We start from the raw sequence: 230,686 nt of genomic DNA, 5'->3' as shown, positions 1-230,686 counted from the left end.
GGCAATCGAAGAAGGCGCATCGTTTGTTCGTATTGGAACCGTACTTGTGCAATAATATATTTTAAGGAGGAATCCGTTATGTCAATCAAAAACAAAATGAAGGACTTCTTTGGACTCGAGGAAGATCCGAACAACCAGTTCGAAGGAGACGAGTATGCTGTCGCCGAAACGAAGACACAACCGATGACGGAGGCAATCGTCAAAGCGGAGGACCGTCCGAAAGCATCGAACAATATCGTCGCGTTGAACACGAAGAAGAAAGAACGTTCAAAAGTCGTCTTGGCCGAGCCGCGTGTATTCGCCGAAGCTCAAGACATCAGCGACCAATTGAAAGAAAACCGGGCCGTCATCGTCAACCTTCAACGGATGTCGAAAGAGCAGTCTCGTCAAGTCGTCAACTTCTTGTCAGGTGTCGTCTATGCGTTAGAAGGGACGATGACGTCGATTGGACATAACACGATTCTATGTACTCCGAACAACATCGAGTTGACGGGGTCGATCTCGAATTTGATTTCGGAGGACGAACTCAATAGTAAAGGGTGGTAACTGAATGGAAAATGCTATACCTGCGTTAGGCAACACGATCGTTACATTACTTGGATATTATAGTTGGGTCTTGATTGCCTATATTTTATTATCATGGTTCCCGAATGCGCGTGAATCGAAGTTTGGTCAAATCTTGTCGTATCTGTGCGAACCGTTTTTGAATCCGTTTCGTCGCATCATCCCACCAATCGGCGGGATGCTCGACATCTCCCCAATCGTCGCTTTATTTGTGCTACGGATGGCGCAATTTGGAGTGCGTGCGATTTTCGGTATTTAAATGAGCGTCTTCGATCATTATCGACCGAATGAACGGGCATTTATCGAGCAAGTGCTCGATTGGGTTCAACAAGTCGAGGACAACTATATGTTGAAAGTGACGGACTTTTTAGATCCGCGCGAGCAACAAATCGTCCGGCAACTCGTCGGCAAGCAGCTCGCGATTTACGAGGATGGCGGATTTGTCGGCGCGGAACGGCGTCGCCTCATCTTGGCCCCGGATTATTACGAGCTCGACCCGAACGATTTCGAGATTGCGATTCGTCAAATCGACTATCCAACCAAGTTCGTCGAATTGACGCACCGTCAAGTGACGGGAACGCTCTTGAACGCCGGGTTGAAGCGGCAGAAGTTTGGCGACGTCGTTCTCGACGATGGCATCGCCCAGTTCGCCACGACGCGTGACGCGGCTAGTTTCATCGAGATGAACGTCGACCGGGTCGGCAAGGCTCGGATTCGCATCTCCGAAGTGGCGCCTGAGGCGGTGCTCGTCGTACCTGAAGTCAAATGGAGCGATGAGTTCGGCATCGTCTCATCACTCCGGTTTGACACGGTCGTCAGCGAAGTGATCGGGTTGTCCCGGCAAAAAGCGCAGGCGCTCGTCAAACATGGAGACTGTAAAGTGAACCATAAACCGATCGATGATCCGAGCTTCATCCTTGAACCAGACGATTTGGTCTCGATCCGAGGGTATGGCCGTGTCAAACTGACGGCGATTCTCGGCTCGACAAAGCGTGAGAAAATAAAAATCCAGTATGGCATCATACGTTGAACTTAGGAGGAAAGTCGAATGGCGTTGACACCGATTGATATTCATAATAAAGAGTTCTCGACTCGTTTTCGCGGGTACGATATCGATGAGGTCAATGAATTTTTAGATCAAATCATCAAAGAATTTGAACTATTGATTCGTGAGAATAGAAGGTACGAAGAACTCGTCAACGATATGCAAGCCCGTATCGACTACTTCTCTTCGATGGAAGACACGTTGAACAAATCGATTATCGTCGCCCAAGAGGCAGCAGAAGAAGTGAAGACGAACGCGGCCAAGGAAGCGAGTCTCATTTTGAAGCAAGCCGAACGCGAGGCGCTCGCCCGTGAGGAAGAAGCGTCGCGCAAAGAGCAACTCGCCGAACGTGAAGTCATTCAAATGCTCAAGAAAGTCGAATTGTACCGGACCCGGTTCCGCGTCCTCGTCGATGCTCAGATGGAGCTCTTGAACAGCACGGAATGGGACACGATTGTCGGGGAGCCCCCGGTCCAGACGGTTCTTGACGATACGACTGAACTTGCGTATAATGACGACGAAGTCATACCAACAAAACATCACGGATAATACACAATACGTCGATTAGGACACGTCGATAAAGTCATACCTACGAAGCGACTTAGGGAAGGTGCAAGCCTAAGAGAAAGACTTTATCGGTATCCCCTATGAGTGTCGGGCTGAAGTTAGTAAGCGCGACCGCCTGACCTCGTTATCGGTTACCAAGAGCGGTCTCAGGGGTTTCCTTGAGATTAGTAGGGTGGTACCGCGAGTCGACCAACTCGTCCCTATTAGGGGCGGGTTTTTTTGTTGTCAAAAAAAGATGCAGGAGGAGTTTCAATGAACTACAAAGACACACTATTGATGCCTGACACAGAGTTCGCGATGCGCGGAAATCTGCCAAAACGTGAGCCAGCGATGCATGAGGCTTGGGAACAAATGGACCTCTACAACCGCGTCCAAGCGAAAAACGCCGGGAAACCGCAATATATCCTTCACGACGGACCTCCGTACGCGAACGGTGACATCCATATGGGCCATGCGCTCAACAAAGTGTTGAAAGACATCATCGTCCGTTTCAAATCATTGAACGGCTACCAGTCACCGATGATCCCGGGCTGGGACACGCACGGTCTCCCGATCGAGAACGCGCTCCAAAAAGCGGGCGTCAACCGCAAAGAAATGACGGTCGCCGAGTTCCGTGAGAAGTGTGCGGCGTATGCGATGGAACAAGTGAACTCGCAACGTGAACAGTTCAAACGTCTCGGATTGCTCGCTGACTTTGACAACCCGTATATCACGCTCCTCCCAGAATACGAAGCGGCTCAAATCCGTCTCTTCGGAACGATGGCTGAAAAAGGCTACATCTATAAAGGGAAGAAACCGGTCTATTGGTCACCGTCTTCTGAATCGGCGCTTGCTGAGGCTGAAATCGAATACTATGACAAGAAGTCACCGGCCATCTACGTGGCGTTCCAAGTCGTCGACGGGAAAGACGTCCTGCAGACGACCGACCATTTCGTCATCTGGACGACGACACCATGGACAATCCCAGCCAACCTCGGGATTGCGGTCAGCGACGAGTTGACGTATACGCGCATCGAGCATGACGGCAAAGGTTATATCGTCGCCGAATCGCTCGTCGAAGAAGTGACGACGGCACTCAAGTGGACGGATTACACGGTGAGCGGTTCTTGGAACGGACGTGAGTTCGAACACATGACGGCACAACACCCGCTCTACGACCGGACGTCGCTCGTCATGATCGGTGATCACGTCACGGCTGACGCGACAGGTCTCGTCCATACGGCACCTGGACACGGGGAAGACGACTATCGTGTCGGACAAGCATACGGACTCGACGTCCTCTGCCCGGTCGATGACCGTGGTTATATGACGGATGAGGCGCCAGGTTTCGAAGGCTTGTTCTATGAAGACGCGAACAAACAAATCGGGATGAAACTAGAAGAGAACGGCTATCTTCTCAACTTGAAATTCATCAAACACTCGTACCCGCACGACTGGCGTACGAAGAAACCGGTCATCTTCCGTGCGACACCGCAATGGTTCGCGTCCATCAAAGATTTCCGGGACGACATGCTCCGTGAAATCAAAGAAGTGAACTGGGTGCCGGAGTGGGGCATGACGCGCCTTTACAACATGGTCCGTGACCGTGGGGACTGGGTCATCAGCCGACAACGCGCTTGGGGCGTCCCAATCCCAATCTTCTATGCCGAAGACGGCACAGAGATCATCACGAATGAGACGATCGACCATATCGCCAACTTGTTCCACGAGCACGGCTCGAACGTCTGGTATGAGCGCGAGGCGAAAGACTTGTTGCCAGCAGGCTTCACGCATCCGAACAGCCCGAACGGCGAGTTCCGTAAAGAACTCGACATCATGGACGTCTGGTTCGACTCAGGTTCGTCACATGCGGGCGTACTCGAACAGCGCGACAACTTGCGCCGCCCGGCCGACCTGTACCTCGAAGGATCGGACCAATACCGCGGCTGGTTCAACTCGTCACTCTCGACGGCTGTCGCGACGACTGGCAAAGCGCCGTATCGCAACGTGCTCAGTCACGGTTTCGTCCTCGATGGAGACGGACGCAAGATGTCGAAGTCGCTCGGTAACACGATTGCACCGAACGACCTCGTCAAACAGTACGGAGCAGAAATCGTCCGTCTTTGGGTGTCGTCGGTCGACTATCAGTCAGATGTCCGCGCGTCACACGATAACTTTAAACAAGTGTCGGAAGTATACCGGAAAATCCGCAACACGTTACGCTTCTTGCTCGGTAACTTGAACGGCTTCGACCCGTCGATGCGTGTCGCGTTCGAAGACATGCCGGAAGCGGACCGCTTCATGGCGACAAAACTCAAACAGCTTCAAGCGAAAGTCGTCAAAGCGTACGACACGTTCGACTTCATGGCCGTCTATCACTTGAGCCATAACTTCTGTGTCAACGAGTTGTCGTCATTCTATCTCGACTTCACGAAAGATATCCTGTATATCGAGCGCGAAGATGACGCGCGTCGTCGTGCGGTTCAAACGGTCATGTATGACACGGTCGTCACGCTCACGAAATTGCTCGCTCCAATCCTTCCGCACACGGCGGATGAGGTATGGCAAGAAGTGCCGGCGAAACAAGCGGATAGCGTCTTCTTGACGGACCTAGACGAAGTAGCGGCATTGTCGGAAGACGAGAAGGCGTTGCTCGCGAAATGGTCGAAATTCCTCACGTTCCGGGATGACGTCTTGAAAGCGATCGAGATCGCCCGAGGTGAGAAATTGATCGGGAAACCGCTCGAAGCGAAGTTGCTCGTCGCGCCGAAAGGTGAGACGAAGCAGTTGCTCGAGACGATCGACAACGTGCGCCAATTGTTGCAAGTGTCACAGCTCGATTACGTCGACTCGGCGGATGTCGATTATGCGACAGCCGAAATCAGCGTCTTGAAAGCTGACGGTGCCCCTTGTGCCCGCTGCTGGACGTACTCGACCGAACTCGGTCAAGACGAACAGCACCCAGAGCTTTGCCCGCGTTGTACAGAAGTCATCGCATAAGCCGGACCGGAGTGGCGATCGTCCACTCCGGTTTCTTATGACTTGAAAGGAGAATCTGATGAAACGTTACTACGGATTAGCACTTTTCCTCATTTTGCTCGACCAAGTGACCAAATGGATCGTCGTCCAGACGATGACAATCGGACAGTCGATTGAACTCATCCCTGGGTTGCTGTACTTGACGTCTTACCGCAATAAAGGTGCGGCTTGGGGCATGCTCGAAGGGCAGATGGTGTTTTTCTTCATCGTCACGGCCATCGTCGTCGTCGGATTGATTTACTTCCTGCACAAAGAAGTGAACGGGTTCGATCTGCTCGGTTATAGCGTCGGGTTACTGCTCGCCGGTGCCATCGGGAACTTTATCGACCGTCTCTTCCGCGGAGAAGTCGTCGACTTTGTTGACACATATCCGTTCGGATACAATTTCCCCATCTTTAACGTCGCCGATATGGCGCTCACGTTCGGTGTCATCTTTATGATTATCGGCGTCTTGTTCGAAGAAAAATTAAACAAAGAAAGGGGACAATCGTAATGGAAACTTACACATTTGTCGCCGAAGAAAAGGCTCGTATCGATAAATGGATGAGCGAACAAAGTGACTGGTCACGTTCGCAAATCCAAGACTGGATCAAGGCGGGAGATCTGCTCGTCAACGGGAAGGTCGTCAAGCCGAACTATAAGCTGCAAGAAGGCGACGAAATCGTCGTGACGGTACCGGATGCCGTCGAGCTTGAAGTATTACCTGAGAATATCCCGCTCGACGTCGTCTATGAGGACGAGGATGTCATCGTCGTCAACAAGGCCCGCGGCATGGTCGTCCATCCGGCGGCCGGCCATACGTCAGGGACGCTCGTCAACGCGCTCCTCTACCACTGTGACGATTTGTCAGGCATCAATGGTGTCAAACGCCCAGGTATCGTCCATCGCATCGACAAGGATACGACAGGTCTGCTCATGATCGCGAAAAACGATGTGGCCCACGAATCGCTCGCGAACCAGTTAAAGGATCGTAAAATCAAGCGTGAATATATCGCCCTCGTCCACGGCGAAGTCGCCCATGAACTCGGGACAATCGAGGCGCCAATCGGGCGTGACACGAACGACCGTCAACGGATGACGGTAACGGACAAGAACGCGAAAGAAGCGATCACACACTTCCGTCTGCTCGAGCGGTATAAAGACTTCACGCTCGTCGAGTGTAAATTGGAGACGGGACGGACGCACCAAATCCGCGTTCATATGCGTTATATCGGCCATCCGCTGGCTGGAGACCCGAAATACGGTCCGCGCCGCACGATTCAATTGAACGGTCAGGCGCTCCACGCGGCGACGCTCGGTTTCTTCCATCCGCGCACGAACGAATGGCTTGAATTCGAGGCGAAACTCCCGGCCGACTTCGAGGCGGAGCTTGCGAAATTAGACAAAATCGAGAAAACGCGTTGACTTTCAACCGATTCCGATTTATAGTCTAGGAAGCATAACACCTTTAAACCCAGTCCAGAGAGGCTGTGAAAGGATTGTGGCCGCGGCCACGACACGTCGATTATTTGAGGCAGAGGTCTGCCCTCATATATGAAGACTTCCTTTTCCAGCCGGATGAGGAAGTCTTCTTTTTTATATTATTTGTGAGAGGGGGGAACCAGTTGAAACGTTCCACCATTTTGGATGAAGCGGCGATTCGTCGCGCACTTACCCGAATCGCCCATGAGATTATCGAGCGGAACAAAGGGACGGACAACGTCGTGCTCGTCGGGATTAAAACCCGAGGCGAGACGCTCGCCGACCGACTCGCCCGCCGTATCGAAGAGATCGAAGGTAAATCGATCGCCCTCGGCAACTTAGACATTACGCTCTACCGGGACGACTTATCGAAGAAATCACTCGACCCGGAAGTGAAGGCGACCGAGTTACCGCATGACATCAACGGCAAGACGGTCGTCTTGATTGACGACGTCCTCTACACAGGCCGGACAGTGCGGGCCGCCATGGATGCGCTCGTCGACCACGGTCGGCCGGACTATATCCAGCTCGCCGTCTTGATTGACCGCGGCCACCGCGAATTGCCGATTCGCCCCGACTTTGTCGGCAAGAACGTCCCGACGTCGAAGTCGGAACAAGTCGTCGTCAGACTCAGTGAAGTCGACGCGACCGACGAAGTATTCATCAAACAGCAATAACCTAAAAAACCTTTAAGGTGGTCCAGAGAGGCCAGGAAGGAGAACCACATATGAAACCCATCCTCAACATCCACGAGCGTCCCGCTCACTTACCGCAATGGCTGCTCTTCAGCCTGCAACACGTCTTCGCCATGTTCGGAGCGACGATTTTAGTCCCGATTTTGACGGGGTTGAACACGTCCGTCGCCCTCGTCGCTTCCGGTGTGGCCACGCTCTCATTCCTAGCCATCACACGATTCAAAGTCCCAACGTATCTCGGATCGAGCTTCGCGTACATCGCGCCGATTATCGCCGTCAGTCAACAGTGGGGTGTCGAAGCCGCCTTGTTCGGAGGCATCATCGCCGGTGCCGTCTACGGTGTCGTCTCGCTCATCATCTATAAGACAGGCGTGAACTGGTTGCTGCGTTTGTTGCCGCCGGTCGTCGTCGGTCCGGTCATCATGGTCATCGGTTTATCGCTCGCGCCGGTCGCCATCGACATGTCGATGAATAAGGATGGGGCTTACAACGGCACGTTCATCACGATCGCGCTTCTCACGCTCGGTATCACGATTCTCGCCATGACGACGCTCAAAGGTGTCTGGGGCGCCGTGCCGATCTTGTTCGGCATCATCGGCGGCTACCTTATCGCCGCGCTGTTCGGCATCATCGACTACTCGGCAATCGGTCAAGCGAGCTTGTTCCAACTGCCTGACTTTACGATGGTGTTCGTCGACTACATGCCAATGTGGCAGGTCGGGGCATTGCTCGCCATCGTCCCGGTCGCCCTTGTCACGATGACGGAACATATCGGCGACCAGATGGTCACGTCGAAAATCATCGGACGTGAGACGATGAAAGACCCAGGTCTCCATCGGACACTCCTCGGTGACGGGGTCGGGAAAGCGGTCGCCTCGGCGCTCGGTGGTCCACCATGTACGACATACGGTGAGAACAACGGGGTCATGGCCATCACGAAAGTATATAGCGTCTACGTAATCGCCGGAGCTGCACTCATGGCCATCAGCTTCGGATTCCTCGGACACGTCGAAGCGTTCATCTCGACAATCCCGAACCCGGTCAAGGGCGGCATCTCAATCCTCTTGTTCGGGGTCATCGCCTCGAACGGTCTCCGGACGATGGTCGAGAGCAACGTCGACCTTGCCGAGAAACGTAACCTCATCATTGCCTCGGTCATCCTCGTCATCGGACTCGGTGGGGCGATGGTCCAACTCGGTAGCTTCCCGGTCCAAGGGATGGCGCTCGCAACGGTCGTCGGGATTCTCTTGAACGCCTTCTTGCCAAAAGCGGAGAGCGTGGAAGAACCTGCTGCCGAAACAACTGAAGACACACGACAAGCAAGTAACTTTTAATTCGATCCCGTGAGGTCGGCAAAGTGAAGGCTCGTTTATTTGGGTGTGTTCTGCCCAGATAAAGGCGTCCCTTCACGTAGGTGAAGAGGCGCCTTTTCTCTTTGCCTTCATATAAAAGGAGGAGACGAACATGAACATCATCAAACAACAACCGAAGCATTTTGTCAGCCTGGACACGCTATCCCTCGACGAGATTATGGGCTTGATTGAGGAGTCGCTCCGCTATAAACAAGGCAACATGCCTCCGCTGTTCGACGGGAAGACGGTCGCGAACCTGTTCTTTGAAAACTCGACGCGTACGAAAAACTCGTTTCAAATGGCCGAACGGCACTTGAAAGTCCAGGAAATCCCGTTCGACGTGGCAACGTCATCGGTGACGAAAGGGGAGACGCTCTACGACACGTGCAAGACGCTCGAGGCGATCGGGGTCGACGCCCTCGTCATCCGCCATCCGGAGTCGGGATACTACCATGAACTCGTCGAAAAATTGAATATCCCGGTGTTGAACGGCGGGGACGGGAGCGGGGAACACCCATCCCAGTCACTCCTCGACCTCGTCACAATCTTTGAAGAGTTCAAGACGTTCGAGGGCTTGAATATCGCCATCTGCGGTGACCTCGTCCATAGCCGTGTCGCCCGCTCGAACGCCTCGGTGCTCAAGCGGCTCGGCGCGAACGTCGTCGGCTGCAGTCCCGCTTCCTGGTGGGACGAGTCGATGGGGCTCGAGCATCGCGACCTCGACGACGTGTTGGCCGACTGTGACGTCATCATGTTGCTACGCGTTCAGCACGAACGTCACATCATGGGCGATATCTTCTCGAAAGAAGATTATCATGTGCGCTACGGCTTGACGCCGGCCCGCGTCGAGCGGATGAAGCCACACGCCATCATCATGCATCCGGCCCCGGTCAATCGGGACGTCGAGATTGCCGGTAGTTTAATCGAACATCCGCAGTCACGCATCTTTCCACAGATGACGAACGGCGTTTACGCCCGGATGGCCATCTTAAATCGAGCATTAGGGGGACAATTATGATACTTCAACACGCAACTTGGTATGACGGGAACACGAAACGGACGACGACACTATTGATTGAAGACGGCGAGATTCGCTCGGTCGACTATCACGGCACGGCTGAAGGACACGACGTGATCGATGCGACAGGGATGCTACTCATCCCGGGACTCGTCGATGTTCACGTCCACTTGCGCGAGCCAGGAGGGGAGAAGAAAGAGACGATTAAGACCGGCACTGAGGCAGCCGCGGCCGGTGGATTCACCACCATCTGTGCGATGCCGAACACGCGTCCGGTCCCAGACGACCGCGCCACGATGGACCAACTGTTGGCTAAAATCGAGCAAGACGCCATCGTGCGGGTCCTGCCATACGCCGCCATCACGAAACGACAGCTCGGCATCGAGCAAGTCGACATGGCCTCGCTCGCCGATTCGTTCGCTTTCACCGATGACGGGGTCGGCGTCCAATCGGCGGCGATGATGCGCGCGGCGATGCGGGAAGCGAAACGACTCGACAAGGCAATCGTTGCTCACTGCGAGGACAATACGCTCAAGGCCGGTTCGGTCCACGAAGGCCGGTTCAGTGAAGAACATGGCATCCAAGGCATCCCGAGCCTCGCTGAGAGCATCCATATCGCTCGCGACGTCTTGATCGCCGAAGAGACAGGCTGTCACTATCACGTCTGCCACGTCTCGTCCCGACAGTCGGTGCGCGTCATCCGCGACGCCAAACGAGCCGGTATCCGGGTCACGGCCGAAGTGACACCGCATCACCTCGTCCTCTGTGAAGAAGACATCCCGGGCCTCGACCCGAACTTTAAAATGAACCCGCCGCTCCGGAGCGCGGACGACCGGGAGGCGTTACTCGAAGGTTTGTTCGATGGCACGATCGATATGATCGCGACCGACCACGCCCCGCACACGGCCGAGGAAAAGGCGGCCGGTATGGAACGGGCCCCGTTCGGGATTACCGGTTTCGAGACGGCGTTTCCACTCCTGTACACGACGTTTGTCAAAACGGGACAGATGGAAGAGGCGGCGCTCATCGAGTGGATGACGAAACGACCGAGCGACGTGTTCGGATTGCCGTACGGTGTGATTGAAGTCGGCCGGGCGGCGGACTTCGCCCTCATCGACCCGGAGACGGAGCGGATTGTCGATCCGACGACGTTCCGCTCGAAAGGGAAGAACACACCGTTCGCTGGGAAGAAATTAGTTGGCTGGCCGGTAATGACCATCGTGGCTGGAAAAATCGTATATAAGGGGAGATTCGATGAAACGAACATTATGGCTTGAGGACGGTACTTCATTTGTAGGAACAGCGTTTGGTGCAAGTGTGGAGACGATCGGGGAAGTCGTCTTCCAGACCGGGATGACCGGGTATCAAGAGATGTTATCCGACCCGTCTTACTGTGACCAACTTATCGTGTTGACAAATCCGTTGATTGGGAACTATGGCGTCAACCGCGAAGATTTCGAGACGACCGTCCCGATGGCGAAAGGGCTTATCGTCAAAGAAGTGTGCGACGCACCGTCGAATTTCCGCTCGACCGCGACGCTTCATGACACGCTCAAACGGTTCAACATCCCAGGGTTGGCAGGAGTCGACACACGTATGTTGACGCGTCACTTGCGCTCACTTGGCGTCATGCGCGGTGTCATGGTCGACGGCGATTCGACGTGGGAGACGGTCAAACACCGCTTCGATGTTCTCCAGCCGACCAATCAAGTCGAGCGTGTCTCGACGAAGCGGGCGTACGTCAGCACCGGCAGCGGCCCCCGGATCGCCCTCATCGATTTCGGCGCGAAGCTCGGCATCATGCGTGAACTCGTGAAGCGCGACTGTGAAGTCGTCGTCTTGCCGCACGACGTGACGGCAGAAGAAGTGATGCGCTATGAGCCGGACGGCGTCATGTTGTCGAACGGACCGGGGGACCCGAAAGACGTCCCGACGGCGTTACCGCTCATCGAGCGCCTCATGCCGACACTCCCGATTTTCGGAATCTGTCTCGGCCATCAGTTGATCGCACTCGCGAGCGGTGCCAACACGTTCAAACTCCCGTTCGGTCATCGCGGTGCCAACCATCCCGTGGTCGAACTTGAGACCGGAGCGGTGACGATCACGTCACAAAACCACGGCTACGCAGTCGATGAAGCATCACTCGCGACGACAGGGCTCGTCGTCACGCATCGCGCCGTCAACGATGGCACGGTCGAAGGTGTGAAGCATCTGCATCATCCGACGTTCTCGGTCCAATACCATCCCGAGGCGGCACCGGGTCCATACGACGCCAACGATTTATTTGACCGTTTCATGCAACTCGTTCAAGAAAACAAACAGAAAGTAGGAATGTGACATGCCAAAACGACCAGATATTCAGAAAATCCTTGTAATCGGATCCGGCCCAATCGTCATAGGACAGGCGGCAGAATTTGACTATGCTGGTACCCAGGCGTGTCTTGCCTTGAAAGAAGAAGGATATGAAGTCATCCTCGTCAACTCGAACCCGGCGACAATCATGACCGACCCGACGACGGCGGACCGTGTCTATATCGAACCGCTCGAACCGGAGTTCGTCGAACGGATTATCCGTCAAGAGCGACCGGACGCGCTCCTCGCCACACTCGGCGGCCAGACCGGCCTCAACTTGGCGATGGAACTCGATCGCCGCGGCGTGCTTGAAGATTGCGGCGTCGAATTGCTCGGAACGAAATTGTCGGCCATCGAACAGGCCGAGGATCGGGAACAGTTCCGCGACCTCATGTATAAGCTCGGCCACGGGGTACCGGAAAGCGAAATCGTGCAGTCGCTCGAATCGGCTTGGGGCTTTGCCGACCGGATCGGCTATCCGATTATCATCCGTCCGGCGTACACGCTCGGAGGAACCGGTGGCGGGATTGCCCATGACCGGAATGAATTCGAACAGTTCGTCGAATCAGGACTGAAAGCGAGCCCGGTGACACAAGTGTTGCTCGAAAAATCGATTGCCGGCATGAAAGAAGTCGAATATGAAGTGATGCGCGACTCGAGCGACCAGGCCATCATCGTCTGTGCGATGGAAAACTTTGATCCGGTCGGGGTCCATACGGGCGACTCGATCGTCTTCGCCCCGACGCAGACCCTGTCGGACCGCGACTATCAGATGCTCCGCAGCGTCTCGCTCGACATCATCCGCGCCCTCGGCATCGAAGGGGGATGCAACATCCAGTTCGCCCTCGACCCAGACAGCTTCACGTACTACGTTATCGAGGTCAACCCGCGTGTCTCGCGCAGTTCGGCGCTCGCCTCGAAAGCGACGGGATACCCGATTGCCAAGTTGGCTGCGAAAGTAGCGGTCGGATACAAGTTGTCAGAATTGAAGAACCCGGTGACGGAGACAAGTTACGCCTCGTTCGAACCGGCGCTCGACTATGTCGTCGCTAAAATTCCGCGCTTCGCTTTCGATAAGTTCGAGACGGCTGACCGCCGGCTCGGCACTCAGATGAAAGCGACCGGGGAAGTGATGGCGATCGGCCGCAACTTGGAGGAAGCGCTCCTTAAGGCTGTCCGTTCGCTTGAACTCGGGACAGAAGACTTGGCCGTACCACGGCTCGCACAATTGACGACGGATGAGCTCGATCGCGAGTTGACGACGCCGACGGATGAGCGACTCTGGATGCTTTATGAGGCACTCCGTCGCGGTTATTCGACGGAACAGTTGCATGAGCTGACGAAAATCGACCGTTTCTTCCTATCGAAACTCGCACGGATTTGGCAACATGAAGAGACGCTTCGGCTTGAGCCGCTCACGAAAGAACGACTCGTCGAAACGAAGCGTCTCGGGTTCAGCGATAAGATGATCGCCCGCATCGTAAACGAGAATGTGGAGACGGTGACGACGCTTCGGAACGACTGGGGCATCCGTCCTGTGTACAAGATGGTCGACACGTGTGCGGCTGAGTTCGCCTCGGAGACACCATACTTTTACGGGACGTACGAAGTTGAGAACGAGGCTGTGAAGACGGACAAGCCGTCGATTCTCGTCCTCGGATCGGGCCCAATCCGCATCGGCCAAGGTGTCGAGTTCGACTACGCGACCGTCCACTCGATTCAGACGATTCGTGACGCAGGTTATGAAGCGATCATCATCAACAACAACCCGGAGACGGTGTCGACCGACTTCTCCATCTCGGACCGGCTCTACTTCGAACCGCTCACGACTGAGGACGTGCTCGAGGTCATCCGCAATGAACAGCCGCTCGGTGTCATCGTCCAGTTCGGCGGCCAGACGGCCATCAACTTGGCGGCCTCGCTCGAAGCGGAAGGGGTCCGGATTTTAGGGACGTCGCTCGAAGACATCGACCGCGCCGAAGATCGGAAAGCGTTCGAAGCGACGCTCTCGGCCGAACGACTCGCCCAACCACCAGGCAAGACGGCGGTCACGGTCGAAGAGGCCGTCGCCTGCGCCGACATGCTCGGCTATCCGGTGCTCGTCCGCCCGTCATACGTCCTCGGCGGCCGGGCGATGGAAATCGTCTATGAGCGCTCGGAACTCGAGCGGTACATGCGCCACGCCGTCGTCGCCTCGAAAGACCGTCCTGTCCTGATTGACCGCTACTTGACGGGCATTGAGATTGAAGTCGACGCCATCTGTGACGGGACAGACGTCTACATCCCAGGCATCATGGAACATATTGAACGAGCCGGAGTCCACTCGGGTGACTCGATCGCCGTGTACCCGCCGCAACGGTTAAGCGAAGCATTGAAACAGAAAGTCGTCGATTACACGATCAAACTCGCCAAGGCGTTCAATATTAAAGGGTTGCTCAATATCCAGTTCGTCTACGCGGACGACTTATACGTCATCGAGGTCAACCCGCGGGCGAGCCGGACCGTGCCATTCATCTCGAAAGTGACGGGGTTGCCGGTCGCACGCATCGCCACGCAGACGATTCTTGGGACGAGTTTGAAAGACCTCGGATTAGGGACCGGCTTGCATCCGGAAGCGGACGCCATCTCGGTCAAAGTACCGGTGTTCAGTTTCGCGAAACTGAAAGAAGTCGACCCATCGCTCGGACCGGAGATGAAATCGACCGGTGAAGTCATGGCGACCGACCGCACGCTCGAAAAAGCACTGTATAAAGGACTCGTCGCCGCCGGCATGACGATTGCCTTGAAAGGGAACGTCCTGTTGACGGTCGCCGACCAAGATAAAGATGAGGCGCTCGACATCGCCCGCCGCTTCAACCGACTCGGATTCCGCCTCATGGCCACGTCCGGTACGGCGCAGGCGCTCGCGGCTGATGGCTTGCCGGTCCACCCGGTCGGGAAAATCAATGAGGCCGGTGAGACGATGCTGAGCGTCATCGAGCGCGGGGAAGTCGATATCGTCTTGAACACGACGACGCGGGACGCCCTGGCGACGAAAGACGGGTTCATCATCCGCCGGGCCGCGGCCGAGCAAGGAGTGCTCTGCCTGACGTCGCTCGACACGGTCAAGGCGCTGCTCCAAGTCATCGAGAGCCTGTCGTTCCAAACGACGAGTTTACCGGCGTTCACGACGTTCGGGGTGACCGTATGAGACAACTCGCGACCATTGTATCGAACCGATTGATTGCGACCGCGACGATGGAGATGAAAGTCGAGATCGCACCGCAAGAAGTTGCGCCGGGAACGTTCTTCCATGTGAAGACGTCAGAGCTGTTGCGCCGGCCGCTCTCGGTCGCGAACGTCGAAGCCAACGTCGTCACGTTCCTGTATAAAGTCATCGGGGCCGGCACGGCAGATTTGGCCGCGCGTCGGACGGGTGACGTTTTGGACGTCCTCGGCCCGCTCGGCAACGGCTTCCCGCTCGAACAGACGGATAAACGGGTCGTGCTCGTCGGTGGGGGCATCGGGGTGCCGCCGCTCTACTACACGCGGCGTATGCTTGCCGCCCGTGGCATCGAGACGGTGGCCATTCTCGGGTTTGATACGAAGACGAGCATCTTTTATGAAGACGCGTTCCGTGAACTTGGGGAGACGATCATCACGACCGTCGACGGAACGTATGGTGAAATGGGATTTGTGACCGGGCCGCTCGCACGGGTCGACGCCGATGTGTTGTTCAGTTGCGGGCCGGAACCGATGCTGAAAGCGGTCGCTGCGTCACACATCGAAGAGCGCTATCTCTCAATCGAGAATCGGATGGGGTGTGGCATCGGCGCTTGCTTCGCTTGCGTGTGCGAAGCGCCAGGCGGCTACGTCAAAGTATGCAGTGACGGACCGGTATTTAGGGCAGAAGAGGTGACGCTATGAGACTACACGTCGATTTGCCAGGCTTACAGTTAAAGAATCCGATTATGCCGGCATCAGGCTGTTTCGGATTCGGGGAAGAGTTCGCCAAACTATATGACTTATCCATGCTCGGTGGCATCATGATTAAGGCGGCGACAGGCGAGTCTCGGTTCGGCAACGGGACGCCTCGGGTCGCCGAGACGGCACAAGGCATGTTGAACGCGATTGGTCTGCAAAATCCGGGTGTTGACGCCATTATCGAGGACAAGCTTCCGTTCTTGTCCACGTTCGATACCGAGATTATCGCCAACGTCGCCGGCTCGACGCCCGAAGAATACATCCACGTCGCACGCCAGATGAGTGCCGACCCGACCATCAAAGCGCTCGAACTGAACATCTCATGTCCGAACGTGAAGTGCGGCGGCATGCAGTTCGGGACCGATCCCGATATGGCGGCGGAATTGACCCGACTCGTCAAAGCGGCGTCAACGAAACCGGTATACGTCAAACTGTCGCCGAACGTCACGTCGATCACAGCGATGGCGAAAGCGGTCGAAGCGGCCGGGGCCGATGGCATCACGATGATCAACACGCTCGTCGGGATGCGCATCGACGTCACGACCGGGCAGCCGATTCTCGCCAACCGGATTGGCGGCCTGTCCGGGCCGGCCGTCAAACCGGTCGCCATCCGCATGGTGTATGAAGTCGCTCAGGCCGTCGACATCCCGATTATCGGGATGGGCGGCGTACGGACGGTCGATGACGTCTTGGAGTTCATTTATGCGGGGGCTTCGGCAGTCGCGGTCGGAACGGCCAATTTTGAGAACCCGTACGTCTGTCAGGAAATCATCGAAGCGTTGCCGGGACGACTCGACGAGCTTGGCATCAATCACATTTTAGACATCAGGGGGAAAGCTTATGAACAGACTGTATCTCGCGCTTGATGTTGAAACGGCCGCCGACGCGTTCCGCTTATTGGACCGAATCGATCAAAAACCGGCCGTCAAAGTTGGGATGGAACTGTTCTATCGGGAAGGGGGCCGCTTTGTCGAGCAACTCGTCGACAGCGGCTACCCGGTCTTCTTAGACGTCAAAGTCCATGACATCCCGGAGACGGCACGACGGACGCTCCGCCAAATCGGCCGCCTCGGTGTCGAGTTGACGAACGTCCATACACTCGGTGGAGAGACGATGATGCGTTACGCCTTAGATGGCTTACGTGACGTGTCCGACACGACGAAATTGATTGGCGTCACCCAGTTGACGTCGACCGATGAACGGATGCTTGCCGACGAGCTGCACATCGACGGGGGACTCGAACAGTCCGTCTTAAGACAGGCTGCGATGGCCGACCGGGCCGGGCTCGACGGCGTCGTCGCATCGGTGCACGAGGCCCGCGCGATTCGCCAGGCGCTCGGCTCGTCATTTTTGACCGTGACGCCAGGAATCCGTATGAACGAGACAGCGGACGACCAAGTCCGAATCGCCACGCCAAAAGCGGCTCGTGACGCCGGCGTGTCGGCCATCGTCGTCGGCCGACCCATCACCCGAGCCGTTGATCCGAACGCTGCCTATGCATACTACTTACAAGAATGGAGTCGAACTTATGAGACAAATCGCTGAAGCTTTACTACAGATTGAGGCCGTGACGCTGTCACCGGAAAAGCCGTATACGTGGTCGAGCGGGATGAAGAGTCCGATTTATTGTGACAATCGCTTGACGCTCAGCTATCCTGACGTCCGCAATCTCATCATCGATGCGCTCGTCGAGGCGGTCCGCCCGCTCGACGTCGACGTCATCGCCGGGACAGCGACAGCGGGGATTCCCCATGCGACGCTTGTCGCCGATCGGCTCGGGATGCCGCTCGTCTACGTCCGTTCAAGTGCGAAAGGACATGGGAAAGGGAATCAAATCGAGGGTCGGTTTGAACCGGGGGCCCGTGTCGTCGTGATTGAAGACTTGTTGTCGACCGGATCATCGAGCATCGAGGCCGCCAAAGCGATTCAGGAAGCGGGCGGGGAAGTCGTCAAAATTCAAGCCATTTTCTCCTACAGTCTGAGCCGTCTCCACATCAATCTGTTGGACTCGGGCTTCACGGCGCATGCACTGATTACACTTTCGGATGTGCTCGACGTTGCCGTCAAGAAGCGAATTATCAGTAAAGAAGAAGTTGCATCCTTACACGATTGGCGAAACGATCCGACCGGTTGGAGTGAACGTGTCTTATCTTCATAACCTGCAACGAGAATCCACCTCCGGGCGGATTCTTTTTCTATTCGGTACATGGCATACTGAACATGTTAGAATAGGGAAAGCAGTCAACAAAGGAGATGTGTATGGCGTATTCTAGAATGAAGGGAAAATCCTTGAAAGTCCGTTTTCAAGCGATCCCGAAACATCGTAAACTTGCGTTCGGACTCGTCCTCACCGTCTTGCCCCTCATTTTCTTCTTGAATTTATTCATATTCAGTCACGTGTTGGCACTTGGGGACACGTACGAGGACCGCTATCAAATGAAGAAACTTCGGCTCGAGACGGCGCACGGAAATGTCGAGTTCGTTCGCAGCACAAATGAGAAAGTCCACATTGATGTGTTACAGACGAACTCTAAAGAGCGTCGCATCAAAGTCAAATCGGTCGGCGATACGATTTCGGTCGTCGAACGATACGGCCAATTCAGTCAATTTGGCAGTCGAGCGAGCGATGAACCGTCTCGTTATAAAATCCGAGTCGCTTTGCCGAGCTCGATGACATCGATTGAAGTCGAGGCCGAGCAAGTGACCGGCCAAGGACTCATTGCCAAGACAATCGTCTTGGAGGCGAACGCCGTCAATGTAAAAAAACTCGAAAGTGATCGACTTCGTGTCGAGACGCGTAGTGATACGACGCTTGAGACCGTCCGTGTCGTCACAGGCGATATCCGCTCGTATCGAAATGCGACGGTGAGCGACATCGTCGTCAATCAAAGCATGACGATTCAAACGGAGGCGGGGACGCTCGCGTACGCGCCGCGTAATGCGACCGGACAAGTGAACGTCACGACGACGGGTAATGTGACGGCGTCGGAACGGTTCAATGAAATCGGGGGCGGCGTGTACCATCTGTCGAACTCGAACCGACCAAACATCGAACTCATTTCCGAGACAGGAAAGGTCGAGCTGAAATGATGAACAAACGTTACATCCCAAAAGTCGGACTTCGAACTTTGAAGACCGGCATCGCCGTTGCCATCACGATTGCCTTGTCCTGGTACGTGTTCGGCATCTATTCAGGCATGGGGGCCATCGCGGCCGTCGTCGCGATGCAACCGACCGTGAAACGGTCATCAAAAATCGTCTTCAGTCGCATCTTCGGAACGATGGTCGGGCTCATGTGCGGTCTCCTGATTGTCTATGCGTTCGGGGTCAACCCGATTTCAATCGGGCTCGCCGTCATCGTCGCGCTCACGCTCAATACGACGTTCGATAAGACGCACATGTCGACGTATGCGGCGTTCGCAATCGTGCTCATGCTCGAGAACCCGACGACCGACTTCTTCCACTATGCTTGGACCCGTTCACTGTTGACGGCCGTCGGTGTCTTTGTCTCGCTCGGTGTCAACTATGCGTTCATGCCGCCTCGTTACGAGGAGCGGTTGCTCAGTGAGATTCGGAAGACATCGGCGTACATGTTCCAGCACTGGCGCGAGCTCGTTGGTTCGCCGTCCGAGCTTCTCGAGACACGGGCCCGCATCCTCGGCCATCAGGAGCTGCACATGATGCTGCAAGAGGATATGAAAGTGACGAACGTGAAATTGAAGCATTTGACGATGAAGCAGTACCGGTTGTTGATTCACCTTGAGGACAAGCTCGTCTTGTTGCTCGAGAGTCTCGCTGAACACCGGGAGGCGCTGTTGGTCATGGACGAGGAAGAGCGCCGGGCGTTCGAGTCCGAGTTTTTATACCTGCTCGCGCATCACCACGATATCCTTTATACGTGTGACAAGCCGCATGCGCTGTTCACGTTGCCGCATGAGGATTTATCCGTTTCTGAAATCTTACACGGGCACTTGCTCGACTATCATGAACAGCTCGAAGCGTTCAAACATAATCCGAAATGAAGCAAGGCCCCGTTTAGCGACGGGGCCTTTACTTGTTGCCAGTATAAGTGGAAATGTCATATTTACACATGCTTTAGCCGGCACCCTCCGTTCCTGGGGCGATGCGGCTGCCTCCGCAGTGCGTGCCGCACTTTACGGGGTCATCCTTGCATCGCTGTCCCCTAGGAGTTCGGGTGCCGCCCTTGGCATGTGTCTGCTCGGCTGTCAATCAGACGTGCACCGTCCGTCGGCGCCCCGACTCCTGCAGGAAAGCAACCCAACGGAGACCCAGCAGCGACATTGAGTCGCGATGCGGCTCCGGGGTTGCCTGCGGAAAGCGTGGGCGCCGAGAGGACGAGTTACCATGGACTAACAAAAAAAGACCACGTCATGTGACGTGGCCTGAACTTATTGCTGGAGTGATTTGACAAGCCGCTCATCCGGCGTGACGTAAACCGTCTGTTGATCCGTATAGATGACGAATCCAGGCTTGGCACCGCTCGGTTTTTTCACATAGCGTGCTTTCGTGTAGTCGACCGGCACGCCGCTCGAGGCACGGGCCTTCGAGAAATAAGCGGCGACGGTCGCCGCCTCGAGCAACGTCGTCTCATCGGGTTCGCTCGAACGGATGATGACGTGGGATCCGGGTATATCTTTCACATGGAGCCAAATCTCGTCGCGACGGGCGAACTTGAACGTCAAATGATCGTTTTGCGTATTGTTCTTCCCGACGAAGAACTCTGTCCCCGTTGACGATGTATACGCTTCGAGCGAAATTTTCTTCGTCTGTTTCTTCTTTTGATTCCGTTGTTTCATGTAGCCGCCTTCGGCCAACTCTTCTCGAATCTCGACGATATCGGCCGGTGAGGCGACGTCGAGCTGGGCGACGAGAGTCTCTAAATACTCAATCTCGGCGTCGTTCAATTCGATTTGTTTCTGCACTTCGACTTTGGCGACTTTCAACTTGTTGTATTTCTTGTAGTACGCTTGTGCGTTCTCGTTCGGTGTTTTGAGCTTGTTGAGCGGGATGTCGATCATGCCGCCTTCCTCGTCGTAATAATCGACGACGTGGGCGACGCTCATGCCTTTCTCGAGCTGGAACAAGTACGTCGTCAACAGCTCCCCGTATTTTTGAAGCTCGTCGGACCGTTCCGTCGCCTTCAAATCGTCAAGCAGTCGCTTGCGCTTCAACAGGTTTTTCTCAAGCTCGGACTTGAGCAGACGCTCGACATCGTGGGCTTGTTGTTTGACGCGGTCGCGGTTCGCTTTCTCATAGAAGAAACGGTCGAGCACGTCTTTGCTCGTCTCATAGCGCTCTTCAGAGGCGATCTCACCGGACGTGAGCACAAGCGGGCTGAAGCGCTCTTTGCCCGACGCGAGCTGTTGGAAGACGTAAGGGCCTTCGAGGTCGCTCATCACGCTGACGAACGACTCCTCGATGCTGGCCCGGTTCGGGAGTTTGGCCCGGTGGACAATCTCTTGGGCGATTTGCGGGCTCAGCCCAGCGAAACTGGCCACGAGCTGCTTGTCGAGCGAGCCGGCGTTCCAGTCGATTCGTTTCAAGCCGGCTTCACGCTCCGTCAACGGATCACACTTGTCTTGGGCCGGTGGCAATAAGTACTCGCTGCCCGGCATGATCGTCCGGTACGTGTTCTGTGACGGCGGGAGATGTTTGATGGCGTCTAAAATCTTGCCATCCTCGTTCGTCAAGACGACGTTCGAGTGGCGCCCCATCAGTTCGATATACACTTTCTTATTCTCTTCGTCGCCGAGCTCGTTTCGTGAACGGATTGACAGGACGATGACACGGTCACGTCCGACTTGTTCGATTGCCGTGATGAAGCCACCTTCGATGTGTTTGCGGAGCATCATACAAAACATTGGCGGTTCTTGCGGGTTCTTGGTCGGGTTATCAGTCAGTTGGAGCCGCGCGTACATCGCATTCGCCGAAACGAGCAATTGGACGCTTTGGCGGTTCGAGCGGACTTGAATCATCAAATCGAGCGAATACGGTTGGTGCACGCGATTGATGCGCCCACCGACGAGCGCTTGTAATTCTGTTACAACACGATATGTCATTAATCCATCATATGCCACTAGTCTCATCACCTTTGTTCTTTTTCTGTCTCTACGTTATCAGATTCACGGAAAATATGGTACGATGAAGTAGGAAATCCGAACTTCTTCTTGCCGGAACAATTGATTGACTGCTATTATAATTAAATGTGATGTTAGAAGATGGAGGTCTTGCAGTGAATTTTAAAGAACGAGGATTATTAATCGTCTTGTCTGGCCCGAGCGGCGTCGGGAAAGGTACCGTTTGTCGAGTACTCCGTGAAGAGAAGGACAACAACCTTCAATATTCGGTCTCGGCGACGACCCGTAAACCGCGCGAAGGAGAAGTGGAAGGCGTACACTACTTCTTTAAGACGAGAGAACAATTTGAACACATGATCGAGCATAAGCAACTGCTCGAGCACGCTGAATTTGTCGGCAACTATTATGGGACACCGGTTGAATGGGTTCGTGAGACACTCGAAAGCGGGAAGGACGTCATCCTCGAGATTGAAGTCCAGGGCGCTTTCCAAGTGAAAGAGCGTTTCCCGGAAGCGGTCTTTTTATTCTTGGCTCCGCCAAGCCTGCAAGAACTACGTAACCGCTTAGTCGGTCGAGGCACGGAATCGGAAGACGTAATCAAGCAACGCTTGCTCGTCGCCCGGGAAGAAATTGAATTGATGGATGCATACGATTACGTCGTTACGAATGATGAAGTGGATAAAGCGATCGATCGTATTAAAGCGATCGTGACGGCCGAACATTGTAAACGTGAACGTGTCGCGTCTCTCTATAAAAAAGCCATGATGGAGGTCATTTAATGTTATACCCTTCGATTGATGCCTTACAACGTATCATCCCGTCGAAATACACAATCGTCACGGTGGCCGCGAAGCGGGCCCGCCAAATTCAGGACGGAAAAGCAACAAAAATCGCCGCGCCAAAATCGTATAAGCCGGTCGGTCAAGCGCTAGAAGAATTGTATTCGGGTGACACGACAATCATCACGAACGAAAAAAACAACGGATGAATTGTGACCCAAGTCGGATGCGACTTGGGTCTCATTGTCTATAAGGGGGAGAATTGTGAATGTTGAACGATCGGAATATCTTGCTTTGTGTGAGCGGTGGTATCGCGGCGTATAAGGCGTGCGCGCTCACATCGAAACTCGTCCAGGCCGGTGCGAACGTTCGAGTGGCGATGACCGCGTCAGCCGAAGAATTCGTCGGCAAAGCGACGTTTCAGGCGCTCAGCCGAAATCCGGTTTACACCGACGTGTTCGAGGAACACGATCCGACTAAAATCGCCCACATCGACGTCGTCGATACGAGTGATTTAATCGTCGTTGCACCCGCCACGGCGAATATGATTGCGAAACTCGCAGCCGGTATTGCCGACGACTTCATCACGACCTCGATTTTAGCGGCCAAGTGCCCCGTCATCGTCTCACCGGCGATGAACGTCAATATGCTCGAACATCCGGCCACGCGCCGCAATATCGAGACGCTCAAAACGTTCGGCTATCAAATCATCGAACCGGGCGTCGGAAATCTCGCGTGCGGGTGGATTGGTGGCGGACGCCTTCCGGAACCGGAAGACCTCGTCCGTATCGTCGAGAGCCAGTTCGTCCCGAAACATCTGCTCGGGAAACGCGTGCTGATCACGGCCGGTCCGACGGTCGAACGCATCGACCCGGTCCGCTTTTTATCGAACGACTCCTCTGGCAAGATGGGCGTCGCGCTCGCCGCGGCTGCCCGCGATATGGGCGCATACGTTACGCTCGTACACGGACCGCTGCAAGTACCCGTACCGGACGGTGTGACCGCCATCGCTGTCGAATCAGGCACGGATATGCTCGAGACGGTGCTCGCCCGTTTCGATGACCAAGACCTCGTCATCAAATCGGCCGCCGTCGCCGACTATCGCCCGAAGACGGTCCATAGCGAGAAACATAAAAAAGTGCACGGCCCGTTGACAATCGAACTCGAAGAGACGACCGATATCTTGAAGACGCTCGGGGAGAAGAAGACGCACCAGCTCCTCGTCGGTTTTGCGGCCGAGACGGAAAATCTCGAGCAACACGCCCGCGATAAAATCGCCCGCAAACGAGTCGACTATCTCGTCGCCAACGATGTGTCCAAACCAGATATCGGATTCCGCGCCGATGACAACGAAGTCACGTTGTTCCGAGCGGACGGGGCTCACGTCCGCTTACCCCGACAGAGCAAGCGTGAACTCGCTGTCGAGTTGCTCACACATTTTAAGGAAGATTTGCGATGATTGCCCACGTCCATGTCGACGCGCCCGTCATCACGATTGACCGTCCGTTCGATTACGAAGTGCCGCCCCAGTTCGAGACGTTAATCGAACCGGGCATGCGCGTCTCGGTCCCGTTCGGCTCACGACGCCTGCTCGGAATCGTCACCGGTGTCTCAGAAGGGACGCGCGAAGGGTTGAAACCGCTCGAAGCCCTATTAGATGAAGAATCATCACTGACGGACGAGTTGCTCGACTTGTCGACCCACGTCAAAGAGACGACGCTCTGCTTCCGGTCGTCGGCACTCCTCGCGATGCTACCGGCAGCGCTGAAAGTGAGCTACGACAAAGAGATTAAAGGCGAGACGCTCCCGGACGGCGTTCGAGCCGGTACCCATCTTTCCGAGTATCCGAAAGAGACGCAGTCTATCATCTTGGCGCTCGCCAAAAAAGGGGACATCTTGCTCGCACCGGTGTTAAAAGAGAAACGGACGGTGAAGACGGACCTCGTCATCGAGCTCATCGATGCGACGCTCATCCCGGCCCGGGCGAAGAAACAGCAAGAAGCGATTCAGTTGCTAAAGGACGTCCCGCGGATGTACTGGTCGTCGTTACGCCAAATCGGCTTATCACGCGCGCAACTGCAAAAGATGGAGACGCTCCGTGCCGTCAAAGTGACCGAGGTCGAACTGAACCGCGACCCGTATGCCACGATTGAACAGGTCATCGAGACGGTCGAACTGAATGAAAGTCAAGCCACGGCCGTCCATGCCATCCGCGACGCGGAAGCCGGAGAGACGTTGCTGTTGCACGGTGTCACCGGCAGTGGGAAGACCGAGGTCTATTTAGAAGCAATCGGTCAAGTCGTCGATGACGGCAAACAGGCGATTTTGCTCGTCCCGGAAATCTCACTCACGCCGATGATGGTCAAACGATTCAAACGTCGCTTCGGAGACCGGGTCGCTGTCCTCCATAGCGCTTTGTCGCAAGGTGAGAAATATGACGAATGGCGCAAAATCAAACGACGTGAAGTCGATGTTGTCGTCGGGGCACGCTCCGCGATTTTCGCACCGCTCGAAAACATCGGCCTCATCATCTTGGACGAAGAGCATGAAACGACGTACAAGCAAGAAGAGAATCCGCGCTATCACGCGCGGGACGTCGCGATTTGGCGGGCCGAGTATCACGAGTGCCCGGTCGTCCTCGGAAGTGCGACCCCGTCGCTCGAGTCTTACGCCCGCGCCCAAAAAGGCGTCTATCGCTATTTACAACTCAGCGAACGGTATGGCGGCGAGATGCCGCCGGTCCATATTATCGATATGCGGCGTGAGCTCGCCAAAGGCAATACGACGATGTTCTCAGAAGATTTATTCGTCGCCATCAACGACCGCATCGCCAAAAAAGAACAGTGCGTCATCTTGCTCAACCGGCGCGGCTTCACGACGTTCGTCATGTGTCGCGATTGCGGGGAAGGGCTCACTTGTCCGCACTGCGCCGTCAATTTGACGTATCACCAACATGGCGACCGGCTCAAATGCCATTATTGCGGCTATGAGATTGGCATGCCGTCGAAGTGCCCGACGTGTGACAGCAAGAAAATCAAACAGTTCGGCACCGGCACGCAAAAAATCGAGACCGAGCTGTTGAATCGCATCCCTGAGGCGCGAATCATTCGGATGGACCAAGATACGACATCCCGTAAAGGATCGCACGAACAACTGTTGAAACGCTTCGAGGATGGGGAGGCTGACATTTTGCTCGGTACCCAGATGATTGCCAAAGGGCTCGATTTCCCGAACGTCACGCTCGTCGGCGTGCTCGCGGCGGATGCGACGCTCGGCATGCCCGATTTCCGGGCGACCGAGCGCACGTTCCAACTCGTGACCCAAGTCGCCGGTCGGGCCGGGCGCGGCAGTCTGCCGGGTGAGGCGTACGTTCAGACGTATAACCCGGATCATTACGTCATCGAGACGGCGAGCGAACACGATTATGAATCGTTTTACGCCCGGGAGATGCAACTGCGCCAAGTCGGTAACCATCCCCCGTATTGGTACGTCACACTCGTCACGTTCGCAGCGGAAAGTCCGCTCGTCGCCCAAGCCGAGGCCGAGCTGTTCGCCGCCGATTTTGTCGAGGCGCACGTGGCCCAGTCGCGATTGAACGGGCCGATGCCGGCGCCGTTATCGAAACTGAAGAATTTGTTCCGCTATCAGTTGTTCATCAAGACGAAACATCCGGAAGCGTTATATCCCGTCCTCGCCATGCTGCAACAGGCACGGGCGAAAGCGATAAGTAAAAAAGAATATCAATTGAGTATCGATGTAAACCCATACGTATTCATGTGAGGTGGAACCAGATGTATAAAGTAGTAGAGATTCCAAATGAGATTTTACGGGTCACGTGTGATCCAGTGACAAAGTTTGATAAAAAATTGCGTCAGACGGTCGATCGACTGTTCGACACGATGTATGAATATGATGGGGTCGGCGTGGCCGCCCCACAGGTCAATTTGAATCAACGGCTCGCCGTCGTCCATACGGATGATGAGACGGGACCGCTCGTGTTGATCAACCCTGAAATCATCGAGACGTCGGGGACCGAAGTCGGTCTTGAAGGCTGCTTGAGCATCCCAGGTGAGTTCGGGTTCGTCGAACGGCATGAAACGATCGTCGTCAAGACGCAGGATTTGAAAGGCCGCACCCAACAAGTGAAGGCGAGCGGATTCTTCGCCCGGGCGATTCAACATGAGATTGACCATTTGGACGGGGTATTGTTCACGGACAAACTCGCCGTGCCGGACAAAGGGACGGATCAACGCATCGTCTTCATGGGGACGCCGACGTTTGCCGTATCCGTACTTGAGCGCTTGCTCGAAGAAGGATACAATGTCGTAGGTGTCGTCTCGCAACCGGACAAGCCGGTCGGACGTAAACGCGAACTGAAACCGACGCCGGTGAAAGAGTGTGCCCTGCGCCACAATATCCCGGTGTTACAGCCTGAAAAGGTGCGGACCGATTACGCGGATATCTTGGCACTCGAACCGGACTTGATTGTGACGGCGGCGTACGGACAAATCGTCCCGACCGAACTGTTAGAAGCACCGAAACATGGCGCTATCAATGTCCATGCCTCGCTCTTACCGAAACATCGAGGTGGCGCACCGATTCATCAAGCTATCCTCGATGGGGACAAAGAGACGGGCGTCACCATCATGTATATGGTCGATAAGCTCGATGCTGGCGACATGATTGCCAACACGGTCGTCCCGATTGAAGAATTGGACACGGTCGGTACGTTGTTCGACAAGCTCGCGGTCGCAGGATCAGACTTGTTGCTTAAGACGCTTCCTGCCTTCCTCGCTGGTTGGATTGAAGCCATACCGCAAGACGAGCGTGACGTCACGTTCGCACCGAACATCAGCCGAGAGCGGGAACAGATTGACTGGACCCGTGCCGGTGCAGACATTTATAACCACATCAGAGGGATGAATCCGTTCCCGACGGCGTATACGACGATTGCCGGAGAACGGGTCAAACTGTTCTTTGGGTCGAAAACGACAGGGACGGGTGAACCGGGAACGATTGTACGGCTTGAAGAGGATGGATTTGTCGTCGCGACAGGCGACGCGGTCGCCATTAAAGTGGTCGACTTGCAACCATCTGGGAAAAAACGAATGGACGGGGCCACATTTATGCGTGGGGCCGGCCAAAAGTTACAAGTCGGCGATCGACTAGGAGGATAATATGAACGTACGAGTTGCAGCACTGGATACGCTAATCAAAATCGAACAAGGCGGCGCCTATTCGACGATTGCGGTCAATGATTTATTGAAACAGAAGAAATTGGCGACGAAAGATGTCGGCCTATACACAGAGCTCGTCTATGGGACGCTTGGCCGGAAACGGACGCTCGATTATATTTTAGAGAAGCGGGTCCAAAACCCGAAAAAATTGGACCGTTTCGTTTTGCCGCTCTTACGGATGAGCGTCTATCAACTGTTTTATCTCGACAAGATTCCGGATCGTGCCGTCTTGCATGAAGCGGTCGAGATTGCGAAGAAACGGGGCCACTCTGGGACCGGCAAGTTCGTCAACGGTGTGTTGCGCAACGTCATTCGGGACGGGTTCCCGGATTTGAGCACGCTTCCGGACGCCGAACGGATTGCCATCGAACATAGCCATCCCGATTGGCTCGTCGCCGAATGGGTGGAGACGTATGGTGTTGAAGCGACCGAGGCGATGTGTAAATTGAACAACGAGCCGGCGCCGGTCACGGTACGGGTCAACCGCCAACGCGTCACGGTCGAAGAGATGATCGAGCGGCTCGCCGAAGTCGATGTCATCGCGACACGTTCGGAGCTATCAGCGGACGGACTCATCATCGAATCCGGGAACGTTCACGCGACAGCGTTCATCAATATGGGCTTGTTGTCGATTCAAGACGAGAGCTCGATGATTGTCGCCGATGCGCTGCAAGCCGGTAAAATGGAACACGTGCTCGACGCATGTGCCGCACCAGGTGGAAAAGCGATGCATACAGCGGAACGCATGGACGGTGGAACGCTCGTCGCCCTCGACTTGCATCCGCATAAAGCGAAGTTGATTGAACGTCAAGCGAAGCGTCTGCATATCGATGGAGTGACCGCACTTGCCCTCGATGCCCGCCAGGCCGGGGACAAATTTGAACCGGAGAGCTTCGACCGGATTTTACTCGACGTCCCATGTTCAGGACTCGGTGTCATTCGTCGCAAGCCTGATATCAAATGGACGAAAGACAAGTCCGCCCTCGCCGGACTGCCGAAAGTGCAACGTGAAATCATTGACGCCGTCTTGCCACTGCTTAAACGAGGTGGTACGCTAGTGTACTCGACATGTACCATCGATCCGACTGAGAATGAACAGCAGGCCGATTACATTTTGTCGAACGGATTGACGTGGGATGAGACACTCCAAGACCGTCTTCCACAAGTATTGCGCCCGATGGTGTCATCGGACCGCGCTGAACTCAAATTACTCCCGACGTCGTTCGGGACGGACGGTTTCTATATCGCCGCATTCAAGAAAGAGGTATAAACATGAATCCAAAAGCAGTTGAAAAAAATCCATTAGTCGGTGCCAAGCCGTCACTCTATTCCCTCACGTACTCAGAGCTCGAACAGTGGCTCATCGAGGCAGGAGAAAAATCATTCCGCGCGAAACAGTTATATGACTGGATGTACGTCAAGCGTGTGACATCGTTCGACGATATGACGAACGTCTCGAAACCGCTCCGCGAGAAATTAGATGCGGCGTTCCAATTGACGACATTGAAAGAACTCGTCCGTCAAGAATCAAAGGACGGGACGATCAAGTTCTTGTTCGAGCTTCAAGACGGTTATTCTATCGAGACGGTGCTCATGCGTCATGAGTACGGAAACTCGGTCTGTGTCACGACACAAGTCGGCTGCCGCATCGGTTGCACGTTCTGTGCTTCGACGCTCGGCGGTTTGAAACGTAACTTAGAAGCCGGTGAAATCACGGCCCAAGTCCTCGACGTCCAACGTGCGCTCGACGCGAGCGAAGAGCGGGTCGACTCGGTCGTCGTCATGGGAATCGGCGAACCGTTCGATAACTACGACGAATTGATGCGTTTCTTGCGCACGGTCAACCACGATGACGGCTTGAACATCGGTTCACGTCACATCACCGTGTCGACGAGTGGGATCGTACCGAAGATTTACAAGTTTGCCGATGAAGGCATGCGCATCAACTTCGCCATCTCGCTTCACGCGCCGACGACGGAGATTCGGACACGCCTCATGCCGATCAACCGTGCTTACAACTTGGACAAGTTGATGGAAGCCGTCAACTATTATACAGAGAAGAGCGGTCGCCGCATCACGTTCGAATACGGTTTATTCGGCGGGGTCAACGACACGGAAGAACATGCGCATCAACTCGCTGACTTGTTGAAAGGCGTCAAATGCCACGTCAACTTGATTCCAGTCAACCACGTGCTCGAGCGCGACTACGTCCGCACACCGCGTAAACAAATTTTTGCCTTTGAAAAAGTGCTCAAAGATCGAAAAGTGAACGTGACGATTCGTCGCGAACAAGGTTCGGATATCGATGCGGCTTGTGGGCAGCTTCGAGCGAAGGAGCGCGAACAAGAAACGAGGTAATCAGGAAGATGGAATTAGCATACCGAACCGACCGCGGCCAAGTGAGGGCACAGAACGAGGATGCCGTCTTGATTTTAGGGGACGAACATGCCGGGATTGCTCTCGTGGCCGACGGGATGGGGGGGCATGAAGCCGGAGAGGTCGCGAGTCAGCTCGTCATTGAGCAGTTTCGTCGTGCCTTCTCGACGCTTCCGGCCTCGCCGATGGAGATGGAGAATTGGTTCCGCCACAACGTGGAACTGGCCAATGAACAAGTACTCGATTTTTCGAAACAAGCCAACCTGCTCATGATGGGGACGACGATCGCTGGTGTATGTTGGCACGATGAGACGATCGTCATCGTCCACGTCGGGGATAGTCGTGTGTATGCCTTGCGTGATGACAAGCTGCAACAATTGACGGAAGATCATTCCTACGTGAACGTGTTGAAACAACTTGGCGAATTGACTGAAGAAGAGATGCGCGTCCATCCGAAACGAAACATTATTACCCGTTCAATCGGCTCGAATGAGCATGTCGAACCTGATCTGCAAGTGTTTGCCGAACCCGAGTTTGACACGATTTTAATCTGTACGGACGGTTTGACGACCCATTTGACCGATGAGGAGATTAAGCAAGTCTTGAAACGTCCCGTCTCGGCGGACGTCAAGGCGGATTTATTGATCGATCAAGCCAACCGTTTGGGTGGGAGCGACAACATCACCGTTGCCCTCGTCCAGTTCACAGATAGAAAGAGAGGATGAATCCGATGCGAAGTGGAGAACGAATCAACGATCGTTATCGGATCGAACAGCAAATCGGCAGCGGCGGCATGGCAAATGTCTACCGGGCTCACGATGAGATTTTAAACCGAACCGTCGCCATCAAGGTGTTGCGATCTGAATTCTCGCATAACGAACAATTTATACGCCGGTTCGAACGGGAAGCCCACGCGGCCACTAGTCTGAACCATCCGAATATCGTCGCCATCTACGACGTCGGAGACGAGCGCGACATCTATTACATCGTCATGGAACATGTCGATGGGATGACGCTCAAACAATATTTGCAAGAAGAGTACATATCTGTCGACGAGGCGCTCCGCATCATGGGACAGATTTGTGATGCCATCGACCACGCCCACGCCAATCGCATAATTCACCGGGACATCAAGCCCCAAAATATGATGATTGACCAGAGCGGGAACGTCAAAGTGACGGACTTCGGGATTGCGGTGGCCATGTCGAACGCGACGCTGACCCATACGATGTCAGTGCTCGGCTCGGTCCATTACTTTTCGCCAGAACAGGCGCGCGGGAAGTTCGCCGATGAGAAGTCAGATATTTATTCACTCGGTGCCGTCCTGTATGAACTTGTGACCGGACGTGTTCCGTTCATCGGCGAGACACCGGTCGCCGTCGCACTTCAACATTTGCAAGACGACCCGATTCGACCGATGGATTTGAACCCGAACATTCCGCAAGCGCTCGAGAACTGCATCATGCAGGCGCTCGCGAAATCACCGGGCGCCCGTCACACGTCGGTCGCCGCCTTTAAAAAGGATTGCATGACGGCACTCGACCCTGAACGTGCGAACGAGCCGAAACGCCTCAGCACGGAACAGGATGCATTCGACCAAACGCTCGTCATGTCGCCGGTCGTCCCGGACGAACCGAACGTCAACGAGACACCGGAACAACCGGTCGCTTCGAGCGAACCTGAGACCGCGAAACCGAAACCGAAACCGAAGAAGAAGAAAAAGTGGTGGCTTTGGCTCATCCTCTTGTTCTTGTTGATCGGCGGCGGAATCGGGGCTTACGTCATCGCCGATGAGATGTCCCGTGCCGTCGTGCCGGACGTCGTCGGGATGACGACCGACGAAGCGACGACCGAACTCGAAACTGCCGGTTTCGTCGTCGAAGCGACAGAACGGGCGAGCGATAATATCGCCGCTGGGGACGTCATCTCGCAGACGCCACAAGCCGGTCGGAAACCGAAACGCGGAACGACCGTGACGATTATCGTGTCGGCCGGGAAAGAGACGGTCGCGATGCCGGACGTCGAAGGATTGTCCCAGTCGGCGGCCGAGCGGACGCTCAAAGACCTCGACTTTGCGGATATCGAGATTCAATCCGAGGCGTCGGAGACGGTCGATAGTGGCGATGTCATCTCCCAATCGATTGCTCCGGACAACGAGGTCGTACCGTCTGAAGAGACGGTGACGCTCGTCGTCTCGACCGGCAGCAATAAAGTCGAACTCGCCAATTTGGCCGGGTATACGTTCGAGGAAGCGACGACGTACGCCGAACAGAATAGCTTGAAAATCGTCAAACGGGACGAGTATTCAACGAGCGTGCCCGCCAATCAAATCATTCGTCAGTTACCGACGGCCGGAACGGCCGTCGACCCGGGGACGGAATTGACCGTCATCGTGTCGCAAGGGGTCGAACCGACCGACGTCTCGATTGAACGGGAAGTCAACGTCGAAATCGAACCGCCTGCTGAAGGCGAAGAACCTGAGGCACTCGAGGTCGTCATTCGGACGGTCGACGCCCGTGGCGAAGTCGAAGTGTTGCGTGATAAGATAACGGAGACGACGACTTACTCGTACACACTCGTCATTGCACCGGACGAAGTCGGAACCGCGACGATCGAAGTCGATGGGGAAGTCGTCCGGACCGATACAGTGACTTACGCACAAGCAAAAGATGCACAATGAAGAGGTGGCGCGCGCGTCGCCTCTTTTTCTAAGGAGGTAATAGGATGAAAGGTACGATTATTCGATTACAAGGCGGGTTTTATGACGTCATGACGGAAGAGAAACAAGAGATCCGTTGTCGCGCCCGCGGCAATTTCCGCAACCGGAACATCTCGCCGGTCGTCGGCGACGATGTCGACATCCAAGACCAAGGGGACGGCACAGGCTACATCTTGGCCGTCGACGAGCGGTCGAACCATCTCGTCCGTCCGCCAATCGCCAACATTGACCAAGCGTTCTTGCTGTTCTCGGTCAAGGAACCGGCGTTCTCGTTCCATCTGCTCGACCGTTTCCTCGTCTTAATCGAGTCGAAGCAAGTCCACCCGATTATCGTCTTGACGAAGATGGATTTGTTGACGGAGGCGGAGCTTGAACCGATTCAAGCGGCAGCGGCCTTATATCGCTCCATCGGCTATGAGGTCATCGAGACGTCGACGGAGAACGGGGCTGGCATTGAACAGATTCGGGGGTCGTTCAAAGACAAGACGAGCGTGTTCGCCGGACAGACCGGTGTCGGTAAGAGTTCGCTCTTGAACGCGGTCGCGCCGGAACTCGAACTCGCGACCGGAAAAATCTCGAAATCGCTCGGCCGCGGCAAGCATACGACGCGTCACGTCACGCTCATCACGCTCGCGGACGGGCTCGTCGCCGACACGCCTGGCTTCTCGAGCCTCGAGTTCCCGGAAGAACTCGAAGTCGAGGAGATGCGCTGGTGTTTCCCTGAGTTCGTCGAGCGGCATGACGACTGCAAATTCCGGGGCTGTGCCCATTTGAACGAACCGGGCTGTGCCATCAAAGCGGCCGTCGAGGCGGGAGAAATCGCTTCCACCCGTTACGAGAATTATGTTACGTTTATGGCAGAGTTAAACGATAGACAACGGAGGTACTGACATGATTAAAATTGCACCATCGATTTTAGCGGCGGACTTCGCCAACTTAGAGGCAGAAGTGAAGGCGGTTCAAGAGGCCGGCGCGGATTACATCCACTTTGACGTCATGGACGGTCAATTCGTCCCGAACATCTCGATCGGTCTCCCGGTGCTCGCGAGCTTACGGAAGAAGTCAGATATGGTGTTAGATGTCCATTTGATGATCGACCAACCGGAGCGATTCGTCGAAGACTTCATCCAGGCGGGAGCAGATATCGTCACTGTCCACGTCGAAGCGACGAATCATTTGCATCGCGTGCTCCAACAAATCAAGGCGGCCGGTGCCAAATGTGGCGTCGTTCTCAATCCGCACACGCCTTTGTCATCGATTGAACACGTGCTCGGTGACGTTGATATGGTACTCCTCATGACGGTGAACCCTGGCTTTGGGGGTCAGAAATTCATCGAATCGGTCGTACCGAAAATTGCGGCGCTGAACGAGATGCGCCAAGCGCGTCGTCTCGACTTTGAAATCGAGATTGACGGTGGCGTCAACGCGGAAACAGCTAAATTATGTATCGATGCCGGCGCTGACGTGCTCGTAGCCGGATCGGCCATCTATAATGAGCCGAGCTACAAAGACGCAATCGATAGCATTCGCAACGCATCTCGTGTATAATCGTCCATAGAACAACAAATATTGTCGCAAGGGGTGTCACATTCTGTGGCTGAGAGGCATACGCTAACCCTTTGAACCTGTTCCGTTCACACGGACGTAGGGATGTGGCGAAAATGCACGTTGCTACTCGATAGCAGCATGGCGTTTACGTCATGCTGCTTTTTGTCGTTCGCTCATATATTAAGGAGGGAAATAGATGAAACAACGTTTAAAATTACAGGCGCTCATTGAAATCTCATTGTTCGCCGCACTCGGGCTGATTTTTGATTTGCTCATCCCGTTCCGGATGCCGCAAGGCGGGTCAATCAGCTTGGCGATGTTGCCGATTTTCGTGATGGCGTATCGTCACGGCTTGAAAGGTGGACTGGCGACCGGTGCACTTGTGGGAACGCTGCAACTCTTGTTCGGGGCCTATATCTTTACACCGGTCCAGTTCCTGCTCGACTACACGTTCGCTTACGGTGTCGTCGGTATGGCCGGACTGTTCGCTGGTCAAGTGAAACGAGCCGCCAAAGAGGAGGCGAAAAAGACGCTCATCGTCTATTTGGTGCTCGGGGCGCTCCTCGGATCATTGTTGCGTTACGGCGCCCATGTCTTGTCGGGAATCGTCTTCTTCGCCGAATATGCGGAAGGACCGGTCGTCGCCTACTCATTCGCCTATAACATGACGTACATGCTCCCGTCCTTCCTCGTATCGGCCGTCGTCCTCGTCCTCTTGTTCGTCTCGGCGCCGCGCTTTGCGACGCTCGCGACCCGAGACGTCCGCTAATGCGGGTGTTGATTGTGGCGGCGAGCCCGGAACCGATTTCAAGTCTCCCTGCTGACGTCGATTACATCATCGGCGTCGACGGGGGATACGAGACGCTGTTGGCCCACGGGCTGACTCCGAATCTCGTCGTCGGCGATTTCGACTCGTTCACAGGTGAAGTACCGCTCGACGCCGTCCGCTATCCGTCTGAGAAAGATGTGACCGACCTCGAGATTGCGCTCGAGGCGGCGCGGGGGCATGGTGCGACAGAGATGCTTGTCTATGGTGCGCTCGGCGGCCGGCTCGATATGACGCTCGGCAATATCGGTCTGCTCGAGGCGTATCCGGAGATGCGTCTCGTCACGGCAGGGCAGACGGTATGCCTCGTCGGCACGGGGCGCTATGAGCTCCCGCGTCAAGATGAGCACTATTTGTCCCTGATTCCGTGGAAGCAGGCGAACGTCACCATCCGTGGTGTCAAATATCCGCTCGACCGTCACGATGTCGTCAGCCATGAGGCGCTCACCATCTCGAACGAATGGGACGGTGAAGCGGCGGAATTGATCGTGCACGAAGGCATAGTGCTCGTGCTGTCTGTCAAAAAATGAACACAAAAAAATCCCATCGGCGAATGCCGCTGGGATTTATTTCGTTCGTGTATAAAAATTATACGCGTTCAACGAGACCTGATTTAAGAGCGCGAGCTGAAACCCAAACTCGTTTAGGTTTACCGTCAACGAGAATACGAACTTTTTGTACGTTTACACCCCAAGTGCGTTTTGTCTTGTTGAGTGCGTGCGAACGGTTGTTACCTGATTTAGGTGATTTACCTGTTACGTAGCATTTACGTGCCATGCGTTTCCCCTCCTTTTTTATGTGGGTTCGTCCTAATAGACACTCGTTTATATTAGCACGGGTTTTTTCACGATGCAACTAGAAAATCATAGGATGACAAGAAAAAAACTTGACATTACTGGAAAGGATTTTAATAATGAATGAGGGTTACGGCTACAATTGACCGAGTTTATGGAGCAGGTTCTTTTAATAACTAGGTACTTATTGTAGAATGTAGTGAAGGAATCATTCCGAATAAAGGAGGCTACTCCATATGGCAATTGAAATGAAGACAACATATGGCAATATTGACATCACGAACGACGTGGTCGCGACACTCGCAGGCGGTGCGGCGATGGAATGTTTCGGCGTTGTGGGAATGGCGTCTCAAGCTCAATTGAAAGACGGGATCGCAGAACTATTGAAACGTGAAAACTACGCCCGAGGCGTGGTCGTACGTCAAGATGGAGAAGACGTACATATCGACATGCACATCATTGTGAGTTACGGGACGAAAGTGTCGGAAGTCGCATACAACGTGCAAAGCCGTGTAAAATACACGCTCGGTGAAACTTTAGGATTAAACGTTTCGTCGGTAAACATATTCGTACAAGGCGTTCGTCTGACGAATGACTGACGAGAACGAAGGAGGATTTGGTGTGGGTTTAAAACGTTTAGATGGATTGGTGTTCGCGAACATGATCGCGAACGGTGCAGCCAACTTGAGCCAGAATGCGGATTATGTAGATTCGCTTAACGTCTTCCCGGTGCCGGACGGCGACACGGGGACGAACATGAATTTGACGATGACATCAGGTGCGAAAGAAGTGGCCGCACTTGACTCGGCGAATATCGCTGACGTCTCATCGAAGTTTGCGCGCGGTCTCTTGATGGGCGCACGTGGGAACTCCGGTGTTATTTTGAGCCAGTTGTTCCGTGGTTTCGGTAAAGCGATCGAAGGAAAGACAGAAGTGTCGACAGTCGATTTCGCCGAAGCGTTGAAACGTGGCGTCGACACGGCATACAAGGCGGTTATGAAACCGGTTGAAGGAACGATTTTGACGGTTGCTCGTGAAGCGGCCGACGAAGCGCTCCGTGCTTCAGAGTCGACGAGCGACTTCAACGAGTTCATGGAACTCGTGATCGTCGAAGCGAAAGCTTCACTCGAACGGACACCGGATTTATTGCCGGTCTTAAAAGAAGTCGGCGTCGTCGATTCAGGCGGTCAAGGCTTGCTCGTCATTTATGAAGGGTTCCTCGCGAGCCTCGAAGGCAAAGAACTTGAGAAACCACATGCACCGGTCATGGATGCGCTCATCGAAGCTGAACATCATGCCCATGCCGCGCAAGGATTCATGTCGACGGAAGACATCGAGTTCGGCTATTGCACGGAAATCATGGTCCGGTTCCAAGACGAGAAATTGAAGGACGACCCGTTCAACGAGGACGCGTTCCGCAATGAACTGTCTGAACTCGGTGACTCGCTCCTCGTCGTCGCAGACGAAGAATTGCTCAAAGTTCACGTTCACGTCGAGACGCCAGGTGACGTCATCACGAAAGGACAGCGGTACGGGGAACTCGTCGCTGTCAAAATCGAGAACATGCGTCAACAGCACTCGACCATCTTAGAAGAAGAGCATGGCGTCAACCAGCACGGCGTTCAAACGGCTGCTCCGACGGCTCCGAAGGCGAAAGCGCCGTTCGCGATCGTCACGGTCGCGATGGGCGAAGGTGTCAGCGAATTGTTCCGTTCACTCGGGGCGGCCCACGTCATCGAGGGCGGTCAGACGATGAACCCGTCGACGGAAGATATCGTCAAGGCGATTGAAGCGGCCAACGCGGATCACGTCTTCATCTTCCCGAACAACTCGAACATCATCATGGCTGCTGAACAAGCGGCCTCGGTCGCACCTTGCGGCGTCTCGGTCATTCCGACGAAGACGGTGCCACAAGGACTCGCGGCAGCCATCGCTTTCAATCCGGAAGCGGATGTGGAAACGAACGAGAGCGTCATGAAGGCTGCGGCAAGCGCCGTCAAGTCTGGTCAAGTGACGTATGCGGTCCGTGATACGAGCATCGATGGTGTCGAGATTCGTAAAGACGATCACATGGCAATCGCCGAGAAGAAAATCGTCGCCTCATCGGCCTCGAGCCTCGAAGCGGCGAAAGCGCTTGTCGACGCGCTCGTGGACGCCGATGACGAGATCATCACGATTTTGACGGGCGAAGGTTCGTCAGCAGAAGACGTCGCAGCACTCTCGGCGTACATCGAGTCGAAGAACGACGAGATTGAAATCGAGGTCCATGACGGGAAACAACCGCTCTACTCCTACATTTTTAGTGTGGAATAAGCTGTAACTCAGCCCTACCTTCTGTATAATGAAGGTAGGTTTTTTTTGAAAGGGGGAAATGCGATGAAATATCGCAGTGTGTTTGATATCATCGGTCCGGTCATGGTCGGTCCATCGAGTTCGCATACGGCCGGCGCCGCACGCATCGGTCTCATGGCTGGGAAGTTGTTCGGGCGAACGCCACGACGCGCGCACATCACGTTTTATGGGTCGTTCGCCGATACGTATCGGGGGCACGGTACCGATGTCGCCATCGTTGGCGGCATCATGGGCTTCGATACGTTCGATTTGCGAATCCCACAAGCGCTCGACATCGCGCGTGAGCGCGGCATCGAGGTCGTCTTTGAGACGAGCGATGCGTTGACGGACCACCCGAACACGGCCCGGGTCCACCTTGAGGATGAGGACGGCACGTTTGAAATCGTCGGGATTTCAATCGGCGGCGGGACCATCGAAATCACTGAGTTGAACGGATTCCCGCTCAAACTGTCAGGTGGCGGCCCGGCACTCGTCGTGTTACATCACGATCGCTTCGGGGCGATCGCGGCCGTGACCGGCATCTTGGCCCGGCATGAGTTAAATATCGGGCATATGGAAGTGAGTCGTCACGAGAAAGGCAAGCAAGCGCTCATGGCGATTGAGATTGATGAACACCTATCAAAAGACGTGTTAGCGGAAATTGAGCGGTTACCTCAAATCGAGCGGGTAGCCATCTTTGGGGAATAAGGAGAAACCAATATGTTTAAATCAGTAGAAGAATTAGTCAGAACGGCAACAGAGCGAGGCATCCCGATTTCAGAAGTGATGATCGAGCAAGAAGTGCACGTCAGACGCTCGACGCGGGAAGAAGTCGTCGGCATGATGGAGCGCAATCTAGAAGTGATGGAAGAAGCAGTCGCCCGGGCACTTGAAGGCGTGACGTCCGTGACGGGTCTGACGGGGAACGATGCCGTGCTCATGACCGACTATATCCGTTCCGGCAAATCACTCGCCGGCGACTTGATTTTAGATGCGGTCGCAAAAGCGATTGGCACGAATGAAGTCAATGCGGCGATGGGACGCATCTGCGCGACCCCGACCGCCGGAAGCGCCGGCGTCGTACCGGGTACGTTGTTTGCGGTCAAAGAACGTCTAGAGATGGACCGTGACGCGATGGTCCGCTACTTGTTCACATCAGGGGCGTTCGGTTTCGTCGTCGCCAACAACGCCTCGATTTCGGGAGCGGCTGGTGGGTGTCAGGCCGAAGTCGGCTCAGCGACCGGGATGGCCGCCGCGGCCATCGTCGAAGCGGCCGGCGGGACGCCGGAACAATCGGCGACTGCGTTTGCGATCGCACTGAAAAACATGCTCGGTCTCGTCTGTGACCCGGTGGCAGGGCTCGTCGAGGTGCCGTGCGTCAAACGGAACGCCATGGGCGGGGCGAACGCCATCGTCGCGGCCGATATGGCCCTTGCCGGGATCACGTCACGGATTCCATGCGACGAGGTCATCTCCGCGATGCATGAGATTGGCCAGATGATGCCGACTGCATTGAAAGAGACAGCGCGTGGCGGTCTCGCCAATACGCCGACGGCACGCCGTCTCGAACGAAACATCTTTGGAGAGAAAGAAAATGTCCAGAAGTGAGGCGTTGACGACGCTGAAAGGGGTCGGGCCAGAGATGGCCAAAAAATTAGAGACGATGGGTCTCGAACGAATCGAGGACGTGCTGGAGCACGTCCCGTTTCGTTATGAAAATTATAATAGCGGCACGGTGACGACGGCCATCCACGGCGACCTCGTCAAATGGAGCGGCACCGTCCAGGCGGCACCGCTCGTGCGCTATTACAGCAAAGGCAAGAACCGGCTCCAATTCCGCCTGTTGCTCGAGGAGCGTTATGTCGTCCACGTGACGATGTTCAACCGGGCCTTTTATAAAGATAAGCTCGCACTCGGCGCCACGGTGACGGTCAAAGGGAAATGGGATATGAACCGGATGACGATCAGTGCGACCGACCTCGAGTTCGGTGAGCTCTCGGATGGGTTGCAACCGATTTATTCGCTCCGGGCCGGACTGACCCAAAAGAATTTCGGACGCATCGTCAAACTCGCATTCGAACAGACGACCTCGTTCGAGAATCGCCTGCCCGAATCGATTCGGCAACGTTATCGTCTCGAGGACCGGGAGACGATGTTGAAAGGGATGCATTTCCCTGATTCTGTCGAGACGTATAAACAGGCACGCCGAAGTTACGTCTATGAAGAGTGTCTGCTCTATCAATTGAAACTCCAGGCGTTCCGTAAGATGGAGCGGGCGGGGAAAGGGCGCGCGCTCACGCTCGACAAGCAGCGGTTAAACGAGTTCGTCAAACAGCTCGCATTCCCGTTGACAGGGGCACAGACGCGCGTCATCCGGGAGATCGTCGGCGATTTAGAAAAGCCAGAACGGATGAATCGGTTGTTACAAGGGGATGTCGGGAGCGGAAAGACAGTCGTTGCCGCGATCGCCTTGTATGCGACGGTGTGCGCCGGCTATCAAGGGGCACTCATGGTCCCGACGGAGATTTTGGCCGAACAGCATCTCGCCTCGTTGCAGGCGCTGTTCGAACCGTATGGCATACGCGTCGGGCTACTGACGAGTTCGGTCAAAGGCAAGGCCCGGAACGAATTGCTTCAGGCGATTAAAGACGGCGACGTCGATATCATCGTCGGGACGCACGCCTTGATTCAAGGACCTGTCGAGTTTTCACGTCTGCATCTGGCGATCACCGATGAGCAGCACCGGTTCGGGGTCGAACAGCGGAAGATGCTCCGTGACAAGGCGGAGCTCGCCGACGTGCTCTATATGACGGCGACGCCGATTCCACGCACGCTCGCCATCAGCGCTTTCGGGGAGATGGACGTCTCGACGATTGATGAGATGCCGGCCGGCCGGAAGCCGATAGAGACGTATTGGGCTAAGACCGATCAAATCGACCGGGTCCATGCGATGGTGAACCGTGAGCTCGCCCTCGGACGTCAAGCGTACGTCATCGCGCCGCTCATCGAGGAATCGGACACGCTCGAAGTCGAGAGTGCGACCGCGCTCTATGACATGTTACGGGAGCGTTTCCCGAATTACGCGGTCGGTCTCATGCACGGTAAACTGTCGAGCACCGAGAAGGACGAGGTCATGAAGGCGTTCGCTAGCAACGCCCTCCAAATCCTCGTCTCGACGACGGTCGTCGAGGTCGGGGTGAACGTGCCGAACGCCTCGCTCATCATCATCCACGACGCCGAACGATTCGGCTTGGCGCAACTGCACCAGCTGCGCGGGCGTGTCGGTCGAGGCGCCGATCAATCTTATTGTATATTGGTAGGGGATCCAAAGTCCGACGTCGGGAAACTTCGTTTAAAGACGATGACCGAGACGAACGACGGATTCGTGCTGGCCGAGAAAGACTTGGAACTCCGCGGGGCCGGTGACTTCTTTGGGACGGCCCAGAGCGGTCTGCCGAGCTTCCGCGTCGCCGATCCGGTACTTGATTTAAAAGTGATGGAAGTGGCGATGCAAGACGCCGTCCGTCTGCTCGGGAGCGAGGCGTTTTGGCACGAGGCGACGTATGCCCCGCTCCGGCAGTATTTGAAACGACTCGACTTACTCGTCGGAGAACGATTGGAATGACAAACAACACTTGAAAATAACATCTAAAGAATATATACTGCTATTAGTACCAGGTATTAAGTTCTTTAGCATAGAGTTTAGGAGGGAACTGAATGCGGGTACCTAAGAAAGAGCGGCAACGCTTATTGCAAGAAACGATTGATCGCAACCCGTTCATCAAAGACGAAGAGCTGTCGAAACAGTTTGCCGTCAGTATTCAAACGATTCGGCTCGACCGGATGGAGTTAAAGATTCCGGAAGTGAGAGAACGGATCAAGCACGTTGCCTCAGAACACCTCGATGAAGTGAAGTCGCTCGCCATGAGCGAGGTCATCGGTGATATGATTGACTTGAAGCTCGATGAATCGGCCATCTCGGTTTTCGACATTGAGAGAGAACACGTCTTTAGCCGCAATGAGATTGCCCGGGGACACGTATTGTTCGCCCAGGCCAACTCGTTAGCGGTGGCGCTCATCAACGATGAATTGGCGTTGACCACTAAAGCGGACATCCGGTTTAGTCGCCAGGTCCATCTTGGAGAGCGAGTCGTTGCCAAGGCTCGTGTAATCAAACTACGTCGGGACGGAAGAACGGACGTCACAGTGGATAGTTATGTCGGCGAAGAGTGTGTCTTTAGCGGAGACTTCACAATCTATCGTCGCGGTGAGGAGGAACAGGCATGAAATTAGCAATCGATGCAATGGGCGGGGATCATGCCCCGAAAGCGATCGTGGAAGGCGTCAAACAGTTTGCCGACGCGTTCCCGAATGAGCAGATGGAACTGTTTTTAGTCGGAGATGAGGTCAAACTCGCCTCTTATGGGTTGACCGACCCGCGAATCAAAATCGTTCCGGCAAGTGAAGTCATCACCGGAGACGACGAACCGGTCCGGGCCGTCCGCCGTAAAAAGGACAGCTCGCTCGTCGTGGCGGCCAAACTCGTCAAAGACGGAGAGGCCGACGCCCTCGTCTCGGCCGGGAATACCGGCGCCCTCATGGCGGCGTCACTGTTCGTCATCGGACGGATTCCCGGCATCGAGCGTCCCGCGTTGTCACCTACGTTCCCTACATATACGGGTAGCGGTGTCGTCATTTTAGACGTCGGGGCCAACCCGGACGCGAAGCCTGAGCACTTGGTCGACTATGCGATCATGGGCTCGCTCTACGCAGAGCACGTCCGCGGCGTCAAACGTCCGCGCGTCGCGCTACTGAACATCGGGACCGAGGCTGGGAAAGGAAACGCCCTCACGAAAGAGGCGTACCCCCTCCTTGAACAAGCACCGGTCCACTTTGTCGGCAACGTGGAAGCACGTGAGGCGATGTCCGGTGACGTGGACGTCATCGTCACCGAAGGGTTTGCCGGAAACATTTTGCTTAAAGGTGTCGAAGGCTCGTCATCGATGCTCATGAAGATGATGAAAGAGCAGTTCACGAGCGATTTCGTCTCGAAGCTCGCCGCTCTCGTCTTAAAACCGAAGTTGAAACGATTGAAACAAACATTAGATTATCGGGAACACGGTGGAGCCGGTTTATTCGGCATCAACGCCCCGGTCATTAAAGCGCACGGTTCGAGCGATGCGCTCGCCATCATGAGCGCGCTCAAACAGGCGAAAATCATGGTCGATCACGACGTCGTCGCGAAGATCAAGCAAGCCAAAGCCATAAACTAATTTAAAGAAGGTGAGTACATGGGGAAAACAGCATGGGTATTTCCAGGACAAGGGTCACAAGCCGTCGGCATGGGCCAAACGTTCCTCGACAATCCTGAACAACTGCACGCGATCAGCCGTCGCCTCGGATTTGATTTACTCGACGCCATGGCGGCAGGATCAAAAGAAGAGCTTCAACGGACAGAACTGGCCCAACCGGCCATCGTGGCGCATGCGGCATCACTCGCACAAGCTCACGCCAAAACAGGGGCCGCGCCAGACATGGTGATCGGTCACAGCGTCGGAGAATATGCGGCACTCGTCATCGCCGGCGTCATCGATTTGGAAGAGGCGAGCGTGCTCGTCCACGAACGCGGTAAGCTCATGTCAGAAGTGAAGGATGGGACGATGGCAGCCGTCATCGGGATGACCGATGTCGACGAGGCGTTCCATGTGACGGAGAAAATCAGTGCTAGCGGAAACCTTGTACAAATCGCCAACTACAACTGTCCGGGTCAGTTCGTCATCTCGGGACACGTCGACGCCGTCAAACAAGCCGAGACGGAATTGAAACAGGCCGGCGCGAAACGCGTCTTGCCGCTCAACGTCTCTGGAGCGTTCCACAGCTCGTACATGATGCCAGCCGCGACACGGTTCAAGGACGTGCTCGCCTCGTCACCGTTCAAGCCGGCGGCGATCGGGATCATCTCGAACGTCGATGCCGATTTGCATACCGACCCGGAGAAATTGAAAGCACTCCTCACCGAGCAACTGTACGCCTCGGTCCGATTCGAGGCATGTGTCCGCAAAGCGATTGACGCTGGCGTCGACACGTTCATCGAATTCGGTCCGACGTCGCCATTGTCAGGTCTCATCAAGCGAATCGATGCGAACGTGACGATCAAACAGGCGACGACGCTCGAAGAGGTGGCCGCGTTAGGAGGAGAAGTACGTGCATGACCAAGTTGCAATCGTGACAGGCGCATCCCGGGGGATCGGGGCCGCCATCGCGAAGCGTTTAGGGGAAGACGGCTTTCGGGTCGTCGTGAATTACTCGGGTAGTGTTGAGAAAGCAAAGGCTGTCGTCAGTGAGATTGAAGCGAACGGGGGCGAGGCGATCGCCGTCAAAGCGGACGTCTCGAACGCGGATGACGTGAAGGCGCTCATCAAGACGACGGTCGACACGTTCGGCCGTATCGATTGCCTCGTCAACAATGCGGGCATCACGCGTGACGGACTGCTCATGCGCATGAAAGAGGCCGATTTTGACGATGTCCTGTCGACGAACTTGAAAGGTGCATTCTTGACGTCGCAAGCTGCGACGCGGACGCTCTTGAAATCGAAGTCGGGTCGTATCATCAATATCGCCTCGGTCGTCGGCATCACGGGCAATGCCGGACAGGCGAACTATGCGGCCGCCAAAGCCGGGCTCATCGGCTTGACTAAATCGGTCGCGCGTGAACTCGCCGGACGCCATGTCACGGTGAACGCCGTCTGCCCTGGATTCATCCAGACGGACATGACTGATGCCTTGACCGACGCCCAACGTGAGGCGACGCTCGGGCAAATCCCGTTCAACCGTTTCGGCCAAGTCGAGGACGTGGCGAACGTCGTTTCATTCCTCGCTTCCCACCAAGCGGCTTACGTGACGGGTCAGACGATCGCCGTTGACGGTGGGATGACGATGGCTTAAAATCAGAACTTTACCAATCGAATCACATTTTATATACTTTAATTTGGAGGGATTTTATCATGACAACAGAACAAATCTTAGTAGACGTACAAGCAGCAGTGGCAGAGAAACTCGGGAAAGATGTATCTGAGATCACAGCCGACAAATCATTCAAAGATGACCTCGGCGCGGATTCGCTCGAAGTGATGGAAATGGTCATGGACCTTGAAGACAAGTTCGATATCACAATCGAAGACGAAGATGCAGAGAAACTCGCAACTGTCGGCGACGTTGTCGCTTACATCGAAACTAAATTGTAATCAAGCCTCCCACCGCTCGTCATGAGCGGTGGGCTTGTGCTTATTCACGGAGGGAACTATGACAAAGGACAAGCGACGGTTTGACCGTCAAGTGTCGGCGCAGCGACGCCGACGAAATGAGCTCGAACGGTCTCGCATTCTCGAGCAGTTCAAGACACTTGAAGAACGGTTATCCGTTCGATTTACAAATCAAGACTTATTGATGCAAGCGTTCACCCACTCCTCATACGTCAACGAACAACGCGGTCTGAAAAAAGACAATGAACGCTTAGAGTTTTTAGGCGATGCGGTGCTCGAGTTGACGGTGTCTCGATTTTTGTATGAGACGTATCCGGAGCGCTCCGAGGGGGAATTAACGAAGTTGCGGGCGGCCATCGTCTGTGAGCCATCGCTCGTCAACTTCGCGGAAGCCTATGCTTTCTCTGATTTTATCTTGCTTGGGAAAGGCGAAGAGTTAACCGGCGGTCGCAAGCGTCCGGCGTTACTCGCCGATGTGTTCGAATCTTACATCGGTGCACTCTATCTTGACCAAGGGATTGAACCAGTCGAACAGTTCCTCGCCGAAGCGGTTTTTCCGAAAGTCTTAGCCGGTGTGTTTGAAGAACAGACCGATTATAAGAGTCAGCTTCAAGAGAGCGTGCAACGTGAAGGGCTCGGCCCGGTCTCGTACACGATTATCGAAGAGCGCGGCCCGGCCCATAGCCGGGAGTTCGTCGCCCATGCCCGTCTGTCCGACGATATCGTCGGGGAAGGCATCGGTCGGTCGAAAAAAGAGGCCGAACAGCTCGCGGCGAAAGAGGCGTTAATCGAATTCAACCGGCAATACGCCGGACTGTAACAAAAAAAGGAGTGGACCGCTCAAACGGTCCACTCCTTTTGTGTCATCTTGTTACGTCAATTGTCCAAGTTCTTCGACGATTCCGTCGACTTCAGAGATGGACAGTGACGAGCGGTTCATCACATAGTCATAAATCTCTTTGACGGCCGAGGCGTCAGCACGGTTATATTCTTCCGCTTTAATGGCGCCGCGGTTGATGATATTCATTTTGTCGAGAATTTCCTCAATCATTTGTTCGTTCGTCATCGGTCGTACCCCTTTCTACAGTTCTTTTTAGAATAGCATGATTCTAGCATTTTGACGAACTGGCAACTGTGGTAAAATAAACAAATGAATGCTTACTGAGGATAGGATGGTCACGATGCACTTAAAACGAATCGAACTCGCTGGCTTTAAATCATTTGCCAAGCGGATTGAACTGGATTTTCGTCCCGGCGTCACAGCCGTGGTTGGACCGAACGGGAGCGGAAAATCAAATATATCGGACGCTGTTCGCTGGGTACTCGGTGAGCAGTCGGCCAAATCGCTCCGCGGAGCGAAAATGGAAGACGTCATCTTTGCCGGCAGTGAAGGGGAGAACCATCGCAACGTCGCCGAAGTGACGCTCGTGTTGGACAATACAGACGCCCATTTGCGGCTGCCGTACGAGGAAGTGAGCGTCACGCGCCGTGTCACGCGGAGCGGCGACAGCGATTACTTCATGAACAAGAAGCCGTGCCGACTCAAAGATGTGATCGACCTGTTCATGGATACGGGTCTGTCGCGTGATGCGTTCGCCATCATCGGCCAAGGACGGGTCGAGCAGGTCATCTCCGGGAAACCGGAAGACCGCCGCGCCGTCATCGAAGAAGCGGCCGGCGTCTTGAAATACCGCCAGCGTAAAAAACAAGCAGAACGGAAACTGCAGGACACCGAATTGAACTTGTCCCGCGTCGACGATATCTTGTATGAGCTCGCCGACCGGGTCGAACCGCTCCGTGAGCAAGCCGCACTCGCCCGTGAGTATCAAGTCGCCAAAGCACGGCACGATGAGCTCGAGACGGGCATTCTCGGCGCCGAGATCACTGAACTCGGCACCGGAATCACTCGCACGAACGAACAACTCGGGACGGCGTCCGCCCATCTCGCCGAGCAAGACGGCGCGTTGACCGCGATTGTGGCGGAACGGACGGAGCTCGAGGCGACACTCGCCGCCGATCGGGAAACGCTCGACACGCTCCACCAAGATGAACGGGCGCAGGCGACCGAACTGGAACGGTTGACCGGCGAAATCAAGCTCGCCAAAGCCCGCGAAGAGCACGGGGCGGAAACGAAAGAACGCCTCGAACGCCAGCGGGTCGAGTTGGCCGAAGAGACCGAACAGTTGACGCAGAAATTGCACGTGGCCGAGGCGAATTTGGCGTCTAAAACCGAGGCGTTACATACCGTCGAATCGGCACGCGTCACACTCGACACACAATTGACGGCAGCGACACGTGATTTTAACGCGGAAATCGAACAGCTCCAAGGCGAGGCGTTCGAACTGGCGACGACTCGCGCCACGCTCAGCAATCAACAGAAGCGGGAACGCCGTGATATCGAGCAAGCCGAAGAAGCGAAAGCCCGCCTATTGCGTGAGAACAAGGATCGCCTCGATGTGCGGACCGAACAGACGGCTTCGCTTGAGGCCGAGCAGGCTCGTCTCGACGAAGCGCGGACGACGTGGGAAGGGCTGCTCGCACAAGAAGCCGATTTGACCGAGCAAGAGACGACACTGCGGGACAAACTGGCCCGGGCCGAGCAGTCGTATCACGACCTCGACCGCCGGCGCCAGAAGACCGAGGACCGCATCGAATTGCTCGAGCGGATGAAGCAGTCGTATGAAGGCTACTTCCATGCCGTCAAATTCGTGTTGAAAGAACGGGGACCGGGCGTGCTCGGTGCGGTCGCCGAATTGATTCGCGTTCTCCCATCTTACGAGGCCGCCATCGAGACGGCGCTCGGTCAGACGCAACAACATATCGTCGTCGAGACGGATGTCGTCGGTCGCCGAGAAATCGATCGGCTTCGCAAGGCAAACGCCGGACGGGCCACGTTCGTACCGATGACGAGTGTGAAGGAACGTTACGTCCCGAGTGAAGTCGCGCACCGGCTCGAATCAGTCGACGGATTCGTCGGCATCGCCGCCGATCTCGTCGAGACAGACCCGGCCTTCGACAAGTTGAAACGGTCCCTGCTCGGTGCCGTCATCGTCGCCAACTCACTCGAGGTGGCCAACCGGATCGCCCAGACGACCGGATATCGCTATCGCATCGTCACGCTCGAAGGGGACATCGTCAACGTTGGCGGATCGATGACCGGGGGAAGCCGGAAGCAAGGCGTCGCCTTGTTCACGCAATCCCGTGAACTCGACGACTTGAAGCAAGGGTTGACACAAGGACTGGCCATGCTTCATGAGCAACAGTTGCGCGTGACGACGTATACCGATGAGATGTCCCGCTTGCGGGAGTCGCTCCAGTCAATCAGGCTCAAGAAGCGTGAGGCCGAAGAGACGCTCCGTTCGACGGAACAGGCGTACCGAAGCCTTGAACGGGTGTCACAAGACGCCAAGGCGCAACTTGAACTGTTCGACCATGAGATGGCCCGCTATGCCCATACGATTGAAGCCGCGACGAATGAATTGACGCGGCTCGCCCAAGAGCTCGAGGCGACCGATGTGAAACAGGCCTCGATTCGGACCGAGCTCGAGGCGCTTCGTGGTGAGCAGGCGAAAGGTGCCGCGACGACGGGGCAATTGCAAGAAGCCATCCGTCAGAACGAACTCGATCGCCAACGGCACATGCTCGATCTCGACCGAGTCCGCTCGGAAGTTGAACGGCTCGAGGCCGAGGTAGCCAAACAGACGGCACGCCTTCAGCAAATCGAGCGTGAGCTCGAACATGTGGCGAGCGGCCGGGTCGTCTCTTCCGCCGAGCTCGAGCTCGAACATGTCGAGGCGGTCAAACAGATGGACGTGCTCAAAGCGCGCCTGACGCAACAGGTGAACCAGCTTCACGCGAAAGAAGAATCGTACCGGATTCTAAGGCAGCGCGAACAACAGGCGACGGACGTGCGCCGTCGACTCGATGCGGACGTCCGTAAACTCGAGACCGACGTGAACGAACTGGAGTTGAAACGGAAGTGGAAACTCGATGCGCTCGATGAACGTGGACTCGTCTTCGAATTGCTACCGACGCTCACGATTCCGCTCGATGAGGCGAAAGAGGAGTTCAAACTGCTCGTCCGTCAAATCGAGGAAATCGGTCCGGTCAACTTGAATGCGATTGAAGAGTTCGATCTCGTCAATGAACGGTTCATGTTCTTGTCTGAACAGCGGGACGACCTCGTCAGCGCCAAAGAGGACTTGTATGACATCATCAACGAGATGGACCGCGAAGTGACACGGTTGTTCAAAGAGACGTATACGCTCGTCCGCGGTCACTTCAAACAGACGTTCCACGAACTGTTCGGTGGCGGCGAGGCCGATTTGAAATTGGTCGACGAGTCCGACTTGCTCAATACGGGCATCGATATCGTCGCCAAACCACCCGGGAAGAAACTGCAGACGCTCAGTCTGCTCTCAGGGGGAGAACGGGCCTTGACGGCGATTGCGCTTTTATTCGCGATTTTGAAGACGCGTCCGGTGCCGTTCTGTGTACTCGATGAAGTCGAGGCGGCGCTCGATGAGGCGAACGTCCATCGGTTCGGGGAATATATCCGGACGCTGTCGATCGACACGCAATTCGTCATCATCACGCACCGGAAAGGGACGATGGAGGCGGCGGATACGCTCTATGGCGTGACGATGCAACAAAACGGGGTCTCCGAGGTGCTTTCGGTCGAATTATCTGAAGCGAAGCGCGTCGTCGAGACAGAAGAAGAGATGGAGGAATTAAGTTGAGTTTTTTTAAGAAGCTAAAAGATAAATTGACGACCTCGACGCAAGAAGCGTCACAAAAGTTTACCGATGGCTTGACGAAGACCCGCGACGGGTTCGCCAATGCCGTCAACGATCTCGTCTATCGGTTCCGGGAAGTCGATGAGGATTTCTTCGATGAACTCGAGGACTTACTCATCCAGGCGGACGTCGGAGTGACGACGACGATGGACCTTGTCGAAGATTTGAAAGAAGAAGTGAAGCGCCGCAACTTGAAAGATCCGGTCGCCGTCCGCGACGCGCTCGTTGAAGTCGTGGCGAAGCGACTCCAAGAGGACGAGTCGGACCGTGAGCTGAACATGCAAGACGGCTTGACGGTCATCTTGTTCGTCGGCGTCAACGGTGTCGGCAAGACGACAACGATCGGCAAGCTTGCCCATCAATTGAAGTCGGAAGGCCGTTCGGTCATGCTCGCGGCAGGCGACACGTTCCGGGCCGGTGCCATCGACCAGCTCCAAGTATGGGGCGAACGCGTCGGAGTCCCGGTCATCCGTCAAGCCGAAGGTTCCGACCCGGCCGCGGTCGTGTTCGACGCCGTCCAGGCAGCGAAATCACGTGGCGTTGACGTCTTGATTTGTGACACGGCCGGACGTTTGCAAAACAAGGTCAACTTGATGAACGAGCTTGAAAAAGTGAAACGGGTCATCGAGCGCGAAGTGCCGAACGGGCCGCATGAAGTGTTGCTCGCGCTTGACGCGACGACTGGGCAGAACGCGATGGTCCAGGCGAAGGCGTTCAAACAAGCGACGAACGTGAGCGGGATTGTCTTGACGAAGCTCGACGGCACGGCCAAAGGCGGCATCGTGCTCGCGATTCGAAACGAGCTCGATATCCCGGTCAAATATGTCGGGCTTGGCGAGAAAATCGATGATTTGCAGGCGTTCGACCCGGAACAGTTCGTATACGGATTATTCGGGGACATCTTCGAAGAAAAACAACAGACAAACGATGACCTCGCCTAAGTTTCTCTGTTAAGAAAAAAACTTGACAAGAGCTAGGGACGGCTGTACTATTGGTAGTTGTAAAGGGATTTCACTTAACATGTGGAGGTGGAGGTCATGTCGCTCGAAAAGACGAATCGAATGAACTACTTGTTCGATTTTTATCAAGCACTGCTCACACCGAAACAGCGCAACTATATGTCTCTTTATTACCTAGATGACTACTCGCTCGGAGAGATTGCGGAAGAGTTTGAAGTCAGCCGTCAAGCGGTCTACGATAACATAAAGCGTACCGAAGCGATGCTTGAGCAGTATGAGGAGAAGTTGGCCTTGTTCGAGAAATTCGAACAGCGGCAACAACTGCTTCAGACGCTCAAACGTCAAGTCGAGCATTCGCCCGACGCGACGGAAACGATTTCGGCGCTTGAGAATTTAGAGTAGGGGGCTGAAGCATGGCATTTGAAGGATTATCCGAACGGTTGCAATCGACACTGGCGAAAATGCGGGGGAAAGGTAAAATTTCCGAAGCAGATGTCAAAGAGATGATGAGAGAAGTTCGTCTCGCTCTCCTTGAAGCCGATGTCAACTTCAAAGTGGTCAAACAGTTCGTCAACGACGTGAAAGAACGGGCCATCGGCCAAGACGTCATGAAATCGTTGACACCGGGCCAACAAGTTGTCAAAATCGTTCATGAAGAGCTAACGACTTTGATGGGAAGCGACGTCGTCCCGATCACATTTAACCCAAAACCACCGACAGTCGTCATGATGGTCGGGTTACAAGGTGCGGGGAAAACGACGACGACCGGGAAGCTCGCGAACTTGATTCGCAAAAAGCATAACCGGAGTCCACTTCTCGTCGCGGCAGATATTTATCGGCCTGCGGCCATCAAACAGCTCGAGACACTCGGCAAGCAACTCGATTTACCGGTGTTCTCACTTGGCGACCAAGTGAAGCCGGAAGAAATCGTCACAAAAGCGCTCGAGTACGCCAAAACCAATCATCACGATTTCGTGTTGATCGATACGGCCGGTCGCCTTCACATCGACGAGACGCTCATGGGCGAACTCGAAAACGTGAAGACGATTGCCAAACCAAATGAAATCTTCCTCGTCGTCGATGCGATGACGGGTCAAGATGCGGTCAATGTGGCCGACAGCTTCAATGAGAAACTCGGAATCACCGGCGTCGTGCTCACAAAGCTCGACGGTGATACACGTGGTGGGGCAGCCCTTTCAATCAAGGCAGTCACGGGAGCGCCGATTAAGTTCGTCGGTCTCGGTGAAAAGTTGGATGCCCTCGAACCATTCCACCCGGAACGCATGGCGTCACGGATTCTTGGGATGGGGGACGTGCTCACGCTCATTGAGAAAGCCGAGTCACAGATGGACCAAGATGCCGCGAAGGAGCTTGAAAGCAAAATTCGCGATGCATCGTTCACGTTCGATGATTTTATCGAGCAGTTGGGTCAAGTGAAAAATATGGGCCCAATTGATGAATTGCTCTCGATGTTACCTGGTGCAGGTAAGATGAAAGGGTTGAAGAACGTCCAAATCGACGAGAAGCAACTCGATCATGTCGAGGCGATCATTCGCTCGATGACGAAGCATGAGCGCTCCAATCCTGAAGTGCTCAACGCGAGTCGTCGCAAGCGGATCGCAAAAGGGAGCGGTCGTTCCATTCAGGAAGTGAACCGTCTCATCAAACAGTTCGATGACATGAAAAAGCTCATGAAGCAGATGTCAGGACAAATGAAAGGGAAGAAAAAAGGTCTCGGCCTTCCGTTCTTCTAAGAAAACTTTTGTCAGTCGGGCAAAAAAACAGTATACTATTAAAGTTGTCAATTCTTAAACACATGATGGAGGTATATTACCATGGCAGTTAAAATTCGTCTCAAGCGCATGGGCGCAAACAAATCACCTTTCTACCGGATCGTTGTAGCTGATTCACGTTCACCACGTGATGGCCGTTTCATCGAACAACTCGGTCACTACAACCCGGTTGCAAAACCAGAAGCAGAAGTTCGCATCAACGAAGAACTCGCTCTCAAATGGTTGGCAGACGGCGCGAAGCCATCTGACACAGTACGTAACTTGTTCTCTAAAGCAGGGATCATGGAGAAATTCCACAACGCGAAAAACGCGAAGTAAGGATGTGGCCGACCTTTTATGAGGTCGGCCCATTTTTTTGAGGAGGCATAACAATGGAATGGTTATACGTAGGTAAGATCGCCAATACCCACGGCTTGAAAGGGGAACTGAAGTTGCTCGCCGCGACCGATTTCCCGGCCGAACGCTTCAAGAAAGGCGAGACGCTCTATTTGGACGTCGACGGCAAGAAGCTCCCGTTTGAGGTGACGACGTATCGTCCGCACAAACAGTTCCATCTTGTGACGTTCAAAGGGCTTGAGAATATCAATCTCGTCGAGAAGTATAAAGGGATGAAGCTATACGTTCACGTCGAGCACGTCCACGAGTTGCCCGAGCATGAGTTTTACTATCATGAGATTATCGGTTGCGAGGCCGTCGTCGACGGTGAGGTCATCGGTGTCGTCGATGATATCTTCGAGACCGGCGCCAACGATGTCTGGGTCATCAAACGCCCTGGCAAGTCGGACGCTCTCATCCCGTACATCGAATCGGTCGTGAGCGACATCGATGTTGAGGCGAAACGTGTCGTCATCACCCCGATTCCGGGAATGATTGACGATGAAGATTGATGTTTTAACGTTATTCCCCGAGATGTTCGCCCCGCTCGACCATTCCATCGTCGGACGGGCCCGGACCCTCGGACAAGTCGAGATGGCGTTCACGAACTTCCGTGACTTCTCGACGAACAAACACCATAAAGTCGACGATTATCCTTACGGGGGCGGGGCGGGCATGTTGCTCACCCCGCAGCCGATCTTTGACGCCTTCGACGCCATCGACAAGAAGCGTCCCCGCGTCATCGTCACGACGCCGACCGGGCGCCGTTTCGACCAACAGCTGGCGGAAGAATGGGCGGCCGAGGAACATTTGATTTTTTTATGCGGCCATTATGAAGGGTTCGACCAACGGATCCATGATGAGCTCGCGACGGACGAGGTGTCAATCGGTGACTTCGTCATGACCGGCGGTGAGCTTGCCGCGATGGTCATGATCGATGCGACGGTCCGCCTCATCCCGGAAGTGCTCGGCGATCAGGCGAGCCATGAGGACGACTCATTCTCGACGGGGCTGCTCGAATATCCACACTATACGCGTCCGGCGGATTTCCGTGGTCTGAAAGTGCCCGACGTCCTCTTGTCGGGCAATCACGCCAACATCGAGAAGTGGCGCCGGGAGCAGTCGCTCCTGCGCACGTATCGCCGGCGGCCGGAACTGCTCGAGCGGATCGAGCTGTCGAAGGCAGATAAAAAATTCATTGAATCGTTGCGCGATTGACCAATTTATGCTATGTTTGAGCATGTGGGTTAACCCCACCAATTACCAATGTTCCGCTGTTGGATGCTTGGGCAGATGAAGATATGAACATTGAAGAAAAAGGAGAACTATTCATGAACACACAAAAACTGTTCCGTGAAATCACAGAAGAACAATTCAAATCAGACGTACCTGCTTTCCGTCCTGGTGACACAGTACGTGTCCACGTTAAAGTCGTAGAGGGAACGCGTGAGCGTATCCAGATCTTCGAAGGCGTAGTCATCAAGCGTAAAGGTGGCGGCATCGGCGAAACATTCACAGTTCGTAAGATCTCTTACGGCGTAGGTGTTGAGCGTGCATTCCCGCTTCACTCACCACGTGTCGCGCAAATCGAAGTCGTTCGTTACGGTAAAGTCCGTCGTGCGAAACTCTACTACCTCCGCAACCTTCGCGGTAAAGCAGCACGTATTAAAGAAATCCGTCGTTAAGATGGGGATTAAGCTTGTCGCTTGCGACAAGCTTCTTTTTTTCTAGTACAATAAGTTCAAACGGACAGAGGAGTGAGGCAAGTTGAAAGAAGTGTTCAGTTGGCTTAAGGCGATCGTCGTTGCGCTCGTCATCGCGTTCGTGATCCGGACGTTCATCTTTGTACCTGTCATCGTCGAAGGAGAGTCGATGATGCCGACGCTCCAAAATGCCGATCGCATGATCGTCAGCAAAATCTCGAACTACGTCGGTGAGCTCGACCGGGGCGATATTATCGTCTTCCACGCGACGGAATCGAAAGACTATATCAAACGCGTCATCGCCATTCCCGGCGACACGCTCGAATATCGGGACGATACGCTCTACTTGAACGGTGAGGCGGTCGAAGAACCGTATTTAGAGGATTTCCGGGCACAGATGAACGGCTTTCCTCTAACCGAAAACTTTACGCTCGAACAAGTAACGGGCGAGACGGTCGTCCCTGAAGGCTCGTACTTCGTCATGGGTGACAATCGTCAAAACTCGAAAGACAGCCGTGAAATCGGCTTTGTCCCGAAAGAGGACGTCGTCGGCAAAACGAACTTCGTGTTCTGGCCGATCGGCGATTTCGGGACCGTACAAGAATAAGGTGGTGTTTGTTTGGCAATTCAATGGTTCCCTGGCCACATGGCCAAGGCACGAAGACAAGTAACAGAAAAGTTAAAGCTCATCGATGTCGTCATCGAACTCGTCGATGCGCGTGTTCCACAATCGAGCCGTAACCCGATGGTCGATGAGATCACGGAAGGCAAACCGCGTCTCATCGTCTTGAATAAAGCCGATATGGCCGACCCGGTCGTCACCGACGCCTGGCTCCGCGCCTTGAAGCGCGATGACATCGAGGTCGTCGCCGTCGACGCGAAACATAGCAAAGGCTTGAAGCAACTCATGTCGGGCGCCGAAAAACTCATGCAAGAGAAGCATGACCGCATGCGTGAGAAAGGCCGGAACCCCGGTCCGATCCGCGCGCTCATCATCGGCATCCCGAACGTCGGGAAGTCGACGCTCATCAACCGCCTCGCTGGGCGCAATATCGCCGTCACCGGCGACCGTCCGGGTGTCACGAAGCGTCAGCAATGGATCAAGATGAAAGGCGGCGAGATGGAACTGCTCGATACGCCAGGGATTCTGTGGCCGAAGTTCGAAGACCAGATGGTCGGCTATCGCTTGGCGGCGACCGGGGCCATCAAGGATGATATCTTGAACCTTGATGATATCGCGCTCTATACGGCCCGCGAGCTGTCGGCCCGCTATCCGGACCAGTTGAAAGAGCGATTCAAAATCGATCAACTGCCGGAAGACGCCGTCGAATTGCTCGAATTGATCGGGAAGAAACGCGGACTCGTCAGCGGCGGCTACGTCGATTTCGAGAAAGCGAGCGAATTACTATTGAACGAACTGCGTCATGAGAAAATCGGACGCGTCTCCCTCGAGACGCCGGCCGACCATGACATGGCGTGAAGTCCTGTGCAAACAGGGCTTTTTTGAATAGGAGGAACGGAATGACGATTCAAGCGATTAAACAACGGTTACAGACGGTCCGATATGAAGAGTGGGAGCAAGTGCGGGCCGAGTTGACAGACGACCCGCGGGCGGGTGTCCAGGCGCTCATCCGGCAACGAGAGCGGCAGTTCGCACAAGAACATGCCCTACGTGCCGATTATACGGCCCGTCACGCGTTCGAAGACGAGTGGAAGGCCCAAGGGTTCAGTCTAATCGGCGGCGTCGATGAGGTCGGTCGTGGGCCACTCGCGGGTCCCGTCGTCGCGGCGGCCGTCATCTTGCCGGAAGGGTTTTATCACCCCGGCCTGAACGATTCGAAAAAGATGTCGAAACGGGCGCGGGAATCGGCATACCGCATTCTCATGGACGAGGCGTCGGTCGGGGTCGGCATCGTCGACGCCGACGTGATCGACCAGGTCAATATTTATGAGGCGACGAAACTGGCGATGGTGGAGGCGGTCCGACAGCTCGGAACGGTCGATGCGCTGTTGATTGACGCGATGCGGCTCGACCTCGACATCCCGCAGCAGTCGCTCATTAAAGGCGATGCGCGGAGCGTCTCGATCGCGGCGGCGAGCGTCGTCGCCAAAGTCGTTCGCGACAACATGATGGAGGATTACGCCGTCCTCTATCCCGGGTACGGGTTCGAGCGGAACGCGGGCTATGGCACGAAAGACCATTTGACCGGCCTCGCGGAACACGGCATCACACCGATTCACCGGAAATCGTTCGCGCCGATTAAACAAATGTAGGAGGGGACACGATGCGCATCGATCACCAAGGCGTCCTGCCGTTCAAGGTCACCGAACAAAATTCACGGCACCTGCTCGTCGGCAATACGGTCGTCGGCCGGGTGCTCCAGCTGTTGCCTGGCGGCGAGGCGGTCATGCAGCTGCCACAAGGCATGTTCCGGGTCGGGGTGAACGCCGACGTCAAAGAGAACGTGACGTACAAGATGGTCGTCACGGAGCTCGAGCCGAAGCTTGTCTTGAAAGTCGTGCCGCAACAAGCCGAAGCGCTCGCACAAGCAGCGCGGTCACCGCTCGCCCAGCTCGGCAGCGAGCTCGGGCGCATGGCCCGTCAGCCGCTCGCTATGCCCGAGCCGCTCCAGGCGCAAGGCCGGCAACTGCTCGAGAGCGGGGCCGGGGCCGACGTGAAGCAGCTCGTCGGCGAGCTGTTCAAAGCGAAAGGCGACCCGAAGTTCGAACAGTTCGTCCGGACCCAGGAGACGTTCAACGCCGTGCAGGCCCCGCCGTTCGTCGTTCAAGCATTTCACATACCGCATTTAGGACCGTTTGAACAAGTACGATTCCGTCTCGAGGCGCCGAAAGGCGAGGTCATCGACTCCGACCATGCCCGCATCGTTCTATTCCTCGAGACGCCGAAATATGGAGAGACGGGCATCGATTTGCTCGTCCAGAAGCGGTACGTGTCGGTTAAAGTGTTCAACGAGCAACATGATTTGAGTCCGTTCGTCAACGCCTATGAACCATTGCTCGGGCGCGCACTCGAAGCGAGCGGTTACGAGCTGTCGCGCTTCTCGTTCGAAGCAAAGCGGGAAACAGCGCTACCGGACACGTTCGCCCCGCTCGGAAAGGTGGACCAACGCATATGACCGATCGCAAACAAGCCATCGCCTTGTCCTATGAGCAATCGATGGAGTCGCCGCGCGTCGTCGCCAAAGGGGGCGGACTCGTCGCCGAGCGCATGCTCGCGCTCGCACAAGCGAGCGGAGTGCCGATTCATGAGGACCCGGCTTTGTTGTCGCTCTTGTCCGCCCTGCAGATTGAAGAGCAGATTCCGGACGACCTGTATCAGGTCATCGCCGAGCTTTTCGTGTTTCTTTATCAGATGGAACAAGGAAAAATCGAAGATGTCTAGGGGTAGATGTGAAAAAAAGATGAAAACTTAAAGCAAGAACGATAGACAGCGCTTTCAGTTTTTCGTTACAATAGACGTGCCGATATTAAAGGGGACTAAGGGGGAAACGAAATGAATATCCATGAGTATCAGGCGAAAGAATTGCTTCGGGCGTTTGGAGTGGCCGTACCTACGGGCTATCCGGCGTTCACGGTTGAAGAAGCAGCCTCAGCCGCCGCCAAGCTAGACGGTGAACTAAAAGTTGTCAAAGCCCAGATCCACGCAGGGGGCCGCGGGAAAGCCGGCGGTGTCAAACTTGCGAAGTCGGATGAAGAAGTCAAACAGTACGCGTCAGAGATTCTCGGCAAGACGCTCGTCACGCATCAGACTGGACCAGAAGGAAAAGTCGTGCAACGCCTTTACATTGAAGAAGGCTCTGCGATTGACCAAGAATTTTACTTAGGACTTGTGCTTGACCGTTCGATCGGCCGAATTGTCATCATGGGTTCATCAGAAGGCGGTATGGACATCGAGGAAGTCGCTGAACATACACCTGAAAAGATTCATAAAGAAGTCGTCGACCCAGTCGTCGGACTCCGTCCGTTCCAAGCACGCCGTCTTGCGTTCAAGATGGAAGTGCCGACCAAGCTCGTCAACAAATTCAGCGACATGGTCATGAAATTGTATAAAGTGTATGTCGAGACAGACTGCACGATTGCGGAAATCAACCCGCTCGTCACGACGAAAGATGGCAACGTCATCGCACTCGATGCGAAGCTCAACTTCGACAGCAACGCGCTGTATCGTCATAAAGACATCGTCGACCTGCGCGATACGACAGAAGAAGATCCGCGTGAAGTCGAGGCGTCAAAACACGACCTCAGCTATATCGCGCTCGACGGCAACATCGGTTGCCTCGTTAACGGTGCCGGCCTCGCCATGGCGACGATGGATATCATCAAGCATTATGGCGCCGAACCCGCTAACTTCCTCGATGTAGGCGGCGGTGCAACGAAAGAAAAAGTAACGGAAGCGTTCAAATTGATTTTGTCAGACGACCAAGTCAAAGGAATCTTCGTGAACATCTTTGGTGGCATCATGAAGTGTGACATCATTGCTGAAGGTATCGTCGCGGCGACGAAAGAAATCGGTCTCGATTTACCACTCGTCGTTCGGTTAGAAGGTACGAACGTGGATGCGGGACGACGCATTCTCGATGAATCTGGACTTGCGATCACTTCGGCGAGCTCGATGGCTGACGGTGCAGAAAAAATCGCGGCACTCGTTCGATAAGGGGGAAACGACATGAGTATTTGGGCGAATCAAGATACAAAAGTGATCATTCAAGGGATCACGGGGAAACAAGGTCTGTTCCACGGCGAACAGATGCTGGCATATAACACGAAATTGGTCGGAGGAGTGACACCTGGTAAAGGTGGCACGACCGTCCTTGACGGCGTACCGGTCTTTAACACGGTATCCGAGGCAGTCGAAGCGACTGGCGCGAACGCGTCAATCATCTACGTGCCACCTGCATTCGCAGCCGATTCGATTATGGAAGCGGCCGATAGCGGTATCGAGTTGATCATCTGTATCACAGAAGGTATCCCGGTCATCGATATGATTCAAGTGAAGCGTTACCTCGAGGACAAACCGGCCCGTCTCATCGGACCGAACTGCCCGGGGATCATCACGCCAGGGGAAGCGAAACTTGGTATCATGCCAGGCTATATCCACACGAAAGGCCACGTCGGTATTGTCTCGCGCTCAGGGACGCTCACGTATGAGGCGGTCCATCAGTTGACGACTGCCGGAATCGGACAATCGACAGCTGTCGGAATCGGTGGAGACCCGGTCAACGGCACGAACTTCATCGACACGCTCCAAGCGTTCAATGAAGACGAGGACACGAAAGCGGTCATCATGATTGGTGAAATCGGTGGAACGGCTGAAGAAGAGGCTGCGGAATGGGTGAAGGCGAACATGACGAAACCGGTCATCGGTTTCATCGGTGGTCAAACAGCCCCTGAAGGCAAACGGATGGGCCATGCCGGCGCCATCATCTCGGGCGGAAAAGGTACGGCCGCTGAGAAAATCAAGACGTTGAACGCCAACGGGATTGAAGTCGCCGAGACGCCTGCCGTCATCGGAGAGACACTCATCCGGGTGTTGAAACAACAAGGTTTGTATGAAGCTTGCGTGACGGGTCAACCGACAACGTAAACCATTCGGAATGGGGGATGCGCAGCATCCCTCATTTTTTAGAGGTGATTGTGATGAATCAAACAATCGCTCGATTCGCAGCCGAACGGTTGCCGGTCGAGTTCGTCCATCATTACTTGTCTCACACGCATATGAACATGCATCAGTTCCATCCGCGCGTCCGGAGCAAGGCCGAACGGGCGCTTCGTTCCACGGTCACGTACGATCGTTTTTTGACGTGGGAGGACGAATTGTTCCCGTCCGCGCTGCTCCACATCCCGAATCCGCCGTATTGTTTGTTTTATCGAGGCGATTTAGAGGTACTACATCAACAAACGACCGCATTGGTCGGAAGCCGTGAATTGAATCGCATCAGCCGTCGACTTGTCGAACATTTCCGTCCTTTAATAGAAGAAACTGTCTCCGTCTCGGGTGGGGCGCTCGGCATCGACGGTCTCGTCCATGAGCTGTCGCTCGATCATGACCGGCCGACCATCGCCATCCTCGGAGCGGGCTTTTCGCACTTGTATCCACAGGTCCACGCCCCCTTGTTCGAGCGGATTTCGCGACACGGGTTACTCCTCACGGAATACACACCGGAAACACCTGTCAAAAAATTTCAATTTTTAGAACGAAATCGTCTTGTCAGCGGACTTGCCAATCGACTCGTCGTCATCCAGGCCCGTCACAAAAGCGGGACGATGAACACGGTCGGACATGCCCTCGAGCAAGGAAAGACGGTATTCGCAGTGCCTGGAAGCCCGCTCGATCCGCTCGCGGCCGGTCCGAATCAATTGATTGAAGACGGGGCGATTCCATTGACGACTGCCGATCAAATTCTAACCTGTTCAAGGATTGGACGTTGACAAACCATCGACAACATGAATATTATGGTAGGGATTTAAATGACCTCTAAAAGGGGAGCAGATGTATGGCAAAATACTTGGTGATCGTCGAATCACCCGCGAAAGCGAAAACCATTAAACGTTATTTAGGATCGAATTACACGGTCAAGGCTTCGATGGGTCACGTCATCGATTTACCGAAAAGTCAACTCGGTGTCGACGTGGAACATGACTTTGAACCGAAGTACATCACGATCCGTGGCAAAGGTCCAGTTTTGAAAGAATTGAAGACGGCAGCCAAAAAAGCGACGAAAATCTTTCTCGCGGCTGACCCGGATCGCGAAGGGGAAGCGATTGCTTGGCATTTAGCACGTGCCCTCGGTGTCGACGAAACGACGGAATGTCGCGTCGTCTTTAACGAGATCACGAAAGATGCGATTAAAGAGTCGTTCAAACACCCACGTAAAATCAACCATGACCTCGTCGACGCCCAGCAGGCGCGTCGAATTTTGGACCGTCTCGTCGGATACGGGATGAGCCCATTACTATGGAAGAAAGTCAAAAAAGGATTATCGGCCGGACGCGTTCAATCCGTGGCCGTTAAAATGATTATCGACCGGGAGCGGGAGATCAATGCCTTCGACCCAGAAGAGTATTGGACAATCAAACTCACCCTCAACCATGAAGGCGAATCGTTCGAGACTTCGTTTTATGGAAAAGACGGGAAAAAAATGGAGCTCAAGAGCGAGGCGGATGCCGACGCGGTGCTCAAAGCGATTGACGACTCATTCAAAGTCATCGACGTCACGAAGAAAGAGCGGAAGCGCAACGCGTCGCTCCCGTTCACGACGAGTTCGCTCCAGCAAGATGCGGCCCGTAAATTGAACTTCCGTGCCAAGAAGACGATGATGCTCGCGCAACAGCTATACGAAGGGATTGACCTCGGCAAGAAAGAAGGCACCGTCGGTTTGATCACGTATATGCGTACCGACTCGACGCGCATCTCGGATTTGGCGAAAGCAGAAGCGAAAGAGTATATCGAATCCACGTTCGGAGAAGAGTACGTCGCGTTGCAGAAACAAAAAGAGAAGAAAGCCGCGAACGCCCAGGACGCCCACGAAGCGATTCGTCCGACTTCGGCGTTACGCGACCCGGCCTCGGTGAAAGCGTACTTGTCACGTGACCAGCTCCGGTTGTACAAGTTGATTTGGGAGCGTCTCGTCGCGAGCCAAATGGCGCCGGCTATCCTCGATACGGTGAAAATCGACGTCGAGTCGAACGGTATGACTTTCCGTGCCAACGGGTCGACCGTCAAATTCCCTGGTTTCATGAAAGTGTATATCGAATCGAAAGATGAAGATATCGAAGACACGAACCCGGAGAAAGAAGGGTTGCTCCCGCCGCTCGAAGTGGATGACCTCGTCAAGTTCGAGACGATCGAACCGAAACAGCACTTCACACAGCCGCCGCCACGATACAGTGAGGCGCGCCTCGTCCGGGCGATGGAAGAACTCGGGATCGGTCGTCCGTCGACGTATGCACCGACGCTCGATACGATTCAAAAACGCGGATACGTCGTCCTTGAAGAGAAGAAGTTCGTTCCGACAGAACTCGGCGAACTCGTCATCGAGATGATCGATGAGTACTTCAACGACTTCATCACCGTCCAGTTCACGGCCGACATGGAGACGCTCCTCGACTCGATTGAGAACGAGGAAGTCCAATGGACGGAAGTCGTCGCTCCAATCTATCGCAGTTTCGAGAAGCGTTTGAAACGGGCGGAATCGGAGATTGAGAAAATCGAAGTGAAAGATGAGCCGGCCGGCATCGACTGCGAAGTGTGCGGTTCGCCGATGGTCATCAAGATGGGCCGTTACGGGAAATTCATGGCATGCTCGAACTTCCCGAACTGTACGAACACGAAACCGGTACAAGTCGAGATTGGCGTCCCATGTCCGAGCTGCAAAGACGGACAAGTCGTCGAACGACGCAGTAAAAAGGGTCGTCTGTTCTATGGTTGCTCGAACTATCCAGACTGTGAGTTCGTCTCATGGGACAAGCCGGTCGCGAAACCGTGTCCGGAATGTGGTAAAATGATGGTCGAGAAAAAAATTAAAGACGGTGTGAAATATCAATGTACGAACTGTACCCATGCCGAGGTACATCAGTTAGAGGAGGATTAACTTTGCAGCAACGTGTAACTGTGATCGGAGCGGGCCTCGCCGGCTCCGAGGCGGCTTGGCAACTCGCGAAACGCGGAATTCAAGTCGATTTGTATGAAATGAGACCGGTCCGAAAGACACCGGCACACCATACGGACCAATTCGCTGAACTGGTCTGCTCGAACTCGCTACGAGCGAACGGGCTCCAAAACGCGGTCGGCGTCTTGAAAGAAGAGATGCGCACGCTCGACTCGCTCATCTTGAAAGCGGCCGACACGGCAAGTGTACCGGCCGGTGGCGCTCTCGCCGTCGACCGTCATGACTTCGCCGGCTTCGTGACGGACACGTTGAGAAACCATCCGAACGTGACGGTGCACAACGAAGAGATTACGGCGATTCCGGACGGGATCGTCATCATGGCGACCGGTCCGCTCACGTCACCGGACCTCTCGGCTTCGCTCAAAGCGTTCACAGGGGAAGATTACCTTTACTTCTACGACGCCGCGGCACCGATTTTAGACGGCGAGACGATCGACCGGGACAAGGTCTATTTGAAATCACGTTACGACAAAGGTGAGGCGGCGTACCTCAACTGTCCGATGACGGAAGAAGAGTTCGACGTGTTCTACGACGAGCTCGTCAAAGCAGAAGTCGTCCCGCTCAAAGAGTTCGAGAAAGAGATTTACTTCGAAGGCTGCATGCCGTTTGAAGTCCTCGCCCAACGCGGCAAGAAGACGCTCTTGTTCGGACCGATGAAACCGGTCGGCCTTGAAGATCCGAAGACGGGCAAACGTCCGCACGCGGTCGTGCAGTTACGTCAAGACAACTCGGCCGGCACGCTGTTCAACTTGGTCGGTTTCCAGACCCACCTCAAATGGGGCGAACAGAAACGCATCCTTCAACTCATCCCAGGTCTCGAGAACGCGGAGATCGTGCGCTACGGTGTCATGCACCGGAACACGTTCATCAACTCACCGAGCCTGTTGAAACCGACGTATCAGGCGCGGTCACGCGACACGTTGTTCTTCGCCGGGCAGATGACCGGTGTGGAAGGGTACGTCGAATCGGCGGCGTCAGGGCTCCTCGCTGGGATTAACGCAGCGAAACTGATTGCCGGTGAAGAACTCGTCGTCTTGCCACGCGAGACGATGCTCGGTTCGATGGCGCACTATATCACGACGACGGACGGCAAGCACTTCCAACCGATGAACGCAAACTTCGGGCTCGTGCCGTCGCTCGAAGATGCGCCGAAGAAAATGAAGAAACAAGAACGGTACGAACGTTATGCGAACCGTGCCCTTGAAACGATTCAGCAATATAAAGAGATTTAAGGGGAAGGAGCCAATTTTTGGCTCCTTTTTTGTGAATTTAAATTTCAATTGTGTAATTTGTACAACACTTTGAAAATTTTCAGATTATTGAAGGGCTATCTATTGTCACCTCTGACGGTGTGTGCTATGCTAATTTCGATTTGACGGGAACATGCGTTTTTAAGCTGAAAACGAGGGGGCGAGAGAATGGGATTCGGTGACGATCAACAGTCATTTTTGCGCTATTGCCAAGTCGAACGCCGACTGTCTCCTCATACGAAACGCTCTTACGAGCAGACGCTCGACCAGTACGCCGCTTATTGCCAATCGACACATCAAGATCCGTATGATGTGCAGTCGGCGCGGCGTTATTTATATGCCCTTTATGAGGCGGACAACGCCACGACGACGGTCGCCCAAAAAGTGTCGTGCCTCAAACAATTCGGGAAATTTGTGGCACGGGAGACGGGTGTCGATCCACTGTTCCACGGCCTGACGTCACCGAAGCGGCGCAAGACGCTTCCGACGTTCGCCGTGCCGAGCGAGGTCGAACAGCTCATCGCGACCGCGGACGGACAAGATGATCCGTTCCTGAGGGCCCGTGATGTCGCCATCGTCGAGATGCTATACGGGACGGGCATGCGCGTCGCCGAGTTGTGCGGGATGGACGTGTCGTCTTACGATGCCGAACTCGCCTTCGTGCATGTCGTCGGGAAAGGGAAGAAAGAACGCTACATTCCAATCGGGCAGTTCGCCATCGAGGCGCTCAATCGTTATCTCGATGCACGCCGAACATGCGCTTCCCCCCAAGAAACGGCATTATTCCTCAGTCAAAAAGGGAATCGAGTGACAACAGACCAAATTCGCTACGTCATGAAGCGTCTGAGGAAACAAGGCGGCCTGCATAAGCCGTTGACGCCTCACTCGCTCCGTCATAGTTTTGCGACGGACTTGCTCGAGCGCGGGGCCGACCTCCGTGCCGTCCAAGAGTTGCTCGGCCACGAGTCGCTCTCGACGACGGGGCGTTACACCCACGTCTCTACGGAACGCTTGCGAGCGGTCTATCAAGCCACACATCCGAGAAAGTAGGAGGTCATCAGATGTTTCACGCAACCACGATTTTCGCAGTCCGTCACAACGGGCATGGTGCTATGAGCGGGGATGGACAAGTCACGTTCGGAAACGCCGTCATCATGAAAAACAAGGCCAAAAAAGTAAGACGTCTCTACGGCGGTAAAGTCGTCGCCGGATTCGCAGGAAGCGTTGCCGACGCATTCACGCTGTTCGAGAAGTTTGAATCAAAGCTAGAGATGTATAACGGAAACTTGCCGCGTGCGGCCGTCGAGCTGGCCAAAGAGTGGCGCGGGGATAAGATGCTCCGTCAACTCGAAGCGCTCTTGATTGTCATGGACCGTGAGCACCTACTGCTCGTGTCTGGGAACGGCGAAGTGATTGAACCGGATGATGGCATTTTAGCGATCGGTTCGGGCGGGAACTATGCGCTCGCTGCCGGGCGCGCGCTCGTGCGCCATTCGCCTGAGAAATCAGCGGAAGACATAGCCCGCGCTGCTCTTGAGATTGCCGGAGAGTTGTGCGTCTATACAAACGACCAAGTCATCGTAGAAACGATCGGAGGCGATTCTGAATGAAACGTGAACTGACACCACGCCAAATCGTAGCGGAGCTAGACCGCTTCGTCATCGGACAAAAGGATGCCAAGCGCGCCGTCGCCATCGCACTCCGCAACCGGTATCGTCGCCAAAAGTTGAGTGCCGACCTGCGTGATGAAGTGACACCGAAGAACATCTTGATGATCGGACCGACCGGTGTCGGGAAGACGGAGATCGCACGCCGCCTGGCCAAACTCGTCGGCGCGCCGTTCGTCAAAGTCGAGGCCACGAAATTCACGGAAGTCGGCTACGTCGGCCGCGATGTCGAATCGATGGTCCGTGACCTCGTCGAGGCATCGGTCCGTCTCGTGAAGGAAGAGAAAAAGGAAGGCGTGAAAGAGCAAGCCGAAGTCGCTGCGACGGAACGCATCCTCGACGCTTTGCAAGGGAAGGCAAAAGTCGAACCGACCGCTGCTTCGAACCCGTTCGAGGCGCTGTTCGGCGGCCAAACCCAAAAGACCGAGGAGCCGACGAGCACGCAGTCGTCCGACCGCGCACAGTTGCGTCGCTTGCTCGAACTCGGTGAACTCGAGGAGCGATTGATTGAGGTCAACCTCGAGGAGAAGCAGACCGTCGACTTGTTCCAAGGGCAAGGTATGGAAGGGTTATCGAACTTGCAGGACATGCTCGGGCAAATCGTGCCGAAGAAACGGAAGAAACGCAAGTTGCCGGTCCGTGAGGCACGTCCGCTCATCATCGCCGAGGAAGCGGAAAGCTTGCTCGATATGAACGAGGTTCATGACGAGGCCGTGCGCCGCAGTGAACAGATGGGCATCATCTTCGTCGATGAGATCGATAAGATTGCGACGAAGTCGCAAGACCATGCCGGTGTCTCACGAGAAGGCGTCCAGCGTGACATCTTGCCGATCGTCGAAGGATCGACCGTCGTCACGAAGTATGGTCCGGTCAAGACGGACCATGTGCTCTTCATCGCCGCCGGAGCGTTCCATATGGCGAAGCCGTCCGACTTGATTCCTGAACTGCAAGGTCGGTTCCCGATTCGTGTTGAACTGAGCAGCCTGACCGAGGAGGACTTCGTTAAAATTTTGACGGAACCGTCCCAGGCGCTCATCAAGCAGTACACGGCACTCCTCGAGTCGGAGGAGATTAGCGTCGAGTTCACGCATCCGGCCATCGAGGAGATTGCGCGCATTGCGACGCACGTCAACCGAGAGACGGATGACATCGGGGCCCGCCGCTTGTACACGATCATGGAGCGCGTCCTTGAAGACTTGTCGTTCGAGGCGGCCGACATGCCGCAAACGCATGTTCAAATCACACCGGCCTATGTCAAAGAGAAAGTCGGCTCGATTGCGGAAGATCGAGACCTTAGCCAATTTATACTATAAGATTCTGTATGCACATACAGGGAGGAAAATAAGAATTATGAACTTACTAGACAAAACACGCCAATTGAACACGATGCTTCAACAAGAGGCAAGCGCACACGTAGACTTTAAAGAAATGGCGGATAAGATGCGCGAAGTACTCGAAGCAAACACGTTCATCGTCAGTCGTCGGGGCCGCTTGCTCGGCTTTGCCATCAAACAACAAATCGAGAACGAACGCATGAAGGCGTTCTTGGTCGACCGTCAATTCCCGGAGCCATACGCCTCGAACCTGTTCAACGTCAAAGAGACGACGGAAAATATCGGCATCGACAGTGAGTACACGGCGTTCCCGGTCGAGAACCGTGAGTTGTTCCTCGACTCGATGACGACGATCGTTCCAATCATCGGTGGCGGCGAGCGTCTCGGTACACTCGTGCTCGGCCGGCTCAACAACGAGTTCACGGAAGACGACCTCGTCTTGGCCGAATATAGCGCGACGGTCGTAGGGATGGAGATTCTTCGTGAGAAAGCGGCCGAAGCCGAGGCGTCAGCCCGTAAAAAAGCGGTCGTCCAAATGGCGATCAACTCGCTCTCGTATTCTGAGCTTGAAGCGATCGAGCACATCTTCGAAGAGCTTGGTGGCAATGAAGGTTTACTAGTTGCTTCCAAAATTGCCGACCGTGTGGGAATTACACGTTCGGTCATCGTCAACGCGCTCCGTAAATTGGAAAGTGCGGGAGTCATCGAGTCACGTTCACTCGGGATGAAAGGAACGTATATTAAGATATTGAATGATAACTTCTTGTTTGAATTACAGAAGTTGAAATCGAACTGAAATAAATCAGATTTACTTGATGAATATAAGAAAGTCTAACGAAATAGGACTTTCGACTTACAAAGTCGCTCCCAATGTAATGGGGGCGACTTTTTTTAGTGCAAAAGTAATTATTTTCAGAATTCGTCGTAAATTCGACAAAAACAGAAGACAGCATTTACCTGTTTTAATAAAAATATCTTTCAAGACTGTTACAGATTTGTTTCAATGAAATAGTGGATTTTCCAAATAAGGTATATACATGCATTCTTTTAGTGAAAGCGAGTGAAACGCATGAATTGGATTGGCAGCGACTATCAATTAATGAAGCAAGCGATCAATCATTCGGTCGTAAATCAAAAAGTCATCAGCCATAACCTATCGAATATCGATACCCCGAACTTCCGGGCGAAGCAAGCCGTGTTCGAACAGACGCTGAACAACGAGATGCGTCTCATGCTGGCAGGCGGTCGTCCGAGCGAGCGCGCGGAGACGACGATCACGGATCGGGCCGGAGGCGCGATGCGAAGTGACGGCAATAACGTCGATCTCGATTACGAGATGAGCGAATTGGCACGGAACCAGCTTCAATATGAAGCGATGATGGAACAGTTGAACCGCCGACTCGGCGGACTCAAAACCGTCATTAGAGGAGGACGTTGACGATGGGCATGTTTGATAGTTTTCATATTTCGGCGACGGCACTGACGTCGCAGCGGTTACGGATGGACACGGTGTCCGCGAACATCGCGAACGCCCAGACGACACGCGGCAAACTCGTCGACGGGGAGTGGCAACCGTATACACGAAAAATGACCGTGATGCAGGAAGCGCCGTTTCGCCAACAGCTGTCCGCTGTCAGCGGCGGCGTCGAAGTCTCACAGATTGTGGAAGATGAGAGTCCGTACAAGCTCGTCTATGACCCGAGTCATCCTGATTCGGATGACCGCGGTTATGTCCAGATGCCAAACGTCGACCTATTGAAAGAAATGGTCGACTTGATGGGAGCGACGCGGTCGTACGAGGCGAACATCGCCGCGATGAACGCCACGAAGGCGATGCTCGTCAAAGCGATGGAAATTGGCAAAGGATAAGGAGTGACGATACATGCAAATCAACCCGATTCAATTGATGGGCACACAGCCGACGGTCGCGCCGGCGGTGAAAGAGACGCCGTCCCAGTTCGGAACGTATTTGAACGAGGCCATGCGCTCGTTAAATGACGTCCAACAAGCGACGAGCGCGGCCCGAGCCGACCTCGCCGTCGGCAAGGCCGATTTACATCAAGTCATGATACAAAGTGAAGAGTCGTCGATTGCGATGCAACTCGCGATAGAGGTGCGCAACAAAGCAGTCGAGGCCTATCAAGAAATGATGCGAATGCAAGTTTAAAGTAGAGGATGACGAGTAGCGATGAATGAAAAGTTAAAAGAACGATTCGGTTCACTGACCGGTTCGCTTCAAACGATAAAAACGAACCGTAAAATCATTTGGGGTCTCGTCATCGCCGGCGTGCTTCTCGTCGCGGTGCTCTTGACCGTCTGGCTGTCGCGCCCGAACATGGCCCCGCTCTATACGAACCTGTCCGCCCAAGAGGCGGGCGAGGTGACGGAACAGCTGACGGCCGACGGCGTGAAGGCTGAGATTAAAGCGACTTCGAACGGTGTCAGCGTCTACGTGCCGAGTGAGCAAGTCGACCAACTGAAAGTCAGTCTGGCGGCAGCAGGCATCCCGAAATCGGGTGCAATCGATTATAGCTTCTTCAGCGAGAACGCTGGCTTCGGAACGACGGACCGTGAGATGGCCGTCATCGAGCGGAGCGCGATGCAGACCGAGCTCGAACGGTTGATCACGCAAATCGAAGGGATCAACCAGGCGAAAGTCATCATTTCGATTCCAGAGAAATCGGTCTTCTTGGCCGAAGATCAAGGTGAACCGACGGCCTCCATCGTCCTAAATTTAGGAGCTGGTACGAATCTTGAGCCGGCCACGGTGAAAGGGCTCTATCATTTAATCAGTAAGAGCGTACCGAACTTGAAACCTGAAAATATCTCGGTCATGGACCAATATTTCACGTATTACGATTTAGACCAGACGACGACGGCCGGTGGATCATCGACCGACCCGCTCGTCTTGAAACGCCAAGTCGAGAAAGACGTTCGTCAACAGATTCAACAAATGTTGTCGGTGTTGCTCGGGGAACGAAGCGTGCTCGTCTCGGTCACGGCCGATATCGACACGACGCAATCGGCTGAAGAGCAAAACCTTGTGACACCTGTCAACGAGGACAGCATGGAAGGCATCGTCACTTCGGCGGAACGGATTGCTGAGGCATATACGGGCGGAACCGGCGCGGCGACCGCTGCCGGCACGGCCGAGAACGATACGGTCAATTTCCCGGCTGCCACGGGCACCGGGGAAGAAGAGAGCGAAAAGAATCATGAAATCATCAATTATGAAGTCAACCGAATCACGAAACAGATTCAAAACGCACCGTACTCGATTCGTGACCTCGGCGTCCAATTGATTGTCGAACCACCGAACGGGGCGACGACGATCGATCCTCAGCTCGAGGGTGACCTCGAGACGATGATGTACTCGATTATCCGAACGTCACTCGCCAAGACTGGAGAGGCACTCACTGAGGCGGAACTTGAACAGAAAGTCGTCGTCGTCTCACGTCCGTTCGCAGAAACGGAAGAAGCGGCCGCGGTCGAACAACCGACGCAATGGTGGATGTATGCCGCCGCAGCCGGTGCCGTCGTCTTGCTCGCGCTCTTGTTCTTCGCGATGCGCAAGCGCAACCGCGAACCCGTAGCCGAGTCGAACGAGTGGGAAGTCCCATATGAAGACGAAGTGCCGGACCTCGACCTCGAAGAACGGGGCGAAGGGGCCGTCAAGAAGAAACAGTTGGAGAAATTGGCAGAGAGCAACCCAGAAGAGTTCGCCAAACTTCTCCGTACATGGATGTCTGAGGAGTGAGTACTGTGAATTACGCCAAACAACCGAACCGAGAAAAAGCGGCCATGCTCATGATCTCGCTTGGACCTGAAGTGGCAGCGAGCGTCTACAAGCATCTGTCCGAAGAAGAGATGGAGCAATTGACGCTCCAGATTTCGGCGTTGAAAAAAGTATCATCCGAACAAAAAGAAGCCATCATGGGTGAGTTCCACGAGCTCGCTATGGCGCAGAGCTATATCACGCAAGGTGGCATCGGATTCGCGAAAACGGTACTCGAGAAAGCGGTCGGGGAAGAGAAGGCGATGGCCCTCATCCACCGCCTCACCTCGACGCTTCAAGTCCGACCGTTCGAGTTCGCCCGCAAGGCCGACCCGAAACAGTTGTTAAACTTTATCCAAAACGAGCATCCGCAGACGATTGCTTTGATTTTGGCGCATCTCGAACCGGTCAAATCAGGACAAATTTTATCTGAGCTGCCGCCTGAGATTCAGTCGGAAGTCGCCAAACGGATCGCGACGATGGACCGGCTCAACCCGGACGTGATTCATGAGATTGAACAGATTCTCGAGAAGAACTTGTCGCAAACGGATATGCAAGACTACGCCCAATCCGGTGGCATCGAGGCGGTCGTCGAAGTGCTCAACGGCGTCGACCGCACGACCGAGCGCACGATTCTCGATGCGCTTGAAATCGAAGACCCGGAATTGGCCGAAGAAATCAAAAAACGGATGTTCGTCTTCGAAGACATCGTCACGCTCGATTCGCGGGCGATTCAACGGATTATCCGCGAAGTGGCGAACGACGATCTCTTACTCGCCCTCAAAGTGTCGTCCGACGAAGTCAAACAGATCATCTTCAAAAACATGTCGCAACGAATGGTCGACACGTTCAAAGAAGACATGGAATTCATGGGGCCTGTCCGGTTGCGTGACGTCGAAGAGGCACAAAGTCGCATCGTCGGCATCATCCGTCGCCTAGAAGACGTCGGAGAAATCGTGATCAGCCGCGGCGGAGGAGATGACATCGTTGTCTAACGTAATCAAACGTCACTATGCGACACCGCTCGAACCGCAACGGATTGATTCAAAGCCGTTCCTCGAGCCGGTGAGTCCGCTACACCACGAAGAAGAGCAGGAGCGGTTGGCCCAAACGCGCGCACGGTTAGACGCGCAAGCAGCCGAACTCGAGGCGCGCCGCACTGCGATGGAGCATGAACTCGCCGACTTGCGGGAAGAAGTGCTCGCGTCGGCAAGGCAAGAAGGTTATGACGCAGGTTTCATCCACGGAAGACGGGAAGGCAAGGCGGAGTATGACGAGTTGACGACCCGATTGAACACGGTCAGCGTCGAGCTCGAGCAGTTGTTTGATACGAAATGGCGGGACGCCGAGCAACAGCTCGTCGCCCTCGCCGTCGAGGTCAGCGCCCGCGTGACGACAGAACTCGTCCGAAACGATGAGGCGTTGTTCGCCGACCGCGTCCGTGAACAGTTGCACCGTCAACTCGATGCCGAATCCTTGACGGTGTACGTCCATCCGACGCGACTCGCCTCGATTCAACGGTTTGAAGCGGACTGGGTCATCCCAGACGGCCCGGCCATCAAATACCGGGCGGATGCCGGCTTGGATGAGACGAGCGTGAGGATTGAGACCCCGCATCACGGAGATGAGCTCGATTTGAGCTATAGCTTTGATCGCGTCCGCTCCAAAATCGAGGAGGTCCTGGCCGATGGCGCTTATTGACCACGTGCTCGAGGCGATCACGTCCTCGCCCGATGACGAGTACGTCCGAAAAGTCGGACGCGTCCGTCGGGTCGTCGGGCTGATGATTGAGTCGAATGGACCGAGCGCCTTTATCGGCGAACGTTGTTTGATTGAGCTCCCATCGGGTCAACACGTCGAAGCCGAAGTCGTCGGATTCAATGAGGCACGCGTCCTGCTCATGCCGTACGGCGAAACGACGCAAATCGCACCGGGCTGTATGGTCAAAGGGACGGGACGGATGCTTCAAGTGCCGGTCGGCGACGAGTTGATTGGCCAAGTGCTCGACGGTCTCGGCCGTCCGTTGTCCGGTGAGGGTGCCACGCCCGGCGCACGTTACGACGTGCTTCGTAAGCCACCGAACCCACTTGAGCGCCCCCGGATTCTAGACGTCCTGTCGACAGGCGTTCGTGTCATCGACGGTCTGTTGACGGTCGGGAAAGGGCAACGGGTCGGATTGTTCGCCGGTTCCGGCGTCGGGAAGTCGACATTGCTCGGCATGATCGCCAAACGGTCATCGGCCGACATTAACGTTATCGCCTTGATTGGAGAGCGGGGCCGGGAAGTGAAAGAGTTCATCGAGAAAGAGCTCGGTCCGGAAGGGATGGCCCGCTCGGTCGTCATCGTGGCGACGAGTGACCAGCCGCCGCTCGTGCGGTTAAAAGGAGCCTATACGGCGACGGCCATCGCCGAATACTTCCGCGACCAAGGCAAGGAAGTCGTCCTCATGATGGACTCGGTGACCCGGTTCGCCATGGCGCAACGGGAAATCGGACTCGCCACAGGGGAACCACCGACGTCCAAAGGGTATACGCCTTCCGTCTTTGCGATGCTGCCGCAACTGTTAGAACGAAGCGGGACCGCCGTGACGGGGTCGATCACCGCGTTCTACACCGTCCTCGTCGATGGGGACGATATGAACGAGCCGATCGCGGATGCGGTGCGCGGGATTTTAGACGGACACTTCGTCATGGACCGTTCGCTCGCGAACCGCGGACAGTTCCCGGCGATTCACGTCTTGAAGTCGATCAGCCGGGTCATGAACCAAATCGCCACGCCGATGCACCGTGACGTCGCCCAGACGTTCCGTGGTTGGCTGGCCACGTATTTGGATGCCGAAGACTTAATCAATATCGGTGCCTATAAAAAAGGGACGAACCCGGCCATCGATACCGCCATCGAGCAGTATCCGAACTTGTTGACGTTTTTAAAGCAGTCCATCGAAGAAGAGGCCCCGCTCGAGCAATCGCTTGAACGCCTGGCCCAAATCGTGCGAGGTGAACGATGAACAGATTATTGTTAGAGCGCATCATGCCGATCGCAGAACACGAGAAAGAAGAGTCGGCGACGGAGATGAGACAATACAAAGCGCGGTTCGAGACGGAGATGGAGACGCTGTATCGGCTCGTATTGACGTATGAGTCGCTCATGAAGAGTCAAGATGAACAAGCTGGCGTCATTGACTTGCTCATGTCGCAATACCGGGAACAGACACGTGAACGGTTGAAGCGTCAAATCGAGACACAACAACTCGTCGTCCAGCAGGCGCGCAACCGCTACCATTTGTCGCAGGAACGCCTGCTCGGAAAAGTCGTCGAGGAAAAGAAATATGTAACGTTGCATGAAAAAGTCAGTCAAGGTGAAGTGGCCGCGACAAAGCTCATCGAACAGCACTTCATCGATGAGTTGGCAGTGATTCATCACGGGAAAGGGAAGTAAACCGATGGAAAAAGACAACACGAAGCGGGGTAGACAGCTATTGGTCGCACTCGTACTCGTCCCGGCCATCTTTCTGCTTGTCGGAGGGATTGTCGTCATGAACTATGCGATGGACCGTCCGTTGTTATCGGTCCCGTTTCTAGAGACCGGTTCAAAACCAGAGCCGGAAGAGAAAGTGAAGACGAACGTGAACGTGACCGGCGTGGACGCCGATGCCGCAAATCGATTGAAAGTGGCGAATGCCGAGATCGAGAAGCTTCGGGCCGATAACACCGAGTTGACGAACGAAGTGAAGGCGAGACAAGAAGAAGTCTCGAAGCTGATTCAAGAGCGAGACCGGCTCGTCGCGGAATTGGCGACGGCCAGTGCGGTCGAAGAAGAGACTTCGGACGTGTCTCGCGTCTATGAAGAGATGTCAGCGAAGCAAGCCGCTGCCATCATGAACGAGCTCGAGAGTCCGCAAGTGGCGAACCTATTGAAGGAATTGTCGCCAAAGCAACAAGCTGACATATTGGGACGGATGGATGCCCAGCAGGCCGCCGTCGTCACCCAGTTGCTCCAGTGACTGGAAAGGAGGACATGATGATGAATATCGCCTTACTGGCCCAATCGATGCAAGGGGCACCACAAAAAGGCGGGGAAGCGACTGCGACCCCGACCGGACAGTTTTTAGAATTGCTCTCGGCCATGCTCGGTACGACCCCGACCGCGGCGCCTGAAGCAATGCCCGTCTCGGAAGACGAAACATCACTCCCGCTCGAGAACGTATCGAATCGTTTAGAGCAGTGGCTTCAACAGCCGGATAGCCTGCAATGGCTGAAGTCGCTACCGGCCGATGCGTATCGCAAGTTCATGGATGCCTATATCGGGATCTTAAACCAAGTCGCCCCGGAACCGGCAACGGTCCCGGTCCCGGAGGAGTTGCCAGTACTCCTCACAAGCCAAGCGGCGGCGCCGACGCTCTCATTCACGCTCACGAAGAAAGAGACGGACACACTCGTCCAAACGGTGCCGGCCGATCAAGTCGAGGAGAACGTGCGCATCATCCAGCAAGTCGTTGCGCAATTTAAAGGGACGCTCGGACAGACCCCAAAACCTTTACCCGGTGTGACACAACCTGAAACGCAACCCGTACAGGTACAACAGCCGGTCAAAGAGACCGACTGGCTGCCGAAAAGCATGACGTGGTCCAAACCGAGCATCGACTCTGAGATGGTAATGTACGCTTCGAAAGGCTCATTGCCTGAGAACATGCAGGCCCGGATCGAAGCGGCCTTGCAACGGGCACCGTTCAAGAGCGGGGCCGATGGGTCGAAAGTGTTCACGGTCCGGCTTTATCCGGAACAGCTAGGGGAACTCGTCGTCAAACTCGAACGGCAGAACGGGGAACTCGTCGTCAAGCTGTTTGCGAGTAACCAAGAAGCGAAGCAGTTACTGCAATCACAATTAGGACAGTTGCAACAGACGCTCCAACCCGCGAACCCGAACGTCCGCGTCGAGGTCAACTTGACCCAACAAGCGCTAGAGACGAAAAACTCGAGCTTCAATGAGTTCGACCAACCTGAACCGGAACACCATGAACAACCGAAAGGAGACCCTGACGATGACGATCATCCAGCCGAAGACGAATGATTACACGCTCCCGGATCAATCGATGCCGAAAGCGACGAACCAATACGATCAAAGTATGTTCTTGAAACTGTTGCTCGCCCAGCTCGCCAACCAAGACCCGATGTCACCGATGGAAGACCGTGAGTTCATCGCACAGATGGCTCAGTTCTCGTCTCTCGAACAGATGCAGACGATCTCGAAACAACTCGACTCGGTGCTCGTCGACCGACAAATGGCCTCGATTTCGGAGTTCAGCAATATGATCGGGCAAACGGTCGCTTATACAAATGAAACGGAAACCGAGACGATTAAAGGCTCGGGACGTGTTATCTCGATTTCGAAGACCGAAGCCGGCTATGTGGCCGACCTTGAAGACGGAACGTCCGTCAACGTGTACAACATCACTTCCATCAAATCAGCATAGGAGGATTCATCATGTTAAGAGCAATGTACTCAGGTATCAGTGGATTAAAGAACTTCCAATCGAAGCTTGATGTCGTCGGGAACAACATCGCCAACGTCAACACGTTCGGTTATAAAAAAGGGCGCGTCACGTTCAAAGACCTCGTCAGCCAACAAGTCGGCAGTGCGACGGCGGCGAACGGTTTGAGCGGCGGGGTCAACCCGAAAGAAGTCGGTCTCGGGGGCACGATGGCGACCGTCGATAACGTCTATAACCAAGGTGCCATGCAAAACTCTGGCCGGGCGCTTGACGTCGGAATCTCGGGTGAAGGGTTCTTCGCCTTGGACGTGAACGGACAGACGCAATACACGCGGGCCGGTAACTTCTACACGGACAACGCCGGCGACCTCGTGAACGGGGATGGGGCTTATGTCCTTAATACGAACGGAGGCCGCATCAATATCCCGACTGGGGCGAAGTCGCTCTCAATCGGGAAAGACGGACAAGTCAGCTACGTCGATAACGCCGGAGCTTCGACAGTCGTCGGTCAAATCCAAGTCGTCACGTTCGCCAACAACGCCGGATTGTCAAAAGTCGGTGCGAACAACTTCATTCAATCGCAAAACTCAGGCGTGCCGAACGGCGGAATCGCTGGACAAGATGGTCGTGGCGAGCTCGTCTCGGGCGCACTCGAGATGTCGAACGTCGACTTGTCTGAAGAGTTCACAGAAATGATTGTCGCCCAACGTGGTTTCCAAGCGAACACACGAATCATCACAACATCGGACGAAATTCTCCAAGAACTCGTCAACTTGAAACGCTGATGATTCACGTCACGACGCTCCGGGGTGAAGAACTTGTGCTGAACGCCTTGTTCATCGAGACGGTCAAAGCCGAGCCCGACACGATCATTCACTTGTATAACGGCAAGACGTATATCGTCAGCGAGACGAAACAACAAATCATCGACCGGACGACGGCGTTCTATGCCTCGATCGGTCTGGTTGGAACGATAGGCATACGAGGTGAAGAAGATGAGTGAAGAAAAACAAAAAGGCGGCGCCATGAAGATGGTGCTCATCCTGTTAGTCGTCCTGCTCGTCATGGGCGGGGCCGGATTCATGACTTATAAATATTTGTTCGGGGACAACGTGACGGCGAAGACGAAACCCGTCACCGCCGAAGAGTTGGCCGAACGCAGCTTCACGACGGACGATATGACGACGAACATCCAAGATGAGCGTTTCATCAACGTCCAGTTCACGATCGTGACCGATGCCGCGGAGACGAAAGAAGATCTCGAACTTCGAAAGTTCCAAGTGCATAACGTCATCCTCGGTGACTTGGCCGGCATGACGAAAGCGAAGCTCACGACGAAAGAAGACATGCAAAAGTTTGAGCAGTCGCTCCGTAAACAATTAAACGGGCTGTTGGAGTCAGGTGAGGTCCAACGCGTCTATATGACGAAGAAAATCATACAGTGAGGTGGCATCATGGGAGAAGTCTTATCTCAACAAGAAATTGATGCCTTGCTATCGGCGTTAAGCAGTGGCGACGTCGAAGCCGACTCCTTTTTGGCCCAGGAAGAAGAGCGGAAAGTCCGGCAATATGACTTTAAACGGGCGGTCCGCTTCTCGAAAGACCAAATCCGAAGCTTGACCCGGATTCATGAGCATTTCACACGGATGCTGACCACGTTCTTCTCGGCCCAGCTCCGGACGTACGTCCAGTTTACGGTCAACTCGGTCGAACAGCTTCCGTATGACGAATTCATTCATTCTATTCCGAGCATGACGATGATCAACTTGATTGAAGCGCCGCCGCTCAATGGCCGTTTCATCATCGAAGTGAATCCGAACATCTCGTACGCGATGCTCGACCGCTTACTCGGCGGTCCCGGGGTCGAGATTGAAAAAGTCGAGAGCTTCACGGAAATCGAGATGCGCATCTTGACGCAATTATACAAACGAGCGTTTGCAGGATACGGAGACGCCTGGGAATCGATTGCCGAAATCAAGTCAGAGATGACAGCGGTCGAGGTCAATCCCCAGTTCCTTCAACTCGTCTCGCCAAACGAGACGGTCGTCCTCGTCTCGATCGGCGTCACCATCGGCGAAGTGAGCGGCACGATCAACGTCTGTTTGCCGTTCGTGACGATTGAGCCGGTGTTATCGAAACTGTCGAGTCATTACTGGATGCAAGAGGCGAACCGACGGAATGCGAGCGGGAACAGCAAAGAACCGCTCAAAGCCCAGTTGATGAACTCGTCGGTCGAGGTCGTATCCCTGCTCGGGGAGACGACAATCACGTTCGGCGACTTGTTGCATTTAGAGGTCGGGGATTGCTTGACGCTCGATCAATTGGTGAAAGACCCATTATCGATCATGGTAGGAGAAAATAAAGTGTTCAGAGGGCAAGTCGGTGTGAGCGGGAAGCGGATGGCGGTCCAAGTGCTCCACCGGGTGAAGGAGGAAGAGCAATGAGTGAGATGTTGTCACAAGATGAAATAGACGCGTTATTGCGCGGGACGAGCGAGTCGTCAAAACCGGAGGCAAATCCTGAAGAGCATCTTGATTCGATGGAAAGCGACGCCTTAGGAGAAATCGGAAATATCTCGTTCGGTAACTCGGCGACGGCGCTATCGACGTTATTGCAACAAAAAGTAGAAATCACGACGCCGATCGTCAGTGAAGTCACCATCGATGCGCTGCGCGAGCGTTATCCAACGCCGCACGTTGCACTTCGAGTCGGCTATACGGAAGGCTTGCAAGGCGAGAACGTGCTCGTATTGACACGTGAAGACGCCGCCATCATCTCAGACTTGATGCTCGGTGGGACCGGGATTGGCGTCGATCCAGAAGGACTTGATGAAATTCGTCTGTCAGCCGTCCAAGAGGCGATGAACCAAATGATGGGAGCGGCAGCGACATCCCTGTCGACCGTATTCTCGAAAAAAATTGATATTTCACCACCGCTTGTCGAAGTGTTCGATGCGACGAAAAACCAAACGATTATCGACCGTCTCGAGCTTTGGGAGACAATGGTACTCATCGAGTTCAACTTGAAGGTTGGCACGTTAATCGATTCGAAAATCGTTCAAATCGCACCGGTCCAGTTCGGGAAACAACTCGTCAACGAACTGATGGCCGCCACATCACCAGCCCCGGTCGCTCCGGCTCCGGCAGCTGCCCCTGCCGCACCGAAACAGGAAGCGCCGAAAGCACCGGCACCAGCCGCTCAGCAACCGGTACGTCCGCAAGCGAAATCGGTACCAGAGGTCGCCGTGAGCCAGGCAGAGTTCATGCCGCTCCACGCACCGACGACGAACGACTCGATTCCAGCGAATCTTGGGTTGTTGTATGACGTGCCGCTCAACGTGACGGTCGAACTCGGGCGGACGAAACGTTCGGTCCGAGAAGTGCTCGAGCTGTCACAAGGTTCAATTATCGAACTCGATAAGTTGGCCGGTGAGCCGGTCGATATTTATGTGAACCAACAACGGATCGCCCGCGGCGAAGTCGTCGTCATTGAAGAGAACTTCGGCGTCCGTGTAACAGAAATTATCCAACCGCACGAGCGGATTGGCATCGTTTAAGGAGGAAGAACAATGAGTGCAAAAATTTTAGTAGTAGATGACGCGGCGTTCATGCGCATGATGATTAAGGATATCTTGACAAAGAATGGATTTGAAGTCGTCGGAGAAGCGGAGAACGGTGTCGATGCGGTCGCGAAATATCGTGAACTCATGCCCGACCTCGTCACGCTCGACATCACGATGCCAGAAATGGACGGCTTGGCCGCATTGAAAGAAATCCGTGGGTTCGATTCGAACGCGAAAGTAATCATGTGTTCGGCGATGGGACAACAAGCAATGGTCATCGATGCGATTCAAGCAGGAGCAAAAGACTTCATCGTCAAACCGTTCAACGCTGAACGCGTCGTCGAAGCAGTCTCAAAAACGGTCGCACAATGAACAAGTGGTGGTTGATTATCCTTCTCGTGGCTGGGTTATTCGTCCCGGCCACGGTCGAGGCCGCCACCGTCGACCAACAGTTCGAACAGCAACAGCCAGACACGAAAGACGAACCGGTCACATCGGCCGTCTCATCGGTCGGCATGGCCATCAAGCTCATCTTGAGCATGGTCGTCGTCATCGGTGGGTTCCTCGTCCTCGTGCGTTGGTTGAACGCACGGACGCAAGGCGTGAAGTCGGCTCAGCATTTGACCCATCTCGGCGGTGTCCCGCTCGGCAAAGACCGTTCGGTGCAACTCGTCAAGCTCGGTGAACAAGTGTACGTGCTCGGTGTCGGCGACTCGATTCAATTGCTCGACCGGATTGATGCCGAAGCGATGGACGAAGCGGCGCTCGATGCCCCGACCTTGAACCAGTCGAACTCGTCGGCTTTTCTCGACACGTTCAAACAACAGTTGGCCCAGATTGAAGAAGTGAGGAAGAAACGATGACGACGATTGAACAATTGATTAACTTGGAGACGCCAGATAGTACATCGACCTCAATCAAACTATTGGTCGTGCTCACTTTGCTCACGCTCGCGCCCTCGTTTTTAATCTTGATGACTTGTTTCACACGGGTCGTCGTCGTGCTGTCGTTCATCCGTCCGGCACTCGGGACGCAACAGACGCCACCGAACCAGTTGATTATCGGGCTCGCCCTGTTCATCACGTTGTTCGTCATGTCGCCTGTGCTATCGGAGTTGAATGACAAAGCATTGTCGCCTTATATGGATGACGAAATCAGTCAAGACGAGGCGTTCGAAGAGGCTGGGAATACGATGAAACGATTCATGGCCCAATATACGCGCCAAGAGGATTTGCAATTATTTATTAAATATGGGAACTATGAGCAACCTGAGTCGGTCGAAGACGTCCCGCTGCTCGCGATGGTCCCGGCCTATGCGATTAGCGAGTTGAAAACGGCGTTCCAAATCGGGTTCATGATCTTCTTGCCATTTTTGATTATAGATATGGTCGTAGCAAGTGTCCTCATGTCAATGGGGATGATGATGCTTCCGCCGGTCATGATCGCCTTGCCGTTCAAATTGTTACTGTTTGTGTTGGTGGATGGATGGCACTTGATTGTGGAGTCCTTGCTTAGAAGTATGTAGGAGGAACGAATATGACGCAGGAAATGGTCATTTATTTGGCGACGGAGAGTGTGTGGACGTTATTGAAAATCTCGATGCCGCTCTTATTGATTTCGCTCGTCGTCGGTCTCGTCATTTCGATTTTACAGGCGACGACACAAATTCAAGAACAGACGCTATCGTTCGTCCCAAAGATCGTCTCGGTCTTTATCGGGCTCGTCGTCTTCGGACCTTGGATGCTGCAACAGATTGAAGGGTTCACCCGTTTGATTTTTGAACTCATGGTCGAGGTCGCCTCGAAATGAACGCGGTCGATTTCATCAGTCTGTATGGATTGACGTTCGCCCGTCTGTCAGGCTTCTTCGTGAGCGTCCCGTTATTTTCATCCCGGCAACTGCCGGTCATGCACCGCGTCGCGTTCAGTGCCTTTTTAGCGTACTATGCGATGTTCACGGTGACAGAGCCACTCGATCTCGGCCAAGCCTATATCTTGCAGGTATTGTACGAGGTGTTGATCGGCTTGGTGCTCGGTATATTGATTAACATATTATTTTTCGCGCCCCAGATTGCGGGTGGCGTCATCGATTTACAGCTCGGACTCGCGATGGCATCGGCCTATGACCCGATGTTTGGAGGCCAGTCGCCGCTGATTGGTCGATTCTACTATATTTTCACGTTGTTTATCATGCTGTCGAGCAACTTACATCTGCTGCTGATTGATGGCATCTATTATAGCTTTCAAATTTATCCGCCGGGTCAGCCAATTATCGACTTCAGCGAAGCGTCACTCATGATGGCCGTCAAGGTCGTCACGATGACGATGATGGTCGCCTTGCAACTTGCCTTTCCGCTCATGGCATCGCTCTTGCTCGTCGACATGGCGCTCGGATTCTTGGCGAAATCGGCGCCGCAATTCAATATTTTTGCAATCGGATTTTCATTCAAGCTGATTGCGGGATTTTCGGTCATGGTCGTCATGATGGGGTTGACCTTGAACGGCATCAGCCAATTCATCCCGATTTTACAAGAAGTGTTACGTGATTTTATGACTGTGCTAGGAGACGCCTCATGAAGCCTCTATATACCTTATCGGTCGATCTTCAATTTTTTGCAGGAGAAAAAACCGAAAAAGCAACACCGCGTAAACGAGAGGACTCGCGCAAGAAAGGCCAAGTGGCCAAGTCGGCCGATTTGACCGGGGCTTTCGCCTTGTTCGCGATGTTTCTCATGTTATCGTTCTTAGGGCCGTATCTCGGCAAACAGTTGTTCAGTGTGACGAAAGATTTGCTCGGTCCGAGTTATTTGCTGTTCGATCTGTCGAACGGATTGTCCGGCATGCTCACCGACTTGTTGCTTCGCGTCGGACTGATCGTGGGCCCGTTCTTCGTGGTCGCCGTCGTGTTCGGGATATTAATCAACTACCTTCAAATCGGGACGTTGTTCTCGGCAGAAGCGATTCAACCGAAACTCGAACGAATCGATCCGATTAAAGGGGTCAAACGGATTATCAGTATGAAAGCGGTCGTCGAATTTTTAAAGTCCTTATTCAAATTATTGATTATCCTGACGACTGCCGTCGCCGTGCTCTGGCAGAACCAAAAAGAACTGTCCCGCATGGCGGTCGAACATATCCGTGAATCGGTCATCGCGCTCGCCCATATCACGATTGAACTCGGACTGTGGGTGAGTGTGGCCTTGCTCGCGCTCGCGTTACTCGACTTTTTCTATCAACGGTTCGATTTTGAGAAATCGATTCGCATGTCGAAGCAAGATATTAAAGACGAGTATAAGAACAGTGAAGGTGACCCGCTCATCAAGTCGAAAATCAAACAACAACAACGGGAGATGGCGATGCGCCGCATGATGCAAGAAATCCCGAATGCGGACGTCGTCATCACCAACCCGACCCATTATGCCGTCGTCATCCGGTACGACGACACGAAAGACTTCGCGCCGCTCGTCGTCGCCAAAGGGGTCGATCGCGTCGCCTTCAATATCCGTGACGTGGCCAAAGAACATGATATCCCGATTGTCGAAAACAAACCGTTGGCCCGTGCGTTGTACGCCCAAATGGATATCGGGGAAGTCGTTGACGAGTCGTTTTATCAGGCGATCGCCGAAGTGCTCGCATTCGTCTATCAATTGAAACAACCGTCTTGAGGAGGAGTATGTATTGGCTGTAAAAGCTAAAGATTTTGCGGTATTGATCGGCGTTCTCATGATCGTCGTCATGCTCGTCATCCCGTTACCGGGGTTCATGTTAGATTTCTTAATCATTGTCAATATACTCATTGCGTTGCTCATTTTGCTCGTCGCGATGAACGCCCGGGAAGCACTCGACTTCTCGGTTTTTCCTTCGCTGTTGCTGATTGTGACGTTATTCCGGCTCGGATTGAACGTGTCGACGACACGTTCGATTCTCTCGACCGGATACGGTGGGGAAGTCATCGCAACATTTGGAGACTTTGTCGTCGGCGGGAAAGTGCTCGTCGGATTCGTCGTCTTTCTCATCCTCGTCATCATCCAGTTCGTCGTCATCACGAAAGGGGCCGAACGCGTATCCGAAGTGTCGGCACGTTTCACCCTCGATGCGATGCCAGGGAAACAGATGGCCATCGATGCCGATTTGAACTCGGGATTGATTGATGACAAAGACGCGCAAATCCGCCGGAAAAAGATTCAAAGCGAAGCCGACTTTTATGGGTCGATGGATGGGGCCTCGAAGTTCGTCAAAGGGGACGCCATCGCCGGGATTATCATCGTCGCCATCAACTTGATTTTCGGAATCATCATCGGTGTCGTCGACATGGGTCTACCGGTCGGCGAAGCGTTCCAAAAGTTCTCGCTCATGACGATTGGGGACGGGCTCGTCGGTCAAATCCCGGCGCTCCTCATCTCGACAGCAACCGGGATTATCGTCACACGTGCTGTCTCGGACGGGAACCTCGGCGAAGACGTCGTCGACCAGCTCGGGCAAAACCCGACGCTGCTCTATATCGCCGGCTCCATCGTCATCATGCTTGGAATCATCTCACCGAGTCTGCTCCCGGTGACACTGATCATTGCCGGCGCCACGTTCTACGGCGCTTATACGATGCGTCGCAATTTGAAACGGACCATCGACACGCCGTTACCGGAAGAAGAACCGGCGGCACCGACTGAGACGGTCGTCTCGCTGTTACAGATTGATGCCATCGAGTTCGAGTTCGGCTACGGACTCATTCCGCTCGCCGATGAATCGCAAGGCGGCGATTTGCTCGACCGGGTCGTCATGATCCGACGTCAGCTCGCACTCGAACTCGGGTTCATCTTGCCGACGGTTCGGATTCGCGACCATCTGCAACTGTCACCGAATGCGTATCGGATCAAAGTGAAAGGGAACGTCGTCGCGGAAGGCGAACTCTTGCTCGATCATTACTTGGCGATGAGCCCCGGCATTGAAGATCCGGAAGTGTATGGAATTGAAACGACGGAGCCGGCGTTCGGTCTCCCGGCGCTATGGATTGATGAAGAGACGCGCACCCGTGCCGAAATGAGCGGGTATACCGTCGTCGATCCGCCATCCGTCGTGGCGACACATTTGACCGAGACGCTCAAGAAACATGCCGCCGACCTTCTCGGCCGCGAAGAGACGAAACAACTCGTCGAACATTTGAAAGAGACACACCCGGTGCTCGTCGAAGACGTGACACCGTCCGTCTTGTCGATTGGCGACATTCAAAAGGTGCTCCGTCATCTGTTGAAAGAACATGTCTCGATTCGCAACTTACCGCTCTTATTCGAGACGATGGCCGATTACGGCAAAGTGACGAAAGACGCAGACATCCTCGGCGAATATTGCCGGCAAGGTCTGTCCCGCCAATTGACGGACCAAGTCAGTCCGCCCGACGGACCGCTCTATGTGGTCACGCTCGGCGGTCAGACCGAACAGTTGATACAAGACGCCGTTCAAAAAACGGAGTTCGGCAACTATTTGGCGCTCGACCCGGAACAAGCGCGCGAGATAATCGAACGCTCGGGCGAGCAACTATCCATGTTCGAACGTTATGGTGCTTCGGCCGTCATTCTCTGTTCGCCGACGATCCGTCTGTTCGTGAGACAATTGCTCGAACGGTATTATCCGGACGTGCCGGTCCTCGCCTACAACGAACTGCTCAGCTCGGTTGAAGTGAAAAGTATTGGGGTGATTTAAATGCAAATCAAAAAATATACAGGCAAGACGATGGCGGAAGCGATGGCGAAAGTCAAACAAGAATTTGGCGATGACGCCGTCATCTTGAATTCGCGCCAAGTGAAGAAAGGGTGGCTCGGCTTGTTCGCCTCACAACATGTCGAGGTCATCGCCGCGCTCGAGAAAGCACCGCTCGCCGTCAAACCGCGTACGGTCACGAAGCCGGTCACAGCACCGAAACCTGAGCCGGCGCCAAGACGTCAATCGCAGCCCCTAAACGTGGTGGGCGCTGCGCCTGACATGTCGGCAGCGAGACGGTTGCCGGCACCACTGGCACACGTCGAAGCACTGCTCGCGTCCGAATCGTTTCACGGCGAGTCGTGGGACGAAGCGATTCAGGAGCTGTATTACACGACAAAATCGGTCGATGCCGTCGAGCGTTACGTCCGCGATCAAATCCGAAGTTCCTTCTTGCCCGTACCCGAACCGAAGCGGTACATGATGCTCGTCGGTCCGACCGGCGTCGGCAAGACGACGACGCTCGCGAAACTTGCCGCGCACTACAAGCTCGAGCATGGGCTCTCGGTCGGCTTGATCACGACGGATACGTATCGGATTGCGGCGATTGAACAATTGAAGACGTACGCCGAGATTTTAGACATCCCGGTCGAGGTCGCCTACGATTTTGATGACTTCAAGCGGGCGAAACAGTTGTTCGCTCGCAAAGACATCATTTTGATTGATACGGCCGGCCGTAACTTCCGCGACGAGGCGTATGTCGAGCAGTTCGAGCGACATCACGACTTTTCGGAGACGAGTCTCTCGCTCGTCCTCAGCCTGACGTCGAAGATGCGAGATATGGACATGATTTATCGTCAGTTCGAGCCGTTGCCGCTCGGGTCGCTCATCTTCACGAAAGCCGATGAGACGAGCGACATCCACGCGATGTACCGGATGGTTCGCGAGAGCGGATTGCCGGTCGCTTGGCTGACGGACGGACAAGAAGTGCCGGACGACCTCGTCAACGGGGACCCGGCCCGGCTGACCGATCGGTTGCTTGAGAAAGAAGGGTGGACCCAATGGACCAAGCAAGACGTCTAAGGGCGAAAACAGAGGCCCCACCGACGACAATCGCTTTCGCGAGCGGGAAAGGCGGGGTCGGCAAGACGAACGTCTGTGTCAACACGGCCATCGGCCTCGTCGAGCTCGGCAAGCGCGTGTTAATCGTCGATCTCGACATCGGGATGGCGAACGTGCATATCTTGTTGAACGCCTCGCGGTCGCGGACGATGATGGATTCGGTCAAAGCCCGAATTCCGCTGGCCGCCTCGGTTCAGAAAGGCGTGCATGGTGTCGATATATTACATGGGGGGAGTGGACTCGACGAACTAGTCCAATTCTCACATGCCGATATGCAATTTTTTATGCGTGAACTCGAAGTGCTCACTGAATACGATTATGTCCTGTTCGACATGGGGGCTGGGGCGACCGACACATCCCTTCAATTCATTGAAGGATGCGATGAGATGTTTCTCATCTTGACGCCGGAACCGACCTCGCTCATGGACGGGTACGCCTATACGAAGCTGGTGCATCGTCAGAGCCCAGACTTGCCGCTCGGCGTCATCGTCAATCGGGCCCAATCGGGTGAGGAAGCGCTGCAATGTTTTGAACGAATGGAAGTTGCGTGTGAGCAGTTTTTAAAGAAATCGATTCGATTCCTCGGGTATTTACCAGATGACGCCACGGTCAGACGAGCGGTCATCGCCCAAGTCCCGTTTTACCATCTGGACCGGAAAAGTGATATCAGTTGGCGGTTAGAGCGGATTTTAACGACCTTGACCGGGACACCGCCGAAACCACGTCATTTCATGGATCGTTTGATGGGGAACTTGAAACGTCAGTGGAACCGAGTTTAACGACAGGGAGGCATTATAGATGGACGTGAACGAATACTTAGGATTGTTTTTAGATGAGTCGCAAGAACATATTCAATCGGTGAACACCCAACTGTTAAAACTTGAACAGACGGGCAGCCAAGATGCGATTCAAGAGATTTTCCGCTCCGCGCATACGCTCAAAGGCATGTCGGCGACGATGGGTTACGAGAGTGTGGCCAACTTGACGCATGAGATGGAGAGCGCGCTCGACTTGGTTCGGGCCGGCAAGAAAGAGAGCAACCAGCTGTTGCTCGACACGATGTTCTCTGCGATGGAACAAATCGAAGAGATGATCGCCAATATCGAGACCGGCGGCCGCGGCGCGAACGTCGATGTCGCTGCGACGGTGTCTGCGTTCCAGTCGTTCATCGGCAGCACGCCAAAGGCGGCTCCGACGGTCGAGACCAACGTCTTCACGGCCGACCTTTATACGGATTCGGTCATCACGCAAGCGAAGGAGACGGGCTTCGAGGCGTTCCAATTGCACGTGAAACTATCCGATGCCGTCGTCTTGAAAGCGGCGCGTGCCTATATGGTATTCGATCGCCTGCAAGAGCTCGGCGAAGTCGTCCGGACGTTACCGGAAACCGAGGCCATCGAACAAGAGCAGTTCGACCTCTCATTTGACGTCTTGTTTGTGTCACAAGAGACGGCCGACGTGATTGAACACGCCGTGTCGCAAGTATCAGAAGTCGAGTGCGTCCACGTGACGGTGTATACGAGTGCATCAAGCGAACCGGAAGTCGCCGTCAGTGTTGAGACGGGCGCCGTCGCGGAACCGAAACCGAAAGTCGAGGCGGACGAGCCGAAAGAACAGGCTGTCGCCCAGGCGAAGACGATTCGCGTCAACTTGGAACGGATTGATCGCTTAATGAACTTATTCGAAGAATTCATTATCGACCGCGGTCGTCTCGAGCGGCTCGCCGATGAAGTCGGACAGCCAGAATTGAACGAGACGGTCGAGAAAATCAAACGCGGGACGAACGAACTCCAATCACTCGTCCTGACGCTCCGGATGATGCCGATCGAGCAAGTGTTCAACCGCTTCCCACGCATGGTGCGTTCGGTCGCGAAAGACATCCATAAGAAAGTCCAGCTTGATATCACGGGCGCGGAGACGGAACTTGATCGGACGGTCATCGATGAGATCGGCGACCCGCTCGTTCACTTGATTCGCAACGCCATCGACCACGGCATCGAACTGCCGGAAGTCCGTGTTGCAGCCGGGAAGCCGGAGCAAGGAAGTCTTGCGCTCCGGGCCTATCATGGCGGCAACCGTGTCTTCATTGAAATCGAGGACGACGGGGCAGGAATCCACGTCGATAAAGTCCGGTCGAAAGCGCTCGAGCGCGGTGTCATCACGCCGGAAGAAGCAACAACGATGACCGATAACGAAGTGGCCATGCTCATCTTCGCCCCAGGTTTCTCGACGGCAGACGTCGTCACCGATTTGTCTGGTCGTGGTGTCGGTCTTGACGTCGTCAAAAACAAAATCGAGTCACTCGGTGGGGTCGTCACGCTCGAGACGGTCGTCGGACAAGGGACGAAATTCCAAGTCAGCCTTCCGCTCACGCTGTCCATCATCTCAGCGATGCTCGTTCAAGCGGGTGAGGAGACGTACGCCATCCCGCTGTCATCGATTCTCGAGACGACGCTTCTCGACGAGGCCGACATTTTGACGGCCCATCGCGAACGTGTCTTCGATTTCCGAGGTCAGCTCGTCCCGCTCGTCTATTTAAAAGAAATGTTTGCGATTGAGACGGAAACGAAGACGCAATTCCCGGTCGTCGTCGTCCGCAAAGGAAATAAACTCGTCGGTGTGGTCGTCAACGATTTGATTGGCCAACAAGAGATTGTCATGAAGCCGCTCGGTACGTATCTCGAGGGCATTCCGGCCATCTCGGGTGCGACGATACTCGGAGACGGGCGTGTCGCCTTGATTGTCGACAGCAACGATCTGTTCTAAGGAGGAAGAAGCATGGAACAAAAATGGGTAGTCTTTTCACTGGGAACGAACACGTACGGGATCGATGTCCAATCGGTCCGCTCGATTGAACGGGTACAACCGGTCACACGCGTCCCGAACGCACCGGCTCACGTCAAAGGTGTCATCAATCTGCGCGGTGTCGTCACACCGGTCATCGACCTTCGCCTCCGCCTCGGTTATGAAGCGATTGAACCGACCGACGAGACCCGGATTTTGATCGCCTCGCTCAATCAAGGCGATGCCGGCTTTATCGTCGACCGCGCCAACGAGGTCGTCGAAAGCGAAGACGTTCGCCTCGAGCCGATTCCTGAATCGAGTCGAGACATGTTGTCGGCTCATTTGACGGCGATCGCGAAAGGGGAGGACAAACTGTTCTCGCTTCTAGACGCCAACGCGTTGTTCGAGGAACAACATGCTGAGTGAGTTCGAGCAAGATTTATTGAAAGAACTTGGTAATATCGGATCGGGCCATGCAGCGACGGCATTGTCGACGCTGTTGGCCAAGCCGGTCAACATTACCGTCTCCTCGGCCGAGATGGAACCAATCACGTATTTGCCGGAACGGGTCGGCGGTCCTGAGCGTCACGTGGCGTCCGTGCTGTTAGAGCTCGGAGGCGACATCAGCGGCATGATCCTCATCCTATTCCCGGTCGATGACGCCGAGATGATGGTCTCATCACTCATCGGGAGCGGGTTCACGTTCCAAGCGGCCGATGAACTCGGTCAGTCGGCATGGGAAGAGATCGGAAATATCATGAGCGGGGCCTACGCCCGGGCGCTCGGCGATTGGTTGAATACACCGATCCCGATTCACGTCCCGGCGACAGCGGTCGACATGGCCGGTTCAATCGTCGAATTCGTCGTCACATCGGTCCAGCCCGAAGAAGATGCGGCGCTCTATATCGATACGACGTTCCGCATCGACGGAAAAGTAAGTGCCGGACATGTGTTGTTCCTACCGACGCATGGCTCGCTCGAACGGATTAAGCAGCGGTTGATGGGCCATGGCTGAAGTACTCAAAATCGGGATTGCGGAATGGAAGCAGACGACGGCGCCGAACAAGTTGCGAACGGCCGGGCTCGGTTCGTGTGTCGGGGTCATCCTGTACGACGTCCGGCTCCAAGTCGCGGCGATGGCCCACGTCATGTTGCCGGATTCGGCGATTGCCCGGAAACATCAAACGATTGAAGTAGGAAAATATGCGGATACGGCCATCGATGCACTCGTCGCCTCATTGAAACAGGCCGGGGCCGGTCGGCTGCAAGCGAAGATGGCCGGGGGCGCCCAAATGTTTCAATTCAAGTATGAGAACGAGGCGATGCGTATCGGTGAACGAAATGCCGAGGCCGTCCGCAATGCTTTAAAAGCGCACCGGATCCCGCTCATCGCCGAGGACTGTGGTGGACACAATGGGCGAACGATTGAATTTGATGTGGCGACTTGCGTCCTGTCGATTCGAACGGTCAGCGTGGGAACAAAGGAAATTTAGGGGGGATCGACATGACGACTCAACTTACCGAGTTGTGGGATCGTTGGAATACTGACCGCGATATGGATACGGCGAATGAACTTTTGACGCACTATGAGTTCCTGATCCATTATCACGTGCAACGAATGATCGTGACGCTCCCGAAGAGCGTCGAACGCGACGAATTGAAAAGTTTGGGTTACATGGGATTGTACGATGCCCTCATGAAATATGATCCAGAACACAACAACAAGTTTGACACGTACGCGGCGTTTCGGATTCGGGGCGCGATCATCGACGGACTACGGAAAATCGATTGGTTGCCACGATCGGTGCGTGAACGGGTGAAAAAGATTGACCACGTCGCCGAACAGCTCGAACAGAAGCTGCACCGGGCCCCGACGAAAGAAGAGCTGGCGCACGCGTGCGAATTGCCGGTCTCTGAAATCGAGAAGGCAATGGCGGAAGGCTACTTTGCGAACATGTTGTCCATCGATGAGGCGGTAACGCTTCAAGAGGAAGGCAAGGTCATGTCCGTCACGTATTTCGACCCCGATTCCGAAAAACCGGAAGATACACTTCTGCAGCGCGAGCTGCTCGATGTGTTGACGAACGAGATTGAGCATTTATCTGAGAAAGAGCGGCTCGTCGTGTCGTTATTCTATTTCGACGAGTTGACGTTGACGGAAATCGGTGAAGTGTTGGAACTATCGACGTCCCGCATCTCCCAAATTCATTCCAAGGCGCTGAAGACGTTGAAGCTGGCGCTCGGACGTTCCTATTTAGAAGAAAAGACATCGTGAAGGAGGGATGGAGATGACCGTCGTCTATATCGGGATCGCCTGTATCGTCGCGTACGGACTGTTGATTTTGTTTCGTCAAGTCCAGGCGCTGACGGCTCGTGTCACGCGACTCGAACAAGAGAAGCGTGAGACCGAGGCCCTCCTGTTGTCGTTCATGGAATCGATAAACGATGTCGTGAAACACCCTGCGCCTTCGAGCGAGGAGTCGGCTATGGAACCTGCACTTGAGGATTCGCTGCTGGAGGCACCGTCGTCCCGTGAGCGCCAACAGGCACCGCACGTCGAAGACGTTTTGCTGAACCATTCGGTCCGAGAGACGGCCCGACTGCTCGGAAAAGGTGAGGGCGAAGTCGCCCTTTATGCCAAACTTCGCAAAAAGTGAGAGTTGCCGGATTGGCTGACATATGCTATAGTAATTTTCGGTGTTAAACACATCACACACGTCTCGGGATGGTATTCCTCGGTGCCGAAAGGTCGGAATACAACGATGAACGAGGCGGAGGACTTTTTTAAACCACAAGGAGGAAATTTATCATGGCAGTAATCTCAATGAAGCAATTGCTCGAAGCTGGTGTACACTTCGGTCACCAGACACGCCGTTGGAACCCAAAAATGGCGAAATACATCTTCACGGAGCGTAACGGAATCTACATCATCGACCTTCAAAAAACGGTCAAAAAAGTAGACGAAGCTTACAACTTCGTTCGTGAACTCGCGGCAGAAGGCGGAAACGTCCTCTTCGTAGGTACGAAAAAACAAGCTCAAGACACGATCAAAGAAGAAGCACTCCGTTCAGGTATGTACTTCATCAATGAGCGTTGGTTGGGTGGAACACTTACTAACTTCTCAACAATCAAAAAGCGTATCAACCGCTTGAAGCAGCTTGAGAAAATGGAAGCTGACGGTACGTTCGAAGTACTTCCTAAGAAAGAAGTCATCATCTTGAAAAAAGAAATGACACGTCTTGAGAAGTTCCTCGGCGGAATCAAGGACATGCCAGGTGTTCCTGATGCCCTCTTCATCGTTGACCCACGTAAAGAGCGTATTGCGATTGCAGAAGCTCACAAATTGAACATCCCAATCGTTGCGATTGTCGACACAAACTGTGACCCAGACGAAATCGACTACGTCATCCCAGCGAACGACGATGCGATTCGTGCGGTTAAATTGCTCACTTCTAAGATGGCAGACGCGATCATCGAAGCGAAGCAAGGCGAAGAAGAAGTAGCTGAAGAAGCAGTAGCTCCAGAAGCTGAAGCGACAGAAGCTGAGTAATCGGTCAGACAACAGGTGATAAAGGGAAAGCCTTTTATCACCTTTTTTTAGGACATGTATATAAAAGCCTTAGTGCTTTTTCTTAAAAATTCGTAAGTTTTACAAGGAGGAATTTCCGATGGCAGTTACAGCAGCAATGGTAAAAGAACTTCGTGAAAAAACAGGCGCAGGTATGCTCGATTGCAAAAAAGCACTCACTGAAACAAACGGTGACATGCAAGCGGCAATCGACTTCCTTCGTGAAAAAGGGATCGCTAAAGCAGCAGCTAAAGGCGACCGTATCGCAGCAGAAGGTTTGACGGCAGTAGCGGTTGACGGCAACAAAGCTACACTCGTCGAAGTCAACTCAGAAACAGACTTCGTTGCGAAAAACGAGAAGTTCCAAACACTCGTTTCAGACGTGGCGAACGCAGTTCTCACTTCAGGCGCGACAACGGTTGAAGCAGCACTTGCTTCTGAGTTCGTAGCAGGTAAAACACTTGAGACGCACATCCAAGAAGAAGCTTCGACAATCGGAGAGAAAATCTCACTCCGTCGTATCGCAGTTCTTGAAAAAGCTGACGATGCAGTCTTCGGCACGTACCTTCACATGGGTGGACGTATCGGTTCGATCGTCATCATCGACGGTACAACAGACGAGACAGTTGCGAAAGACGTTGCGATGCACGTCGCAGCAGCACGCCCACTTTACGCGACACGCGACGAAGTATCGGCTGAAGAAGCAGACCGTGAGAAGAAAGTCTTGACTGAGCAAGCCCTCAACGAAGGTAAGCCTGCTAACATCGTCGAGAAGATGATCGCGGGACGTATGAACAAGTACTTCGAGGAAATCTGCCTCGTTGACCAAACATTCGTTAAAGACGCTGACTTCAAAGTTGGGAAATACGTAGAGTCTAAAGGCGGCCGTGTCAACTCATTCGTACGTTTCGAAGTTGGAGAAGGTATGGAAAAACGCGAAGAAAACTTTGCTGAAGAAGTAATGAACCAACTTAAAAAATAATCTGCATCACCCGTGATGCAATCAAAATTGGGAACACGTCTGTATAACCTTGAGTTAGTTCGTTAAGGGAGCGTGTTCCCTTTTTTCAAGCAAGAGGAGGCAAAGTATGGAACCGAAATATAAGCGAATTGTGTTAAAATTGAGTGGAGAAGCGCTCGCAGGAGATCAAGGGTACGGGATTGACCCGGCCATCGTCAACTCGATCTCTGGACAAATCAAAGAGTTGGTCGCCTTGGGCGTCGAAGTCGCCGTCGTCGTCGGTGCCGGAAACATCTGGCGCGGAAAAACGGGCAGCGAACTCGGCATGGACCGGGCGAATGCCGACTATATGGGCATGCTCGCCACAGTGTTGAACTCGCTCGCACTTCAAGACAGCCTTGAATCGAACGGTGTCCAGACGCGCGTCCAAACCTCAATCGAAATGCGCCAAGTGGCTGAACCGTACATCCGTCGTCGGGCGATGCGTCACCTTGAAAAAGGTCGAGTCGTCATCTTCGCGGCTGGGACGGGGAACCCATACTTCTCAACAGACACGACAGCGGCACTCCGCGCAGCGGAAATTGAAGCTGACGTCATCTTGATGGGGAAAAACAACGTCGATGGTGTCTATTCGGCGGATCCGAAACTCGTTCCGGATGCGGTCAAATACGACACACTCACGTACTTGGACGTCTTAAAAGACGGACTCCAAGTGATGGATTCGACAGCCACATCACTATGTATGGACAACCATATCCCACTGATTGTATTCTCATTGCTTGAAGAAGGAAACATCAAACGTGTCGTACTCGGGGAACATATCGGGACGGTAGTAGGAGGAATCAATTCATGAGTGTAAATGACGTATTGAAAACTGCTGAAGAAAAGATGGAGAAAGCCCATGCTGCCTTGAAACGTGATTTCGGGACACTTCGTACGGGACGCGCGAGCGCGTCAATCTTGGACCCGGTCCAAGTCGACTACTACGGCGTACCGACTCCGCTCAACCAAGTGGCGAACATCAACACTCCGGAAGCGCGTCTACTCTTGATTCAACCGTGGGACAAGTCGATGGTGTCAGATGTCGAGAAAGCGATTCAAAAAGCCGATCTCGGCCTCTCACCGTCTTCTGACGGGACGGTCATTCGTCTCGCCATCCCAGCTTTGACAGAAGAGCGCCGTAAAGAGCTCGTGAAAGTGACGAAAAAGTATGCGGAAGAAGCGAAAGTGGCTGTCCGTAACGTACGTCGTGACGCGAACGAAAACTTGAAGAAGCTTGAAAAAGATGGGGATTTGACTGAAGACGACCTTCGCGGTTACGCGGATGACGTTCAATCGTTAACGGATTCATACATCAAAAAGATTGATGAATCTGCAGCGACGAAAGAAAAAGAAATCATGGAAGTGTAATCACGGAAGTGGTATACCAAAAAGCTGTGTGGGGACCCTTTTACTGAGAGGGTCCCTCTTTCATACAATCAGGAGGATAGAGTATGTTTAAATGGGTGAATCCTAAAACAAAGACCGAGGCGGAACTGAGCATTCCCGAACACGTCGCCATCATCATGGACGGCAACGGCCGTTGGGCGAAGAAGCGTGGGCTCCCTCGCATCATGGGTCACCGGGAAGGGATGAAGTCGGTCCGGGAAGCGGTACGCACCGCCCAAGAACTCGGCATCCGTTCCTTGACGCTTTATGCGTTCTCGACGGAGAACTGGACGCGTCCTGAAGAAGAAGTCAACTTCTTGATGAAGTTGCCGAAGCAATTTTTAGAGACGGATTTAAAGGAATTGGATGAACAAAACGTACGTGTGCTCGTCGCAGGCGATGAGACGAAACTGCCGCGCGGGACGCGGGAAGCGGTCGATGAGGCCCGGACCCGTACGGCGATGAACACGGGGCTCGATCTCGTCTTCGCCCTCAACTATGGTGGACGTGACGAACTCGTACAAGCGATGAAACAAATCGCGAGTGACGTGGCTCACGGCACCATCCAACCGGACGAGATTGATGACGTCATGATTGGCGAGCGTCTCATGACGAACATGCAAGACGTCGATTTGATTATCCGCACAAGCGGAGAACAACGACTCTCGAACTTCTTGCTCTGGCAAGGTGCGTATGCTGAATTACATTTCACGGACGTATTATGGCCTGAGTTTAAACGGGACCACTTCGTCGAGGCGATTGAGGCATATAACGCGCGGACACGTCGGTTTGGTGGGGTGTGACATGAAAACACGAATCATTACCGGTCTTTGGGCCGGGGCTATCTTTGTCACGTTGATCGCCCTAGGCGGCAGCCCGTTCGTCATCTTGATGGGCGTGCTCGCCTTAATCGGATTGAGCGAGTTCACGTTGATGCGCAATCATAAATTGATGGCGTTCCCGTTTCTCGTGACGTCACTTCTCGTGGCGTTCCCATTCATCTTGTTGTTGCTCGAACGCCGACTCGTCCTTGACGATTTGCCGATGTCGACGAACCAGTGGATGGTGCTCGGTTTGATGCTCCTCTTGTTTTGGACGGTCGTCACGAAAAACCGTTTCACGTATGAGGATGCGAGCTTTTATTTCGTCTCGGCCGTCTATCTCGTCGTCGGATTCTCGAGTTTTGCACTCGTCCGTCTGTCAGAAGACGGACTTGTCAAAGTGTTGCTCGTCTTGTTCATGATTTGGGCGACCGATTCTGGTGCCTACTTTACCGGGAAAGCGATCGGAAAGACGAAGCTATGGCCATCCATCAGCCCGAATAAGACGATTGAAGGTGCCATCGGCGGGATCATATCGGCGATTGTCCTTGGCATCGTCTACGTGCTCATCGAGCCGGTATTGCCGATTCTCGAGGTGTTGGTGCTCGCGGTCGTCGTATCAGTCGTCGGTCAGCTCGGTGATTTGGTACAATCAGCGTACAAGCGTCAATATAATGTGAAAGATTCGGGTCATCTGTTACCGGGGCACGGTGGAATTTTAGACCGGTTTGATAGTATGATCGCGGTATTCACCGTCATTTGGGTATTTAATTTGTTATAAAAGAGGAGTGTCAAGATGAAGCGAATCAGCTTAATCGGGGCGACTGGATCGATTGGCGTACAGACATGTGACGTCATCGAGCAGCACCCCGACTTGTTTGAACTTGAGGCATATGCGTTCGGAACGAACGTAGACGTGGCGGAAGAATGGATCAATCGCCTGCGGCCGAAATACGTATCCGCTAAAAATATCGAGGTACTCGAACAGCTCAAGCCACGCCTTACATATGAACCACTCTTTTTCATCGGACTGGAAGGATTGATTGCATGTGCGACGGCTGAACGGGCCGATGTCGTCGTGACGGCAGTCGTCGGTGCCGTCGGGCTTGAACCGACCCTTGCCGCCATCGAAGCGGGGAAAGACATCGCGCTCGCGAACAAAGAGACGCTCGTCACGGCAGGGCATCTCGTCACCGCGGCCGTTAAAAAGCATGGCGTCAGCCTGCTCCCGGTCGACAGTGAACATTCGGCCGTCTATCAATGCTTGAACGGGGAGCGTCGCGAGGACGTCTCGAAAATCATCTTGACGGCTTCGGGCGGAAGTTTTCGTGACAAGTCGCGGGAAGAGCTCGAAGGCGTGACCGTCGCGGAGGCGCTCGCGCACCCGAACTGGTCGATGGGTGCCAAAATCACAATCGATTCAGCGACGATGTTCAACAAAGGACTCGAAGTCATCGAAGCGCACTGGCTGTTCGATATCGATTATAATGATATTGAAGTAGTGCTCCATCGCGAGTCGATCATCCACTCGATGGTCGAGTTCAAAGATGCCGCTGTCATGGCTCAGCTCGGCAACCCCGATATGCGAGGCCCGATCCTCTATGCGCTATCGGGCCCGAAACGTCTTGAAATCGACGGGAACAAGCGGTTAAACTTGAGAGAAATCGGAACGTTGCACTTCGCGGAAGCCGATTTGACACGTTATCCGGCGTTACGCCTCGCCTATGAGGCCGGTCGCGCCGGTGGTTCGATGCCGACCGTGCTCAATGCGGCCAACGAGGCGGCCGTCGAGCTGTTCTTGAACGGGAAGATCGCTTTCCTCGATATCGAACGCATCGTCGAACAAGCGATGGAGACACATACGGTAATTGCAGAACCGACGCTCGAGGAGATTCTTCAAATCGACCGAGCGGTTCGAGAACAAATTCAGCAAGGAAAGTGAAGGTGGGGAATAGACAATGACGACTTTTATCGCCATCGTTTTGATGTTTGGGGTACTCATTTCGGTTCATGAATGGGGACACCTCGTCATGGCGAAACGGGCAGGGATTCTCTGTCATGAATTTGCAATCGGGTTTGGACCGAAAATCCTCTCATTCCGAAAAAATGAGACGCTGTATACGATTCGACTATTGCCAATCGGCGGTTATGTCAAAATGGCCGGGGAAGATTTTGAACCAATCGAAGTGAAGGCCGGGCAACACGTCGGATTGCGTCTGACGAGTGCCGGGACGGTCGATCGCCTCTATTTCCAACCGGACCAGGCCCAAGACGTTCATGTCGTCGGGACGGTCGACAAGTTTGACTCGGTCCGCGAATTGAAAGTCCAACTGCTCGTCGATGATGAAGTCCGTGTTTACTCACTCGAGCGGGACACGCTTCTCGTCGACCAAGGTATGGAGATTCAAATCGCGCCTTACGACCGCACGTTCGGAGCCCAATCCGTTTGGAAACGGGTGCTGGCGATTGCAGCCGGTCCGGCGATGAACTTCGTCCTTGCCTTCCTTCTTCTCGTCATCGTCGGTCTCGTCCAAGGGACACCGACGGACGACGGTCAAATCGGTACGGTCCAACCGGACTCGGCCGCCGATCAAGCCGGACTCGTCGCAGGCGACGAGATCGTCTCAATCGAAGGTCAACCGATCGACAACTGGCTCGATTTGCGGACGGTATTGGCTGATCGTGCCGACACACCGACCGAAGTAACGTATGTTCGTGACGACGTCGAGCAAACGGTGACGATTACACCGCAAGCGGTCGAGCAAAATGGGGAGACAGTCGGGATTTTAGGCGTGACGAACGCGCTCGAACGTTCACCTGCCAAAGCCTTCACGACAGGGGCCGAGACGACGTGGACGATGTCGACGCTCATCTTCTCCGCGGTCGGTGACTTGGTGACAGGTCAGGTCGGCGTCGATCAGTTGGCCGGTCCGGTCGGGATCGTCCGCATGACCGACGAAGTGGCAGCGAGCGGATTCATCATGCTCCTCAACTGGACGGCACTTCTATCCGTCAACTTGGCCATCTTCAACTTGTTGCCGCTTCCGGCGCTCGATGGGGGACGACTCATCTTCCTCTTGTTCGAGGCGGTGCGCGGACGGCCGATTGATCCGAAAAAGGAGGGCTTCGTCCACTTTATCGGATTCGCCTTACTCATGCTGCTCATGTTGATTGTCACCTGGAATGATATCCAATCATTCTTTAAATAATTAGATCCAATCGAGTTACAGAAGGGAAACGTTGATACCTATGAAACAATCGAGACTGTTCATGCCTACATTAAGAGAAGTACCGGCCGATGCAGAAGCCGTCAGCCATCAGCTTCTCGTCCGTGGGGGCTTCATGCGCCAAAACGCCGCTGGGATTTATTCATATCTCCCACTCGGCCATCGCGTATTGCACAATATCCAAACGATTATCCGTGAAGAGATGAATCGGGCCGGAGCGCAAGAGTTGCTCATGCCTGCGATTCAACCGGCTGAACTATGGGAAGAGACGGGACGCTGGGGCATTTACGGTCCAGAATTGATGCGATTGACGGACCGTCACGACCGTCGTTTCGCACTCGGTGCGACCCATGAGGAACTCATTACGTCAATCGTGCGCGATGAACTCAACTCGTATAAAAAACTACCGGTCAACTTGTACCAGATTCAAACGAAGTATCGCGACGAACGTCGTCCGCGTTTCGGATTGCTCCGTGGCCGTGAGTTCTTGATGAAAGACTCGTACTCGTTCCACGCTACACAAGACGACTTGGACGAAGAGTACAAAAATATGTATCAAGCCTACTCGAACATCTTTGATCGCATCGGCTTGAAATATCGTCCGGTCGTAGCCGATTCTGGTGCCATCGGCGGGAAAGATACACACGAGTTCCAAGCGCTCGCCGAAATCGGTGAGGATACGATCGTTTATACGGATTCATCAACGTATGCTGCGAACATCGAGATGGCGGAAACGCTCGACCGTTACGACATGCAAGCGGCCGACGTGCTCGCCCTCGACAAAGTCGATACAAAAGACAATAAGACGATTGAAGACGTGGCGCGTTTCTTGAACGTCGATCCGAAGACGACAATCAAGTCGGTTCTCTTCAACGTCGACGGCGAGACGGTCATGGCCATCGTTCGCGGCGATCACGAGGCGAACGACGTCAAAGTGAAGAACGCCCTCGGTGGACTCGACATCCAAATGGAAGAAGAAGCGACGATTATCGACTTGTTCGGCTGTGAGCCGGGCACGCTCGGACCGATTCATTCACCGGTCAAAGTCGTGGCTGATTACGCCGTCAAATATTTGGTCGACGCGGTATGTGGCGCCAACGAGGCGAACACCCATTATACGCACGTCAACGCCGAACGCGACTTGTCGCATTTGACGTATCACGACCTCCGTTTCGTCGTCGAAGGCGACATGGCACCTGACGAGTCGGGTCCGGTCCGCTTCGCCCGCGGGATTGAAGTCGGACAAGTGTTCAAGCTCGGCACGCGCTATTCAGAAGCGATGGGCGCGACGTTCTTGAACGAAGAAGGGCGGGCCGAACCGCTCATCATGGGCTGCTACGGCATCGGCGTCTCGCGCACGTTGTCGGCCGTCATCGAGCAACATCATGACGACCGCGGCATCGTCTGGCCGAAGAGCGTCGCTCCGTTCGATTTGCACTTGATTGCCATCAACACGAAGGACGAGGCGCAACTCGAACTCGCGAACCGTTTGTACGATGAGCTGTCATCGACGTACGATGTATTGTATGATGACCGTAAGGAACGGGCTGGCGTCAAGTTCGCCGACGCTGATTTAATCGGTCTTCCGATTCGGATCAACGTCGGGAAAAAAGCAAGCGAAGGAATCGTCGAAGTGAAAGTACGTGCCACTGGCGAAGTCCTCGAGACGACAGTCGATGAGTTGCCACGTGTCATCACGGCGCAACTGAACGAAGCCAAATGATCGATGAAGGTGACGGTTTCTTGCCGTCACCTTCATTTTTCGACATTGAATGATAAAAGGGGGACTTCTTACCCGTGGAAGCTAATCAAAAAATGCAATTGCTCTTGGGTGACCTCGGCATCACGACGGAAACGGATCAGTTCGACGGAGCAGAATTGTCACGACTCGTCGTCAACAAGCAACGTCGGACGTGGACGTTCTATTTCCAATTACAACAAGTGTTGCCGTATGAGGTGTACCAACTGTTCATGAGCCGGCTCGAGAGTCGTTATGCGACGTTCGCGGACGAGGTTTACGCTCGGTTCACGACGACATCAGGTGGGGGCGAACAGGACTATATCGACTATTGGCCCCGGATCGTCAGTGAGCTGAGCCAAGTGTCAGGCGCGATGCGCAGTTATTTCGCATCGGTCTCACCGCGCTTCGAGCAGAACAAATTGCTCATCCCGGTGCGCTCGGCCCCTGAGGCGAACTATGTCGATAAAGAGTTATGTCAAGAAGTCCAGGCGCTCTACAGCGCCTACGGCTTCATGAAAAAACCGTGCCAAGCGTTCTTCTCAGAAGATGCCGATGCGAACCAGGCGTTGCGCGAACAAGTCGTCCAAGAAGATTTGGAACAGGCGAAGCTCGCCCTCGCGGCGCAGTTCGCCAAGTCGACCGAGACGAACGATGAACCGGTCACGGAAGTGCGGATGGGTGCCTTGATTAAAGATGAGATCGTCCCGATCAAGACGATTATCGAAGAAGAACGGCGCGTCGCCATCCGTGGCCTCGTCTTCTCGGCCGAACGGAAAGAACTGAAGAGCGGGAAGAAACTGTTCACGTTCAAGATGACGGACTATACCGACTCGCTCATCGTCAAAGTGTTCGCGCGCGATGACGACGATGACCGGATGCTCAGTGCCGTCAAAAAAGGCATGTGGATTCAAGCGGCCGGTCGGGTCGAAGATGACAGCTTCATGCGCGAACTGTGCATGATGGCGTCGCAACTGCAAGAAGTGAAAGTCGAGCCGGTCCGGGACGAATGGGCCGGTGAGAAACGCGTCGAACTGCATGCGCATACGCAGATGAGTCAGATGGACGCGGTCACGAACGTATCGGCGCTCGTCGCAAGAGCGGCGAAATGGGGCCACCGCGCCATCGCCATCACCGACCATGCCGGTGTCCAGTCGTTTCCGGAAGCGTATTACGCCGGGAAAAAGAACGACATCAAAGTGTTGTTCGGGGTCGAGGCGAACGTCGTCAATGACGGCGTACCGGTCGCCTATCATCCGACCGACGTCCCGCTCGACGATGCGACGTACGTCGTCTTCGACGTCGAGACGACCGGGCTTTCGGCCGTCTACAATAAAATCATTGAGCTTGCTGGCGTCAAAATCAAAGACGGCGAGATTATCGACCGCTTCGAGGCGTTCGCCGATCCGAAGCATCCGCTCTCGGCCACGACGATTGAACTGACGGGTATCACGGACGATATGGTCCATGGCCAGCCTGATCCAGAAGTCATCGCCAAACAGTTCGTCGATTGGTCCGGGGACAGTATCCTTGTTGCGCATAACGCCGCGTTCGATATGGGCTTTCTCGAAGCGACGCTCCGGAGCGGCGGGCACGAGCCGGACGATTATCCGGTCATCGATACGCTCGAGCTCGCCCGGACGATTTTACCGACGCTCAAGAACCACCGTCTCAACACGCTCGCGAAGCGATTCGATATCGAGTTGACGCAACATCACCGCGCCATCTATGATGCTGAGGCGACGGCGTATTTGCTCATGAAGCTGCTCGAACTCGCCAAACAGATGTTTGAGATGCAGACGCATCGCTCGCTCAATGCCAAAGTCGGAAGCGATGTCTCGAAGATTCGTCCGTTCCATGCGACGATTTATGCGAAAACAAAAAAACCGGGACTTCGGAATTTATACGAATTGATTTCCTTGTCGCACATCGATTACTTGTTCCGCATGGCACGCATGCCGCGCTCGGAGATTATCAAACGACGCGAGGGCCTCTTAATCGGTTCGGCGTGTGACAACGGCGAGATTTTCGACGCCGCCCTGAACAAGTCTGACGAAGAGTTAGAGAAGATGATGGCGTTTTACGATTTTATCGAGATTCATCCGCCGGCGCTCTATATGCACCTCATCGATAAAGAAATCGTCGCCAACGAACTCGAATTGCGTGAAATCATCAAACGGATCATTCGCGTCGCCGGTCAAGCCGGACTGCCTGTCTGTGCGACCGGCAACGTCCACTATCTCGATCGGACGGACCGCTCGTATCGAGAGATTTTGATTCGGACGCAAGGTGGCGCCAACTTTATCAACACGCGGAAAGAACTCCCACACGCCCATTTCCGCACGACGAAAGAGATGATGGAAGACTTCAAATTCCTCGGGGACGAGCTCGCCCGTGAGATTGTCATCACGAACCCGAACGCGATCGCCGATCAAATCGAGTCGATTCAAATCATCCCGGACGACTTGTATACGCCGAAGATTGAAGGCGCCGACGACGAAGTCCGGAATATGAGTTATGACATGGCCCGCTCGATATATGGTGAACAACTGCCGGAAATCGTCGAGGCTCGGCTTGAGAAAGAGTTGAAGTCGATTATCGGTCACGGGTTTGCCGTCATTTATTTGATCTCGCATAAACTCGTGAAAAAATCGCTCGATGACGGCTATCTCGTCGGATCGCGTGGTTCGGTTGGATCGAGTTTCGTTGCGACGATGACCGAAATCACTGAGGTCAATCCGCTGCCACCGCATTACGTCTGTCCGAAGTGTCAACATTCCCACTTCTTCGACGACGGATCGGTCGGGTCCGGGTATGACCTTCCCGATAAGCAATGCCCGGAGTGTGGGACTTGGTATACGAAAGACGGGCACGATATCCCGTTCGAGACGTTCCTTGGTTTCAAAGGGGACAAAGTACCGGATATCGATTTGAACTTCTCGGGTGAATATCAACCGCACGCCCACGCCTACACGAAAGTGTTGTTCGGTGAAGAGTATGTGTATCGTGCCGGCACAATCGGGACGATTGCCGATAAGACGGCGTACGGGTACGTGAAAGGCTATGCGACCGAGAACGATAAGATTTATCGGAACGCCGAGGTCGACCGGCTCGTCTCGGGTGTCACCGGCGTCAAACGGACGTCCGGGCAACACCCGGGGGGGATTATCGTCGTCCCAGACTATATGGACATCGCCGAAATCTCGCCGATCCAATATCCGGCCGATGATAAGTCGTCCGAATGGAAGACGACCCACTTCGACTTCCACTCGATTCACGACAACTTGCTCAAACTCGATATTCTCGGTCACGATGATCCGACCGCCATCCGGATGCTCCAAGATTTGTCCGGTATCGATCCGAAGACGATTCCGACGGACGACCCGACGGTCATGAAAATCTTTTCGTCGCCGGAAGTGCTCGGTGTGACGCCGGAGCAAATCGAATCGAAGACGGGAACGCTCGGGATTCCAGAGTTCGGGACGAAGTTCGTCCGGCAGATGCTCGAAGAGACGAAACCGTCGACGTTCTCCGAACTCGTTCAAATCTCGGGACTGTCTCACGGGACAGACGTTTGGATCGGCAACGCCAACGAGCTCATCTATAACGGGACGTGTGAACTCAAAGACGTCATCGGGTGTCGTGATGACATCATGGTCTATTTGATTTATGCGGGCCTCGAACCGTCATTCGCCTTCAAAATCATGGAGTCGGTACGGAAAGGGAAAGGCTTGTCGGAGGACATGGAGACGGAGATGCGGGCCAACGATGTCCCGGAATGGTACATCTCGTCTTGTAAAAAGATCAAGTATATGTTCCCGAAAGCACACGCCACGGCGTACGTGCTCATGGCCGTCCGCATCGCCTACTTCAAAGTGCATCATCCGATTCTATATTACGCGACGTACTTTACGGTCCGAGCCGGCGACTTTGATTTGTCGGCGATGATTAAAGGATCGCAGGCCGTACGGAAAGCGATGTCGGATATCCGCGAAAAAGGATTTGAAGCCACGGCGAAAGATAAGGGTCTCCACACCGTGCTCGAGCTCGCACTCGAGATGTTAGAGCGCGGCATGAAGTTCCAAAACATCGATTTGTATCGTTCGAGCGCGACCGAGTTCTTGATTGAAGGGAACACGCTCATCCCGCCGTTCAATGCGGTCGACGGTCTCGGGACGAACGCGGCGAAAGCGATCGTCGATGCACGTGCCGAAGGGCAGTTCCTATCGAAAGAAGACTTGCGCAAACGGGCCAAGTTGTCGAAGACGATCGTCGAGACGCTCGATACGATGAAATGTCTCGAAGGCCTCCCGGATGAGAACCAACTCTCGTTCTTTGATTTTGGGGTGTAAGTTGCGAAAAACCGGGAAAATATGATATATTGGTATCGAACAATGTTGGATACTACGACGGAAAGGAGTAGGGAACCCTACTCCTTTCTTGTATGTAAAAGCCAGAAGGAGGGATGAGAGTGTCCAAAATAACAGAAGTTGTCGAAGCGATTGCGTTGCCGATCGTGGAGCGTGAGAACATGGAATTGGTCGATGTCGAATTCGTGAAAGAAGGGCCGGATTGGTTCTTGCGCGTCTATATCGACAAGCCGGGGGGCGTCGATTTAGATGATTGCGTCAACATCAACGAACAACTCTCGGAAAAACTAAACGATAGCGATCCGATCGAGCAAGCCTATTATCTTGACGTCTCGAGTCCCGGTGCCGAGCGACCGCTGAAGAAGCCGACCGACTTTGAACGCGCGATTGGAAAGAACGTCTATATCAAGACGTTTGCCCCGATTGAAGGTGCTAAAGAGTTCGAAGGGATTTTGACAGAATATGACGGCGAGACCGCCGTCGTCGAGACACGCATCAAGACAAGAAAAAAAGCGATATCGCTACCGGTAGACAAAATTGCACAAGCCCGCCTAGCGGTCACGTTTAGTTAAGGAGAGGTAAAGATGGGGCCACAATTACTCACAACAATCGAACAGATTGCTAACGAAAAAGGAATCGAGAAGGAGATTATCATCGATGCACTTGAACAGGCGCTCATTTCGGCATATCGCCGAAACGTCGCCAATCCGAATGAAAACGTAAAAGTTGAATTCGACCAAGTGACCGGTGATATTCGTGTCTTCGCACTTCTCGAAGTCGTTGAACGTCTCTCGCATCCCGAGCAACAATTGTCGCTCGAAGAAGCGCATGAGATTGACCCGAACTACGAGTTAGGGGACTTCCATAAAGAAGAAGTCACACCGAGCGACTTCGGTCGCGTCGCGGCGATGACGGCCAAACAAGTCGTCACGCAAAAGATGCGGGAAGCCGAGCGCGAGCGCATCTACAACCATTTCGTCGATAAAGAAGACGAGATCATGACGGGGATTGTGGAACGGTTCGACCCACGCAACTTGTATATCGGTCTTGAAAACAATATCGAAGCGGTACTCACACCGAACGAGCAGATGCCAAATGAATCGTATCAGATTCATGACCGCATCAAAGTGTATGTGACGAAAGTCGATTCGACGACGAAAGGGTCTGGCGCAGCCATCCAAGTCTCGCGGACGCATCCAGGTCTGTTGCGTCGTCTGTTCGAGCTCGAAGTGCCAGAAATCGCGAGCGGAACGGTCGACGTCATGTCGGTCTCACGCGAAGCGGGTGACCGTTCGAAGATTGCCGTCCATTCAGACATCGTCGATCCAGTCGGCGCTTGTGTCGGTCCGAAAGGGCAACGTGTCCAAACGATCGTCGATGAGCTCAATGGTGAGAAAATCGATATCGTCCGTTGGTCGAACGACCCGAAAGAGTTCGTGAAAAACGCACTCAGTCCGGCTCAAGTCGTGGACGTGTACGTCAATGAACCGAATAAATCGACGACGGTCGTCGTGCCGGATTATCAATTGTCACTCGCCATCGGGAAGCGCGGTCAAAACGCCCGTCTTGCCGCGAAATTGACGGGATGGAAAATTGATATCAAGAGCGAGACGGATGCAGAAAGCATGGACTTGTATGATACGTACGCCGAAAAAGTTGAACCGGAGCCAGAAATTGTTCACAATGAAATGGAACAGACTGACTCGGTTGACGTCGCCCTCGAGCCGACAACGGTGAAAGAAGAGGAATGACCATGAAGCAAAAGAAACTTCCTTTGCGCAAATGTGTGGTCACGCAAGAAATGTTACCGAAACAAGCGTTGATTCGTGTCGTTCGGACGCCGGAAGGCGACGTCGTCATCGATACGTCTGGTAAATTGAACGGACGTGGGGCGTATTTGTCGAAAGATGCGGATGTGATTCGTTTAGCAGAGAAAAAACGGACACTCGATCATCATTTAAAAGTCAAGACGAGTGATGCGCTTTATGAGCAGCTGCTGCAAGCTGTGACAGGAGCCGAATCATGAGTCAGTGGGAATCATTGTTAGGCCTTGCCGCACGAGCGAGGAAAGTAACGATGGGAGAAGAGTTTGTGTTGAAGGATGTGCGAGCTGGCCGAGCCAAGCTTGTCATCCTTGCCGGAGATGCGGGAGCGTCTACGAGAAAACGGGTTACCGACAAGTGTACATCGTATGGTGTTCCATTGATTGAAGTGAGCGACCGATATACAATCGGGGCTGCTTTAGGTAAAGACATGCGAGTCGTCGTGTCTGTGACAGAATCCGGATTTGCGAACAAGCTTAAGCAACTTCTCTCTTAACTATTAACGGAGGTGGATGCTTTGGGAAAACGCGTCTATGAATTTGCAAAAGAACAGAATGTAACAAGTAAACAAGTCATTACTCAGCTAGAGAAAATGAACAAGCCAGTGAAAAACCACATGGCTGTCTTAGATGAGGAGTCGGTCAAGCAACTCGACCGTGTCTTCAATCCTGAGAAATACCGTTCGGCTGACAAGCAAGAAAAGCCAGCTGCAACGAAGTCTGCCGAGTCAAAACCGGCTGACGCGAAACCTGCTGCCAAGCAAGAAGCACCGAAAGCACGTCCACAAGCGTCTGGCGGTCAAAGCAACCAAGCGGGCAACCGTGGTGGCAACCGTTTCGGCAACAACCGCAACGACAACCGCAACAAGAAACGCGGTGGTAAATTCAAAGGCAAACCTGCGAAAGCAGCAGTGCCATTAGAAGCGGATCCGAATTCAAAAACGAGTCAGCGTAAAGCAGCTCGTTTGGCGCAAGAGTCTGAAATGGGCAACGTCATCAAGTACGATGATGTCCTCAGCGTATCGGACCTCGCTGCGAAGATGGATAAAAAGCCAAACGAGATCATCATGAAGTTGATGGGTCTTGGTGTCATGGCGACAATCAACCAAACACTTGATGACGAGACGATTGAGTTGCTTGCAACTGAATTCGGTTACGAAGTCGAGAAAGAAGTTCTCATCGACGAGACTGACTTTGAAGAAGTAGAAATCGACTTCTCTGAGTATGAGCTTGTCGAGCGTCCAGCTGTCGTCACAATCATGGGTCACGTCGACCACGGTAAGACAACACTTCTTGACTCGATCCGCAACACGAAAGTCGTTGCTGGTGAAGCCGGCGGAATCACGCAGCACATCGGGGCTTATCAAGTTGAAGTCAACGATAAAAAGATCACGTTCCTCGACACACCAGGTCACGCCGCCTTTACGACGATGCGTGCCCGTGGAGCCGAAGTGACGGATATCGCGATTATCGTTGTCGCAGCGGATGACGGCGTCATGCCACAGACGGAAGAAGCCATCTCACACGCGAAAGCGGCAAACGTGCCGATTATCGTCGCTGTGAACAAAATGGATAAAGAAGGAGCAAACCCTGACCGCGTCAAACAAGAATTGACAGAGTTCGGTCTTGTACCGGAAGAGTGGGGCGGCGAAACGATTTTCGTACCGATCTCAGCTTTGAAAGACGAAGGAATCGATGAGTTGCTCGAGATGATCTTACTCGTTTCTGAAGTCGAAGAGTACAAGTCGACGCCAGAAATGCCAGCTCGCGGTTCGGTCATCGAAGCGAAGCTCGACAAAGGCCGCGGTCCTGTCGCAACGCTTCTCGTCCAACACGGTACACTCCGGATCGGTGACTCGATTGTCGTCGGCAGCACGTTCGGACGCGTCCGGGCGATGGTCAACGATATCGGTCGTCGTGTGAAAGAAGTCGGTCCATCGACGCCGATCGAGATTACAGGATTGAACGATGTCCCACAAGCGGGTGATCAGTTCATCGTGTTCGAAGATGAGAAGAAAGCACGTGCGATCGGAGAAAAACGTTACCAACGTTACCTCGAATCACAGCGTCGCGAATCGGCTAAAGTTAGTCTTGATGACTTGTTCAGTCGTATTCAAGAAGGCGAAGTCAAAGATTTGAACGTCATCATCAAAGCAGACGTTCAAGGTTCGGCTGAAGCACTCGCTGGTTCACTCCGCAAAATCGACGTCGCAGGCGTCAAAATCAACATCGTCCACCAAGGTGTCGGTGCCATCACAGAAGGTGACGTCATTCTCGCTTCGGCGGCCAATGCGATCATCATCGGATTCAACGTCCGCCCAGATGGTAACGCCCGGTCGATGGCCGAGCAAGAGCATGTTGAAATGCGTCTGCACCGCATCATCTACAACGCCATCGATGAAATCGAGAGCGCGATGAAAGGGATGCTCGACCCTGAGTTCGTTGAAGAAATCACAGGACAAGTTGAAGTCCGTGACGTCTTCAAAGTCTCGAAAGTCGGTACGATTGCCGGCTGTTACGTCACTGAGGGTAAAATCTCACGCGACGCCGGCGTCCGCATCATCCGTAACGGGATTGTTGTGTACGAAGGAAAACTCGATACGCTCCGCCGCTTCAAAGACGACGTCAAAGAAGTCGCGACAGGCTACGAGTGTGGGATTAAAGTAGAGAAGTTCGACGATATTAAAGTGGATGACGTCATCGAGGCGTTCATCATGAAAGAAGTCGAACGTAAATAAAGCGAGGAGGGAACACGTATGAACATTCGTGCCCAACGCGTCGCAGAGCAGATGCGTAAAGAGATTACAGATATCTTGCTCCGTGAAGTCAACGACCCACGTACGAAGAACGCTACAATCACGAGCGTTGATGTGACGGGAGACTTGCAGCAAGCGACAGCCTACTACACGGTGCTCGGTGACGACGCCACGGTGAAGGCTGAAACGCAAGCTGGTCTCGATAAGGCGAGCGCATTCATTCGCCGCGAGATCGGAAGCCGCATCCGTCTTCGGAAAACGCCAGAATTGTCGTTCGAATACGATTCATCGGTCGCATATGGTAGCCATATCGATTCATTGATTCGTGACTTAAATCGGAACGACCAATAAATTGAAGGGGGGACTCGCGTCTCCCCTTTTTTGATGGGAGGAATTCAGATGGAACCAACTGGTGTATTGATTTTAGATAAAGACAGCGGCATGACGAGCCACGACTGTGTGTTCAAGCTCCGTAAATTGTTCCAAACAAAAAAAGTCGGACATACCGGCACGCTCGACCCGGAAGTGACCGGTGTCCTACCGATTTGTCTCGGACGGGCGACGAAGCTGTCACGGTTTCTGACCGATGAAGGCAAACGTTACGCCGCCGAAATCACCATCGGGACGGCGACGATGACCGAGGATGCCCATGGCGAGGTCGTCGAGACGCGCCAGGTCGGTCCGGAGGCGTTCACCGCTGCCGACATCGATCGTGTCCTCGAGACGTTGACGGGAAAAATCGAGCAAATCCCGCCTTACTTCTCTGCCGTCAAAGTGAACGGAAAAAAATTGTACGAATACGCCCGAAAAGGTCAGACGGTGGAACGGCCGCGCCGCATCGTCGAGATTCATCGTCTCGTCCGGACGAATGAGCCGGTCATCGAAGACGGCGTCTGCCGCTTCCGGATTGACGTCGAGTGCGGCAAAGGGACGTTCATCCGGACGCTCGCCGTTCAAATCGGGGAGAGGCTCGGCTATCCGGCCCATATGAGCGATCTGCGTCGGACCCGGTCCGGTTCGTTCGAGGAGACGGCCGCCGTCACGTTGCAGCAACTGGCCGACCTCGAGACGGTCGAGGAACGGATGAACCACCTCATCCCGCTCGAAGAGGTCATCAAACGTTGGCCGGCCATGACGATTCCAGCCAATCGAGAACGGTATATTCGAAACGGAGGTCGTTTGAACGACGTCTCGCTCGAATTTGAACTGTTTACTGTCTATAATGAAGAAGGAATTCCACTTGCCCTCTATCGACGGCTTGACGGAACAACAGACGCAACTGTCGAGGTCATGTTGACCATCGACTAAAGGGGAGATTGAAGTATGGAAACGATCCATCTGACGTATCCTGAGACACCAGACCTGGTCCCTTCGGTCATGGTGCTCGGATTTTTCGACGGCGTCCACACCGGACATCAGGCCGTGATTCGGCATGCGCAGGCGCAGGCGAAACAACTTGACGTGCCCGTGACCGTCATCACGTTCGACCCGCACCCGAAACAAGTGTTATCGAACAAACCGGATGCGGTCCGTTATATCACACCGCTCCAGCGGAAATTGAACCGGATTGCCGCCCTCGGTGTCGAACGGTGCATCGTCATCACGTTCACAAAAGAGTTGGCGAGCCTGTCGCCGCAACAGTTCGTGGATGACTATTTGATTGGTGCCGGTGCGGTTCACGTGACGGCAGGTTTTGACTATTCGTACGGTAAATTCGGGGAGGGGACGATGGAGACACTGCCGTATCATGCGCGCGGTCGTTTCACGACCTCGGTCGTTGCTGAACAGACGAGCGGCGGCGAAAAAGTGTCGTCGACGCGGATTCGTCAGTTGCTCGGTGCCGGAGACGTCGATGTGGCGAGCGAGCTGCTCGGTACGCCGTACGTCATCTGCGGGGAAGTCATCCACGGCGACGCCCGGGGCCGGACGATTGGCTACCCGACGGCGAACGTCGTCATGGACGCGTCGTACGTCATGCCGCGCCTCGGCGTCTATGCGACGCGCGTACGGCTTCAGGACGGTCGGACGTTCGACGCAATGACGAACGTCGGGCGGCGTCCGACGTTTTATGCGACCGGTGACGTCTCGATTGAGAGCCACTTGTTCGATTTCTCAGAAGATTTATACGGACAATTGATTGAAATCGAATGGATGCACTATTTACGGGACGAGCGGGCGTTCGACGGACTCGACTCGCTCATCGCCCAACTCAAGCAAGATGAGACGGCGGCTCGGGCAATCCTGTCTTGACTTTGGATGGGTGGTACGGTATCCTATTTTGGTACGCAAAGTACACCGCTTCGCTTGGCTGATCGATTCACCAACGTCGGCTCGGCAACGCGGCAATTTTCTATTAAATGGAGGTGGAGAGGCAATGGCACTCTCAAAAGAACGTAAGAACGAAATCATCGCGGAATACGCGACAAAACAAGGTGACACTGGTTCACCGGAAGTTCAAGTTGCAGTATTGACTGAACAAATCAACACTTTAAACGAGCATCTTCGTACACACAAGAAAGACCACCACTCACGTCGCGGTCTTTTGAAAATGGTTGGACGTCGTCGTAACTTGCTTACGTACCTTCGTAACAAGGACGTTACACGTTACCGTGAATTGATTCAACGCCTTGGTCTCCGTCGTTAATCCGAACGGACCATGTGACGGGCTGGGACACTTGTTCCTAGTCCGTTTCTTCTTTTTTAAAAGGAAAATCATTAGACATTCATAGGAATGAGTTACATAATAAACTAGATAAGGTTTGAGAGGAGAATGTTCATGTTAGGTACGAAACAAGTATTTTCTACAGAATGGGGCGGACGTCCGCTCTCTGTAGAAGTCGGGCAGCTTGCGAAACAAGCAAACGGCTCGGCACTCGTCCGTTATGGGGACACGGTCGTGCTCGCCACGGTCACAGCATCGAAAGCGCCGAAGGATTTAGATTTCTTCCCGCTCACGGTCAACTATGAAGAAAAATTATACTCGGTCGGTAAAATTCCAGGAGGTTTCCTCCGTCGGGAAGGTCGTCCTGGGGAAAACGCGATTTTGACATCGCGCCTCATCGACCGTCCGATCCGTCCGCTTTTCCCGGACGGCTTCCGCCACGATATTCAAGTGATGATTTACGTCATGTCGAACGACCCGGACTGCCCAGCTGAGATGGCCGGTATGCTCGGAACGTCAATCGCACTCTCGATTTCAGACATCCCGTTCGATGGCCCAATCGCCGGAGCGACAGTCGGACGCGTCAACGGTGAGTTCGTCGTCAACCCGACGACGGCTCAGCTCGAACAGACAGATCTCGAACTCCAAGTCGCCGGAACGGCAACTGCAATCAACATGGTTGAAGCAGGTGCTAACGAAGTACCGGAAGACGTCATGCTCGAGTCAATCTTGTTCGGTCACGAAGAGATCAAGAAATTGGTCGCTTTCCAAACCGAAATCGTCGAAGCTGTCGGGAAACCGAAGTTCGAATACACGGTATCGAAGTTTGATGACGCTTTGACTGCTGAGCTCGAAGCAGCTCGTCCAGAAATCGTTGCCGCGGTTCAAGTCGAAGAGAAACATGCGCGTGACGCAGCCATCAACGAAGTGATTGCCAAGTACGTCGCCATCTACGAAGCGCGTCTCGCTGACGAGCCGGCCAAGTTGAAAGAAGTATCTGGCATCTTGAACAAGTTCGTCAAAGATGAAGTCCGCCGCCTCATCACGGTCGAAAAAGTTCGTCCAGACGGTCGTCGCCCGGAAGTCATCCGTCCACTTGCGTCGGAGACGGGCTTATTGCCACGCGCCCACGGCGTTGGCTTGTTCACGCGTGGACAAACACAAGTCATGTCGGTCGCGACACTCGGCGTCATCGGAGATGCGCAAATCATCGACGGCATCGGTCTCGAAGAGAACAAGCGCTTCATGCACCATTACAACTTCCCGCCGTTCTCGGTCGGAGAAGCTCGTCCGGTGCGTGCGCCAGGTCGTCGTGAAATCGGACACGGTGCCCTCGGAGAACGTGCGTTGCTCCCGGTTATCCCGAAAGAAGCCGACTTCCCGTACACGATTCGTCTCGTCTCGGAAGTGCTCGAGTCGAACGGTTCAAGTTCACAGGCATCAATCTGTGGCTCGACGCTCGCGCTCATGGATGCTGGCGTTCCAATCAAGGCACCAGTTGCCGGGATTGCGATGGGTCTCATCATGGAAGGCGAACATTACACGGTCCTCACGGACATCCAAGGTCTCGAAGATCACCTCGGTGACATGGACTTCAAAGTCGCTGGAACGAAAGACGGGATCACGGCGCTCCAAATGGATATCAAAATCGCCGGAATCACGCGTGAGATTTTGGAAGAGGCACTCGAACAAGCTCGTTCAGGTCGTCTCCACATCTTGAACCATATGCTTGAGACGCTCGACGCACCGCGTCCGCAGTTGTCTAAGTATGCACCGAAAATCGTGACGATGACGATCAATCCGGATAAGATCCGCGATGTGATTGGGCCGGGCGGGAAGATGATTAACAGCATCATCGACCAAACGGGCGTCAAAATCGATATCGAGCAAGACGGAACGGTCTTCATCGCGTCGACCGACCAAGATGGCATCGATATGGCGATGGCCCTTATCGGCGACATCGTGCGTGAAGTCGTCGTCGGCGAAGAATTTGATGCGACAGTCCGCCGCATCGAGAAATTCGGCGCGTTCGTCGAATTGTTCAAAGGGAAAGACGCGCTCGTCCACGTCTCTGAGTTCAGCTTAGACCGTGTCGCGAACGTAGAAGACGTCGTGAAACTTGGCGATACAATCAAAGTCCGTGTGACGGAGATTGACGACAAAGGCCGAGTCAATGCCTCGCATAAAGTGCTCATCCTTGAAGGATTGTCACCGGAAGAACGCGAAGCATACGAAGCGAAACGTAAAGCGCAGCGCGAGAGCCGTCCACCACGTGACAGCCGTCCGCCGCGTCGTGACGGAGATCGTCGTCCGCCACGCTCGACAAACTAATCATGATGGCCATCGTCTGGTGCGATGGCCTTTTTCATAGGAGTGATAACATGGAATGGATCACATTAGACAACGGCGTCCGCATCGTGATTGAACCGATGGCGGATGTCCGCAGCACGTCGACCGGTGTCTTTATCAAAGCCGGGACCCGGACCGAAGACATGACCGAAATCGGGATCAGCCACTTGATTGAACATATGTTGTTTAAAGGAACAAAGACGCGAACGGCGAAAGAAATCGCCTCGTTCTTCGATGAGCTCGGGGGCAGCGTCAACGCGTTCACGTCGAAAGATCACACGTGCTATTACGTGAAGACGCTTGACGAGCATGCGGTCATCGCATTCGATGCACTCGCCGACATGCTGTTCGATTCGTTGTTTGATGAGACGGAGCTCGAGAAAGAGAAGCGGGTCGTCTTAGAAGAAATTAAAATGTACGAAGACACACCGGAAGACCTCGTCCACGAGCTGCTCGCGCAAGCCGTCTATAAGGACGACATCCTTGCTGAACCCATTCTCGGGACGGAAGCGAGCGTCCTCGGCCTCTCGCGGGACCAACTGCTCCGTTACGTCGCTTCGACGTACACGGGCAATCGTGTCGTCGTATCGATTGCCGGACACGTGACCGAAGAATTGATTGAGGCGGTCAAGACAAGGTTTGCCGACCTCCCATCAGGGGAATCACCGAAAGAATCGACGACACCGATATTATACAGTGACGTGATGAAAAAACAGAAAGAGACGGAGCAAGCGCACCTCTGTTGGAACTTTGAGGCGATTGCCGCCAAAGATGACCGTCTGCCGCATTTGGCCTTGATGAACAATGCCATCGGGGCGACGATGTCATCGCGTCTGTTCCAGTCGATTCGAGAAGAAGAAGGGCTGGCGTACTCGATTTACTCGTACTACACGACGTTCGACGACCACGGGACGTTCACGATCTATATCGGGACATCCCCGGATACGCTCGCCCAAGTCGAAACGATCATGACGCGCGAATTCGAGACGTTGATTGCGGACGGATTGTCCGACGAGGAAGTCGAGAAAGGTAAACGCCAATTGAAAGGCTCACTCGTCCTCGGGAATGAGAGCACGAGTGCCCGCATGAACCGAAACGGTCGCAACCTCGTCCTGCTCGACGACGTCGAGGACTTGAACGAGGTGCTCGATAAAATCGATCGCATCGATGTGCATGGTGTCAACGCCTTAATTAGAGAGGTGCTCAGCCACGCCCCTGCCAAATCTTATGTCCTTCCGTCCGAAGACTGACTTGAAACCGAATTGTAAGTTCTCTACACTGATTAAGAGGTATTCTTTACTTTGGACAGGAACAGGTGAAAGAAGGGAAAGACTTGAACTTAACGGATTTAGCTAACCACATTCAATTGATTAATCAACCAAACTTACAAGCCATCCCAGTGACCCATGTGACGACCGACTCGCGAGAAGTCGTCCCTGGGACGCTGTTCGTCGCCATCAAAGGCTATACGGTCGACGGCCATGACTATGCCGAATTGGCGGTCAGCAAAGGGGCCGTAGCCGTCGTCAGTGAGCGTCCGCTCGAATTGAGCGTACCGAACTTGATCGTGCGCGACAGCACACGATCGGTCGGTCTTTTAGCGTCGGCGTTCTATCAGTATCCGTCTGAACAGATGCGTCTGTTCGGGATCACGGGAACGAACGGCAAGACGACGACAACGACGATTCTGCGCGACGTCCTTACCGAGCTCGGTCATAGCACCGGTTTGATCGGCACGGTCGAGGTCCGCATCAACGATACGGTCGTCCCGAGTAAAAATACGACGCCGCAAAGCTCGGAGCTGCAACAGTTGCTCGCCCGGATGCACGCAGAAGGCGTGACCGATGTGATGATGGAAGTGTCATCGCACGGACTCGAACTTGGCCGCGTCATCGGGACGGACTTTGATATCGTCGGATTCACGAACTTGACGCACGACCATCTCGATTTCCACGGCACGTTCGAGAACTATGCGCGAGCGAAAGGCTTACTGTTCGCACAGCTCGGACAGATGGCGTCACGTCACAAAGTCGCCGTACTGAATGCGGACGACCCGTACAGCAAGCTGTATGAGACGATGACGGGGGCGCGAGTGATTACTTATGCGATTGACGCGATGGCAGACGTGACGGCATCAGATATCGTTCAGACGCTGTCAGAGACGAGCTTTTGCCTCAACTATCAAGGCGAACGCCATCCGTTGACGGTTCAATTCATCGGCCGCTTCAACGTGTATAACATCTTGCTCGCGACAGGCTGCCTGCTCGCGGCAGGTTATCGTTTGCCTGAAATCGTCCAGGCGCTCGAAGCGATCCATCCGGCCAAAGGTCGGATGCAACGTCTCGATGTGCCAGGCTATAACGTCTACGCGGATTACGCCCACACGCCCGACGGCATCGAGCAATGCTTGAAGTCGCTCGTCGGTGTACCGAAAGAGAAGATTGTGTTCTTAATCGGGACAGGCGGAAATCGGGACGTCACGAAGCGTCCGACGATGGGGGAGATGGCCTCAAAATATGCGGGAACGGTCGTCATCACGACGGATGACCCGCGCTTTGAAGCCTACGACTCAATCACGAGTGGTATTGCAGCCGGCATGACCCACGACAATTTCGTGGAAATCGGGGATCGCGAAGAAGCGGTCCGCTACGCGGCCAAATTGGCCGAGTCCGATAACATCGTCGTCCTGGCCGGCAAAGGACATGAGAAATATCAAATCATTGGCAATGAGAAAATTCCGCTAGATGAAGAAGCGATCGTCCGAGCGACAATTTTGAAGACGGAGGAATCATGATTTATGGCAGTACAACCGATTACCTTGACAGAAAAAGAGCATGACGAGTTCGTCAAAACACATGACCGTGGGGATTTGCTTCAACTCTCAAGTTGGGCCAATGTCAAACGACAAAACGGCTGGTTTGCCGAGCGGATCGCCGTCGCGACCGATGGTGTGACGAGCGGGGTCGCGTTGCTGTTGTTCAAACGCGTCCCTAAACTTCCGTTCACGCTTTGCTACGCGCCACGCGGTTTCGTCGTCGACTACGACGACGTGGCTTCGTTGACCGCGTTGACCGAAGAAGCGAAACGGGTCGCCAAAGCGAATAAAGCGATCACCGTGAAAATCGATCCAAATATCGACCGAGACGAAGTGCCTGGCCTGTTGACGGAAATGGCTAGCCTCGGTTTTAGCCATAAAGGATACGGCGGCGGGTTCGATTACGCCCAGCCGCGATTCACGATGGAGACGGACTTGCGTCCGAGCGAGAAAGAGATTTTCGGCAAGTTCCACCATAAGTTCCGCTATAACGTGCGTTTGGCAGAACGAAAAGGAATCGTCTGCACGGAAGTCGGTCGCGATGGTCTCAAGACGTTCGCCGACTTGATGAAAGTGACGGGCGAGCGGGACGGCTTTGCCATCCGCGGCCTCGACTATTTCGAGAATTTGTACGATTGCCTACAGCCGGGGGACGCGCGCCTGTTCTTGACGAAACTTGAACCGAAGCTCGCGCTCGACCAACAGATGGCCACGCTCGAAAAAGCCGAACGTGACCTCGGCAAGATTGAACGTTCCCTCGAGACGGAGACGGTCGAGAAGAAACGGACGAGCCTGTTGAACCGTCAAAAACAGACGGGCGAACAGATTGAAAAGATTAAAGCCGCGTTGCCTGAACTGAACGAGTTGCATGACAAGTATCCGAATGGGCTCGTCTTATCGGGCGGTTTGCTGACGTTGGCCGGTCGACGCTCATATTACTTGTACGGCGCGTCTTCGAACGAGTTCCGTGACTTCATGCCGAACCACCTCATGCAATGGACGATGATGCAAGCGGCCAAGGCGAGCGGGGCCGAACGCTATGATTTCGGTGGCGTATCGGGCAGCACCAACGCCGATGACGAGTATGCAGGTCTGTATGCGTTCAAATCAGGTTGGGGCAGCGATATGATTGAAAAGGTCGGTGAGTTCGATCTCGTCTTGAATCGTCCGCTCTATTTCGCCCTTGAAACAGGATTACCGCTCGTCAAAGGACTCCGTAAACGGTTGCGCCGATGAAGTGGACCGGCGTCTTGACGTTCGCGATGACGGCTTTTTTAGTCGGAATCTTTTTAGCGTACACGTTGTCACGTCCGGGGCCGATGCCATGGGTCGATGAACCGACGTTCGAGGCGGGGATGTGTGAGCGCAATACGCGCTCGGAAGCGGTCATCGTCGAGCGTAGCGAGAAGGCGTTCGCCAAGCTGCATCCGCACGTGCGGGAGCGGAGTGAGTCGTTCGTACGGCTAGCCTATTCATGTCTTGGTCTCGAGGTGCGCCTGACGTCGGGGTACCGTTCAGCCGATGAGCAGAACGCCCTGTATGCCCAAGGCCGCTCGAAACCAGGTCAAGTCGTGACGAACGCCAAAGCTGGTGAGAGCTACCATAACTATGGGCTTGCCGTCGACTTCGTCATCATTCACAACAATCGCGCCGACTATGATTTAGAGTCGGACCATAACCGGTCGGATGAACCGGATTGGCAAGAATTAGGGGAGCTCGGCAAGGCACTCGGCTTCGAATGGGGAGGGGACTGGAGAAGCTTTCCGGATTACCCACACTTACAAATGGACTTCGGTTTGTCGATTCGTCAGCTCGCTTCCGGGAAACGCCCGGATGACAAAGCGACGATGCCGCTTGCCGATGTGATGAAACCTCTCGTCGATTGAACGGAAATGTTGGCATATCAGCAGTTTTCCGATACAATATTCAGTAGCGATAAGTGGACGAAACAGAATATGCAACATCTAGGAGGTTTTTGTTAGTGTCAAAGAAGAAGACAGAGAACGTTAGCGTCTTTGCGCTTGGAGGCGTAGGCGAAATCGGGAAGAACATGTACGTCGTGGAACTAGACGACGACATCTTCGTCATCGATGCCGGCCTTATGTTCCCAGGCGATGAGATGCTCGGGATTGATATCGTCATCCCGGACATTACGTATTTGAAAGAAAATAAAGATCGGGTACGCGCGATTTTCATCACACACGGTCACGAAGACCATATCGGTGGACTCAGCTACGTACTCCGTGACTTGAAACATGTTCCCGTATACGGGACGAAATTGACGCTCGGCTTAATCGAGCTCAAATTGAAAGAGGCTGGCTTATTGAAAGAAGTCGACCTCCGATTGATTGACGCCAAAACGAAATTGACTATCGCTGATCATTTCATCACTTTCTTCCGCGTCAACCACTCGATCCCGGATTGTGTCGGGGTCTGTATCCAAACGTCACAAGGCGCCATCGTTCACACGGGCGACTTCAAGTTTGACTACACACCGGTCGATGGGAAACAGTCAGACTTCAACAAGTTGGCGGCAATCGGTCAACGGGGCGTCCTTTGCCTCTTGTCGGATTCGACGAACGCGGAACGTCCAGGTCAAACCGGTTCGGAATCGCTCGTCGGCGCCGAGCTGAACGATGTCATCTATCAAGCCGAAGGCCGCGTCATCGTCGCGTCCTTCGCCTCGAACGTGCACCGTCTGCAACAAGTGTTCGCGGCAGCCGAAGCGAACGACCGCAAAGTGGCCGTCGTCGGCCGCAGCATGGTCAACATCGTCGAAGTGGCCCAGAAGCTGAACTACTTGCGCTTCAAGCCGAAGACGCTCGTCGAGCTTTCACAAGTGAATCGCTTGCCTGACAACAAAGTCGTCATCTTGACGACTGGTTCGCAAGGTGAGCCGATGGCGGCCTTGACGCGCATGGCGCGCAACGCCCATAAACAAGTGAACATCCGCTTGAACGATACGGTCGTCATCGCGGCGACACCGATCCCGGGGAACGAGAAGTCGGTCTCGAAGACGATTGATCTGCTCTTCCGCTCAGGCGCCAATGTCATCTATAACCAACGCAAAGTACACGTCTCGGGACACGGTTCGGCCGAAGAGCTCAAGCTCATGTTGAACCTCGTCAAACCGAAGTACTTCCTCCCGATTCACGGGGAGTACCGGATGCAGATGGCCCACTCGAAACTCGCCGAGCAAGTCGGTGTGAAATCGAACAACATCTTCATCGTCGAAAAAGGGGATGTTGTCGAGTTCACGGGCCGCAAAGCCCGGATGAGCCGCAAAGTACCGGCCGGAAACGTATTAATCGATGGAATCGGCGTCGGGGATGTCGGGAATATCGTGCTGCGTGACCGTCGCCTCTTGTCACAAGACGGTGTCGTTCTCTGTGTCGCCACGTTGAACCGGAAACAGAAGAAATTGATTTCAGGACCTGAACTCATCTCACGCGGATTCGTCTATATGCGTGAATCGGAAGAGATGATTTCAGAAGCGAACCGCATCGTCACGAAACAGATTGAGAAGAGTCTCCAAGCTGGAAGTGATTGGACCGAGTTGAAATCAAATATCCGCGAACGGCTCAGCGTCTATTTGTACGAGCAGACGAAACGTCGTCCGATGATCTTGCCGATCATCATGGAGATTTAAGGAATTGAGATTAAGGCAAAAGTCATCAGACTTTTGCCTTGTTTTTTTAGGAGGAATCTAAGGTGGCACAAAAAACGAGAAAAACTCCGGTGAAGCGGAAGCGACCGACGACGAGACGTGCGAAAAAACAGCCCATCCCACTGCGTACATATGGCTGGATCGCCTTCGTCCTGTCGATTACGGCCTTCATCTTCTCCCTGTTCGATTTCGGATGGGTCGGCAATCAGACGTCGCTCCTCGCGACGACGTTGTTCGGGGGCTGGGGGGCACTGACGTATTTGGCAATCGCGTTCACGTTGCTCGTCTTTTTAAATGAGTTTCGCCCGATGCAACGGACCGGGATGTTATTGTTGTTCACGTCGTTCCTCATGTTCGGCGACTTGGTCTGGGGCGCCGAACGGGGGGCGGTCAACGGTGCGCTCTATCGGCTCAACCAATACTTGCTCTCCGACTTCGGGATCGTCTTTTTAGGCGCCCTCTGCATGATTGTCGGGATTTCCCTGTTGTCGCCAACGATTTGGCGGACGATAGGTTCGCGGTTACTTGAGACGGGCACGGCCATCAAACAAGAATGGCACGACCGGGAACGGGTCAAACCGGCCCCTGTGAAGCGTCAGAAGGCCGTCCCAACCCCGGCGAAGGTCGTCGAACCGACACCTGCCGAAGCGGAGCCTGAGGCGGATGCGGTGACGATGCACGATATCCCGATTGTCGGGTTCAGCGAGAAAGTCGTCGCCGAGAAGCGTCCGACTGCGGAGTCGGCGGCCCCGTCGGAAGAAGTGGCCGACCTGCCGACCGAGGATATGATGATGACGGCGTCACAGGATGTATCGGACACGTATGAGCTGCCGACGTTCACGATTCTCAGTGAACCGGTCGTGACCGATCTATCCGGCGAGAACGCCCGTTTGAAAGCGAATGCGACGAAACTCGTCCAAACGCTCAAATCGTTCGGCGTCGGCGTGAAAGTATTGAAGATTCATCTCGGCCCGACCGTGACGAAGTATGAGCTGCAACCGGATATCGGAGTCAAAGTGAGCCGCATCACCTCGCTCAGTGACGACCTTGCCCTCGCCCTCGCGGCGAAAGATATCCGGATCGAGGCGCCGATTCCGGGTAAAGCGGCCATCGGGATTGAAGTGCCGAACCAGGAAGTGGCCCCGGTCTGTCTCCGTGAAGTGCTCGAGGCCGATCCGGTCAAGCGGGAACAGTCGCCGCTTCTCGTCGCATTGGGCCGCAGCATCAGTGGCGAGACGGTGACGATTGCCTTGAACAAGATGCCGCATTTGCTCGTCGCCGGGTCGACCGGTTCGGGGAAATCGGTCTGTATCAACGGCATGATCGTGTCACTCTTGATGCGGACGCGTCCTGATGAGGTCCGGCTCATGATGATTGACCCAAAGATGGTCGAGTTGAACGTCTATAACGGCGTCCCGCACTTGTTGACGCCGGTCGTGACGGATCCGAAGAAAGCGGCCCAAGCGCTCAAACAAGTCGTCGCCGAGATGGAGCGACGCTATGAGCTGTTCAGCCGCTACGGCGTCCGGAACATCGAAGGCTATAACGAACTCGTCGACAAGTCGGACGACGAGGATGCGAAGCGCCTGCCGTTCATCGTCGTCATTGTCGATGAACTCGCCGATTTGATGATGGTCGCCTCGAACGACGTCGAGGACGCGATTATGCGCCTCGCCCAAATGGCCCGGGCCGCAGGCATTCATATGGTGCTCGCCACGCAGCGTCCATCGGTCGATGTCATCACCGGCGTCATCAAAGCGAACATCCCGTCACGGATCGCGTTCGCGGTCTCGTCGCAAACGGATTCACGGACGATTCTTGACGGCGGCGGGGCGGAGAAGTTGCTCGGACGGGGTGACATGCTCATGCTCGCCAACGGGATGAATAAACCGATCCGTGTCCAAGGCGCCTTCGTCTCAGATCAAGAAGTCGAGACGGTCGTCAATCACGTCATCGCCCAACAACGGGCCCAATACGTCGAGGCGATGATGCCGAAAGAAGAGGAAGTCACGACAATCGACTCGGACGATTCGTTGTTCGAAGAAGTCGTGCAATTCATCTTGACGCAAGAGACGGCGTCGACTTCGATGATTCAACGAAGATTCCGCATCGGTTATAATCGGGCCGCCCGATTGATTGATTCGCTCGAACAGGCTGGATATGTCGGGCCGTCAGAAGGCTCGAAGCCGCGTAAAGTGCTCATCAACCAGCCAGAGGTATAAAAAATAAAACGAACGATTAGGTATTGTTATTCCTAATCGTTCGTTTTTTGTATATTTTAAGATTGTCCGGTTCGAACGGCATGAATCGGGATAAAGTCATGTTCAGACGAACTAATATAGCACATCTGACCTATTCGAGGCATTAAGACATACTACTAAAAACGTTGAACCGCTTTCATTTTTTAATACCGTTTACATTTTACGTTTTCTTTTCAAACGGCTCAACAACAGGTAATATAGACTAAGAGGTATACATAATCCCTTCACATTAAAATATTTCCCTGATTCCGAACAAAAAGTATTGCGTTCTAATTCTCGAATCCCTATACTTAATATTGGCAAGGACATTCATACGTCAGATGTCTGAGCACTGGTTAGAATAGGTAAAGGTGGTGAGGCCCATGTCGATCAAGCTCGATCATCGCTTGCTCTATCTTCGCGTGATTGAGAAAATCAAGCAAGATATCGACGATGGTGTCTATCGTGAAGGAGAGAAACTTCCTTCAGAGTTCGAGTTGTCGAAGCAATTAGGAGTCAGTCGAGCGACACTCCGGGAAGCCCTTCGTATCCTCGAAGACGAGAAATTTGTCGTGCGGAAACATGGCGTCGGAACATTCATCAGTTCAAAACCCCCGTTCACTTCTGGGATTGAAGAACTGTTCAGTGTCACGGACATGATTATGCGCGCCAAGATGACACCAGGAACGAAAGTATTGGTGGCCGAAAAGGTTCTAGCGACCGAGAGAGAAGCCGAGCGTCTGAAAATTGAACCGAACTCGCCGATTTATCGGATTGTCCGGATTCGTTACGCAGACGAGACACCAGTTGTATACTGTGTCGATAAGATCCCGGCCCACCTCGTCTCGAATCCTAAAGCGTTGACGGAAGGTAAGTCGTTGTTTGATGCGCTCGAACAAGAGGTAGGACGTCGGGTCGCTTATGCGATTACGCACATCGAACCGAGTGTGAACGCGGAAATCTCGACGCAACTTCAAACGGACCAACCGTTACTGGCATTAAAGCAATTGCATTACGATGAGAGCGACTTACCGCTGCTCGATTCGGCGAACTTTTTCCGAGCGGACCGCTTCGACTTCCACGTCGTTCGCAAACGCGTCTAAGCACGTTCGTTTTATCCGGAAACGGTTATTTTTGGGGAACAGCGTGAAAGCGCTTTCTTATACCGGTGTAAAGACTACTGATGACATGACAACCTTAATTGTTATGATCCGAAAGGGGAAACACGACGATGAACATGAAAAAAACGATTCTCTCAGCTTTAGCAGCAGGTCTCACACTCTCAACAGTACTCGCAGCATGTGGCGGGGATGACAATGAAGGTGCTTCAAACAGCGACGGCGGCGGCGAAGGTAGCGACTTCAAAGTAGCCATGGTAACCGACACTGGCGGTGTTGACGATAAATCGTTCAACCAATCAGCTTGGGAAGGTCTTACGAAGTTCGGGGAAGACAACAGCTTGACTGAAAACGAAGGCTTCAAATATCTTCAATCTTCAAAACAAGCGGACTACCAGCCTAACTTGCAGCAATTGGCACGCGATAACTTCAACTTGATTTACGGAATCGGCTTCTTGATGGGCGAAGACATCCAAAAGGTTGCTGAGCAGTTCCCAGACAACAACTTCGCAATCGTTGACATGGTCGTTGATGCACCGAACGTCGCATCGATCACGTTCAAAGAGCAAGAAGGTTCGTTCCTCGTCGGTGTTGTCGCTGGTCTTACTACGAAAACTGACAAAGTCGGATTCGTCGGTGGCGTTGAGTCTGACTTGATCAAGAAGTTCGAGAACGGTTACAAAGCGGGCGTCATGGCCGTTAACCCGGATGCGACAATTGACGTGAAATACGCTGAAGATTTCAACTCAGCTGAAAAAGGTACAGCTATCGCTTCAGGTATGTACGGAGCAGGCTCTGATATCGTGTATCACGCAGCAGGCGGTACTGGGGTAGGGGTATTCACAGAAGCGAAAAACCGTAAGAAGAACGGCGAAGATGTATGGGTCATCGGTGTTGACCGTGACCAATATGAAGAAGGTCTTCCAGAGAACGTAACGCTTACTTCAATGGTTAAACGTGTTGACACGGCTACTTATGAAGTATCGAAACTTGCGATGGAAGATAAGTTCCCTGCAGGCGAAATCGTTGAGTTCTCGTTGAAAGACGACGGTGTAGGAATTGCTGAAACTTCTGATGAGAACGTTGCAGCTGACGTCCTCGCAAAAGTTGAAGAGTACCGCACGCAGTTGATCGACGGAGACATCACGGCTCCAGCGACTGACGCTGAGTTCGAAGAGTTCATGAAAACAGTAAAATAATTCATTGAGTTAGGGGGGACCCATGCGGTCTCCCTTTACTTAAAGTTAGGGGTGGACTTTCTTGGAATATGTAATTGAAATGCTCAATATTCGCAAAGAGTTCGGAACGTTCGTTGCCAACGACAATATCACCCTCCAATTGCGCAAAGGGGAGATTCATGCGTTGCTCGGCGAGAACGGTGCCGGAAAATCGACGCTCATGAACGTCCTGTTCGGCCTTTATCAGCCGGAAGGCGGGGAAATCCGCGTGCGCGGGGAGAAAGTGGACATTGAGAATCCGAACATCGCCAACGACCTTGGAATCGGTATGGTACACCAACACTTCATGCTCGTCGAGAAGTTCACGGTGACCGAGAACATCATCCTCGGCTCAGAGCCGAAGAGTGGATTGACGGTCGACCGGGCCACGGCGCGTAAAAAGGTTATGGAGATCTCGGAACAATACGGTCTCCGCATTGATCCGGATGCCAAAATCGAGGACATCTCGGTCGGGATGCAACAACGTGTCGAAATTTTGAAGACGCTCTATCGCGGCGCTGAAATCTTGATTTTTGACGAGCCGACCGCTGTATTGACGCCACAAGAGATTCAAGAACTCATTCAAATCATGAAGCGTTTGATCGAAGAAGGTAAATCGATCATCTTGATCACGCATAAACTGAAAGAGATCATGCAAGTGGCCGATCGCTGTACGGTCATCCGTCGCGGTCGTTATATCGGTACCGTCGATATCGATGAGACGGTAAACGAAGATCGTTTGGCTGAAATGATGGTCGGGCGTGAAGTTAACTTTGATGCGGAATATTCCAAGGCAGATCCACAGCAAGTCGTCCTCGACGTCCAAAAACTCGTCGTTAAAGACAGTCGCGGACTTGAAGCCGTCGACGGCTTGGATTTACAGATTCGTTCAGGTGAGATTCTCGGCATCGCCGGGATTGATGGGAACGGACAGACCGAGTTGATTGAAGCCATCTCAGGCCTGAAGAAACCGGAGTCCGGAAAAGTATTGTTGAACGGGAAAGATGTGACCGGATTCACGCCGCGTAAAGTGACGGAGTCTGGCGTCGGGCACATCCCGCAAGACCGTCATAAACACGGACTCGTCCTCGATTATTCGATTCGGGACAACATGGTCCTGCAGACGTATTATAAGGAGCCGTTCTCGAAGCGGGGCTTGATGAATTATAAAGCCGTGGCTGAGAAAGCGAAAGCGTTGATTGAGAAGTTTGACGTCCGAACTCCATCAGTCGATGTGCCGGCCCGCGCCTTGTCAGGTGGTAACCAACAGAAAGCGATTATCGCCCGTGAGGTCGACCGATCGCCTGACTTGTTGATTGCGGCCCAACCGACGCGCGGACTTGATGTCGGAGCGATTGAGTTCATTCATGAACAGCTCATTAAAGAACGTGAAAAAGGGCGTGCCGTCCTCTTAATCTCGTTCGAACTCGAAGAGATTTTACACGTCGCGGACCGAGTCGCCGTCTTGTATGAAGGCAAGATTGTCGGGATTCGTGATCCGAAAGAAACGACCGAGCAAGAACTCGGCTTCTTGATGGCCGGCGGTAAGAGAGGAGAAGAAACAGTATGAATAAGTTAGGATTCAATCGACTGCTCATCCCGCTCTTGTCGATTTTGATGGGACTTCTCGTTGGGGCAATCGTCATGCTGATTGGCGGCTATGACCCGATTCAAGGGTTCTCTTCATTATTCGAAGGTATGGTCGGAAGCCCATATGCAATCGGAGAAACACTTCGTGCCGCAGCGCCGCTCATCTTCTCAGGTTTAGCGGTCGCGTTCGCGTTTCGGACTGGTCTCTTCAACATCGGGGTCGAAGGTCAAGTGTTAATCGGTTGGGTGGCAGCCGTTTATGTCGGAATCAACTTTGATTTACCGATGTTCATCCACCTCCCGCTCGCGCTTCTCGCGGCCATGTTCGCGGCAGCGCTCTGGGCGTTCGTCCCTGGTTTCTTGAAAGCCAAGTTCCACGTCCATGAAGTTATCACATCGATCATGATGAACTATATCGCCTTGTACACGACGAACGCGATTTTGCGTAGCGTCATCGGGGTAACGAACGAACGGACCGAGTCAATCAAGGAGTCCGCGTCGCTCGCGTCGCCATGGCTTCAAGAAATGACGCAGTTCTCCCGCTTGCACTGGGGTGTCATCATCGCCGTGCTCGCGGCCATCGTCTATTACTACATCTTGCAACGGACGACGCTCGGTTATGAGCTTCGGGCCGTCGGATTCAACAAACACGCGTCACAATACGCGGGGATGAGCGTCAATCGCAACATCATCCTGTCATTCGTCATCTCAGGTATGTTCGCTGGACTCGCCGGCGCGATGGAAGGCCTTGGTACGTTCAACGGCATGACGCTCAGCGCCTCGTTCACTGGGGTCGGATTCGACGGGATCGCCGTCGCCCTTCTCGGTGCGAACACGGCCATCGGTGTCGTCTTGGCAGCCATCTTGTTCGCCGGACTCAACATCGGTGGACTCGCGATGCAGCTCGGTGCCAACATTCCGTCTGAGCTCGTCAAAGTCATCATCGCGGCCATCGTCATCTTCGTGGCGTCGGGTTATGCGTTCAACTACGTGATTGACAAATTCAAAGGAAATCGTAAGAAAGGAGTGGAGAAAAAATGAGCTTCTTAGAAGTCCTCTATATTGTCGTCCCGGTCGCGTTGGCCTATGCGACTCCACTCATCATCGCGGCGCTCGGCGGCATCTTCAGTGAACGTTCGGGTGTCGTCAACATCGCCTTGGAAGGCATCATGGTCATCGGTGCCGCCACGGGCATCATCACGACGCTCACGTTGACGAGCATGGGGCTCGGCGGTCTCAGTCCTTGGATTGCGCTCTTGGTCGCCATGGTCGTCGGTGCGCTCTTCTCGCTCTTCTTGGCAGTGCCGGCCATCCTTTGGCGCGCTGACCAGACGGTGCTCGGGGTCGCCATCAACATGCTCGCGATCGGTCTCGCCATCTTCGTCGTCCGTGTCCTCTACAACAAAGGACAAACCGATTTCATCGAGTATCGGATTGCGAAAGAGAACGTGCCGATTTTATCGGATATCCCGGTGCTACGCATGTTCTTCATCAACGTCCAGTACACGTCATTCATCGCCATCGCGCTCGCGTTCGTCGTCTGGTTCGTCATCTTCAAGACGCCGTTCGGCCTTCGTCTCCGCTCGGTCGGGGAACACCCGATGGCGGCTGACACGATGGGAATCAACGTCACGAAGATGCGCTTCATGGGCGTCATGCTCTCAGGTGCGTTCGGCGGTCTCGCCGGTGCGGTCTACGCCGTCACGGTCACGACGAACTTCAGTGGGACGACGATTGTCGGTCAAGGTTTCTTGGCCATCGCCGCCATGATCTTCGGGAAGTGGAACCCGCTCGGCGCGCTCGGAGCCGGCCTCTTCTTCGGTTTCGCCCAAGCGTTGTCGATCATCGGCAGTAACTTGCCGGTCATCAGCAACGTGCCGCAAGTGTTGCTCTTGATTGCGCCGTATGCGCTCACGATTCTCGCCCTCGCTGGTGTCGTCGGACGTGCGGATGCACCGAAATCGGTCGGTATCCCATATATTAAAGGGAAACGCTAATCATCAAAAGGACAAATGTCCATTTCACCCAGGTTGTTTGACGCTTAAGTCAAACAACCTTTTTTGTTATACTGGTGTAGAGGTGAGACAATTGAAAAAAACGTGGCAACTGCTGATCGCCGTCGTGCTGAGCATCTCGCTCGCGGGCTGCTCGGTCGATGACTGGTTCGCCGAGCAAGTCGACCCGCCGGAATCGCTCGTCGAACTCGAGGCCGACTTTCCCTCGGCCTCGGTCACGCAACAAGTCGCGCGGCCGCTCGGGAAGACCGAGACGGTCACGCTCGACCGCGTCATTGACGGGGACACGCTCAAAGTCGAGTTTGAGAACGGAGCGACCGAATCGATTCGCCTTCTGCTCGTCGATACACCGGAGACGAGCCATCCGACGCTACCGGTCCAGCCGTTCGGAGAGGATGCGAAATCATTCGTCGAACGGTGGCTGCCGGAAGGGGATACGATCACGCTCGAGTATGACGTCGGACGCTACGATCGCTACCAGCGGACGCTCGCCTACGTCTGGTACGACGATGCGATGCTGAACGAGGAACTGTTGCGTCGCGGGCTCGCTCGTGTCGCCTATGTGTACGCGCCGAACACGCAACACGTCGATGCTTTCCGGGACGTCGAACAGGCCGCGCGTCAGGAACTGCTCGGCATCTGGAGTCTCGAGAATTATGTGACCGGCAACGGATTCGACCACGAGGCGACCGAGCCGGCCCAGCCAAGACAAGATTCGGGTGAATGTGACATTAAAGGGAATATCAATCGGGAGGGAGAGAAAATATATCACGTTCCGGGCGGGGCGAGCTATGAGCGCACAGTCCCGGAAGAGATGTTCTGTACGGAAGCAGAGGCACGGGACGCCGGTTTCCGCAAAGCGACACGATAAAAAAAGACATGCGTGCCGAAGTGGCACACATGTCTCGCTTATTCGTACTTGAGTGCGTCGCCGTCGAACGATTCGTCCGCGACTTTAATTGAGTCAGTCGGGCAGCCTTCGAACGCGTCCATCAAGTCCTCATACAATTCATCCGGGACTTCAATCGTACCCGTGTTGTCGTCCATCAAGTTGAACGCGAGGCCTTCGTCATCATAGTCGAAGATGTCCGGGGCAGCTGCTCCGCAGGCCCCACATGCGATACATGTATCTTTATCAACAATCGTAAATTTTGCCATTTGTAACCCTCCATACGTTTCGTCTCTCTGCATAGAAATGATTTTCTACTGACTATGAGTAATTGTAGTCTACATACCCAAATATTTCAATGAGGAAACGAATAACGTTTTGGAAGCATAATTTTAACAAGGAGGTGGAACGATGGTTCATTTGGCGGACGGGGTGTTGTTGCTATCCATCCAGCGCTTGAAAGGTGAACGCAGCGAGCGTAGTTTGTTTCACGTATTGAACGGAAAACGATCGGCGACGACGCTGCAAGATGCCTTTTTTTATGATTTAGAACCGATTTTTGGCTTGTTCCCCTACACGAAGTACGACTATGAGAAATTGCTCGCTTCGTTCGAAAAGCGTGGTTGGCTCAACCGCTCGAGTTTTACCTTGACCGAAGCCGGGGCCATGCTCGCTTCGCCCGAGGCCGTCAGTGACTTGTTCGACCGTCTCGGCGGTGAGTATCGAGACTATACGACGATGACATGGAAACGGCTCAGTCTGTTCGTGCAGACGTTCATGTCGCTCGAGCATGAGCGCACGTTTTATCCGGTCCAGGCCGACCGTTTAGCCGAACGTTGGGTCAAACAAATCGTGCGGACCGAACGTGAATGGCGACCGTTGATTCAAAGCTTCCACCACGAGCTCGAGACGGCGCTTGAAGACATCGGCGATCCTTATGCGACCGCTGTCGTCTACCGGTTCACAGGGGCGTTCGAGACCGGATATACGTATGAGCAAATCGCGGCCCTCCTCGACGTTGATGCACGGACAGCCCGGCTTTACTTTTTGGCCGGATGGAATGCGCTCCTATGGAAACTGCCGCGAGATGCAAAACTGTTAGGATTCGCCCACGGCTTATCGAGTGAACGGATGACTTTATCGGCGCGGGGGTCGTATGAACAGTTCTTGGCCGGCCGGTCGTTCCAGCAAGTGCAATCGCAGCGGCGATTACGCACCAGTACGATTGAGGACCACGTCGTCGAGATGGCGATGTATTTGGACGAATTTCCGCTCGATCAATTCGTACCGCTCGAGCAAATCAAGCAAGTCGAGCAGCTACGTGACGAATCGAGTTGGGCGCTCAAGCCGATTTTTGAACAAATCGACGGAATCAGTTACTATCAAATCCGATTGGTGTTCGCACGATTGAAACGAGGTGAGACATTTGTTTGAGAAGACGTTGAAGCGAGTTTTCGGTTATGACAGTTTCCGTCCGGGACAGCGCGAGGTGATCGAAGCGGTCGCCGATGGGCAGGACGTGCTTGCCATCATGCCGACTGGTGCCGGGAAGTCATTGACGTTCCAACTCCCGTCCTATATCAAAAACGACGGGTTGACGATTATCGTCTCGCCGCTCTTGTCACTGATTGAGGATCAGATGCTCCACATCCGCGAACGCGGCGAACGCGGGGTGGCGCGATTGACGTCGATGGAGACGCTCGAAGAGAAGCAAGAGATTTTAAATCATTTGAAACGGTACCGCTTCTTGTATTTATCGCCGGAGCAACTCGCTGTGCCCCATGTGACTCGGGCGCTGGCGCGGACGAAAATTCAAATGCTCGTCGTCGACGAGGCGCACTGCATCTCGCAGTGGGGCCATGAGTTCCGGCCGGAGTATGCGCGCCTAGGTGAACTGCGCAAACAGCTCGGCAGTCCGCAGTGTATGGCCGTCACGGCGACCGCGCCTGAGACGGTGAAACGAGATATTGTCGAGAAACTGGCGCTCTTCTCGCCGGCGCAGTTCGTCCACTCGGCGAACCGTCCCGAGATTCGCCTCATCGTGGAACGTCTCGGGTCAGAAGATAAGATGCGTCGTCTGAGTGAACTCGTCCACGACGTGCCGAAACCGGCCGTCATCTATACGGCGACACGGCGTGAGGCCGAAGCGCTCGCCTTGCATCTCGATGACGCCTTGTTTTATCACGGTGGCATGTCGACCGAGGACCGGCGCCTTGTGCAGTCACAATTTTTACGTGACGAAGTCGCCATCATGGTGTGTACGAGTGCGTTCGGGATGGGTGTCAATAAAGATAACGTCCGTTCCGTCATCCATTATCAAATCCCGGCCACGCTCGAGGCGTACATGCAAGAGATCGGTCGGGCTGGGCGTGACGGTGAGCCGGCTTTCGCGGTCTTGCTATACGCCGAAGGGGATGAGCGGATTCAACAGTTTTTGATTGACCAGCAATATCCGAAAGACAAAGATATCCGTCTCGCTTATTTTGAACGAGACAATGGCACGAGCCTGGCCCAGTTGCCACGCTTATTGCGCTTGAACGAGGAAGACCCGGTTTGGGGACTGTTGAATCAGATGCTTGCCGAGCGGACGCTTGCCGAGGCGGTGGATTGGGTAAAAGATAGAAAGCGGGCCCGGTATCGTCAACTCGGGCAGATGATGGACTATGCCCTCATCAAAACGTGTCGGCGTGATTACTTGTTACATTATTTCTCGGAGCAACCGGTCAAGCAAAGCGATTGTTGCGACATCTGCGGCGAAATCGTGTTCCCGCCGTCGGAGCAACTTGTGTCTAAAAATGTGACAGATTGGAAACATCGGTTGGCTCGTATCTTTTCCTTTGATTGATATCATAGTAAAATGATAAAAAAGGTAAAGGAGGGCACACGTTGCGACATCGGAATCAAGCGGACTCACTTCGTGAACAAGTGGTGGACACGTTGCCATCTCGCGCTGAACGGCAAGAGCATGAGCGAAAAGAGAAATTGAACGACAACTGGCTGAAGCGGCCGCTCGCCATGATGCTTACACTGACGATGTTTGCCATTATTCTTGTATTTTTATATATAGGTCGTCATGACATCTTTTTCTAAACAATACGACGAGAACGTCGTATTTTTTTTATGATTTCGTGCCCGAGGTTGTGAATATGCACAATCTCACCAATTTCTCACAAGATTTGCACAATAAAACAGGTAAAGCCGTACAGATGGGTCTATACTGAAAGAGAAGAACTAGTAGGAAAGGAGGGGCTGCTGTGCCGAAGTACTCCATCAAGACGGTCGCGTCACTCACCGGAGTCAACCCGACCACGATCCGGGCGTGGGAACGACGCTATCAATTCATCGTTCCGAGCCGGACAGATTCGGGTCATCGATTGTATTCCGACCAAGACGTCGAGAAGATAAAATGGGTCGTTGAAAAACAACGGGAAGGATTGACCGTATCCCAAGCAATTCAACAGCTACATGAAGCCCCGAAGCCGAAGCCTGCCCGCCTTTATGACGAGGAGCTCATGGACGGGTTGCTCGAGGCGTTACTTTCATTTGATGAACGTAAGGCGCACGATTTGATTAATCGTGCCTTTAATACGTTCAGTTTTGAAAAGGTTACGAAAGATATCATCGGTCCGTTATTGATGGAAATCGGGACACGTTGGGAGAATGGGACGATCACGATTGCGCATGAACATTTTGCGACGGCCTTTTTGCGTGCCCGTCTATCGACGCTCTCGCTCCAAATGCCGATGAATCCCTTTTTGCCGCGCATCATTTGCGTCTGTGCCCCGGGCGAGATGCATGAAATCGGGCTCTTGTTCGTGACGCTTTACTTACGCCAATACGGTTATGACGTGATTTTCCTCGGTGCGGGATTCCCGAAAGAGGATTTGAACGAGGCGTTGCACGATATCGATGCCAAGTGTCTGATTTTCTCATGTACGTTGACAGAACATCTCGATGGCCTGAAAGACGCGATGCAGTTCATCCAAGCCGACCACCCGAACCTCGTCATCGGGGCCGGTGGTTACGCGGTCAGCCTTCAAGCGTCCGAATTCGGATCGGCCTTCCTCGGGGACACGCCCGAGGCGTGGACCGAGTGGTTGTCAACGATTTGACAGCTCGAACAAACGGGAGTAGCTTATAAAGTAGGATTGATTATTCTTTGGAGGTTTTCGTTTGAGATTTGAAAAGCAAACAAAAGAACATTTAAGGGTATATTTGACCGCGAGCGACCTATCCACTCGAGGCATCGCCATCGATACCATCGTGGGGGAGAGCGGTCAAGACCTGTGGCGGGAATTGCTTGAGACGGCGGAAGCGGAATTTGGCTTCATGCCGCAAGGGACCGTCGACTTGAACGTGACGATGTTTCCCCGTGACGGGCTCGTCATCGACGTCCAGAAAGTCGATGCGCCCGTAGCAGAGTCGGATCAAGAGCAAGTCGAGATTCGGCTCACCATCGACGTGATTCATCATTTGATTTATCAATTTGACGATATCGAGGACGTCATCAACGCCTCGATTCGCTTGTTCCCACATATGCGAGACACCGAGCAGGGCGGAGCGTTCTATCATTACGAGGGACGATATTATCTGCACTTTGTCGAGGTGCTCAAACCAGACGTGGAAGAACGACTGGCCGCCATCTTGTCGGAGTACGGTCGAACGACGACCGTCAGTCCGTACGTCATGATGGAGTACGGCAAGACGATTCAAACTGAACAGGCCGTGAAACAGCTGTACGATACGTTCGCGTAAGTACGGCTTTTTTACTGTTCTGTTTCTATTGTTTTCCGCCGACACATGGTATGATAAAACTTGAATTTTGGAGTAGCTAGCTGAAGGAGAGATTTGATGAAAGTCGCGGTATTATATGGTGGTGTATCAGGTGAGCGGGAAGTGTCGCTCACGAGTGGTAAAGGAATGATTGAAGCGCTCGAAGAACGGGGTCACGACGTCGTGGCGATTGATTTTCACCCGGACCGGGCCAATGAGCTGTTGACGCTTCAAGCCGACGTCGTCGTCAGCGCCTTGCATGGCAAGTACGGTGAAGACGGACGCGTGCAGTCGCTCTTGGAGATGGCGGGCTTGCCGTACACGGGGTCTGGTGTGTTGGCGTCCGCGCTCGCGATGGACAAAGCCCGTGCGAAAATCATCTTCGCCGCTGCCGGCATCCGAATCGCCCGTGACGTCCTCATCGAGACAGGGGACGATATCGACGCGAAAATCGTCGAGTGGGGCGGTGAATTCCCATGTGTCGTCAAACCGGCCCAAGAAGGGTCTTCGAACGGATTGACGATCGCGATGGACGAAACGATGCTCCGTGAAGGAATCGACAAAGCGTTCGCCTGCGATACGGCCGTCTTGGTCGAACAATATATTAAAGGTCGTGAATTGACGGTACCTGTACTCGGAAACCATGGCGCCGAAGCCGCGCTCCCGGTTATCGAGATTATCCCGAAAAACGAGTTTTATGACTATGAGTCGAAGTATTCAGAAGGTGGATCGATTCACGTCTGTCCGGCCGAGTTGCCGGCTTCGTTGACCGAAGAAGTTCAGGCGGCTGCGATTCAAGCGCACCGTGCCCTCGGCTGCAGCGGATATTCCCGTTCAGACTTCCTCGTCTCAGAAGACGGGCTCGCCTATATTTTAGAGACGAACACACTGCCTGGCATGACACCGCTCAGCCTGTTCCCGGACAGCGCTCGCGCCGTCGGTATCTCGTACGGTGAACTGTTAGAGCGATTCATCGCACTCGCACTTGAAAAGTAAGAAGGGGCACTCCCTTCTTTTTTCGTTTTAGAAAACGCTTTCATTATTTTTGTAAAAGCCTTTCAAATTGGGCGCGTATCAGATATACTTTTAAACGAATACGAGGTTGATTCTTGGGGGAGAATCGACAATTTAGGGGAGGAAACCTTCATGATTACGGATCAAGAAAAAGGTCATCAAAAACGAAAAAACATCCTTGAATCGACACAAGAAGTGATACACGAGGCGCTCGATAAACTCGGGTATCCAGAAGAGATGTACGAGCTCTTGAAAGAGCCGCTTCGGATGTTGACCGTCCGCATCCCGGTTCGGATGGATGATGGATCGACAAAGATTTTCACGGGATATCGTGCGCAACATAACGATGCGGTCGGACCGACAAAAGGTGGAATCCGATTCCACCCGAGCGTGACCGAGGTCGAAGTGAAGGCGTTGTCGGTCTGGATGAGCTTGAAAGCCGGCATCGTCGACCTGCCATATGGCGGCGGTAAAGGTGGAATCGTTTGTGATCCGCGTGAGATGAGTTTCCGTGAAATTGAGCGGTTGAGCCGTGGTTACGTTCGGGCTATCAGTCAAATCGTCGGGCCGACGAAAGACATCCCGGCACCGGACGTGTTCACGAACTCGCAAATCATGGCATGGATGATGGACGAGTATAGCCGAATCGATGAATTCAACTCACCAGGTTTCATCACCGGGAAACCGCTCGTGCTCGGTGGCTCGCACGGTCGCGAGACGGCGACGGCAAAAGGTGTCGCCATCATGATTCGCGAAGCGGCGCTCCGTCGCGGCATCGAGTTAAAAGGCGCCCGCGTCGTCGTCCAAGGGTTCGGCAACGCCGGTAGCTTCCTGTCGAAGTTCATGCATGACGCCGGAGCGAAAGTCATCGCTGTCAGCGATGCGTACGGAGCCATCCATGACGAGAACGGTCTCGACATCCCGTATCTGCTCGACCGTCGTGACTCGTTCGGGACGATCTCGACCTTATTCAAGAACACGATCTCGAACAAAGAGATGCTCGAACTCGACTGCGACATTTTGGTCCCGGCCGCAATCGAGAACCAAATCACCGAGGACAACGCCGACAACATCAAAGCGTCCATCGTCGTCGAGGCCGCGAACGGGCCGACGACGAACGAAGCGACCCGCATCTTGACGGAACGTGGCATCCTGCTTGTCCCGGACGTGCTCGCTTCGAGCGGTGGGGTAACGGTTTCATACTTCGAATGGGTTCAAAACAATCAAGGGTACTATTGGACGGAAGAGGAAGTGGAAGAGAAGCTTGAGAAAGTGCTCGTCCACTCGTTCAATACGGTATACAATACCTCGTCGGCCCGTAAGGTCGACATGCGTCTCGCCGCCTATATGGTCGGTGTGCGTAAGATGGCAGAAGCGTCGCGCTTCCGCGGTTGGGTATAAGAAAAGAGAGGGAAGGCCTGATACCAGGTCTTCCCTCTCTTTGTTTATGATGTGACACCGTTGCGCTCCCGAAGCGTCTCGGCGATCGCTTGACCATGGAAACGTCCGTTCTCGATAAAGATCTTATTGGCATCGTTTCCGGCCGCGACGACACCGGCGATGAACAAGCCGTCGACGTTCGTCTCGTACGTCGCTTCATCGAACGCCGGCACACCGGTCTCCTCATCGACTTGGACCCCGGCATCGGCGAACAGCCCATGGTCGGGCAAGTAGCCGGTCATGGCGAGGACGTGGTCGGTCTCGAGCCGATGTTCTTCACCATGCTGACGATAGACGACGTGATGCGGTTCGATGCGAACGATTTCCGCTTCGAGCTCGAGCCGCACCTTGTTATGACGGACGAGCGAGTCGAACGTCGGCAATACCCACGGTTTGACGGACGGACTGTAGCCGTCCCCGCGATAAAGTACCGTGACGTGGGCACCGGCCTTCTCGAGCTCGATGGCCGCGTCGACGGCGGAGTTCTTCCCACCGATGACCGTGACGCGTTGCCGATAGAACGGATGCGCCTCTTTGAAATAGTGGGCGACGTGCGGCAACTCTTCACCGGGCACGTCAAGCCGACGAGGGCGTCCGTAATAGCCCGTCGCCAAGATGACATAGTCGGCTTGGCGCTCTTTGGCACCGTCCCGGTCGTGTCGGGACCGCACGACGAAACCGTTCTCGGTCCGCTCGACCGCCTCGACCGTCTCGAACGGATGGACATCGAGCCCAGTCCGGCTGACGACTTCCCGATAGTAGACGAGTGCGTCTTGCCGGCGTGGCTTCAAATCTTTACAGATGAACGGGATATTCCCGATTTCAAGCAGATTGGCAGACGAGAAGAACGTCTGATGGGTCGGATACCGATAGATGGCATCGACGATATTGCCGCGCTCGATAATCGTGCACGAGATGCCGATGCGTTCCAATTCGATCGCAGCCGACAGCCCGCACGGTCCGGCGCCGACGACGATAGCGTGTTTATTCAATGAAATCACCTCATCCCTCATTGTATGGAAGGACGAATCGGTTGGCAAGTCGCCAACTCATTGTTGGAAACTGAAGCTGTGTTCCATGACCGCTTGCGACGAACCGGACTCGAGTTCAACGAGAAGCCGCAGTCTCGCTTTTTGTGAGTTCAAGCCGTTCGAAAAGATGATGCCCATCTCTTTCAGTTGCTGGCCACCGCCGACGTAGCCGTAGACGTCCTGAACGATTCCATTAAAGCAGCGGCTGACGATGACGACCGGCATGCGTTCGACGAGCAGTTCGAGCGCGGGAACGATCGACGGCGGGACGTTGCCTTGACCGAGCACTTCGAGGACGAGTCCGTCATAGCCGAGCGCGAGTACCGCCTCAATCAAGTCCGGATCCATCCCGGCAACGACTTTCAGCACCGCGACCCGTTTCGTGATTGTCGAAATCATCTTCGGTTGCTTCGTCGTCGGCTGGCTATAGATGAGGACGTGGTCTTTCGTCACCATGCCGACGTTCCCGAAGTGGACCGATTTGAACGTGTCTACCGAGGACGTATGCGTCTTCGTGACGTTGAAGGCGGAATGGATCTCGCCGTTGAAGACGACGAGCACGCCTTTGCCACGCGCGACATCGCTTTGGGCGACCCGAAGCGCCGTGATGAGATTGAATTCGCCGTCGGAGCCGACTTCGTTCGACGAGCGCATCGCCCCGGTCAAGACGATCGGGACCGGGGCACCGAGTGTGATTTGTAAGAAATAAGCCGTCTCCTCGAGCGTATCGGTTCCGTGGGTGATGACGACCCCGTCATACGTGTCTTGCGTCAGTTGTTGATTGATGAACTGGGCGAGCTCGAGCATTTTTTCAGGCGTCATGTGCGGCGATGGGATGTTTGAGAAGTGTTTCGTCGTGATGTTGGCGATATCGGTCGCTTTCGGCAACGTCGCATCAATCGGATTGACCTCGCTCGGCATGACATGTCCCGACCCCGATTGGGACATGGCGATTGTGCCGCCGGTGTGGATGAGTAATAAATGATTCATAACAGACCTCCAACTTTTTTGTTCGTTTCTTCCAATTTCTAGGCGTGCCCTACTTTTTCTTTCCTCTATTTCAGTGTATGCTTAACGTGAGAAAGGAGAGATGCATCATGATTGCAATCGCCTTGTCTGCGGTTGCGCCAGGGTTCGCCCTTCTTTCCTACTTCTATCTCCGGCATGAACTGGAAGCGGAACCGCTCGGCTATGTGATCCGGTCGTTCGTCGCCGGGGCCATTCTCGTCTTTCCGATCATGTTCGTCCAGTATGCGTTCGTGGAAGAAGGGGTGCTCGTGGGCCCGTTTTGGAAGGCGTTCGTGGCCACCGCGCTTTTAGAAGAATTTTTTAAATGGTTCATGATTTATTATACAATATACATACATAAAGTCTTTGATGATTACTACGACGGGATTCTCTATGCGGTCGCCTGTTCACTCGGCTTTGCCACGTTAGAGAATTTTCTATATTTATGGGTGTACGACTCAATCGAGATCGCCATCTGGCGCGCCGTGCTGCCGGTGAGCGGCCACGCGCTGTTCGCCGTCGTCATGGGGTTTTGTCTCGGCCGTGCCAAACATTCCAACCACGAGCGGTTTTGGCTGTTCACCGCTGTCATGGCGGCCACGCTGTTGCATGGCATGTTCGACTATATCTTGCTCGTCGAACCGATGAACAAAGTACCGGCTGTCGTCTATATCGTCGTCTTATGGATGGTTGCCTTATTGCTCGTCCGCACTGCCAATCGCTCCAATCATCGTCAATATAAATAGAATAAAGGGGAATCGTTTCATGTTAAAAGTAGGTCAAGAGTTACGGGTGGAAGTCGAAGGGAGAAAAGAAGGAAAGACGAAGGTCGCGGCCATTAACGATCAAGTCGTCTGGATCGAGTCCCCGAGTGAAACGGATACGTTAAAGACGTTCTTCTTGCACGAAGACGAGCCGATGCGCGTCTATTTCTTTAAAGGAGAAGAGCAACTATATGCCTTCGACACCGTCATTTCGAGACGGGTGAGCGATGCGCAGTTGACGCTTCGTTATGCATTCCCGATGCCGGATGAGAAGAAAATCAAACGGGTCCAGCGCCGTGAATATTTGCGGGTGCCGGAGATGATTCGCGTGACCGTATCCGCGGAAGATGGGCAGGCGTTCCCGTCGTTCGAGTCGACATCACTCGACTTATCGGCCGGAGGCATGCGCATCATCTCCAATCGGGCACCGGTCGCTGTCGACGAGGCCATCATCGTCTCGTTCCATATCAATGACGACCGCGGGAATCCGCAAACGTTCCGCGTCAAGAGCCGACTCGTACGGATTCACGAACAGGCGGCGAAACAAGAGCTGTCGCTTCGTTTCGAAGAATTATCGCACCGGGACCAGGAAACGATTTTACGTTATTGCTTCCGGGCCCAACTTGAAGCGAGAAAACGGACGGGCTCTGTATTTTCTTCACGTTAAAAAACTGGTATGATGTTCTCGGAACAAATGACCGAGAGGAGGCGGGTATCGGGATGAGCCGATACCCAATTTTTATGAATAAACCGTTACAGATTGCATTAGATGGACCGGCCGGAGCCGGGAAGAGTACGATCGCGAAAACACTTGCCAAAAAACTAGGGTATGTCTATATCGATACGGGTGCGATTTATCGTGCCGTGACGTATCGTGCCCTCAGAGACGGGGTCGGTCTCGAAGACGGGCCGAAACTCGCCGAGATGATCGGCAACATGGATTTACGGCTCGTCCCGTCCGAGAACGGACAACGTGTGTTCGACGGCGCCGACGAAGTGACCGACGTCATCCGGACGAGCGAAGTGACGAACAACGTCAGTTTCGTCGCGCGCCAACCGGAAGTGCGAGATGCTCTCATGGATTTACAGCGCGACCTCGCCAGTGAGGGTGGCATCGTCATGGACGGCCGCGATATCGGGACCCACGTTTTGCCGTCAGCCGATTTGAAAGTGTTCATGACGGCGACGGTCGAAGAACGGGCCCGCCGTCGCCACGAGGAGAACGTATCGAAAGGGTTGCCGAGCGACCTCGAACAATTACAGCTCGAGATCGCCTTGCGCGACAAACGCGATTCCGAGCGTGAGGTCGCCCCGCTCCGTCAAGCTGACGACGCGCATTATCTCGATACGACCGAGCTGTCGATTGACGGCGTCGTCGAGGCGATCGAGCACTTGATGAAGCAGGTGATCGAACGATGAAACCGCTCAACAATGGACCGTTCGGCATGTATCGACTGGCCGTAGCTGTCGTCAATGTCATCCGTAGATTGAGCTTCCGTGTCGAGTATATCGGGCGCGACAACGTCCCGCTCGACGGTTCGATGATCGTCTGTTCGAACCATCAATCGAACTGGGACCCGGTCATGCTGGCCGGGGCAATGCCGAAACAGCGTCAACTCCGGTTTTTCGCGAAAAAAGAGTTGTTCGACGTGCCGGTGTTGAAGCACATCTTGAATCGGGCCGGACAGATTCCCGTGTCGCGCGGGGAAGGGGACCGACAGGCACTCCGGGTCGTCTTGCAAAAGTTGAAGGAAGACGAGGTTATCTCTATTTTCCCGGAAGGAACGCGGTCGAAAGATGGCACGCTCGGTAAGGCCCAAGCCGGCGTCGGGTTCTTCGCGCTACGTTCGGACGCGTCGGTACTCCCGGTGGCAATCATCGGAACGTACAAGTTCCGCTCGAAGCTGAAAGTCGTCATCGGACCACCGATCGACATGAGCGGCTTGAAAGCGGACAAGGCGAGCGCCCAAGTCGCAGCCGACTTGATCATGACGACGATCGGTGACTTGTACATGCAGCATTCACGGAACGTTCGTTAATTTCAGGTTTAATCTCGCGCCAGGAGAGGAACTAACCTGATAACACCTTGACAAATCTTTCGAATTATAAGAAGTTTATACTAGGTGTAAGCGCCTCAGGGCGCTCCTTTTTGTACTCATCGTGAGGGGGTAGTGTTGGAATGGTCGAAGAAATGAAAGATATGCCTGATTTTGAAATCAATCGAGGTCAAATTGTGACCGGTACTGTCGTCAAAATCGAGGACAAGCAAGCGTTGATCGATATCGGTTATAAAACCGAGGCAATTTTACCAATCAGCGAAGTATCAAGCATGCATTTAGACGATTTAAACGAATCACTCCATGTTAACGACGAAATCCGTGTCAAAGTGAAAAAGGTCACGGACGAAGAGGTGGTCGTTTCGAAGAAAGACGTAGATGCCGAGGCAGCTTGGGATCAAATCGTCGAGAAATTCGAATCCGGCGAAGTGTTCGAAGTCATGGTAAAAGACAAGGTCAAAGGTGGTCTTGTCGTTGACATCGGTATCCGTGGATTTATCCCGGCTTCGCTCGTAGAGAACCATTTCGTCGAAGACTTCTCATCCTACTTGAATAAACCGATTACGGTTAAAGTCGTCGAGATTGACCGCGAGAAAAATCGCGTCATCTTGTCGCATAAAGCGGTTGCCGAAGCGGAAATGAGCGCCAAGAAAGCGGAGACGCTCGAATCGCTCGAAGTCGGTCAAATCATCGAAGGGACGGTTCAACGTCTCACAGATTTCGGTGCGTTCGTCGACATCGGCGGTGTCGATGGCCTCGTCCACATTTCGGAGATGGCGCATAGCCGGGTTGAGAAACCGAGCGATGTTGTGACTGAAGGAGACAAAGTCAAAGTGAAAGTGCTTGGACTTGACCTCGACAACGAGAAAGTGAAGTTGTCGATTAAAGAGACGCAGCCTGGACCGTGGGAATCGGTGGAAGGTAAAATTCAGCCGGGCGACGTGATTGAAGGGAAAGTCAAACGTCTCGTCACGTTCGGTGCGTTCGTCGAAGTGGCGCCGCAAGTCGAAGGTTTGCTTCATATCTCGCAAATTGCGAACCGACACATCGCGACACCGTCTGAAGTCTTGTCAGAAGGCCAAGAAGTTACCGTCAAAGTACTCGACGTCCATCTTGACGAGAAGAAAATCTCGTTGTCGATGCGTGCGCTCGAGTCGAGCGATTCATCACGTGGCGACGCGGATCAATCGCTGCTTGACGAGTATAGTGACCAAGGAGGTTTCTCTGTCTCTGAATTGACAGGTGACGAGGCCTCGGACGATTCTAAATAAGACGATCGTTCAAGCGGGAGCCAGACTCCCGCTTCTTTTTGTATGGTCACAGAAATTAGCCTGTGATATGATAGTACAGTTGCAATTAGAAACGATAGACTTATTGAATGAAAGTTAGAGAGGTGTTTATATGGGAATTCCAGCAGTGGCCATCGTAGGCCGCCCGAATATTGGGAAATCCACGATTTTTAACCGGATTATCGGAGATCGCGTGTCGATCGTCGATGATAAGCCCGGTGTAACCCGCGACCGCATTTATGGAACGGGTGAGTGGTTGAACCGTAAGTTTCATTTAATCGACACAGGCGGAATCGAGGTCGGCGATGAGCCGCTCCTCGTGCAAATGCGGCATCAGGCCGAGCTTGCGATCGATGAGGCTGACGTCATCGTCTTCATGGTGAACGGACGCGAAGGCATTACAGCAGCAGACGAAGAAGTGGCGAACTTGTTGTTCCGTTCGAACAAACCGGTCGTCCTCGCCGTCAACAAAGTCGACAACTTCGAGATGCGTGAACTCATGTATGAGTTCTATTCACTCGGATTCGGCGACCCGTTCCCGATTTCAGGGACGCACGGTCTCGGTCTCGGGGACTTGCTCGACAAAGTGCTCGACTTGGCTCCAGACAAAGACGACTATGAGTACAACGAAGAAGTCATCCAGTTCTCGCTTATCGGACGTCCGAACGTTGGGAAATCGAGCTTGACGAACGCGATTCTCGGTGAAGAACGCGTCATCGTCTCGGACATCGCGGGGACGACTCGTGATGCCATCGATACACCGTTCACACGGGATGGGCAAGAATACGTCATCATCGATACGGCCGGGATGCGCAAGCGCGGGAAAGTATATGAATCGACCGAGCGCTACAGCGTCATGCGGGCCCAAAAAGCAATCGAACGCTCGAACGTCGTTCTCGTCGTCATCGACGGTGAAGAAGGCATCATCGAGCAAGACAAACGTGTTGCCGGACTCGCCCACGAAGCGGGGAAAGCAATCGTCCTCGTCGTCAACAAATGGGACGCCGTCGACAAAGACGATAAGACGATGAAGAAAATGGAAGAGAAGATTCGTAAAGAATTCTTGTTCCTTGACTACGCACCGATCGTCTTCTTGTCGGCGCTCACGTCGAAACGGTTGCAGACACTTCTGCCGGTCATCAAAGAAGTGGCCGATTCACATCGCCGTCGCATCTCGACGAGCGTCTTGAACGATGTCATCGTTGACGCTGTCGCGATGAACCCGACACCGACGGATAAAGGACAACGACTCAAGATTAACTACGCGACGCAAGTGGCCATCGAGCCGCCGACGTTCGTGTTGTTCGTCAACGATCCAGAGTTGCTTCACTTCTCATACAAACGTTATCTAGATAACCAGATTCGCCGCGCATTTGACTTTACTGGTACACCGATTCATATCGTGGCTCGTCAGAAAAACTAGTAATGGGGGTGCCTCCTATGGCAAAAGTAGCTGTCATCGGCGCGGGGAGCTGGGGAACGGCGATTTCGCTCGTCCTCGCTGACAATGGGCATGATGTTCTGTTGTATGGACGTGAGGAAGATCACGTTCATGAAATCAACACGGCCCATACGAACGCGACCTATTTGAAAGACGCACCGTTGCCGACTTCGATTCGGGCGACGACAGACTTGGCGGAAGCGGTCAAAGGCCGCTCCATCGTGTTCCTTGTCGTCCCGAGTTCGGCAATCCGTCCGGTATCGCGAGAATTGAACGCGCTCCTTACGGAACCGGCGGTCATCGTGCATGCCGCCAAAGGAATCGAACCGAAGACGCATAAGCGTCTGTCGGAGATTATCGCCGAAGAGATCGACCCGTCGAAACGTCGGGCCATCGGTGTCTTGACGGGACCGACGCATGCCGAGGAAGTGGCCGTCCGTAAATTGACGACCATCACCATCGCTTGCGAGGACTTGGATGTGGCCGATGAGATTCAAGAGTTGCTCACGAACGATCAGTTCCGGGTCTATTTGAATTCGGATGTCATCGGGGCGGAGTACGGGGGCGCGCTTAAAAACATCATTGCGCTCGCCGCAGGAATGACGGACGGGCTCGGCTATGGCGATAACGCCAAAGCGGCCCTCATGACACGCGGGATCGTCGAGATCGCCCGGCTCGGGGTCAAACTCGGTGCCAACCCGGCGTCGTTTTCTGGCTTGACGGGAATCGGCGATTTGATTGTCACGGCCACGTCTCAGCATAGCCGTAACTGGCGCGCCGGGAACGCGATCGGTCGCGGCGAGAAGCTCGAGGATGTGCTCGGTCAAATGGGCATGGTCGTGGAAGGTGTTCGTGCCTGTGAAGCGGCGCATACGCTTGCTCGAGAAGCCGGTGTCGAGATGCCGATTACAGAGGCGCTCTACAACGTGTTATTCGAAGGCAAGAGTCCGCACGATGAAGTACAAAAGTTAATGAGACGCCCACAGAAGCATGAAATGGAAGAAGTGTTCCATTTCGAAGGCGACGTAGAGCAAAGGGACTGACGTTTTCGTTCAGTTCCTTTGTTTTTTTTGCTACACTAATGTACGGAGCTAGAATTATAGAGAAAGTCGAGGGGATAGACGTGACACCGTCACTGATCAAGATGTGGATTTCATTTGCGGGCATCGGGGCGTTTGCCATCGCCGCGCTCATGGTGGCAGTCAGCCATACGAAACTAACGGGATGGTTTGCGGCGCTCGTCCGCGTCATCGCATTCGTCATATTTTTATTTGGAACGATCATCATGATTTATGTGGTCGCTTCAGGACCGACAGGGGGATAAGACGTGAAACGGATTTTTTTGGTCGTGAGTCTATTGGCGGCGACCGTGCTCAGTGGATGTATGTTCCCGGATTCGAACCGGGTCGACAACGTCCCGTATGAAGACCAACTGCAGTCGGTACAGACGGCCGTCGACTCGTTCAAGGAGACGACCGGCGTGTTGCCGATAAAGACAAGACCGGCCGAGACGCCGCTCATGGAGCGCTATCCGGTCGAGTTCGCTCGGCTCGTGCCCGGGTATTTGGCTGACCCGCCGGCGAACAGCTTTGAAGGAGGCGGCCTATTTTTGTACGTCCTCGTGGACGCTGAAACGGAGCCGACGGTCAAACTCATTGATTTACGAGTGTCTGAAAGTTTGCAGCAGTTGCAGACGAACATTAACGCGTTCCGGGCCAAAGCAGGTAAGTTCCCGTTTGACGGGTCGCTCGGAAAGAATCAATTCACGATCGATTACGATCTCATCTTCGTCTCTGAAGAGCCGAGTATTCCGAGCCCGTACACGGAAAACGAGTTGCCGATCTATGTCGACGGCACCGGACAATTATTTGTCGACTACCGGGCTGACCTGGAGGCCGCCCTTGAGAACACGGATGTAGAGCCAAAAGTCGGTGAGGACATTCGGTATTTGCTCTATAATGACTCCCCATTCGCCCCGGCTTATTCGCAAGGGTATACGATTAATGAACAAGGTGAAGTCGAGTTTTTAAACAACTGAGCGACTGGGTGGGTCGAATATGGGCCGATTGCTTAAAAAATGTTGTCATATCAACGTTTGTACGATATGATTAATCCCGTAAACTCTCAGTGAGAGGAGGTGAATCGTGATGAACAAAACTGAATTGATCCAAGCAGTTGCGGAGAAAGCAAATGTTTCGAAAAAAGAAGCTACACAAGTTGTAGAAGCTACTTTCGAATCTATCACTGAAGCACTCCAAAACGGTGATAAAATTCAATTGATCGGTTTTGGTACTTTTGAAGTTCGTGAGCGCGCTGCCCGTAAAGGTCGCAACCCACGTACGAAAGAAGATATCGAAATCCCGGCAAGCAAAGTTCCTGCCTTCAAAGCAGGTAAAGCGCTTAAAGATGCGGTCAAATAATGGGCAATACATAAGTCGCCGAAAGGCGGCTTTTTTTGTGTCGGAAAGCGAGTTCACATGGCGTGAATGTGACAAAAATGTGCTATACTATGTCAGAATGACAACGAAGAGGACGAGGGGGGATAGCATGGAACAGATGACATACGAAACCGTTGTCACCGACCTTGCTCGTCAAATCGAAGAACGCATGAACCATCCGTATTTGACGAGACACGAGATTGTACCCGTAGTCGACATGCCTTTACTTCGTTGGATGGTCGAGATGATTGAAATCGAATCGAATCAACAACGTCAGCTCGTGCTTGCGACATATTTTGCACATCAAGCACTTGAACTGCACGATCAAGTAAAGGATTGCCCGAACGGCTCGCTCGAGCGGCAACTCAAAGTGCTCGCCGGCGACTTCGCCTCGGCTCAATTTTATAAAATATTGGCACTGTTCCCTGCCGACTATAGCAATCGCTTCGGTCGGTCGGTCCAGCTTGTCAATGGGGCGAAATGTACGCTCGCACTCGATGCGGACGTATCCGTCACGACTTGGATGGAAGCGAACTTCGGATTGATTAAAACGTTTTCTGAAGTGATAGGTCGGTCCTATTTGACCACATACGGAAAAGCGATCATCGAACGAAAGGCGACAGTACTGCGCCAAGATCAACGAGAACAGCTAACGACGCTTCTGGCGCACGCTGTCGCTTAGAACGGAAAGGATGTTACGTATTGCAACCGAAAGAAAAAGAGCAAAAAGTATATGACGTGTTTCAATCAATCTCACCGAGCTACGATACGATGAACTCGATCATCAGTTTCCGTTTGCATAAATGGTGGCGCAAAGCGACGATGCGTCGCATGCAAGTGTTCCCGGGCGCAAAATGTCTCGACGTCTGCTGCGGGACGGCCGACTGGACGATTCAACTCGCCGAGGCGGCCGGGAATACTGGTGTCGTCAAAGGTCTCGATTTCTCCGAGAATATGCTCGCGGTCGGCCAAGAGAAAGTGGCCGCTTATCCGACGATCGAACTCATCCATGGTAACGCGATGGCATTGCCGTTCGGAGATCACTCATTTGACTATGTGACGATCGGCTTCGGCCTTCGCAACGTACCCGATTACATGACGGTACTCCGTGAGATGCACCGGGTGTTGAAGCCGGGCGGGACGGTCGTCTGTCTCGAGACGAGCCAACCGACAGCGCCGCTGTTCAGCGAGCTGTATCGCTTTTATTTCGGCTCGGTCATGCCATTATTCGGGAAAGTGTTTGCCGGCTCATACGATCAATATAAATGGCTCCAAGAGTCGACCGACCAATTCCCGGACCGGTTAACGCTAAAGCGCATGTTCGAGACGGCAGGCTTCGAACAAGTCGACGTGAAGGCATTCTCCGGCGGCGCGTGTGCGATGCACCTAGGAAAGAAGTGGTGACCGATGTCTTTAAAGCGACTTTATCGCCACATGAACCGAGAGATTGAGCAGATTGACCGATTCTTGTCGACGCGGGTCCATTCAGATCATGCGGTCATCGAGGCGGCCTCGAAACAACTGCTTGATGCGGGCGGGAAGCGGATTCGTCCGGCGTTCGTATTGCTGAGCGCCGGTTTCGGACAAGCGAAAGATATCCGCTTGACGAAAGTGGCGGCGAGTCTTGAACTGATTCATATGGCCTCACTCGTCCATGATGACGTCATCGATGACGCCACACTCCGCCGGGGCAAACCGACCGTCATGGAACGTTACGATGAGCAGGTCGCGATGTATACGGGGAACACGTTGTTCGGCGAAGCGATTCGGCTCGTCTCTGAGGTCGACTCGCCGCGCGTGATGCAAATCATGGCCGACACGATGGAACTGATTTGCATCGGTGAAATCAATCAAATCCAAGACCAATACGACTGGGGCCAGTCCCCGAAACGATACCTCGATCGGATTGCCCGGAAGACGGCGCTCTTGATCGAGACGAGTTGTGCGGCCGGTGCCGTCGTCTCAGGGGCGTCACCCGAAGTCGTCAAACAGTTGCGGCTGTTCGGCTATGATATCGGGATGGCGTTTCAAATGACGGACGATTTGCTCGACTTCACCGCGAAAAGTTTTCAACTCGGAAAACCGGTCGGAGAAGATTTGAAGCACGGCCATAAAACGTTGCCGCTCTTCTATTCAGCCGAAGACCCTGAATTCTTTGGCCGGTTGCAACAGGTCAACCAATCGTCCGATTACGCAACGACCCATACGCTCGTTCGTGAAGTGCAGCGCAACGGGACGCTTGAACGAAGCCAGCGGACGATTGACCGGTACGTGAACCGGGCGATTCAACGTCTCGATGGCTTGCCGGATGTCCCGGACAAGCGCTCGCTCATTGAAATCGCCGAGTATATCGGGAAACGTAAATGGTAAAAACCACCTTGTAAACCCTTTCAATAATCAAGATGACCGTGTAAACTAATAAAGTACATGGTACACATATTGATTTAGGGGGATTAGGGGAATGGAAAAAACATTTTTAATGGTAAAACCGGATGGAGTGAAACGCGGTCTGATTGGGGAAATCATCTCGCGCTTCGAAACGAAAGGATATACGTTGAACCGTCTCGAACTATTGACACCGTCGGTTGAAGTCGCACAATCGCATTATGCGGAACATAAGGAAAAGCCGTTCTTTGGAGAGCTTGTCGAATTCTTAACGTCTGGTCCTGTTGTAGCGATGGAGTGGGAAGGCGAAAATATCGTCGCCGTCTCTCGATTGATGATCGGGAAGACGAACCCGCTGGACGCACAACCTGGAACAATTCGTGGCGATTTGGCCTCGACGATGTCACAAAACGTCATCCATGGTTCAGATAGCGTGGAGAGCGCAGAGCGTGAATTGTCACTCTGGTTCGCCACTGAAGCATCACACGTTTGATGACGATAAAAGGGACGGGAGCCTCCTGTCCCTTTTTTTATTGGGATTGAAGCGCTTTCGCACGTTTTGGCACGACATGATCTAGGAGAAGAGAAAGAATTGAGGTTGGAACTGGTGATAAATGATTATGCCATCTTCGTAAAAAAGTTTTATATGAAGTCGGGGATCGACTTAAATCTATATAAAGAAGCCCAGATGAAGCGGCGCATGATTGCGCTCCGCGAGAAGAAAGGGTATGCCACGTTTATCGAATACTTCAAAGCGATGGAGTCAGACCGGGGCTTATATGATGAATTTTTGGATCGCATGACCATCAACGTGAGTGAGTTTTACCGGAATCCGGTTCGCTGGCAGCAACTGGAAACGGACATCTTGCCAGAACTTATCCGGAAGAGCCAAGGTAAGTTGCGCGTCTGGAGCGCGGCGTGCTCGACGGGCGAAGAACCGTATTCGTTGGCGATGCTGTTATCGAAACATTTGTCACCCGCACAGTTCACAATCACGGCGACGGACCTAGATGACGTGGTGATCGAAAAAGCGAAACAAGGCAAGTATCATGAGCGGGCGCTCGTCGACTTGCCCGTAGAGTTTCGGCAACGTTACTTCACCCGCCGCGGTGATGACTATTACATCACAGAGGACATCAAAAAGTTGGTAACGTTCAAAAAACACAATCTGCTGGCCGACGTGTACGAGCGGAACTTTGATTTAATCGTCTGCCGTAACGTCTTGATTTATTTCACCGAGGAAGCGAAAGAAAAAGTCTATAAATCGTTCCACCGATCGCTTCGACCAGGCGGCATCCTCTTCGTCGGAGGGACCGAACAAATCTTTCAACCGAAGCGATACGGCTATAAGATGAAGCAGAGCTTCTTCTACGAAAAATTTGAAGAGTGAGGTGGCAGCTATGCGCTATTTGACGGCAGGAGAATCGCACGGACCTGGACTTACAATCATTATCGAGGGTGTACCGGCCGGGCTTGAGGTCGATGTGCAAGCCATCAATGCGGAACTCGCGAAACGGCAGTCCGGCTATGGCCGCGGCCGCCGCATGCAAATTGAGTCAGACCGAATCGAGGTGAGGGCCGGCATTCGTCACGGGGTGACGACAGGGGCCCCAATCTCGTTCTGGATCGAGAATAAGGACCATACCCATTGGCGGAACGTCATGCAGGCCGAACCGATCGATGCGGACGTGGAAATCAAACGCCGCGTCGTCCGTCCGCGACCGGGACATGCAGACCTCGTCGGCGGCTTGAAATACGACCATCGTGACCTGCGTGACGTCCTCGAACGATCGAGCGCACGTGAGACGGCCGCCCGCGTCGCCGTCGGCGCACTCAGCAAACAGTTGCTCGCTGCCGTCGGGATGTCGCTCGTCAGCTACGTCAAAGTGATTGGCGGCGTCGAGGCCGATGCCTCTTATGAATCGCTCGAGACATTGCGCACCACGATCGAGGCGTCGCCGGTCCGGACGATGGACGAGGCAGCAGGCCAGGCGATGATGCAGCGAATCGATGAGGCGAAAGCAGCCGGCGATTCGCTCGGCGGTGTCGTCTGCACGGAAGTGCATGGCGTCATCCCAGGGCTCGGATCGTACGTCCAATACGACCGGAAACTCGATGCGACCATCGCTCGCGCCGTCATGAGCGTCAACGCCATCAAAGGTGTCGCGTTCGGCGACGGGTTTGAGATGGCGTATCGACCAGGGTCGGAAGTGATGGACCCGATTGCTTATGGTCCAGACGGCTATACTCGGCTGAGCAACCATCTCGGCGGTTTTGAAGGCGGGATGACGACAGGGATGCCAATCGTCTGTACCGCTGTGATGAAACCGATCCCGACGCTCTACAAGCCGCTCCAATCCGTCGATATCGATACGAAAGAACCGTTCCTCGCCCAAATCGAGCGAAGTGACGCTTGTGCCGTCCCGGCCGCCTCACTCGTCGTCGAGGCCGTCGTCGCGTTCGAGCTCGCCCGTGAGTTATGCGAGACGTTCGGACATGATACGGTCGGGCGCATCCAAGCGCGCGTCGACGCGTATCGTAAGGAGATTCGCACGTGGTGACGATTCGAGTGAACGCCTCGACGCCGTACGATGTCACGATTGAACGAGGGGACGCCTGGCTCGACCGCGTCCCTTACTTCACGTGCTCGACTGTTTGGGTCATCACGGACGAGACGGTGGACCGCCTGCACGGGACGGCGTTTCGCGCTCATCTTGAAGCAAACGCGCGTCCAATCGTCTGGTCGGTCGTTCGTCCGGGTGACGGATCGAAATCACTTTCGACAATCGAACGCCTCGTCGCGGACGGATTGACGGCTGGCTGCGACCGGGACACGCTCATCGTCGCCTTTGGCGGCGGCATGATTGGCGACTTGGCCGGCTTTTTGGCGAGTGTCTATATGCGCGGCCTGCGTTACATACAAGTGCCGACGACGGTGCTCGCCCACGATTCGGCCGTCGGCGGGAAAGTCGCGGTCAACCATCCGCTCGCAAAAAATGCGATCGGTGCCTTTTATCAGCCAGCGGGCGTCCACTATAACGTCGACCGTCTCGAGACGTTGACGGACCGAGATGTGCTGAGCGGACTCGGCGAATTGATTAAACACGCTTACTTGTCACGATATGTCCTCGAGCGCTCGTTCGAGACCGAACTGTTCACGGCGCTCGCCCGGGGGCCGCTCGAATGGGAGGCGTGGCTCGCGCGTGGGATTGAAGTGAAACGAGTGGTCGTCGAGACCGATGAACGAGAGCAAGGCGTGCGGGCATGGCTGAACTTTGGCCATACGTTCGGCCATGCGTTAGAGTCGGTCGAGGCGTATCGATTAGCGCACGGGGAGGCCATCCTATACGGGATGGTGTTCGCCTTCCTAGTCGGCGGGGACGTCACACGCGCGGAAACGCTCGCCGGATTCATGAAACGGCAAGCGATCACGCCGGTCGTCTGGCAGCCGTTCGAGTCGTATCTCGAGGCGATGGGGCACGATAAGAAGAATCGGAGTGGACAGATACGTTTCGTCCTGCTCGGTGAAGACGTGACCGTGACGAGCGTCACGACCGAGCGGCTCGTCGATGCGTACGAACAGCTGAAAGGGTGGTTTTAAGATGGGATTGAACGGATTCATACGCGTACCGAGCGATAAGTCAATCACGCACCGGGCGTTATTGCTCGGGGCCGTTGCACACGGACAGACGACAGTGTACGACCCGCTCCTCGGTGAGGATTGCCGGTCGACGCTCGAGGCAATCCGACGTTTGGGCGCACAAGTCGATGAACAAGCGGACCGACTCGTCATCACCGGCAGCCCGTCGCTCACGTCGGCGGAACTCGATTGCGGGAATTCCGGCACGACGATGCGTCTCTTGACGGGACTGCTTGCAGGCTACGACGGGACGTTCATGCTCACTGGCGACGCCTCGCTCTCGAAACGACCGATGCGTCGTGTCACGGCCCCGTTGCGTGCCATGGGAGCTGACTTGGCAGGTGACGTCGCCCCGCTCCATATTCGCGGGCGGGCGTTGACGGGCATCGATTACACGTTGCCCGTCGCGAGCGCGCAAGTGAAATCGGCCATCTTATTGGCCGGACTTCGTGCGGACAGTCCGACCATCGTGCGCGAGCCCGTGTTGTCAAGGGACCATACCGAGCGCATGTTGCCGCTGTTCAAAGGGGAGATTGAAATCACCTCGGACGAAGGGGTGCGGTCGATTCGGCTGACACCGTCCGTTCTCGAAGGGGCGACAGTGGCCGTCCCGGCCGACCCGTCCTCGGCCGCCTTTTGGTGGGCCGGGGCCGCGCTCGTCCCGAACAGCCGCGTCACGACGACCGACGTCTGCTTAAACGAGACACGGATCGGCTTTTTGCGCACACTTGAACGGATGGGAGCGCACGTTGACGTGACGAACGTGCGCGCTCTCGGGGAAGAATCGGTCGGGGACGTCACCGTGTCGACGAGCACGCTCCACGGCATCCGGTTGGACGGGACCGCCATCCCGCATCAAATCGACGAGTTGCCGTTATTCGCACTCGTCGCGTCGCAGGCGTCGACCCCCTCGTCGGTTCGGGATGCGGGGGAGCTCCGCGTGAAAGAGACGGACCGGATTCAGACGGTCGCGAGCGAATTGAAGGCGCTCGGCGTCGACCTTCGCGAGACGGATGACGGCTTCGACGTCTATCCGAGCCGTTTGCACGGGGGACGCGTCTCCTCGCATGGAGACCATCGTCTGGCGATGATGCTCCAAATCGCGGACTTATTGACGACGGAACATGTGACGATTGACGACGTCGAGGCAGCGGACGTGAGTTACCCGCGCTTCCGTGACGATTTACAACGACTCGGTCGTGAGATAGAATAACGTCAATACGAGTAGCCGCTAGGAGGAATTTGGACGATGTTAGACGAAACAGAATTAAACCATATCATTGAGATGCTTGAAAAAGGTGAGACGGAACATGCCCTCATGCATCTCGAATCGCTCGAGAAGGAAGGGTCAGATGAGGACCGATTGGCTATCGCCGATCTCTACCTCGAACTCGGCCTCGCCGATCGGGCCGTCAAGTTGCTCGCGGCGCTCTATGTCGATTATGCGGGCAACCCGCACGTCGCCTTGTCGCTCGCTGAGGCCTACTTGGATAGTGACCGGGAAGAAGAGGCGATTGCCGTCCTCGAGAAAATCGATACGACGGACAAGGAGGCGCATATGCGCAGCCTCGTCCTCCTCGCCGATTTATATCAATCGCAAGGCTTGGACGAGGTCGCCGTCAAGAAACTGATGGAGGCGCTCGAGGCGAACCCGGACGAACCGCTCCTCATCTACGGACTGGCCGAGTTGTATGCGTCAATCGGCTCGTTCGAACAGGCGGTCCCGCTGTATGCGCGTCTGCCGCACTTGCGCTTGCCGGAAGAACTCGATTATCAGGCCGATTACGCCGAGGCGCTCACGATGATCGGCTCGTTCGAGGAGGCGCTCGATGAGTATGAGAAAGCGGAAGACCGCAACTTGAACACGATTTTCGGTCACGCCATGACGGCCCACCGCATCGGCCGTGACGAAATCGCCGTCAAACAGTTTGAGTCGTTGCGCTCGATGGACCCGGACTTCACGTCGCTCTATCTGCCTTATACGGAAGCGCTCGACGAACTCGGCCGCTTCGATGAGGCGCTCGAGGTGATTGGCCAAGGCATCGACCGTGACGACTATAACGACGAGTTGCGCACGGTGAAAGCGAAGCTGTTCTTGAAACAAGGCAGGACGGATGAGGCGGTCACGGAACTGCGCGAGGCACTCGCCTTGAATCCGGAGTCGCTCCAGGCGACCGAGTTGCTCTTATCTGTGTTGTTCGAGGCTGGGGACATGGAGGCTGTGCTCGAGACGATCGATGCGCTCGAGGAACATTCGACGTCTCCGCTCATGACATGGTACAAGGCGAAAGCGGCCTATGAGCTTGAGGACTACGATACGGCCGTCGCGTTATATCGGTCGATCGAGCAAGTTTATAAAGAGGACGTGTCATTTGCGATCGAATGGGCTACACTATTGATAGAAGAAGGGCAGCGTGACCAAGCGCAACGAGTGCTCGAGCAAACGCTTGCGCTCAGCGTCGATGTCGATGACCGCCAAGCACTTGAAGAGCGGCTCGAGCGATTGACAGATCACGATTAAACGATATAAAGGAGATGGGGTCATATGGTCGAGCGGAAAAGAACATTTTTAAAGCGATTCCTCGCTCATCATACGCTTCGTAAACGAGAAGCCAAGTGGATTATCGACTACTGGCTCAGACATCCAGAAAAACTCGGGAACGTTCACTTCGTCACGAACGCCTCGGTCTCACCGCGTAGTCTGATCATGACGGCGTATGGATTTGACGGCGAACCGTTCCGTTACCGTCGGGGTGACCTCATCACGGTCAATCCCGAGAAGGCGTATCACGACATCCGACTCCACGACGGCGCCATCTACGTGGAGTTAAACTTTCAAGGCATGATGATTGATGAGCTATGGATTGATATCGTGGAATTGAATCCGTTCGAACCCGTCGCCGAAGTGAAAGATGAAGTGACGACGTCGGCCCAGACGGTCATCCGAGCCTCGGTCGCCCAGTTCGAGGAGGAGCGTCTGCTCGTCGAGATCGACAAGGCGCTCGACCGCCGGGACGAGAAATTGTTCCGCAACTTGACGAGTCAACTCCATCAAGTCCGGGCCTCAAAATTATTTTAATAAAAACAAGCGCTTCCGTTATGGGTTGCGCTTGTTTTTTGGTATATTAATGACGTAGGAATACACAATAATTTCACATTTCGTTCATAAGTTTTGCAAAGGGAACGATTGTAGGTACGCTACAATGAACATAACGATGTATGTCGAATGGAGAGGAGGAGGAAGATGAGGTTCGATGGTCTAGACGCGATGAAGTCGCTGACGGAACGCCAATACGTCGACACGCTCGTCGTCCCGCTCGTCGAACTCGCGTTTGATGAGGACATGGTGCGGAAAGCCGAAGGGAACGAAGTCATCCAAGCGGTGGCACTCGAGACCGAACGCCAACTGTCCGGACGGACGATGCTCAGCCCGACGCTCAGTTATGTCGACGTGGAAGCCGGACGTTCGCTCGCCGAACAAGTCACCGTCCAAGCGACGGCATCGGGGTTTGCCCACGTGTTGTTCATCTCCTCGGATTTGCGTTTCAAGGGCTCTGAACTGCCGATTATTTTCGTGCCGCCGCTCGCTTTGAAAGGCATGTCCGGCGAGCAGTCGCACACGATGGTTCAAAATTTTGCGACGCAAGTCATCACCGAGCTTTCGAGCCGTTGGATGGCGACATGAAGCGGTTGACGTGGAGGTTTTATTGATATACTATTTTGTTGAGTGAGAAATTTTTGTGAAGAATGCATAAAGAATTATGGGGTTATGCACACGAATGAGGGGGGAACGAAATGGCTCAAAATGGGTCAAAAGTCACACGCCGTCAGTTCTTAACGTATACGTTGACTGGTGTAGGTGGCTTTATGGCGGCAACATTGATCAGTCCGATGGTCAACTTTGCGATCGATCCGGTCTTAAAAAAATCGGGAGCGGGCGATAAAGTAAAAGTCATCAGTCTTGATGAGATCACGACTGAGCCGCAACGTGTCGACTACAAGAAACAAACGCAAGATGCTTGGTATGAATTTGAAGAAACGCTTTCGGCGTGGGTATTTAAAGATGAGAGCGGCGAAATTATCGCCTTGTCTCCAATTTGTACGCACCTCGGCTGCCAAGTAGGATATGGTGGAGACCCGACTCGACCGACAGAATTCTTCTGCCCGTGTCATTTCGGTCGCTATGAGAAAGATGGAACGAACATTCCTGGTACGCCTCCGACTGCACCACTTGCACGCTACGAAAAAGAAGAAAAAGACGGCTTCCTATACTTGGGCAGTCCAGTCGCACAGTTGTGAGAGGGGGAATAGTCGATGTTACAAAAAATTTATGATTGGGTCGATGAACGCGTCGACATCACGCCGTTATGGCGCGACATCGCTGACCATGAAGTTCCAGAACACGTCAACCCTGCCCATCACTTTTCAGCATTTGTTTATTGCTTCGGCGGTCTGACGTTCTTCACGATCGTGATTCAAATTCTGTCAGGGATGTTCTTGACGATGTACTACGTACCAGACATCATCAACGCGCACGCGTCGGTGTATTATCTTCAAAACGAGATCGCGCACGGACAAATCGTTCGTGGGATGCACCACTGGGGCGCATCGGTTGCGATTGTCATGTTGTTCTTACATACGCTCCGCGTATTCTTTACCGGGTCGTATAAGAAACCACGCGAACTCAACTGGGTCGTCGGCGTTCTCTTGTTCTTCGTCGTCTTGGCGCTCGGTCTTACAGGGTACTTGTTGCCGTGGGATATGAAAGCGTTGTTCGCGACGAAAGTTACACTTCAAATTGCCGAGAGTGTCCCGGTCATTGGTGGTATCGCCAAAACGCTTCTCGCCGGTGGTGAGATCGTCGGCGCACGGACGCTCACGAACTTCTTCGCCATTCACGTCTTCTTCTTACCGGCGGCCTTGTTCGGACTCCTCGGAGCCCACTTCTTGATGATTCGTAAACAAGGGGTATCTGGACCGCTATAAGCCGATTCGAAGACAAAAAGGAGGAGAAACGATATGCATCGCGGTAAAGGGATGAAATTTGTAACCGACTCTCGAGTAGGAATCTCGAATCGGAAACAAAATATTGCTAAAGACTATTCAGAGTACCCAGGGCGCACGGAAGCGTTCTGGCCGAACTTCTTGTTGAAAGAGTGGATGGTCGGTTCGGTCTTCTTGATCGGATTCATCGCCTTGACGATTGTCGAGGCACCACCGCTCCAAAACATCGCCGATCCAACGAACACGTCATACATTCCGCTTCCGGACTGGTATTTCTTGTTCTTGTATCAATTGCTCAAGTATCAGTTCGCAGCAGGGGATTGGATCTTGCTCGGGACGGTCATCTTGCCAGGGGTCGCTTTCACGGCGCTCTTGATCGCACCATGGCTCGACCAAGGGCTTGAACGCCGTCCGGCGAAACGTCCGGTCGCCATCAGTTTCATGTTGCTCGGCGTCTTATCGGTGTTCTACTTGACGTGGGAATCGGTTCAAACGACGCACTGGGATCAAGTTCATGAACAAGGGATTTTGGAAGTTCCGGGCGAAGGCCCTGAAATCGATACGGCCGCACCTGGCTATGAGATTTACGCGGCACAGTCATGTGTGAACTGTCACGGTCAGAACCTCGAAGGCGGAGCAGCGGCTCCAGCCCTCGTCGGCACACAGTATACGGCCGAAGAGATCGCGGATATCGCGGTCAACGGTGTCGGTACGATGCCAGCCGGTCAATGGGACGGTTCGGATGAAGATCTCCAAGCCATGTCTGAATTCATCGCTTCATACGGTGAAGGCGGCGAAAACAACCAATAATCGATTGGTTCAAGAAGCGTGGCCCGTCTAACGGGTCACGCTTCTTTTTACTTCGGCTCCGTTGCGCTACAATAGAGAAAAAAAGGATGGAATCCACGCATGATACATATGTTACGCCCAATCCTCACCCATCGAATCGTCTTGGTGCTTCTGTTCATCATCAACTTGCTCGGCACGATTTACGGATACGTCTGGTATGAGCCCCAGCTCCGTGACACGCCATTCATTTATTGGCCGTTCGTGCCGGACAGTCCGACGGCCTCGCTCTTCTTCACGGTCGTACTCGGTTTATGGATTGCCGGGAAGAAGTCGCCGCTCATGGAGACGCTCGCCTTCGTGACGCTCATCAAATACGGGGTATGGGCCGTCATCATGAATATCTTGTTCTTACGGGAACTCGGACCGGATGCGGAGACGTTCACCGTGCTCATGGCCGTCATGTTGATGGTGTCACACGGGGCGATGGCATTCCAGGCGCTGTTATACGCGCCCTTCATGAGATGGACGGTCCGTTCGTTCGTCTTGACGCTCGTCTGGGTCATCCATAACGATGTCGTCGACTACGTGCTCGGGCAATGGCCGCGCTATCCGTCACTCGCCGAGCATATCGCCTGGATCGGCTACGGGTCGTTCTGGTTGACCGGAATATGTTTTTTTATGGGATACCACATCATCCTACGCACTTCGCTTGATAATAAGTTCATAAGAATGTAAAATCAGATTATCAAATACACGCAGAGGTGATAGAGAACATGTCATTAGGTGGCTATATTTTCTATCTTGCACTGATTATGCTCATCCCGTTATGGGCCCAGATGCGAGTGAAAAGTACGTACAAAAAGTTTCTCCAACAACCGATTCAAAGCGGCGTCACAGGTGCACAAGTCGCTGACTTCATCATGAAACAGAACGGCGTTCACAACGTCCGGATCGAGATGGTCGATGGCTTGATGAGTGACCATTACGATCCGGTCAATAAAGTCGTCCGTCTGTCGCGCGAAGTATACCAAGGTTCGACAATCTCATCGGCTGCGATTGCGGCCCACGAGATCGGCCACGTGATTCAAGATGCGACCGATTATAAGATGATGCGCGTCCGTCATCGTCTCGTCCCGGTCGTGAACATCACGTCGAACTTGTCGTTCCCACTTCTATTGGGTGGTTTCTTGCTCGGCGCGATGGGTCTCGCCCAACTCGGTGTCATCATGATGCTCGGGGCGGTCGTGTTCCAGCTCGTCACGTTACCGGTCGAATTCGATGCCTCGAAACGGGCCATGGCCGAATTGACGAGCCACGGTATCGTCACGGCAACGGAAGAGTCGGGCGCACGCAAAGTGCTCAACGCGGCAGCTTGGACATATGTGGCGGCCACACTCGTCGCCGTCGCCGAACTGATCCGTTTGGCGCTCATCGTCTTTATGCCACGTGATGAGTAGAATCAAGGGTCCCGTCCACGTGACGGGACTTTTTCATTTCGCTTTTGAAAGGAGCAGCCGATGAATCACCCACGATTGACGAAAGCGGGGCGTCTCCGCTTGCAGGAACAGCTCGAGACGTTGCGTGGCGATAGCCGGCGCGAGGCGCTCGAACGCGTCAAGACGGCCCGGAAGTTTTGTGATTTCCGTGAAGACGTGACGTATGCGGACGCGGTCCGGGAACAAGAGCGGATTGAGACCAAGATTGTCGAACTCGAGCGTCTGCTCGCCGATGCCGTCATCGTCGACGCGGGTCGACCCTACGTCGTCGCGTTCGGGAGCCGTGTCATCATTCGGGAATTACCGGACGGGAATGATGAGACGTATCGCCTCGTCGGTGAGCTCGAGGCCGATTTGGCGGAAGGCACGATTTCCGTGTCGTCCCCGCTCGGCAGCGGATTGATGGGCGGCGTCGTCGGGCAAACCGTATCAATCGCTTCACCGAGCGGCCAAATCGACTTTGAGATTGTCCAGATCGAGCCATAACGAAACGCCCCGTTCATCCGAACGGGGCGTCGTTTGTCGTGACTTATTTCAGCGGGACACGGTTCTCGTCGAACGTGAACCCTTCACCTCCGACCTCATAGACGTGATGGAACGTCACGAAGGCGTGCGGGTCGATCTGTCTGACGATCGTCTTCAACCGGTTGACCTCGTTGCGCCCGACGACGACGTATAGCACTTCGAGCTCTTTATTCGAATAGCCGCCCTTGGCGAGGAGCCGGGTCGTCCCGCGGTTCATCGTGGCGTGAATCCCGTCCGCGATGGCCGTCCGGTGGTCGCTGATGATCATGGCGGCCTTGCCGGCATACGTCCCTTCTTGCATCGAGTCGATGACGCGGGCGCCGATATAGACGGCGAGGAGCGTGTACATCGCCTCGCGATAATCGAGATACGTCAAACTGAGGACGATGACGAAAAAGTCGAACACGAGGAACGTCTTGCCGATCGACCAGCCGACATAGCGTTGGACGAGCCGGGCGATGATATCGACGCCGCCCGTCGTCCCACCGTTGTTGAAGATGATGCCGAGACCGACCCCGATGAAGAGACCGGCGAACAGACTCGCGAGCACCATGTCGTCCGTCAAATCGATAATCAAGTTCGAATACTTGGCGATGAGGGCGTACCAGAGCGAGAAACTGAACGTCCCGATGAGCGTATAGATGAACGTCGTCCGCCCGAGCAGCTTGTAGCTGACGAAAAACAGCGGGATATTGAGCGCCAAGTTCGTGATTGACGGCGACCAGTCGAACAAACCACGCAGAATCAACGTGATGCCCGTGAATCCGCCTTCCGCCAAATTGTTCTGGACGTTGAAATGATAGACGCCGAACGCGAAAATAAAGGAACCAATTAAAATAAAGAATATATTGCGAAACCGGATCGGTAATTGTACCGTCATTTGGTTCACCTCCCACCTAGTAGCGTACTCGAAAAACCTCTCGATTGACTACCCTCTACATATGACATTCCGCGATGAGTCCGATATACTTTTCACAGAAGAGGTGATTTTATGAAAATAGTAGCAATCGGGGCCCATCCGGACGATATCGAAATCGGAATCGCCGGCATGACCGCCCAATGGACCGAGGCCGGAGTCGACGTCGTATACGTCGATTTGACGAGAGCGGAGCTGTCTTCGAACGGGGACGTCGTGACGCGCTGCCTTGAAGCCGAAGCGGCCGATCGGGTGCTCGGTATCCGCCGCATCAATCTCTGTTTCCCGGACCGCGGTTTGACCGGGGACGCCACGCAACTCGAGGCGATCGTCCGATTGATTCGGACCGAACGTCCGACACACGTCCTATATCCATACGGCATCGACCGCCATCCTGACCACGGCGCCTGCGCCCGACTCGTCGAGGAGGCGCTCTTTAACGCCGGAATCCGTAAATACTTGCCCGACATCCCGGCGTATCGGCCGACGAGCGTCTATCAATATATGATTAACGCCCATACGACACCGGACGTCTGCATCGACATCACGGGGACGATCGAACATAAACTGAACGCTTTACAGGCCTATGCCAGTCAGTTCACACCGGTCGACGGTGTGGCGACACCACTCACGGACGCCTATCTCGAGCGGGTGTTGGCCCGTGAACGTCATTTCGGCAGTTTAATCGGGACCGCGTATGCGGAAGGGTTGATGACGAGCCGCCCGTACGTCGTCCATCAGGCAGGTGAGCTCACATGAGTCTACGGATCGGAGTTCTCTGTTATCCATCGGTCGGGGGGTCAGGCATCCTCGCCACTGAGCTCGGGATGAAACTGGCCGACCGAGGTCATGACGTCCATTTCATCACGTCGAGCATCCCGTTCCGGTTGAACGCCTATCATCCGAACATCACGTTCCACCAAGTCGAGATCAACCAATACTCGGTGTTCCGGTATCCCCCGTACGACATCACGTTGGCGTCGAAGATTGCGAGCGTCATCAAAGCGTTCGGTCTCGATGTCATCCATGCCCACTATGCGGTGCCGCACGCCGTCTGTGCCGCCCTCGGGCGCGAGATGGCCGGGACGAAGACGCCGATCGTGTCGACGCTCCATGGCACCGATATCACCGTGCTCGGGGAAGATGAAGAATTGAAGCCGGCGATTTTGTACGGCTTACGCCAATCGAATGCCATCACGGCCGTCTCGGACAGTTTGAAGCAAGAGACGCTCGAGCGGATCGGGTCCGACTTGTCAATCGACGTCATCCACAACTTCATCGATGAGGCGGTCTATCAACCGCAGGCCGACACGTCGCTCCGCGAACGGTACGGCTTGTCAGACGAGGACCGGGTCGTCATCCATATCTCGAACTTCCGGCAAGTGAAACGGATCGATCTCGTGCTCGAGGCGTTCCAGCAGATGGACGTCCCGCACAAGAAACTGCTCCTCGTCGGTGACGGGCCGCTCATGGGGGCGATGCGTCGCCTCGTGAGCGAGATGGACCTCGAGACACAAGTCATCTTTGCCGGGAAACAAGAACAAGTGGCGGCACTTTTGTCGATTAGTGACGTCCATATCCTGTTGTCGGACAAAGAGGCGTTCGGTCTCGTCGCCCTTGAGGCGATGGCGACGGGCGTCCCGTCGGTCGTCAGCGATGCGGGCGGATTGCCGGAAGTCATCACCGACGGCGCGGAAGGCTTCGTCGTCAAACGCGGCGACGCGCAGGCGGCGACGAAGGCACTCGAAGCGATTTTGCTTGACGGGGAACTGCATGCGCGCTTCCGTACGAACGGACTCGAACGGGCCAAACAGTTCGCCTCGGCCGATATCGTCACGGCGTATGAGAAACTTTATGAACAGGTGGTGCGCCCATGACAGAATGGGAATACGCCAAACGGATTATCGAGACGATTAACGCCCATGGCGGGGAAGCGTATATCGTCGGCGGGGCCGTCCGTGACTATATGCTCGGGACGCTCCCGGACGATATCGATATCGCCACCTCGCTCTTCCCGGACGAGGTCATGCGCTTGTTCCCGAAATCGGTGCCGACCGGCATCGATCACGGGACGGTGACGGTCATTCTTGATCATCATCCGTTCGAAGTGACGACGTTCCGGTCAGAAGGGACGTATTCAGATTCGAGACGGCCCGACCACGTGTCGCTCGGCGTCTCGCTCGAGGAGGACATGAAACGGCGCGACTTCACGATGAACGCGATGGCGTTCCACGACGGCAACGTCGTCGACTTGTTCGGCGGACGGATGGATCTCGAGGCACGTGTCATCCGCACCGTCGGCAGTCCGTACGAACGCTTCAATGAGGACGCGCTCCGCATCATGCGGGCGTTCCGTTTCATGGCCCAGCTCGATTTCCGGCTCGACGACGACGTGCAACGGGCCTCACGCGAACTCGGTCACAAGCTGCAAGACATCGCAATGGAGCGGGTCGCCATCGAGTTCGAAAAGCTGATGGTCGGCCCGGCGTATCGAAAAGCGCTCGGGGCGATGCTAGACCTCGGCATCCATCAGTATCTGCCGAACGTGTCAGCCGAATTGATGGAGCGCGTCATCGCCGACAGACGGACACCGGTCAATCCGGTCGGCGGCTGGGCGCTGTTCGTCCATCATGCCGCTGCGCCCGATTGGTTGACGCCGTGGAAACGTTCGAACGCGCTGAAGCGGGAGGCGAACGTGCTCGCCCGCTTGTTCACGACCGGCCTCGACACGTTCACGATTTATGAGACGACGACGGCGACGCTCTCGACGTATCTCGACATGTCGGGTCGGACTGAGACGGCTGAACAGTTGAAGCGGCAGTTGCCGATTCAATCGCGCCGGGAGCTTCGTTTCGACGGTCGCGACGCACTGGAAATCGGGGCCCGAGGCCCGCGCATCAAACAAGTGCTCGCCCACGTCGAACGGCTCGTGCTGGACGGCGAGCTCGCTAACGAGCCGGAACCGTTACGAAAGGAGGCCGAGCAATGGCTTCGACACGCGGAAAAGTATTGAACCTGTTACAGGACGGGGCCGTCTGGAGCGGTCAAGAGTTGGCCCGTCAATTAAATATTTCACGTACCGCAATTTGGAAGCATATCGAGACGTTAAAACAAGACGGGTATGCGATTGAGACGATCCCGCGAAAAGGGTATCAACTGTTCGGCCAGACCGACCGGCTCGATGAACCGGCGTTCGTCTCGTTCCGGAAAGGGCGATTCGGACAAGTCGTCCATGCGTATGAGCAAGTCGATACGACCCAACGCATCGCCCATGAATTGGCGCAAAAGGGTGTCCTTGAAGGCACGCTCGTCATCAGCGAGGAACAGACGGCGGGCCGAGGCCAACTCGGCCGGAACTGGTATAATCCGAGCCGCGTCAATATCGCGGCGAGCGTCATCTTGCGTCCGGCGCTGCCGATTCGCGACGCCTCGAAGCTGACGCTCATGGCGGCGAGCGCGTTCGCGCGCGCCCTGCATGCGCAAGGCATCCCGGCCAACATCAAATGGCCGAATGATTTGTTGCTCAACGGGAAAAAAATCGGCGGTATCTTGACCGAGATGCAGACGGAAGGGGACCGGATTCAAGCCGTCATCCTCGGATTCGGGCTGAACGTCAATAGCGACGTCATCCCGGACGAGCTGGTCCATCGCGCGACGTCCATCAAGCTTGAAATGAAACAGACGTATCAGCGAAGCGAACTGCTCGCCCACTTGCTCGCTGAGCTCGAGACGGAGTACGATTTGTTCCTCGCGTCAGGGTTTGGGCCTGTGCGCGCCCATTGGCTCGAACACGCCGCCTATTTGAATGAATCCGTGACGTTGACGGCGTCCGGGAAGCCACGACGCGGCACGATGCGCGGTATTTCAGAGGACGGGGCGCTCCTGCTCGAACAGGAGGGGACGGTCGAGCCGATTTACTCGGCCGAGATCGCGGTTTGGAATGATTGATGGAAACGGATTCGTGGTCTATAATGAATGTGCCGGACGCTATCGCTCGCGAAGTGTACCAGCACTGCAGACCGTCACTACATTTTTTTGTCTGCCTTGATCATTTTGACAGGGACAGAAGGACACTCATCTACTTGAGATTGTTTTCGTGCGCCTTCTTACCATTCGTGTAGGAAGGCGTTTTTTCTAACCTGTCTCCACATTAGGAGGAGAAGCATATGCATACGATGACTTCGTTATTGAAGAAGATGAAACAAGAAGAGAAATTGGTCATGTTGACCGCCTACGATTATCCGTCCGCAAAACTGGCCGAGGCTGCAGGCGTCGATATCATTTTAGTCGGGGATTCGCTCGGGATGGTCGTGCTCGGTTACGATTCGACGATTCCGGTGACAATCTCGGACATGGTCCACCATGCGAAAGCCGTTCGCCGTGGGGCACGAGACACGTTCGTCGTCGTCGATATGCCGTTCGCAACATACCACGGTGATTTCGACCGCACGCTCCAAGCGGCCGCGACGTTGTTCCAAGACGGACAGGCTGATGCGATTAAACTTGAAGGGGCTGGCGAGGTACTTGAGACGATCGAGCGGCTGACGAAAGTCGGTATGCCGTGCGTCGCCCACCTTGGCCTTACCCCGCAGTCGGTCGGTGTGCTCGAAGGGTATAAAGTACAAGGCAAGTCGCTCGAGGACGCGGAACAGTTGATTGCCGATAGCCTCGAGGCGGAGCGGGTCGGTGCGAAAATGCTCGTCCTCGAATGTGTGCCGCATCAGTTGGCCAAAAAGATTGCCGAGGCGCTCACCATCCCGGTCATCGGAATCGGGGCGGGTGCCGATGTGGACGGCCAAGTGCTCGTCTATCACGACATCTTGAAATACGGCGTCGACCGCCTTCCGAAGTTCGTCGAGGCGTACGCCGACGTGAACGAAGTGGCGACGGCGGCGATCCGCAATTATGTCGATGCGACGAAAGACGGCTCGTTCCCGCTCGAACGGCACACGTTCACGATGGATGAGTCATTACTCGACACGCTCTACGGGGGCAAGGCATGAACATCGTCACGACCCCACGTTCGTTACAGGAGGCATTGACAGGTGTCGGAACGATCGGTTTCGTCCCGACGATGGGTTATTTGCATGAAGGGCACCTCAGTCTCGTCGAGGCGGCCAAGTCGGAAAATGACTTCGTCGTCATGAGCATTTTCGTCAACCCGACCCAGTTCGGTCCGAACGAGGACCTCGACCGCTATCCGCGTGATTTCGAGCGGGACGAAGCGCTCGCTCGCGAGGCGGGTGTCGACGTCTTGTTCTATCCGAACACGGAGACGATGTATCCGCTCGACATGGCACGTGTGACGGTGCGCACCGGCGCTGACGTCTTATGCGGGGCCAGTCGTCCCGGTCATTTCGATGGCGTCTTGACCGTCGTCTCGAAACTGTTCAATCTCGTCCGTCCGACCCGCGCTTACTTCGGGTTGAAGGATGCGCAACAAGTCGCTTTAATCGAAGGCTACGTCCGTGACTATTTCGTCCCGGTCGAGATTCGGCGCTGTGCGATTATCCGTGAACCGTCGGGCCTTGCGAAATCGTCCCGTAACGTCTATCTGTCGGAGACGGAGCAGGCGGATGCGAGTGACATCAACCGTGCCTTGGTCGAGGCGCGAGATGCCCTCGCGCAAGGCGAGGCGATTCGAGACGTGATGGCACGGCTCGAGGGGCGCTTGGAGCACATTCCGAACAGTACGATCGACTATGTCGAGATCAAAGATTATCCGACGTTGACCGAGGTGACCTCCGCGTCAACCGAACTATTGATTGCTGTAGCGGTGCAGTTCGAACGGGCCCGCTTGATTGATAATGTGATTTGGAAGAGAGGATGAATCCAATGATTCGAACATTTATGCACGCAAAACTACACAAGGCGACCGTCACAGAGGCGAACTTGCATTACGTCGGTTCGATCACGATCGATGAAGATTTAATGGATGCGGTCGGGATCATGGAAAACGAGCATGTCCACATCACGAACAACCATAACGGCGCTCGCATCGAGACGTACGTCATCAAAGGCGAACGGGGTTCAGGCGTCGTCTGTTTGAACGGTGCTGCGGCCCGTCACTTCCAAGTCGGCGACGTCGTCATCATCATGGCATACGGTCAAATGACGGCCGAAGAAGCGAAGCAACATCGTCCGAAAGTCGCCGTGTTGAACGAGCGAAACGAGATCGATCAACTTCTATATGAAGAGATCGCCCATACGATTTTATAAGACGAACGGGGATGTCCGCGAGAGGCATCCCCGTTTTTTCGTGTATCGTTCTATGGTAAGATGAGACAGACAGAAAGCACGAGCGTGCCGAAGATGGGATGGATGTTATGGACACCTATGTGATAGTGGATTTGGAGACGACTGGTCATTCCGTCAAGTCCGGCGACGAATTGATTGAATTTGCGGCGGTGGTCGTTCAAGGGAGTGAAGTGATAGAGCGCTACAGTACCTTGATTCGCCCGAGTCGCCCAATCCCGCCTTTTATCACGCAGTTGACGACGATCACGAATCAAGACGTGGCGGAAGCCCCGACGTTTGAGGAAGTGATCCCTGATATATGGAAGATGCTAGACGGGCGGATTTTTGTCGCCCACAACGTATCGTTCGATTTGAATTTTTTGAATGAAAGCTTAGAGTTGGCCGGGTATATCCCGTTCCAGGGACGGGCCATCGACACGGTCGAGCTGGCACGGATTCTATACCCGACGCTCGAGAGCCACGCGCTCGAGTCGCTCGCCGAGACGTTCAACCTCGTCCACACCGACGCGCACCGCGCGCTCAGTGATGCCGAGGCGACAGCGGAGCTGTTCGTTCGTTTGGTCGAGCGGTTGCGCGCGTTACCACTCGTCACGCTGAAACAATTACGGCGGTTGTCCGAGTCGTGGACGAGCAACGTCGAGCCGCTGCTCGATGAGTTGATCATTCAAGTCGGGATCCGGGCCGACGATGAGACGACGTACGATATTCATCGGAAAATCGCACTAAGACGTCTCGTCGACACGTTCGAGCCCGCCGTCGAGCGCGAGCCGTTCGAGCCGTTCCTTCACCGGACGATTGAAGAGACGCTTCCGGCACTGTTCGGCCAATTCGAGCCGCGACAGAGCCAGTTCGAGATGATGCGCCACGTCTATAAGGCGCTCGATGACGAAGCAACGCTATTGGTCGAGGCGGGGACAGGGACCGGAAAAACGTTGGCATATTTGATTCCGAGCGCCCATCATGCGCTCGAGACGAAACGTCCGGTCGTCGTCAGCACACATACGATTCAATTGCAGGAACAGCTGTTGACTCGAGATTTGCCGATTTTAAAAGCGATTTTCCCTGAAGTCGAGTTCACGTTGTTGAAAGGGAGACGCAATTACATCGACCTCCGCAAGTTCGAGATGATTCTTGAGGAGGCGAACGAAGGCTTACTCCCAGCGATGTGCAAAGCGATGGTGCTCGTCTGGTTGACCGAGACGGAGACGGGCGACTTGGAAGAGTTGTCGTTACCGGGCGCGGCGTCACAAGGGCCGGCCTCGTTCAAACGGCTTATCCAAGCAGACGCGGCCTCGGACTTTGGCCGCTTCGACCCATGGTATAGCCGAGACTTCTTCACCCGGGCCGTTTTGCGCTCGAAAGAGGCCGATATCATCGTGACGAACCACGCTTTATTGTTCTCCGATTTGCAGCATCAGGCCGGGATTCTTCCGACCGATACGCCGCTCATCTTAGATGAGGCCCATCAAGTCGAGGAAGTCGCGTCGCATCACTTCGGTGTGACGTTCGACGCGATTCAGTTCGACCGCTTGTTCAAGTGGTTCGGTTACGGTGCCGATGGCAAGTTCCATTCACGCGTGCTCGGACTCGCTGATTTGACGGCCGTCTCAGAAGAAGCCGAGGCGTTCAGCAAGGCGACCGATCAAGCGCTCGCCCGCGTCGACGATGAGCTGAACGATTTGCTCACGGCGCTCCAGTCACTCGGGAAAAAACGGGAGCAACGTCAAACCGTCCGCTTCGAGCGGGAAGGGGAGCCGTTCCGTCCGATTCGGGAAGTGGCGAAGCGATTGGAAGACCGTCTGCGGACGCTGCGGACGACGCTCCGGCAACTCCATCGCCTCCTCGATGAGCATAAAGAACATATGACGTTCAAACAACGGGCCGTGCTCGGCGATTTGAAGGCGTTCATCGGGGACGTGCGCGATATCGAGAGCGTGCTCTACGAGACGATGCTCACGCGGGATGACGATGCCGTCAGTTGGGTCGAACTCAACCTGGCCAACCGTAAGTTGACCTCGGTATATACGCAACCGGTCGAAATCGGTCCACTCTTGCATGAACGATTGTTCGCCAAGCGTCCGACCGTCTTGACGTCGGCGACGATGACCGTTTCAGGCCGATTCGGATTCATCGAACGCCGTCTCGGACTCGACGGCGAAGATGTCCGTCGCGTCGTCCTGGCGTCACCGTTTGATTTCAAGAAACAAGCGAAACTGTTCGTACCATCCGACATCCCGCTCATCAACGAAGTTCCGTTGCCACGGTTCGTCGAACAAATCGCGGACTCGATCGCTCAAATCGCCAATGTGACGAAAGGGCGGATGCTCGTCTTGTTCACATCGAACGAACTGTTGCGATTGACCCATGAGGCCGTCAAAGACCAGCTCGATGAGGGCTATACACTCCTCGCCCAAGGTGTCAGCGGCGGGTCACGCAGCCGATTGACGAAACAGTTCAAGCGCATTGACCAAGCGATTTTGTTCGGAACGGCCAGCTTCTGGGAGGGCATCGACATTCCGGGTGAGGCACTCACTTGCCTCATCATCGTCCGCCTCCCGTTCGCCCCGCCCGACCAACCGGTCATGCAGGCGCGGTCCGAGAAAATTGAGGCGACCGGCAAATCATCATTCTTTGAGCTGTCACTCCCGCAAGCGGTCATCCGCTTCAAACAAGGGGTCGGCCGTCTGATTCGCTCGAAAGAGGATTACGGCGCCATCTTCGTCTTCGATCGTCGTGTCGAGACGACCCGTTATGGCAAGCAGTTCATCAACAGTTTGCCGGCCGTCGACCGAATCGACGGTCCGCTCGAGACCGCACTCGCCGAACTGGAGCTGTTTTTAGACGAGAAAGAGAAGACCGGCCTAGGAAATCAGAGATAACGCTAGGCATCGTGATATTATCGTTTTATAATGATGGGTATAGTGTTTTTTGAAGGAGGAGTAATCATGAATTCGAATATTGAGACGTTGGCGACGGTTCGAATCGAGCCGACGGCAGATGTATACAAAATTGTCGACTTGTTGAATCGCACGTTGAAGGGCCAAGATTTAATGTTCGGTCTTGCTTTAGAGAAAAAAGTGAATGATCCGAAGAAAGAAGAGATGGTGTTCACCATCTATCGGACGGAATGACACGGAAGACCAAAGTAGTGGTTGCGTTCATGACGGCACTGATCGGTGTCGTCATCGTATTTAGTGGCATCTATTGGTTCACGGTCGGTCATACCGAACGCGCGAAAGACAAAATGATTGAGGCGGCACGTGAGCGTCTCGAGACCGAACAACCGTCCGTTAACATCGAACGGGCCGAGCTGTATAACGGGACGGAACCGTACGTCGTCTTCGAGGAGACGGATCAAGTCCAGTTCGTGCCGGTCGATGAAGAGTTGCCGATCGTGACGCGTGACATCGCGTCTATCGACCTCGACCAAGTCTGTGCCGAATCGGTCGCAGAAACGGGCGGGTCACTCGTCAGCTGTAAATACGGGTTTGACGAACGGGCCTTGATCGAGGTCGTGACGAAATCGGGCGCATCGTATACGTATTCGTATTATACGCTCCAAGCGGGCGAATTTATTCGACGGGTCCAATTGACGGACTCGTAACAAAACCAAGGGGGAGTTTTTGTGGAACATCTATTGGCACAACGTGTCAAGCAGTTGACACCTTCAACGACACTCGCCATCACGGCGAAAGCGAAAGCGTTAAAGGCTTCGGGACAAGACGTCATCGGCCTCGGTGCCGGGGAACCGGACTTCAATACCCCGGAACGCATCATCGAGGCAGCCTGTCAGGCCGCGCGCGATGGTGACACGAAGTATACGCCATCCGGCGGGACGGTCGAATTGAAAGACGCGATTATCGAAAAGACAAAGCGCGACAGCAATTTGACGTTCACACGTGCAGAGGTCATGGTCGCCTCTGGTGCGAAGCATGCCCTCTATACCTTGTTCCAAGCGATTTTAGATGAAGGCGACGAGGTCATCATCCCGGTGCCGTACTGGGTCAGCTATCCGGAGCAAGTGAAGCTCGCCGACGGCGTCCCGGTCTACGTCGATACGAATGAGGCGACGATGTTCAAATTGACGCCTGAGTTGCTCGAGGCGGCCATCACGGATCGGACGAAAGCGGTCATCTTGAACAGTCCGTCGAACCCGACCGGTATGATTTATACCGAGGCCGAACTGTCGGCACTCGCGGACGTCATCAAACGACACGATTTGCTCGTCGTCAGTGACGAGATTTATGAGAAACTCGTCTACGGCGATGCGGAGTTCGTCTCGATCGCGACGCTTCCAGGGATGTTGGAGCGGACAATCATCATCAACGGTGTCTCGAAGTCACACGCGATGACCGGATGGCGCATCGGCTATGCGGTCGGCGATAAGACGATTATTGAGGCGATGACGAACCTCGCATCGCACTCGACATCGAACCCGACGTCAATCGCCCAAGCGGCGGCTGTCGAAGCGTATAATGGACCACAAGACGACGTCGAGATGATGCGCGTCTCATTCGCGGAACGACTCGAGATCGTCTATGAGCGTCTGATTGCCATCCCTGGCATCACATGCTTGAAGCCGCAAGGCGCATTTTACTTATATGCCAACGCCAAAGAGGCGGCAACGATGAGCGGATACGACTCGGTCGACGCATGGTGTGAGGCCGTGCTCGGCGAAGCGTTCGTCGCCCTCGTCCCAGGCTCAGGTTTCGGACAGGACGACTACGTCCGCTTGTCTTATGCAACAGAATTGAAACGGGTATTAGAAGCGCTCGATCGAGTAGAAGACTTCATTACACGTAACGCTCGATAAGCGAAAGGATGGATATGGACATGACAACAATTTCAATTAGCCAATTTAAAGATTACGAAGGCCAGACGGTACGCGTCGGAGCCTGGATCGCCAACAAACGTTCGAGCGGAAAGATTGCTTTCCTTCAACTTCGTGACGGGAGCGGCTTCGCTCAAGCGGTCGTCGTCAAAGCCGATGTAGCTGAAGAATTGTTCGCGCTCGCCAAAGGCGTGACACAAGAGACGTCTGTCTGGGTCACGGGTACGGTCAAATCGGACGGCGGACGCACGCCGCTCGGCTTCGAGCTCGAAGTGACGGCGATGGAAGTGATTGCAGAATCGGTCGACTATCCGATCACACCGAAAGAACACGGTACCGAGTTCTTGATGGACAACCGTCACCTTTGGCTCCGTTCGCGTCGCCAGCACGCCATCATGAAAGTCCGTAACGAATTGATTCGGGCGACGTATGAGTTCTACAACCAAGAAGGGTTCGTCAAAATCGATCCACCGATCATCACATCGAGCGCACCGGAAGGCACGACTGAGTTGTTCGAGACAGATTACTTCGGACAACCGGCCTACTTGTCACAAACGGGCCAGCTATACATGGAAGCTGCCGCGATGGCACTTGGCAAAGTATTCTCTTTCGGACCGACGTTCCGGGCCGAGAAATCGAAGACGCGCCGCCACTTGATCGAGTTCTGGATGATCGAGCCGGAGATGGCATTCTTCGATCACGACATGAGCCTTGAGCTCCAAGAGCGCTACGTCTCGTATATCGCCAAATCGGCGCTCGAGAACTGCCGCAACGAATTGGAACTGCTCGGACGTGACTTGTCGAAACTTGAGAAAGTCCAAGCACCGTTCCCACGTGTCCGTTACACGGATGCGATCAAGTTCTTGAAAGACGAAGGCTTCGACGACATCGAGTACGGCGACGATTTCGGTGCCCCGCACGAGACGGCCATCGCCAACGCGCATGACCTCCCGGTGTTCATCACGCACTGGCCGAAAGACATCAAGCCGTTCTATATGAAGGTCGACCCGGAGAACCCGGAACTCGTCCTCTGTGCCGACTTGATCGCACCGGAAGGCTACGGTGAGATTATCGGCGGTTCGCAACGTGAAGACGATTACGACCGATTGAAAGAAGAAATTATCAAAGAAGGTCTCGATGAGACGGACGCGTACGACTGGTACCTCGAACTCCGCAAATACGGGTCGGTCCCGCACTCTGGCTTCGGTCTTGGCCTTGAGCGTACGGTCGCTTGGATCAGCGGTATCGAGCATATCCGCGAAGCAATCCCGTTCCCACGCCTCTTGAACCGTATTCACCCATAATCGCCAATCGGGGATGACTTCGTCTTCCCCGATTGATTTGTCTAGAAAGGATGTGCGACATGGATGCACATAATCTAATCAAGCTGTTCGAACAAAATCCAGTCGTCGTTCCGAGAAAACTATTCACGGAGGCGCGTCGCCTCAACTTGAGTCCGGTCGAGTTCAATCTCATCATTCACTTGTTAGAGATGACGGGGGAGGGCATCGAGATGCCGCTCCCGAGCGAACTCGGCGACCGGATGAACGTGGCCGAGAGCGAGGCCCGCGCCGTCTTGCTCGGTTTGCTTCAAAAAGAGTTGATTGCCATCGACGCGTCGGCCGAGGTCGAACGATATAGCTTATTGCCGTTGTTTACGGCGCTCGACGGAGAAGTGACACCGGAAGCGTCGACCCATTCGTTGAATGAAAGCATCATTCATACGTTTGAGCGCGAATTCGGGACAATCACCCCGTTCGAGATTGAACAGATTGTCGGTTGGCTGACCGAGGACGGCTTCAGCGAAGAGCTGATTATGGCCGCGCTCCGGGAGGCGAAACTGCGTAACGTACGCAACTTTAAATATATGGACAAGATTCTCCGAGTGTGGCAAGACCATAACGTCGAATCACTCGAGGACCTCGTCGATTATCAACGGAGGAAAAAGTGATGTTGACGAGAGCCCAATTGACCGAAGTGTCTGACACGATGCGTCGCATGTTCCCGGACGCCCACTGCGAGTTGACGCATCGCAATCCGTTCGAGCTTGTCGTGGCCGTGGCGTTATCGGCACAGGCGACCGACGCGCTCGTCAACAAAGTGACGCCAGGTCTGTTCGAGGCGTATCCGACCGTCGAAGCGATGGCAGCAGCTGAGGTTGCCGATATCGAGGCGTTAATCAAACGTATCGGTCTGTATCGGAACAAGGCGAAAAACGTGAAGGCGCTCTCGATGCAAATCGTGGAACGTCACGACGGAATCGTCCCGTCCGACCGTGAATCGCTCGAGGCGTTGCCTGGTGTCGGACGAAAGACGGCGAACGTCGTCTTGTCGGTCGCGTTTCACGAACCGGCATTCGCCGTCGATACGCACGTCGAGCGCGTCTCGAAACGTCTCGGCATCTGCCGTTGGAAAGACAACGTCCGTCAAGTCGAGGACACGCTCATGAAGAAGTTCCCGCGCGACGAATGGTCGCAACTCCATCACCAGTTCATCTTCTTCGGCCGGTATCACTGCAAGGCACAACGTCCTGCTTGTGAGAAGTGCCCGCTGCTCGATATGTGCCGCGAAGGGAAGAAACGGATGAAGTCCAAGCAAGCGACCGGACAATGAACGTAAAAACTGCCTTGCCGAACATGTCGGCAAGGCAGTTTTTAGTGGTTCCACGGATGGTCGCTCCATTCGCGGCGCTTTTTCGTAATCGGTACTTTTTTGAATCCCCAGTTGCGGAAATCTTGGTCAGGACTTTCTTTACGAATGTAAATCTTGTCCTTGATGGCTTTAAAGATGCGGTTCTCATCCCCATAATGGACGAACCGTGGTTTTACTTCGATGACGCCGCGGCGCACACGCGAGAGCGGGAGGCAGACGAGGTCAGCGATTTCAAGCCCAGACTGATACACCGTGTTCTGCTTCTCGGAAAAGATGAAACCTTTGATTTTTTGACGGCTCTTCTCGACATCGAGATGGACCGTTCCCGAATTGAAGATATCGAAGAACGCTTTTTGGATGAGCAAGTTCTGATAGTCATCTCGTGACTCCAAGACGACGCGGGCGCTGACGGCTTCCGTCTCTTCCAAGAACGCATAAAACGATTTCATCAAGTGGGCGAACGCGACGACGTACGGGTCTTTCGGTGTCGAGTAGAAGTCATGTAGCTTTTGTTTATCGACCTCGACGCTGACGATCGTGCAGTCGATATCGCGCAAGAAATCAGGCAACTTGTTCCAGAAATCACGAAGCATATCGATCGTGATGCCGTCTTCTTTCCCGTAAGGATGCTCGGCCTTTAAAATCTCTTTTAAATGGAGCGGGATGTTCTCTGTCTTGAACACGTCGCGTTTGAAGGCGTGTAACCGACGTTTCAATTCGCAAGGCATACCGGCTTCGTCGGCATCAATTGCATATTTATATTCCATCAAGACGCCGGTCAAGTTGAATTGCGTGTTCCCCTTGGGCGTCCCCGTCTCGTCGACGAACATGACATACTTCTTTTGTGTTTCCATCTTACTCCTCCAACCATGGCTCTACTGCTTATAAAAGCGGGCCTGCTCATTGTTTATCAACCTTGGTTTACACTATTTATTGCACACTTTTTAAAAACTTCCGTCAATCTGCGTTTAATCCGGCCTGATACTGGCTAATAAGTACAAGACTTATTTCAGAAAAATAAATAGCTGTTCCGTAACAAGGTCGTGTCAATTTGACTACACAATACACTACATACTAGTTTAACATACGGGAGTTTGGTACGATATGGGTTGCGGAAAATCCACGCAGGAGTCGAGCGACAGAACTCGACAATCAGACTTCAGACGGAAGGAACGGCTGGGCGAACCTGTTAAACTAGATATTAGGGGTGACGACATTGTTCCACTATCCAAACGGAAAAAAGCCGAAACCTTCGGCTGGACCGGCCCGCTCGAATCCGCAGACGTATGCGAACCGAGGGATGAACCTCGAGACGCTGCTGAACGACACGAACGAGTTTTATCGGCTCCACAGTCGGGCGGTCATCCATAAGAAACCGACGCCGCTGCAAATCGTGAAAGTCGATTATCCGAAACGGAGTGCGGCAAAAGTGACCGAGGCGTATTTCAAGCAAGCATCGACGACCGATTATAATGGGGTGTATCGCGGCAAGTATATCGATTTCGAAGCGAAAGAGACGAACAATAAAACGTCGTTTCCGCTCGGAAACTTCCACGACCACCAAATCCACCACATGCGCGAGTGTGAGCGGCATGGAGGGATTTGTTTTGTCATCATTCGGTTTAGCCGCTATAATACGCAATATGTGTTATCAACGGAGCAATTATTAGTTTGGTGGGAACAGCGCGAATCGGGACGCAAGTCGATTCCGCTCTCCTATATCGAGCAAGAAGCAATTGAAGTTCCAACCCGGGCGATGCCCGCCATCGATTATTTGACGGCGATTGAAGCATGGCTCGATTGAAATAGAAGGAGTGAAGCGTGAATGGAACGAAGTCGGATGGCACGTCGACAAGACACGACGACCAATAAACGTAAACCAGCGGCCAAAAAGCCAAAACCAAAAGCGAAGAAATCGAAGTTTCGACGCATCATAACGATTTTAGGGATTTTATTCATCATCGGCGTCATCGCCGGCGGCGCATACACCGCGTATGCGATCGCGACAGCACCACCGCTCGATGAAGAGAAATTGGTCGATACGTACCCGATTCAGCTGTTATCGGCTGAAGGAGAACCGCTCGAGGAGAACGGACAAATCCGTGAGTACGTCTCAATCGACGATATCTCAGAAGTGATGCAACAAGCGGTCATCTCGATTGAGGACCGTCGTTTCTATGAGCATAACGGGGTCGACTTGCGCCGTATCGGTGGCGCCGTGCTCGCGAACGTGACCGACGGCTTCGGAGCCGAAGGTGGTTCGACGATCACGCAACAGCTCGTCAAGCAGTCGTTCTTATCAACGGATAAAAAGTTGAAACGGAAACTGCAAGAACAGTGGCTTGCCATCAAACTTGAGCGTGAGTACACGAAAGAACAGATTTTAGAGATGTACTTGAACAAGAACTATTACGGTTCAGGGGCATGGGGCGTCCAAGCGGCTTCGAAGACGTATTTCAATAAGCCGGTCTCGGAAGTGAACTATCAAGAGGCGGCCATCTTGGCCGGTCTCCCACAACGTCCGAGCGCCTACGACCCGATCAGTGGCGACCAAGAACTCACGCGTTACCGTCAAGAGCAAGTGCTCTCGTCGATGAAACGTGACGGTCACATCACGGAAGAACAATACAACGAGGCGCTCGACGTCGAGATTGCGGACATCATCTCACCAGGTGCCCAATCGGAAGAAGAGTCGTATACACGTTCGATTTACGCTCGCGTCCAAGCTGAGCTTGAAGAAGATTACGGTCTCGAGCAGGCGGACATTTACGGGACAGGGTTGAAAGTGTACACGTCAATCAATAAAGAATTGCACACGAAGTTCAATAGCGACATCAAGAATGATAACGTCAACCTTCAAACTAGTGAGTTCCCGGACGATCTTCGTATGGGGGCGACCGTATTGAACACGAAGACAGGTGAAATTATCGCCGTCATCGACAGTGAACAAGCGAAACAAGGCGATAAGAACTATCGCGACTATTCGCGTGAGAAGCGCCAAATCGGGTCGACGGCGAAGCCGTTCTTCGATTACGGTCCAGGGATTGAGAACGCGCAATGGTCGACCGGGAAAATCTTGATGGATGAACCGTTTGGCGAGGATGAATTTAATCCTGGAAACTATTACACAGGATATCGCGGCGCCAACACGATGCGCTACTACTTGACAATTTCGGGTAACACGCCGGCCGTCCGTGCCTTCAATGAAGTAAAAGAAGAGTTCGGACCTGAGGCAATTGAATCATTCGTCGAGAATGTCGGCATCGAACCGGCGCGTTCGGGTGACGAGATGCTACCTGCGAACAGTCTCGGTGTAGCGGAAGCAAGCACGACGCAAATGGCGGCTGCCTATGCCGCGCTCGGCACGAACGGCATGTATACGAAGCCGCACTTGATTCAAAAGATTGAATTCAATGACGGCTCGACCATCAACTCACCGATTAAGGCGAAACAGGCGATGGAAGACTACACAGCTTACATGTTGACGGATATGCTTCGTGACGTCGTCAGCGGTTCGAACGGGACATACAAACCAGGTGCATTCCCTTGGGACGTCGCCGGTAAGACCGGGACGACGAACGATAAAGATAAAAATCCGAATGATAAGTGGTTCACGGGTTATACGACCGACTATTCGATTTCGGTCTGGACCGGGAAAGCACCAGGAGCTGATAAGAATGCGCTCGCGGAGGACCATGCTCAGTACTACTTCGAGTATATGATGCAAGAAGTGACGAATGCGACGGGTCAGCCGGAACGCTTCCAACAACCGGAGTCGGTGCTCTCGCTCGGCAACGAGTTGTACGTCAAAGGGACGAAACCGAAAGACTTACAGCCGGATAAACTGGCCGCTCCGACCGGCGCATCGATTGACTATGATGTGCCTGCTGGAAGGGGTACACTCTCGTGGTCTTATGACACACAAGGGGTACAAGCCGCTGGCTACCAAGGACTTTCGTTCACGGTGACCGAAAAACGTCCGGACGGAAGCGAGCGTGTCGTCGGGACAACCGAGGACACGAGCATCGCTATCGCTGATCTCGCTTCAGGTCAGACGACGTTCACGATTGTCGCCAACGCGACGAACGCGCTCGTCGGCGATCAACAATCGAGCCCGCTTCAGACTACGTATACCGTCGAACGGAGCGAGGAGCCTCCGGCCGAAGAGGAAGAAGAGCCAACCACGGAAGAGACGCCGCCTGAAGAAGAAGGCGATCAAACCGATGGTCAAAATAATGAGAACAACGGCAACAACGGCAATAACAGCAATAACAGCAATAACAATAATGGTAACAATGAGAATAACGGGAACGACACGAACACCGAAGACGAGAACACGGAACCACCGACCGAAGAAGAACCGCCAGCAGATGAGACTGATGGCGAAACGGATTCGAACGGAGACGTCAGCCGTCAATCGACAGACTCGAATGGCCGGGGTAACGGCAACGGGAATGGCAACGGTGATCGTGACTAAAACCGATTCACAGGAAACAGGGCGACATCAGCGCCCTGTTTTTCTGTTTCGTTTGCTATAATGAAAAGAAAGCGAATAGGATGGTGACACATGGTACAACTCTCACTGAAACGCAAGATGAAAGTGTTGTTTGTGATCGACCGACTGCAAGACGATGATTTAGGTATTCCGTTACACGGTATCAACGGCTTGAAAATGAGCCGATTGCTCGTCGAGGAGTCGATTCCGTTCGGACGTTTGATTGATGATCAAGCGATAGCCGAGGCCAGTGGCCATCCTTATTTGAAACGAATCGGCGTCGAGACGATGTTCCTCGGCGACGAACCATTCTATCCAGAACTTCTGCGAGGCAAGCGTCAAGCGCTCGCAACGCATGAAGACTACCATAAAGCGGTGCAGCGTTACACGAAACATTTGCAAGCCGTTCATTCGAAATGTACGAAGCTACATACCATCGTCTTGTTCGGACGGTCGACGCAACGGTTGTACGACGATGCGATCATTCGACTCGAAGAAGAGAATGGACATGTCGCCGAGTCTTTCAAAGAAATGGCTGTGCTGCGTTTACCTGCCGTCCATCGGCTCGTGCGCGATGAACGGATTGGCGAAGTGAAAGCAATCGTGGAGCGACTCGCACCTTCGAAATCGTAAAGAAGGTGAACCTCATGCGGAAAAAACGTTCCGTGGAAGAAATGATCCATACGCTCAAGACCGACCCGGTTTTTTCTCAAAACGTGACACATTGGCATACGGTCGACGCGAAACCGGCCCGCTATGCACCGATTCCGTCGAGTGTGCCACCAGATCTCGTCCGGGTGCTGCATGGCCGGGGAATTGAACAACTGTACACCCATCAAGCTGAAGCGATCGAGCAGACGTCGCGTGGAAACTCGACAGTCATCGTCACACCGACCGCCTCCGGGAAGACCCTCTGTTACAACCTGCCCGTCCTGTCGAAAATGATTGAACAACCGAATGCTCGGGCGCTCTACCTGTACCCGACGAAGGCGCTCGCGCAAGACCAAAACAGCGATTTGATGGAGATGGTCGAAGCGCTCGAGGGCGATTTGCGTTGCTTCACCTATGATGGCGACACGGCACCGGCAGCCCGGACGAAAGTACGTGACGCCGGCAATATCGTCATCACGAATCCAGACATGCTACATTCCGGCATCTTGCCGCACCATACGAAATGGATTCGCTTGTTCGAGAATTTAGAATATATCGTCGTCGATGAGTTGCATACGTATCGCGGTGTATTCGGCAGCCATGTCGCCAACGTCTTCCGCCGCCTGAAACGGATTTGCGCCTATTACGGGAGTCATCCGAAATGGATTATGACGTCGGCGACGATTGCCAACCCGGTCGAGCTGGCTGAACTGTTGACCGAAGAAGACGTCGTCCTCGTCGACAATAACGGGGCACCACAAGGCAAAAAGCATTTGATTTTCTATAACCCGCCCGTCGTCAATGAAGCGCTGGGTATTCGCCGGAGTGCGACGCTCGAGACGAAGCGCATCGCTTCAAAACTGGTCGAGGCGGACATCCAGACGATCGTCTTCGCCCGCTCACGCGTAAGGGTCGAAGTGTTGTTGACGTATTTACAAGAATTGACGCGGCGCGAGCTTGGTCCTAAATCGATTGTCGGATACCGGGGTGGTTATTTGCCATCGGAGCGTCGCGAAATCGAACGCCGGCTCCGTAACGGAGAGATTAAAGCCGTCGTCTCGACGAATGCGCTCGAACTCGGCGTCGATATCGGCCAATTGCAAGCGTGTGTCTTAAATGGCTATCCGGGCACGGTCGCCTCGATGTGGCAACAAGCCGGGCGGGCCGGACGCCGTCATTCCGAGGCGCTCGTCATCTTCGTCGCCTCGTCGTCATCGCTCGATCAACTCGTCGTCGAACAACCCGATTTGATTTTAGACCGGTCTCCGGAAGCGGCGCGGCTCGATCCGAACAATTTAATCATCCTCGTCGACCATATGAAATGTGCCGCCTTCGAACTGCCTTTCCAGAAAGGGGAGCGATTCGGAACGGTCGAGACGGAAGAGATTCTCGATTTCTTGACGGACGCCCACATCCTGCACGAACGGGCCGATAAATATTATTGGATGACCGATGCGTTCCCGGCCCATGACATCTCGCTTCGAACGAGTGACCAAGAGAACGTCGTCATCGTCGATCAAACCGCGAAGAACCAAGTCATCGGCGAGATGGATACGTTCAGCGCGATGACGTTACTTCATGACGAAGCCATCTATTTACATGGCGCCGAGCAGTATCAAGTCGAACGGCTCGACTTCGAAGAGAAGAAAGCGTACGTCCGACGTGTCGACGTCGACTACTATACGGACGCCAATTTGGCGGTCGAACTGAAAGTGTTGGAAGAGAACAATACGACCGGCGTGAAGACGTTCGGGGAAGTGTCGGTCATCGCGATGGCGACACTGTTCAAGAAAATCAAGTTCGGGACGCATGAGAATATCGGTTCCGGACCGATTCACTTGCCGGAACGGGAACTGCATACGACCGCGACCTGGTTCACGCTCGATGAGCGGTTCGCCTACTCGGAAGCCGACATGGAAGACCAGCTCGAAGCGGTCAGCGACCTGTTGCGACGCTTGGCCCCGCTCTATTTGATGTGCGACACGCTCGATCTGTTCACGACGATTCAAATGAAAGCGACGCATACGAGTAAACCGACCGTCTATTTATATGACCGTTACCCGGGCGGCATCGGGCTGAGCGAGGCACTCTATCGCGACGCCGACGACGTGTTGGACGCGGCCATTCGCACGGTCGACGATTGTCCGTGCGAGAGCGGCTGTCCGCGCTGTGTCGGGATGATTGGCTACGGTGACTTTAAACAACAGGTCGTCAGACAGTTGCAAGCATTGAAAGGAACGATATGAAAGCAAAACTATCACGACTTATTAAAACGAATGAACCGAAACAAGTGACCGTGACGCCGGACGACGTTGAACAGGCGAAATGGCGCGAGCGCGGCGGAGAGATTTTGACGTTCGAGCAAGAGTGGTGCGTCCGCTTGAAACAGATGTATCCACTCGATGAGACGTATCACGACTATACGTTCGGAGCGGCGAAAGCCTCGCTCGCGACATCGACCCATCCGTTCTTTCAAGTCGATGTCCCCTCCGAACAAGTACTGTTCATGGACACCGAGACGACCGGGCTTCGTGGCTCCGGCACCTCAATCTTTTTAATCGGGTTCGCGCGCTTCCAAGACGATCATCTGGAGATGATTCAATATGTGTTGCCGCACCCGGCGTTCGAGACGGCGTTCTATTATCACTTTTTGAACGACATCGGCGACGAGGTTCGTTTCGTGACGTATAACGGCAAGTCGTTCGACTGGCCCCAAATCAAAACAAGGCACACGTTCGTCCGTTCAAAAGTGAAGGCGCTCCCGGCCGTCGGCCACGTCGATTTGTTGCATGCCTCACGTCGTCTGTTGAAACCGACGCTTGAATCGGTCTCGCTCAAAGCGGTCGAGGCCCACTTCGGCCATGCCCGGACGGACGACATGCCCGGCTTTTTGGCGCCGATGCACTATTTCCAATACGTGAAGGAGCGGGAACCGGATATCATCCAGCCCGTCATCGAGCACCACCATGCCGACTGCTTGAGTCTCGTCTCACTCTATAAACGGCTTTGTCATCTCGTCGAAGCCGATGAGACGCCGTTCGGGGAAGAGCGGGCCCATTGGTTGAACGATCTCGGCAACGCCGAGGCGGCGCTTCAAGAATATGAACGCCTTGAGCGGCCGACGAAACGTGCCTTGATGCGTCAAGCGCTCCTGTTGAAACGGACCGGGCAGATGGAGCAGGCGCTACCGCTGTTCGAACAGGTCGGTACGGTCGAGGCGCTCGTCGAGTTGGCGAAATATGCCGAGCATCACCAAAAAGACATCAACCGAGCCATCACGTTCACCGAGCAGGCGCTGACGCTCTCGGAACGGAAAGAGACGGTACTTCGACAGACCGCCTTGACCGAGATGCGGGCACTCCGTCATCGGATGAGCCGGTTAGAAAGGAAGCGGTCATGAAAGTTGTCGCCATCACCGGATATCGTCCACATGAGCTCGGCATCTTCAAAGCCGACCATCCCGGCATCGATATCATCAAGGAAGCGTACGAGCGAAAGATAATGGAAGCGATCGAACTTGGGGCCGAATGGTTCATCTTTAGTGGGACGAACGGTTGTGAATTGTGGGCTGGAGAAGTATTGTTAGAGTTAAGGGAAACGTATCCAATCAAAATTGCCGTCTTTCCACCTTTTTTACAGATGGAAGAGAAATATAAGCCGTTTGAACAAGAACTGTTCATCCGCATGCAGCTCGAGGCTGACTTTTTTGAACCGCTGACCCAACGTCCATATGAGGACCCGAGCCAATTGCGCGCAAAAACCGCCTTCTTTTTGGACAAAGCAGCAGGATTAATCACGCTGTATGACGAAGAGACGGGGGGAAGCCCTCGTTTTCTCGTCGAAGGGGCTAAACGAAAACACCAGATGGAGTTATTCTTGATTACGCCGGAAGAGTTACGTGTAATCGAAGAAGAAAAACAATGGGAACAACATTGGGAGTGAAAAATCATGCAGACCGAACTAACAGCTGAAGCCATTTATAAACAAGAATTCAAGACCGCCCTCCGTGGCTACTCACAAGAAGAAGTCGACCAGTTTTTGGACGTCGTCATCCGCGATTACGAGAAGATGACGAAAGAAATCGAACGGTTGCGTCAAGAGAACGAGTCGCTCCGTCGCGGTTCGAATGAACAAGTAGCAGAACCGGTCAAACCGGCCCAGCCTGTCGCATCGAACTATGACATGTTGCGTCGCATCTCGAATTTAGAAAAGGCCGTCTTTGGAAAACAGGTCGGTCCAAGCGAATAAAGGGAGGAGGTGGAGAAGATGTTACAAGTATTGACGGCCGTCAAGAAAGAACCTGAGAAACGACAGACGAAAGGCTTGTTCCGCACGAAAGAAGAAGTCATCGCACCACCGAAATCGTACACGGACGAGATTGTCGAGATCATTCGTCATACATGTCGATTTGATTGGATGATGATTGAACACGTCCAGCTCGGCGATGACGTGCTCGATTATGTGTTGGTCGGGCCGAAAGGCGTCTTTTTAGTCCGCATCAACCGGACGACGTCGGCCGTCCATATGACGAACCGGGATTGTCGTCTCGAGACGCCGCTCGGTTGGAAAAACATCTATCCGCATCCGATGGAAGAACTTGAGCGGATGACGAAGCACGTCCGGAGCGTCTTGAAGAGGCAATGCGGACAAGCTGTCCCCGTCACGTCATTTTTAATATTCCCGGAGACACCGCGTCTCAAAGTGGAACGGATTAAAGCGAACTGTGCCGAGACGTTCGACGTGATGGATGACGTCATCACGAAGACGAAGCTCGAGTTGTTGTCCGAGGCGACGATTAAACAGATCGCCTATTATTGCTCGGAACGTCAACTACATAAATAAAAATGGCGCTGAAGAGTCAGCGCCATTTTTATTTCAATAATTGTCGAGCCTTCTGTTCATCTTTGCGATGGACGAACAAGGCGACCCGATCGTCCAAGTTTTTGGCGAGCGGGCGGAACAGCCGTCCGGTCGGCAAGCCATGTTCGACACGGCACGTGATGCCTTGTTCCGTCAAATACGTATAGTCGTCTAGGAGCGCCTCGCCTTGTTTACCGAACGCCTCACCGAAGCGGACCCACTGCAAATTGCGGACGGCGCGGATCGAGACGAGCACGACGAATGTGATGCCTAAGACGATAATTAAAATAGTTTCCAAATTCAAAGCGTTCAACCCCTTCTTTACATAATTTTAAGGGCGCAACCGCTTGAAAGCAACAACGATGGACCGGTATACTCAAAAGAAAGTGGGGGATGACTATGAAAACAACGATTCAATCGCGTCGCGAAGCCGTGACGCTGCTAGAAGACAAGCACGTGCTCTACATCCGCATCCATAATGGACAGACCGGGATGATCAAACAGACCGATGATGGCATTATCGTCGCAATCCCGAATGAAGAGACGGACAAAGTCGATTTTCGCAAGTTGGAAGACATGGAAGCGTTCGAGGCATTCTACGACTTGACGCTGTCGAAACCAGGGACGCTTTATTATAACCAAGCGTAATCAAAAGCTCCGCTCATTTTCGAGCGGAGCTTTTGTCATGGGGACGGCAACCAAGCTGCCATTGTCGCTTGTAGCGATTCCGGGCGAAGGTGCCGCTGTTTGTGGAGCAGATACCCGTCCGGCCGGATGACGAGGACGCCGCGTTTCATGAACAGCGATTTCGCGAGCTCGTTACCTTGATCGAAGAAGGGACGGCTCGTCTTCGACAGCGTGATGATTTGGAAGAACGATTGATGGTCGTTCAAATAGTCGTACAACGCACTCGCGTCCCGTTTATCGTCGTCGAGCACGAGTACTTGGAAGCGGCCGTCGGCAACTTCTGAAATCTTCGTACGGAGTCCGTCGTCCGTTCGGATAATCTCGATCTCTGGGAAGATCTTACCTTCAGTGACGCGTAAGAACGGCACGCGGGAATGTCCGGGATACGACAAGTGTAACTGGGCAATCCGTTCCGTGATTTTTTGGTTGATGAGATTGACACGCGTGAAGACGTCGGCGCCGAGCGCTTGGAACGGCAGCAGGACCGGGAGCGTCGTCTGTAACACTTCGGTCGCCACGTTCGTCGTCTGTAGCACGTTTCGGGCCACATGCTCGCGCTCATCGCGATACGAATCGACGACGCGGAACGGGGCACCCGCCTTCAGATGAAGCCACAGCTTCCAGCCGAGGTTGAACGAATCGGCGATGCCGGTATTCATCCCTTGTCCGCCGACAGGTGAATTGATATGGGCGGCGTCCCCCATGAGGATGACGCGATTGTGAATGAACGAGTCGACCATGCGGTTATGGACCCGGAACAGTGAGAACCATTCGACCTCGTCGATTTCGACATCCATATGGCTGCGCTGTTCAATCAACTCACGCAGTTCCGCCTCGCTGAACGATTCATCGCTCGCGAGATTGCCGGTGATGCGAATCGTGTCGTCCGTGAGCGGGAAGACTTCCAACACGCCGCGGTCCGAAAAGAAGATATGCACTTCTTCACGTGAAATGTTCCATTTGGCTTTCATGTCGGCGAGCACCCACGATTCCTTGAACGATTTTCCACTGAACGGAAGAGCGAGCATGCGTCGAATCGAGCTGTTCGCCCCGTCGGCCGCCACGACATACTTGGCCTCGATGGTACGGTTTGAGTCCGATTCCAGATGCGCGAGCACGCGGGACGGGTAATGTGTCAGTGACACGAGCGATTCACCGCGTTGAACGTAATGCCCATGCTCGTTTAACGCCGCCTCGAGAATCGCCTCGGTCTCGTTTTGACGGAGCAACGTCACGAACGGATAGGGCGTGACGAGACGGGAGAACTCGAGCTTGGCCGTCCATTGCCCTGAGAAATATAGATTTCCTTTCTCGATTGTCCGCGCCCGACCGAGCACTTCTTTGGCGACATCGAGCCGAGAAAAGACTTCAATCGTCCGCGGTTGAATCCCGATGGCGCGGGAATTGTTCGACGGCGTCGTCTTGCGATCGATGATTTCAAAAGAGATTCCATATCTGGCCAACGTCAGCGCGAGCGTGAGTCCGGTCGGGCCCGCCCCGACTATCAATACATCAACTTGTTTGTCCACCACATCTACCATCTCCTATCATTAATAATGATATTTCCGACATTTGATGCGTTTAAACGAGGAGACAATGGTGGAAGTGTAGAAACAAAGAGAATGAGGTGGAAAGAATGAAACAATCATGGATCACGGAACAACAATTACGTGACAGTTTCTCGATGGAGGAGAACTATGAACAGACGGCTGCCGTGTTGATTCCATTGGCCGAGGTCGATGGGGCGTGGCATGTCATCTTTGAAGTGCGCGCCCACACGATGCGGCGTCAGCCTGGAGAGATCTCTTTCCCGGGCGGCCGTCTCGACTTGGGCGAGACTCCGGTCGAGGCGGCTGTTCGCGAGACGAGTGAGGAGCTGTTGCTCGCGCTGGAAGAGATTGAAGTAATCGGTCGCCTGCAACCGCTCGCGACGCCACACCGGCAATTGATTTATCCGTTCGTCGGAGTGATTCCGGCAATCCCCGATGTCCGTCACACCGACGAAGTCGACCATTTGTTCTCCATCCCGGTCGAGACGCTCTTGTTACTCGACCCATTCCACGGTGAGATGGAATGGACGATGAATCCCGATCAAAATATTCCGTTTGACCGGATGGCGAATGCTAAAGCGTATGAAAAACGGGTAATTAAAATGAGAGAACCTTTTTATGAACATGAAGACTACATTATTTGGGGATTGACTGGAAAAATTTTGACACAATTTATTAAACGGCTTAAAGAAAACGTATTCAAACCGATATAATTTCGTTATAATGATAGAAACAAATTTAAGATTGGAAGTGAATGGGTGTGTCTGTAGAATTCGTTGTGGGTGATATCGTCAAGTCAACTCGTGAAGGTTGGGTCGCAGAAGTGACTGCCGTATTGACCAATACGGTCATCGGGGACGTTTCCATCATGGAAGAATTTCAACAGCTTGGTCTCGAATTTGAGAAGCAAGTTTTACTGAAAAAAGATTTGGAACTGATCGAACGCGCCAGCTGACCTTTTAAGCGAAAGGGATGATTCAGGTGTCCATTGACAAAAAAGTTCGTGAATGGGAAGAGGCCGGTTTACTAGATGAAGTGACCGGTCAGCGCTTGGTCGAGTACGAACATAAGAAATTGGCGGTCGGTGACAAACGTGAGCACAAACCGCCGATTCTTGTGATTATTGGATCAATCTTGCTCGCACTTAGTCTCTTCAGTTTCGTCGCGGCCAATTGGCAAGCGATTCCTGACCTTGTGAAAGTCGCCATTTTCCTTGTGTTTATGGTCGGGATGTATGTGACCGCCGAACGGCTGCAAGTGAAGGCGTCACGCTATGTGACGTTGTTCCGGCTGTTAGGTGTCGCCTTTTTCGTCGCCACGATGATTGTCATCTTTACCACGTATAATCTGTCCTCGCAAATTCCGTTCTTATTCTGGCTCTTCCTTGCCGTCGCCGTCATGCACAAATTGATTTTCAAACATCCGATTTTTACGTTTTTGGCCGCACTCGCTGCCTTTTTGGCCATCACGAATAGTTTTGAAGGCATCGGCATCACATTGATTGCGTTCGGATTGATCGTCACGTGGGTCTGGTTCCATTATGGGGACAACGAGCTCGATCGCATCTTCGCCTGGTTCGGCTTCTACGGCCTATTGATCACAATCGGTCAGTACGTCGACTATGAAGGCCGCTTTTGGCCGCTATGGGCACTCGCCGCGTTGCATGTCTTGTTTCTTGTGTATCGGGAGCGGGCTCAATGGAACTATCTGTATCTCTTCGTCGCAGCCGTCCTATCGATCGGTTACTTGATCAATGCGACGGAAGGGTGGTTGTCGCAACGAACGCCGTCGGTCATCGAGGCGACGGTTCTCTCGGTCGTACTGGTCGCCGTCTATTTGTTGCACCGACGTCCAGATTTGATGTGGGTCAGCCTGCTCGCCGTCATCCCATTCTCATTATTCGAGGATTCGGGCATCTTGCTGGCCATCCTGCTTGAAGTGGTCGCCCTCGCTTATCTCGTCTATCAAGACCACAATCGCAAACCGATCGTGCTCGCTTTCATCTATTTCTTGCTCGTTCAAATGACGATTTACTTCATCTACGTTTGGGACAAACTCGACATTTCGCTCTTCTTCCTCATCGGAGCATTGATCGTCTTCGCATTGTCGCTCGCCTTGTGGTGGCGCAGCCGTAGTCGTACGAGAGGGGATGCTCAGACATGAAACGATTGACGCCTTGGTTAGTGCCGATTGTGCAAGTGTTGATTGCCGTCGGGTTTATACTGCTCGTCTATGCGGTCTCTTGGTTCGGGGAGACGTATACGTTCAAAGCGACCTCATACGAACCGTATGACCCGTTCTTTGGAGATTTTGTCTACTTGGAGTATGACTCGTTCGAAGGCAGACAAGATGTCGAATCCGGGACGGTATACGTGTCGTTCAAAACGGGCGACGATGGCTATGCGACCATCGACCGGGTCAGTTCGCGGCCGTTCTTCGGTGGCACGCGGGCCAACTATTACGATCGCCAAGTGTATATTGATGACATGAGTTCGTATCGTGTCGCTGAGGAAGAAACATCAGCAATCGAAGGGGCGAAGTCGTTCGAGGTCGACGTCGATGTGGCACCTTGGGGCATGGTAAGACCTCACGATTTGCGCTCGACCGAAGCTGAAACAGAATGACAATCAGATTACAGGTTTGTTACACGATATGTTGTAACGAATCTGTAGTTTTTTATGAGAACGCTTGGTAATGCTATGTTTCTTGTAAATGTTACAGATTGTAACCGGCATTGAGTCGATATGTCAGAAATATTTCACTTCATCAAAATCCCTTCTCGGGGTCCGACGGGCATGGTAAATTAACTCCTGTTCGTTAGATGACGAGAAAGGTGCTGACCTATTGATTATGCATTCCTTAAAATATATGATGACTCTCCTACTTATGGCTGTTGGAACGTTCGCGTTTGCCGCGACGGCCGATGCCGCCCAAATCGGGATTGGGACGGAACAAAAAATTGTCCAAAACCCACTTGAATTGGAACGAAAAGCAATCGAGCAAGAACGTCAACAACAGATTGAACAAGAAAAACGACTAGCCGAACAGAAACGGATCGCTGAAGAAAAACGTGTCGCTGAAGCGAAACGGATTGCGGAAGAAAAACGAGCGGCCGAAGAGAAAGCTGAGCGTGAGCAGGCGGAACGTGAAGCCAAAGCAGAACGTTTGGCCGAAGAAAAACGTGTCGCTGCCGAGCAGGCACGACAAGAAGAAGCGAAACGCCAAGCTGTAGCTGCGAAAAAGCAGTCCGCGCCGACGGCAACCGCAACTCCGGTGTCAACAGCAGGACGCTCCATTCAAGCCGAATCGACGGCGTACACGAACGATGCAGCCGACAACGGCTCATATGGGGGGCGCGTCTTGACGGCGACCGGGCATGATGTCACGGATTCGATTTACTATAACGGCATGCGCATCATCGCCGTCGATCCAGCCGTCATCCCACTTGGAACGGTCGTTCAAATCGAAGGTGTCGGTCAAGCAATCGCCCTCGATACCGGTGGACGCATTAAAGGAAATATCGTCGACTTGCTCGTTGATACGAAAGACGAGGCTATCAACTGGGGTCGCCGTCACATCACAATTACACTTCCATAACACCAGGTTCTCCTTCAGGAGGACCTTTTTTTTGTGTCTTGTCTCATGATTCTGGTGGATGCAGGCACCAGATTAGCACGTCCAATTGTTTAACAAACGTTGGAAACGGGCAAACTAATATCTGACTTTCATGAAAAGTTACGAGCCGAGGAGGGGTAGAGTTGATAGAATTTCAAAATGTATCCAAGCGCTACGAAGACGGGACGCTAGCCGTCAGAGACTTGGATTTGACAGTACGTAAAGGAGAGATTTTTGTCTTAATCGGACCATCGGGGTGCGGGAAGACGACGACGATGAAGATGGTGAATCGACTGATTGACCATACAGATGGAAAAATCCTCATCGACGGGAAAGAGATTTATCAATTCGATATATACGAGTTGCGACGTAACATTGGCTATGTGCTTCAACAAATTGCCTTATTCCCTCATTTAACGGTCGAGGAAAATATTTCTGTTGTTCCCGAATTATTGAAATGGCCGAAACAGAAGACGAAGGACCGGGTGACTGAACTCATGAAGATTGCGGGGCTCGACCCGGTCTTGCGCGCGAAAAAGCCGACCGAACTATCCGGCGGCCAGCAACAACGCGTCGGCGTTCTCCGGGCGCTCGCAGCCGACCCGGAAGTCATCCTGATGGATGAACCGTTCTCGGCGCTCGACCCGATTAGCCGCGGTCAGCTTCAAGACGATATTAAACGCTTGAACGATGAGCTCGGGAAGACGATTCTGTTCGTGACCCATGACATGCAAGAAGCGATGAAGTTGGGTGACCGCATCGCGTTGATGCGTGATGGCGAATTGGTCGTCATCGGTACTCCGGATGAAATCAGAGCGAGTACGGACCCGTTCGTCCTCGACTTTACACAACGCGGAAGAGGTGAGGTAGATGCTTGAGACATTTCAAAACCGGCGCGGAGAACTCGTTGAGGCGCTGATTGAGCACTTGCAGCTCTCCGTCGTATCACTCTTGATTGCCGTCTTAATCGCCGTTCCGCTCGGGATTTGGTTGACACGCCGCAAGAAAGTGGCTGAGACCGCAATCGGCGTTACCGCCATCATTCAAACGATTCCTTCTTTGGCGCTCCTCGGTCTCATGATTCCGCTCGTCGGAATCGGTGCTTTACCGGCAACGATTGCCCTCGTGTTATATGCGTTGCTCCCGATATTACGAAATACATTCACCGGGCTGAACGAAGTCGACAAATCGCTCATCGAAGCGGCCCGTGCTTGTGGGATGAAACCGAACCAAAGCTTGATGAAAGTAGAGCTGCCGCTCGCACTGCCGGTCATCATGGCCGGGATTCGGACGGCGATGGTGCTGATTGTCGGAACGGCGACACTTGCCGCCCTCGTCGGTGCAGGTGGGCTCGGGACGTTAATCCTTCTCGGAATCAACCGGAACGACAACTATTTGATTCTCCTCGGGGCAATCCCGGCCGCCATCCTTGCCTTGTTGTTCGATTTCTTGCTCCGCCAAATGGAAGGTGCGACGGCGACACGCAACAAGACGAAATTGATAACCGTCTCGACCGTGTTGGCGCTCATCATCGCGGCCCCGCTCGCCTTCGGTCGGACACAGCAGACCGATCTCGTCATCGCAGGGAAACTCGGGCCTGAACCTGAGATTTTAATGAACATGTATAAGTTGTTGATTGAAGATCAGACCGATTTGTCCGTATCTGTCCGTCCGAACTTCGGAGAGACGACGTTCGTCTGGGGTGCACTGCAATCCGGAGATGTCGACATCTATCCAGAGTTCACGGGAACGGTGCTCGCAAGTCTCGTGAAAGAGACACCGAACTCGAACGACGCCCGCGAAGTGTATGAACAGGCTCGTGACGCACTCGCCGATGATGGCTATGCGTTGCTTGAACCGATGCAGTTCAACAACACCTACGCCATCGCGATTCCACGTGACTATGCCGAGCAAGAAGACATCACGGCCATCTCAGATTTACGAAACGTGCAATCAGATATTAAAGCCGGGTTCACGCTCGAGTTCACGGACCGTGAAGACGGATACCCGGGACTCCAACAAGCGTATGGCCTCGATTTCCCATCGGTCGTGTCGATGGAACAAAAGTTGCGCTATCGTGCCATCGCCCGCGGGGACGTCAATCTCGTCGACGCGTACGCGACCGACCCGGATATCGCGGAGAACGAATTGATAGTCCTCGAGGACGATCAACAGTTCTTCCCGCCTTATCAAGGAGCTCCGTTAGTGAAACAAGAGACGCTCGACGAACACCCGGAAATCGAGGACGCCCTCAATCAATTGGGCGGCCAAATCACAGACGAAGAGATGTCTGAATTGAACCGTCGCGTCGCGTACGGGAACGAGCGAGCGTACGATGTCGCGAAAGACTTCTTGGAGCAGGCGGGCTTATTATGAGAGCTTTGATTATCTCCAACCCGGCGTCAGGCGGAAATGAGACAATGCTCGGTGAGGTCGTCGGGACGATTGAATCGTTGTACGACGAGATTTTGATTCGGAAAACGCTCGCGCAAGGAGACGCCGGCCGCTTCGCCGAAGAGAGCGGTGCTTATGAGCACTTGATTGTCATCGGTGGGGATGGGACGCTCCATGAGGTCGTCAACGGCTTGATGAAGCTTCCTCGGGACGAACGGCCGACAATCGGTCTGATTCCGGCCGGCACGTGCAACGATTTCGCCCGTGCTCTCGCACTACCGGTCGAACCAATCGAGGCGGCCCGCTTGTTCAAGATGAGTTATGCCCAAGCGGTCGATGTGATGCGAGTGAACGAACGATATGGACTTAACTTTATCGGCGTCGGGCTGATTGCGGATGCCTCGAGACAAATCGACCCGCTCCAAAAAGAATCTCTCGGGTCGATCGGGTATTTCTTGGCGACGATTCGCCAATTTCGGGAAGCCGACCCGTTCGACATCCGCATCGAACACGGCGGGAAAATCGTCCACGATGGACCGGTCAGCTTCTTATATGTTGGGAACGGGGCTTATCTCGGGACGGTGCCGACGAAGCTCCCGACCCAGTCGTTCACGGACGGACTCGTCGAAGTCGTCCATAGTTCGGCCATCGGCTTCCCGATGATTCGTCAACTGTTGACCCAACAACTTGGACTCGAACAGTCGTCCCCGGAATGGGTGCATCTACAGATGTCGCAACTAAGCGTCCATTTAAGTGAATCTCAAATCATCGACGTCGATGGGGAGCACTTTGAGGCGGAGCGGTTGGACATCCATGTCTTGCCGAGCGAGATGTCATTTCTTGTCCCGTCACACTAAAAAACGATAAACATTGCCAACAGAGAAAAGAATTCAGACTTTTCTCTGTTTTTAGTTGTTCTCGTTTCTGAACCGTGTTAGTATTTCACTATTATTATGAAATAAGATATGAAAACAGGAAGTAGGGATGGTAATGGCGCAAAATTCGTTCGCCTCAAAAATTGGATTCATCTTAGCGGCCGCAGGGTCTGCGATTGGTCTCGGTGCAATCTGGAAATTTCCGTATGTCACCGGCACAAGTGGAGGCGGCGCCTTTTTGCTCATGTTTTTAGCGTTCACGCTCTTACTCGGGTTACCGTTATTGATCGGTGAATTCATCGTCGGACGCTCGACACAAAAGACGGCACTGCTCGCCTTCAAAAAATTAGGCCCCGGCCGTTGGACGGTCGTCGGTTACCTTGGTGTCATCGCATGTTTCTTATTGCTCTCATTCTACAGTGTCATCGGTGGTTGGGTCTTGATTTATGTCGGGCTCGGACTGAGCGGGACGTTGAACGGACGTTCGCCTGACGAATTCGGTGCCGTGTTCGGAGATGTCGTCTCATCACCAGGCATCGCCGTGTTCGGTCAGTTCTTGTTCTTATTGATCACGCTCTTGATTGTCCTAAAAGGCGTCGAGGCTGGCATCGAGCGCATGAGTAAGATTTTAATGCCGCTCTTGTTCGTCAGTTTCATCGTGCTCGTCATCCGTTCGTTGACGCTCGACGGGGCGATGGAAGGGGTTCGCTTCTTCTTACAACCGGACTTCTCGGCGTTGAGCGGAGAATCGGTCTTGTTCGCTCTCGGTCAAGCGTTCTTCTCGCTATCGCTCGGGGTTGCGGCTATGTTGACGTACGCGTCGTACATTCAGACGAAAGGGACGCTCAATCGTTCGGCGAACATGATTGTACTGTTGAACATTGCCGTGTCGCTCTTGGCAGGACTTGCGATTTTCCCGGCCGTCTTCGCTTCGGGTCTTGACCCGGCAGAAGGACCGGCACTTCTCTTCGTCGTCTTGCCGGCTGTCTTCAATCAAGTGCCGCTCGGTGGATTCTTCATGGTGTTGTTCTTCCTCTTGTTCACGTTCGCCTCAATCACATCGTCGATTGCGATGCTTGAAGTCGTCGTCGCGGGTGTGACGGATAAATTGAACGAGAAGAAACAGACGATGTCGAAGCGCAATGTGACGTTGATTTTGGCAGCGGCTGTCTTTGCGGTCGGGATTCCGTCGGCGCTCTCGTTCGGTGTCATGAGCGAGATGCAGTTCTTGAACGGTCGTACGTTCTTCGATTCGATGGATTACATCGTCAGTTACGTCTTGATGCCGGTCGGTGCACTCTTGACATCGATTTTCGTCGGCTATGTCGTCGATCAGCGCATTTTGAAAGAAGAAATTCAAACGTCAAACATTGGTGTGAAGTTGTATCCAATCTGGCACTTGTTGATTCGTTACGTCATCCCGGTGACCGTCGCGATCGTCATGGTATCGACGTGGATCACATTATAACGGAAGCAACCTCCTGATTCGTCGAATCAGGAGGCTTTTTTTACAGTCGTCTTTAGTACTTTTCGTTCTTGCGACCGAGAGAGTGAGTAGGAACGTTATGCTAAGCTTATAAAGATGACGAAACTTTTTTTGAAGGGTCACGTAAGGTACAATAGAAGTATCATGAGACGAGGTGAAACGGATGAAAACATGGATGAAATGGGCCCTGACCGGGGCGATCCTATATTTTGCCATAAGCGTTTTTGATTTCTCTTGGTTGTTTATCATCGTCGGGGCGCTCGTATTGAACGAAGTGTGGTCGAACAACAAACGCCGGAAACGGGCCCCGGCGCCCGTCGCCAAGCGGGCCAAAAAGAAACTGTTGCTTGATGAAGACGAACCGTTCGTCGGTTCACGCATCTTGAAACCGCTCGAAGAAGCGGCGCCGGTGCGTCAATTCGAAGCGACAGATGATTTAGAGCTTCAATTTTTACAGCGGACGATTGAACAAGGTTATGAGAAGTTACAACAGATTGACCGCGTCCTGCCTGAGATTAAAGACATCGAGGTGCGACGTGAGATGAAGGCGGTCTCGAAAGAAGCACACGAACTGTTCGCTGAGCTGTTCGAGAACCCTCAAGATGCCAAGCATGTCCGTGACTTGTTCACGTTCTACTTGGACTCACTCGTATCGGTCGTATTGAAATTCAAAGAACTAGAAGGAAAACGCGTCGTCATTCAAGAAGAGACACGTGAACAGTTGATGACCAATATGCGACTCATCGTCGACAAGTTCAAACAACAGCGCAGTCGTCTTCTCGAAGATGACGCGGTCGATTTTGAACGAGAGTTGATCATGATGGAGAGAGTGTTGGCCGATCAACCAGAAGGGAGAAAAAAGCATGACTTCATCGAATGAAACGAACTGGCAGTCATGGCCAGAAGAAGAACTTACTTCCCAAACGAAAACGAAGACGGAAACCGACGCGATTTCGGACCCGTCCGTGGACTGGTCAGCGATGACCGAGAAACATGAGGTGCCGGCCATTCAAGTGAATGCCGACGTCCCACAAGCGCACCGAGAACGGATTACGCGCATCGCGGAGTCGATCGATATTAAAAAGACGGATTCGGTTATGCTGTTCGGCTCGAATGTACAACGTGAACTATCACAATTCTCGGACCAAATCTTGACCGAGGTCCGGATGAAAGATGGCGGAGACGCCGGCAAACTATTGTCCGACTTGATGCAGAACGTGCGCAAGATGGACCCGGACATGTTGCAACCGGAGAAGAAGAGCTTCATGGACAACCTGCCGCTCATCGGTCGTGCCAAGAAGAAAGCCGAGAACTATAAGTTACAGTTCGAAAAGATGAGCGTCTATTTAGAAGAGGTCATCCATAATCTAGACCGAGCCAAATTCGGATTGATGAAGGATATCACGATGCTCGATCAAATGTACGATAAGAACAAACGCTACTTCGAGGAGCTTAACGTCTATATCGCCGCCGGGGAGACGAAACTCGATCACGTACGGAGCTATGAGATTGCCCCGCTTCGTCAAGAAGTCGAGATGTCGAAAGACCAGGTCAAACTGCAGCAGTTGAACGACATGATTCAACTGGCGGACCGGTTCGAGAAAAAGTTGCACGATTTGAAACTGAGCCGGACGATCAGCCTGCAAATGGCTCCACAAATCCGGGTCATCCAGCAGAACAACCAGATTCTAGCCGAGAAAATCGAGTCGGCGGTCGTCAATACGATTCCGCTATGGAAGAACCAAGTCGTGCTCGCCCTCAGCTTGACGCGACAAAAGACGGCGCTCCGGATGCAGCAAGACGTCACGAAGACGACGAACACGTTGCTCGAGCAGAACTCGAAGATGTTGAAAGACTCGTCCATCGAGATTGCCACAGAGAACGAGAAAGGTATCGTCTCGGTCGAGTCGCTCAAAGTGGCGCACGAGAACTTGCTCTCGACGCTCGATGAGACGCTTCGAATTCAACAAGAGGGACGTCAGAAGCGTCGTGAGGCGGAACGTGAACTCGATCGGATGGAGCACGAGTTGAAAGAAAAAGTCATCGAGATTGCCTCAAAAAACAAAGAGTTGCCAAAAGAGACTGGATATTGAACGGGGAAAGTCTGAGCACTCAGACTTTCCTTTTCTTCGAGGAGGATGAACAATGGATAAACAGCACCTATGGGACGAGACGTGGTTACAGTTTGCCGATATGATGGCGGTCCGTCACTCGAAATGTGCCTCTAAAAGTGTCGCTTGCGTCATCGTCAAAGACGAGAAACCAATCTCGATCGGTCTGAACGGCACGCCGCCGGGGCATACGAACTGCAACGAAATCTTCATAAAGCGAGACGACGGGTTTTATAAGCGGGCCGAGTACGTATCAGCGAACGCGGTCGACTTGCTCGAGACGCCGGTCCAAATCATCCATGATGGTGTGACCTATATCAAATGCTCAGACCCGTACGATCATCACAATTGGTCGAAGCAGCATGAGATACATGCCGAAATCAATGCAATCGGAAAGTTAGCTGCCGACTCGACGAACGCGTTCGGGGCGACGGCCTACGTGACCCATTCGCCATGCCACGCCTGCTCGCTTGCCTTGATTGCGTCTCGCGTCGCCCGTGTCGTCTATGCGGTCGGATATGAACACGGTGATGGCCTCGACTTGATGCGCGAGAGCGGGATTGACGTGGTACATATGCCACTTGAAAAAAGTTTTAAAAACACATTGTAAACGTTTACATTCGGTGTTATATTATTAATGTACTGCCAATGGTGTTTTACTCTTCCATTATTTGTCTCTCTTCGGAGGGACCTTTTTTGTATGTTCACATCTAGGTGAGATAAAAATTCCACATAATGTTCAATATTTCACAAACTTTCAGTGTGTTTCTCTCTTATAATGAAAGTAGATTAACGAGAGGGGAAATGTTACATGGAAAAACAAGTTTGTTTCACAGATGGTGCCTATGATGTGGAAGCGTTGATCACACTCGAAGAGGTGTGGGAAGATAAATTCGCAATTGGAACGCATAAAGAGTTGGCGGTCAAAGCATTAAAGATTAATGGCAACGATATTTCAGAAATGAAACATGTCCGCGCGTTGCTCCGTTACTACCCGACGCTCGGTGTATCGGGTATCTTGCTCGCGCTCGACGATGCGGCAGCCGAGATCGTTCGGATGTCGGGCGACAAGGATCCAGCCCTTCAATTCGTCGAACTCGTCGCGTTACAGATGGACGAAGCGGCTACGAATGAATTAAAAGATTTATACGCTGCAATGGCGGTCTAAATAGCAATGGATGACAATTCCGTCATCCTTTTTTCATTTTTAGGTTGCATTGCCGAATTAGTATGGTATTATTGTCAATAGATGAAGAAATGGAACGCCATATCGTTATCGACAACCAAAAATGGGGATCTAGATAGCTAGATCGCTGTGAAAAAGCCACGTTCATAGGAACGTGGCTTTTTTTTGTATGCTTTCGAATCCGGCACCCACATCTTTGGCAATATGGGCGTCCGAACCGAGCACGAACGGGATGCCGAGTCCGGTCGCCTCAGACGCGACCTCGATCGCATACGGCTGTCCGCATTCGGGTTTGCGGAGTCCGGCCGTATTCAAATCGAGCCCGAAACCGCGGGCGGCCACCGTCTGAAGCAGGCGCGACTGTTCGGCCTGGACGTTGGAGCGGTCCCATTCATAATTGGTCTGATATTTGATGGGTAAATCGATATGCCCGATCCGGTCCACTTTCAGACGCTCCCAAGGGAAGGCGAGTCCGGCAGCGAGCGCCGTATAGTATTGTTTCATCACGGCCTCGAACGAACCGACACGTTCGACGAGGACTTGAAACGTCTCGAGCGAGAAATCGACTGGCAGGAGCTCACCGTCGACGAGTAGAAAGTGTTGAGACAAGATTGTTTCATCTAGTACGTCGGCATACGGCTCGAGCAAAGCCAACGTCTCGGACTCACAACCAGGCAAATAGTCGATTTCTAGGCCAAGCCGTAAATCGAGCTCAGGATACGACCACTTCAGCTTCTGAATCGCTTCAATATAAAGCGGCAACGACTCGAGCGACATGGCTGAGTCTTTGTCGGGTGTCGGGTCGAGGAACCGGGCCGGGAGCGGAGCGTGTTCGGTGAACGTTAGCGTCTTGATTCCACGGGCTAACGCCTGCTCGACATACGCCTGGAGCGGGTCTGTCGAGCCATGTGGACAAAATGGGGTATGAAGGTGACCATCACGGGTAAAGTCAATCATCAGGCGACATTCCTTTCGAGTTCGCCGGTTGACAGCACCGGCTTGGTTTGATAAATTTAACACACTACTTTAGTTTGGTAAAGTGATAATAAGGTAAAGGGTGATATCGATGATTTGGTTTAATACAAAAGGATCCATCCCGGAAGGATGGCACGAATTGCAAGGGGAGGACGTTCTGCGTCCGAAGCAGTGGATGTTATCATTTCTAGAGCGAGCCGAATCAAACGGCTATAGCGTGATTGAACCGCCACTCGTAGAATATTATTCGCACTATCAAGACTTGGCCTTGTTCGATGAGTCGGCCTATTATCGTCTGTTCGGGAATGACGGCGAATTGCTCGTCATGCGCCCAGACTATACGTTACAAATCGCCCGGAAACTCGCGGACGGTCATGAGCCGATGCGTGTCGCGTACGCCGGTGCCGTGTACCGGCGTACCCCGAAGCACTCGGGACAGCCGCACGAACGTCAACAGCTCGGTCTCGAATGGATTGACGGGGACGCTCCAGATATGGAGTTGATCGCCTCGTTTCTCAGTATGACCGAGCGCGTCCTGCCGCAAGACGGACTCCGGATTCAAGTTGGATCGGCTGCCTTGGTCGCCGCAGTGGCGGACGAGGCCGGTATCCCAGAACGGACGTTACGCCAATATTTGGCGCTCCGTAACTTGGAATCGCTCCGAGAACTCGCCGATACGTATCAATACCCGTTAATCGCGAAATTACCGTTCCTGATTGGTGACTCGGCACTTGATGAGTTACGGGAAGTCGCTGAGCCAAGCTTGACGGCTGCAATCGAGGAAGTCGAGCGGGCGGTCGAACATTTACGGTCCATCGGTTTGAACGTCTCGTACGACTTTGGTCAGACCGGTGATTTTGATTACTATTCAGGATTGACGGTGACAGGCAGCATCGACGGACGGCGCGTCCTCTCGGGCGGTCGCTATGATTCACTATACGGACATTTCGGCCAATCGCGACGGGCGTTCGGCCTGTCCCTTGATTTAGAACAGTTAGGTGAGGTGATTTTATGAAAGTAGCGATTGCCAAAGGGCGCATTGAGAAAGCGGCCCGAGACTATTTCGAACAAGTCGGGCTTACCGTTTGGCCCGAAAAGCGTGGCCGCGAACTGACGGTCGAAGTCGACGGGCATGAGTTCATCTTCGTCAAAGGGGATGACGTCTACAAATACGTCATGCACGGCGCGGCAGATGTCGGTGTCGTCGGCGGAGACATCTTGCGCGAGAAGACACCGGGCGTGCTTGAAGTCGTCGACTTACCATTCGGCCGTTGCCGTATGGCGGTCTGCGGACCGAAAGAACGAAAGAACGGGACGAAAAAATTGAAAGTCGCGAGCAAATATCCGAATATCGCCATCTCTCACTTCGCCTCGAAGCGACAGAACGTCGAAGTGATCGCGTTGAACGGATCGGTCGAACTCGCACCACTCACGGGACTCGCCGATTGCATCGTCGACATCGTCGAGACGGGGGCGACGCTCCGCGCGAACGACCTTGAAGAATACGAGACGATTTTCACGGTGAACGCCAAGTTCATCACGAGTGAGGCGGCTCTCGCCAACAATCCCGATGAATTGAAGGCTTGGATTCGTCGCTTGAGCAAGGAGGAAGCGAAATGAGTACGGAAACGAACCGGACCCGGCGAGAAAGCTGGGCGGAAGCGGTCAAACCGATTCTCGAGGCCGTGGAGTCGAACGGGGACGAGGCGCTTCTCGCGTTCACGAAGAAATTTGACGGTGTCGATAAAATCGAAACGGTCGATTTGACGACGTTCACACCACCTGAAGCATATGCTGAACTGACCGAGGCGTTGACGCTCGCGGCCGAACGGATTCGCACGTTCCACGAGCGCCAGCTACGCCAAGACGACGTGTATGAAGACGAGATGTTCCGACTTGGACGACGTTTCATGCCGCTCGACTCGGTCGGTGTGTACGTGCCGGGCGGGACGGCCGTCTATCCGTCGAGCGTGTTGATGAACATCATTCCGGCGAAAGTGGCCGGCGTGAAACGGGTCGTCATGGTGACGCCGCCGAAACAAGATGGCATCGACTTATCGTTATTGATTGCAGCAAAAATCGCCGGGGCGGATGAATGCTATCTCGTCGGCGGCGCACAAGCCGTGGCCGCCTTGGCGTTCGGCACCGAGACGATTCAGCCGGTCGATAAAATCGTCGGGCCCGGGAACGCCTATGTCGCGACGGCAAAATCGCTCGTGTCCCACATCGTCGGCATCGATTCGGTCGCAGGACCGTCAGAGGTGCTTATCATCGCCGATGAGACGGCCAACCCGAGATGGATTGCCGCCGATTTGCTCGCTCAAGCCGAGCACGATATCGAAGCGACGGCACTCGCGCTCGTTCCGACAGAGGAGTTGGCTGAATCGATTCGACAAGAACTGGACCGACAGTTGGACGAACTGCCGCGCCGTGAGATCGCGACGGTGGCGATGAAGCGAGGGGGTGTCCTCGTGAAGACGAAGGCTGAGGCGATTCGTCATGCGAACGAGATGGCGGCCGAACACGTCCAACTCGCCGTCGCCGACCCGGAAGACTACATGCAAGCCATCCGCCACGGCGGATCGTTCTTCCTCGGTCATGAAGCGGCGGAGGCGTTTGGGGATTACATCGCTGGACCGAATCACGTCCTGCCGACGAGCGGAACGGCCCGCTTCTCGAGCGGACTCTCGGTCGATGATTTTTACCGGCGCCAGACGTTCCTACAAATGACGGAACTCGATGAACGCATCACACGTGCTGCGATTCGAATCGCGAAACAAGAACAACTTGACGGCCACGCCCGGGCGATGGCGGTCCGATTGGAGGACGTATGAGACTGAACTATGAATCGATTCCACGCTACGTCCCGCATGCGGTCAAAGGGCACGCGTTGAATCAAAATGAGAGCCAGTATGCGTTCCCTGAGCGCTTGAAGACGGCGATACGTGAGCTGCCGCTCGACTTGAGCCATTATCCGGTCGACGAGTTGACGGCGTTGAAACAAAGCTATGCGGCATATGCCGGTGTAAGCCCACAACAACTCATGGTCGGCAGTGGCAGCGATGAATTGCTCGCGATTCTCTGTCAGGCCATCCTCGATACCGAGGACGTCGTCGCCGCACCGATTCCCGACTTTTCGATGTACGGGATATATACGCACATCGCCCGTGGGAATTTCGTGCAGCCGGATGCGAACGGACTATCGTTCGAGGCGCTGATGGAGACGATTGAGGCGGAACGGCCGAAACTCGTACTCATCTCGAATCCGAACAATCCGACCGGAAAGATGTGGTCGCTCGATGATCTCGAAGCGATTGCCAGCCGAGTCCCGTATTTGGTCGTCGATGAGGCGTACATCGATTTCACGATGGAAGATTCATTCAAAGACCGCCTGGCGAAGCATGCGAACGTCATCATTCTCCGGACGCTGTCGAAAGCGTTCGGACTCGCGAATCTGCGCATCGGCTTCATGATTGCCGACGAGCGTTTAATCGAGAAGATTGACCGGTTCCGCTCTCCGTTCAATGTGAGCGGGTTGAGTGCGGCCGTGGCGACTGTCGTCTTGAACGACCCCGATTATATCGATGAGTCGATCAACTTCCATCAAACGCAGCGACAAAAGCTTGAGGCGTTGCTCGCACCGATCGGGAACGTCTTGCCGAGCCGTGCCAACTTCCTATACGTCGAGACACCGGACAGCGAAGCCTGGGCCGCCCGATTCCTTGAAAAAGACGTGCACGTTCGCGCGTTCGCAGACGGGATTCGTGTCAGTGCCGGTACGGACGAGGCGTACCGCTTGCTTCAACAAACGATAGAAGAGGTGACTTCACTTGAGAACAGCTGAGACGAAACGAGAGACGAAAGAGACGAACATCGAACTTAAACTCGATTTGAACGGGACGGGACAAAGTGACGTCAAGACAGGCGTCGGCTTCTTTGACCACATGCTGACCCTGTTCGCATTCCATAGCCAAATCGATTTGACGGCCCATGTCGAAGGGGACACGTGGGTCGACGCCCACCACACGGTCGAAGACGTCGGGATTGCCCTCGGCCAGATGATCAATCAAGCGCTCGGTGACAAAATCGGTATCCGCCGCTACGGCACGAGTTATTTGCCGATGGACGAGACGCTCGCGCGTGCGGTCGTCGACGTGTCGGGCCGACCGTTCCTCGTCTACCGGGCCGATATTAAAAATCCAAAACTCGGTGATTTTGATACCGAGCTCGCCGAAGAGTTTTTCCGGGCCGTGGCGATGAACGCTCGCTTGACACTGCATCTTGAAGTGCTATACGGGTCGAACTCGCACCATATGATTGAAGGACTGTTCAAAGCGTTCGGTCGCGCCCTCGCCGAAGCGATCGGGCAAGACGGATCGAATCGACTGCCTTCGACGAAAGGACTGATTGAAGGATGAAGGTCGCGGTCATCGATTATGGAATGGGCAACGTGTTCAACGTCGAACGGGCGCTCCAAGCCATCGGCTGTTATGTCACCATCACGAACGATCCTGTCGTCATCGAGGCGGCGGACGCCATCTTGCTGCCGGGCGTCGGGGCGTTCCCGCAGGCGATGCAATCGCTGAACGAGACGGGACTGATTCCGTTGTTGAAGCGCTCGGCACAGGAGAAGCCGTTCCTTGGCATTTGCCTTGGCATGCAACTGTTATTCGAGTCGAGCACGGAAGGGATCCCGACGGAAGGGCTTGGTTTGATTGAAGGCCGCGTTGAACGGATGCGTGCGAAACGTCTGCCGCACGTCGGCTGGAACTCGATTTTGCGAGACGAGGACGTCTATTTCGTTCACTCGTATCACGTCGTGACCGACCCGGTAAATGTAATCGCCTCTGCCGATTATATGGGTGAAGACGTGCCGGCCATCGTGCAAAAAGGACTCGTCACGGGAATGCAGTTCCATCCGGAGAAGAGCGGCGCGTTTGGACTCAGTTTATTGAAAGAATGGAAGGAGGCGGTCGAACGTGAGATTACTACCGGCCATTGATTTGATTGACGGAAAAATCGTCCGCTTGACAGAAGGGGATTTCAATACAGAAGAACAGTACGGGGACCCGTATGAGAAATTGAAGGAGTGGCAAGGGCGTGTCCCGATGCTCCACTTGATTGATCTCGAAGGGGCGAAAGCTGGCGAACCGAGACATCTCGATGTCGTCCGCTTCGCCAAAACGTGCGGTTTCTTCGTTCAGACCGGCGGCGGCATCCGTTCCGAGGAAGCGCTCGACGCGGTCATGGCGACCGGCGCGGACCGGGTCTTGCTCGGGACGAAAGCGTTCACGGACCCAGATTTCTTGGATCGGGCGCTCGCGAAGTACGGTGATCGCGTCGCCGTCGCCCTCGATGCCTATGACGGCATCGTCGCCGTCAACGGCTGGCAAGAAGCGACCGACTTGAAAGATATCGATGCCGCGAAAGGGCTCGTTGCCCGTGGCGTCAAGACGATTCTTTATACGGACATCGGATCGGACGGGAAGTTGAACGGACCGAACCTTGAACGGATGAAGGCGCTCCGTGAAGCCGTATCGGTCACGCTCATCGCCTCGGGCGGTGTGACGACCGAGGCTGACGTCGAAGCACTTCAAGCGGCCGGCATCGATGAGGCGGTCGTCGGGAAGGCACTACTCTCCGGCCAAGTCAGTCTCGATGACTTGATCGAGTGGGAGGCGCGCCATGCTTAAACGTCGGATTATCCCTTGTCTTGATGTGAAAGACGGCCGTGTCGTCAAAGGAATCGAGTTCGTGGCACTCCGCGATATCGGCGATCCGGTCGAGATTGCCAAATATTATGACGCCTCGGGTGCCGATGAACTTGTGTTTCTCGATATCACCGCGAGTACAGAGCGCCGTCAGACGATGCTCGACGTCGTCAGTGCCGTTGCGCGGAAAGTGTTCATCCCGCTCACGGTCGGCGGTGGCATCCGGTCGCTTGAAGACATCTCTTCACTGTTAAAGGCCGGAGCCGATAAAGTGTCCCTCAATACGCTCGCCGTCGAATCACCCGATTTGATTAAACAGGCCGCTGATCGGTTCGGGTCACAATGTATCGTCATCGCCATCGACGTCAAGTTTGAGGACGATGAATACTTCGTCTATACGTATGGTGGCAAACATCGGACCGAGTTGCGGGCCGTCGATTGGGCGAAGCAAGTGGCCGCTCTCGGAGCGGGTGAACTGCTCGTCACGTCGATGAACCAGGATGGGAGACAGAGCGGCTACGATTTGAGAATCCTTGATTTGCTCCGGGACGCCGTCGATATCCCGATTATCGCCTCTGGCGGTGCCGGGAACGCGAATCATGTCGTGGACGCGCTCGAGAAGGTCGATGCGGCGCTACTCGCCTCGATTTTGCATGACCGGAAAACGACAGTGGAAGAGGTGAAACACGTATGCAGCGAGCACAACTTGCCGATGCGGTTCGTTACGACACCAACGGATTGATTCCAGCCATCATCGTATCTACAGAGGATGGCGCCGTCCTCATGTTAGGCTACATGAACGATGAGGCGATTCAGAAGACGCTTGAGACGAACACGGTCACGTTCTGGTCACGTTCGAAAGGGCGACTCTGGATGAAAGGAGAGTCAAGCGGAAATACGCTTGAACTCGAGAGCATCCACGTCGATTGTGACCAAGACGCGCTGTTGGTCCGGGTCCGTGCCAACGGGCCGACGTGCCATACCGGAAATCGAAGCTGCTTTTTCACGGAGGTGGAAGGATGATTCACGAATTAGAGAAGTTGATTCAAGAACGACAGGCATCACCGAAAGAAGGATCATATACGTCTTATCTATTCGACCAAGGTGTCGATAAGATTGCCAAAAAGTTTGGAGAAGAGTCGTTTGAGGTCGTCATCGCGGCATTGAACGATGAAGATTTAGTCGAAGAGTCGGCCGATCTGTTGTACCATTTGCTCGTCTTGCTCGCCGCCAAAGGGGTATCGTTGCAGGACGTCGAGACGCTCCTCGCCAAACGACATGGGACGACGACTCCGGCGAAACCACGCCGTGACGTCACTGACTGGTAACATAAAAGGAACGAAGCCGTTTGTGGCCTCGTTCCTTTTGATTAGCGGTTGACCGAGGCGGCCATGCGGATATACGTATGGCGCCGTCCCCGGATGGCGATTGATAACGCCTGAATGTTCTCCGGTGTGGCGATTCCGGACAAGCCGGCATCGCCGATATGGAACAGATCGGTCCCGCCGCGTTTCGAGGACAAGGCAATGTCACGAATCGTCGCCTCATCGGACCCTTCCTGCGACGTACCGATGGCGGCGACGACGAGTTTGTTCAACGCTTGAATCTCGCGCGTGACTTCATAGAATTCATCTTCGCGGACGCCTGGAACGGTGCCGGGCGCTGGAATCAAGATGATGTCGGCCCCAGCCTCAGCGAAACGGACGTACGCCTCTTGATCGAGCACGCGGCCGACACCGGCTTGATGCATCTTCCCGGCGATGATGACGCCCGCGAACTCTTGGCGCGCGTTGATGATGGCTTGCTCGATTGCCTCGTTCGTCACCCCTGTGTTCGGGTTGCCGGTCAAGCAGATGAAGTCGATGCCGAGCTCGGACGCTCGCGCGAACGCCTCCCGTGTCGCGAGCCGTCCTTGTTTCACGTCATACATGTCCTCCGATTTCTCGGAGAAGTCGACCGGTTCGAGGTTGACCCCGATCGGCAAACCGACGAGCCGTTTCAATTCCATAATCGGATTGTCAGACATCGTCTCACCCGGTACGTTGCCGAACAAGGCGTGGCTTTCGAGACCCTTTATGTACGGATGGAACACGTCGAGCATATTCAACAAGATCATATCAGCCCCGAACGCCCGAGCGAGTTCGGCGTTCGTCACTTCCGGATAGAGCGGCTGCACGGTCGGGATGACCTCGGCGAGGACGGTCCGCCCCTCGGCCTTCCGAATCGACCCGATCAAATCCGAACGGTTGAACGTCAAGAAATCACTGGCTCTGCAATCAAGAATTCGTTTCATCTGTCTCTTCCTCCTCTAGTTCGTCATGTTCCTATTCCCCGTTTCGTCAGAAATTCCTCTATACTAAAAAAAGAAAAGGGGGAGAAGCAGATGACAGAAAAAGAAAAGATGATTCGGGGCGAACTGTACGTGGCCGGGGATGAGGAGCTCGTCGCCGACCGGCGTCAGGCGCGACGCTTGACGGAGCGGTTCAATCGGTCCGGCATCGATGAACTCGACGTCCGAAAAGCAGTGTTGGCTGAGCTGTTCGGATCGACCGGGGACTCGTTTTATCTGGAGCCGACGTTCAAATGCGACTACGGCTATAACATTCATCTCGGAGAACGGTTCTTCGCTAACTTTGATTGCGTCTTCCTCGACATCTGTCCAATCACGTTCGGTGACGATTGCATGCTCGGTCCGGGTGTCCACGTCTATACGGCGACGCATCCGCTCGACCCGACTGAACGGATTTCAGGTCTTGAATACGGGAAGCCGGTCACGGTCGGGCATCGGGTATGGATTGGCGGCGGTGCCATCTTGAACCCAGGGGTGACGATCGGGGACGATGCCGTCATCGCCTCTGGCGCCGTCGTGACGAAAGATGTTCCGGCTCGGGCTATCGTCGGGGGCAATCCAGCAAAAGTGATCAAATTCATACCATGACGAAACGACCCGACATCATGTCGGGTCGTTTGTTTATACTGTTGGTTGTGACGTGTAGGTGACCAGTGCCCGACGTGCTGCTATAAGAGCAGATTCACTGCCGAGCGTGATGCGAATCCCGTTCGGTTGTTTCGATGTGTGAACCCCGTGCGCGGCGAGGTGGGCCCAGACGGCCTCAGGCTCATCGAGCGTGACGTAAATGAAGTTCGCCTCGGCGGGATGGACGTGGCCGATCGTGGCGAACAAATCGGTCCACTGTCCACGCATGTCGGCGTGCCAAGCGATGGCCTCGTCGAGATACGTCGTATCTTGTAGGAACATGTTGGCGATTTTCGCGCTGACACCGCTGATGTTGAACGGCGGGACGAACTGACGGAAATAAGCGGCGAGTTCGGTCGTCGTGACCATGAAACCGAGGCGGACGTTGGCCAGGCCAAACGCCTTCGATAACGTCCGCAACACAATCACGTTCGTGAATGAGTCAAGGTGGGCCACCATGCTCGCCGTCGGCGTGAAGTCGATATACGCCTCGTCGACGATCAAGTACGGGACGAGTCCGGCGAGTTCGGCCAATTCAGCGACGCTCCACAATTTGCCGGTCGGATTGTTCGGGTTCGATAACAGCAACAGCTTCGGTTCATGTTGCGCGATTGCCTGGACGAGTGCATCATACGATAGATTATCGGCTTGCACGTGCCGGCCATGGGCAATCGTCGTGAAAATCGGGTAGAGCGCAAAGTCCGGACTCGGTGACAAGACGACGTCCTCCGGTGCGAGCAATGCCTGAGTGACGACGTGAATCATCTCGTCACTGCCGCAACCGACGAGCAACTGATTCGGCTCGACACCGGCGTAGGCCGCATAACGGGTGAACAACTCGTCAATCGGTTGGACCGGATACTCATGTAAGTCTTGGAATGAGATCGTCGCGAGCTGGTCATACAACCGCGATGGCACCGGGAACTGACTCTCATTTTGATTCAACCGGTAGCCTTCTGGATAGGTGACTGGGTAAATCGGCAGCGAGACTTGTCTCATTCCGTCGGCTCCATCGAGAACCATTTCTTGGCGAGTTCGTCGATTTCACCTGAATCGATCATCTTGTTCAACTCCTCGTTGAACTGATCGCGAAGGTCGTCCTCCAATTTAAAGGCGGCGGCAGAACCTTTCTCGCCATCTTCTTTCAAGGCGAACGTGTACAGTCCGGCATCTTGGTCCAAGTATTTTTGGGCGACCGTGTCCTCGATGACCATCGCGTCGATCCGACCCGTGTTCAACTCTTGAACGATTTCTGGAATTTTGTTCAATGAGACGAGCTCAGCCTCCGGAGCTTGGTCTTTGGCGATGTTCTCTTGAATCGATGCGGTTTGGACGCCGATTTTCTTGCCGGCGAGCGCTTCAATCGATTCGAGTGACTCATCTTTCGTCATGACTAAGTTCGTCGCCGACAAATAGATGTCCGAGAAGGCGGCATTTTCTTTCCGCTCTTCGGTCGGCGTCATACCGGCCATGACGAAGTCGACACGTCCGGCGTTGAGTGCCCCAAGCAGGCTACCGAAGTCCATGTCCTCAATTTTGAGTTCGTAGCCGAGGCGTTCCGTGACCGTCTCGGCAATCTCGATATCGAATCCGACAATCTCGTCCCCGTTCGCCGTATCAACAAACTCATACGGGAAGTAATCGGCGCTCGTTCCCATGACGAGTGTCTTTTTCTCTTCGCCCGTCGTCTCTTGGCTACATCCTGCTAATAATGCACTTGCCACTAATCCCCCTGTAATGACCCACTTTTTCATGTATGAATTCCTCCTTAAAGATATGAGACTAAGTGTATATGTATGATTATTAATTGTAAAGCATAAAAATACAAAAAAAGATTAAAAAATGCATCAGGTCAAAAGTCGCAGGATGCATCAGGTGGTCTATCAATCGCTTGAAGATAAGCGATGACTTCGGAAAAATACGTCTCGAGCGGGCGATTCGTATCGATTGTAAGCGTATGCATATGTGCAGGTCTTTTACTGGCTGCGACGGTCCGATGAAAATCTTCTGGTGACACGCTTCTGATTTGACTGAGCTTTCGCTCGCGCTCGCGCAACCGGCGATTGATTTCGTGAACGTCGTCGACGAGACACTCGACGTAACGATACGTGGCTCCGCTATTTGCCGTCATCGCCAGGCCGCGGTCAATCATTACGTCATACAGACAGGGGCTATCTAGAATGACGTTCCGTCCTAAAGACAGATGGAACTCGACGAGCGCCCAATCGAGATCATAGGCGACTTTTCCGGCCAGCCCCGGGTCGAGCGAATGTTGTGCGGTTGATTCGAGCAGTGCCGTCTTCGTGACATCGTGATCGACGATGATCGCATCCAGTCGTCGGGCGATTTCCCGAGACAGCGTCGACTTACCTGATCCGGGGAAACCGGACATTTGTAGAAAGAACATGGAGACCCCTCACGTTTCGTTTGATTTCCCGCGGCTGAATCCGGCGAACAACCGGCCGCCCAACGGGGAGAGCGTCCCATCGACGTAACGGATGAGCGCGTCGGTTTCGTTCGTTTGATAATACGCCTCAAGGGCGTCAGTGAGTTGACGTGCGGCTGACGCATCAAATTGTTCAAGCGAACGATACGTCCATTTCGATGAACCAATCCATTTTTTGTTCGTACGCAATATGAACTCAGCCGTGAGCTCACCGATTTTTGCGGCGATGAACAGTCCTTCCGAGCGACGGGTACATCCAATCAAGTCATCGAGTGCATCGGTCAGACAGTATCGTTTCAACTCAATCGTCTCGTCCGACCAATCCTCCGGCCCGCTGTCGAGCAACGCGCTCGCTTCACGTTTGATGTCTTCGACGATGTCTGTGTCCTTCAAGACGATGCCTTCGGTGACCATTCTCGGTAACGATGGAATGGCACGCTGGCAATCCTGTTCGAAGAACGTACGATACGACGTCAAGTTATGGGCGAATAGTTCGATGGGCCATCCGGACTCGATGAACGATTCTCGGTAAGACGAGACGAGGGTGTCGTCGAAGATGATGATGTCTAAATCCGACGTCTCGGTCGCCTCACCACGGACGACGCTCCCGGCGAGCAACGCGGCCTGACAGTAGGGAAAATGTGTGGAGATAAAGTGATGCGCCGCTTCAAGCGGGTCAATTTTAGAAGGCATCATGGACTCCTTTCAAGTAGATGTGCTTAAGGCGTATAAGTAATCGGAATAATTTGGACCGACCGATTCACTCAGCCTTGCTGCCGCTAGGATGGGTAGCCATTTCAAAACCTCGTCTCGAGGTGTCCCGGTCTTTTCACAATAGTGTGACACATAACGTTCCGCCAATTCGGGATAATTCTCTAGATAGAGCAGATACGTCCGGCAGAGATCGGCTCGTGTGTCACCGAGGCTGGCATCCATCCAGTCGATAATCGTGATGCCCGTCTCGGTTTGAATCAAATTATGTAGATGAAAGTCACCATGACATAGTCTCGACATGAACTGAAATGACTCCATCCGCGTCACGAGTCGTCTTTTTTCATCCTCGTTCAATCGGGGAGCCCTTCTGATTTGACTACGCAACCGCTCAACCATCGATTCAATTTCGATGGATACAATCTGATGGATGGCGAGTTGCAATTGAATCGAACGGTCAATATATTCAGACAGACGGCCAGGTTCGCTGAGTGCGAGTTGACCGAGCGAGAAGCCGGGCACATATTCCATCACGAGCACAGCATATCCCTCTGCCTCGGATACCTCATAGACGACTGGGACAGGAAGGCCTGACGCGTAAGCCAACTGTTGCTTCTTCGCCTCATATTCTGCCGTGTCTAAGGAAATCGGCAGCTTAAATCGTTTATATATTTTTTTGTCTTCAAGATAGACATGAGCACTATTTCCTTCAGCAATCAAATGTGCATGTTGCATCGGCGACCCCCCAGTGCCAGGCAAGTCCGAAATGGGACAGTCATCACGTGGATTGTCCATGTCAGGTCTCGGCCAATAATTTGTAGTAGATGACAGTCGCATCGAGTCCGTTGGCTGACATGGCATACTGCGGAATGACGCCAACTTGTTCATACCCGAGCGAGCGGTACAAGATGTTCGAAGAATCACCAGCTCGAGTATCGAGGACGATGAGTCGTTTATCGTACTGACGAGCCATCGTCTCAGCTTGACACATGAGCGCTCGAGCAATCCCAAGCCGTCGGAAATCAGGGTGCGTCATCAATTTTGCGATTTCGACGCGATGGATGCCGTTCGCTTTTGTACAGAATTGGATTTGTACGGTCCCGACGATGGTGTCCGCGCGTGAGGCGATCAACAAATGGACGTCGGGTGACAAGACGCTGTTCCAATAAGCGTTCGCCTCCTCGTCGGAAAAGCCCGGTAAGAAACCGACGGAAGCCCCGGCCTCGACAACTCGTCTTAACAAGTCGCTCAATTGAGTGATTGCGCGATCCATGTGCTGGACGCGCTCAATCTCAATGTTTGCCCCTTCTGCTGGGCCCGTCAGCATTGGCACATCATCAGGACGTTTCCATCCGGGTCTTTGAAATTAAACCAATGGTCGTGTTCAATCGGGGTTACAATGTCAATTTGTCGTTGCTCCATGTGCGCATACGCCTGATGAATATCCGTTGTGTTCAAATGAAACAGCGGAGTTTTCAGGACGTTCCTTTCAGAAAATATCTTACTATCCAGCACGAGATTCGGTCCGTCGAGCGGAACGACATAGAGATGACCGAACAAAATCTCCCCATCTGCTGGTAAATCGAATAGCTGACAGTACCAGTCCCGGGACGTCGCAACGTCTCGGACGGGAATAAAGACGGTCCCGATTTCTGTGAGAATTGGATTCATGTATTTGCCTCCAGTTGATTCGCTACGAAACGACGGACTTCGACCCGTGAACGTAGGATAATGATGTCTTTTTCGGATTCAAGTTTGTGTAAACGCTGTAAAATCGCTGGTCGCTGCGACTTCGGATAGTCCCATACCCACTTCAAGAATTTCGGGTCGAACCGTTCCTCACAACCGGGGCCCATGTCCGGCCGTGTCTTGCCGTGATAGGACAGCATGCGTTTCAAGACGCGATACGTGCAGACGGTGCGCGGCAAATCAAGAAATACGACCGTATCGGCAGCATCTACTCGCAAATCGAGTGTGCCGCCGTAATTGCCGTCGATGATCCACGAATCACGTTCAATCAACTCGGACTGAATGACGATTTGTTCTTGTCTCGTGGCAGGTGTCCAATTCGGTTTCCATAACAAGGCATCCAAATGGTGGACGTCGATGCCGAGTCGAGTTCCTAACTCGCGGGCGAGCGTCGATTTGCCTGAACCACCCGAACCGATGAGAAGTATTTTTTGCATCGAATACCGCCTTTTATAGAGTAATCTTCATAAATTTGCTGACGTCAGTGAAGCCGATTTGTTCATATAGGTGCATCGCCGTTTGATTGTGGGCATATACGTTCAAGCGTACGTCGGTATAGCCCATTCGTTTGAACGTATCGAGCGCTTCTCGCATTAACTGTTTCGAATAACCGCGGCCCCGATATGTCGGTTTCACATACAGGTCGTTGATCCAGCCGACCTCCGCGCCAGTCAAATAGTCGAACGCTTTGTCGATTTGCGTCCAGCCGATGAGTGTATCGCCATCAACCAGACAGAGAAAATAAGCGCCGAACTTTGCGGAATGCTCGTACGCTTCGATCATCTTTTCCTGATTATCGGGCGACACGTGATTGGTCGCTTCTTCGCGATTGATGCCCGCGAGTGCATAAATTTCGGCTTGTTGTGATTCGGTGGCTCGTTGAAACGTGAGATTCATATCCATTCCGCCTTTATTAGGAGTCTTTCGATTCAAGGATGCGCCATTTCTCAATGACACCGTCCTCTTCGTACAGGATGCGGACTTCCATCTGGTTTAGGACGAGCCGCTGCTCGCTAGCGAACAGCACAATCGGATAACCGATTGACAGCGGTTCGTCCGCTTCGAAGACTGGGCTATGCGCCTGCATGGCATAATAGCCGTCCGAGCGCGTGTTGGCCGCCCCGGCATCGACTTGAAGCACCGTCTCGAACCCTTGCAGTCGGAGCACATAACTATATGTCGTGCGGGCCCCGCGTTCGAGCTGCCACTCCTCAATGATTGCCTCCCGGCCATCGTTCACTTCCTCGAGTAACACTTTTTGGGCTGTGTACTCGCGTTCATACGGAATCATCTCTTGAATATTGACAGCCGTCATGGTGGCGACTTTTTGTGATTCTTCGGATGGGGGTGTGATTAAAATACCGATAAAAATCAAGATCGGAATGAGCAGATAAATGATGACCCGACTTCGCATATGGTTTCACCTGTCCTTTATCGATTTTTTTCGCCATCTTCCGGCAGAACCCTGCCTGGCGGATGAAATATGTTCATATGACAGGTTGAAATGTCTCGGATTTCGGGAAGGCATGTATGATGAAGGCAGGAGGGGATTACTATGCGAATCGGGATTATCGGTGGGGGAATTGCCGGATTGACGGCGGGCGCGCTCGCGAGCCGAATCGGCCATGACGTGACCGTATACGAGTCGTCACGAGAATGGGGCGGTTGCGCCGGGAAATTCGAACGTGGGGACTATCGATTCCCGGCCGGGGCGACGCTCGGGATGGGATTTGAACCGGGGGGCCTGCATGAGCGGGTCTTATCTTATTTAGGTGAATCGATTGACGTTCGTCCATTACCTGAGGTGATGCAGATTCATCTCGATGGAAAGACGGTCCGCTATCATCAAGACCGGAATCAATTTTTAGCAGAACTCGAGACGATGTTTCCGGAGCTCGCTCCGCAGATTCGTGCCTTCTTGAATGAGGTGTGGGCCGATTTCGAGACGATTCGTCCTTTGTTTGAGACGCTACCGGCGTTGCCGTTTCGCACAATTCGTGACGCAACGCTAGCGATCCGTGCGTTTCGACCGGAACAACTTCGGGCGTTCCGGAAGTTGTATCGACCGCTCGGTACAACGTTAAAACGGCATCGATTAAACGGAACTACGTTCGAGCGGGTCATCGACGGGATTTTGCTCGATAGCCTGCAGACCGGTGCCCGCGAGGCGAGTCACTTGCTCGCGGCCGTCGCCTTATCGATTTACCATGAAGGGGCGTTTTACGTCGATGGGGGGTTGTATACGCTCGGCCACGCCTTGGAACGCTCGATTCGCCAAGACGGCGGGACGACGCTCCTCGGACGACAAATTGTTAAAATCGAGCGGATTGCTGACGGTTGGTTGTTGACCGATCGCCGGGGCCGGCTCGATCTCGTCGATGTCGTCGTGTCGGCCATCCCGCTCGAGGCGACCGCTCAGTTGGTCACGGGACAAGCGGCGCGGCAGTTTCAAAGACAGTACGGGCGTCAACTAGAACGGTCGCAATGGGGAACGTTCAGTCTGTACGTCACGTTACCTGAAGCGGCGTGCACGGGCCGTCCGCTCTTCCAACAAGTGTATAGTGACGATTTGCCGTCAGGTCACGCCTTCATTTCGATGTCGGCTGCGGATGATACGCGCCGCACCGAACGGCCGGAACGAACGTTGACCGTCTCGACTCATATCGATTTATCGGAGTGGCAGGCTTGGAAGGACAAGGCAACCTATGAGAAACTAGAGGCAGAATGGACCGAGCGCCTCGTCAAAGCAGTGCGACGGGCGTTCCCGAGTTGGACCGACACATCGTCAGTATTGCTTCCGGGCGGACCGGGGGCGTGGGTGAAATATACGAAACGTCCGCACGGTGCGGTCGGTGGATATGCCCAAACACCGCAACAAGCATTATTCCATGCGGCGAGCTACCGGGCGAACCTCCCGAATTTTTACGTTTGCGGCGACACGGTGTTTCCAGGTGCCGGGACGATCGGGGCGATGACGAGCGGGCTCCACGTCGCCCGAGCGCTCGGTTCGACGTTATAAGGGGGACAAGTTGAGATGCAGAAAAAACGGTTTGACGAATTGACGACGAGAGAGCTCTATGCGTTATTGGCGCTCCGCACTGAAATCTTCGTCGTGGAACAAGATTGCCCGTACCAAGAAGTCGATGGGAAAGATGTGACGGCCGTCCATTACTGGATTGAGGCAGACGGTCGCCCGATCGCGGCGTTACGTGTCCTCGAGGATGAATCGCCAATCGCCATCGGTCGTGTCGTCACAAAATCGACGCATCGGGGACAAGGCCATTCGCGGCGCTTGATGCAAGAAGCCGTGGCCGACTTTGGGGATCACGATTTGTATTTGCAAGCGCAAACGTACGTGGAGCCGTTCTATGCAAGCTTTGGCTTCACACGAACGAGCGAGGAGTACTTAGAGGATGGGATTCCCCACGTCGATATGGTTCGGACGGCGACCGTCTCGAAGTGAATCGATGCGGTACCGTTTGCCATAAGTTCGTGGTAGAATGATGAGGAATACTTGCGTGCGTCAAGACGTGCGTTCAATCATAGAGAGCAAAGGGGTTTACGATGGTGACTGATCAAACTGTGATTCAAAAAGCGAGAGAATTAGCCGACTTATTGGCGAGCACGCCGGAAGTGGCCCGCTTCAAAGAAGCGGAAACGAAAGTGAACGAAAGTGAGCGCGTTCAAACGTTAATCAAACGGATCAAATACTTACAAAAAGAAGCCGTCAACTGCAAGCACTACGGGAAGACGGAAGCACTCGCCAAAGTCGAGCTAAAAATCGACAAGGCGATGGACGAACTCGATTCGATTCCGGTCGTCCAGGCGTTCCAAGAGACGCAAGTCGAAGTGAACGATTTGCTTCAATACGTGACGGTCACACTCGCCAACTCGGTGACAGATCGCATTATCGAGTCGACGGACGGTGACGTTCTCGCCGGCAAAACAGGAAGCGGCATGGCAGCGGAGAAATCACGCGGCGGCTGCGGATACTAACAAACAGACAGCTGGCCTTTGGTCAGCTGTTCTAATTTCTAGAGGTGAACACGAATGGAAACGATACATCAAACCCCGATGATGAAACAATACTTTTCAATCAAGGCCGATTATCCAGACGCCTTTCTCTTCTACCGGCTCGGTGACTTTTACGAGCTGTTTTTTGAAGATGCTCAAATCGTCGCCAAAGAGCTCGAATTGACATTGACTGCGAAAAACGGAAAGAACGCCGAGCACCCGATTCCGATGTGCGGGGTCCCGCATCATTCCGCTGCGATTTATATCGAGCAACTCATTGAAAAAGGGTTCAACGTGGCGATTTGTGAGCAGATGGAAGATCCAAAAGCGACGAAAGGACTCGTCAAACGGGAAGTCATTCAAGTCATCACGCCGGGTACATATATGGCCGCGCTCGGTGAGAAAGAGAACCGGTATTTACTATCGGTCGTGAACGTCGCAGGCCGTTTTGGGATTGCCCGCGGCGACGTGACGACAGGTGAATCATGGTTGACGACCTTACCGTCGCGCGAGGCCGTCCTACGCGAAGTCGAAGGATTGGTCCCGAGCGAGATCATCGTTGATGACGCCGAGTTGGCAGACCATCTCTCATCACTCGGCATCCCGCTGTCGGTACAGACGGAGCGATTGGCGAGCTCGTTGTCGAGCGGCGCCCGCGACGAGGCGCAAGTAAGTGCGTTCGAACTCCTTTTCGCCTACTTGACGCGGACGCAAAAACGCGCCCTCGATCACCTGCAGCCGGCTGTCGCCTACGAGGTTGAGGCCCATATGCAACTCGATGCGAATACGGCCCGGAACTTGGAGCTGTTCCGTTCGGCCCGTTCCGGAGAACGGAAAGGATCGCTACTCGCCCTGCTCGATGAGACGACGACGGCGATGGGAGGACGACTGTTAAAGCGTTGGCTCGAACAGCCGCTCTATACGGAACAGGCGATTCGCGACCGGCAGGATGCCGTCGAAAATTTAGTCGATGATTTCATGCTCCGCGATCAATTGCGGGAGCAATTGCGTCACGTCTACGATATCGAACGGCTCGTCGCGAAAGTCGGTTACGGGACGGCCAACGCCCGTGACCTCGTCCAGTTGCGTAACACGCTTGAACGCATCCCGGCGGTACGGGAGTTGCTGGCGAATGTCACGGCAGCGCGACTGCATCACATCGATGCGACGCTCGACACGTTCGACGCACTATCGGAACGGCTTCAAGCGGCACTCGTCGAGACACCGCCGATTTCGATTAAAGAAGGCGGCATGATCCGTTCAGGCTATTCGGCCGAACTCGATGAACTGCTCGAGGCAAAAGCGAACGGAAAGACGTGGATTGCCAATCTCGAGCAACAAGAGCGGCTCGCGACCGGCATCAAGTCGCTGAAGATCGGCTATAACCGTGTCTTCGGCTATTACTTGGAAGTGACGAAAGCGAACGCGCGCTTACTCGAAGAGGGGCGGTATGAACGGAAACAGACGCTTACGAACGCCGAACGCTATGTCACGCCTGAGTTAAAAGAAAAAGAAGCACTTATCCTCGGTGCCGAGGAGAAGAGCTGTACGCTTGAATATGACTTGTTCGTCACGTTACGCGAAGAGGTTAAACGCGAGACGAAACCGCTCCAACAGTTGGCCCGCTCATTAAGTGAACTCGACGTCCTGCTCGCGCTCGCCATTGTCGCCGAAAAACGGGACTATGTCCGGCCGACGACGTCAAACAATGTCCAAATCGATCGTGGGCGCCATCCGGTCATCGAAACGGTATTGCCTCGTGGTGAATACGTGGCCAACGACTTGACGCTCGATGACACGCGGCGCATGCTGTTGATCACCGGACCGAACATGTCCGGTAAATCGACGTATATGCGTCAGTTCGCACTGATTGCCATCCTGCATCAAATCGGTTCATTCGTGCCGGCCGAAGCGGCCGAACTTCCTTTGTTCGATCGCATCTTTACCCGCATCGGGGCAGCCGATGATTTGGTGAGCGGTCAGTCGACGTTCATGGTCGAGATGACGGAGACACGACAGGCGGTGACGGAAGCGACAGCAGATAGTCTCATCCTCCTCGATGAGATTGGACGAGGAACCTCGACGTATGACGGCATGGCGCTCGCGCAGGCCATCGTCGAATATATCGCGGCCACCATCGGCGCGAAGACGTTGTTCTCGACCCATTATCATGAGTTGACCGTGCTCGAGGACACGATTCTTGCCCTTGAGAACGTGCACGTCCGTGCCATCGAACGGGACGGGCGCGTCGTCTTCCTGCATGAAGTTCACCCGGGACGGGCCGACAAATCGTATGGGATTCATGTCGCCGAACTCGCTGACCTGCCCCCTGATTTGATTGAACGGGCACGAACGATTTTATCCGAGCTCGAGACGGAATCAAAACCGGTACGGACAGCTGTGGAGCAACCGGTGACGGCTGAACCTGTGGCCCAACTGTCACTATTTGAGGCGGAAGACGACATCAAACGACAACTGCTCGACCTCGATTTGCTGGCGATGAACCCGATTGAGGCGATGCAGGCGCTCTATGCGCTCCAACAATCTGCGAAGAAGGGGTGAGTCGATGGGAATCATTCAAGAGTTACCGGAGCAACTGGCCAACCGAATCGCGGCCGGCGAGGTAGTCGAACGCCCGGCCTCGGTCGTGAAAGAACTCGTCGAAAATGCGATTGATGCCGGTGCCACGAAAATCGAAGTCGACTTGGAGGAGGCGGGGATACGTCTCATTAAAGTTCGGGATAACGGGCACGGGTTTTATGAAGAGGATGCTCCGCGCGCCTTTTTGCGTCATGCGACGAGCAAAATCCGGGACGAGCACGACTTGTTCCGGATTCGCACGCTCGGCTTCCGTGGAGAGGCCTTAGCGTCCATCGCCTCGGTGAGTCATGTGACGTTGAAGTCACGCCGAACTGAAGAGGACGGATTTGAGATGACGCTCCAAGGCGGCGTCGTCATGGCGCAAACACCGGCCGCGGCGAACGTCGGGACCGAGATTGCGGTCAGTCAGTTGTTTTACAATACACCGGCCCGGCTCAAATATTTGAAGACGTCGGCGACCGAGCTCGCGAGCATCACCGATACGTTGAACCGAATCGCCTTATCCCATCCGGAAGTCCGCCTCACGGCGTTCCATGAAGACAAGGAACTCCTGCGGACGAGTGGCAACGGCGACATCAAGCAAGTCATGCTCGCCATTTACGGACGTCAAGTCGCGGCGCAAATCGTCACCGCGTCAAGCAAGACGAACGACTATAGCTTGAGCGCCCATCTCGTCCGTCCGGAAGTGACCCGGTCGAACAAGCAGTATGTGACGCTCATCTTGAACGGACGGAGCATCAAAAACTTTGCGTTAACCCAAAGTGTGCTCGAAGGCTACCACACGCTACTCCCGATTGGTCGTTATCCGATCGCCGTCCTCGAAGTGAACATGGACCCGATGTTGATTGATGTCAACGTCCATCCGACAAAACGGGAAGTCCGACTCTCGAAAGAGAAAGAACTATGCCAGTTGATTCGTGAGACGGTCCAACTGACGCTTCGGGAACAACGCTTGATTCCGTCGGTCAAACCGAAGGAGCGGCCGGTCAATCGGACCGAACAAGAGCGGCTAGATTTCACGGTCGAACGGACACCTGTCACGGATGAACCGCCGACGTGGAATTATCCGATTCCTCGTGAGCCCGTCACGTCACCAAGCCGATGGTCGCCGACGCCGCTCGTCAACGAAGCGCCTGAACCGATTGTCGAATCGGAAGCGATCGAGACGAAAGGGGAGCGCTTGCCGCCGCTCGACGTCATCGGTCAACTGCATGCGAGCTATATCGTCTGTGGTGCCGAGGATGGCATGTACGTCATCGACCAACATGCGGCCCAGGAACGGATTAAATACGAATTGTTCTACGAGCAGCTCGGGAATCCGGACAAAGAGTATCAGTTGTTGCTGCTCCCGCTCACGCTCGAGTTCACGCAAGAAGAGACGCTCGCGATTGAAGAAGTCGCACCGCTCTTGAAAGAAGCGGGTCTCGAATTGGAGCCGTTCGGTGGCAATACGTTTCTCGTCCGGGAGATCCCGACGTGGTATCCGCAGCATGATTTGGAAGGGACGGTCCGCGATTTGATTGAGATGGCGATTCGGGATCGCTCCGTCAATCTCGCCAAATATCGGGAAGACGCCTCGATTTTGATGGCATGCAAACGCTCGATTAAAGCGAACCATCCATTGAACCATGAGATGATGCGGCAATTGTTGCATGACCTCAATCAGACGACGTCTCCGTACACGTGTCCGCACGGACGACCAATCTTGGTGAAATGGAGCACGTACGAACTTGAGAAGTTGTTCAAACGGGTTATGTGACAAGCTTGTAATCTTTTTTTAACCGGCTGTAACGTTTATGTCCGGGTGCCTATGGGAACAATATACACATGTCACTCAACGCATCGAGGTTGAGAGGTGGCTCTTTCACTGCCTCACCCTCAAGATGTAGACATGATCGATAAACCAGTAGGGGGAAAAGATTATGGCAGACAAGCTTAATGTAACGAAACGAGAATTACGACCACGTTCGGTCCGTGCAAACTTGCGCAAAGAAGGAAAAGTATTAGGTGTCGTTTACGGCTATAAAGTCGAAAGCACGCCGGTCGCATTCGAGGAGATGGCACTTCGCAAAATTCTCCGCGATCACGGTGACAACGCGTTAATCGAATTGAACATCGACGGCAAGAAAGTGAACACGCTCGTTCACGGTACAGAAGTTGACCCGTTCACGAACGAATACAAGCACGTTGAGTTCATGGCCGTGAAGATGGACGAAGCGACGGAAGTCGAAGCGGATGTCACACTCGTCGGTGACGCGAAAGGTGTCAAAGAAGGTGGCTTCTTGGCGCAAACGCTTTATAAAGTAACGGTATCGGCGACACCGGCCAACATTCCAGAACGTATCGAACTCGATGTATCGGAACTCGGTATCGGTGACTCGGTCACGGTAGCTGACATTCCAGAGAACAAAGACTATGACATCGTCTCAGATGGCGAACTTCAAATCGCATCGGTCAATGAGCCGGTCTCTCTTGAAGAGCTCGAGGCGGACACAGACACAACGACAGAAAGTGAAGCTGAAGCAACTGAAGAAGAGTCGGCTGAAGCATCTTCGGAAGAGTCTGAAGATAAGTCTGAAGACAAAGAATAAGCTTGATCGAACGACCCTTTGCGAAGGGTCGTTTTTTTCGTCACAAATCCGACATATGTAAACGATTACGATGTGAAAAATGTGTCAACATGGTCCAAGGTCGATTGCAATTTATTGGATTCGGGCTTATATTGTTAATGATTTCACATGTTCGTTCTTATTATAAGGGTTCATTCAAACAGAAAGAAGGGTTTGTGACATGGCATCAATGGAAATCCATGCACTCGAATCATTACGAAAAAAAGCTCAGGCGTCTTCGCACATGATTCATTATCGGCCAATGGAATACTTTTTACGGGCAATGCTCGCGGGGATCTTTATCGGATTCGCTTCAATCTTCACACTTAAAGTCGTCAACGGGATGTACTTGATCGATTCACCGTTCACGACACTCATCGGCGGATTCTCATTCGGGATTGCGCTCGTCATGATTATCTACGGCGGAGCCGAATTGTTCACGGGGAACACAATGTATTTCACGACGTCGACGTTACGCGGCTATACGACGCTTAGTGACACGATGCTCGTCTGGTTGCTATGTTTCGTTGGGAACGCGCTCGGTGGCGTCTTGTTCGCCTTATTGCTCGCCCCGACCGGCGTCATTCAAGAGCTCGGGATGGACAATTGGTTGTTCGCGGTCGTCGAGAGCAAGATGCATCATACGACGGTCGAGATTTTCTTCCGTGCCATCTTCTGTAACTGGATGGTCTGTCTCGCAATCTTCTTACCGAAACAGATGAAAAATGAGTTCGCTCAAATCTTCTCGATGATTTTCCTCGTCGCCGTCTTCTTCGCGTCAGGATTTGATCACGTCATCGCCAACTTCGTCTTGTTCGCGCTCACGCTCGTCGTTCCACACCCTGAGGCGATTAGCTTTGCCGGCGCCATCCACAACTTGATTCCGGCCACGTTCGGTAACATCATCGGCGGTGCCTTGTTCATGGGTGCGATCTATACGTGGTTGAACGCAAAAGGCTTGCGTGAAGCCCAAGAATCAGAGGAAACAGAAGAAGTTGAATTAAAAATCGTGAAACCGGCTAAAGAATTATAAGTTTGTTCACTTGAAGAAACGGTCGAGTCCAGATGCGGGCTCGGCTGTTTTGCGTTTATATCACAACGAACGCTCACATTTTAGACTTCACTACTCTTCGTGGAATCGTGACATAATCTATATGTGGAATATCATCGAGTTAAAAACTCGACAAATATCAATATATAGTGAGGTGATGCGGAGTGAACATGCTCCAGCTTTATGAAGATGTCTGTGTTCTCCCAGATCAAGATCTCGTCCAAGAGAACGCCAACGTCGACGGGAAATCACCACTCGGCAAACTGGCACGATTATCCTCGGAAGTGTCGAAACAGCTGTCGACAATGTACTTGTTGTCAGAGCGGACACGTCAGGCCGTCGCAGACAACTTTTTGTATATCCATGACGCCGACTATTACGTGACGGGATCGACGACGTGTTGTCAAATCCCGCTCGGTGAGTTGCTGACGAACGGATTTCATACCGGTCACGGGACGATTCGACCACCCCAGGACATCCGTTCGGCGATGGCACTCGCTTCGATTATTCTTCAAGCGAATCAGAATATGCAACACGGGGGTCAAGCGTTCCCGATGTTCGATGTCGATTTAGCGCCATACGTCGAAAAGACGTATGAACGTCAACTGGAGCGGCTCAAGAAGCTTCCGGTCGAATGGTCGACCGAGCAACTCCTTGAAGTCGCTGAGACTGAGACGGTCACGGCGACGTATCAAGCGTGTGAGGCGTTCATCCATAACGCCAATTCGATGCATTCGCGTGGAGGCGGCCAAGTGCCATTCGTCTCCATCAACTATGGAACCGACACGAGCCGTTGGGGCCGGATTTTCATCCGCGAGTTGTTGCATGCGACCGAGCGAGGGCTCGGCAACGGGGAGACGCCGATTTTCCCGATTCAAATCTTTAAAGTGAAAGAGGGCGTCAACTTTCATGAGACCGACCCGAACGTCGACTTGTTCCGACTCGCTTGTCGCGTGACGGGCAAACGCTTATTCCCGAACTTCTCGTTCGTCGACGCCCCGTTCAACTTGCAGTATTATGACGGGACACATGCCTCGGAAGTGGCCTATATGGGGTGCCGGACCCGGGTGATGGGGAATCGGCATGGCGCCGAGACGTCAATCGGACGAGGCAATTTATCGTTCTCGACCTTGAACTTGGTCAAGATGGCACTCGTCGCTCCGGACATCCGTTCGTTTTATAAGACGCTCGACGCCTACGTCGACGTCGCCATCGATCAATTGCTCGAACGGTTCGACTATCAAGCGAGACGTCATGCCGACGAATTCCGCTTCCTTTATGCCCAGCACGTCTGGCGGGGCAGCGAGAAACTCCAGCCGGAAGACGAGTTGCGGGACGTGCTGAAGCAAGGGACGTTATCCGTCGGCTTCATCGGTCTCGCCGAAGCGCTCCGCGTGCTCACAGGCGGCACGCATGCCGACTCAAGGGAAGCGGAAAGACTAGGAATCGACATCGTCACGCATTTACGTAATCGGATGAGACAGGCGGCGGAGCGTCACGACTTGAACTTCTCGCTCTTGGCCACCCCGGCCGAAGGATTGTCAGGGAAGTTCGTATTGAAAGATCAGCAGGCGTTCGGAATCATCGAGGGTGTCACCGACCGTGCCTTTTACACGAACTCGTTCCACGTGCCCGTGTATCAGTCCGTCTCGATTCGTGACAAGATTCGGTTGGAGGCGCCGTACCATGCGCTCTGTGACGCGGGGCACATCACTTATGTCGAGGTCGACGGGTCGCTCGCCCATAATCCGGAAGCGGTCGAAGCAATCGTCCGGCTCATGCGCACCGAGAACGTCGGCTATGGATCAATCAACCATCCTGTCGACCGGTGCGGCAACTGCGGCCTCGAAGGAACGATTGATGTCGCGTGCCCGACGTGTGGCGAGGAAGAACAGATTGAACGGATTCGTCGCATTACCGGCTATCTGGTCGGCACGATGGACCGATGGAATTCGGCGAAACGAGAAGAAGAACGAGCGAGGGTGAAGCATCATGCGCGTCCTATCCGTACTTGACGAATCGGTCGTCGACGGTCCGGGCATTCGCACGGTCATCTTTACGGCGGGGTGCCCGCATCGTTGCCCAGGATGTCACAATCCGGAATCGTGGAATCCGCGCGGCGGAGAAGACGTGGCAATCGAGAACTTGCTTTCCCGAATCGAGCAATCCGGTTGGGACGGCGTCACCGTCTCGGGCGGAGAACCTTTCCTCCAACCGGAGGCACTGGCCCGGCTCGTCGACGGATGCAAAGCACTTCAAAAAAACGTGTGGGTGTATACGGGCTATACGTTTGAACAATTACAGGCGATGGGCGATGAACACGTCACAAGCGTGCTCGATCGTGCCGATGTGCTTGTCGATGGTCGCTTCGAGCAGCCGCTCATGGACCGGTCGCTTCGGTTTCGGGGGTCGAGTAATCAGCGAATTATTTTTTTGAACAAAGCGTAATCGGGACCGTCGCGTCCCGATTTTTTGTATACTAGCAAAAAAGGGGGAATTTTGATGAAATGGTGTAGTTTTCAAGTTGAAGGAGAGCAAAGGGTCGGTGTCGTGGATGGGGAATTCGTCTATGACGTCAGTGACCAATTACATACGACTTCGTTGTTAGAAGTCATCGCGCGGGAGTTTGCACCGGATGTCGATTTGGACGTCGCACCTCGGACGGCGCTGCCGGACGTCAAGCTCGTCGCGCCATACCGGCCGCTCAAAAACGTCATCTGTATCGGCAAGAACTATGAAGAGCACGTGAAGGAGATGGATACGGCGGGAGCCGGTAAACTCGTCATCTTCACGAAAGCACCGACCTCGGTCGTCGGACCTGGGGCTGTCGTCGAACGTCACCCCGAACTGACCGACCAACTCGATTACGAAGGCGAGCTTGCCGTCATTATCGGGAAATCAGGGCGGGACATCGACGACGTCGACGCCCATATCTTTGGCTATACGATTTTGAACGACATCACGGCAAGAGACGTCCAAAAACAGCACGTCCAGTTTTTCCGTGGCAAATCGTTCGACACGTTCTGTCCGCTCGGACCGTATATCGTCACACCGGACGAGCTCTCGTTCCCGCTCGCGATTCAAACGGTCGTGAATGGGGAGACACGCCAAAATGGGTCGACGGCGGACATGATTCGGCCGATTGAAGAGTTAATTCGGACGTTGTCGAAAGGGATGACGCTAGAAGCTGGTGATATCATCGCCACCGGCACGCCGGCCGGGGTCGGCCACGGGATGAAACCGCCTGTCTATCTCCAGTCGGGGGACACGGTCGAGGTGAGCATCACGGGACTTGGGACGTTAAAAAATATCATCGTCTGATCTAATTGACGCAAATTGTGAAGAATCTTGTAATCGATGTCTCATTTCCGCACAAAAATGACTATGCCTCTTATACTAAGGGTAGAACAAAGAGGAAACATCATATAGGAGATGATTACACATGGAACGCAATGATCGTCCAACAGAATCAAATGAACCAACTCGACGCGAGGATTGGCTCGACACCGAGCTCGGCTCGTCCGAACAACGACAAGAACCGTCGCGCGCAACACAACCGGCCCGACCTTCATTCGTCGGTCGGATGTTCCCTGGGTTTGTCGGTGGGGTAATCGGTGCTGTCTTGACTGGGGCCATCGCGTTCCCGTTTATCGATCAAGTCCCGTCGAACGTGTCAGACACGAACGTGACGTCGGAAGGTTCACCGGTCCAGACGACGTCGACGACGGCTGACAGTTCGGTCACCGATGCGGTCGCGACCGCACAACCTGCTGTCGTGACGGTGAACAATTTCGCCGCGAGCGGACTGTCGAATGAATCGGTCGAAGCCGGTGTCGGCTCGGGTGTCATCTATAAGAAAGATGGTGACTCGGCATATATCGTCACGAACCATCACGTCGTCAATGGCGCTGACCGTCTCACCGTGACGT

General features: G+C 53.9%; 242 protein-coding genes, 2 pseudogenes and 1 riboswitch (2 of these 245 running past the window's edge). Of the genes and pseudogenes, 222 read left to right on the top strand and 22 right to left on the bottom strand.

Translation table 11 applies throughout. The features are described from left to right. The 20 genes from KNO58_RS05870 to KNO58_RS05775 form a co-directional block, all read left to right on the top strand. Positions 1-55, top strand: partial view of a YggS family pyridoxal phosphate-dependent enzyme gene (locus KNO58_RS05870; RefSeq protein ID WP_214752280.1) — the 3' portion only. Its footprint begins 599 nt before the window's first position; only the last 55 of its 654 coding nucleotides appear in the window; the start codon falls outside the window, past its left edge; the stop codon is at positions 53-55. Between the two features lie 23 nt (positions 56-78). After that, positions 79-546, top strand: coding sequence for a cell division protein SepF (locus KNO58_RS05865; RefSeq protein WP_214752279.1), 468 nt, complete (start codon positions 79-81; stop codon positions 544-546). Between the two features lie 4 nt (positions 547-550). Beyond that, complete coding sequence (locus KNO58_RS05860) at positions 551-823, top strand: YggT family protein (RefSeq protein ID WP_021067051.1); 273 nt, start codon at positions 551-553, stop codon at positions 821-823. Next, positions 824-1,594, top strand: a complete 771-nt coding sequence (locus KNO58_RS05855) for a YlmH family RNA-binding protein (RefSeq protein ID WP_214752278.1) — start codon at positions 824-826, stop codon at positions 1,592-1,594. An 18-nt stretch (positions 1,595-1,612) separates the two neighbouring features. Next, positions 1,613-2,158 carry a DivIVA domain-containing protein gene (locus KNO58_RS05850; protein ID WP_021067053.1) on the top strand — a complete coding sequence of 182 codons (546 nt, stop codon included), beginning with the start codon at positions 1,613-1,615 and terminating at the stop codon, positions 2,156-2,158. 270 nt (positions 2,159-2,428) lie between these two features. After that, the gene (gene ileS, locus KNO58_RS05845; protein ID WP_214752277.1) at positions 2,429-5,155 is read left to right on the top strand and encodes an isoleucine--tRNA ligase; all 2,727 of its coding nucleotides are present in this window, start codon (positions 2,429-2,431) and stop codon (positions 5,153-5,155) included. Positions 5,156-5,213: 58 nt separating this feature from the next. Continuing rightward, positions 5,214-5,687 carry a signal peptidase II gene (lspA, locus tag KNO58_RS05840; protein ID WP_021067055.1) on the top strand — a complete coding sequence of 158 codons (474 nt, stop codon included), beginning with the start codon at positions 5,214-5,216 and terminating at the stop codon, positions 5,685-5,687. After that, complete coding sequence (locus KNO58_RS05835; protein WP_214752276.1) at positions 5,687-6,598, top strand: RluA family pseudouridine synthase; 912 nt, start codon at positions 5,687-5,689, stop codon at positions 6,596-6,598. The genes lspA and KNO58_RS05835 overlap by 1 nt, the downstream gene beginning before the upstream one ends. Positions 6,599-6,798: 200 nt before the next feature. Next, positions 6,799-7,332: a bifunctional pyr operon transcriptional regulator/uracil phosphoribosyltransferase PyrR gene (gene pyrR, locus KNO58_RS05830; RefSeq protein ID WP_214752275.1), complete on the top strand. Its 534-nt coding sequence runs from the start codon at positions 6,799-6,801 to the stop codon at positions 7,330-7,332. Between the two features lie 50 nt (positions 7,333-7,382). After that, positions 7,383-8,684 carry a uracil-xanthine permease family protein gene (locus tag KNO58_RS05825; RefSeq protein WP_214752274.1) on the top strand — a complete coding sequence of 434 codons (1,302 nt, stop codon included), beginning with the start codon at positions 7,383-7,385 and terminating at the stop codon, positions 8,682-8,684. A gap of 130 nt (positions 8,685-8,814) precedes the next feature. Beyond that, positions 8,815-9,720 (top strand): aspartate carbamoyltransferase catalytic subunit, encoded by a 906-nt coding sequence (locus KNO58_RS05820; RefSeq protein WP_214752273.1) that lies wholly within the window; start codon positions 8,815-8,817, stop codon positions 9,718-9,720. Continuing rightward, the gene (locus tag KNO58_RS05815) at positions 9,717-10,997 is read left to right on the top strand and encodes a dihydroorotase (protein ID WP_214752272.1); all 1,281 of its coding nucleotides are present in this window, start codon (positions 9,717-9,719) and stop codon (positions 10,995-10,997) included. Before KNO58_RS05820 ends, KNO58_RS05815 begins: the two co-directional genes overlap by 4 nt. Beyond that, entirely contained in the window at positions 10,975-12,057 is a 1,083-nt protein-coding gene (locus KNO58_RS05810) for a carbamoyl phosphate synthase small subunit (protein WP_214752271.1), read from the top strand. The genes KNO58_RS05815 and KNO58_RS05810 overlap by 23 nt, the downstream gene beginning before the upstream one ends. 1 nt (position 12,058) lies before the next feature. After that, complete coding sequence (gene carB, locus KNO58_RS05805; RefSeq protein ID WP_214752270.1) at positions 12,059-15,262, top strand: carbamoyl-phosphate synthase large subunit; 3,204 nt, start codon at positions 12,059-12,061, stop codon at positions 15,260-15,262. Next, positions 15,259-15,978: a dihydroorotate dehydrogenase electron transfer subunit gene (locus tag KNO58_RS05800; protein WP_214752269.1), complete on the top strand. Its 720-nt coding sequence runs from the start codon at positions 15,259-15,261 to the stop codon at positions 15,976-15,978. The genes carB and KNO58_RS05800 overlap by 4 nt, the downstream gene beginning before the upstream one ends. Then, positions 15,975-16,901: a dihydroorotate dehydrogenase gene (locus KNO58_RS05795; RefSeq protein WP_214752268.1), complete on the top strand. Its 927-nt coding sequence runs from the start codon at positions 15,975-15,977 to the stop codon at positions 16,899-16,901. The genes KNO58_RS05800 and KNO58_RS05795 overlap by 4 nt, the downstream gene beginning before the upstream one ends. Beyond that, positions 16,876-17,580 (top strand): orotidine-5'-phosphate decarboxylase, encoded by a 705-nt coding sequence (pyrF, locus tag KNO58_RS05790; RefSeq protein ID WP_214752267.1) that lies wholly within the window; start codon positions 16,876-16,878, stop codon positions 17,578-17,580. The genes KNO58_RS05795 and pyrF overlap by 26 nt, the downstream gene beginning before the upstream one ends. Further along, complete coding sequence (pyrE, locus tag KNO58_RS05785) at positions 17,564-18,193, top strand: orotate phosphoribosyltransferase (RefSeq protein ID WP_214752266.1); 630 nt, start codon at positions 17,564-17,566, stop codon at positions 18,191-18,193. The genes pyrF and pyrE overlap by 17 nt, the downstream gene beginning before the upstream one ends. 131 nt (positions 18,194-18,324) lie before the next feature. Beyond that, the gene (locus KNO58_RS05780; RefSeq protein ID WP_235045182.1) at positions 18,325-19,125 is read left to right on the top strand and encodes a hypothetical protein; all 801 of its coding nucleotides are present in this window, start codon (positions 18,325-18,327) and stop codon (positions 19,123-19,125) included. After that, complete coding sequence (locus KNO58_RS05775; protein ID WP_214752265.1) at positions 19,122-20,057, top strand: FUSC family protein; 936 nt, start codon at positions 19,122-19,124, stop codon at positions 20,055-20,057. The genes KNO58_RS05780 and KNO58_RS05775 overlap by 4 nt, the downstream gene beginning before the upstream one ends. A 387-nt stretch (positions 20,058-20,444) precedes the next feature. On the opposite strand, the gene KNO58_RS05770 is transcribed toward KNO58_RS05775, so the two are convergent. Beyond that, positions 20,445-22,133, bottom strand: a complete 1,689-nt coding sequence (locus KNO58_RS05770) for an Rqc2 family fibronectin-binding protein (protein WP_214752264.1) — start codon at positions 22,131-22,133, stop codon at positions 20,445-20,447. Between the two features lie 131 nt (positions 22,134-22,264). Between KNO58_RS05770 and gmk the strand changes: the two genes are divergently transcribed. The 14 genes and pseudogenes from gmk (at position 22,265) to KNO58_RS05705 (ending at position 36,148) form a co-directional block, all read left to right on the top strand. Then, positions 22,265-22,912, top strand: coding sequence for a guanylate kinase (gene gmk, locus KNO58_RS05765; protein WP_029595720.1), 648 nt, complete (start codon positions 22,265-22,267; stop codon positions 22,910-22,912). Further along, entirely contained in the window at positions 22,912-23,121 is a 210-nt protein-coding gene (gene rpoZ / locus KNO58_RS05760) for a DNA-directed RNA polymerase subunit omega (RefSeq protein ID WP_021067071.1), read from the top strand. The genes gmk and rpoZ overlap by 1 nt, the downstream gene beginning before the upstream one ends. A 59-nt stretch (positions 23,122-23,180) precedes the next feature. Continuing rightward, a complete protein-coding gene (gene coaBC / locus KNO58_RS05755) occupies positions 23,181-24,371 on the top strand; it encodes a bifunctional phosphopantothenoylcysteine decarboxylase/phosphopantothenate--cysteine ligase CoaBC (RefSeq protein ID WP_214752263.1) in 1,191 nt (396 codons plus the stop codon). Beyond that, positions 24,368-26,692 (top strand): primosomal protein N', encoded by a 2,325-nt coding sequence (gene priA / locus KNO58_RS05750; protein ID WP_214752262.1) that lies wholly within the window; start codon positions 24,368-24,370, stop codon positions 26,690-26,692. The genes coaBC and priA overlap by 4 nt, the downstream gene beginning before the upstream one ends. A gap of 11 nt (positions 26,693-26,703) precedes the next feature. After that, a pseudogene (def, locus tag KNO58_RS15465) lies at positions 26,704-27,129 on the top strand (peptide deformylase); the annotation flags it as partial. A 45-nt stretch (positions 27,130-27,174) separates the two neighbouring features. After that, positions 27,175-28,089, top strand: a complete 915-nt coding sequence (gene fmt, locus KNO58_RS05745; protein ID WP_312845873.1) for a methionyl-tRNA formyltransferase — start codon at positions 27,175-27,177, stop codon at positions 28,087-28,089. A gap of 1 nt (position 28,090) precedes the next feature. Next, a complete protein-coding gene (gene rsmB, locus KNO58_RS05740; protein WP_214752260.1) occupies positions 28,091-29,419 on the top strand; it encodes a 16S rRNA (cytosine(967)-C(5))-methyltransferase RsmB in 1,329 nt (442 codons plus the stop codon). Positions 29,420-29,421: 2 nt separating this feature from the next. Next, positions 29,422-30,507: a dual-specificity RNA methyltransferase RlmN gene (gene rlmN / locus KNO58_RS05735; RefSeq protein WP_021067076.1), complete on the top strand. Its 1,086-nt coding sequence runs from the start codon at positions 29,422-29,424 to the stop codon at positions 30,505-30,507. 8 nt (positions 30,508-30,515) lie between these two features. Further along, positions 30,516-31,250: a Stp1/IreP family PP2C-type Ser/Thr phosphatase gene (locus KNO58_RS05730; RefSeq protein ID WP_214752259.1), complete on the top strand. Its 735-nt coding sequence runs from the start codon at positions 30,516-30,518 to the stop codon at positions 31,248-31,250. Positions 31,251-31,255: 5 nt separating this feature from the next. Beyond that, the gene (pknB, locus tag KNO58_RS05725; RefSeq protein WP_214752258.1) at positions 31,256-33,205 is read left to right on the top strand and encodes a Stk1 family PASTA domain-containing Ser/Thr kinase; all 1,950 of its coding nucleotides are present in this window, start codon (positions 31,256-31,258) and stop codon (positions 33,203-33,205) included. Between the two features lie 44 nt (positions 33,206-33,249). Beyond that, entirely contained in the window at positions 33,250-34,134 is an 885-nt protein-coding gene (gene rsgA, locus KNO58_RS05720; RefSeq protein WP_214752257.1) for a ribosome small subunit-dependent GTPase A, read from the top strand. A gap of 1 nt (position 34,135) precedes the next feature. After that, a complete protein-coding gene (gene rpe / locus KNO58_RS05715; RefSeq protein WP_214752256.1) occupies positions 34,136-34,792 on the top strand; it encodes a ribulose-phosphate 3-epimerase in 657 nt (218 codons plus the stop codon). Positions 34,793-34,811: 19 nt separating this feature from the next. Next, positions 34,812-34,912, top strand: a riboswitch (TPP riboswitch). Positions 34,913-34,988: 76 nt separating this feature from the next. Beyond that, on the top strand, positions 34,989-35,561 hold the full coding sequence (gene thiT, locus KNO58_RS05710) for an energy-coupled thiamine transporter ThiT (RefSeq protein WP_214752255.1): 573 nt from the start codon (positions 34,989-34,991) through the stop codon (positions 35,559-35,561). Then, positions 35,561-36,148, top strand: a complete 588-nt coding sequence (locus tag KNO58_RS05705) for a thiamine diphosphokinase (RefSeq protein WP_214752254.1) — start codon at positions 35,561-35,563, stop codon at positions 36,146-36,148. The genes thiT and KNO58_RS05705 overlap by 1 nt, the downstream gene beginning before the upstream one ends. A 58-nt stretch (positions 36,149-36,206) precedes the next feature. On the opposite strand, the gene rpmB is transcribed toward KNO58_RS05705, so the two are convergent. Then, complete coding sequence (gene rpmB, locus KNO58_RS05700) at positions 36,207-36,395, bottom strand: 50S ribosomal protein L28 (protein WP_015881349.1); 189 nt, start codon at positions 36,393-36,395, stop codon at positions 36,207-36,209. Between the two features lie 253 nt (positions 36,396-36,648). On the opposite strand from rpmB, the gene KNO58_RS05695 reads away from it, so the two are divergent. From KNO58_RS05695 to rnc, 11 genes are all read left to right on the top strand, one after another. Further along, positions 36,649-37,011: an Asp23/Gls24 family envelope stress response protein gene (locus tag KNO58_RS05695; RefSeq protein WP_016509701.1), complete on the top strand. Its 363-nt coding sequence runs from the start codon at positions 36,649-36,651 to the stop codon at positions 37,009-37,011. Positions 37,012-37,033: 22 nt separating this feature from the next. Further along, positions 37,034-38,725 (top strand): DAK2 domain-containing protein, encoded by a 1,692-nt coding sequence (locus KNO58_RS05690; RefSeq protein ID WP_214752253.1) that lies wholly within the window; start codon positions 37,034-37,036, stop codon positions 38,723-38,725. 63 nt (positions 38,726-38,788) lie between these two features. Beyond that, a complete protein-coding gene (gene sdaAB / locus KNO58_RS05685) occupies positions 38,789-39,451 on the top strand; it encodes an L-serine ammonia-lyase, iron-sulfur-dependent subunit beta (RefSeq protein WP_214752252.1) in 663 nt (220 codons plus the stop codon). A 12-nt stretch (positions 39,452-39,463) separates the two neighbouring features. Next, entirely contained in the window at positions 39,464-40,351 is an 888-nt protein-coding gene (gene sdaAA, locus KNO58_RS05680) for an L-serine ammonia-lyase, iron-sulfur-dependent, subunit alpha (protein WP_021067085.1), read from the top strand. Then, positions 40,338-42,368, top strand: coding sequence for an ATP-dependent DNA helicase RecG (recG, locus tag KNO58_RS05675; RefSeq protein ID WP_214752251.1), 2,031 nt, complete (start codon positions 40,338-40,340; stop codon positions 42,366-42,368). The genes sdaAA and recG overlap by 14 nt, the downstream gene beginning before the upstream one ends. A 92-nt stretch (positions 42,369-42,460) precedes the next feature. Beyond that, a complete protein-coding gene (gene fapR, locus KNO58_RS05670) occupies positions 42,461-43,030 on the top strand; it encodes a transcription factor FapR (protein WP_214752250.1) in 570 nt (189 codons plus the stop codon). Further along, on the top strand, positions 43,027-44,016 hold the full coding sequence (plsX, locus tag KNO58_RS05665; protein WP_214752249.1) for a phosphate acyltransferase PlsX: 990 nt from the start codon (positions 43,027-43,029) through the stop codon (positions 44,014-44,016). Before fapR ends, plsX begins: the two co-directional genes overlap by 4 nt. 18 nt (positions 44,017-44,034) lie before the next feature. Then, on the top strand, positions 44,035-44,955 hold the full coding sequence (gene fabD / locus KNO58_RS05660; protein WP_214752248.1) for an ACP S-malonyltransferase: 921 nt from the start codon (positions 44,035-44,037) through the stop codon (positions 44,953-44,955). Continuing rightward, the gene (fabG, locus tag KNO58_RS05655; protein ID WP_021067090.1) at positions 44,948-45,688 is read left to right on the top strand and encodes a 3-oxoacyl-[acyl-carrier-protein] reductase; all 741 of its coding nucleotides are present in this window, start codon (positions 44,948-44,950) and stop codon (positions 45,686-45,688) included. The genes fabD and fabG overlap by 8 nt, the downstream gene beginning before the upstream one ends. Positions 45,689-45,747: 59 nt before the next feature. After that, positions 45,748-45,987: an acyl carrier protein gene (gene acpP, locus KNO58_RS05650; RefSeq protein WP_021067091.1), complete on the top strand. Its 240-nt coding sequence runs from the start codon at positions 45,748-45,750 to the stop codon at positions 45,985-45,987. 58 nt (positions 45,988-46,045) lie between these two features. Continuing rightward, positions 46,046-46,825 (top strand): ribonuclease III, encoded by a 780-nt coding sequence (gene rnc, locus KNO58_RS05645; protein WP_214752247.1) that lies wholly within the window; start codon positions 46,046-46,048, stop codon positions 46,823-46,825. A gap of 51 nt (positions 46,826-46,876) precedes the next feature. Here the strand turns inward: rnc and KNO58_RS05640 are convergent, their stop codons facing one another. Beyond that, positions 46,877-47,071 carry a DUF1128 family protein gene (locus KNO58_RS05640; protein ID WP_021067093.1) on the bottom strand — a complete coding sequence of 65 codons (195 nt, stop codon included), beginning with the start codon at positions 47,069-47,071 and terminating at the stop codon, positions 46,877-46,879. Positions 47,072-47,186: 115 nt separating this feature from the next. Between KNO58_RS05640 and smc the strand changes: the two genes are divergently transcribed. From smc to KNO58_RS05215, 85 genes are all read left to right on the top strand, one after another. Next, complete coding sequence (gene smc, locus KNO58_RS05635) at positions 47,187-50,744, top strand: chromosome segregation protein SMC (protein ID WP_214752246.1); 3,558 nt, start codon at positions 47,187-47,189, stop codon at positions 50,742-50,744. Further along, a complete protein-coding gene (ftsY, locus tag KNO58_RS05630) occupies positions 50,741-51,742 on the top strand; it encodes a signal recognition particle-docking protein FtsY (protein WP_021067095.1) in 1,002 nt (333 codons plus the stop codon). The genes smc and ftsY overlap by 4 nt, the downstream gene beginning before the upstream one ends. A 96-nt stretch (positions 51,743-51,838) precedes the next feature. Then, positions 51,839-52,162, top strand: coding sequence for a putative DNA-binding protein (locus KNO58_RS05625; RefSeq protein ID WP_021067096.1), 324 nt, complete (start codon positions 51,839-51,841; stop codon positions 52,160-52,162). An 11-nt stretch (positions 52,163-52,173) separates the two neighbouring features. Further along, positions 52,174-53,514 (top strand): signal recognition particle protein, encoded by a 1,341-nt coding sequence (ffh, locus tag KNO58_RS05620; RefSeq protein WP_021067097.1) that lies wholly within the window; start codon positions 52,174-52,176, stop codon positions 53,512-53,514. An 81-nt stretch (positions 53,515-53,595) separates the two neighbouring features. Then, positions 53,596-53,871: a 30S ribosomal protein S16 gene (rpsP, locus tag KNO58_RS05615; RefSeq protein ID WP_021067098.1), complete on the top strand. Its 276-nt coding sequence runs from the start codon at positions 53,596-53,598 to the stop codon at positions 53,869-53,871. Between the two features lie 53 nt (positions 53,872-53,924). Beyond that, positions 53,925-54,440: a ribosome maturation factor RimM gene (gene rimM, locus KNO58_RS05610; RefSeq protein WP_021067099.1), complete on the top strand. Its 516-nt coding sequence runs from the start codon at positions 53,925-53,927 to the stop codon at positions 54,438-54,440. Beyond that, the gene (gene trmD, locus KNO58_RS05605; protein WP_214752245.1) at positions 54,430-55,146 is read left to right on the top strand and encodes a tRNA (guanosine(37)-N1)-methyltransferase TrmD; all 717 of its coding nucleotides are present in this window, start codon (positions 54,430-54,432) and stop codon (positions 55,144-55,146) included. The genes rimM and trmD overlap by 11 nt, the downstream gene beginning before the upstream one ends. A gap of 113 nt (positions 55,147-55,259) precedes the next feature. Then, positions 55,260-55,613 carry a 50S ribosomal protein L19 gene (gene rplS / locus KNO58_RS05600; RefSeq protein ID WP_021067101.1) on the top strand — a complete coding sequence of 118 codons (354 nt, stop codon included), beginning with the start codon at positions 55,260-55,262 and terminating at the stop codon, positions 55,611-55,613. Between the two features lie 82 nt (positions 55,614-55,695). Beyond that, on the top strand, positions 55,696-56,238 hold the full coding sequence (gene lepB, locus KNO58_RS05595; protein ID WP_214752244.1) for a signal peptidase I: 543 nt from the start codon (positions 55,696-55,698) through the stop codon (positions 56,236-56,238). A gap of 12 nt (positions 56,239-56,250) precedes the next feature. Beyond that, positions 56,251-57,111: a ribosome biogenesis GTPase YlqF gene (gene ylqF, locus KNO58_RS05590; protein WP_021067103.1), complete on the top strand. Its 861-nt coding sequence runs from the start codon at positions 56,251-56,253 to the stop codon at positions 57,109-57,111. 41 nt (positions 57,112-57,152) lie between these two features. Next, the gene (locus KNO58_RS05585) at positions 57,153-57,905 is read left to right on the top strand and encodes a ribonuclease HII (protein WP_214752243.1); all 753 of its coding nucleotides are present in this window, start codon (positions 57,153-57,155) and stop codon (positions 57,903-57,905) included. An 11-nt stretch (positions 57,906-57,916) separates the two neighbouring features. Beyond that, on the top strand, positions 57,917-58,768 hold the full coding sequence (locus KNO58_RS05580; protein ID WP_214752242.1) for a hypothetical protein: 852 nt from the start codon (positions 57,917-57,919) through the stop codon (positions 58,766-58,768). Further along, positions 58,765-59,034: an EscU/YscU/HrcU family type III secretion system export apparatus switch protein gene (locus KNO58_RS05575; protein WP_214752241.1), complete on the top strand. Its 270-nt coding sequence runs from the start codon at positions 58,765-58,767 to the stop codon at positions 59,032-59,034. Before KNO58_RS05580 ends, KNO58_RS05575 begins: the two co-directional genes overlap by 4 nt. A gap of 111 nt (positions 59,035-59,145) precedes the next feature. Beyond that, positions 59,146-60,306 carry an ADP-forming succinate--CoA ligase subunit beta gene (sucC, locus tag KNO58_RS05570; RefSeq protein ID WP_214752240.1) on the top strand — a complete coding sequence of 387 codons (1,161 nt, stop codon included), beginning with the start codon at positions 59,146-59,148 and terminating at the stop codon, positions 60,304-60,306. 12 nt (positions 60,307-60,318) lie between these two features. Next, on the top strand, positions 60,319-61,236 hold the full coding sequence (gene sucD, locus KNO58_RS05565; RefSeq protein ID WP_021067108.1) for a succinate--CoA ligase subunit alpha: 918 nt from the start codon (positions 60,319-60,321) through the stop codon (positions 61,234-61,236). A 53-nt stretch (positions 61,237-61,289) separates the two neighbouring features. Beyond that, the gene (dprA, locus tag KNO58_RS05560; RefSeq protein ID WP_251026092.1) at positions 61,290-62,081 is read left to right on the top strand and encodes a DNA-processing protein DprA; all 792 of its coding nucleotides are present in this window, start codon (positions 61,290-61,292) and stop codon (positions 62,079-62,081) included. Positions 62,082-62,146: 65 nt separating this feature from the next. Beyond that, entirely contained in the window at positions 62,147-64,243 is a 2,097-nt protein-coding gene (topA, locus tag KNO58_RS05555; protein WP_214752238.1) for a type I DNA topoisomerase, read from the top strand. Between the two features lie 2 nt (positions 64,244-64,245). Next, positions 64,246-65,553, top strand: a complete 1,308-nt coding sequence (gene trmFO / locus KNO58_RS05550) for an FADH(2)-oxidizing methylenetetrahydrofolate--tRNA-(uracil(54)-C(5))-methyltransferase TrmFO (protein WP_251026091.1) — start codon at positions 64,246-64,248, stop codon at positions 65,551-65,553. Between the two features lie 186 nt (positions 65,554-65,739). Next, complete coding sequence (gene xerA, locus KNO58_RS05545) at positions 65,740-66,621, top strand: site-specific tyrosine recombinase/integron integrase (protein WP_214752236.1); 882 nt, start codon at positions 65,740-65,742, stop codon at positions 66,619-66,621. 11 nt (positions 66,622-66,632) lie between these two features. Continuing rightward, positions 66,633-67,181 (top strand): ATP-dependent protease subunit HslV, encoded by a 549-nt coding sequence (gene hslV / locus KNO58_RS05540; protein WP_021067113.1) that lies wholly within the window; start codon positions 66,633-66,635, stop codon positions 67,179-67,181. Next, a complete protein-coding gene (gene hslU, locus KNO58_RS05535) occupies positions 67,178-68,551 on the top strand; it encodes an ATP-dependent protease ATPase subunit HslU (protein WP_214752235.1) in 1,374 nt (457 codons plus the stop codon). The genes hslV and hslU overlap by 4 nt, the downstream gene beginning before the upstream one ends. 37 nt (positions 68,552-68,588) lie before the next feature. Beyond that, positions 68,589-69,368 carry a GTP-sensing pleiotropic transcriptional regulator CodY gene (gene codY, locus KNO58_RS05530; RefSeq protein ID WP_016508279.1) on the top strand — a complete coding sequence of 260 codons (780 nt, stop codon included), beginning with the start codon at positions 68,589-68,591 and terminating at the stop codon, positions 69,366-69,368. Between the two features lie 273 nt (positions 69,369-69,641). Further along, positions 69,642-70,010: a flagellar basal body rod protein FlgB gene (gene flgB / locus KNO58_RS05525; protein WP_214752234.1), complete on the top strand. Its 369-nt coding sequence runs from the start codon at positions 69,642-69,644 to the stop codon at positions 70,008-70,010. A 2-nt stretch (positions 70,011-70,012) separates the two neighbouring features. Continuing rightward, a complete protein-coding gene (gene flgC, locus KNO58_RS05520) occupies positions 70,013-70,441 on the top strand; it encodes a flagellar basal body rod protein FlgC (RefSeq protein ID WP_021067116.1) in 429 nt (142 codons plus the stop codon). Positions 70,442-70,454: 13 nt separating this feature from the next. After that, positions 70,455-70,739: a flagellar hook-basal body complex protein FliE gene (fliE, locus tag KNO58_RS05515; protein WP_214719439.1), complete on the top strand. Its 285-nt coding sequence runs from the start codon at positions 70,455-70,457 to the stop codon at positions 70,737-70,739. Positions 70,740-70,760: 21 nt separating this feature from the next. Continuing rightward, on the top strand, positions 70,761-72,329 hold the full coding sequence (fliF, locus tag KNO58_RS05510; RefSeq protein WP_214719438.1) for a flagellar basal-body MS-ring/collar protein FliF: 1,569 nt from the start codon (positions 70,761-70,763) through the stop codon (positions 72,327-72,329). 5 nt (positions 72,330-72,334) lie between these two features. Further along, positions 72,335-73,342, top strand: coding sequence for a flagellar motor switch protein FliG (fliG, locus tag KNO58_RS05505; protein ID WP_214752233.1), 1,008 nt, complete (start codon positions 72,335-72,337; stop codon positions 73,340-73,342). Further along, positions 73,326-74,048 carry a FliH/SctL family protein gene (locus tag KNO58_RS05500; RefSeq protein WP_214752232.1) on the top strand — a complete coding sequence of 241 codons (723 nt, stop codon included), beginning with the start codon at positions 73,326-73,328 and terminating at the stop codon, positions 74,046-74,048. Before fliG ends, KNO58_RS05500 begins: the two co-directional genes overlap by 17 nt. Beyond that, complete coding sequence (gene fliI / locus KNO58_RS05495) at positions 74,035-75,354, top strand: flagellar protein export ATPase FliI (RefSeq protein ID WP_214752231.1); 1,320 nt, start codon at positions 74,035-74,037, stop codon at positions 75,352-75,354. The genes KNO58_RS05500 and fliI overlap by 14 nt, the downstream gene beginning before the upstream one ends. Continuing rightward, complete coding sequence (locus KNO58_RS05490) at positions 75,351-75,785, top strand: flagellar FliJ family protein (RefSeq protein ID WP_214752230.1); 435 nt, start codon at positions 75,351-75,353, stop codon at positions 75,783-75,785. The genes fliI and KNO58_RS05490 overlap by 4 nt, the downstream gene beginning before the upstream one ends. A 4-nt stretch (positions 75,786-75,789) precedes the next feature. Then, complete coding sequence (locus KNO58_RS05485; RefSeq protein ID WP_214752229.1) at positions 75,790-76,350, top strand: MotE family protein; 561 nt, start codon at positions 75,790-75,792, stop codon at positions 76,348-76,350. Between the two features lie 20 nt (positions 76,351-76,370). Next, positions 76,371-77,417 (top strand): flagellar hook-length control protein FliK, encoded by a 1,047-nt coding sequence (locus KNO58_RS05480; RefSeq protein ID WP_251026090.1) that lies wholly within the window; start codon positions 76,371-76,373, stop codon positions 77,415-77,417. Further along, positions 77,389-77,820, top strand: coding sequence for a flagellar hook capping FlgD N-terminal domain-containing protein (locus KNO58_RS05475; protein ID WP_214752227.1), 432 nt, complete (start codon positions 77,389-77,391; stop codon positions 77,818-77,820). The genes KNO58_RS05480 and KNO58_RS05475 overlap by 29 nt, the downstream gene beginning before the upstream one ends. A gap of 11 nt (positions 77,821-77,831) precedes the next feature. Next, positions 77,832-78,623 carry a flagellar basal body rod protein FlgG gene (gene flgG, locus KNO58_RS05470; RefSeq protein WP_214752226.1) on the top strand — a complete coding sequence of 264 codons (792 nt, stop codon included), beginning with the start codon at positions 77,832-77,834 and terminating at the stop codon, positions 78,621-78,623. Continuing rightward, positions 78,623-78,841, top strand: a complete 219-nt coding sequence (locus tag KNO58_RS05465; RefSeq protein ID WP_214752225.1) for a flagellar FlbD family protein — start codon at positions 78,623-78,625, stop codon at positions 78,839-78,841. The genes flgG and KNO58_RS05465 overlap by 1 nt, the downstream gene beginning before the upstream one ends. Then, on the top strand, positions 78,834-79,283 hold the full coding sequence (locus tag KNO58_RS05460; protein ID WP_021067128.1) for a flagellar basal body-associated FliL family protein: 450 nt from the start codon (positions 78,834-78,836) through the stop codon (positions 79,281-79,283). The genes KNO58_RS05465 and KNO58_RS05460 overlap by 8 nt, the downstream gene beginning before the upstream one ends. Before the next feature lie 9 nt (positions 79,284-79,292). Further along, complete coding sequence (gene fliM, locus KNO58_RS05455; protein ID WP_021067129.1) at positions 79,293-80,282, top strand: flagellar motor switch protein FliM; 990 nt, start codon at positions 79,293-79,295, stop codon at positions 80,280-80,282. After that, complete coding sequence (fliY, locus tag KNO58_RS05450) at positions 80,279-81,394, top strand: flagellar motor switch phosphatase FliY (protein ID WP_214752224.1); 1,116 nt, start codon at positions 80,279-80,281, stop codon at positions 81,392-81,394. The genes fliM and fliY overlap by 4 nt, the downstream gene beginning before the upstream one ends. Positions 81,395-81,406: 12 nt before the next feature. Further along, on the top strand, positions 81,407-81,772 hold the full coding sequence (locus tag KNO58_RS05445; protein ID WP_021067131.1) for a response regulator: 366 nt from the start codon (positions 81,407-81,409) through the stop codon (positions 81,770-81,772). Further along, positions 81,769-82,263 (top strand): flagellar biosynthetic protein FliO, encoded by a 495-nt coding sequence (locus KNO58_RS05440; protein WP_214752223.1) that lies wholly within the window; start codon positions 81,769-81,771, stop codon positions 82,261-82,263. Before KNO58_RS05445 ends, KNO58_RS05440 begins: the two co-directional genes overlap by 4 nt. Next, positions 82,260-82,925, top strand: coding sequence for a flagellar type III secretion system pore protein FliP (gene fliP / locus KNO58_RS05435; RefSeq protein WP_214752222.1), 666 nt, complete (start codon positions 82,260-82,262; stop codon positions 82,923-82,925). Before KNO58_RS05440 ends, fliP begins: the two co-directional genes overlap by 4 nt. A gap of 11 nt (positions 82,926-82,936) precedes the next feature. Then, positions 82,937-83,209, top strand: coding sequence for a flagellar biosynthesis protein FliQ (fliQ, locus tag KNO58_RS05430; protein ID WP_021067134.1), 273 nt, complete (start codon positions 82,937-82,939; stop codon positions 83,207-83,209). Next, positions 83,206-83,976 (top strand): flagellar biosynthetic protein FliR, encoded by a 771-nt coding sequence (fliR, locus tag KNO58_RS05425; RefSeq protein ID WP_021067135.1) that lies wholly within the window; start codon positions 83,206-83,208, stop codon positions 83,974-83,976. Before fliQ ends, fliR begins: the two co-directional genes overlap by 4 nt. Next, on the top strand, positions 83,973-85,064 hold the full coding sequence (gene flhB / locus KNO58_RS05420) for a flagellar biosynthesis protein FlhB (protein WP_214752221.1): 1,092 nt from the start codon (positions 83,973-83,975) through the stop codon (positions 85,062-85,064). Before fliR ends, flhB begins: the two co-directional genes overlap by 4 nt. A gap of 58 nt (positions 85,065-85,122) precedes the next feature. Further along, positions 85,123-87,096 carry a flagellar biosynthesis protein FlhA gene (flhA, locus tag KNO58_RS05415; protein ID WP_251026115.1) on the top strand — a complete coding sequence of 658 codons (1,974 nt, stop codon included), beginning with the start codon at positions 85,123-85,125 and terminating at the stop codon, positions 87,094-87,096. Further along, positions 87,097-88,176: a flagellar biosynthesis protein FlhF gene (locus KNO58_RS05410; RefSeq protein WP_214752219.1), complete on the top strand. Its 1,080-nt coding sequence runs from the start codon at positions 87,097-87,099 to the stop codon at positions 88,174-88,176. It begins immediately after the preceding gene. After that, positions 88,155-88,994 carry a MinD/ParA family protein gene (locus tag KNO58_RS05405; protein WP_214752218.1) on the top strand — a complete coding sequence of 280 codons (840 nt, stop codon included), beginning with the start codon at positions 88,155-88,157 and terminating at the stop codon, positions 88,992-88,994. Before KNO58_RS05410 ends, KNO58_RS05405 begins: the two co-directional genes overlap by 22 nt. A 19-nt stretch (positions 88,995-89,013) precedes the next feature. After that, complete coding sequence (locus tag KNO58_RS05400) at positions 89,014-90,981, top strand: chemotaxis protein CheA (RefSeq protein ID WP_214752217.1); 1,968 nt, start codon at positions 89,014-89,016, stop codon at positions 90,979-90,981. 12 nt (positions 90,982-90,993) lie between these two features. Next, complete coding sequence (locus KNO58_RS05395) at positions 90,994-91,425, top strand: chemotaxis protein CheW (protein ID WP_029595691.1); 432 nt, start codon at positions 90,994-90,996, stop codon at positions 91,423-91,425. Next, a complete protein-coding gene (locus KNO58_RS05390) occupies positions 91,415-92,014 on the top strand; it encodes a chemotaxis protein CheC (RefSeq protein ID WP_021067142.1) in 600 nt (199 codons plus the stop codon). Before KNO58_RS05395 ends, KNO58_RS05390 begins: the two co-directional genes overlap by 11 nt. After that, positions 92,007-92,492, top strand: coding sequence for a chemotaxis protein CheD (locus KNO58_RS05385; protein WP_214752216.1), 486 nt, complete (start codon positions 92,007-92,009; stop codon positions 92,490-92,492). Before KNO58_RS05390 ends, KNO58_RS05385 begins: the two co-directional genes overlap by 8 nt. An 11-nt stretch (positions 92,493-92,503) precedes the next feature. Next, complete coding sequence (locus KNO58_RS05380) at positions 92,504-93,274, top strand: FliA/WhiG family RNA polymerase sigma factor (protein WP_021067144.1); 771 nt, start codon at positions 92,504-92,506, stop codon at positions 93,272-93,274. 13 nt (positions 93,275-93,287) lie between these two features. After that, positions 93,288-93,656, top strand: a complete 369-nt coding sequence (locus tag KNO58_RS05375; RefSeq protein ID WP_214752215.1) for a hypothetical protein — start codon at positions 93,288-93,290, stop codon at positions 93,654-93,656. Positions 93,657-93,808: 152 nt separating this feature from the next. Beyond that, entirely contained in the window at positions 93,809-94,549 is a 741-nt protein-coding gene (rpsB, locus tag KNO58_RS05370; protein WP_021067146.1) for a 30S ribosomal protein S2, read from the top strand. Positions 94,550-94,667: 118 nt separating this feature from the next. Further along, complete coding sequence (gene tsf, locus KNO58_RS05365; protein ID WP_214752214.1) at positions 94,668-95,549, top strand: translation elongation factor Ts; 882 nt, start codon at positions 94,668-94,670, stop codon at positions 95,547-95,549. Positions 95,550-95,655: 106 nt separating this feature from the next. Beyond that, positions 95,656-96,381 (top strand): UMP kinase, encoded by a 726-nt coding sequence (gene pyrH, locus KNO58_RS05360; RefSeq protein WP_021067148.1) that lies wholly within the window; start codon positions 95,656-95,658, stop codon positions 96,379-96,381. Further along, positions 96,378-96,938: a ribosome recycling factor gene (gene frr, locus KNO58_RS05355; RefSeq protein WP_214752213.1), complete on the top strand. Its 561-nt coding sequence runs from the start codon at positions 96,378-96,380 to the stop codon at positions 96,936-96,938. Before pyrH ends, frr begins: the two co-directional genes overlap by 4 nt. A gap of 83 nt (positions 96,939-97,021) precedes the next feature. Further along, on the top strand, positions 97,022-97,759 hold the full coding sequence (locus KNO58_RS05350) for an undecaprenyl pyrophosphate synthase (RefSeq protein ID WP_214752212.1): 738 nt from the start codon (positions 97,022-97,024) through the stop codon (positions 97,757-97,759). A 1-nt stretch (position 97,760) separates the two neighbouring features. Continuing rightward, positions 97,761-98,558, top strand: a complete 798-nt coding sequence (locus KNO58_RS05345) for a phosphatidate cytidylyltransferase (RefSeq protein WP_214752211.1) — start codon at positions 97,761-97,763, stop codon at positions 98,556-98,558. A gap of 15 nt (positions 98,559-98,573) precedes the next feature. Beyond that, positions 98,574-99,719, top strand: a complete 1,146-nt coding sequence (gene dxr, locus KNO58_RS05340) for a 1-deoxy-D-xylulose-5-phosphate reductoisomerase (protein WP_214752210.1) — start codon at positions 98,574-98,576, stop codon at positions 99,717-99,719. Between the two features lie 16 nt (positions 99,720-99,735). Next, positions 99,736-100,986, top strand: coding sequence for an RIP metalloprotease RseP (gene rseP / locus KNO58_RS05335; RefSeq protein WP_214752209.1), 1,251 nt, complete (start codon positions 99,736-99,738; stop codon positions 100,984-100,986). Between the two features lie 40 nt (positions 100,987-101,026). Then, entirely contained in the window at positions 101,027-102,727 is a 1,701-nt protein-coding gene (locus tag KNO58_RS05330; RefSeq protein ID WP_214752208.1) for a proline--tRNA ligase, read from the top strand. A gap of 74 nt (positions 102,728-102,801) precedes the next feature. Then, complete coding sequence (locus KNO58_RS05325) at positions 102,802-107,094, top strand: PolC-type DNA polymerase III (protein ID WP_214752207.1); 4,293 nt, start codon at positions 102,802-102,804, stop codon at positions 107,092-107,094. A gap of 119 nt (positions 107,095-107,213) precedes the next feature. Beyond that, entirely contained in the window at positions 107,214-107,684 is a 471-nt protein-coding gene (rimP, locus tag KNO58_RS05320; protein WP_034777274.1) for a ribosome maturation factor RimP, read from the top strand. Positions 107,685-107,696: 12 nt separating this feature from the next. Beyond that, complete coding sequence (nusA, locus tag KNO58_RS05315; RefSeq protein ID WP_214752206.1) at positions 107,697-108,863, top strand: transcription termination factor NusA; 1,167 nt, start codon at positions 107,697-107,699, stop codon at positions 108,861-108,863. Then, positions 108,860-109,138, top strand: a complete 279-nt coding sequence (gene rnpM / locus KNO58_RS05310) for an RNase P modulator RnpM (protein ID WP_165569410.1) — start codon at positions 108,860-108,862, stop codon at positions 109,136-109,138. The genes nusA and rnpM overlap by 4 nt, the downstream gene beginning before the upstream one ends. Further along, the gene (locus tag KNO58_RS05305; RefSeq protein WP_021067159.1) at positions 109,135-109,431 is read left to right on the top strand and encodes a YlxQ family RNA-binding protein; all 297 of its coding nucleotides are present in this window, start codon (positions 109,135-109,137) and stop codon (positions 109,429-109,431) included. Before rnpM ends, KNO58_RS05305 begins: the two co-directional genes overlap by 4 nt. A 78-nt stretch (positions 109,432-109,509) precedes the next feature. Further along, the gene (gene infB, locus KNO58_RS05300; protein ID WP_376778136.1) at positions 109,510-111,672 is read left to right on the top strand and encodes a translation initiation factor IF-2; all 2,163 of its coding nucleotides are present in this window, start codon (positions 109,510-109,512) and stop codon (positions 111,670-111,672) included. An 18-nt stretch (positions 111,673-111,690) separates the two neighbouring features. Further along, the gene (gene rbfA / locus KNO58_RS05295; protein WP_021067161.1) at positions 111,691-112,041 is read left to right on the top strand and encodes a 30S ribosome-binding factor RbfA; all 351 of its coding nucleotides are present in this window, start codon (positions 111,691-111,693) and stop codon (positions 112,039-112,041) included. 48 nt (positions 112,042-112,089) lie between these two features. Beyond that, on the top strand, positions 112,090-112,998 hold the full coding sequence (gene truB, locus KNO58_RS05290) for a tRNA pseudouridine(55) synthase TruB (protein WP_214752204.1): 909 nt from the start codon (positions 112,090-112,092) through the stop codon (positions 112,996-112,998). Positions 112,999-113,013: 15 nt separating this feature from the next. Then, positions 113,014-113,940: a bifunctional riboflavin kinase/FAD synthetase gene (locus tag KNO58_RS05285; RefSeq protein ID WP_021067163.1), complete on the top strand. Its 927-nt coding sequence runs from the start codon at positions 113,014-113,016 to the stop codon at positions 113,938-113,940. Between the two features lie 124 nt (positions 113,941-114,064). Then, positions 114,065-114,334 (top strand): 30S ribosomal protein S15, encoded by a 270-nt coding sequence (gene rpsO / locus KNO58_RS05280; protein ID WP_016508254.1) that lies wholly within the window; start codon positions 114,065-114,067, stop codon positions 114,332-114,334. Between the two features lie 132 nt (positions 114,335-114,466). After that, a complete protein-coding gene (gene pnp / locus KNO58_RS05275) occupies positions 114,467-116,683 on the top strand; it encodes a polyribonucleotide nucleotidyltransferase (RefSeq protein ID WP_214752203.1) in 2,217 nt (738 codons plus the stop codon). Between the two features lie 50 nt (positions 116,684-116,733). After that, complete coding sequence (locus KNO58_RS05270; RefSeq protein ID WP_214752202.1) at positions 116,734-117,951, top strand: M16 family metallopeptidase; 1,218 nt, start codon at positions 116,734-116,736, stop codon at positions 117,949-117,951. An 83-nt stretch (positions 117,952-118,034) separates the two neighbouring features. Beyond that, a complete protein-coding gene (locus KNO58_RS05265) occupies positions 118,035-119,495 on the top strand; it encodes a UDP-N-acetylmuramoyl-L-alanyl-D-glutamate--2,6-diaminopimelate ligase (protein WP_251026089.1) in 1,461 nt (486 codons plus the stop codon). A gap of 3 nt (positions 119,496-119,498) precedes the next feature. Continuing rightward, positions 119,499-120,752, top strand: coding sequence for a lipid II:glycine glycyltransferase FemX (locus KNO58_RS05260; RefSeq protein WP_214752200.1), 1,254 nt, complete (start codon positions 119,499-119,501; stop codon positions 120,750-120,752). After that, the gene (locus KNO58_RS05255; RefSeq protein ID WP_214752199.1) at positions 120,749-121,402 is read left to right on the top strand and encodes a M15 family metallopeptidase; all 654 of its coding nucleotides are present in this window, start codon (positions 120,749-120,751) and stop codon (positions 121,400-121,402) included. Before KNO58_RS05260 ends, KNO58_RS05255 begins: the two co-directional genes overlap by 4 nt. 95 nt (positions 121,403-121,497) lie before the next feature. After that, complete coding sequence (locus KNO58_RS05250; protein ID WP_214752198.1) at positions 121,498-123,165, top strand: ribonuclease J; 1,668 nt, start codon at positions 121,498-121,500, stop codon at positions 123,163-123,165. 62 nt (positions 123,166-123,227) lie between these two features. Beyond that, positions 123,228-125,405, top strand: coding sequence for a DNA translocase FtsK (locus tag KNO58_RS05245; RefSeq protein WP_214752197.1), 2,178 nt, complete (start codon positions 123,228-123,230; stop codon positions 125,403-125,405). A gap of 401 nt (positions 125,406-125,806) precedes the next feature. Next, a complete protein-coding gene (locus tag KNO58_RS05240; RefSeq protein ID WP_021067171.1) occupies positions 125,807-126,526 on the top strand; it encodes a GntR family transcriptional regulator in 720 nt (239 codons plus the stop codon). 134 nt (positions 126,527-126,660) lie between these two features. Further along, positions 126,661-127,740: a BMP family lipoprotein gene (locus KNO58_RS05235; RefSeq protein WP_285222553.1), complete on the top strand. Its 1,080-nt coding sequence runs from the start codon at positions 126,661-126,663 to the stop codon at positions 127,738-127,740. 61 nt (positions 127,741-127,801) lie between these two features. Next, the gene (locus KNO58_RS05230; protein WP_214719402.1) at positions 127,802-129,328 is read left to right on the top strand and encodes an ABC transporter ATP-binding protein; all 1,527 of its coding nucleotides are present in this window, start codon (positions 127,802-127,804) and stop codon (positions 129,326-129,328) included. Continuing rightward, positions 129,325-130,389: an ABC transporter permease gene (locus KNO58_RS05225; RefSeq protein WP_214752195.1), complete on the top strand. Its 1,065-nt coding sequence runs from the start codon at positions 129,325-129,327 to the stop codon at positions 130,387-130,389. Before KNO58_RS05230 ends, KNO58_RS05225 begins: the two co-directional genes overlap by 4 nt. Next, entirely contained in the window at positions 130,386-131,345 is a 960-nt protein-coding gene (locus KNO58_RS05220; protein WP_214752194.1) for an ABC transporter permease, read from the top strand. Before KNO58_RS05225 ends, KNO58_RS05220 begins: the two co-directional genes overlap by 4 nt. 82 nt (positions 131,346-131,427) lie before the next feature. Further along, positions 131,428-132,234, top strand: a complete 807-nt coding sequence (locus KNO58_RS05215; RefSeq protein ID WP_214752193.1) for a thermonuclease family protein — start codon at positions 131,428-131,430, stop codon at positions 132,232-132,234. Positions 132,235-132,272: 38 nt separating this feature from the next. Here KNO58_RS05215 and KNO58_RS05210 read toward each other — a convergent pair whose 3' ends face one another. Continuing rightward, positions 132,273-132,521, bottom strand: a complete 249-nt coding sequence (locus KNO58_RS05210; RefSeq protein WP_021067177.1) for a ferredoxin — start codon at positions 132,519-132,521, stop codon at positions 132,273-132,275. A gap of 142 nt (positions 132,522-132,663) precedes the next feature. Here KNO58_RS05210 and KNO58_RS05205 point away from each other — a divergent pair, with 142 nt between their 5' ends. From KNO58_RS05205 to KNO58_RS05175, 7 genes are all read left to right on the top strand, one after another. Beyond that, positions 132,664-133,686 (top strand): YpbB family protein, encoded by a 1,023-nt coding sequence (locus KNO58_RS05205; protein ID WP_251026087.1) that lies wholly within the window; start codon positions 132,664-132,666, stop codon positions 133,684-133,686. Continuing rightward, a complete protein-coding gene (locus KNO58_RS05200; RefSeq protein ID WP_214752192.1) occupies positions 133,670-135,097 on the top strand; it encodes a RecQ family ATP-dependent DNA helicase in 1,428 nt (475 codons plus the stop codon). Before KNO58_RS05205 ends, KNO58_RS05200 begins: the two co-directional genes overlap by 17 nt. 41 nt (positions 135,098-135,138) lie before the next feature. Beyond that, on the top strand, positions 135,139-135,342 hold the full coding sequence (locus KNO58_RS05195; protein ID WP_214719577.1) for a hypothetical protein: 204 nt from the start codon (positions 135,139-135,141) through the stop codon (positions 135,340-135,342). Between the two features lie 164 nt (positions 135,343-135,506). Further along, positions 135,507-136,364, top strand: coding sequence for a MerR family transcriptional regulator (locus KNO58_RS05190; RefSeq protein ID WP_214752191.1), 858 nt, complete (start codon positions 135,507-135,509; stop codon positions 136,362-136,364). A gap of 61 nt (positions 136,365-136,425) precedes the next feature. Next, a complete protein-coding gene (locus KNO58_RS05185) occupies positions 136,426-137,007 on the top strand; it encodes an adaptor protein MecA (protein WP_021067182.1) in 582 nt (193 codons plus the stop codon). A gap of 96 nt (positions 137,008-137,103) precedes the next feature. Further along, positions 137,104-138,021, top strand: coding sequence for a D-alanine--D-alanine ligase (locus KNO58_RS05180; protein ID WP_021067183.1), 918 nt, complete (start codon positions 137,104-137,106; stop codon positions 138,019-138,021). Positions 138,022-138,171: 150 nt separating this feature from the next. Further along, the gene (locus KNO58_RS05175) at positions 138,172-139,440 is read left to right on the top strand and encodes a Glu/Leu/Phe/Val family dehydrogenase (protein ID WP_021067184.1); all 1,269 of its coding nucleotides are present in this window, start codon (positions 138,172-138,174) and stop codon (positions 139,438-139,440) included. Between the two features lie 44 nt (positions 139,441-139,484). On the opposite strand, the gene KNO58_RS05170 is transcribed toward KNO58_RS05175, so the two are convergent. Next, entirely contained in the window at positions 139,485-140,492 is a 1,008-nt protein-coding gene (locus KNO58_RS05170) for a YpdA family putative bacillithiol disulfide reductase (protein ID WP_214752320.1), read from the bottom strand. A 36-nt stretch (positions 140,493-140,528) separates the two neighbouring features. Beyond that, entirely contained in the window at positions 140,529-141,500 is a 972-nt protein-coding gene (locus KNO58_RS05165; RefSeq protein WP_021067186.1) for an asparaginase, read from the bottom strand. Between the two features lie 107 nt (positions 141,501-141,607). Here KNO58_RS05165 and prsW point away from each other — a divergent pair, with 107 nt between their 5' ends. From prsW to KNO58_RS05030, 27 genes are all read left to right on the top strand, one after another. Next, the gene (gene prsW, locus KNO58_RS05160) at positions 141,608-142,264 is read left to right on the top strand and encodes a glutamic-type intramembrane protease PrsW (RefSeq protein WP_021067187.1); all 657 of its coding nucleotides are present in this window, start codon (positions 141,608-141,610) and stop codon (positions 142,262-142,264) included. A gap of 19 nt (positions 142,265-142,283) precedes the next feature. Then, entirely contained in the window at positions 142,284-142,949 is a 666-nt protein-coding gene (locus KNO58_RS05155; protein ID WP_214752190.1) for a flagellar brake protein, read from the top strand. Positions 142,950-143,023: 74 nt separating this feature from the next. Then, positions 143,024-143,701 carry a (d)CMP kinase gene (cmk, locus tag KNO58_RS05150; RefSeq protein WP_214752319.1) on the top strand — a complete coding sequence of 226 codons (678 nt, stop codon included), beginning with the start codon at positions 143,024-143,026 and terminating at the stop codon, positions 143,699-143,701. Further along, positions 143,698-144,321 (top strand): lysophospholipid acyltransferase family protein, encoded by a 624-nt coding sequence (locus KNO58_RS05145; protein WP_214752189.1) that lies wholly within the window; start codon positions 143,698-143,700, stop codon positions 144,319-144,321. The genes cmk and KNO58_RS05145 overlap by 4 nt, the downstream gene beginning before the upstream one ends. 140 nt (positions 144,322-144,461) lie before the next feature. Beyond that, positions 144,462-145,610, top strand: a complete 1,149-nt coding sequence (rpsA, locus tag KNO58_RS05140; protein WP_021067191.1) for a 30S ribosomal protein S1 — start codon at positions 144,462-144,464, stop codon at positions 145,608-145,610. 130 nt (positions 145,611-145,740) lie between these two features. Continuing rightward, complete coding sequence (der, locus tag KNO58_RS05135) at positions 145,741-147,051, top strand: ribosome biogenesis GTPase Der (protein ID WP_214752188.1); 1,311 nt, start codon at positions 145,741-145,743, stop codon at positions 147,049-147,051. A gap of 17 nt (positions 147,052-147,068) precedes the next feature. Further along, positions 147,069-148,112: an NAD(P)H-dependent glycerol-3-phosphate dehydrogenase gene (locus tag KNO58_RS05130; RefSeq protein WP_214752187.1), complete on the top strand. Its 1,044-nt coding sequence runs from the start codon at positions 147,069-147,071 to the stop codon at positions 148,110-148,112. An 80-nt stretch (positions 148,113-148,192) separates the two neighbouring features. Next, positions 148,193-148,393 (top strand): DUF2768 family protein, encoded by a 201-nt coding sequence (locus KNO58_RS05125; protein WP_021067194.1) that lies wholly within the window; start codon positions 148,193-148,195, stop codon positions 148,391-148,393. Between the two features lie 3 nt (positions 148,394-148,396). After that, complete coding sequence (locus KNO58_RS05120; protein ID WP_214752186.1) at positions 148,397-149,107, top strand: hypothetical protein; 711 nt, start codon at positions 148,397-148,399, stop codon at positions 149,105-149,107. Between the two features lie 109 nt (positions 149,108-149,216). Beyond that, entirely contained in the window at positions 149,217-149,489 is a 273-nt protein-coding gene (locus KNO58_RS05115; RefSeq protein WP_021067196.1) for an HU family DNA-binding protein, read from the top strand. A gap of 127 nt (positions 149,490-149,616) precedes the next feature. Then, the gene (locus KNO58_RS05110; RefSeq protein ID WP_214752185.1) at positions 149,617-150,189 is read left to right on the top strand and encodes a heptaprenyl diphosphate synthase component 1; all 573 of its coding nucleotides are present in this window, start codon (positions 149,617-149,619) and stop codon (positions 150,187-150,189) included. A 20-nt stretch (positions 150,190-150,209) separates the two neighbouring features. After that, the gene (locus tag KNO58_RS05105) at positions 150,210-150,911 is read left to right on the top strand and encodes a demethylmenaquinone methyltransferase (RefSeq protein WP_214752184.1); all 702 of its coding nucleotides are present in this window, start codon (positions 150,210-150,212) and stop codon (positions 150,909-150,911) included. 3 nt (positions 150,912-150,914) lie between these two features. Further along, positions 150,915-151,877: a polyprenyl synthetase family protein gene (locus KNO58_RS05100; protein WP_214752183.1), complete on the top strand. Its 963-nt coding sequence runs from the start codon at positions 150,915-150,917 to the stop codon at positions 151,875-151,877. A gap of 91 nt (positions 151,878-151,968) precedes the next feature. Continuing rightward, positions 151,969-152,385 (top strand): nucleoside-diphosphate kinase, encoded by a 417-nt coding sequence (ndk, locus tag KNO58_RS05095; RefSeq protein WP_021067200.1) that lies wholly within the window; start codon positions 151,969-151,971, stop codon positions 152,383-152,385. 117 nt (positions 152,386-152,502) lie between these two features. Then, positions 152,503-153,282, top strand: coding sequence for a CheR family methyltransferase (locus KNO58_RS05090; protein ID WP_214752318.1), 780 nt, complete (start codon positions 152,503-152,505; stop codon positions 153,280-153,282). A gap of 10 nt (positions 153,283-153,292) precedes the next feature. Then, positions 153,293-154,453, top strand: a complete 1,161-nt coding sequence (aroC, locus tag KNO58_RS05085; RefSeq protein WP_214752182.1) for a chorismate synthase — start codon at positions 153,293-153,295, stop codon at positions 154,451-154,453. Continuing rightward, the gene (locus tag KNO58_RS05080) at positions 154,447-155,493 is read left to right on the top strand and encodes a 3-dehydroquinate synthase (RefSeq protein WP_214752181.1); all 1,047 of its coding nucleotides are present in this window, start codon (positions 154,447-154,449) and stop codon (positions 155,491-155,493) included. Before aroC ends, KNO58_RS05080 begins: the two co-directional genes overlap by 7 nt. Position 155,494: 1 nt before the next feature. Continuing rightward, positions 155,495-156,745, top strand: a complete 1,251-nt coding sequence (aroA, locus tag KNO58_RS05075) for a 3-phosphoshikimate 1-carboxyvinyltransferase (protein ID WP_214752180.1) — start codon at positions 155,495-155,497, stop codon at positions 156,743-156,745. A gap of 36 nt (positions 156,746-156,781) precedes the next feature. Beyond that, positions 156,782-158,053 (top strand): tetratricopeptide repeat protein, encoded by a 1,272-nt coding sequence (locus KNO58_RS05070; RefSeq protein WP_214752179.1) that lies wholly within the window; start codon positions 156,782-156,784, stop codon positions 158,051-158,053. 24 nt (positions 158,054-158,077) lie between these two features. After that, positions 158,078-158,611, top strand: coding sequence for a ReoY family proteolytic degradation factor (locus KNO58_RS05065; protein ID WP_021067206.1), 534 nt, complete (start codon positions 158,078-158,080; stop codon positions 158,609-158,611). A gap of 165 nt (positions 158,612-158,776) precedes the next feature. Further along, positions 158,777-159,217 (top strand): DUF2487 family protein, encoded by a 441-nt coding sequence (locus KNO58_RS05060; RefSeq protein ID WP_214752178.1) that lies wholly within the window; start codon positions 158,777-158,779, stop codon positions 159,215-159,217. A gap of 110 nt (positions 159,218-159,327) precedes the next feature. Next, positions 159,328-159,831: a QcrA and Rieske domain-containing protein gene (locus tag KNO58_RS05055; RefSeq protein WP_214752177.1), complete on the top strand. Its 504-nt coding sequence runs from the start codon at positions 159,328-159,330 to the stop codon at positions 159,829-159,831. 15 nt (positions 159,832-159,846) lie between these two features. Next, a complete protein-coding gene (gene qcrB / locus KNO58_RS05050) occupies positions 159,847-160,518 on the top strand; it encodes a menaquinol-cytochrome c reductase cytochrome b subunit (protein ID WP_128122636.1) in 672 nt (223 codons plus the stop codon). 33 nt (positions 160,519-160,551) lie between these two features. Continuing rightward, entirely contained in the window at positions 160,552-161,346 is a 795-nt protein-coding gene (locus KNO58_RS05045; protein ID WP_214752176.1) for a menaquinol-cytochrome c reductase cytochrome b/c subunit, read from the top strand. 99 nt (positions 161,347-161,445) lie between these two features. Then, complete coding sequence (locus tag KNO58_RS05040) at positions 161,446-162,060, top strand: DUF1405 domain-containing protein (RefSeq protein WP_214752175.1); 615 nt, start codon at positions 161,446-161,448, stop codon at positions 162,058-162,060. Between the two features lie 38 nt (positions 162,061-162,098). Further along, a complete protein-coding gene (locus KNO58_RS05035; protein WP_128122633.1) occupies positions 162,099-162,782 on the top strand; it encodes a zinc metallopeptidase in 684 nt (227 codons plus the stop codon). 60 nt (positions 162,783-162,842) lie between these two features. Next, positions 162,843-163,307, top strand: a complete 465-nt coding sequence (locus KNO58_RS05030) for a GreA/GreB family elongation factor (RefSeq protein WP_214752174.1) — start codon at positions 162,843-162,845, stop codon at positions 163,305-163,307. A 43-nt stretch (positions 163,308-163,350) separates the two neighbouring features. On the opposite strand, the gene KNO58_RS05025 is transcribed toward KNO58_RS05030, so the two are convergent. Continuing rightward, a complete protein-coding gene (locus tag KNO58_RS05025) occupies positions 163,351-164,226 on the bottom strand; it encodes a YitT family protein (RefSeq protein WP_214752173.1) in 876 nt (291 codons plus the stop codon). Positions 164,227-164,337: 111 nt separating this feature from the next. On the opposite strand from KNO58_RS05025, the gene bshB1 reads away from it, so the two are divergent. From bshB1 to nth, 14 genes are all read left to right on the top strand, one after another. Further along, positions 164,338-165,021 carry a bacillithiol biosynthesis deacetylase BshB1 gene (bshB1, locus tag KNO58_RS05020; protein WP_214752172.1) on the top strand — a complete coding sequence of 228 codons (684 nt, stop codon included), beginning with the start codon at positions 164,338-164,340 and terminating at the stop codon, positions 165,019-165,021. Next, the gene (gene bshA / locus KNO58_RS05015; RefSeq protein ID WP_214752171.1) at positions 165,018-166,139 is read left to right on the top strand and encodes an N-acetyl-alpha-D-glucosaminyl L-malate synthase BshA; all 1,122 of its coding nucleotides are present in this window, start codon (positions 165,018-165,020) and stop codon (positions 166,137-166,139) included. The genes bshB1 and bshA overlap by 4 nt, the downstream gene beginning before the upstream one ends. Next, the gene (locus KNO58_RS05010) at positions 166,136-167,275 is read left to right on the top strand and encodes a CCA tRNA nucleotidyltransferase (RefSeq protein ID WP_214752170.1); all 1,140 of its coding nucleotides are present in this window, start codon (positions 166,136-166,138) and stop codon (positions 167,273-167,275) included. The genes bshA and KNO58_RS05010 overlap by 4 nt, the downstream gene beginning before the upstream one ends. Beyond that, positions 167,248-168,210 (top strand): biotin--[acetyl-CoA-carboxylase] ligase, encoded by a 963-nt coding sequence (locus KNO58_RS05005; protein ID WP_214752169.1) that lies wholly within the window; start codon positions 167,248-167,250, stop codon positions 168,208-168,210. The genes KNO58_RS05010 and KNO58_RS05005 overlap by 28 nt, the downstream gene beginning before the upstream one ends. Before the next feature lie 218 nt (positions 168,211-168,428). Further along, positions 168,429-169,265 (top strand): 3-methyl-2-oxobutanoate hydroxymethyltransferase, encoded by an 837-nt coding sequence (gene panB / locus KNO58_RS05000; protein WP_214752168.1) that lies wholly within the window; start codon positions 168,429-168,431, stop codon positions 169,263-169,265. Continuing rightward, the gene (gene panC / locus KNO58_RS04995; protein ID WP_214752167.1) at positions 169,262-170,092 is read left to right on the top strand and encodes a pantoate--beta-alanine ligase; all 831 of its coding nucleotides are present in this window, start codon (positions 169,262-169,264) and stop codon (positions 170,090-170,092) included. The genes panB and panC overlap by 4 nt, the downstream gene beginning before the upstream one ends. Before the next feature lie 5 nt (positions 170,093-170,097). Then, positions 170,098-170,481 carry an aspartate 1-decarboxylase gene (gene panD / locus KNO58_RS04990; protein WP_021067221.1) on the top strand — a complete coding sequence of 128 codons (384 nt, stop codon included), beginning with the start codon at positions 170,098-170,100 and terminating at the stop codon, positions 170,479-170,481. A gap of 107 nt (positions 170,482-170,588) precedes the next feature. Further along, on the top strand, positions 170,589-173,399 hold the full coding sequence (gene dinG / locus KNO58_RS04985) for an ATP-dependent DNA helicase DinG (protein WP_214752166.1): 2,811 nt from the start codon (positions 170,589-170,591) through the stop codon (positions 173,397-173,399). A gap of 66 nt (positions 173,400-173,465) precedes the next feature. Next, positions 173,466-173,651 carry a YpmA family protein gene (locus KNO58_RS04980; protein ID WP_021067223.1) on the top strand — a complete coding sequence of 62 codons (186 nt, stop codon included), beginning with the start codon at positions 173,466-173,468 and terminating at the stop codon, positions 173,649-173,651. A gap of 29 nt (positions 173,652-173,680) precedes the next feature. After that, entirely contained in the window at positions 173,681-174,124 is a 444-nt protein-coding gene (locus KNO58_RS04975) for a hypothetical protein (protein WP_251026085.1), read from the top strand. A gap of 21 nt (positions 174,125-174,145) precedes the next feature. Further along, complete coding sequence (locus tag KNO58_RS04970) at positions 174,146-175,333, top strand: pyridoxal phosphate-dependent aminotransferase (RefSeq protein ID WP_214752164.1); 1,188 nt, start codon at positions 174,146-174,148, stop codon at positions 175,331-175,333. A 20-nt stretch (positions 175,334-175,353) separates the two neighbouring features. Beyond that, positions 175,354-176,655, top strand: a complete 1,302-nt coding sequence (gene asnS / locus KNO58_RS04965; protein WP_021067226.1) for an asparagine--tRNA ligase — start codon at positions 175,354-175,356, stop codon at positions 176,653-176,655. Between the two features lie 59 nt (positions 176,656-176,714). Further along, positions 176,715-177,302, top strand: a complete 588-nt coding sequence (locus KNO58_RS04960) for a DnaD domain-containing protein (protein ID WP_214752163.1) — start codon at positions 176,715-176,717, stop codon at positions 177,300-177,302. Beyond that, positions 177,302-177,964, top strand: a complete 663-nt coding sequence (gene nth / locus KNO58_RS04955; protein WP_214752162.1) for an endonuclease III — start codon at positions 177,302-177,304, stop codon at positions 177,962-177,964. Before KNO58_RS04960 ends, nth begins: the two co-directional genes overlap by 1 nt. A 41-nt stretch (positions 177,965-178,005) precedes the next feature. Here the strand turns inward: nth and KNO58_RS04950 are convergent, their stop codons facing one another. Beyond that, the gene (locus KNO58_RS04950) at positions 178,006-178,857 is read right to left on the bottom strand and encodes a DUF3800 domain-containing protein (protein ID WP_021067230.1); all 852 of its coding nucleotides are present in this window, start codon (positions 178,855-178,857) and stop codon (positions 178,006-178,008) included. Between the two features lie 353 nt (positions 178,858-179,210). On the opposite strand from KNO58_RS04950, the gene recU reads away from it, so the two are divergent. The 8 genes from recU (at position 179,211) to KNO58_RS04910 (ending at position 187,991) form a co-directional block, all read left to right on the top strand. Continuing rightward, complete coding sequence (recU, locus tag KNO58_RS04945) at positions 179,211-179,807, top strand: Holliday junction resolvase RecU (RefSeq protein WP_214752161.1); 597 nt, start codon at positions 179,211-179,213, stop codon at positions 179,805-179,807. A gap of 21 nt (positions 179,808-179,828) precedes the next feature. Further along, complete coding sequence (locus KNO58_RS04940; RefSeq protein WP_214752160.1) at positions 179,829-182,480, top strand: transglycosylase domain-containing protein; 2,652 nt, start codon at positions 179,829-179,831, stop codon at positions 182,478-182,480. Positions 182,481-182,570: 90 nt separating this feature from the next. After that, positions 182,571-183,131 carry a hypothetical protein gene (locus tag KNO58_RS04935; protein ID WP_251026083.1) on the top strand — a complete coding sequence of 187 codons (561 nt, stop codon included), beginning with the start codon at positions 182,571-182,573 and terminating at the stop codon, positions 183,129-183,131. Between the two features lie 14 nt (positions 183,132-183,145). After that, positions 183,146-185,395: a DEAD/DEAH box helicase gene (locus KNO58_RS04930; RefSeq protein WP_214752159.1), complete on the top strand. Its 2,250-nt coding sequence runs from the start codon at positions 183,146-183,148 to the stop codon at positions 185,393-185,395. After that, the gene (locus KNO58_RS04925) at positions 185,392-186,549 is read left to right on the top strand and encodes a ribonuclease H-like domain-containing protein (protein ID WP_214752158.1); all 1,158 of its coding nucleotides are present in this window, start codon (positions 185,392-185,394) and stop codon (positions 186,547-186,549) included. The genes KNO58_RS04930 and KNO58_RS04925 overlap by 4 nt, the downstream gene beginning before the upstream one ends. Then, on the top strand, positions 186,546-187,091 hold the full coding sequence (locus KNO58_RS04920; protein WP_214752157.1) for an SLOG family protein: 546 nt from the start codon (positions 186,546-186,548) through the stop codon (positions 187,089-187,091). Before KNO58_RS04925 ends, KNO58_RS04920 begins: the two co-directional genes overlap by 4 nt. A 6-nt stretch (positions 187,092-187,097) precedes the next feature. Further along, positions 187,098-187,397: a cell division regulator GpsB gene (gpsB, locus tag KNO58_RS04915; protein ID WP_214752156.1), complete on the top strand. Its 300-nt coding sequence runs from the start codon at positions 187,098-187,100 to the stop codon at positions 187,395-187,397. An 18-nt stretch (positions 187,398-187,415) separates the two neighbouring features. Next, entirely contained in the window at positions 187,416-187,991 is a 576-nt protein-coding gene (locus KNO58_RS04910; protein WP_214752155.1) for a nuclease-related domain-containing protein, read from the top strand. A gap of 28 nt (positions 187,992-188,019) precedes the next feature. On the opposite strand, the gene KNO58_RS04905 is transcribed toward KNO58_RS04910, so the two are convergent. Beyond that, positions 188,020-188,313, bottom strand: a complete 294-nt coding sequence (locus KNO58_RS04905) for a hypothetical protein (protein WP_021067239.1) — start codon at positions 188,311-188,313, stop codon at positions 188,020-188,022. Between the two features lie 95 nt (positions 188,314-188,408). Here KNO58_RS04905 and KNO58_RS04900 point away from each other — a divergent pair, with 95 nt between their 5' ends. Beyond that, complete coding sequence (locus KNO58_RS04900; protein WP_214752154.1) at positions 188,409-188,657, top strand: hypothetical protein; 249 nt, start codon at positions 188,409-188,411, stop codon at positions 188,655-188,657. 35 nt (positions 188,658-188,692) lie between these two features. On the opposite strand, the gene KNO58_RS04895 is transcribed toward KNO58_RS04900, so the two are convergent. Beyond that, complete coding sequence (locus KNO58_RS04895) at positions 188,693-190,225, bottom strand: FAD-dependent monooxygenase (protein ID WP_260570647.1); 1,533 nt, start codon at positions 190,223-190,225, stop codon at positions 188,693-188,695. Between the two features lie 107 nt (positions 190,226-190,332). Between KNO58_RS04895 and KNO58_RS04890 the strand changes: the two genes are divergently transcribed. From KNO58_RS04890 to KNO58_RS04830, 13 genes and pseudogenes are all read left to right on the top strand, one after another. Next, on the top strand, positions 190,333-190,959 hold the full coding sequence (locus KNO58_RS04890) for an NUDIX hydrolase (RefSeq protein ID WP_214752152.1): 627 nt from the start codon (positions 190,333-190,335) through the stop codon (positions 190,957-190,959). A gap of 41 nt (positions 190,960-191,000) precedes the next feature. After that, on the top strand, positions 191,001-191,201 hold the full coding sequence (locus KNO58_RS04885) for a DUF2187 family protein (protein WP_021067243.1): 201 nt from the start codon (positions 191,001-191,003) through the stop codon (positions 191,199-191,201). A 17-nt stretch (positions 191,202-191,218) separates the two neighbouring features. Further along, a complete protein-coding gene (locus KNO58_RS04880; protein ID WP_214752151.1) occupies positions 191,219-192,409 on the top strand; it encodes a DUF2157 domain-containing protein in 1,191 nt (396 codons plus the stop codon). After that, positions 192,406-192,870 carry a GDYXXLXY domain-containing protein gene (locus KNO58_RS04875; protein WP_214752150.1) on the top strand — a complete coding sequence of 155 codons (465 nt, stop codon included), beginning with the start codon at positions 192,406-192,408 and terminating at the stop codon, positions 192,868-192,870. The genes KNO58_RS04880 and KNO58_RS04875 overlap by 4 nt, the downstream gene beginning before the upstream one ends. Before the next feature lie 262 nt (positions 192,871-193,132). Continuing rightward, a complete protein-coding gene (locus tag KNO58_RS04870; RefSeq protein WP_251026082.1) occupies positions 193,133-193,843 on the top strand; it encodes a 3D domain-containing protein in 711 nt (236 codons plus the stop codon). 161 nt (positions 193,844-194,004) lie between these two features. Next, positions 194,005-194,721 (top strand): annotated as a pseudogene (locus KNO58_RS04865) (ABC transporter ATP-binding protein); the annotation flags it as partial. A 10-nt stretch (positions 194,722-194,731) separates the two neighbouring features. After that, the gene (locus tag KNO58_RS04860) at positions 194,732-196,237 is read left to right on the top strand and encodes an ABC transporter permease/substrate-binding protein (protein WP_214752147.1); all 1,506 of its coding nucleotides are present in this window, start codon (positions 194,732-194,734) and stop codon (positions 196,235-196,237) included. Then, positions 196,234-197,112: a diacylglycerol/lipid kinase family protein gene (locus KNO58_RS04855; RefSeq protein ID WP_214752146.1), complete on the top strand. Its 879-nt coding sequence runs from the start codon at positions 196,234-196,236 to the stop codon at positions 197,110-197,112. Before KNO58_RS04860 ends, KNO58_RS04855 begins: the two co-directional genes overlap by 4 nt. Before the next feature lie 133 nt (positions 197,113-197,245). Beyond that, on the top strand, positions 197,246-198,598 hold the full coding sequence (locus KNO58_RS04850) for a sodium-dependent transporter (RefSeq protein WP_214752145.1): 1,353 nt from the start codon (positions 197,246-197,248) through the stop codon (positions 198,596-198,598). Positions 198,599-198,779: 181 nt separating this feature from the next. Further along, on the top strand, positions 198,780-199,496 hold the full coding sequence (locus KNO58_RS04845; RefSeq protein WP_214752144.1) for a 5-bromo-4-chloroindolyl phosphate hydrolysis family protein: 717 nt from the start codon (positions 198,780-198,782) through the stop codon (positions 199,494-199,496). Continuing rightward, positions 199,480-200,709, top strand: a complete 1,230-nt coding sequence (locus tag KNO58_RS04840) for a toxic anion resistance protein (RefSeq protein ID WP_021067252.1) — start codon at positions 199,480-199,482, stop codon at positions 200,707-200,709. The genes KNO58_RS04845 and KNO58_RS04840 overlap by 17 nt, the downstream gene beginning before the upstream one ends. Before the next feature lie 52 nt (positions 200,710-200,761). Then, positions 200,762-201,337, top strand: coding sequence for a deoxycytidylate deaminase (locus KNO58_RS04835; protein WP_214752143.1), 576 nt, complete (start codon positions 200,762-200,764; stop codon positions 201,335-201,337). A gap of 201 nt (positions 201,338-201,538) precedes the next feature. Beyond that, a complete protein-coding gene (locus KNO58_RS04830) occupies positions 201,539-201,895 on the top strand; it encodes a hypothetical protein (protein WP_214752142.1) in 357 nt (118 codons plus the stop codon). Positions 201,896-202,057: 162 nt separating this feature from the next. Here KNO58_RS04830 and hisJ read toward each other — a convergent pair whose 3' ends face one another. After that, positions 202,058-202,870, bottom strand: a complete 813-nt coding sequence (gene hisJ, locus KNO58_RS04825) for a histidinol-phosphatase HisJ (RefSeq protein ID WP_214752141.1) — start codon at positions 202,868-202,870, stop codon at positions 202,058-202,060. Positions 202,871-202,979: 109 nt separating this feature from the next. Between hisJ and KNO58_RS04820 the strand changes: the two genes are divergently transcribed. The 10 genes from KNO58_RS04820 to hisE are packed head-to-tail and all read left to right on the top strand — an operon-like array spanning position 202,980 to position 209,927. Beyond that, entirely contained in the window at positions 202,980-203,903 is a 924-nt protein-coding gene (locus KNO58_RS04820) for an ATP phosphoribosyltransferase regulatory subunit (protein WP_214713734.1), read from the top strand. Beyond that, positions 203,900-204,508 (top strand): ATP phosphoribosyltransferase, encoded by a 609-nt coding sequence (gene hisG / locus KNO58_RS04815; protein ID WP_214752140.1) that lies wholly within the window; start codon positions 203,900-203,902, stop codon positions 204,506-204,508. Before KNO58_RS04820 ends, hisG begins: the two co-directional genes overlap by 4 nt. Then, positions 204,505-205,722, top strand: a complete 1,218-nt coding sequence (gene hisD, locus KNO58_RS04810) for a histidinol dehydrogenase (RefSeq protein ID WP_214752139.1) — start codon at positions 204,505-204,507, stop codon at positions 205,720-205,722. The genes hisG and hisD overlap by 4 nt, the downstream gene beginning before the upstream one ends. After that, positions 205,719-206,732, top strand: coding sequence for a pyridoxal phosphate-dependent aminotransferase (locus KNO58_RS04805; protein WP_214752138.1), 1,014 nt, complete (start codon positions 205,719-205,721; stop codon positions 206,730-206,732). Before hisD ends, KNO58_RS04805 begins: the two co-directional genes overlap by 4 nt. Then, a complete protein-coding gene (hisB, locus tag KNO58_RS04800) occupies positions 206,719-207,306 on the top strand; it encodes an imidazoleglycerol-phosphate dehydratase HisB (RefSeq protein ID WP_214752137.1) in 588 nt (195 codons plus the stop codon). Before KNO58_RS04805 ends, hisB begins: the two co-directional genes overlap by 14 nt. Continuing rightward, positions 207,303-207,890, top strand: a complete 588-nt coding sequence (gene hisH, locus KNO58_RS04795) for an imidazole glycerol phosphate synthase subunit HisH (protein ID WP_214752136.1) — start codon at positions 207,303-207,305, stop codon at positions 207,888-207,890. The genes hisB and hisH overlap by 4 nt, the downstream gene beginning before the upstream one ends. Continuing rightward, positions 207,868-208,581, top strand: coding sequence for a 1-(5-phosphoribosyl)-5-[(5-phosphoribosylamino)methylideneamino]imidazole-4-carboxamide isomerase (gene hisA, locus KNO58_RS04790; protein ID WP_214752135.1), 714 nt, complete (start codon positions 207,868-207,870; stop codon positions 208,579-208,581). Before hisH ends, hisA begins: the two co-directional genes overlap by 23 nt. Beyond that, positions 208,574-209,341: an imidazole glycerol phosphate synthase subunit HisF gene (gene hisF, locus KNO58_RS04785; RefSeq protein ID WP_214752134.1), complete on the top strand. Its 768-nt coding sequence runs from the start codon at positions 208,574-208,576 to the stop codon at positions 209,339-209,341. The genes hisA and hisF overlap by 8 nt, the downstream gene beginning before the upstream one ends. Continuing rightward, entirely contained in the window at positions 209,290-209,622 is a 333-nt protein-coding gene (hisI, locus tag KNO58_RS04780; protein WP_214752133.1) for a phosphoribosyl-AMP cyclohydrolase, read from the top strand. Before hisF ends, hisI begins: the two co-directional genes overlap by 52 nt. Then, entirely contained in the window at positions 209,619-209,927 is a 309-nt protein-coding gene (gene hisE, locus KNO58_RS04775) for a phosphoribosyl-ATP diphosphatase (RefSeq protein WP_214719725.1), read from the top strand. Before hisI ends, hisE begins: the two co-directional genes overlap by 4 nt. A 41-nt stretch (positions 209,928-209,968) precedes the next feature. On the opposite strand, the gene KNO58_RS04770 is transcribed toward hisE, so the two are convergent. Next, positions 209,969-210,892: a DUF7916 family protein gene (locus KNO58_RS04770; protein WP_214752132.1), complete on the bottom strand. Its 924-nt coding sequence runs from the start codon at positions 210,890-210,892 to the stop codon at positions 209,969-209,971. Positions 210,893-210,982: 90 nt separating this feature from the next. Between KNO58_RS04770 and KNO58_RS04765 the strand changes: the two genes are divergently transcribed. Further along, a complete protein-coding gene (locus KNO58_RS04765) occupies positions 210,983-211,537 on the top strand; it encodes a maltose acetyltransferase domain-containing protein (RefSeq protein WP_214752131.1) in 555 nt (184 codons plus the stop codon). A gap of 33 nt (positions 211,538-211,570) precedes the next feature. Here the strand turns inward: KNO58_RS04765 and KNO58_RS04760 are convergent, their stop codons facing one another. From KNO58_RS04760 to KNO58_RS04715, 10 genes are all read right to left on the bottom strand, one after another. Further along, positions 211,571-212,575: a pyridoxal phosphate-dependent aminotransferase gene (locus KNO58_RS04760; RefSeq protein ID WP_214752130.1), complete on the bottom strand. Its 1,005-nt coding sequence runs from the start codon at positions 212,573-212,575 to the stop codon at positions 211,571-211,573. Continuing rightward, on the bottom strand, positions 212,572-213,330 hold the full coding sequence (locus tag KNO58_RS04755) for a transporter substrate-binding domain-containing protein (RefSeq protein ID WP_214752129.1): 759 nt from the start codon (positions 213,328-213,330) through the stop codon (positions 212,572-212,574). Before KNO58_RS04755 ends, KNO58_RS04760 begins: the two co-directional genes overlap by 4 nt. A gap of 98 nt (positions 213,331-213,428) precedes the next feature. Beyond that, the gene (locus KNO58_RS04750) at positions 213,429-213,983 is read right to left on the bottom strand and encodes a P-loop nucleotide/nucleoside kinase family protein (protein WP_214752128.1); all 555 of its coding nucleotides are present in this window, start codon (positions 213,981-213,983) and stop codon (positions 213,429-213,431) included. Between the two features lie 9 nt (positions 213,984-213,992). Continuing rightward, complete coding sequence (locus tag KNO58_RS04745) at positions 213,993-214,715, bottom strand: nucleotidyltransferase domain-containing protein (protein WP_214752127.1); 723 nt, start codon at positions 214,713-214,715, stop codon at positions 213,993-213,995. Positions 214,716-214,727: 12 nt separating this feature from the next. Then, entirely contained in the window at positions 214,728-215,468 is a 741-nt protein-coding gene (locus KNO58_RS04740) for a phosphotransferase family protein (RefSeq protein WP_214752126.1), read from the bottom strand. Positions 215,469-215,529: 61 nt separating this feature from the next. Continuing rightward, positions 215,530-216,060: a GNAT family N-acetyltransferase gene (locus tag KNO58_RS04735; RefSeq protein WP_214752125.1), complete on the bottom strand. Its 531-nt coding sequence runs from the start codon at positions 216,058-216,060 to the stop codon at positions 215,530-215,532. Then, the gene (locus tag KNO58_RS04730) at positions 216,054-216,404 is read right to left on the bottom strand and encodes a VOC family protein (protein WP_214752124.1); all 351 of its coding nucleotides are present in this window, start codon (positions 216,402-216,404) and stop codon (positions 216,054-216,056) included. The genes KNO58_RS04735 and KNO58_RS04730 overlap by 7 nt, the downstream gene beginning before the upstream one ends. After that, the gene (locus tag KNO58_RS04725; protein ID WP_214752123.1) at positions 216,401-216,919 is read right to left on the bottom strand and encodes a DNA topology modulation protein; all 519 of its coding nucleotides are present in this window, start codon (positions 216,917-216,919) and stop codon (positions 216,401-216,403) included. Before KNO58_RS04725 ends, KNO58_RS04730 begins: the two co-directional genes overlap by 4 nt. A gap of 13 nt (positions 216,920-216,932) precedes the next feature. Next, positions 216,933-217,379, bottom strand: a complete 447-nt coding sequence (locus KNO58_RS04720; protein WP_214752122.1) for a GNAT family N-acetyltransferase — start codon at positions 217,377-217,379, stop codon at positions 216,933-216,935. A 16-nt stretch (positions 217,380-217,395) separates the two neighbouring features. Continuing rightward, the gene (locus KNO58_RS04715; RefSeq protein ID WP_214719717.1) at positions 217,396-217,896 is read right to left on the bottom strand and encodes a hypothetical protein; all 501 of its coding nucleotides are present in this window, start codon (positions 217,894-217,896) and stop codon (positions 217,396-217,398) included. 141 nt (positions 217,897-218,037) lie between these two features. On the opposite strand from KNO58_RS04715, the gene KNO58_RS04710 reads away from it, so the two are divergent. From KNO58_RS04710 to KNO58_RS04660, 11 genes are all read left to right on the top strand, one after another. Next, a complete protein-coding gene (locus tag KNO58_RS04710) occupies positions 218,038-219,501 on the top strand; it encodes a phytoene desaturase family protein (RefSeq protein WP_214752121.1) in 1,464 nt (487 codons plus the stop codon). Positions 219,502-219,516: 15 nt separating this feature from the next. Further along, entirely contained in the window at positions 219,517-219,945 is a 429-nt protein-coding gene (locus KNO58_RS04705) for a GNAT family N-acetyltransferase (protein ID WP_214752120.1), read from the top strand. A gap of 101 nt (positions 219,946-220,046) precedes the next feature. Further along, the gene (locus KNO58_RS04700; protein ID WP_021067281.1) at positions 220,047-220,478 is read left to right on the top strand and encodes a YlbF/YmcA family competence regulator; all 432 of its coding nucleotides are present in this window, start codon (positions 220,047-220,049) and stop codon (positions 220,476-220,478) included. Positions 220,479-220,532: 54 nt separating this feature from the next. Continuing rightward, positions 220,533-223,058 (top strand): DNA mismatch repair protein MutS, encoded by a 2,526-nt coding sequence (gene mutS, locus KNO58_RS04695; RefSeq protein WP_214752119.1) that lies wholly within the window; start codon positions 220,533-220,535, stop codon positions 223,056-223,058. Between the two features lie 4 nt (positions 223,059-223,062). Continuing rightward, positions 223,063-224,856: a DNA mismatch repair endonuclease MutL gene (gene mutL, locus KNO58_RS04690; protein ID WP_214752118.1), complete on the top strand. Its 1,794-nt coding sequence runs from the start codon at positions 223,063-223,065 to the stop codon at positions 224,854-224,856. Positions 224,857-225,019: 163 nt separating this feature from the next. After that, on the top strand, positions 225,020-225,688 hold the full coding sequence (locus tag KNO58_RS04685) for a 50S ribosomal protein L25/general stress protein Ctc (RefSeq protein ID WP_214752117.1): 669 nt from the start codon (positions 225,020-225,022) through the stop codon (positions 225,686-225,688). A 208-nt stretch (positions 225,689-225,896) separates the two neighbouring features. Next, positions 225,897-226,739 carry a formate/nitrite transporter family protein gene (locus KNO58_RS04680; protein ID WP_376778151.1) on the top strand — a complete coding sequence of 281 codons (843 nt, stop codon included), beginning with the start codon at positions 225,897-225,899 and terminating at the stop codon, positions 226,737-226,739. Between the two features lie 188 nt (positions 226,740-226,927). Beyond that, positions 226,928-228,772: an anaerobic ribonucleoside triphosphate reductase gene (locus KNO58_RS04675; protein ID WP_214752115.1), complete on the top strand. Its 1,845-nt coding sequence runs from the start codon at positions 226,928-226,930 to the stop codon at positions 228,770-228,772. Beyond that, the gene (nrdG, locus tag KNO58_RS04670; protein ID WP_214752114.1) at positions 228,750-229,205 is read left to right on the top strand and encodes an anaerobic ribonucleoside-triphosphate reductase activating protein; all 456 of its coding nucleotides are present in this window, start codon (positions 228,750-228,752) and stop codon (positions 229,203-229,205) included. The genes KNO58_RS04675 and nrdG overlap by 23 nt, the downstream gene beginning before the upstream one ends. 54 nt (positions 229,206-229,259) lie before the next feature. Next, positions 229,260-230,078, top strand: coding sequence for a fumarylacetoacetate hydrolase family protein (locus KNO58_RS04665; protein WP_214752113.1), 819 nt, complete (start codon positions 229,260-229,262; stop codon positions 230,076-230,078). 121 nt (positions 230,079-230,199) lie between these two features. Continuing rightward, positions 230,200-230,686: the 5' portion of a S1C family serine protease gene (locus KNO58_RS04660; RefSeq protein ID WP_214752112.1), read on the top strand. It continues 776 nt past the right edge of the window; the window shows 487 of its 1,263 coding nt (coding positions 1-487); it begins with the start codon at positions 230,200-230,202; its stop codon lies beyond the right edge, outside the window.

The sequence above is a fragment of the Exiguobacterium sp. J17977 genome (assembly GCF_018616375.1).
Taxonomy (GTDB): domain Bacteria; phylum Bacillota; class Bacilli; order Exiguobacteriales; family Exiguobacteriaceae; genus Exiguobacterium; species Exiguobacterium mexicanum.
Note: the sequence above shows the minus strand (reverse complement) of the source record. Positions and strands in the feature narration are given on the sequence as shown.

Coding starts and splice junctions, on each gene's coding strand:
- rplS (WP_021067101.1), top strand. CDS start 55,260: ATGAACACACAAAAACTGTTCCGTGAAATCACAGAAGAACAATTCAAA.
- KNO58_RS04860 (WP_214752147.1), top strand. CDS start 194,732: ATGCTTGAGACATTTCAAAACCGGCGCGGAGAACTCGTTGAGGCGCTG.
- KNO58_RS04960 (WP_214752163.1), top strand. CDS start 176,715: ATGGATGCACATAATCTAATCAAGCTGTTCGAACAAAATCCAGTCGTC.
- nusA (WP_214752206.1), top strand. CDS start 107,697: ATGGGGCCACAATTACTCACAACAATCGAACAGATTGCTAACGAAAAA.
- rpsO (WP_016508254.1), top strand. CDS start 114,065: ATGGCACTCTCAAAAGAACGTAAGAACGAAATCATCGCGGAATACGCG.
- KNO58_RS04880 (WP_214752151.1), top strand. CDS start 191,219: ATGATTCAGGTGTCCATTGACAAAAAAGTTCGTGAATGGGAAGAGGCC.
- hisH (WP_214752136.1), top strand. CDS start 207,303: ATGAAGGTCGCGGTCATCGATTATGGAATGGGCAACGTGTTCAACGTC.
- KNO58_RS04820 (WP_214713734.1), top strand. CDS start 202,980: ATGATTTGGTTTAATACAAAAGGATCCATCCCGGAAGGATGGCACGAA.
- sucC (WP_214752240.1), top strand. CDS start 59,146: ATGAATATCCATGAGTATCAGGCGAAAGAATTGCTTCGGGCGTTTGGA.
- rpsA (WP_021067191.1), top strand. CDS start 144,462: ATGGTCGAAGAAATGAAAGATATGCCTGATTTTGAAATCAATCGAGGT.
- KNO58_RS05260 (WP_214752200.1), top strand. CDS start 119,499: ATGGCAGTACAACCGATTACCTTGACAGAAAAAGAGCATGACGAGTTC.
- rimM (WP_021067099.1), top strand. CDS start 53,925: ATGGAATGGTTATACGTAGGTAAGATCGCCAATACCCACGGCTTGAAA.
- KNO58_RS04720 (WP_214752122.1), bottom strand. CDS start 217,379: ATGAATCTCACGTTTCAACGAGCCACCGAATCACAACAAGCCGAAATT.
- codY (WP_016508279.1), top strand. CDS start 68,589: ATGAACTTACTAGACAAAACACGCCAATTGAACACGATGCTTCAACAA.
- rbfA (WP_021067161.1), top strand. CDS start 111,691: ATGAACATTCGTGCCCAACGCGTCGCAGAGCAGATGCGTAAAGAGATT.
- KNO58_RS05165 (WP_021067186.1), bottom strand. CDS start 141,500: ATGAATCATTTATTACTCATCCACACCGGCGGCACAATCGCCATGTCC.
- prsW (WP_021067187.1), top strand. CDS start 141,608: ATGATTGCAATCGCCTTGTCTGCGGTTGCGCCAGGGTTCGCCCTTCTT.
- mutS (WP_214752119.1), top strand. CDS start 220,533: ATGGAAACGATACATCAAACCCCGATGATGAAACAATACTTTTCAATC.
- KNO58_RS04855 (WP_214752146.1), top strand. CDS start 196,234: ATGAGAGCTTTGATTATCTCCAACCCGGCGTCAGGCGGAAATGAGACA.
- rsmB (WP_214752260.1), top strand. CDS start 28,091: ATGAACGTACGAGTTGCAGCACTGGATACGCTAATCAAAATCGAACAA.
- aroC (WP_214752182.1), top strand. CDS start 153,293: ATGCGCTATTTGACGGCAGGAGAATCGCACGGACCTGGACTTACAATC.
- KNO58_RS05730 (WP_214752259.1), top strand. CDS start 30,516: ATGGAATTAGCATACCGAACCGACCGCGGCCAAGTGAGGGCACAGAAC.
- tsf (WP_214752214.1), top strand. CDS start 94,668: ATGGCAGTTACAGCAGCAATGGTAAAAGAACTTCGTGAAAAAACAGGC.
- KNO58_RS04840 (WP_021067252.1), top strand. CDS start 199,480: ATGACTTCATCGAATGAAACGAACTGGCAGTCATGGCCAGAAGAAGAA.
- KNO58_RS05170 (WP_214752320.1), bottom strand. CDS start 140,492: ATGAGGGATGAGGTGATTTCATTGAATAAACACGCTATCGTCGTCGGC.
- KNO58_RS04755 (WP_214752129.1), bottom strand. CDS start 213,330: ATGAAAAAGTGGGTCATTACAGGGGGATTAGTGGCAAGTGCATTATTA.
- KNO58_RS05065 (WP_021067206.1), top strand. CDS start 158,078: ATGGTCGAGCGGAAAAGAACATTTTTAAAGCGATTCCTCGCTCATCAT.
- fliR (WP_021067135.1), top strand. CDS start 83,206: ATGAACGCGGTCGATTTCATCAGTCTGTATGGATTGACGTTCGCCCGT.
- flhA (WP_251026115.1), top strand. CDS start 85,123: ATGATCGTCGTCATGCTCGTCATCCCGTTACCGGGGTTCATGTTAGAT.
- dprA (WP_251026092.1), top strand. CDS start 61,290: ATGAATCAAACAATCGCTCGATTCGCAGCCGAACGGTTGCCGGTCGAG.
- KNO58_RS05500 (WP_214752232.1), top strand. CDS start 73,326: ATGACATCGTTGTCTAACGTAATCAAACGTCACTATGCGACACCGCTC.
- KNO58_RS04675 (WP_214752115.1), top strand. CDS start 226,928: ATGCTCCAGCTTTATGAAGATGTCTGTGTTCTCCCAGATCAAGATCTC.
- KNO58_RS04730 (WP_214752124.1), bottom strand. CDS start 216,404: ATGAATCCAATTCTCACAGAAATCGGGACCGTCTTTATTCCCGTCCGA.
- KNO58_RS05475 (WP_214752227.1), top strand. CDS start 77,389: ATGACGATCATCCAGCCGAAGACGAATGATTACACGCTCCCGGATCAA.
- panC (WP_214752167.1), top strand. CDS start 169,262: ATGAACATCGTCACGACCCCACGTTCGTTACAGGAGGCATTGACAGGT.
- ffh (WP_021067097.1), top strand. CDS start 52,174: ATGGCATTTGAAGGATTATCCGAACGGTTGCAATCGACACTGGCGAAA.
- hslU (WP_214752235.1), top strand. CDS start 67,178: ATGAAACGTGAACTGACACCACGCCAAATCGTAGCGGAGCTAGACCGC.
- KNO58_RS05345 (WP_214752211.1), top strand. CDS start 97,761: ATGAAAACACGAATCATTACCGGTCTTTGGGCCGGGGCTATCTTTGTC.
- KNO58_RS04760 (WP_214752130.1), bottom strand. CDS start 212,575: ATGAGACAAGTCTCGCTGCCGATTTACCCAGTCACCTATCCAGAAGGC.
- hisD (WP_214752139.1), top strand. CDS start 204,505: ATGAGTACGGAAACGAACCGGACCCGGCGAGAAAGCTGGGCGGAAGCG.
- der (WP_214752188.1), top strand. CDS start 145,741: ATGGGAATTCCAGCAGTGGCCATCGTAGGCCGCCCGAATATTGGGAAA.
- KNO58_RS05070 (WP_214752179.1), top strand. CDS start 156,782: ATGTTAGACGAAACAGAATTAAACCATATCATTGAGATGCTTGAAAAA.
- fliE (WP_214719439.1), top strand. CDS start 70,455: ATGCAAATCAACCCGATTCAATTGATGGGCACACAGCCGACGGTCGCG.
- pyrF (WP_214752267.1), top strand. CDS start 16,876: ATGAACAGACTGTATCTCGCGCTTGATGTTGAAACGGCCGCCGACGCG.
- sdaAB (WP_214752252.1), top strand. CDS start 38,789: ATGAAATATCGCAGTGTGTTTGATATCATCGGTCCGGTCATGGTCGGT.
- KNO58_RS05175 (WP_021067184.1), top strand. CDS start 138,172: ATGATTACGGATCAAGAAAAAGGTCATCAAAAACGAAAAAACATCCTT.
- KNO58_RS04700 (WP_021067281.1), top strand. CDS start 220,047: ATGGTGACTGATCAAACTGTGATTCAAAAAGCGAGAGAATTAGCCGAC.
- KNO58_RS05465 (WP_214752225.1), top strand. CDS start 78,623: ATGATTCACGTCACGACGCTCCGGGGTGAAGAACTTGTGCTGAACGCC.
- KNO58_RS04685 (WP_214752117.1), top strand. CDS start 225,020: ATGGCAGACAAGCTTAATGTAACGAAACGAGAATTACGACCACGTTCG.
- topA (WP_214752238.1), top strand. CDS start 62,147: ATGGCAAAATACTTGGTGATCGTCGAATCACCCGCGAAAGCGAAAACC.
- KNO58_RS05240 (WP_021067171.1), top strand. CDS start 125,807: ATGTCGATCAAGCTCGATCATCGCTTGCTCTATCTTCGCGTGATTGAG.
- rseP (WP_214752209.1), top strand. CDS start 99,736: ATGACGACTTTTATCGCCATCGTTTTGATGTTTGGGGTACTCATTTCG.
- ndk (WP_021067200.1), top strand. CDS start 151,969: ATGGAAAAAACATTTTTAATGGTAAAACCGGATGGAGTGAAACGCGGT.
- KNO58_RS05705 (WP_214752254.1), top strand. CDS start 35,561: ATGCGGGTGTTGATTGTGGCGGCGAGCCCGGAACCGATTTCAAGTCTC.
- fliF (WP_214719438.1), top strand. CDS start 70,761: ATGAATGAAAAGTTAAAAGAACGATTCGGTTCACTGACCGGTTCGCTT.
- thiT (WP_214752255.1), top strand. CDS start 34,989: ATGAAACAACGTTTAAAATTACAGGCGCTCATTGAAATCTCATTGTTC.
- KNO58_RS04875 (WP_214752150.1), top strand. CDS start 192,406: ATGAAACGATTGACGCCTTGGTTAGTGCCGATTGTGCAAGTGTTGATT.
- KNO58_RS04920 (WP_214752157.1), top strand. CDS start 186,546: ATGAAAGTTGTCGCCATCACCGGATATCGTCCACATGAGCTCGGCATC.
- frr (WP_214752213.1), top strand. CDS start 96,378: ATGAGTGTAAATGACGTATTGAAAACTGCTGAAGAAAAGATGGAGAAA.
- pknB (WP_214752258.1), top strand. CDS start 31,256: ATGCGAAGTGGAGAACGAATCAACGATCGTTATCGGATCGAACAGCAA.
- pyrE (WP_214752266.1), top strand. CDS start 17,564: ATGAGACAAATCGCTGAAGCTTTACTACAGATTGAGGCCGTGACGCTG.
- qcrB (WP_128122636.1), top strand. CDS start 159,847: ATGTTACAAAAAATTTATGATTGGGTCGATGAACGCGTCGACATCACG.
- KNO58_RS05825 (WP_214752274.1), top strand. CDS start 7,383: ATGAAACCCATCCTCAACATCCACGAGCGTCCCGCTCACTTACCGCAA.
- asnS (WP_021067226.1), top strand. CDS start 175,354: ATGACAACAATTTCAATTAGCCAATTTAAAGATTACGAAGGCCAGACG.
- pyrH (WP_021067148.1), top strand. CDS start 95,656: ATGGAACCGAAATATAAGCGAATTGTGTTAAAATTGAGTGGAGAAGCG.
- KNO58_RS05410 (WP_214752219.1), top strand. CDS start 87,097: ATGCAAATCAAAAAATATACAGGCAAGACGATGGCGGAAGCGATGGCG.
- fliP (WP_214752222.1), top strand. CDS start 82,260: ATGACGACGATTGAACAATTGATTAACTTGGAGACGCCAGATAGTACA.
- hisE (WP_214719725.1), top strand. CDS start 209,619: ATGATTCACGAATTAGAGAAGTTGATTCAAGAACGACAGGCATCACCG.
- KNO58_RS05285 (WP_021067163.1), top strand. CDS start 113,014: ATGGAAACGATCCATCTGACGTATCCTGAGACACCAGACCTGGTCCCT.
- KNO58_RS05390 (WP_021067142.1), top strand. CDS start 91,415: ATGCTGAGTGAGTTCGAGCAAGATTTATTGAAAGAACTTGGTAATATC.
- acpP (WP_021067091.1), top strand. CDS start 45,748: ATGACAACAGAACAAATCTTAGTAGACGTACAAGCAGCAGTGGCAGAG.
- fliI (WP_214752231.1), top strand. CDS start 74,035: ATGGCGCTTATTGACCACGTGCTCGAGGCGATCACGTCCTCGCCCGAT.
- KNO58_RS05220 (WP_214752194.1), top strand. CDS start 130,386: ATGAGCTTCTTAGAAGTCCTCTATATTGTCGTCCCGGTCGCGTTGGCC.
- KNO58_RS05110 (WP_214752185.1), top strand. CDS start 149,617: ATGGAACAGATGACATACGAAACCGTTGTCACCGACCTTGCTCGTCAA.
- KNO58_RS04950 (WP_021067230.1), bottom strand. CDS start 178,857: ATGGAAACACAAAAGAAGTATGTCATGTTCGTCGACGAGACGGGGACG.
- flgG (WP_214752226.1), top strand. CDS start 77,832: ATGTTAAGAGCAATGTACTCAGGTATCAGTGGATTAAAGAACTTCCAA.
- KNO58_RS05400 (WP_214752217.1), top strand. CDS start 89,014: ATGGACGTGAACGAATACTTAGGATTGTTTTTAGATGAGTCGCAAGAA.
- KNO58_RS04930 (WP_214752159.1), top strand. CDS start 183,146: ATGCGGAAAAAACGTTCCGTGGAAGAAATGATCCATACGCTCAAGACC.
- KNO58_RS04710 (WP_214752121.1), top strand. CDS start 218,038: ATGCGAATCGGGATTATCGGTGGGGGAATTGCCGGATTGACGGCGGGC.
- KNO58_RS05820 (WP_214752273.1), top strand. CDS start 8,815: ATGAACATCATCAAACAACAACCGAAGCATTTTGTCAGCCTGGACACG.
- flhB (WP_214752221.1), top strand. CDS start 83,973: ATGAAGCCTCTATATACCTTATCGGTCGATCTTCAATTTTTTGCAGGA.
- KNO58_RS04850 (WP_214752145.1), top strand. CDS start 197,246: ATGGCGCAAAATTCGTTCGCCTCAAAAATTGGATTCATCTTAGCGGCC.
- coaBC (WP_214752263.1), top strand. CDS start 23,181: ATGTTGAACGATCGGAATATCTTGCTTTGTGTGAGCGGTGGTATCGCG.
- KNO58_RS05460 (WP_021067128.1), top strand. CDS start 78,834: ATGAGTGAAGAAAAACAAAAAGGCGGCGCCATGAAGATGGTGCTCATC.
- KNO58_RS04665 (WP_214752113.1), top strand. CDS start 229,260: ATGAAATGGTGTAGTTTTCAAGTTGAAGGAGAGCAAAGGGTCGGTGTC.
- KNO58_RS04735 (WP_214752125.1), bottom strand. CDS start 216,060: ATGCTGACGGGCCCAGCAGAAGGGGCAAACATTGAGATTGAGCGCGTC.
- KNO58_RS04870 (WP_251026082.1), top strand. CDS start 193,133: ATGGCTGTTGGAACGTTCGCGTTTGCCGCGACGGCCGATGCCGCCCAA.
- KNO58_RS05395 (WP_029595691.1), top strand. CDS start 90,994: ATGGAACAAAAATGGGTAGTCTTTTCACTGGGAACGAACACGTACGGG.
- KNO58_RS05815 (WP_214752272.1), top strand. CDS start 9,717: ATGATACTTCAACACGCAACTTGGTATGACGGGAACACGAAACGGACG.
- hisJ (WP_214752141.1), bottom strand. CDS start 202,870: ATGATTGACTTTACCCGTGATGGTCACCTTCATACCCCATTTTGTCCA.
- KNO58_RS04680 (WP_376778151.1), top strand. CDS start 225,897: ATGGAAATCCATGCACTCGAATCATTACGAAAAAAAGCTCAGGCGTCT.
- KNO58_RS05025 (WP_214752173.1), bottom strand. CDS start 164,226: ATGACGGTACAATTACCGATCCGGTTTCGCAATATATTCTTTATTTTA.
- bshB1 (WP_214752172.1), top strand. CDS start 164,338: ATGAAAATAGTAGCAATCGGGGCCCATCCGGACGATATCGAAATCGGA.
- rpsP (WP_021067098.1), top strand. CDS start 53,596: ATGGCAGTTAAAATTCGTCTCAAGCGCATGGGCGCAAACAAATCACCT.
- recG (WP_214752251.1), top strand. CDS start 40,338: ATGTCCAGAAGTGAGGCGTTGACGACGCTGAAAGGGGTCGGGCCAGAG.
- KNO58_RS04830 (WP_214752142.1), top strand. CDS start 201,539: ATGGAAAAACAAGTTTGTTTCACAGATGGTGCCTATGATGTGGAAGCG.
- hslV (WP_021067113.1), top strand. CDS start 66,633: ATGTTTCACGCAACCACGATTTTCGCAGTCCGTCACAACGGGCATGGT.
- KNO58_RS04935 (WP_251026083.1), top strand. CDS start 182,571: ATGGTACAACTCTCACTGAAACGCAAGATGAAAGTGTTGTTTGTGATC.
- KNO58_RS05270 (WP_214752202.1), top strand. CDS start 116,734: ATGGAATGGATCACATTAGACAACGGCGTCCGCATCGTGATTGAACCG.
- KNO58_RS05350 (WP_214752212.1), top strand. CDS start 97,022: ATGTTTAAATGGGTGAATCCTAAAACAAAGACCGAGGCGGAACTGAGC.
- KNO58_RS05045 (WP_214752176.1), top strand. CDS start 160,552: ATGCATCGCGGTAAAGGGATGAAATTTGTAACCGACTCTCGAGTAGGA.
- KNO58_RS05330 (WP_214752208.1), top strand. CDS start 101,027: ATGAAACAATCGAGACTGTTCATGCCTACATTAAGAGAAGTACCGGCC.
- sucD (WP_021067108.1), top strand. CDS start 60,319: ATGAGTATTTGGGCGAATCAAGATACAAAAGTGATCATTCAAGGGATC.
- ileS (WP_214752277.1), top strand. CDS start 2,429: ATGAACTACAAAGACACACTATTGATGCCTGACACAGAGTTCGCGATG.
- KNO58_RS05800 (WP_214752269.1), top strand. CDS start 15,259: ATGAGACAACTCGCGACCATTGTATCGAACCGATTGATTGCGACCGCG.
- gmk (WP_029595720.1), top strand. CDS start 22,265: ATGTTAGAAGATGGAGGTCTTGCAGTGAATTTTAAAGAACGAGGATTA.
- rpmB (WP_015881349.1), bottom strand. CDS start 36,395: ATGGCACGTAAATGCTACGTAACAGGTAAATCACCTAAATCAGGTAAC.
- truB (WP_214752204.1), top strand. CDS start 112,090: ATGGAACCAACTGGTGTATTGATTTTAGATAAAGACAGCGGCATGACG.
- KNO58_RS05375 (WP_214752215.1), top strand. CDS start 93,288: ATGACCGTCGTCTATATCGGGATCGCCTGTATCGTCGCGTACGGACTG.
- KNO58_RS05055 (WP_214752177.1), top strand. CDS start 159,328: ATGGCTCAAAATGGGTCAAAAGTCACACGCCGTCAGTTCTTAACGTAT.
- KNO58_RS05210 (WP_021067177.1), bottom strand. CDS start 132,521: ATGGCAAAATTTACGATTGTTGATAAAGATACATGTATCGCATGTGGG.
- KNO58_RS05485 (WP_214752229.1), top strand. CDS start 75,790: ATGGAAAAAGACAACACGAAGCGGGGTAGACAGCTATTGGTCGCACTC.
- dxr (WP_214752210.1), top strand. CDS start 98,574: ATGAAGCGAATCAGCTTAATCGGGGCGACTGGATCGATTGGCGTACAG.
- KNO58_RS05235 (WP_285222553.1), top strand. CDS start 126,661: ATGAAAAAAACGATTCTCTCAGCTTTAGCAGCAGGTCTCACACTCTCA.
- KNO58_RS05100 (WP_214752183.1), top strand. CDS start 150,915: ATGTCTTTAAAGCGACTTTATCGCCACATGAACCGAGAGATTGAGCAG.
- KNO58_RS04925 (WP_214752158.1), top strand. CDS start 185,392: ATGAAAGCAAAACTATCACGACTTATTAAAACGAATGAACCGAAACAA.
- KNO58_RS05625 (WP_021067096.1), top strand. CDS start 51,839: ATGTCGCTCGAAAAGACGAATCGAATGAACTACTTGTTCGATTTTTAT.
- KNO58_RS05835 (WP_214752276.1), top strand. CDS start 5,687: ATGGAAACTTACACATTTGTCGCCGAAGAAAAGGCTCGTATCGATAAA.
- KNO58_RS04975 (WP_251026085.1), top strand. CDS start 173,681: ATGACGGCACTGATCGGTGTCGTCATCGTATTTAGTGGCATCTATTGG.
- mutL (WP_214752118.1), top strand. CDS start 223,063: ATGGGAATCATTCAAGAGTTACCGGAGCAACTGGCCAACCGAATCGCG.
- lspA (WP_021067055.1), top strand. CDS start 5,214: ATGAAACGTTACTACGGATTAGCACTTTTCCTCATTTTGCTCGACCAA.
- rpoZ (WP_021067071.1), top strand. CDS start 22,912: ATGTTATACCCTTCGATTGATGCCTTACAACGTATCATCCCGTCGAAA.
- panD (WP_021067221.1), top strand. CDS start 170,098: ATGATTCGAACATTTATGCACGCAAAACTACACAAGGCGACCGTCACA.
- KNO58_RS05180 (WP_021067183.1), top strand. CDS start 137,104: ATGAAAGTCGCGGTATTATATGGTGGTGTATCAGGTGAGCGGGAAGTG.
- smc (WP_214752246.1), top strand. CDS start 47,187: ATGCACTTAAAACGAATCGAACTCGCTGGCTTTAAATCATTTGCCAAG.
- sdaAA (WP_021067085.1), top strand. CDS start 39,464: ATGTTTAAATCAGTAGAAGAATTAGTCAGAACGGCAACAGAGCGAGGC.
- KNO58_RS04900 (WP_214752154.1), top strand. CDS start 188,409: ATGAAAACAACGATTCAATCGCGTCGCGAAGCCGTGACGCTGCTAGAA.
- pnp (WP_214752203.1), top strand. CDS start 114,467: ATGTTAGGTACGAAACAAGTATTTTCTACAGAATGGGGCGGACGTCCG.
- KNO58_RS05155 (WP_214752190.1), top strand. CDS start 142,284: ATGTTAAAAGTAGGTCAAGAGTTACGGGTGGAAGTCGAAGGGAGAAAA.
- KNO58_RS05385 (WP_214752216.1), top strand. CDS start 92,007: ATGGCTGAAGTACTCAAAATCGGGATTGCGGAATGGAAGCAGACGACG.
- fliY (WP_214752224.1), top strand. CDS start 80,279: ATGAGTGAGATGTTGTCACAAGATGAAATAGACGCGTTATTGCGCGGG.
- KNO58_RS05305 (WP_021067159.1), top strand. CDS start 109,135: ATGAGTCAGTGGGAATCATTGTTAGGCCTTGCCGCACGAGCGAGGAAA.
- KNO58_RS04725 (WP_214752123.1), bottom strand. CDS start 216,919: ATGCAAAAAATACTTCTCATCGGTTCGGGTGGTTCAGGCAAATCGACG.
- rsgA (WP_214752257.1), top strand. CDS start 33,250: ATGAAAGGTACGATTATTCGATTACAAGGCGGGTTTTATGACGTCATG.
- rnc (WP_214752247.1), top strand. CDS start 46,046: ATGACAAAGGACAAGCGACGGTTTGACCGTCAAGTGTCGGCGCAGCGA.
- KNO58_RS05865 (WP_214752279.1), top strand. CDS start 79: ATGTCAATCAAAAACAAAATGAAGGACTTCTTTGGACTCGAGGAAGAT.
- trmD (WP_214752245.1), top strand. CDS start 54,430: ATGAAGATTGATGTTTTAACGTTATTCCCCGAGATGTTCGCCCCGCTC.
- KNO58_RS05775 (WP_214752265.1), top strand. CDS start 19,122: ATGATGAACAAACGTTACATCCCAAAAGTCGGACTTCGAACTTTGAAG.
- fmt (WP_312845873.1), top strand. CDS start 27,175: ATGGGGACGCCGACGTTTGCCGTATCCGTACTTGAGCGCTTGCTCGAA.
- KNO58_RS05035 (WP_128122633.1), top strand. CDS start 162,099: ATGTCATTAGGTGGCTATATTTTCTATCTTGCACTGATTATGCTCATC.
- rpe (WP_214752256.1), top strand. CDS start 34,136: ATGATTAAAATTGCACCATCGATTTTAGCGGCGGACTTCGCCAACTTA.
- xerA (WP_214752236.1), top strand. CDS start 65,740: ATGGGATTCGGTGACGATCAACAGTCATTTTTGCGCTATTGCCAAGTC.
- cmk (WP_214752319.1), top strand. CDS start 143,024: ATGAATAAACCGTTACAGATTGCATTAGATGGACCGGCCGGAGCCGGG.
- KNO58_RS05640 (WP_021067093.1), bottom strand. CDS start 47,071: ATGACGAACGAACAAATGATTGAGGAAATTCTCGACAAAATGAATATC.
- fliQ (WP_021067134.1), top strand. CDS start 82,937: ATGACGCAGGAAATGGTCATTTATTTGGCGACGGAGAGTGTGTGGACG.
- flgC (WP_021067116.1), top strand. CDS start 70,013: ATGGGCATGTTTGATAGTTTTCATATTTCGGCGACGGCACTGACGTCG.
- fliM (WP_021067129.1), top strand. CDS start 79,293: ATGGGAGAAGTCTTATCTCAACAAGAAATTGATGCCTTGCTATCGGCG.
- KNO58_RS05795 (WP_214752268.1), top strand. CDS start 15,975: ATGAGACTACACGTCGATTTGCCAGGCTTACAGTTAAAGAATCCGATT.
- KNO58_RS04770 (WP_214752132.1), bottom strand. CDS start 210,892: ATGAAACGAATTCTTGATTGCAGAGCCAGTGATTTCTTGACGTTCAAC.
- KNO58_RS05490 (WP_214752230.1), top strand. CDS start 75,351: ATGAACAGATTATTGTTAGAGCGCATCATGCCGATCGCAGAACACGAG.
- KNO58_RS05440 (WP_214752223.1), top strand. CDS start 81,769: ATGAACAAGTGGTGGTTGATTATCCTTCTCGTGGCTGGGTTATTCGTC.
- KNO58_RS05585 (WP_214752243.1), top strand. CDS start 57,153: ATGACGATTCAAGCGATTAAACAACGGTTACAGACGGTCCGATATGAA.
- KNO58_RS04835 (WP_214752143.1), top strand. CDS start 200,762: ATGGATAAACAGCACCTATGGGACGAGACGTGGTTACAGTTTGCCGAT.
- KNO58_RS05850 (WP_021067053.1), top strand. CDS start 1,613: ATGGCGTTGACACCGATTGATATTCATAATAAAGAGTTCTCGACTCGT.
- KNO58_RS04890 (WP_214752152.1), top strand. CDS start 190,333: ATGAAACAATCATGGATCACGGAACAACAATTACGTGACAGTTTCTCG.
- nrdG (WP_214752114.1), top strand. CDS start 228,750: ATGCGCGTCCTATCCGTACTTGACGAATCGGTCGTCGACGGTCCGGGC.
- KNO58_RS05405 (WP_214752218.1), top strand. CDS start 88,155: ATGGACCAAGCAAGACGTCTAAGGGCGAAAACAGAGGCCCCACCGACG.
- KNO58_RS05695 (WP_016509701.1), top strand. CDS start 36,649: ATGGCAATTGAAATGAAGACAACATATGGCAATATTGACATCACGAAC.
- aroA (WP_214752180.1), top strand. CDS start 155,495: ATGGGATTGAACGGATTCATACGCGTACCGAGCGATAAGTCAATCACG.
- KNO58_RS04740 (WP_214752126.1), bottom strand. CDS start 215,468: ATGCAACATGCACATTTGATTGCTGAAGGAAATAGTGCTCATGTCTAT.
- KNO58_RS05225 (WP_214752195.1), top strand. CDS start 129,325: ATGAATAAGTTAGGATTCAATCGACTGCTCATCCCGCTCTTGTCGATT.
- KNO58_RS04885 (WP_021067243.1), top strand. CDS start 191,001: ATGGGTGTGTCTGTAGAATTCGTTGTGGGTGATATCGTCAAGTCAACT.
- gpsB (WP_214752156.1), top strand. CDS start 187,098: ATGCAGACCGAACTAACAGCTGAAGCCATTTATAAACAAGAATTCAAG.
- fapR (WP_214752250.1), top strand. CDS start 42,461: ATGCGGGTACCTAAGAAAGAGCGGCAACGCTTATTGCAAGAAACGATT.
- priA (WP_214752262.1), top strand. CDS start 24,368: ATGATTGCCCACGTCCATGTCGACGCGCCCGTCATCACGATTGACCGT.
- KNO58_RS05040 (WP_214752175.1), top strand. CDS start 161,446: ATGATACATATGTTACGCCCAATCCTCACCCATCGAATCGTCTTGGTG.
- KNO58_RS04745 (WP_214752127.1), bottom strand. CDS start 214,715: ATGCCTTCTAAAATTGACCCGCTTGAAGCGGCGCATCACTTTATCTCC.
- KNO58_RS05030 (WP_214752174.1), top strand. CDS start 162,843: ATGAATCACCCACGATTGACGAAAGCGGGGCGTCTCCGCTTGCAGGAA.
- plsX (WP_214752249.1), top strand. CDS start 43,027: ATGAAATTAGCAATCGATGCAATGGGCGGGGATCATGCCCCGAAAGCG.
- KNO58_RS05010 (WP_214752170.1), top strand. CDS start 166,136: ATGACAGAATGGGAATACGCCAAACGGATTATCGAGACGATTAACGCC.
- KNO58_RS05145 (WP_214752189.1), top strand. CDS start 143,698: ATGAAACCGCTCAACAATGGACCGTTCGGCATGTATCGACTGGCCGTA.
- dinG (WP_214752166.1), top strand. CDS start 170,589: ATGGACACCTATGTGATAGTGGATTTGGAGACGACTGGTCATTCCGTC.
- KNO58_RS05005 (WP_214752169.1), top strand. CDS start 167,248: ATGGCTTCGACACGCGGAAAAGTATTGAACCTGTTACAGGACGGGGCC.
- KNO58_RS04715 (WP_214719717.1), bottom strand. CDS start 217,896: ATGCGAAGTCGGGTCATCATTTATCTGCTCATTCCGATCTTGATTTTT.
- KNO58_RS05855 (WP_214752278.1), top strand. CDS start 824: ATGAGCGTCTTCGATCATTATCGACCGAATGAACGGGCATTTATCGAG.
- rpsB (WP_021067146.1), top strand. CDS start 93,809: ATGGCAGTAATCTCAATGAAGCAATTGCTCGAAGCTGGTGTACACTTC.
- KNO58_RS05380 (WP_021067144.1), top strand. CDS start 92,504: ATGACGACTCAACTTACCGAGTTGTGGGATCGTTGGAATACTGACCGC.
- hisF (WP_214752134.1), top strand. CDS start 208,574: ATGCTTAAACGTCGGATTATCCCTTGTCTTGATGTGAAAGACGGCCGT.
- flgB (WP_214752234.1), top strand. CDS start 69,642: ATGAATTGGATTGGCAGCGACTATCAATTAATGAAGCAAGCGATCAAT.
- nth (WP_214752162.1), top strand. CDS start 177,302: ATGTTGACGAGAGCCCAATTGACCGAAGTGTCTGACACGATGCGTCGC.
- fabD (WP_214752248.1), top strand. CDS start 44,035: ATGGGGAAAACAGCATGGGTATTTCCAGGACAAGGGTCACAAGCCGTC.
- KNO58_RS04940 (WP_214752160.1), top strand. CDS start 179,829: ATGGAACGAAGTCGGATGGCACGTCGACAAGACACGACGACCAATAAA.
- panB (WP_214752168.1), top strand. CDS start 168,429: ATGCATACGATGACTTCGTTATTGAAGAAGATGAAACAAGAAGAGAAA.
- KNO58_RS04980 (WP_021067223.1), top strand. CDS start 173,466: ATGAATTCGAATATTGAGACGTTGGCGACGGTTCGAATCGAGCCGACG.
- bshA (WP_214752171.1), top strand. CDS start 165,018: ATGAGTCTACGGATCGGAGTTCTCTGTTATCCATCGGTCGGGGGGTCA.
- KNO58_RS05060 (WP_214752178.1), top strand. CDS start 158,777: ATGAGGTTCGATGGTCTAGACGCGATGAAGTCGCTGACGGAACGCCAA.
- KNO58_RS04750 (WP_214752128.1), bottom strand. CDS start 213,983: ATGTTCTTTCTACAAATGTCCGGTTTCCCCGGATCAGGTAAGTCGACG.
- hisI (WP_214752133.1), top strand. CDS start 209,290: ATGCAGCGAGCACAACTTGCCGATGCGGTTCGTTACGACACCAACGGA.
- carB (WP_214752270.1), top strand. CDS start 12,059: ATGCCAAAACGACCAGATATTCAGAAAATCCTTGTAATCGGATCCGGC.
- KNO58_RS04705 (WP_214752120.1), top strand. CDS start 219,517: ATGCAGAAAAAACGGTTTGACGAATTGACGACGAGAGAGCTCTATGCG.
- KNO58_RS05810 (WP_214752271.1), top strand. CDS start 10,975: ATGAAACGAACATTATGGCTTGAGGACGGTACTTCATTTGTAGGAACA.
- KNO58_RS04765 (WP_214752131.1), top strand. CDS start 210,983: ATGACAGAAAAAGAAAAGATGATTCGGGGCGAACTGTACGTGGCCGGG.
- KNO58_RS05445 (WP_021067131.1), top strand. CDS start 81,407: ATGAGTGCAAAAATTTTAGTAGTAGATGACGCGGCGTTCATGCGCATG.
- KNO58_RS04910 (WP_214752155.1), top strand. CDS start 187,416: ATGTTACAAGTATTGACGGCCGTCAAGAAAGAACCTGAGAAACGACAG.
- KNO58_RS05480 (WP_251026090.1), top strand. CDS start 76,371: ATGAATATCGCCTTACTGGCCCAATCGATGCAAGGGGCACCACAAAAA.
- KNO58_RS05860 (WP_021067051.1), top strand. CDS start 551: ATGGAAAATGCTATACCTGCGTTAGGCAACACGATCGTTACATTACTT.
- KNO58_RS05255 (WP_214752199.1), top strand. CDS start 120,749: ATGAAGTGGACCGGCGTCTTGACGTTCGCGATGACGGCTTTTTTAGTC.
- KNO58_RS04805 (WP_214752138.1), top strand. CDS start 205,719: ATGAGACTGAACTATGAATCGATTCCACGCTACGTCCCGCATGCGGTC.
- KNO58_RS05115 (WP_021067196.1), top strand. CDS start 149,217: ATGAACAAAACTGAATTGATCCAAGCAGTTGCGGAGAAAGCAAATGTT.
- KNO58_RS04845 (WP_214752144.1), top strand. CDS start 198,780: ATGAAAACATGGATGAAATGGGCCCTGACCGGGGCGATCCTATATTTT.
- KNO58_RS05580 (WP_214752242.1), top strand. CDS start 57,917: ATGCGCATCGATCACCAAGGCGTCCTGCCGTTCAAGGTCACCGAACAA.
- rlmN (WP_021067076.1), top strand. CDS start 29,422: ATGAATCCAAAAGCAGTTGAAAAAAATCCATTAGTCGGTGCCAAGCCG.
- KNO58_RS05130 (WP_214752187.1), top strand. CDS start 147,069: ATGGCAAAAGTAGCTGTCATCGGCGCGGGGAGCTGGGGAACGGCGATT.
- rnpM (WP_165569410.1), top strand. CDS start 108,860: ATGACCATGAAGCAAAAGAAACTTCCTTTGCGCAAATGTGTGGTCACG.
- KNO58_RS05575 (WP_214752241.1), top strand. CDS start 58,765: ATGACCGATCGCAAACAAGCCATCGCCTTGTCCTATGAGCAATCGATG.
- KNO58_RS05205 (WP_251026087.1), top strand. CDS start 132,664: ATGGTTCATTTGGCGGACGGGGTGTTGTTGCTATCCATCCAGCGCTTG.
- hisG (WP_214752140.1), top strand. CDS start 203,900: ATGAAAGTAGCGATTGCCAAAGGGCGCATTGAGAAAGCGGCCCGAGAC.